The sequence below is a fragment of the Lentzea xerophila genome, from assembly GCF_051094245.1.
Classification (GTDB): domain Bacteria; phylum Actinomycetota; class Actinomycetes; order Mycobacteriales; family Pseudonocardiaceae; genus Lentzea; species Lentzea xerophila.
The window spans coordinates 6313353-6537143 of the sequence record NZ_CP194934.1; the positions used below are offsets into that span (position 1 = coordinate 6313353).

The window sequence follows — 223791 nt, forward strand, 5'->3', positions numbered from 1 at the left end:
CAGCTGGCGGCGGAGCATGCCGGGGGTGACGACGGTGCGCGGTGTCCGGCGGGCGAGCGGGGACGCGAGCACCGCCGTGCGCACGGACGTGGGTGAGTGGGCCAGCAGGGCCTTGCCGATCGCGGTGGCGTGCAGCGGCATGCGGCCGCCCAGGCGTGAGGGCGAGGACGCCTGGCGGTGGCCGCCGATCTTGGCTGCGTAGATGACCTCGTGGCCCTCGCGGAGTCCGAGGTGGACGGTTTCGTGGGTGCGTTCGTAGAGGTCTTCGAGGTAAGGCGTGGACACCTCGACCAGGCGGCGTTCGACGGACGCGCGGATGCCCAGCTGGAACAGGTGGCCGCCGAGGCGGTAGCCGCGCGTGCCGCGGTCGAGCAGGCGGGCGTCGGCCAGGTCGCCCAGCAGGCGGTGCAGCGTCGCCTTCGCCAGGCCGGTGCGTCTGCCCAGTTCCGCGAAGCCGAGCTCGTCGTCGTCGGCACCGAAGGCGTTCAGCACCGACATCACCTTGCCCAGCAGGGTGTTCGGCACCTCGGTCATCACCTGATCGTGCCATGAGTTCCGCTCATCGGAACTCCGCAGTGTCCAGGAGGCCGCCGGCGACGCCACCATTGCCGGCATGAACAACGTCGGCACGGCCGCGGAGCGGCTCGCCACCGCAGCACGCGACCGGGTGCCCTGTGCGCCCGTGCGCGACCTCATCGGCGACGACGAGGCCTACGCGGTCCAGCAACTCAACGTCGCCGCCCGGATCGACGGCGGCGCCGCCGTCGTGGGGCGCAAGATCGGCCTCACCTCCCCGGCGGTCCAGCGTCAGCTCGGGGTGGACCAGCCGGACTTCGGGGTGCTGCTCGACGACATGACCTACGAGGACGGCGCCGAGCTGCCGACGTCCGGGCTGTTGCAGCCGAAGGTGGAAGCGGAGCTCGCGTTCGTGCTGACGGCGGACCTCACCGACGGGCCGTTCGACGAGGAGACCGTCGCGGCGGCGGTCGGGCACGTCCGGGCCTCGCTGGAGATCGTGGACAGCCGGATCGCCGGCTGGGACATCACCTTCGCCGACACGGTGGCGGACAACGCCTCGTCGGGGCTGTTCGTCCTCGGCACCGAGCGGGTCGGGCTGGGCGACGTCGTGCCCAGGGACGTGTCGATGGTGCTCAGCGTCAACGGTGAGGAGCGCTCGACCGGGACCGGTGCCGCCTGCCTGGGCGATCCGCTGACCGCGCTCGCCTGGCTCGCCACGATGGCGGCGAAGCTCGGCGACCCGTTGCGGGCCGGCGACATCGTGCTCAGCGGCGCTCTGGGCCCGATGACCGGGGTCCAGGCCGGCGACCACGTCGAGGCGACCATCACCGGGCTCGGCACCGTGCGGGCCTCGTTCGCGAAACAGGAGGCGTGATGCGCACGAAGGTCGCGGTGATCGGGCCGGGCAACATCGGCACCGACCTCGTCATCAAGGTGCTCAAGAGGTCCACGACGCTGGAAGTGGCGGCGCTCGTCGGCATCGACCCGGAGTCGGACGGTCTCGCCAAGGCCCGCAAGCTCGGCGTCGCGACCACGGCCGAAGGGATCGAAGGGCTCATCGGGATGCCTGAGTTCGCGGACGTCGAGATCGTCTTCGACGCCACCTCCGCGCACGCTCACGAGATCAACGCGAAGATCCTGGCAGAGCACGGGAAACGGGTCATCGACCTGACCCCGGCGGCGATCGGGCCGATGGTGGTGCCGACGGTGAACCTCCACGAGCACCTGCACGCCCCGAACGTCAACATGGTCACGTGCGGCGGCCAGGCCACGATCCCGATCGTCGCCGCCATCGGCAAGGTCACGCCCGTGCCGTACGCGGAGATCGTCGCCTCGATCGCGTCGCGCAGCGCGGGTCCCGGTACCCGCGCGAACATCGACGAGTTCACCGAGACCACCGCGCACGCCATCGCGGAGGTGGGCGGCGCGCGGCGGGGCAAGGCCGTCATCGTGCTCAACCCCGCCGACCCGCCGATCACCATGCGCGACACCGTGCTCGCGCTCGTCAACGCACCGGATCCCGAGGCACGGCAACGGATCGAAGCCTCCGTCGGGGAGATGGTCGCCGAGGTCGCCACGTACGTCCCTGGCTACCGCCTCAAGCAGCGGGTGCAGATCAACCCGGTGGAGCAGCCCCACACCCTCACCGAAGAGCCGGTGACGCACCAGGTCACCGTGCTGCTGGAGGTCGAGGGTGCGGCCGACTACCTGCCTGCCTTCGCGGGGAACCTGGACATCATGACCAGCGCGGCCCTCCGGGTCGCGGAAGAGATGGCGGCGGTGGTGCGCGCATGAAGATCTACCTGCAGGACGTGACCCTCAGGGACGGCATGCACGCCCTGCGGCACCGCATCACGCCGTCGAAGGTCGCCGAGATCGCCAGGGCACTGGACCAGGCCGGCGTTGATGCCGTCGAGGTCTCGCACGGCGACGGGCTCAGCGGCGGGTCGCTCGTCTACGGTCCGGGCAGCCACACCGACTGGGAGTGGATCGCGGCGGCCGCGGAAGCGTTGACCCACGCCACACTCACCACGTTGCTGCTGCCCGGCATCGGCACCCTCCACGACCTCAAGCGTGCCCACGGCCTCGGTGTGAAATCCGTGCGCGTCGCGACGCACTGCACCGAGGCCGACATCGCCGCCCAGCACATCGCCGGTGCCCGCGAGCTGGGCATGGACGTGTCCGGGTTCCTGATGATGAGCCACCTGGCCGAACCGCGGGAGCTCGCACGCCAGGCGAAGCTGATGGAGTCCTACGGCGCGAACTGCGTCTACGTAACGGATTCCGGCGGCCGCCTGCTCTCCCACGACGTCCGCGACCGCATCCGTGCCTACCGCGACGTCCTCGACGAGCGGACCGAGATCGGCATCCACGCGCACGAGAACCTCTCGCTCGCCGTGGCGAACTCCATCACCGCCGTCGAGGAAGGAGCCACGCGGGTCGACGCCTCCCTGGCCGGACTCGGTGCCGGCGCGGGCAACTGCCCGATCGAACCGTTCGTCGCCGTCGCGAACCTCCAGGACTGGAAGCACAACGCGGACCTGTTCGCGCTCCAGGACGCCGCCGACGACCTCGTCCGCCCGCTCATGGAACACCCGGTCCGCGTCGACCGCGAGAGCCTCACCCTCGGGTACGCGGGCGTCTACGGCTCGTTCCTGCGCCACGCCGGCATCGCCGCCGAGCGCACCGGCGCCGACGTCCGGGCTCTCCTGTTCGAAGCCGGACGACGGCGCCTGGTGGGCGGTCAGGAGGACATGCTCACCGACATCGCCCTCGACCTCACCCGGTAGCCGTCACCGGGAAAGTGGTTCCGATGCCCATGCCGGTGATCCACTCGGGCACGGGTTCGTAGCTGGTCCATATGAGCGGCAGGCCGACGGCGACCTGCCCGATGAGCCAGCAGCGGATCTCGTGCCCGCCGCTGCCGGCATGGGCTTCCAGCGCCTCGTGCCCCACGGAGGCGATCTCACCGGCCGACCCCGCCGCCAGCCGGTCGAGGAACCACCGGTCCCACACCGCGTTCACCTTCGCCTCGGGGTTCCCGCCCATCGCGCGCACCCGCGGCTCGCGCGCGGCGGCGAACTCCTTCGCGTACGCCCGGCCCCGGATCAACGACTCGCGCCGCTCCCCCACCACGGACGGATCGCGCGGATCGTTGGACGGCAACCAATGCGACAACCCGCCGCTCGCGACGACCAGCACTCGTCCGGGGTACTCCGAAGACCGCAACGCGGCCCCGAGTGCGCGACCCAGCTGCACACAACGGTCCAGCGACGGCAACGGTGGCGCGGCCGTGTTGACCACCAACGGCACCAGCGGCAGCGAAGTGCCGCCGGTGATCATCTCGTAGCTCTGCACGATGCCGTGGTCGACGGTCAGCGAATACGACAGCGACACGTCGAACCCCGCGCCGGCCACCCCGCTGTGCGCCGACCAGGCCAGCGTCCTGGCCACCGGCAACGGTCCCGAGCTGCTGCCGAAGTCGCCGAACCCCACCGCTTCCTCGACGCCGAGCACGAACGGCGGCATCACGTCGTAGAAGTTGGCGTGGAAGTGATCCGGCCCGATCACCACGACCGCGTCCGGCGCCAGCTCCTCCACGGCCAGCCGCACGCGGTCCGCGTCCCGCAGGAACACCGATCCCGGCCCGTCCCCGTCCGGCGGCAGCAGTGTCGCGAACGGGCTGTGCGACATCCCGGCGAAACCGATGATCTCCGCCATCAGGAGGGGTCCTTTCCGTGCAACAGCCAGGTGCGGTGCGTGTCGAGGAACTCCGGGACCTTCTCCCATTGCGGCCAGTGACCGGCGTCGTCGATGACGTGCAGGCGCGCGTCCGCCAGCCAGTCCAGCACCATGCCGGCCTCGTCCAGGCCGCCCGTCGGGTCGTGGCTGGTCCACAGCAGCAACGTCGGCGCCGCGATCTTCCCGACCCACGCCGGGTCCCACGCGAAGTCCCTGCGCACCACCGGGTCCTGCAGCACCAAGGTGTTGGTGATCGCCTGCACGAACCCCGGCCGCGAGTACACCTGGCGACGGAGGTTCACCAGCTCGTCGGTCACCATCTCCTTGTGGTGGAACAGGAACTCGACCCGCCGCCGCACGGTTTCCTCGCTCGGATCGAGCACGGCCGCCATCGTGCTGTCCCGCATCCGTTGCATGACCTCGGGCTTGTTCGCGATGTTGCCGGGCGTGTTCAGCACCAGCCGGTCGACGCGCTCGGGGAAGTGCGCCGCGACCCACGCGGCGACCCAGCCGCCGAGCGACTCACCGGACAGGTGCGCCTTCCCGACGCCCAGCGCGTCGAGCAGTCCCACGAGGTGCTCGGACAGCACGTCGATCGTGTACGGCAGGTCCGGCAGATCGGACCAGCCGTGGCCGACCATGTCGTAGGCGGTGACGTGGAAGTCCTCCGCCAGTCCCGCGATGTCGCGCGAGTAGGCCTCCAGGTGGCCGCCGGTACCGTGCAGCAGCACGAGTTCCGGCCCGGCCCCCGCCTGCAGGATCCTCGTCCGCACGGTGTGGCCGCGCACCGGGACGTCGACGTGCCGCACAAGATGGTCCACATGCGACAGTTCGCCCCAGATGCTGACGTGCTCGGGAATCACTGGTCCTCCCCAGAAGAATCGAACTCTGAAGAATCGAACTCTGATGTGTCGAAACGGGCGCGGGCCTCGCCGAAGGTCGCGAGCCCCGCGCTCTGCCTGCGGGCGAGCCCGAACAGCGCGAGCAGCCGGGAGTTCTCGATCGTCAGGAACTCGACGGGCTTCTCGCTGGAGTCGTTGTAGTGGCGGTGCCACGTCCACGGCGGCGTGTAGACGAACGAGCCGGAAGTCCACGTCACCGTCTCGTACTCCTCCGGTTCGGCGTTCTGGATCTCGCTGTGCCCGTCGCCGGAGATCACGAAGTGGACGGTCTCGTGGTAGTGCCGTTGCATGTCGGAGCTTTCACCCGGCGGGATCACCTGCCGGAACAGCTCGAACGTCGACGTCGGCAGCCTGCCCGCGATCCGCAGCGTCGTCGGGTTCGGCACCGCGCCCGCGGGGATCGTCTCCAGCTCGTCGTCGTGCACGACCAACGGCCGCGCGCCGTCGGGCCGCACCGCGTGCGTGAGCGCCCCGAGGAAGTCGGTCATGGCGAAGTCGGGTCCTGAGGTGGCCAACGCGGTTTCCCTTTCAGAGAGCGAACTCGGTGCGTCCGCCGTCGACGGTGAGCACGGTGCCGTTGACGTACGAGGCTTGCGGCGAGGCCAGGAACGCCACCGCGGCGGCGATCTCCCGGGGGTCCGCGGCGCGCAGTGCCGGGATGTCCGCCAGGTCCTGGGCCGCCGCGGTGTCGAAGTCGACGCCCGTCTCCTCGGCCCTGCGGCGCAGCACTTCCAGCCGGCGAGGTGTCAGGGTCGCGCCGGGAGCGACGCAGTTGACCGTGACGCCGTCCGCCGCGAACTGCCGTGACGCGAGCTTGGCCGCCGACGTCACGGCCGCGCGCAGCACCGTGGACGACGCGAGTCCGGGCTGCGGCTGCCGCACCGCGGTCGAGGTGATCACCACGGCCCGCCCGAACCCGCGCCGCGCCATCGCGGGCAGCGCCTCCCGCAGCAACGCGAGCGGCCCGAGCAGCAGCAGGTCGAGATCGCGGTGCCACTGCGCGTCCGGCACCTCGAAGAGTCCTCCGGGAGACGGCCCGCCCGCGTTCACGACCAGCACGTCGAGCGAGCCGTGCCGGCCGGTCACCTCGCGCACCAGCTCGGTGGCCTCACCCGGATCGGCGAGGTCGCCGACGAGATGGTCGGCGCCGAGCGCCGCGGCCGTCTCCTTCAGCGTCGATTCGGTGCGTCCGGCCAGCACGACGCGGTGCCCGCTCCCGACGAGCGCCGCGGCCGTCGCCGCACCGATTCCGCCCGCGCCGCCCCCGACGAGCGCGACCCGCGTGGTGTTTGCGTCCATGAGCTCCTACAGTCACCGTGTGGCAGAGGCGGACCAAGGATGAGTCCCAGTGACCGGGACTCGCAGCCGACCGAGCCGAGCGGTTCACTCGAACGCGCGGCGGCGATCCTGGACGCCTTCGACGCCGCCCACCGCGAGCTGGGCCTCGCCGAACTGGTGCGCAGGTCCGGGTTGCCGCGCTCGACGGTGCACCGCACGGCGGCGCGCATGATCGACCTCGGCTGGCTCGACAAGCCGCACGACCGCTACCGGATCAGCACCGGCCTGTTCAAGCTGTCCGGCCTCGTACCGGTGCGGCACGAGCTGCGCGAGGCCGTGCTGCCGTTCCTGCAGGACCTCTACGCGGCCGCCCGCGTCACGGTGCAGCTCGGCGTGCTCGACGGCACCCGCGTGCTGATCGTCGACAAGATCACCGGGCACCGGCCGATGCCGATGCTGTCCCAGGTCGGCGGCATGATCCCGGCGCACTGCTCGGGTCTGGGCCGCGCGATCCTCGCCTACTCCGACGCGGCGACCGTGGACGCGGTGATCGCAGCCGGGATGGAACGCCGAACGCCGCGCACCATCACGAGCCCCACGGCGTTGCGCCGCGAGCTCGCCGCGGTCCCGGACCGCGGCTGGGCCTACGACAGGGAGGAGGGCAACGTCGGCGTGAGCTGCGTGGCGGCCCCGATCTTCACCGCGACCGGTGAGCCCGCCGCCGCGCTGTCCGTGACGGGGCCGAGCGCGGCCGTGCGCCCGGAACGGATCGGTCCGGCCGTGCGGATGGCGGCCGCCGCGGCGAGCCGGGCTTACTCGACCCGGCGCTGGGAGTCCCACTAGCCGGGACTTCCGGTTGGTCGCGAACGTGCGCGCGCTCCACAGTGTGGTCCGTCACATCCTCACCCAGGAGGACCGGATGCGAGTCGCGATCATCGGTGCCGGAGTCGCCGGCCTCACCACGGCGAAGGTGCTGCTGCAGGCAGGACACGAGGCCGAGGTGTTCGACCGGACACCGGACGTCGGCGGCGTGTGGAGCCGCACCCGGCGCTACCCCGGCCTCACCACGCAGAGCCCCAAGGCCCAGTACTCGTTCTCGGACTTCCCGATGCCGAAGGACCTGCCGGAGTGGCCGACCGGCGAACAGGTGCAGGCGTACCTGGAGGCCTACACGTGGCACTTCGGTGTCGACGCGTGCCTGCGCCTGGAGACGGCGGTGACGTCCGTCGTGCCCGTCGACGACGAGTGGGAGCTGACCACGCACACGGGCACGACGTACCGGTACGACCGGGTTGTCGTGGCCAACGGCGTGTTCTGCGAGCCTTCCGTGCCGGCGTTCCCCGGCCGTGAGGAGTTCGAGGCGGCCGGTGGACAGGTTCTCGCGGGCACCGAGTTCCACGACGTCGAACAGGCGCGGGACAAGCACGTCCTCGTAGTCGGGTACGGCAAGTCCGCGTGCGACGTGACGGTGCCGATCAGCGGTGTCGCGGCCAGCACCGACATCATCGCGCGGCAGCTGCTGTGGAAGGTCCCGCGCAGGATCGCCGGGGTGGTCAACTTCAAGATGCTGCTGCTGACCCGCATGGGCGAGGCGCTGTTCCGCTACCGGTGGGTGCGCGGGTTCGAGAAGTTCCTGCACGGCCCCGCGGACAAGGTCCGCCGCTCGATGCTCAACTCACTGGGTTCGGTGTCGGTGCGGCAGTTCGGCCTCGCGAAGCACGACCTGGTGCCGTCCGGGCAGATGGAGGACATCGTCAAGGGCGCGATCGGCCTTGTCACCGAAGGGTTCTTCGAAGGCGTCGAGTCCGGCGCGATCCGGGTGCGCCGCGACATGACCATCGAGCGGTTGAAGTCCGGCGGCGCCGTCCTGTCGGACGGCACGGTGCTGCCCGCCGACCTGGTCGTCTGCGCCACCGGGTTCACCCAGGGCGTGCCGTTCCTGCCCGGCGAGGTCCAGGAGCGGTTGTTCGACGAGCGCGGCAACTTCGCGCTGTACCGGCAGATCCAGCCGATCGGCGTGCCGGGCCTGTACTTCAACGGCTACAACTCGTCGTTCTTCAGCCCGCTCAACGCGGAACTGGCGGCGTTGTGGATCGCGGCCGACCTCGCGGGAGCGCTCTCGCTGCCGGACGACGCCACGCGCCGGGCGGACGTGACAGCGCAGCTCGCGTTCATGGACGAGGCGACGAGCACACATCACTGCCGCGGCACGAAGATCATCCCGTTCTCGCTGCACAACGCCGACGAGGTGCTGTCGGACCTCGGGCTGCAGATCGGCCGCGCGACCCGTGCGTCGCACTGGCTCAACCCGGTCGCGCCCTCGGCGTACCGCAAGGTCACGCCCCAGTTGCTCACCCGGCTCGGTCGAAATGAGGTTGGAGACCATGGAAACCCCCGTGAAGCATCACGTCTACCGCAGCGGTGAAGGCACGAACGTCGGCGCGATCGGCCTCGGCATCTACACGCGGTTGACCGGCGCGGACACCAAGGGCGCTTACTCGCTGTTCGAGTACGTCGTGCCGCCGAACCTCGGCGGGCCACCCACCCACATCCATTCGCGCGAGGACGAGCTGTTCACGTGCGTGCAGGGGCGGGTCGTCGTCGAACTGGACGGCGAGGAACACGTGCTGGGGCCGGGAGATTCGCTGCTGATGCCGCGCGGGGTGCCGCACATGTTCCACAACCCGTTCGACGAGGAGACCCGCGTGGTGGCCGTCGTGTCACCGCCGGGGCTGGAGAACTACTACCAGGCGTTGTCCGAACTGCCGCCGGGGCCGCGCGACATGAAGCTGGTCGCGGAGATCATGGTGCAGCACGGCCTTTCGCTGCAGAAGAAGCCATGACGCGCGCTGCTGTTGACCGCACGGGCATGGTGAGGCAGATGTGCGCCGCGGTCGACTCCGGTGACGCGGAAGCGTTCGGGGCTTGGTTCGCCGAGGACGCCACCTACACGTTCGGCAACAACGAGCCGTTGATCGGGCGTGCCGCCGTGGTGGCGGCGACCGCTGGTGCGGCCGGCGCGTTGCCGTGGGTGCGGCACGTGGTCGACCAGGTCGCCGAGGTAGGCGACCAGCTGTTCTGCCGGTTCACCATCGAGACCGAGGCCCCGGACGGGAAGCCGCTCGCGTTGCCCTGTGTGACGGTGATCTGGATGTCCGGCAACAAGATCGTCGACTACCGCGTGCACATGGACATATCGCCGGCGATGGCGTGAGAGGAAGGCGGCCCGGTTTCGCCGGGCCGCCTTGTCTTATGCGGCTTGGACCTGTTGTGCGGCCGGGCGGCGCACCGTCGCCAGGAACCGTTGGCAGGCCTCGAAGTCGAGCTCGTCGCAGCGCCACGCGACGTGGCCGTCCGGGCGGATCACGTACAGGGCCTGCGACTCCGGTTCGGTGAGACCGTAGTGCTCGAACACCTGCGCGGAGTCGGCCCGGTGCACGCGGTCGTCCGGCCTGGCCTCGACGCGGGCGACGAGGTGGGTGGTGACGCCGAGTCCGGCCATGGCCGTCGTGTGCGCGGTGATCTCGTCGGCGGTGAGGTGCTTGCGCGACAACGCGATCACGTGCAGCCGGTAGCCCTGCAGCAGATCGAACACCTGCTCGTGGTCGTTGATGCGGGCGTCGGGGACGCGCTGGCCCGCGAGAGGGCCCTTGAGCGAGTAGAGCAGCTCGTTGACGTTGATCTCGCTGGGCCGGTAGCCGAGGCTCAGCTGCGAGAGGCGGTGGAACGACTTGCGGTGCGGGATCGGTGCCGCCGACATCCGTCCGATGAGGAACGGTCCCGCGGTGTCCCGCAACCAGGCCCGCCAGCCTCGCAGGCCCGCCGCGACCCGGTAGAGGCGGTCGGTGAACTCGAGCAGCCTGACGCCCGCCGGGTGCCGTTCGGCCGAGTAGGTGTCGAGCAGGTCCACGTCGTCGTTGATCGCCGCCGCGAGCTTCCAGGCGAGGTTGGCCGCGTCGTGCAGGCCCGTGTTCATGCCCTGGCCGCCGGCCGGGGAGTGGATGTGGGCGGCGTCGCCGACGAGGAAACCCCTGCCGCGGCGGTAGTCGTCGACTCCGCGCAGGTGGACCTGGTAGCGGCTGGTCCAGATCGGGGCGCTCAGCGTGACGGGCAGGTTCATCGCCCTGCGGAGCTCGGACTGCAGGGTCTCCAGGTCGAAGTCCGCTCCCGGCTCACCGAAGTCGGTGACCATGACGCGGGACGTCTCGGCGCCCCGGAGCGGCAGGAACAGACCGATGCGGTCGCGGTTCACGAACACCCGGAAGTGCGCGTGGTCGAGCGGCCATTCGACCTTGCAGTCGGCGAGAAGGTAGCGCTGGGCGTACTTGTCGCCGTCGAAGCTGATGCCGAGCTGCCGGCGGACGGTGCTGTGGGCGCCGTCCGCGCCGACGACGTACTGGGCGTTGACGGTGCGGCCGGTCAGGACGGCGGTGACGGCGTCCTCGGTCTGCTGGAGGTCGGTGAGCCTCGTGCCACGCCGGACGGTGACGCCGTGCCGTGCCAGGTCTTTGAGCAGTACCTCCTCCACTTCGGACTGCGGCGCCATGAGGATGAACTGGTACGGCGTGGTCGCCGCCCTCGCGCGGTCGAAGTCGAGTCCGCCGACGTGTTCGCCCCTGATGTGGAAGCGGATGCCGGTGGTGACGACGCCGCACCGGAGCAGCTCGTCCGCGAGCCCGATGCCGCGGAAGAGCTCGATGGTGCGGGCCTGGACGGCGAACGCCCTCGACTCGGTGGCAGGACCGTCGCCGGCGTCGACGATGCAGACCTTGACGCCCTGGCGGACCAGCAGTGCCGCCGTCATCAGGCCGCTCGGGCCGGCGCCGACGACGAGCACGTCGCAGTCGTAGCGGGGCAACCGGGCGCGGGTCGCGGCCTTCGGTGGCGCGACCGACGGCTCCGGCCGGGTCCTCGACTTGCCGAGGCCCGCCAGGAAGCCGCTGCCCGGCCGTGCGGTGACCCGGGGCAGCGGGTTCCCCGTGAGCCTGCCCCACATCCTGCGGGTGAGGAGGAAGAGCAGGGTGACGACGGCGAAGATCAGCAGTCCCACGGCCTACCTCCCCTCGGGCAGGGCGCTGGACATGCGCAGGAACTGCTGGCGCAGCGGACCGGCTACGAGAGGCTGGATCGCGCGGACGAACTCCTGGACGTACGGCTCGGCGAGGTGCTTCTCCAGGTCCTGCTTCGACCGGAACATCTCGTAGATCACGAACAGCGACCGGTCCGCGCGGTCGCGGTGGACGTGGAACTCGATCGAGCCCTCTTCCGCGCGCAACGGCTCGACGAGTCCGAGGATCAGTGCCTCGACCTCGTCCTCACGGCCCGGTTTCGCCGTGGCGAAGCCCAGGTGGGTGTACGGCCCGGTCTCGCCGGCGTCCGGCTCGGGCAGGACGACTCGCGCGTCGCTCATCAGGTCTCCTGAAACAGCTCAACGGATGGTGAAAAAAACCATTCCAGTGAGCGTGCACGCGATCACAACGCGAGTCCCGGCGAGTGGGACACCGGCGGTATACACGCGGAATGCCGGGCGTCGACGGTGACGCCCGGCATTCCGATGTGCAATATCCGATATATCAGGCTCAGACATCGGCCCAAAACCGGCCGGAGATCAGGCGCCGAAGAAGACCTCGGCCTCTTCGTAGCGCTCGGCCGGAACCGTCTTGAGCTCGGCCGTCGCCTCCGACAGCTTCACGCGGGCGATCTCGGTGCCGCGCAGCGCGACCATCGTGCCGAAGTCACCGGCGGCGACGGCGTCGACCGCGTGCAGTCCGAAACGGGTCGCGAGCACGCGGTCGTACGCGGTCGGCGTACCACCGCGCTGGATGTGGCCGAGGACGGCCGCGCGGGACTCCTTGCCGGTGCGGTCCGCGATCTCCTCCGCGAGCCACTGGCCGACGCCACCGAGGCGGACGTGACCGAAGGCGTCGCGCTCACCGGAGTGCAGCACCTCGGCGCCACCCTCGGGGATCGCGCCCTCGGCGACGACGATGATCGGGGCGAACTCGCTCTCGAAGCGGCGTTCGACGTGCTCGACGACCTTGTCGACGCTGAACGGGCGCTCCGGGACGAGGATGACGTTCGCACCACCGGCGAGACCGGAGTGCAGCGCGATCCAGCCCGCGTGGCGGCCCATGACCTCGACGACGAGCGCACGGTGGTGCGACTCGGCCGTGGTGCGCAGGCGGTCGATGGCCTCGGTCGCGATGTGCACGGCCGTGTCGAAGCCGAACGTGTAGTCCGTGGCGCCGAGGTCGTTGTCGATCGTCTTCGGCACACCGACGACGCCGATGCCGTCGTCGGTGAGGCGCTTGGCGACACCGAGGGTGTCCTCGCCGCCGATCGCGATGATGGCGTCGATCTGGTTCTCCGCGATGGTCTCGCGGATCCGGTCGACACCGCCCTCGACCTTGTAGGGGTTCGTGCGCGACGAGCCCAGGATCGTGCCACCGCGGGTGAGGATCTCCTCGACGTCCGCGAGGTCGATCGACTTGGTGAGGTTCTCGATCGGGCCCTGCCACCCGTTGCGGAACCCGACGATCTCCCAGCCGTGTGCCTTGATGCCCTTGCGGACCACGGCCCGGATCACGGCGTTCAGACCGGGGCAGTCACCACCGCCAGTGAGCACACCGATGCGCATCTGCTTCCCCATCTCTCGTGTTCTGTGTCACGCAGACTGTCACGAGCTGTATCGGTGCAGCAACGCGGGTCTCACTTACCGGACAGGAAAGCCGATTTTCTTGCGCTGTTCCTCGATCACCTTCCACCGTGCGAGGTTGTGCCGCGCGTCGGCGAGGGCGTCGTGCGCGTCGGCCGGCGGGGCGGGCAGCCGGGGGCGGCCGACGTCGTCCCAGCGCTGCCGCAGGTCGCGGGTGAACCGGGGCAGGGCGCGCGGCAACGCGGGCATCGCGCCCCACAGCTGCGCCAGCGCCACGTGGTCGTAGGCGGCGAACCAGGCCCACAGCTCCACGTCGTCGCGCGCGGCGTTGCGGGCGCCGAGGAAGTCGAGCAGGTCCTCGCGGATGCGTTCACGACTGCGCCACGCCTTGTCCGCGGGCGAGGGCAGCTGGTTGAGGACGTTCTGCCGCACCCACGGCCCCGCGCGATCGGGGTCGAACTCGGTGGACACGGCGTAGAACTCGCGACCTTCCTCGTCGACCACACCGATCGACACCAGGTCGATCGTCAGCCCGTCCTCGATGAACTCACAGTCGTAGAAAAACCGCACCGCGACACCCTAGGGGTTGCCGTCAGCCGGCCTTCTTCTCGGGCACCCGGTCGGCCGGCTTGGCCTGTTCCGGCACGTCCGCGGCCTGCTCCTTGGCCTTCGACGCGTAGACGTCGACGTACTCCTGGCCGGAGAGCTCCATCAGGGCGTACATGATCTCGTCGGTGATCGACCGCAGCACGAACCTGTCGCCGGACAGCCCCTCGTAGCGGGAGAAGTCGAGCGGCTTGCCGATCTTGATCCGGATCGGGTGCGGCTTCCACATCCTCGAGCCGATGGGGTTCGCCTTGTCCGTGCCGAACATCGCGACGGGGATGACCGGCGCGCCGGACTCCAGCGCGATCCACGCGACACCGACCTTGCCCTTGTACAGGCGGGCGTCGGGGGAACGCGTGCCCTCGGGGTAGATGCCGAGCAGCTTGCCCTCGCGCACGATCCGCACGCCGGTGTCGAGCGCTCCCTGCGCGGCGGACGCGCTGGACCGGTCGATCGGCACCTGGCCGACGCCGGAGAAGAACCACTTCTGCAGCCTGCCCTTGAGCCCCGTGCCGGTGAAGTACTCGATCTTGGCGGGGAAGGTGACGCGCCGCGACAGCATCAGTGGCAGGAAGAAGGAGTCCGAAACGGCGAGGTGGTTGCTCGCCAGGATCGCGCCACCCTCCTTCGGGATGTTCTCGGCGCCCTCGATGATCTTCGGCTGGAAGAACAGCCGCAAGATCGGTCCCAGGAGGACGTGCTTCATGATCCAATACAGCACAGCGGGAAGCGCCTCCCTAGACACCGAACCTTGATCCCGGCAACCAGCCTACGGAGCCGACCGCACCTCACACAACGAATCCCAAGTTAGTGCGTGACGGCGTGACTGAGCCGACTGCCGTAACTCGCAACACATCCGGCCCGTGCAACGATGAGGGGTCAGAGGGTTGCGGCACATGGAGAGGCTCTGGATGAACGCCCGGCGCGACTCGACCGACGGCCCCGAGAACGTCGACGAGCTCTTTGCCGAGATCGTCGCGGGTCTCGAGCGGGACGGGGTCGGCAAGGACTGGCTCGACCTCGACGAGGCGAGCGCGGACGAGCCCGAGCCGAGCAGGCTCGACGCACGCGACGAAGCGGACGACATCCCGTCCGACGTCCTGGAAGAGCCCGAACGGCGCGACCCGGCCGACGAGGACCACTACGTTCCGCCGGAGCCGCCGCCCCTCCCGGCACTGCGCGCCTCCACGCTGGCGGCGCTCGGCCTGTTCGCGCTGGGCATCGTCCTGCTGGTCGCCCCCGGCCTCTTCGGACTGCAGCCGCGCATCGGCACCCCGCTGTCGCTCGTCGCGCTTTGCGCGGGCGTCGGCTGGCTGATCCTGCGCATGCGCAACACCCCGCCGCCCGACTCCGGATGGGACGACGGCGCCCAGGTGTGACAGGTCACGTCTTGATTGGTAACGACGTGATAACGGCCACTCAAACCTTCAGATAACGATTCGGGCATGCTTACCGTGTCGTGCATGGACCAGATGCAGCACCTGATGATGGCCCGTGCCATGGCGACCCTGAGCAAGAAGGACGCGGAGCGCGCCAAGCGCCGCCGCCCGCGCATCCTGCGCCTGCTCGGCCGATAGTCCCCCGAACTGGGTGTTCGCGGCGGGCGAACAGACCCCGACACGTCCGCCGCGACACTCAACTCCTCGCCGATGCCACGCACGGCGAGTCGCAGCCCTCTCGAAGAGACGACGACTGCCAGTCCCGCCGCCCCAGGAAAGGCCCCGTGCCGGCCCTCGGCGTCTGGTTCCGGGAGCGTCCGCGCTGCCTTCCGCAGGTTGGACATACCGCTCGAATCGAGCATTCCGCAACCGATATATCAGCTATGGAACTCGCTGACCTGCTGCTTAGCAATGACTCTTTTGACCTCGTCCACAAACGAGCTGTTGCAAAGGCCGTTGCAAAGGTCGGCAGGACGTCCGCCATGGCTCGGCTTTTTCAGCGATCTGTCCGGCAGCGACCGGCTGCCGGCGCGTGGGCGAGAAGGCGCGCTCAAGAACGGCGGGAGTGGTTCCTCGCCGTCCGCGTGGTGATCTGGGTGGTCATCTGGGACGCCATCTCGCGGGCCAGGGTCGCCGCACCCACGATGCCGGCGTCGTCGCCGAGCTGCGCGGTGCGGATCCGGGCCAGCGGCCGGTGGCCCGCTCCCGTCACGACGGACGCGTAGCGCTCGCGGGCGTCGTCGAGGAACAGCGGCGCCGAGGTCGACACCCCTCCCCCGATGACGATCACCTCGGGGTCGTAGACGTCGGCGACCAGCGCCAGGCCCTCGCCCAGCCAGCGGGCCAGGTCGGCCATCGCGCGCTTGGCCAGGGGGTCGCCGTCGCGGGCCGCGCCGGCCACCCGGCGGCCGGTCACCGCGCGGGAGTCACCGGCGGCCTCGCGGGCCAGGACGGTGGAGACACCGGGGTGCTTGGCCAGCAGTTCCACGGCCGTGGCGCTCAGGGCGGTGCCGCTGCAGTAGCGCTCCCAGCAGCCGTTCTTGCCGCACGGGCAGGGGCGGCCGTCCGGGACGACGCGCAGGTGGCCCAGTTCGGGGGCGACGCCGTGCGCGCCGCGGAAGACCTCGCCGTCGAGCAGCAGGGCGGCGCCGATCCCGGTGCCGATGGCGACCAGGACGGCGGTGCCGGCACCGCGTGCGGCGCCGAAGCGGTGTTCGGCGAGGGCGGCGGCGTTCGCGTCGTGTTCCAGGACGACCGGCATGCCCAGGCGGTCGCTCATGCGGTCCGCGACGTCGGCTTGCCGCCACGCCAGGTGGGGCGCGAAACGGACCGTGCGGCGGTCCGAGGCGATGAAGCCCGCCACGGCGAGACCGACGGCCGTCACCGCGTGCCGGTCCGCCACCTCCTCCACGGTGGCCACGATCGCGTCTTCGAGGGCGCGTTCGCCCGCGGGGGTGGGCGCGCGGGAGGTGTCGAGCACCGAACCGCGCGGGTCCACGACGCCAGCGCGGATGCTGGTGCCACCGATGTCCACTCCGACCGTGAGCACTAGTCGGTCTTCCTGACGACCTTGATGTGCTGCACGCGCTGACCGGCGCCGGAATCAGACTCAGGAGCGGGCTCCTCACCCGCGGGAGCCGTCGGCGGGGCACCCGGCTCGCGCAGGGCGGCCCGCAGCACCGCGACCAGGCCCGCCGCGTGTTCGGCGGCCTTCGCGGCCAGCTCGGAGCGGTCGCCGCGCAGCAGCGCCACGCCGTTGCACAACGGGCACCAGCCGCACGTCTCGGGCGTGTGCGCGCCGTCGTCGCTCGCCTCGGCGACGCGCTGCAGCCACGGCTGCATGCGTTCGGCGGCGGTGTCGATGAGCAGCCGCAGCTCCTCGGCGAGGTTGCCGGTGTTGTCCTGGGTCATCCAAAGCTCCTGATCAGCGCCACAGTCAGCGCCAAAGGGACGGGTCCGGCCGGAACCCCACCGTCACACCGCCCGAGTCCATCTCCGCACCGGTGACGATGCAGCGCCTCAACAACGACGGCAGCGCCACGAGCCGACGGCGGCCGTCGACGGTCAACGCGAGGTCGTCGCCCACACGCGCGAGGTCGAGGTCCGTGTCGTCGGACAGCGGCAACGCGATCCGCAGCGAGTATCGGGCGTCGAGTCCGCGACCGCTGCCCGACACCTCCAGCAACGGCTCTGAAACACCGGAAGCGGGCACCGCGGCGCCCGGCAACGGGTCTTCCTCGCCGTAGAGCTGCGCGGCGACCTCCAGCAACGCCGGCACACCGACGGGCTCGGACGCGCGGTGGTCGACCGTGCGGATCTCGCCGATTCCGGTCAGCTCGGCCAGCACGGCGTCCTGCTCGTGCCGGCGCGTGCGCAACCAGGCAGCGGCGGCACCACGCGCGGCCCCCGGTGAGGGCACCAGCCGGTTCGCGATCACGCTGTCGACCCGGATTCCCTGCAGCGCCAACGCGGTCAGCGTGCGGCGGGTCTCGGCGGCGACGACGCGTTCGGGCGTCAGCACCAGCCGCACCGAGCACGAGGACGGGTCGGAGAGCAGCGAGCGCAACGCGTCGAGCCGCTCGGCGAGCCTGCTCAGCGCGTCCGCCGTCGCGTCCCACTTCTCGACGGTCCCGGTGCCCGCGACGCCCGCGAGCAGCCCGCGCACCACGCGCCGGTGGGTCGGGAAGAGCCGTTCGAGGTAGCCGGCGAAGGCCTCGGGCAGTGACAGCAGCCGCAACGTCTCCGCGGTCGGCCCGCAGTCGACGACCACGACCTCCCACGGCCCGGACGACGCGAGCCTGCGCACCTCGGCGAGCGCGAGGAGTTCCTCGACGCCCGGCAGCACGGTGAGTTCCTCGGCGTCGAGCTCGTCGACACCGGCGCCCGCCAGCACGGTCCGCAGGTGCCCGCGCAGCTCTCCCCACGCCTCGTCGACGAGACCACGAGGATCGATCTGGCACGCGAACAACCCGCCGACCGAGGTCCCTGGGGCGTCCACTTCGGACGGTTCGGCGCCCAGCCGGACGCCGAGCGCGTCGCCCAGCGAGTGCGCGGGATCGGTGGAGACCACGAGCGCCTTGCGGCCGTGCGCGGCCAGCGAGGCGGCCGTGGCGGCGGACAGCGTCGTCTTGCCGACCCCGCCCTTGCCGGTGAAGAGCAGGACCCGGCTCAAGCCGCCTTCTCCGCGCGCTTCTTGAGCTCCTTGAGCGCGGTGTCGAGGATCAGCTTCTCGGCCTTGCGGCGGAACAGCCCGATCATCGGGATCACCAGCTGCACCGACAGCGTGTAGGTGACCTTGGTGCCGGTGCCGGCCGGCGTCAGCACGTAGCTGCCCTGCTGCGCCTTCTGCATGGTGCCCTTGACGAGCTCCCACTTCACCGACAGACCGTCGGCGGCCCAGGCGTACTTCAGGGTGTACTCGTCCTTCACGGGACCCTGGTCGATCGCGAACCGCACCTGCTCGGCACGGCCGTCGTCGCGGGTGTCGAGGACCTCGACCTCTTTCATCCCGTTCGCCCAGTCCGGGTACGACGGGAAGTCCGCGATGATCGCCATGATCTTCTCAGGCGGAGCGTCGATGACGATGGACTGAGTGGACTCGTCGGCCATAGAGATGGAGGTTACTCGCGTGGCTACCAGTTCAGGACGTGAGGCTTGCCGCTGCGCTGGAAGTGCCCGACGTTGATGCACTCGGTGTAGCCGACGCGCACGCGCCGGGCCAACGGCTGGTGCACGTGCCCGAACACCGACCAGCGCGGGCGTTCGTTCACGATCTTGCCCAGCGCGGCCCGAGATCCCCATTCGGGACGGCGCGCGACGACGTCGTACGTCAGTTCCGGAACAAGCGGCGGAATGTGCGTGCACAGCACATCGACCTGCCCCATCCGCTCCAGCGCGGCCGCCATGTCCTCCTCCGTGCGCAGGTACGGGAACCACGGCGCGTTGGGGTTGCGGACCAGGCCGGGCACCATCAGCCCGCCGCCCGCGAAGCCGAACCTCAGCCCGCCGATCTCCACTGAGTCGCCGTCGAGCACGTGCACACCGTCGCCCGCGAACCGCGGCCAGAGGTGCGGACTGTCCACATTGCCCGGTGTCGCGTACGTCGGCGCGGACATGGCGCTGAACAACGCGTGGTACTGCTCCAGCACCGCTTCTTCCACGATGGTGCGGGCGTCGGCGAGACCGTCCCACAGCGACCGGATGTAGCTCGCCGTGTCCGCGCGCCTGGTGCCCCGGCGCAGCTCGGCGAAGATCCCGACCTTCTCGGGCCCGAAGACGCGGCCGAGGATCCCCTTGGAATGGTCGTGGTAGTCGACGAAGTCGATCAGGTCGCCGAGCACGAGAAGCGCGTCCGCACCGTCACCGGCGCGCGCGAGCGCCTCCGCGTTGCCGTGCACATCGGAAACCACGTGAACCCGCACGGTTCCAACTTAGTTGACGCCGCACGGGGGTGTTCTCCGAGACGCGCGTGGCGCAAGATCACACTCCTGGCGGGCAGCCGGCCGGTCGGCCGTCCTCCAGGGTCAGCTTCAACCCCAGCGCGACGGACTTCGCGTCGAGCTGGCGGCGTTGCACCTCGCGGCGGGCGTTGCGCGGGGTGAGCGCCCCGGCGGGCGCGTCAGCGCGGAGGAAGTAGTGCAGCAAGGTGCCGTCGAGCATGGGCTCGAGCCAGATCTCCATCGTGCCCACGAGCGCGCCGGCGACGGTCCAGCGCAGTCCCTCGTCACCCCGGTTCGCGTAGACGTCCAGGTCGAGATCGGGCCAGAACGCCCGCCACGACTCCGGCGCGGCGAAGGCGGCGGCGACCACGCTGGGTGGTACCGCCAGGAAAGTCTCGTCGACGACGTCCACGCTGGCCATGAGGACAAAAGGTAACGGAAGGGCGTACCGACCTTTGTATTGCCGGAATCACACGCTAAGTTTCCCCACCAGTAACATTTCACCGTACGGAGGTTGACGTGCGCGAGTTCAGCGTCCCCGCCACCGCCGCTGTGGCTCCGGAGGAGAACCTCACCGACATGGTGTGGGCCAACGCGGAGCGCTTCGGCAACGCCGTCAGCTTCCGCAGGCAGGTCGACGGCACCTGGATCGACATCACCGCGCGTGACTTCGCCGCGCAGGTGATGGCGGTCGCCAAGGGCATGGTCGCGGCCGGTCTCGAACTGGGCGACCGAGTCGGCCTGGTGTCCAAGACGCGCTACGAGTGGTCGCTGCTCGACTTCGCCATCTGGGCGGCGGGCGGCGTCGTGGTGCCGATCTACGAGACGTCGTCGGCGGAGCAGATCGAGTGGATCCTGTCCGACTCCGGCGCGACGGCGGTGTTCGTCGAGGCGGCGCAGCACCGCGCGCTGGTCGACGAGGTCGTCGGCAAGCTGCCCGAGCTGCGCCACGTGTGGCAGATCGAGGGCTCGGCCGCCGCGGTCGACGAGCTGACCGCGCTGGGCGCCGAGATCACCGACGAGCAGGTGCACGAGCGCCGCGGGCTGGTGAAGGCGGAGCAGACGGCGACGCTGGTCTACACGTCCGGCACGACGGGCCGCCCCAAGGGCTGCACGCTGACGCACCGCAACCTGCTGTCCGAGGTGCGGTCGGCGCTGTCGCGGTTCCCGGAGATCCTCACCGCCGGCAACTCGCTGCTGCTGTTCCTGCCGCTCGCGCACATCCTGGCGCGCGCCCTGGCACTGGCGTGCGTGTACTCGCGTGCGACCGTCGGCCACACGGCGGACGTGAAGAACCTCGTCGAGGACCTCGGCCAGTTCCGCCCGACGTTCGTCGTCGCGGTGCCGCGCGTGTTCGAGAAGGTCTACAACGGCGCGAAGCAGAAGGCGCACGCCGGCGGCAAGGGCAAGATCTTCGACGCCGCCGAGGCCACCTCGGTCGCGTACAGCCAGGCGCTCGACAACGGCGGTCCGGGCCTCGGCCTGCGGATCAAGCACGCCGTGTTCGACAAGCTGGTGTTCACGAAGCTGCGTGCCGCCCTGGGCGGTCGCGCGATCGCGGCGGTCTCCGGCGGCGCGCCACTGGGTGACCGGCTGTCGCACTTCTTCCGCGGCGCGGGCATCCCGGTCTACGAGGGCTACGGCCTGACCGAGACGTCGGCGGCGGCGTGCGTGACGTTCAGCGGCCAGGAGAAGGTCGGCACCGTCGGCCTGCCGGTGCCGGGCACGTCGATCCGCATCGCCGAGGACGGCGAGATCCTGATCAAGGGCGACATCGTCTTCACCGGCTACTGGAACAACGAGGCCGCCACCAAGGAGGCCCTCGAGGACGGCTGGTTCCACACCGGTGACATCGGTGAGCTCGACTCCGACGGCTTCCTGAAGATCACGGGCCGCAAGAAGGAGATCATCGTCACCGCCGGTGGCAAGAACGTCTCCCCCGCGCAGCTCGAGGACCGGATCCGGGCGCACCCCCTGATCTCGCAGTGCATGGTCGTCGGTGACAAGCAGCCGTTCATCGGCGCGCTGATCACGATCGACCCGGAGTTCTTCCCGTCGTGGAAGGAGTCGCACGGCAAGCCGGCGTCGGCCGAGGTCCCCGACCTGATCGAGGACGCGGACCTGCTGGCCGAGATCCAGGCCGTGGTGGACGAGGCGAACAAGTCGGTGTCGCAGGCGGAGGCGATCCGCAGGTTCCGGGTGCTGCCGGTCGACTTCACCGAGGCGGGTGGCGAGATGACGCCGTCGCTGAAGCTGAAGCGCTCCGTGGTGGCGACGACCTACGCGTCCGACATCGACGCGATCTACGCGAAGTAGTCCCTGGAAGTACGCGAAAGGCCCAGGAGCTCGTTGCGAGCTCCTGGGCCTTTCGACCCCCAGCGATCGTGATCCGCGGATCTCCGCGGAACCCGAGAAGTTTGTTGCCCCGGCCCCCCGACCGGGACATGAGGAAGATTGCCGTACGGCGCTGACGTATCGCTGACGCGCCGATGTCACTTGGCGACAGCGCGCTAATAGGCTGTCCGGCAGACGGGGATCATCCGGCTCGTACGAGGGGAAAGCAATGACTTCGGGTCCGCAGTTCCGGCTGCTCGGCCCGTTGGAAGTGCGCCCGGCCGGCTCGGCGGTGGTGCTGCGCGCGGGCAAGCACAGAGCGTTGCTGGCGGCGTTGCTGCTGCGGCCGAACCGCGTCGTTCCCGTGACGGAACTCGTCGAGCACGTGTGGGGGGACACACCGCCCGCGCGCACACGTGGAACGTTGCAGACGTACGTGATGAGGCTTCGGGCGGCGCTGGGCGACCCGTCACTGATCCAGACCGCCGCCGACGGCTATCGGATGCGGGTCGATCCCCTGGCCGTGGACGCGCACCGGTTCGCTGACGCGGCGGCTCGCGGACGTGTGGCCGCCGCTGCCGACGACCTGGTCACCGCACGGAAAGCGTTTGCTGAGGCGTTGGACCTGTGGCGTGGACCGGTGCTGTCGGACGTGCCGTCGGAGACGTTGTACTCCGAGCACGCGCCGAGGCTGACCGAGCTGCTGATGACGGTGCACGAGCAACGGATCGACGTGGAACTCGCACTGGGCAACCACGCGGACCTGGTGCCGGAGCTGTTCGCGCTGACGCGGGACCACCCGTTGCGCGAGCGGTTCTGGGCGCAGCTGATGGTCGCGCTGTACCGCGGCAGCAGGCAGGCGGAGGCGCTGGAGGCGTTCCGGCAGCTCGACCGGACGCTGGACGAGCAGCTGGGCATCGGCCCGTCCGCGGAGCTGCGGTCGTTGCACCAGGCGATCCTGGTGCGGGCCCGGGAGCTGGCGGCGCCGGTGGTGTCGCGGGAACCGGAACGCGCGCGGGCGTCACCGATGCGGCTGCCGGACGACATCGAGGACTTCACGGGGCGCTCCCGGCACGTGGAGCGGATCTCCGGGCTGCTCACGGGCGGTTCGGTGCCGATCGTGACGCTGGCGGGGCAACCCGGGGTGGGCAAGACGACGCTGGCGGTGCGCGCGGCACACCTGCTGCGGGACCGGTTCCCGGACGGGCAGCTCTACGTCGACCTGCGCGGCTACGCGCTGGGGCCGCCCGCGGACGGCAAGGACGTGCTGTCGCGGTTCCTGCGGGCGCTGGGCGTGCCGCCGGACGAGATCCCGCCGGACGCGGACGAGCAGAGCACGATGCTGCGGTCGTTGCTGTCGGGCCGGCGGATGCTGCTGGTGCTGGACAACGCCTCCGCGCCGGACCAGGTGCGGCCGCTGCTGCCGGGGACGGCGTCGTGCCGGGTGATCGTGACGTCACGGGACGACCTGCGCGGCCTGATCGCGATGAACGGCGCGCGAACCGTGCCGGTGGACGTGTTCGACGCCGCGGAGTCCGAGGCGTTGCTGTCCAAGCTGCTCGGGCCCGGTGACCACGCCGAACTGGCCGCCCGGTGCGGGCACCTGCCGCTGGCGTTGCGGGTCGCAGCGGCCTACCTGGCCGGGCGGGACGACGTGACGATCTCGGGATCGCCGATCGAGCTCGCCTACGCCGCGCTGCCTCCCGCGCCGCAGCGGTTGTTCCGGCTGTTGTCGCTGGTGCCGGGGCCGGACTTCACCGCGGAGGCCGCCTCGGCGCTGGCCGACGTGGACGCCGAGGGCCTGCTGACGGTGCTGGCGATCGCGAAGCTCGTCGTTCCCCCGAAGAACGCCACCGTCCCCGGCCGCTACCGGTTCCACGACGAGCTCGTGCGCTACGCCGCCGCGTTGCGCGAGGAGTCGGACAGCTCCTCCGAGCAGCAGGCGGCGTGGACGGCGCTGCTGAACCACTACGCGCGGGGCGTCGAACGCTGCGCCGAACTGCTCTACCCCGGCATCGTGCGGCTGCCGTCGTCGGCCGAGGGACCGGCGCCGCGGATCTCGACCTCCGCCGAGGCCCTGGCGTGGCTCGACGCGGAACGCCCGAACCTGACCGCCGCCATCCGGCACGCCGCCGAGCACGGCCCCGCCGAGATGGCCTGGCAGCTGGCCGACGCGCTGCGCGGCTACCTGTGGATCGGCCAGCACGTCGGCGACTGGCTCGCGACGGCGCACCACGGCCTGCAGGCCGCCCAGGCGTCCGCGCACCACCCGGCCGAGGCCGCGATGCACGCGAACCTCGGCACCCTCTACCTGCGGCTCGGCGAGTATCCGCTCTCGGTGGAGCACCACCACCACGCCATCGAGCTGTACCGCGCGCTGGGCGACAAGGACGCCGAGGCGAGCGTGCTGAACAACCTCAGCCTGGTGCACCGCCGCTCGGGAGAACTGGGCGCGGCCAAGGAGGCCCTGGTCCGCTGCCTGGAGATGCTGCACTCGTCGGACAGCATCAGCACCGGCCTGTACAACCTCGGCCAGCTCGCCGTGGAACTCGGCGAGATCGACGGCGCGGTCGAGCACTTCTCCCAGGCGCTGGCCCTCGCGCCGAGCGCCGACAGCCACGCGTACCTCGGCATGGCCCTGCGCCTGCAGGGCCGGCCGGACGAGGCGCGCGCCCACCTCGAACGCGCCCTGGAGATCGGCAACGTCCCCGCCGGCGAGGCCGAGGCCCTGGAGAACCTCGCCGCCCTGGAACTCGCCTCCGGCGACACCTCCACCGCCCTGTCGCTGGCCTCGCGTGCCCTGTCGCTGGTCGCCGACGGCGGGGATCCGCAGGTGGCGACGTCGGTGCGGATCACGCTCGGCGAGGTCCGGCGTGCGCTGTTCGAGTTCGGCGCCGCGGCTGAGCTGTTCGAGCAGGCCCTGGCCACGGCGCGGCGGATCGGCTACGCCTCGGGTGAGGTCCGCGCGTTGATCGCCCTCGCTGTGGTGTGGCGGAACCTCGACCGCCACGCCGACTCGCGGTCCGCCGCCGAGCAGGCCGTTCGGCGCGGTGCCGAACTCGGGTTGCGCGCCTTGGAGAACCGCGCCCGCGACCTGCTCTGACCGCCAGCGTTCGCCCGCATCGTTCGGGATATGCGAACTATCGTTTCGCGCAGGTGACAACGTTGTCACCTGCGCGAGCGTCAGACCGAGGCCGAGAACTCCGCGAGTCAGCCGACAGCAGGCACTCAACGTGCCGACCGCAGGCATACCAAGCGTCGACAGCGGGCATGCGGACTGGCCACAGTAGGCATACGGACTGCTCACAGTAGGCATACGGGATGCCGACCGCCGGTATACAAGCAGTGCACGACGAGGCGCTCAGCCGATCAGGCGTTCGAGGCGGTGCGCCAGCTGGTCCCACCGCCAGTGGTCGCTCACCCACTCGCGACCGGCGCGCCCCATCTTGGCCGCCGTCCCGGGATCGGCGAGCAGGCCCGCGATCCGCTCGGCGACGTTCTCGGTGTCGAGGCCGTCGACGACGTTGCCGGTGATGCCGTCCCGCACGGTCTCCGGTGCTCCGCCGGACCGTCCGGCCACCACGGGCAGCCCGGTCGCCGAGGCCTCCAGGTAGACGATGCCGAGTCCTTCGACGTCGAGGCCGCGGCCACGCGTGCGGCACGGCATCGCGAAGACGTCGCCGGCGTTGTAGTGCGCGGGCAGTTCCTCCCACGGCACCGAGCCGGTCAGCACGATGTCGCGGGACCCGGCGGCCAGCTTCTCGAGCGTCGCCCGGTACGGCCCGCCACCGACGATCAGCAGCGCGGCGTCCGGCACCGAGCGCTGGATCAGCGGCAACGCGCGGATCAGGACGTCCTGGCCCTTGCGCGGCACCAGGCGGGAGACGCACACGATCACCGGCCGGTCGCCGAGCCCGTACCGGCGGCGGATCTCGGCGCGCGCGGCCGGATCCGGGCGGTAGAGCTCGGTGTCCACACCGGACGGGAGGTGTTCCAGCGCCGCCATCGGCCCGAACGCCGCCGAGAACCGGGAGCGGGTGTAGCGGCTGACGTAGGTCACGACGTCCACACCGGACCCGATGGCCCGCAGCGCCTGCCGCGCCACCGGCAGCATCGACCAGCCGACCTCGTGCCCGTGCGTGCACGCCACCGCGCGGCTCAACCCGAGTGACGGCGCCAGCAACGCCAGCGGTGCCGCCGCGCCGAACCACGCTGCCTCGCACGACTCGGCGCGGGCGATGTCGCGGGCGCGGGCGAGGACGTCCGGCGTCGGCAGCATCAGCGACGTGGGGTGCCGCACCACCGGGAACGGCTGCGCGGCGTCGAACTCCTGCGCGCCCTTCCACTTCGGCGCGTACACGACGAGCGAGGCCGCGGGCAGCCGTGTCGCCAGAGCGTGCAGGTAGGACTGGATGCCACCGGGGCGGGGCGGGAAGTCGTTGGTCACCAGCAAGGTTCGGCGCACGAACCCAACGCTATCCGATGGTCGTTTTCAGGAACTCACGCCAACCCGCCAGGTCGGCCGCACCGAGGTCGGCAGTGGACTCGGCAGTGGACATCGACGCGTGCTGCAGGAAGAAGTCCACGACGCCGCGCTCCCCCAGCTTCGACTCCAGGTAGACCATGATCGAGTACGCCTGCTGGTAGGCGAGGTCACGACCCGCGCCACCGAAGTCGGCCGGCAGCGCCGAGACGTCCGAGGTGAGCAACGGCGCGGCCTGGCGGAGCGACAGCCCCAGGCCGTGGAAGGCCACCCAGTCCGCGAATCCCTCCACCAGCCACAGCGGTGCCGAGTCGGAGGTGAGGTCGCGCGTCGCGACATGCGTGATCTCGTGGCGCAGGAGCACGCGCAACTCCACGTCCGTCAGCGCCGCCGCGCGCACCCGGTTGATCACCACGCGCTGCCCGGCACCGTCGCGGATCGCGATCCCGGCCATGTCCGCGAACGCCGGCCCGACCAGCGACACGAGCTCGGAATCGGTCGCCGGCACGACGACCTCGACGCGCCGCGCCCAGCTGATATCCAATATATCGGCGACGCCGCGCACCGATTCGTCCAACAGCCCCGACACCCGCGAAGCCAGCTCGCCGTCACAAGAACTGCTGGTCACCGCGCCCGACGCCACCGTCAGCGCGGTCTCTTTGCAATGAGTTGTTGCGGTCGACCGCAACTCAGCGGGCCGCAATGCAACGTTGAGGCCCAGCAGGAACGTCGCGGCGACGGTGACCGCCAGCAACGTCCTGAGGTGCCTCACCGGCGCAACGCTAGCCTTCGATGCGCCGAATCACGGCGATGGGCCCGATGGCGTCGATCGGCGCGATCTTCACGGGCTGTCCCTCGGTCGAGGCGTGCACCGCGCGGGTGTTGTCGACCGCCATGGCGACGTGCGACCGGCTCGAGTAGTAGATGATCAGGTCGCCCGCGCGGACCTCGGGGCGCGAGACCACGCGTCCGACGCCTGCCTGGCCTCCGGACGTACGGGGAATGGTGTATCCCGCCGCCGCGTAGGCCTTCATCGTGAGCCCGGCGCAGTCCCACTGGTCGAAGCCGGTCCCGCCGTACCTGTACTCGTCCCCTCGCTGCTCCAGCGCGAACGCCAGGGCGAGTCCCGCGGTTCCGGTGGGCACGCTGATCGCCGACCGGTCGCCCGGATCGCGCAACCGCGACACGACCGGGGCCGGCAACCGCGCCAACGCCGACCGCACCTCGCCGATCTGCGCCTGCAACGCCCGGTTCCGCGCGTCCAGGTCGGCCTTCAGCTTCTCGGCCGCCACCGTGGCCTCGGCGGCACGGTTGCGGGCGCTCTCCGCCACCTGATGCGCCTGACGCGCCTTCTCCACGGCACCGGACAGGCGCGCCAGCGACTCCGCCTTGTCCGCGGCCAGCACCCGCATCATCTCCAGGCGGTTCAGGAAGTCCTGCTGCGAGTCCGCGACGAGCAGCGCCGACAGCTGGTTGAACCGGGCGCCCTCGAACGACGCCTGGGTGATGAGGTCGACCTGACCGCGGTAGTCCTCCTCGTCCCGCTTGGCCTGCCGCTCGATCTGCTGCGCCGCCGCGACCGTCGCGGTCGCGCGGTCGAGCTCGGCCCTGCGCTGGACGAGGTCTTCCTGCGCGCGCAGGACATCCTCGTTGAGCTTGGTCGCCTGCGCCGTCAGATCGGCGTACGCGCGTGCGGGATCAGCCGGCTGCGCGGCTGACGAAACAGCCGGAGTAGCCGAGAGCACCAGGACGAGAACCAGAAAACCACGGGTGAGCTTGCGCGACATGAGGTCGCCGATCCCCTTCGCCAGAACAAGACCGCCAAGATCGACGGCGTCAGGCTACCGGGTGATCAAACACGCCCGAGACGGGCCAGCAGCACCGCGCTGGGCACGGGGTGCGCGCCACGACGACGCACCGAATCGGCGACCGCGCGATCCGACGTCACCACCACCACGGGCCGCCCCTCGGGTTCCGCGGTGACCAGCGCACGGATCACGTCGTCCGCCAGAACACCGGGGTCGCTGAACAGCACGCGGACGCCCCGTGGCGCCGCCGCGGGCACAGCCACCACCCCGGCGCCGTCGAACACCAGCGTCACCTCAGCACCCGTGCGCGCGGCCAGCACGGCGAGCTGGTGCACGAGCCGATCGCGTTGATCGGACAGCGACAGCTCCGGATAGCCGGTCTTCGTGACGTTGTAGCCGTCCACCACCAGATGCACCGCGGGCAACGCCAGCAGCCTGTCGAGCGCCGCCGGGTCCTCGACGCGCCCCACGGCCCCCTGCGACGTGCTGGCGCCCCGCACGAGGTCGGCGGGACGTGGCCCGGTCCCGCCCAGGGCCAGCTCGCGGCGCAGGCCCGTCACGGCACCGTCGAGGGTGTCGACGAGCAGCGCGAGCCGCACCTCGTCCGCCTGCCTGGCTTCCCGCGCGGACTGCCGCGCCACCTCGGCGTCCGCGATCGCCCGCTGCGCCTTGCCGCGCTCGGTCTCGGCCCGCTCCCGCTCCCGGTCGCGCTCGGCCGTCAGGCGCTTGACCTCGTCCGCGGTGCGTTCCTGGATCTTGTCCACCTCGGCAGCCGCGGCTTGGGCGGCGTCCTTGGCCTCCCGCAGCTTCACGCCCTGCTCGCGCAACCGCTTGCGCAGGCGTTCCAGCTCGACCTCGGCGTCCGCGCGGACGCGTTCGGTGGCGCCGTCGAGCTGGGTGCGCTCGGCCCGCAGCCGTTCCAGCTCGCTCTCCAGCCGTTCCGCCCTGACCACCGCGGCGTCGCGCTCGGCCCGCAGCGTCGCGTCGCCCACGCGCCGCGACACCAGCTCCACGTAGTGCGGCGCGACCTCGTCACCGGTCAGCACCGCCGCGGCGGCGGCCGTCACCGGGTCCGGCGAGGTGACCTCCAGCGTCGACGGGCGGTTCTTGCGCAGCCACTCGACCACGGCGGTGCGGAAGTTCGCCGAGCTCCGCAGCCCGGCCACGACCTGCGCCCCACCCAGTCTGGCGCGCTTGGTCGGGGCGAACTTCGCCACCGGCCGCAGGTGCTGGGGGACGTCGACCTTCGCCATCTCGCCCAGCGCGTCCGCGCCCAGCTCCGCGAGCCTCACCCGCAACGGCTCCGGCAGGGCCGACCAGTCCACAGTGGACTCGCCTACCTCCTCGGCAGGCTGGTCGAACTCGGGCTCGGGCATCGGGTCGGGCACCCCCACAGGCTAGAGCCCCCGCGCCTGAGCAGCGCACGGACGTGTCCACCCCCGGAACAACGATCTGGAAAAGATCACCCGGAGACCACTCCAATGGAGCAACCGCAGGTCACAGCCACGCGAATGATCACCGTCGAAAATTGTCAGACCCCCTCGCTACCGTGCGCCCCGTGACCGGACAACTGTCCTTCGACGAGCTCGGGACGCCGTTGCGCGACACGACGTTCGTCGTCTTCGACCTGGAGACCACGGGAGGCAGCGCCGAAGAGGACGCCGTCACCGAGATCGGCGCAGTGAAGATCCGCGGCGGCGAGGTGCTCGGCGAGTTCGCCACGCTCGTCGACCCCGAGCGAGGCATCCCGCCGATGGTGGCGCAGCTGACCGGGATCACGCAGCTGATGGTGACGGGCGCGCCGACGATCAAGACGGTGCTGCCCGCGTTCCTCGAGTTCGCGGCCGGAGCGGTGCTGGTGGCGCACAACTCGGGCTTCGACATCGGGTTCATGAAGGCGGCCTGCGAACGGCACGGCTACCGGTGGCCGAAGCCGTCGGTGGTGTGCACGGTGAAGCTCGCCCGGCGCGTGCTGAGCCGCGACGAGGCGCCGTCGTGCCGGCTGTCCGCGCTCTCGGACCTGTTCCACACCTCCACCAAACCGACGCACCGGGCGCTGGCCGACGCGAGGACGACGGTCGAGGTGCTGCACGCGCTGCTGGAGCGCGTCGGCAACGTCGGGGTGCACTCCCTGGAGGAGCTGCTGGCGTACCTGCCGGAGGTCACGCCGGAACAACGCCGCAAGCGCTCTCTCGCCTCGCACCTGCCGTCCACGCCGGGCGTGTACCTGTTCCGCGGCCCGAAGGAGGAGGTGCTCTACGTCGGCACGGCGTCAGACCTCCGCCGACGGGTCCGGCAGTACTTCACGGCCAGCGAAGGCAGACGCAGGCTGCGCGAGATGGTCGCGCTCGCCGTGCGCGTCGACGCCGTCGAGTGCGCCCACCCGCTGGAAGCCGAAGTCCGCGAGCTTCGGCTGTTACGCGCGCACCGCCCCGCCTACAACCGCAGGTCGAAGAACCCGCACCACGCGTGGTGGCTGGTGCTGACGGACGAGCCGTTCCCCCGGCTGTCGCTGGTCAGGACGCCACGTGACGGCGCGCTGGGCCCGTTCCGCACCCGGCGGGCCGCCGAGTCGGTCGCGGACGCGCTGCTCGACGCCGTGCCACTGCGCTCGTGCACGATCAAGATCCCGGCGGCGAACCAGCGGGCCACCCCCTGCGCCCTGGCCGAACTGGATCGCTGCAAGGCACCGTGCGCGGGCCGGCAGACCGTCGACGAGTACTCGCCCGCCGTCGTCGCGGTGCGCGATCTGGTCGTCGGCCGCAGTGCCGACCCGTTGCGCGCGCTCGTCGACCAACTGAGCGGCCTGGCCTCGGCCGAACGCTTCGAGGAGGCCGCACGCCGCCGTGACCGCCTGGCCGGCCTGGTCAGGTCGCTCGACCGCGCCCAGCGCCTGGCGGCCCTCGCCGCGCTGCCCCAGCTCGTGGCGGCCCGGCCGGACCGCGAGGGCGGCTGGGAGTTCTCCGTGGTCCGCTACGGCCGCCTGGCCTCCGCCGGCGTCGCCCGTCGCGGCACCCGGCCGATGCCCGTCGTCGACGCCCTCGTCGCCTCGGCCGAGACGGTCGTCCCCACGGCGGGCCCGCTGCGCGGCGCGCCACCGGAAGAAGCCGGAGTCGTCCTGCGCTGGCTCGACCAGCCGGGCACCCGCCTGGTGTACGCCGACGAGCCGTGGTCCTCCCCCGCCGGTGCCGCGGCGGCGTGGGTGCCGTGGGCGGAACAAGCCGCGGGCGCCCGTCCCCTGCACGACCGCTGGAACTGACCCCGAAGCAACTCTTCGAACCCACCTCCGCAGCCCTTTATGCAAAAGACGTTTGCGGACGTCCGCAAACGTCTTTTGCATAAGCCTTGGTTTGAGCAGGTCAGCGAGGTGCGCCGAACCGATATATCAGTTGGGATGTCGACAAAGCGGTAGTCGATGCAACGGCACGCGTTCACGTCGACGTCCTCACGCCGGCGGTCAGCGAGTAGGGCAGACTACGGATGCTTGAGACACCAGTGCTGAGACGAGGAGGACGCCGTGGTCACCGCCATCGTGCTGATCCAGGCCGCCGCCGAACGCATTCCCGAGGCCGCGCAGGAGATCGCCGACATCGACGGAGTCACCGAGGTGTACTCCTGCGCGGGCGACGTGGACCTGATCGCGCTGGTGCGGGTCAGCAAGCACGAAGACCTCGCCGCCCTGGTGCCCGGCAAGATCAGCAAGGTCGCGGGCGTGCTGAACACCGACACGCACATCGCGTTCCGCAGCTACTCCAAGCGCGACGACGAGGCCGCGTTCGCCATCGGCCTGGACGACGCCCAGTAGCCCAAGCCGCCACCAGAGTCTGGACGGCCCGCAGAGCCGCCGTGGACAGCGAGAAGCCCCCGTGAAGGTTCACGGGGGCTTCTCGGTGCTTCAAGCCGAAGGTCAGGCCTTCGGGTCGGACGGCTTGCCCGCGAGCTCACCGGCCTTGTTCTCGGCGCTGATCTCCTCCGAGACGTGCTTCTTCGCGCGCGCGTTCTCCAGGGCCACGGTCTCCTCGACCGGGTCCGGCGACCACGTGCTGCCGGCGACCGGGTGACCGGCCGAGCCGAGCTTGTTCATCTTCTTCGGCACCGACGCGCCCTGGTAGGCGAGCGGGAGCGGGTGGCCGTGGTCGTCCACCGGGCCGAGCGGCTGGTGGATCTCGATGAACTCGCCGTGCGGCAGGCGCTTGATGATGCCCGTCTCGACGCCGTGCTCCAGCACCTCGCGGTCGCCGCGCTGCAGGCCGATGCAGATGCGGTAGGCGATGAAGTACGCGAGCGGAGGCAGGACCAGCATGCCGATGCGGCCCATCCACGTCGTCAGGTTCAACGAGATGTCGAACTGGAAGGCGAAGATGTCGTTCGCGCCCATGAGCAGCAGGACCATGAAGTACGTGATCGCCATCCAGCCGAGCGCGGTGCGGACCGGAACGTCACGCGGGCGCTGCAGCAGGTTGTGGTGCGCGTAGTCCTTGGTCATCTTGCGCTCGATCCACGGGTACGCCGCCGCGATGCCGGTCAGCAGCGGCAGACCGAGGATGAACGGCAGGAACGGTGCCGGGATCGTGTAGTTGCCCAGGTAGAACTCCCACGCGGGCCAGATGCGGACCAGGCCGTCGGTCCAGCCCATGTACCAGTCGGGCTGCGAGCCGGCCGAGACCTGCGCGGGGTTGTACGGGCCGATGTTCCAGATCGGGTTGATCTGGAAGACGCCACCCATGATCGCGATGACACCGACGACGATGGCGAAGAAGCCACCGCCCTTGGCCGCGAACACCGGCATGATGCGGACGCCGACGACGTTGGTCTCCTTGCGGCCCACGCCGGGGAACTGCGTGTGCTTCTGGTACCAGACCAGCGCGAGGTGCGCCGCGATCAGACCCAGGATGATCGCCGGGATGATCAGGATGTGCGCGGTGTAGAGCATCGGGATGATGTCCGTGCCGGGGAACTCCCCGCCGAACATCAGCCAGTTCAGCCACGTGCCGATGACCGGGAACGAGATCAGCAGCGCCGCCATGACGCGGAGGCCGGTGCCCGAGAGCAGGTCGTCCGGCAGCGAGTAGCCGAGGAAGCCCTCGATCGCGCCGAGCATGAACAGCACGATGCCGATGACCCAGTTGATCTCACGCGGCTTGCGGAACGCGCCGGTGAAGAAGATCCGGAACATGTGCACGACGATCGCGCCCATGAACAGCAGCGCCGCCCAGTGGTGCACCTGGCGCACGAACAGGCCACCGCGCGTCTCGAACGAGATGTCGAGCGTGGACGCGAACGCCCGCGACATCTCGATGCCGCGCAGGTTCTCGAACGCGCCGTTGTAGGTGACCTCGGTCATCGACGGGTCGAAGAACAACGCCAGGTACGTACCCGACAGCAACAGCACGATGAAGCTGTACAGCGCGATCTCGCCGAGCAGGAACGACCAGTGCGTCGGGAAGACCTTGTTCAGCTGTTTGCGCAGGCCAGAGGCGGCGTGGTACCGCTCGTCCGCGGCGTTGGCCGCCGCCCCTGCGACGCGCGCGGCCGCGTTGGCCGGCTTCGTGGGCGTGGTGATGGCACTCATGACTTCCGCTCCCAGAACGCCGGACCCACAGCCTCGATGAAGTCGCTGCGGGCAACCAAGTATCCGTCCTCGTCCACCGTGATCGGAAGCTGGGGAAGAGGACGGGTTGCCGGACCGAACCGCGGCTTGGCGTATTCGAAGACGTCGAACTGCGACTGGTGGCACGGGCAGAGCAGCAGACCGGTCTGCTGCTCGAACAGCGAGGTCGGGCAACCGAGGTGCGTGCAGATCTTCGAGTACGCGTACAGGTCGCCGTAGTTGAAGTCTTCCTGACCAGCGCGCTTGGTGATCGCCTGGTTCGGGCGCATGCGGATGAGCATGACCGGCGCGTCGGCGCGCTTGAGGGCCGCGACCAGGGCGTGGTCGTCGCCGCGCTCGGACTCCCGGAACGGGAACACCGTCTCGAAGCCGCCCGGCTCGATGTCCTCCGGGCGCACCAGGGAGACCTCGTGGAAGTCGCCGGTGTGGCGGCGCAGGTAGACCTTCTCGCCCGGCTTCTCCGGCTTCCAGCTGGTGTGCCACAGCGAGTTCTTGGTCTCGCTGTCCGAGTGCGGGTTCTTCATCAACGCGCCCAGCGGAACCGCCGCGACGCCGAGACCCAGCACGCCGGCGCCGAGGCCCGCGGTGCGCTTGATCAGGCTGCGGCGCGCGATGCCGCTGCGCTCACCCGCGTCGGCGAGCTCCGCGACCAGGGTGGCGCGGTCGACGGCGGTCGACGGGCCGTCGTGGCGCTGCTGCACCGCGAGCTCGTCGGGCAGGAACCTCTTGGTGTAGAGCAGCGCGCCGACACCCAGCCCCAGCACGGACAGGCCCAGGAGCAGGCCGATCAGCGGGTTGTACAGGTTGTGCAGGAAGTGCCCCTCGGCGTTGGACGGGGACTCGTACTCCCACGGCCAGAAGAGGAACACGCCGAGGAACGCCACACCGGACAGCGCCGAGATCAGGAACCACACCGCGACGCCGCGCTGGGCACGACGCTCGGCACGGGTGCCGGGGACCGGGAACTTCTCCTCGTAGTGGACGAGCTCGACGCCGTCCATCTTCGTGCCGAGCTTGACGAGGTCGTCCCGGCTCATCTCCGCGAGCTCTGCCTCGCTGGGCAGCTCGATCGGCTTGTCGCCGCTCATGCCTTGGCTCCGATCCAAAGGGTCACGCCGATGAGCGCGGCGATGCCCACGATGAACGCGATCAATCCCTCGGAGACGGGTCCGAACCCGCCCAGGGGGTTACCGCCGGAGTTGTTGTTTCCGTCGGTGACCGACTTGACGTACGCGATGATGTCTTTCTTCTCTTCCGGCGTGAGCTGGCGCTCGCCGAACTTCGGCATGTTCTGCGGGCCGCTGAGCATCGCCGTGTAGATCTGCTCCTCGCTCACGCCGTCGAGCGCCGGCGCGAACTTGCCGGACGACAGCGCGCCGCCACGACCCGTGAAGTTGTGGCAGCTGGCGCAGTTGAGGCGGAAGAGCTCGCCACCGCGCGCGGGGTTGTCGCCGCGCAGGGCCTCACCGGACTCGGAGGGCTTCTTCGGGCCCTCGCCGCCGTTCGCGTCGATGTAGGCCATCAGCGCGTTGATCTCCTCGGGGGAGAGCTTCGCGGGCTTGCGGATGGCCTGCGCCTCCTGCCGTGCCATGGGCATGCGGCCGGAGGAAGTCTGGAAGTAGACCGCGGCGTCACCGACGCCGATCAGGCTCGGCCCGCGGTCCTTGACACCTTCGAGACTGCTGCCGTGGCAGCTCAGGCAGGTGTTCAGGTAGATCTGCTCACCCTGGCGAACCAGGGCGTCCTGCTGCTGCGCCTGGGCGGTTTGCGCCTGGGGCGCGAAGGCGGCGAACAGCATGCCGGCGCTCAGCAGGCCGAAGCCCAGTGCGAGCAGTCCAGCGACCCGGCGGCGCAGCTTGGTGCGGGCGCCGCGGGGGCGTTTCGTCGTGGTGGTCATGGTGTGCGGCAACCCTTGCTGTCAGTTCGGGAGCTCGTGGCTTGGCTTCGTGCTGACCCAGGTCAGGGCACGATGTAGATGATGGCGAACAGGCCGATCCACACGACGTCGACGAAGTGCCAGTAGTACGACACGACGATCGCGGAGGTGGCCTGTGCCGGCGTGAACTTGCTGAGCTTCGTCCGGATCAACAGGTAGACGAACGCGATCAGGCCGCCGATGACGTGCAGGCCGTGGAAGCCCGTCGTCAGGTAGAAGACCGTGCCGTAGGCCGAGGACGGGATCGTCGTGCCGGCGTGAACCAGCTCGACGTACTCACCGGCCTGACCGCCCACGAAGATCGCGCCCATGATCAACGTCACGATGTACCAGCGACGCAGACCGAAGACGTCACCGCGCTCCGCCGCGAACACCCCCCACTGACAGGTGAAGGACGACGCGACCAGGATGATCGTGAAGACCGCCGCGTAGGGGACGTTCAGATGGGTGGGAGGCGGGGGCCAAGGTCCCTCGTTCTGGGCCTTCACCGTGAAGAACATGGCGAAGAGGCCAGCGAAGAACATGAGCTCGCTGGACAGCCAGACGATCGTGCCGACGCTGACCATGTTCGGGCGGTTCAGCGAGTGCACGCGCTGGCCGATTGAAGGCGCTGCCGTGGTCACGAGCAGCATTATTGCTTGCGCTATTTCGGTCCGCCCATCGGGTCCTGGGCAGATCATGGGTCGGCTGGGTCACACACAGCGTGATCGCGAGGAGATCAACGGATGGGCTTGCTGAGCCGATTGCGGGACTTGCTGCACCGACAGGACGAGCCGGCGCTGTCGATCGACGACCCGGCGCTCGTCGTGGTGGTCGAGGCGTTCGACATCGCGGAAGCCGATTCGGCGGCTCTGGCGCGCTCCCCGCGGTGGCGCGCCGACGATCTCGCCGTGCTGCGTCACCACGTCCGCATCCCCGCTGAGCAGGTAGAACGTGCGCGTGAACTACTCGAGCCGGACGGCTGGGTGCTCGTGGCAGGTGATATATCGCATATCAGCCGGGTGCAGAAGCTGGATGCGTTGCACTGCGCTCAGGAGCGCTCCCGGATGGCGTCGCTGGCGCAACGGCTCGGTGGCGAAGCCCTGGGGTGGGACGCGCTGCAACCGGCCCGATAGCATCGCGGCGACCTTGGTCACTTTCCGCGGACGCTTCCCGGGAAGTGTCCGCCGTCGGCAGTCGCAGCGGAGGATCGAGAGATGAGCACGCAGACCACCAAGATCCTGGTGTTCAGCCACCGGCCCGAGGTGCGTGAGACGATCATCACTGCGGTCGGCCGCCGTCCGGCGCCGGACCTGCCACGCGTCGACTTCGTCGAGGCCGCGACGATCGCGGACGTCCTCTACGAGGCGGACGCCGGCACCGTCGACCTGCTGATCCTCGACGGCGAGGCGCAGCCGACCGGTGGCATGGGCCTGTCCCGCCAGCTCAAGGACGAGATCACGAACTGCCCGCCGATCGTCGTCGCGGTGCGCCGCAAGGACGACAGGTGGCTCGCGACCTGGTCGCAGGCGGACGCGGTGCTGGTGCACCCGCTCGACCCGCTGGCCGCCGCCGAGACCGTGGCCGAAGTGCTGCGGGGCTCGGCATTGCCCGTCGTCAAGGGCTGATCCGCCATGAGCCAGCGCACCTGGCCCTCGCTGCTCAACCGCCTGCTCGACGGCGTCGACCTGACCGCCGACGACACCGCCTGGGGCATGGACCAGGTGATGTCCGGCGAGGCGACCGCGGCGCAGATCGCGGCGTTCATCGTGGCGTTGCGCGCCAAGGGTGAGACACCGGAGGAGGTCGACGGCCTCGCGACGATGATGCTCAACCACGCGAACCGGTTCACGGTGGACGTGCGGGCGGCGGACATCGTGGGCACCGGCGGCGACCATTCCGGTTCGGTGAACATTTCGACGATGGCCGCGATCGTCACGGCCGCCGCGGGCGTGCCCGTCGTCAAGCACGGCAACCGGGCGGCGTCGTCGCAGTGCGGCACCGCGGACGTGCTGGAGGCGCTGGGCGTCGCGATCGACCTGCCGGCGCAGGGCGTGCAGGAGACCGTGCGCGAGCTGGGGATCGGCTTCTGCTTCGCGCCGGTGTTCCACCCCGGCTTCCGGCACGCGGGCCCGGTGCGGCGCGAGATCGGCATTCCCACGTCGTTCAACCTGCTCGGCCCGCTGACGAACCCGGCGCAGCCCACGGTCGGCCTGATCGGCTGCGCGCGCGCCGCCGCGGCACCGCTGATCGCCGGCGTGTTCGCGCGGCGCCGCAACACCGCGCTGGTGGTGCGGGGCGACGACGGGCTCGACGAGATCACCACGACCACGACGACGTCCGCCTGGCTCGCCCAGGACGGCGTGGTGCGCACGGAGACCATCGATCCGGCGGTGCTCGGCGTGAAGCCCGCGCGCGAGGAGGACCTGAAGGGCGGCGACGCGTCGGTCAACGCCCAGGTGGTCCGCGACCTCGTGGCCGGCCGGACGGGCTCGGTGCGCGACGCGGTGCTCGTGAACGCGGCGGGTGCCATCGCGGCGCACGGCGGGTTCTCCGACGACCTGCACGCCGACCTGACGGCCTCGCTGAGCCGCGCGGCGGACGCCATCGACTCGGGCAGGGCGGCGGCGCTGCTGAGCCGCTGGGTCGAGGTTTCCCAGGCTCTCAAGGGCTAGTGGGCGTTCTCGGTGGCGCCTCGTCGATGGCGCCGCCGGCGTCCAGCCCGCCCAGCCCCTCAAGGGCTAGCGGGCGCTTCGGTCACGTATGGTCGAAAGCGCCGCCGGGTCGAGTTCGTCCAGGCCCTCCAGGCCTGGCGAGCGGTTCGGTGACACGTCGTCGTCGCCGCGTGACCCTGCTCGCACGGCCACTGCACCCGGTGTAGTCCGAGCGAGTGATGGGCCCGAGATGCGCACCACGTGGTAACGCCGCCGCAATCGCCACCTGGAATGCTGGAGGCATGGTTCTCTACCCGGTGATGAAGCATGTCGTCGCGCGCGCAGCCCGTCTTGTCTACCGCCCGGTGGTGGACGGTCTGGAGAACATCCCCACCGACGGCCCCGTCATCCTGGCGGCCAACCACCTCAGCTTCATCGACAGCGTCGTGATCCCGATGGTCGTGCCGCGGCGCGTGTCGTTCCTCGCGAAGGCGGAGTACTTCACGGGCACCGGTGTGAAGGGCTCGCTGTCGCGCTGGTTCTTCTCCTCGCTCGGCCACGTGCCGGTGCACCGCGGCAAGGGCCGCGACGCCCGTGCCGCGCTCGACACGGCCACCGAGATCCTCGCGCGCGGAGACGCCTTCGCCATCTACCCCGAGGGCACGCGTTCGCTCGACGGCAAGCTGCACCGTGGCCGTACGGGTGTCGCCCGGATGGCACTCGAGTCCGGTGCTCCGGTCGTGCCCGTGGGCATCATCGGCACGGACCGGGTGCAGCCGGTCGGCAGCAGGTTCCCGAAGATCGTCCCGGTGACGATCCGCTTCGGCGAGCCGCTCGACTTCAGCCGCTACGACGGCATGCAGGACTCGCTGCCGGTCCTGCGCAGCGTCACCGACGAGATCATCTACCGCATCCTGGACCTGAGCGGCCAGGAGTACGTCGACGCGTACCAGAAGACCCCGGAGAAGGTCGGCGCCGCCGCGTAGTACCCCGAGGACCTGCTGGAAGGGCCCTTCCCGCCATCACGGCGGGAAGGGCCCTTTCGCGCGATATGCGATATATCGGAACCCATGATGGCCCGGCGATATCCAATATGCGATATATCACATGCTGGATATCGCACCCGGAAACGACTGAGGCCCCCTCCGCGAGAGAGGGGGCCTCAGAGCGATGTATCGGATATCAGTCGTGGTTCGGTCCGGTGTGGTACTCGAACACCAGGCCACCGACCGCGATCAGCACCATGACGATGGCGATCACGAGCAGCCACACGTGCCAGAACGCCACCGCGACACCGGTGGTCGCCGCCGCGGCCGCGAGGGCGACCGGCCAGTACGAGCCCGGGCTGAAGAAGCCCAGCTCACCGGCGCCGTCGGACACCTCGGCGTCGGGGTTGTCCTCCGGCCGCACCTCGATGCGGCGGGCGACGAACCGGAAGTAGGTGCCGGTGATGAGGGCCAGGCCGCCGGTCAGCGCGAGCGCCACCGTGCCGGTGGGCTCGACGTGGCCGGTCGCCAGGTGCGTCCAGTAGCCGTAGACGACGGCCATCAGGAACGAGAAGGCCATCACCAGGTCGAATACGCGAGCTTCGATCTTCATCGCGGGGCGTGTCCCTACTTCTGGCCCGCGCCGGAGGCCTCGCGGGCCGTCCGGTCGGTGTTGAACGGGGTCGTCGTCGTGGCCAGCGGTGAGCACCACTCGTCACAGTTCACCTGAGAAAGGGCTTCTGCCGTGGTGTACGGCTTGCCCGTCTTCTCGTTGACCTGCTTGCGCAGCTCGATGTACTTCTCGAAGTCGGCTTCCTCAAGGGCGCGGACCTCGAAGTTCATCACCGCGTGGTACGAACCGCAGAGCTCGGCGCAACGACCGACGAACGCACCGGGACGGTCGATCTGGTCGATCTGGAAGACGTTGTCCTGGTTGTTCTTCTCCGGCTGCGGGAAGACGTCCCGCTTGAAGTGGAACTCCGGCACGAAGAACGAGTGGATGACGTCCGTCGAGCGCAGCGTGAACTGGATGCGCTTGTGCGCCGGCAGCACCATGATCGGGACTTCGCCCGAGGTGCCGACAGTGCTGACGACGTTGCCCTCTTCAGTCTTGTGGTCCGGGTACTGGAACTCCCAGTTCCACTGGAACGCGATGACGTCGACGTTCACGTCGGGCTTGCCCGACTTGTCCGTGACGTAGTTCTGCGTGACGGCGGTGAAGTAGAACAACACCGCCACGATCACCGTCGGCACGACGATGAGCACGATCTCCAGCGGGAGGTTGTACGCCGTCTGACGGGGCAGTTCCTCCGACTTCTTGCGGTGGAACACCACCGACCACGCGATCAGACCCCACACGATGACGCCGACGACGAGCGCGGCGATCACGGACCAGGTCCAGAGCTCGCGCATCTTCTCGGCCTGCGGCGTGACGGCCACTGGCCAGCCGAAGCGCAGCACCTCGTCCGTGGAGCAACCGGTGGCCCCGATACCGACCAGGCCGACCAGCCCGGCGGTCTTCGCCAGCCGGGATGCCCTGGTGCCCTCCTTCAGGCCCACTGCTCGCCCGCCTCCTCGTTCCATGCCAACGGATCAAGCGGGAGCGTAGCCCAGCGCAACGGCGCTCACCCCTTGGGGGCACCGCCGCTGCGGTGCAGTTTCGGTCACACAGAGCCCCTTCGGCATACTGAGGACTTCCCCGTGGTCTTCTCCGTCATGTTTCTTGAGAGGTGCGAGAGCCTTGTGCGGCCTGGCAGGACTTGTATGCCCTAGCGAGAACGAGGCCGAGAACGCGCGCCCGGCCGTGGAGGCCGCACTGCGCTGCATGCGGCACCGCGGACCGGACGAGAGCGGCACCCGGCGGGTCGACGAGGTCGTGTTCGGGTTCAACCGTCTCGCCATCATCGACATCGAGCACTCCCACCAGCCCCTGACCTGGGGCCCGCCGGAGTCGCCGAGCCGGTACACGATCAACTTCAACGGCGAGATCTACAACTACCTGGAGCTGCGGTCCGAGCTCACCAGGAACCACGGCGCGGTCTTCTACACCGACGGCGACACCGAGACGATCGTCGCCGCGTACCACTACTTCGGCCCCGCGGCGATCACGAAGCTGCGCGGCATGTTCGCGTTCATGATCTGGGACTCCGAGCGCGAGATCGTGTTCGGCGGGCGCGACCCGTTCGGCATCAAGCCGCTGTACTGGGCGCAGGGCCAGGCCGGCGTCGCGATCTCCAGCGAGAAGAAGGTCCTGCTGGAGATCGCCTCCGCGATCGGCATCGCCCCGAAGTTGAACGTCAAGGGGCTGCAGCACTACCTCACGCTGCAGTACGTGCCGGAGCCCGCGTCGCTGCACGAGCAGATCCACCGCGTCGAGTCCGGCCACTCGTTCACGCTGGTGCCGGGCAAGGCGCCGGTGTTCGAGCGTTACTTCCCGGCGGAGTTCAGGGTTCGCACCGTTCGCAGCGAGGCCGAGGCGAACGCGCTGTACGACGAGATCACCGCGGCGCTGCGCGACTCGGTCGCCAAGCACATGCGCGCGGACGTGACGGTCGGCTCGTTCCTGTCCGGCGGCATCGACTCGACGGTGGTCGCGGCGCTCGCCAAGGAGCACAACCCGGACCTGATCACGTTCACCACGGGGTTCGAGCGCCAGGGTTTCTCCGAGGTCGACGTGGCGGCGGAGTCGGCCGCGCTGATCGGTGTGAAGCACGTGGTCCGCACGGTCAGCGCGCAGGAGATGATGGACTCCCTGCCGTTGATCACCTGGTACCTCGACGACCCGGTGGCGGACCCGGCGCTGGTGCCGCTGTGGTTCATCGCCCGTGAGGCGCGTCAGCACGTGAAGGTCGTCCTGTCCGGCGAGGGCGCGGACGAGCTCTTCGGCGGCTACACGATCTACCGCGAACCGTTGTCGCTGGCCGGGTTCGAGAAGGTGCCGGGCGCGCTGCGCAAGGCGATGGGCAAGGTCTCGACGAAGATCCCGCACGGTGTGCGCGGCAAGGACCTGCTGCGCCGTGGCGCACTCACGCTGGAGGAGCGCTACTACGGCAACGCGCGCATCTTCCTCGACGACCAGCTGCGCCAGGTGCTGCGCACGTACGACCCGTCGGTGTCGCACATGGACGCCACGGCCCAGCCGTACCGCGAGTCGCGCAACTGGGACCCGGTCACGCGCATGCAGCACGTCGACCTGTTCACGTGGCTGCGCGGCGACATCCTGGTCAAGGCCGACAAGATGACCATGGCGAACTCGCTGGAGCTGCGCGTCCCGTTCCTCGACCCCGAGGTCTTCAAGATCGCATCACAGATCCCGAGCGAGCTGAAGATCACAAAGGACACGACGAAGTTCGCGCTGCGCAAGGCAATTCGCGACATCGTTCCGGCGCACGTGCTGAACCGGCGCAAGCTCGGCTTCCCGGTGCCGATCCGGCACTGGCTCAAGGACGAGATGCACGACTGGGCGGTCGACATCGTGCGGTCGTCGCAGACCGACCAGTACCTCGACAAGTCCGCGGTGCTGCGCCTGATCGAGGAGCACCGCTCCGGCGTGCTCGACCACAGCCGCCGGATCTGGGCGCTGCTGGTGTTCATGATCTGGCACGGCATCTTCGTCGAGGGGCGCATCAAGCCGGCGGTGCCGGAGCCGCACTACCCGGTCAAGCTCTAAGTGCCAGCGACGTCAGGGCCCTTCCACGGAGGGGCCCTGACGCTTACCTGCGTCCCTGCGCGCCGCAGATCGCATACGAGCTCACGACGGTCTCCGGTGACGCCATCAGCCTCAGGTAGCGGTCGAACTCGTCGTCGGAGAGCGGCAGCTTCGCGCGCACTTTCCGCGCGGTCGTGGCGAGCAGGCGGCAACCCGCTGAGCCGCCCTCCCACTCCTGCACCTCGCGAGAGCCACTGACGTCGTTCAGGCCGGCGTCGAGCAACGCCCGCTCGATACGCGCGCCCCACGCCAGTTCCGCGCCCGCCTGGTCGAGCAGCGTCAGCAGGGCGTTCTTCACGCGCATGATCAGTTTGGCGTCGTCGGGAGCCGCGGCGAGGACTTCGAGCGGGAGGCAGTCGAACTCCTCGAGCACGAGCCAGCCGCCGGGACGCAACGAGTCGCGCAGCTTGCGCAGGACGGCGTCGCGGGCCGGGAGGTGGAACAGCACCACACGGGCGTGGACCAGGTCGAACGCGTTGCCCGGCAGGATGTTGGACACCACGTCGTGCTCGAGGACGGTGATGTTGTCGCGTTCCTCCAGCCGGGAGACGTCGATGTCGGTGACCGTCACGTGGCCGGACGGTGCGACGACGTCGGCGAGCCACGTCGCCACCGATCCCCCGCCGCCGCCCACTTCGAGGCAGCGCCAGCCGTCCGCGATGCCGAGCTGCTCGACGCGGGCGAACGTGCCCGCGTCGAGCAGGGAGCTCATCGCGTCGAAGTGCGAGTCGCGCAACTCACCGTTGTCGCCGAACAGGTACGTCCCCATTGTCCGATCATGGCAGGACGGGGGCGATCTCCTCAGCGGCTTCCGCACCGAACGCGCCACGAATGCGCGCGAGTGCCGCCTCGCGCTCGATCACCCACTCCTGCGTGCCGATGGTCTCGAGCACCTCGACCGCGATGAACGAGCCGAGCTGAGCAGCGCGTTCGATGCTCAGGCCCGAGACGATCCCGGCGAGGAAGCCCGCGCGGAAGCCGTCGCCGACACCGGTCGGGTCGGTCTTCGCGACCTCGGGGACGGCGGAGACGTGCAGCGAGAAGCCGTCGCGGTCGACGATCTCGACGCCCTTGGCGCCGAGCGTGGTGACGCGCTTGCCGACGCGGGCGAGGACGTCCGCCTCGGTCCAGCCGGTCTTCTGCAGCAGCAGTTCCCACTCGTAGTCGTTGCTGAAGAGGTACTCGGCGCCCTCGATGAACGAGCGCGCCTGGTCGCCGTCCATGCGAGCGAGCTGCTGCGACGGGTCGACGGCGAACTTGTAGCCGCGCTGACGGCACTCGTCGGCGTGGCGGAGCATGGCCGCGGGGTCGTCCGGGCTGATCACGACGAGCTCGAGGTTCTCGACGCGGCCCGCGATCGGCGCCAGCTCGATGTTGCGCGCCTCGGCCATCGCACCGGCGTAGAACGAGGCGATCTGGCACATGTCGTCGTCCGTGGTGCAGACGAACCGCGCGGTGTGCGCGACCTCGGACACGTACACGCCGGACGTGTCGACGCCGTGCCGCTCGAGCCACGAGCGGTAGTCGTCGAAGTCCTGGCCGACGGCACCGACGAGCACCGGCCGCACCCCGAGCACACCGAGGCCGAACGCGATGTTCGCGCCGATGCCACCGCGCCGGACCACGAGGTCGTCGACCAGGAAGCTCAGCGACACGCGGTCCAGACGCTCCGCGACCAGCTGGTCCGCGAAACGACCCGGAAAGTGCATCAGGTGGTCGGTCGCGATGCTGCCGCATACGGCTAGTGGCACGTCGGCTCCTCATTTCCTTGTTGCGCTATGTGACAACTCACCCGGACGAGTGCAGCTGTGAAGACTACCGTTTGGTAGGGCTACCGCAGGTCAGACCACCGTCATACCGTCGGGGCGTGACGATCCCTGAGGCGACCACGATGAGTGAACTGATCGAGGACTGCGCGCAGCTCCCCTTCGCTCTGACCCACCCCGCGCACCCCCTTCCCGCCCCGCGTGAGGCCGCGCCGTGGCAGGTCGACGAGCGGTGCACCCACCAGGTCGAAGGCCTCGCCGAGTACGGCGTCTGACTTCCGTTCCGGTCCGCCGGGCTTGCGCCTGGCGGATTTCCTGGTCCACACACGCGTGAGGCCGCGTTCCCGTCGATGCGGGAACGCGGCCTCACGCGTTGGTCGCCTTAGTGGAACGAGTCGCCGCAGGCGCACGACCCGCCGGCGTTCGGGTTGTCGATCGTGAAGCCCTGCTTCTCGATGGTGTCCACGAAGTCGATGACGGCACCTTCGACGTAGGGCGCGCTCATGCGGTCAACGGCGACCTTCATGCCGTTGAAGTCGACCATCGCGTCGCCGTCGAGCGCACGCTCGTCGAAGAACAGCTGGTAGCGCAGGCCGGCGCAACCACCGGGCTGGACGGCGATGCGCAGGTGCATGTCGTCGCGGCCCTCCTGGTCGAGCAGCGCCTTCGCCTTGACGGCGGCCGCATCGGTCAGCGTCACGCCGTGGCTCGGCGCCTTGGTGGTCGAAGCGGCATCCTGAGCGGTCGTCATGGCTCTCCTAAGAGGTCCTTTGCGGGCGGTTCGCCCCTCAACAACACGGGCGTTCCCCGCTTTGTTCCTCTCCCATGGTCCCACAACGGCCCCCCAGAACGCCTCAAGTGGGGACTGTCACGTAGACCACCCTTGAGTCCAACCGATATATCAGCGCGACTGGCCAGCGCGATTCCTACCGGGATCCCTCGTGCGACCACTGGCCGGCCACGTGCCGGGCCGTTGCAACGAGACTTTTGCGGGCGTCCGCAATCGACTTTTGCACAGAGCCGACGTGCTCGGACACCGAGTAGGCGGCCTGGACGCCGGCGGCGCCCATCTCGCGGCGGCCGACGCTGACCTGGCCCGCGACGGCGATGCACGGGATGCCGCGCTCGGCGGCGCCCGAGGCGACGGCGGTGATGAGCTTGCCGCGCAGTGACTGCCAGTCGAAGCTGCCCTCGCCGGTGATGACGACGTCGGCGTCGTCGAGGGCGGCGTCGAGGCCGGTGAGCTCGCGGACCAGGCCGGCGCCCGACGTCACCGTCGCTCCCAGCGAGAGGAGCGCGGCGCCCAGGCCGCCCGCCGCTCCGGCACCCGGTACCTCGGCCACCGGCCGGAGCACGTCCATCGCGGCGAGCGTGGCTTCGAGGCGTTCGACGGCGTCCGGGGACGCGCCCTTCTGCGGGCCGAAGGTGCGTGCGGCGCCGTGCGGGCCGAGGAGCGGGTTCTCGACGTCGGAGGCGGCGACGAGCGATATATCGGTGAGGTCGGCCTCGGCGTGGGCGAGGGCGGCGAGCATGCCGACGCCCCCGTCGGTGGTGCCGGAGCCGCCGAGGCCGATCGTGATGACGTCGCTGTCGGCCGCCGCTGCCGCGATGAGCTCGCCGACGCCGCGCGTTGTGGCCGTCTCACAGGACTCGGGGCGGAGCTCGGCGGGGATGAGGTGGAGGCCGCACGCCTCCGCGGACTCGATGTATGCAACGCGTCGACCGTCGGTATGCACCCCGTCTGCATGCACACTGAGCCAGCGTGCTTCCACGGGCTTGCCGAGTGGGCCGGTCACGGTGATATATCGGATATCGCCGTTCGTTGCCGCTTGGAGGACGTCGACGAAGCCGGGGCCTCCGTCGGCGAGGGGGCGTTGGACGACGACGTCGTCGGGCTTGGCGTCGTGCCAGCCGGTGGCGATGGCGTCAGCGGCCTCGCGGGCGGTCAGGGTGCCGCCGAAGCAGTCCGGAGCGATGAGTACGCGCACCTCGCGAAAGGTACAGAAGACCCGCTGCCCTACCCTGGTGCCGTGAGGTTCCTGCGCCGCAATTCCGCCGACACCGAAGCCCCGGCCGCCGAGTCGACCGACGAGGGCGCCGAGTCCACCCGCAACGCGGGCAAGGGCAGGCCCACGCCGAAGCGGCGGGAAGCGCAGGGCAGGCGCTCCGGTCCGGTTCCGCCGCCGCCCCGTACGCAACGCGAGGCGTTCAAGCGCATGCGCGGCAACAAGGTGAGCAAGGAAGAACGCCGTGCCGCGGCCGTCGAGCGCCGTCAGCGCATGATGGCGGGCGACGACAAGTACCTGCTGCCGCGTGACCGCGGTCCGGTGAAGGCGTACATCCGCGACCTCGTGGACTCGCGCCGCAACCTCATGGGCCTGTTCATGCCGCTCGCGATCCTCGTGTTCGTGGCGCTGCTGACGCCGTCGCTGGCCGTGCAGCGGTACGCGACGCTGGCGACGACGTTCATGCTGATCGCGATGATCATCGAGGGCCTCGTGCTGGGCCGCCTCGTCACGCGCAGGGTGCGGGCGAAGTTCCCGACCGAGCCGATCAAGGGCATCTCGATCGGCTGGTACTCGTTCATCCGCGCGAGCCAGCTGCGTCGCCTGCGCGTGCCGAAGCCGCGCGTGAAGCCGGGCGAAGCCATCAAGTAGTGCGCGAGAAGCAGCGCAAGCTCCAGCTGCCGGAGAAGCTGCGGTGGAACCACAACGAGTGGTACCGCCGCTGGCTGCTCCGGCAGTTGCCGTCCGGGGCCGAGACGGCGCTGGACGTCGGCTGCGGCCTCGGTGACCTCGCGCGGTCGCTGCCGGCCCGCCAGGTCACCGCGATCGACGCCAGTGCGCGCATGATCGAACGCGCGAGGGCGACGAGCGCTCGGGTGAACTGGGTCCACGGCGACGTGCTCACCCACGAACTGGGCCGCTACGACGTCGTCACCGCCGAGGCGAGCATGCACCACCTCCCGTTGCGCGAGGGCCTGGCACGACTCGCCGCGCTGACGAAGCCGGGCGGGCTGCTGATCGTCGTCGGGCTGTACCTGACGTCGACGCGGGCGGATTACGCGATGGAGCTCGTGACGTTGCCCGCGAACGCGATCGTCGGACTGGTGAAGGCCGCCAACGGCACCGGCGGCAAGCCCCACGACACCGAGATGCCGATGGTGATGACCGCGCCGACGTTGCCGGAGATCCGCGCGGCAGCGGCGGAGGTCGTGCCCGGCGCACGCGTCCGACGACATTTGTTCTGGCGGTACTCGCTGGTCTGGCGCGCGCCCGAAGTTCATTAGCAGGACGAACGATTTCGGTTTAAGCTCCGATGTATGAAGTTCCGTCGTCTCGGCCGCAGCGGCCTGAACATCAGTGAGATCTCGTACGGGAACTGGCTCACCCACGGGTCCCAGGTCGAGGAGGACCAGGCCCACGCCTGCGTGAAGGCGGCACTCGAGTCGGGGATCACGACCTTCGACACAGCCGACGTCTACGCCAACACCGCCGCGGAATCGGTGCTCGGCCGGGCGCTCAAGGGCGAGCGGCGCGAGTCGCTCGAGATCCTGACCAAGGTCTACTGGCCGACCGGTCCCGGCGGCCCCAACGACCGCGGACTCGGCCGCAAGCACATCATGGAGTCGGCCAACGCGTCGCTCAAGCGCCTGCAGACCGACTACGTCGACCTCTACCAGGCCCACCGGTTCGACCACAGCGTGCCGCTCGAGGAGACGATGCTGGCGTTCGCCGACCTCGTCCGCCAGGGCAAGGTCCTGTACGTCGGTGTCTCCGAGTGGACCGCCGAGCAGATCACCCAGGGTGCCGCGCTGGCCCGTGAGCTGCGGGTTCCGTTCGTGTCACACCAGCCGCAGTACTCGATGCTGTGGCGGGTCATCGAACCGCAGGTCGTCCCGGCGTGCGAGCGCGAGGGCATCAGCCAGATCGTCTTCTCCCCCATCGCGCAGGGCATCCTGACCGGCAAGTACCTGCCGGGCGCCGACGTGCCGGAGGGGTCACGGCTGGCCGACGCCCGCGGCTCGCAGATGATCGCGCGCTGGATGCGGGACGACGTGCTCAACGCCGTTCAGCGGCTCAAGCCGATCGCCGAGGGAGTCGGCGTCACGCTGGCGCAGCTCGCCGTGGCGTGGGTGCTGAAGAACCCGAACGTCGCCTCCGCGATCATCGGTGCGTCGCGTCCGGAGCAGGTCTTCGAGAACGTCAAGGCCATCGACGTCGAGCTCGACGACGACGTGCTCAAGCAGATCGACGACGTCCTCGAGGGCGTCGTCACCGACGACCCGAGGCTCACCGCCCAGGGCTGAAACTACTGAACCGGGTACAGGCTCATCGGGCCGTACACCTCGGATTCCGAGCGCAGCAGCGTGACCTGTTCGACCCCGGCGTCGAGCAGGTCACGCCACTGGGCGCTGAACCACTCCTCGGCCTCGGTCTGGTCCGCGAACATCACATCCGGGCCCGCGACGTCGCGTCCGTGTGCATCCTGGTAACGCCAGCGGTATTCCATGGACGAAGGCTAACTCTTGTCATCTCGGACGCTTGTGCTCGGCGGAGCGCGTTCAGGCAAGTCAGCGCACGCGGAAGGCCTGCTCACGGAGGCCACCGTGACCTATGTCGCAACCGCCCGCCGCTACCCCGACGACGCCGACTGGGACGCACGGATCGCGCTGCACGTCGCGCGGCGTCCGTCCACGTGGCACACGGTCGAGGCCTCGGCGCCGTCGGACCTGCCCGCGTTGCTCACCGCGACCTCCTACGACGACCCGCCGATCCTGGTCGACGACCTGTCGACGTGGCTGGTCGGCGTGCTCGACGACGCCGAAGCCTGGGAGGGCCCGAGCGAGGGTCCCGCGGCGGACGTGGTCGAACGCGACGTCGACGCTCTCGTGCGTTCGGTCGCCACCTGCCGCACGCGGCTCGTGCTGGTGACCGCGGAGGTCGGCCTCGGCGTCATTCCCTCGACGCGCTCAGGCAGACTCTTCCGCGATCACCTCGGTGCGCTCAACGCGCGCGTCGCCGAGGTCTGCGACGAGGTCACCCTGCTCGTCGCCGGCATTCCACTGAAACTGCGTTAGGAGCGACAGTGAGCACCGAGTTCCCGCCGGTTGAACCGCCGGACGAGGCCGTTCTGCGCGAGGCCGAGGCCCGGCACGCGGTGCTGACCAAGCCGGTCGGCTCGCTCGGCCGGCTCGAGGAGCTGGGCAACTGGATCGCGGCCTGCCAGGGCGTCGTGCCGCCGAAGCCGTTCGTGCGGCCGCGCGTCGTCGTGTTCGCGGGCGACCACGGCATCACCGCGCAGGGCGTGTCGGCGTTCCCGAGCGAGGTGACCGGCCAGATGGTCGCGAACTTCCTGACCGGCGGCGCCGCGGTCAACGTGCTCGCGCAGGTCGCGGGCGCCACGGTGCGCGTGGTCGACATGGCGGTCGACGCGGACACCCCCGCGGCGGTCAGCCAGCACAAGGTGCGGCGCTCGTCCGGGTCGATCGACCGCGAGGACGCGCTCACCCGCGAGCAGTGCGAGCTCGCGATCGCGGCCGGCCGGGCGGTGGCCGACGAGGAGATCGACGCGGGCGCCGACGTGCTGGTCGCCGGTGACATGGGCATCGGCAACACGACGCCGGCCGCCGTGTTGATCGCGTCGCTGACCGGGTCCGAGCCCGTCGTGGTCGTCGGGCGCGGCACCGGCATCGACGACCAGGCGTGGATGCGCAAGACGGCGGCGATCCGGGACGCGCTGCGCCGGGCCCGCCTCGTGATCAGCGACCCGGTCGCGTTGCTCGCCACGGCCGGTGGCGCCGACCTCGCCGCGATGGCCGGGTTCCTGGCGCAGGCGGCGCTGCGGCGGACTCCCGTGGTGCTCGACGGCGTCGTCGTCGGTGCGGCCGCGGTCGTCGCCGAGGAACTGGCGCCGGGTGCGCGCGAGTGGTGGGTGGCCGGGCACCAGTCCGCGGAGCCCGCGCACGCGATCGCGCTCGGGCACCTGAACCTGAAGCCGCTGCTCGAGTTCGAGATGCGGCTCGGCGAGGGCTCCGGTGCGGTGGCGGCGCTGCCGTTGCTGATCTCGGCGGTGAAGGTGCTCGCGGAGATGGCGACGTTCGAGAGCGCCGGCATCACGAACCGAGAAGATACGACTGCGTGAAGCTGGCCCCGCCTTGAAACTGGCCCTGCCCTTGAAACTGGCGCTGTCCTGGCTGACCGTCTTGCCGCTCCGGGTCGACGACGTCGATCGCAAGGCGGCAGGGCGAGCCATCACCACCACGCCCGTCGTCGGGTTCGTGCTCGGCGCGTTCGTCGTCGGCGTGCTTGAACTGCTGGCGATATCCAATATATCGGGGCTGGTGGCCGGGTTCCTGGTCGTCGGCGTCGTCGCCCTCGCCACCCGCGGCATGCACCTGGACGGGCTGGCCGACGTCGCCGACGGGCTCGGCTGCTACGGGCCGCCGGAGCGGGCGCTCGAGGTCATGAAGGACGGCGGCGCCGGGCCGTTCGGTGTCGTCTCGCTGATCGTGGTGCTGGGTGCGCAGGCCGCCGCGCTCCCCGAGACCGACTGGAAGGTCGTCCTGCTGGCGTTCGCGACGAGCAGGGCCGCGTTCGGCATCTGTTGTATGCGTGGCGTGCCTGCTGCACGGCCTGAAGGGCTCGGTGCTCTCGTTGCGGGCACACAGCATCCAGGGATCGTCATCGGCACGTGGGCCGTGCTCGCTCTCGCGGCGGTTCCGATCGGCATCAGCGCCGTCGTCGGAGTCGTCGTCGCGGGCACGCTCGTGTGGCTGCTGGTGAGACACACCGGAAAGCGTTTCGGCGGCATCACCGGTGATGTGCTCGGTGCTGCCGCCGAAATCGCGCTTCTGGCCGTGCTGGTGATCGCCTAGCGGTGCAGGACGGTCATCCAGCCGTGGGAGTCGGCGACGTGGCCGTGCTGCAGGCCGGTCAGGCGCTCGCGCAGCTTCGCCGTCACCGAACCGGTGCCGCCGCCGGCGATGTCGAACTCGCCACCGGCGTGCTTGACGTGGCCGACCGGCGTGATGACCGCCGCGGTGCCACAGGCGAAGACCTCGGTGAGCTCACCGGAGGCGTTGGCCTTCTCCCACTCTTCGGTCGAGATCCGCCGCTGCTCCACGGACAGGCCGAGATCGGCGGCCAGCTCCAGCAGCGAGCTCCGGGTGATGCCGGGCAGCAGGGTGCCGGTCAGCTCCGGGGTGACGACCTTGTCGCCGAAGACGAAGAACAGGTTCATGCCGCCCATCTCCTCGACCCAGCGGCGTTCGACCGCGTCGAGCCAGACGACCTGGTCGCAGCCCTTCTCGGCGGCCTGTGCCTGCGCCACCAGGGACGCGGCGTAGTTGCCGGCGAACTTGGCGGCACCGGTGCCACCGGGAGCGGCGCGGACGTACTCGGTCGAGAGCCACACGCTCACCGGGCGGACGCCGCCCGGGAAGTAGGAGCCGGCGGGAGAGGCGATCAGCACGTAGAGGTACTCGGACGCGGGTCGCACGCCGAGGCCCTTCTCCGTGGAGATCATGAACGGCCGGAGGTAGAGGGACTCCTCCGCCGCGGAGGGCACCCAGCGGTTGTCCACCGCGAGGATCTGCCGCACCGACTCGAGGAAGAGCTCGTCGGGGAGTTCGGGCATCGCCATGCGGCGGGCCGAGGCACGGAAGCGCTCGGCGTTGGCCGCGGGGCGGAAGGACGCGATCGAACCGTCGGGCTGCCGGTAGGCCTTGAGCCCTTCGAAGATCGCCTGGCCGTAGTGCAGCACCATTGCCGCGGGGTCCAGTGCGAGGGTGGAGTACGGGCCGACTTCAGCGTCGTGCCAGCCCTTCTCGCGGTTCCAGCGGATCGTCACCATGTGGTCGGTGAAGTGCTGCCCGAAGCCCGGCTTGGCAAGTACCTCCGCTACGCGCTCCGGGGTCGCCGGGTGCGGGTGGGGAGTCCGGGTGAAAGGCAACTCGCTCGTCATGTGTGCACGGTAACCCGCAGGTGGGGATAGGGAAAATCGTCTTCCCAAAACTCGGACATCCTACTAAGTCGGACTCTATAGAGTCCCGGGCCATGACCACGGAAGAAGGATCTTCGACGGGTGCCGACGTCCGTACCGTGCTGCAGGCGGCGCTGCTGGTTCTGGGGACCGGAATGACCCTGCTGGACGGCTGGGTGATCGGGGGTGTGGGCGGTGTCGTGGGCGCGGTGTTCGCAGCCGCGATCTTCCTCGCCTGCTACGCGGCGATCGCCAAGGAGAAGCCGTCGAACAACGGCCGCGTCATCGGGCTTGCGGTGTGCGTCGCCCTGACTCTTCTCGTTTTCCTCTCAGTGACGCTCTGATCGACGCCGTCCAGCCGATGAGCCCGGTGCCGGCGCCCAGCCCCGCGATCGAGATCAGCAGCGCGGGCACCGGCATGCTCATCGCGAGCAACACCGAGAGCCCGAGTCCGAGACAGGCCGTGCGCATGGGCCACGTGCGGTCGTTCTGCAGCAGGACTCGAGCCGACGCGTTCGTGAAGGCGTAGTAGAACAGCGTCGAGCACGCCGCGACGCCCAGCGCCATCCCGATCGGCATGAGCACGACGGCGAGCACGGCAGCGACGACCACGACGAGCGACAGCGCACCGGGCTTGAGGCGCGTCGGCAGGTCGCCGTCCTCGACCAGTCCGGTGAGCGTGCGGTGCGCGGACGCCAGCACGAAGTGCAGCGCGGCCACTCCGGCCACCGCCGCGGCGATCTGCACGAGCGGCACCAGCGCGGCCGAGTCCGCCGCGACGAGCGCGTCACGCAGCGGGGCGGGCGATAACGCGAGGCGCGCGCTGCCCAGCTGGCGGAGCACTCCGGCGCCCACGGCCAGGTAGACCGCGAACGACAGTCCGATGAGGATCGGGATCGCGAACTTCAGCACCGACGGCGAGTGCGGCTGCTCACCGCGGTCCGGGGCGGTGATGCGTTCGAAGCCCGCGAACGCCATGAACATCAGGCCCGCGACGCCGACGAGCTCGTTGACGGTGCCGGCCTCCCCCGCCGACGGCACGGGTGCGATCGAGAAGCTCGACGCGACCACGAGCGCCAGCACGCCGAGGACGACCAGCGACACCAGCACGCTCACCCCCGTGGTGAAGCGGAACCCGGCCGCGCCGAGCAACGCCGTCGCCACGACGAGGGCGAGCGCGCCGATCATCGGCTGGTCCGGCACCACGTACGCGCCGAACATCGACGCCACGACCGCCGCCATGGCGCACCGCCCGAGGAGGTGGGCGCTCGCCGTCATCCTCGCGGGCCACACGCCGAGCTGCGCACGTACGTATCCGTAACCACCGCCGATGTCCGGGTAGGAGCGGGACTGGTCGGCGGTCGAGAAGGCGGAGCACAGGGCGGCCAACGCGGACAGGGCCAGCGCCGGGAGCACCCACCAGCCCGCAAGGCTTGCGGCTGGGGCGAATCCGGCGAAGACCCCCGCTCCGAGCACCGCGGGAAGACCGAGCGCGACCGTGGTGACGATCTCGCGAGGCGTGTGGGTCACGGGTACACGTTCTCAGATGCGGCAACCGGCCGTAACCACCCGGTCGACTGATACGCGAAACGGGCGAATCGCAACTGTGAGCAACTGTGAACGTCACGGATTGCGGCGAACGTGGCGGGGCTGGGCATTAGTGGGACTGTCCGACCTTTAGCATGGGTCACGATCCCGAGCCCCGCACGCACAACCCTGGAGCAGCACGTGACAGCCCCGAAGCTGGCCCTCACCGAGGGTGACCTGAGCACCACCGCCGCGGACGCAGTCGTCGTGGGCACCCTGCAGGGTGCGGACGGTCTGGAGCTCGCCCCCGGTGCCGACGCTGTCGCCGCCGCGTTCGACGGCGCGCTGCTCGACGTGCTGGGCACCCTGCGTGCGTCCGGCAAGGCCGACGAGCTCGTGAAGGTGCCGACGTTCGGCAAGATCGCCGCTCCGCTCGTCCTGGCCGTCGGCCTCGGCAAGTCCGCCGGTGAGGAGGAGGTGCGCCGCGCGTCCGGTGTCGCCGCCCGCGCGCTGGCCGGCAAGAAGCGCGCGATCAACACGCTCGCCGCCCTGCACGTCGGTGCGGCGGCCGAGGGCACGCTGCTCGGCGCCTACTCGTTCACCGAGTACAAGTCCGACAAGGGCGAGGCCGCGGTCACCAAGGTCGACCTGCACGCCGCCGGTTCCAAGGAGAACAAGGCCGCGCTGAAGGCCGCCGTCGCGATCGCCGAGTCCGTCGCCATCGCGCGTGACTTCGTCAACACGCCGCCGAACGACCTCTACCCCGGCTCGTTCGCCGACCGCGCCGCGAAGCTCGCCACCGCGGCCGGCCTCGACGTCGAGGTGCTCGACGAGAAGGCGCTGAAGAAGCAGGGCTTCGGCGGCATCCTGGGTGTCGGCGGCGGTTCGACGCGCCAGCCGCGCCTCGTGCGCATCTCCTACAAGGGCGCCAAGGCCACCAAGAAGGTCGCGCTCGTCGGCAAGGGCATCACGTTCGACACCGGCGGCATCTCGATCAAGCCGGCCGCGAACATGGACGAGATGACCTCCGACATGTCCGGTGCCGCCGCGATCGTCGCGACCATGGTGCTCGCCGCGAAGCTCAAGTACCCGCTGGAGATCATCGCGTCGATCCCGATGGCGGAGAACATGCCGTCCGGCGACGCGTACCGCCCCGGCGACGTGCTGACCATGTACGGCGGCAAGACCGTCGAGGTGCTCAACACCGACGCCGAGGGCCGCCTGATCCTGTCCGACGCCATCGTGCGCGCGTGCGAGGACGGCCCGGACTACCTGATCGAGACCGCGACGCTGACCGGCGCGCAGGTCGTCGCCCTGGGCAAGCGCACCTCGGGCGTCATGGGCTCCGACGAGTTCCGCGACCGCGTCGCCGCCATCGGCACCGCCGTCGGCGAGTCGGCGTGGGCGATGCCGCTGCCCGAGGAGCTGCGCGCGGACCTCGACTCGCGCCTGGCGGACCTCGCGAACGTCACCGGCCACCGCTGGGGCGGCATGCTCGCGGCGGGCCTGTTCCTGCGCGAGTTCGTCGCCGAGGGCGTGCAGTGGGCGCACATCGACATCGCGGGCCCGGCGTTCCACACCGGTGGCCCGTACGGGTACACCTCGAAGGGCGGCACCGGTGTTCCGGTGCGGACCATCGCGGCCGTGCTCGCGGACATCGCGGCCAACGGCTGAGTTCTTTCTGCGGTGCGGGCGGGAGATCCTCCGGGGTCTCCCGCCCGTTCTGCTTTCCGGGTCACCTTTCAGGGCGGGAGCACGGTGAGCGCCGGCCACTGCCGGCGCCAGCGGGACGTCTTGGTCTCGTAGACGTGGCGAGGCGCCTGCACCGGGTTCGGGCGCACGACGAGGTTGAAGACGTCGGACAGGCCGTGTGGCGCGTAGACGTGCCACCGTCCGTCGCGGTCGACGCGGACGCCGACGCAGCACGTGGTCGCGGCGAACGAGTCGATCGCGGCTTCGGTGGACGAGTGGGGCGGGCAGGGGACGCCGAACTTCTGCTCGTACCAGAGGTGGACGCGGGCCTCGTTGCGGATCTCGACGGGCGCTCCGGCGAACCGCGTCCGGCCTGCCTGGATGACGGCGTCCTCGGCCTCCCAGGACAGGTCGGAGGCGTCGAAGTAGAAGAGGTCGTAGTCCACGATTCCGTCGGCGGCGGGGTGGCCGGTGACGACGTTCCACACCGTCTGGACCACGCACCCGGCGGTCAGGTACCAGCCCGGCAGGTCCAGCTCGGCCGCCTCCGTGAGGACGTCGGTCAGCACGGTGTTGTGACTCAGCACTTCTCGCAAGGCCTCGATCTGTTCGTCGACGGGCAATCTCCCGAGTTCCATGTCCGTGCCCCCATTTCTCGTTGATTCCACAGCTTGGTTTGCAGGCGAAAGAAATCCTGCCGGAATACGGAACTGCCGTGCTTCCGAAATGCTCCCGGAACCGGCGGCCGACGCGGAGAAGAAGTCTCCCGGCCGGCCCGCCACCGCTTCGCCGGCCCGCTCGCGACGGCGCGGCCGACGGTGCCGTCGCGGCCTTTGCAACGAGTCTTTTGCGGACGAAGTCCAAAGAGTCGTTGCTAGGGTGCAGGTCAGGCGGCGCGGCGGAACTGATATATCGGGCGAACGGTCGCGGACGGGTGCGGCCGAACGGAGACGCGTGTCTCAGCGGGCTAGGTCCCCAGGCCCGCCCGGAGGAGTATTTCCATATGGGGACGCATCACTACGAGGCCGATGTCATTTGGACCGGGAACACCGGAAACGGGACTTCCGGATACAAGTCCTACGAGCGCGCGCACGAGATTCGAATCGACGGCAAGGAGAGGATCCTCGGGTCGTCCGATCCGTCGTTCCGGGGTGACCGCAGCCGGTACAACCCCGAGGAACTGCTTGTCGCGTCGCTTTCGCAATGCCACATGCTCTGGTTCCTGCATTTGGCGTCGGTCAACGGCGTCGTCGTCACCGAGTACCGCGACCACGCGACCGGCACGATGGCCGAGCATCCCGACGGGTCCGGGCGGATGACCGAGGTGGTGCTCCACCCCATCGTCACCGTCGCCGATCCCGGCACCAGGGAGACGGCGCAGGCGTTGCACGAGAAGGCGCACTCGATGTGCTTCATCGCGGCGAGCGTCAACTTCCCCGTGCGGCACGAACCGACCGTTGCATGAAATGGGGCTTGAGTCTCAAGCTGCTTGAGACCACAGGGTGGTTGCCATGACCAAGCAGCAGCTCTACCCCATCGGGGACGTCGCGCGCCGCACCGGACTGAGTGTGAGCGCCATCCGGTTCTACGCGGACGAGGGTGTCGTTCCGCCCACCAGCCACACCGACGGCGGTTATCGGCTCTACGACGTCGAGGCCGTCGCACGGCTGGAACTCGTGCGGACCCTGCGTGATCTCGGCGCGAGCGTGGAGGACGTGCGCAGGTTGTTGTCCGACGAGACCTCGTTGCACGACCTCGCCAGCACTCACCTCGTGATCGTCGAACGGCAGTTGCGGCATCTGAAGGCGCGGCGGGCCGTGTTGCGGACCGTCGTCCGCCAGGGCAGCAGCGCCCAGCAGGTGGCGCTGATGCACGAGCTCGTCTCAATGTCCGATGAGGACCGTGAACAGCTGCTCGACCGGTTCTGGAACGAGGTCACCGACGGGCTCACCGTGCACCCGGCGTTCGTCGAGCACCTGCACCGCATGCGGCCCGCGCTGCCAGAGGAGCCCACCACCGAGCAGTTGCAGGCGTGGATCGAGCTCGCGGACCTGGTGCGGGACGCGGACTTCCGCACCGAGGTGCGCGAGTACTTCCACGCCGGCTTCGCCTCGCCGAAGGCGCTCACCGTGACGTCGCCGGAGGTGATGGCGCGCATGGAGGCGCATCGGCTGATCGAGGTCGAGGCGTGGGAGGCGGAGCGGTCCGGAGTGGAGCCGGACTCACCGCGGGGGCGCGAGATCGCCGGGCGGTTGCTCGCCTCGCTCGCCGGGCTCACCGCGGAGGTGACCGGAGCAGCGCCGGACCTGGGTGAGCTGAAGCGGTCGATGATCGAACCCGACCCGGTCGTCGAAGAGCACGCCCAGCAAGCCGTCGCGCGGTTCACCGGCGTGCTGGAGCGCTACACGTCCCTGATGGAGACGATCAACGGGACGCCCGACGAGGTCGGCACCGGCGCGAGCGAGCCGTGGATCGCCGCCGCGGTGGCGGCGCTCTGAACTCCCGCCGGAGACCTCCGTGCCGAAGGGGTCCGCGAATACCGACGGCTGATCGGATCGCCGCCCAACGGAACAGATGCGCGGCGGAGTGACCGACAGAGCGTCCGGCGAGGCGCTCTAGCCGTTGCCGAGTTTCTTCTGGCGCGCGGTGTAGTCGCGCATGCGCTTGGGGTAGCCGACGATGCCGGCGTCGTAGATCGGCATGCCGAGCTTGCGGGCGAACGATCGCGCGGCGTCCGGGGAGGCGACGCGGCGGCGGGTCCACTCGCCGTCGTGAGCGACGAGGACCACAGTGGTTTCGGTCACCGTGGTCTTCGGCTCCACGTAGGCCTCGACGCCCTGGCGGCTCTTCGTCCACTGCTCGAGGTGGCTCGTGTCCTGGTTGGAAGCGGTCCGCAGCACACCTGGGCGTGGCTTCCTGCGGAAACGGTCGAACAGCCCCATCGAGCACCTCCTGTGCTTGCCTCCACCATCGTGCCAGGAAAGGGTGTTATGAGTAGGTGAATGATCAGGATCGTGACGTGGTGTCCCATGCCGGATCACCGCGCTCCGGCAACTAGTGACAAGATGGCCGCGTACCTCGCGCGCACCCGCGCGTAGTAAGTAATCCCGAGGAGATCCGAAGTGACTTCGCCGGAACTGGAGTCGGCCACCAACGCCGATCTTGTCATCCTCGGCGGCGGTTCAGGTGGCTACGCCTGCGCGTTCCGCGCGGCCGAGCTCGGCCTGTCCGTCGTCCTGGTCGAGAAGGACAAGCTCGGTGGCACCTGCCTGCACCGCGGCTGCATCCCGACCAAGGCGCTGCTGCACGCGGCCGAGGTCGCGGACAACGCGCGTGAAGGCGACCAGTTCGGTGTGAAGTCCTCGCTCGAGGGCATCGACATCGCCGGCGTCAACTCGTACAAGGACGGCGTGATCTCGCGGCTCTACAAGGGTCTGCAGGGTCTCGCGAAGGCCAACAAGGTCACCCTGGTCGAGGGCGCGGGCACGTTCGTCGGCCCGAACACCGTCGAGGTGAACGGCCGGCGCTACACCGGCAAGAACGTGGTGCTCGCGACGGGCTCGTACGCCCGCAGCCTGCCCGGTCTGGAGATCGGCGGCCGGGTCATCACCAGCGACCAGGCGCTCAACCTGGACTTCATCCCGGAGAAGGTCGTCGTCCTGGGTGGCGGCGTCATCGGCGTGGAGTTCGCGAGCGTGTGGCGTTCGTTCGGCGCCGACGTGACCATCGTCGAGGCCCTCCCCCGCCTGGTCCCCGCCGAGGACGAGTACGCGTCCAAGCAGCTCGAGCGCGCCTTCCGCAAGCGCGGCATCAAGTTCAAGACCGGCGTCAAGTTCACCGGCGCCACGCAGTCCGACTCGGGCGTGTCGATCACGCTGGAGAACGGCGACGTCCTCGACGCCGACCTGCTGCTCGTCGCGGTCGGCCGCGGCCCGAACAGCGCGGGCCACGGCTACGAGGAGGCCGGGATCACGATCGACCGCGGCTTCGTCGTCACCGACGACCGGCTGCGCACGAACCTGCCGAACGTCTACGCCGTCGGCGACATCGTGCCGGGCCTGCAGCTCGCGCACCGCGGTTTCCAGCAGGGCATCTTCGTGGCCGAGGAGATCGCGGGCCAGAACCCGAAGGTGATCGACGAGGCGGGCATCCCGCGCGTCACGTACTGCAAGCCCGAGGTCGCCTCCGTCGGTCTCACCGAGGCCGCGGCCAAGGAGAAGTACGGCTCGGCCGAGGTGTTCATCTACGACCTCGCGGGCAACGGCAAGAGCCAGATCCTCAAGACCGCGGGCGGCGTGAAGCTCGTCAAGGCCCCCGACGGCCCGGTCGTCGGCGTCACCATGGTCGGCGAGCGCGTCGGCGAACTCATCGGTGAGGCCCAGCTGATCTACAGCTGGGAGGCTTACCCGGAGGACGTGGCTCCGCTGATCCACGCCCACCCGACCCAGACTGAAGCCCTCGGCGAGGCGTTCCTCGCCCTGGCCGGCAAGCCGCTGCACGTGCACGGCTGACCGTTCCCCATCCAAGTCAGCCACACGAGAGCACGAGGAGTCAGCGAACAATGGCCTTCTCCGTCCAGATGCCCGCACTCGGTGAGAGTGTCACCGAGGGCACGGTCACCCGGTGGTTGAAGCAGGAAGGCGACCGGGTGGAGGTGGACGAGCCGTTGCTCGAGGTGTCCACCGACAAGGTCGACACCGAGATCCCGTCCCCGGCGGCCGGCGTCCTGCAGAAGATCGTCGCGCAGGAGGACGACACCGTCGAGGTCGGCGGTGAGCTCGCGGTCATCGGTGACGGTGACGGCGGTTCCGCCGCGCCCGCCCCGGCCCAGGAGTCCGCGCCCCAGGAGCAGGCGCAGCCCGAGCCGCAGCAGACCCAGCCGTCCGCGCAGCCCTCCGAGGCCGCTCAGGAAGCCGCTCCCGCGCCGGCGCCGGCCCAGTCCGGTGGTTCGGCGCAGGGCACCGACGTCACGATGCCGGCGCTCGGCGAGTCCGTCACCGAGGGCACCGTGACCCGCTGGCTCAAGCAGGTCGGCGACAGCGTCGAGGTCGACGAGCCGCTGCTCGAGGTCTCGACCGACAAGGTCGACACCGAGATCCCGTCGCCGGTCGCGGGCACGCTGCTCGAGATCACCGCCGGTGAGGACGAGACCGTCGACGTCGGCGGCAAGCTCGCCGTCATCGGTTCGGGCAGCCCGGCCCAGTCGGCGCCCGCGCCGGAGACCAAGCCCGCACCGCAGCAGTCCGCTCCGGCTCCCGCGCCGCAGCAGTCCGCTCCGGCACCGGCTCCGCAGCAGCCCGCCCCGGCCCAGCAGCAGGCGCCGGCTCCGGCCCCGCAGGCCGCTCCCGCGCCCGCCGCCGCTCCTTCGGGCGACGACGCGAACGGCACGCCGTACGTCACTCCGCTCGTGCGCAAGCTCGCGTCGGAGAACGGCATCGACCTGGGCTCGCTCAAGGGCACCGGCGTCGGCGGCCGCATCCGCAAGCAGGACGTGCTCGCCGCGGTCGAGGCCAAGAAGGCCCCGGCTCCCGCGCCCGCCGCCGCTGCTCCGGCTGCCGCTCCCGCCTCTCGCACCTCGGCTCCGGCCGCGGTCGACAACTCGGGCAAGCGCGGCACCGTGCAGAAGCTCCCGCGTCTGCGTCAGATCGTCGCGCAGCGCACGCGTGAGTCGCTGCAGATGTCGGCCCAGCTCACCCAGGTGTTCGAGGTCGACGTCACCAAGATCGCCCGCCTGCGCAACCAGGCGAAGAAGGCGTTCGAGGCTCGTGAGGGCGCGAAGCTCACGTTCCTGCCGTTCTTCGCCAAGGCCGCCATCGAGGCCCTCAAGGCCCACCCGGTGCTCAACGCGTCGATCGACGAGGAGCGCAAGGAGGTCACCTACCACGGTGCCGAGCACCTCGGTATGGCGATCGACACGGAGCGCGGCCTGCTCAACGCCGTGATCCACAACGCCGGTGACCTGAACCTGTCGGGCATCGCCCACAAGATCGGCGACCTGGCGACCCGCGCCCGCTCGAACAAGCTCACCCCGGACGAGCTCACGGGTGGCACGTTCTCGCTGACCAACCTGGGCAGCAACGGCGCGCTGTTCGACACCCCGATCATCCAGCAGCCGCAGGTCGGCATCCTGGGCGTCGGCGTGGTCAAGAAGCGCGCGGTCGTCATGACCGACGAGAACGGCGACGACACCATCGCGATCCGTTCGATGATGTACCTCGCGCTCACCTACGACCACCGCCTGGTCGACGGTGCGGACGCGGGCCGCTTCCTCACGACGGTCAAGAACCGTCTCGAGGAGGGTGCGTTCGAGGCCGACCTCGGTCTCTGAGCGCAGGCTGATATCCGATATATCGGGTATCTCCGAAGAGTGACCTGAAGGCCACCCCGGTTTGCCGGGGTGGCCTTCAGCACATCCTGGCTCCTGTGTGCGGTGTAGTGCTGTGCAGGTGATGTCACAGTGGGGAACGATCTAGGTATGCGAGTCGTCATCGCGGGATCGTCGGGCCTGATCGGAACGAGCCTGGTGGCGCACATGCGCGCCGCCGGTCATGAGGTGCTGCGGCTGGTGCGCCGCAAGGCCGCCGCCCCCGACGAACGCGGCTGGGACCCGTACGCCGGGCGCATCGACGACGGCACGTTCGACGACGTCGACGCCGTCATCAACCTGTGCGGTGCGGGCATCGGCGACAAGCGGTGGGACGACGCGCGCAAGCAGGTGCTGCACGACAGTCGCGTCGTGCCGGCCGAGGTGCTGTCGGCGGCGGTCGTCGAGCACGGGGTGCCGGCGCTCGTGAACTCGTCGGGTGCCCACTTCTACGGCGACACCGGCTCGCGCCTCGCGGACGAGGACGCGCCGGGCGGCCACACGTTCATGTCGCGGCTGACCCAGGACTGGGAGGCGGCGACGTCCGTGGCCCAGGAAGGCGGCGTGCGTGTCGTATTAATGCGCACCGCTGTCGTCATCTCGCCGTCCGGCGGTGTGTTCGGCCGGCTGAAGCCCCTCTTCCAGTTCTTCCTGGGCGGCAAGCTCGGGTCCGGGGAGCAGTTCTTCCCGTGGGTGTCGCTGGACGACGTCGTGTCCGCCTACCGGTTCGTCGTCGAGCACGAGGACATCCGCGGGCCGGTGAACGTCGCCGGGCCCACGCCGGTGACGAACGCCGAGTTCACCAAGGCGGTCGGGGCGGCGCTGAACCGGCCGACGCCGTGGGCGGTGCCCGCGTTCGCGCTGAGGACGTTGCTCGGCGGTGAGATGGCTCAGGAACTGCTGCTGAGCGGACCGGGCCTGACGCCGAAAGTGCTCGAACGCCACGGGTTCCAGTTCATGCACCCGGCACTTCCGGTCGCGCTGAACGCGGCGGTCGCATGACGCGGGCGGCCGCCGCCGTTCTGGTGATCTCGTGGATCCTCCTGGGACTGCCCGAGACGACCGGGCTCGACATGTGGGTGCACGACTCGTTGCCGCGCCCGGAGTGGCTGCGGGCGACGGCGTTCGCCGTGAGCCTGGTGATGGGGCCGACCCTCGGGTGGGCGTTCGCGGCGGTGTTGTTCGTGCTGGCCTGGCGGCGGCGCGATCCACAGTTGTGGAAGGCGTTGCTACTGCACGGGCTGTGCTGCGCGACCTTGCTCACGAGGTTCCTGTTCGACCGGGCGAGGCCCGTCGAGTACCACCTGCCGAGCTACCCGAGCGGGCACACGGTCGCGGTCGCGTCGGTCGGTTTCACAATGGTCGTCCTGCTGAAACGCGGCGTGCTGTGGGCGGTGCTCGCGGTGCTGGTCGCCGGGTTCGCCAGGGTCGTGCTCGAGATGCACTGGGTCACCGACGTCGTCGGCGCGGTGCTGGGTGTGACGGGCGCTGGGCTTTTGGCCGCCATGGTGCTGGGGTTGGTAACGTCGGGTCGTGAACTCGTGCCGCACCTCGTCAGACCCCGTCGTCATCCGTGAGCTGGGGCTCATCGAATACATGGCGGCGTGGGACCTGCAGAAGGAGATCGCCGAGGCACGCGCCGCCAGTGGTGGTATCAGTAGCGGCCCGGACACCCTCCTGCTGCTCGAACACCCGCCCGTCTACACCTGCGGCCGGCGCACCCTCGACGAGGAGCGCCCGCGCGGTGGGGACACCCCGGTCATCGACGTCGACCGCGGCGGCAAGATCACCTGGCACGGCCCCGGCCAGCTGGTCGGCTACCCGATCGTCAAGCTCGCCGATCCGATCGACGTCGTGGAGTACGTGCGGCGGGTCGAGCAGGGCCTGATCGACGTGTGCGACCGGCTCGGCGTGCACACCGGCCGGGTCGAGGGCCGCAGCGGCGTGTGGATCCCCGCCGACGACCGGGGTCCGGAGCGCAAGGTCGCCGCCATCGGCATCCGCGTGCAGCGGGGCGTGACCATGCACGGCTTCGAGATCAACTGCAACGCGAGCCTCGACGCGTTCGGCGACATCATCCCGTGCGGCATCAAGGACGCGGGCGTCGCTTCGCTGTCGCACGAGCTCGGCCGGGACGTCACGGTCGCCGAGGTGCTGCCACTCGCCCGTGACGCTGTGCTCGCGGCGCTGGACGGAACGCTCCCCCTGACGGACCGCACGTTGACCCGCACCGGACCCGTTGCTCCGGGTATCACCTTCGCTAGCATTCCGTAGCCCTGCGGCGGGGAACCGCGGGATTCCGGAGGAGGGTGCGTCGTGAGGTTGTCCCGACGCCAGTTGTTCACGGCTGCCGGTCTGACGGCGCTGGCAGGTGGAATCACGTCGAACGGGGCGGTGGCGGCGGCCGCTCCCGTGCGCACGTGGAGTGGCGAGATCCAGGTCGGCGAGTGGGAGCGGTACTACCTCGGGCTGGACGGCGGGGCGCACCAGAAGGCGCTCGGCGCGCTGGGCATCGCGCACCGCGACGGGGTGCGGGCCGACGAGCAGTACCTGATGGTGCCGGTCGAGTCCGTCCGCCGGGCGGCACTGGAGTTCGGCGACCACGCGGCCGCCGACGTGTTGCGCGACCGCTTCGGCCTCGACTCGCCGTCGATGCTGGGACGGGGGCTGAAGGTGGTTCTGGGGCAGAACGGGCTCGAGAAGCGCTACCTCGACGACCCTGGACTGCAGCTGCGATATATCGGATATCGGCGGCGGTATGCGAACCAAGTGCTGCCCATGCCGGCGGCGGTTCGCCGAGCGCTCGCCTGATATCCGATATATCAACTGGTCAGAGCTGCGGGGCGACGTCCGCCGCGATCTCGGTGATGTGGTCGAGGTCGGCGAGGTCCAGGGTCTGCAGGTAGACACGCTGGATGCCGGTCGCCTCGCGCCACGCGCCGATGCGGTCGACGACCTCGGCCGGGGTGCCGGCGAGACCGTTCTCCCTGAGCTCGCCGACCTCGCGGCCGATCGCGGCGGCACGGCGGGCGACGTCGGCGTCGGTGCGGCCGACGCACGCGACGAGCGCGACCGAGCGGATGATCTCCTTCGGGTCGCGGCCGATCTCCTCGCACGCGGCGTCGACCCGCGCGTACTGCTCGACGGCGGCGTCGATGCCGACGAACGGCAGGTTGAACTCGGTGGCGTAGGAGGCGGCGAGGGCCGGGGTGCGCTTGGCGCCCATGCCGCCGATCAGCAGCGGGACGCGCTCCTGCGCGGGCTTGGGCAGCGCGGGCGACTCGGTCAGCGTGTAGTGCTTGCCCTCGAACGAGAACGTGCCACCGACCGGGGTCTCCCACAGGCCGGTGATGATCGCGACCTGTTCCTCGTAGCGCTCGAAGCGCTCGCCCAGCGCGGGGAACGGGATGCCGTACGCGGTGTGCTCGGCCTCGTACCAGCCGGCGCCGATGCCGAACTCGACCCGGCCGCCGGACATCTGGTCGACCTGGGCGACGCTGATGGCGAGCGGTCCGGGGTGGCGGAACGTCGCGGCGGTCATCAGTGTGCCCAGGCGGATCGTCGAGGTGTCGCGAGCCAGACCGGCGAACGTGATCCACGGGTCGGTCGGGCCGGGCAGGCCGTCGGCCGAGCCCATGCTGAGGTAGTGGTCGGAGCGGAAGAAGGCGCCGTATCCGGCGTCCTCGGCCGTCCGCGCCACGCGGAGCAGGTCGTCGTAGCTCGCCCCCTGCTGGGGCTCGGTGAAGATGCGCAGTTCCACGAAGACCGAATCTAGTCGCTGGAAAAGCGCGGCGCAGGGACGGCGGCGCCGTCCGGGGTGAACACGCCGCGTGCTACGAGGTGCGGGTGCGACGAAGCCTCGTCGAGTGTCAGCACCGGGGTCACGCAGGCGTCGGTGGAGGCGAACACCTCCGACCACTCGTCGCGGGTCCGGCTCAGGAACGCCTCGGCGAACGTCTTGCGCAGCAACGGCCAGCCATCCCGGTCCAGCTGCTCGGGCAGATCAGCCGCGTCCAGCCCCAGTCCGGCCAGCAGCAACGCGTAGAACTGCGGCTCCAGCGACCCCACGGCGACGGACCGGCCGTCCGCGCACTCGTAGATCGAGTAGAACGGGCACCCGCCGTCGAGCAGGTTCGCCTCCGGCACGTCCTCCCACACCGACTGCGCCCTCATCGACCAGATCATCTGCGCCAGCGACGCCACCCCGTCGACGATCGCCGCGTCGACGACCTGGCCCCGCCCGGTGCGCTGGCGTTCCCACAACGCCGCCAGCACGCCCAGCACCAGGTAGAGCGAGCCGCCGCCGAAGTCGCCGACCAGGTTCAGCGGCGGCTTGCCGATCGCGTGCAGCACACCGGTCAGCGACAGGTAGTTGATGTCGTGCCCGGCGCGTTGCGCCAGCGGCCCGTCCTGGCCCCAGCCCGTCATCCGCGCGTAGATCAGGCCGGGGTTGACCGCCAGGCAGTCGGAGGGTCCCAGGCCGACCCGTTCCAGCACGCCGGGGCGGAAGCCCTCGATCACCACGTCGGCCGACGAGATCAGCTCCAGGACCGCGGCACGGCCGTCGGCGGACTTCAGGTCCGCCGACACGCAACGCCTGCCGCGCAACAGGAAGTCGCGGGAGGCGTCCGGCACCACGGACAGCCCGCCGGACGGACGCTCGACGCGCGTGACCTCCGCGCCGAGGTCCGCGAGCAGCATCGCGCCGTGCGGACCGGGCCCGATGCCGCCGAACTCGACGACCTTCAAGCCCTCCAGCGGACCCATCAGGCCTCGAACGACAGGCGCGGCGCGAAGATCGCGCCGGTGGACTCGGCCAGGCCGCGCATCGCCTTGGCGTGGTTGCCGAAGTCCGGGTGCGCCAGCGCGGCGCGCAGGGCGTCGGCGCTCTCCCACAACGCGATGTTGATGTAGGAGGCCGGGTCGTCGAGCTGGCGCGACAGCGTGTACTTGATCAGGCCGGGCTGTTCCCTCAGGAAGGCCGCGGTCTCGTCGAAGGCCTTCTCGAACTCCTCGGGGTCACCGGTGAGCGTGAAGCGGTTGACGAAGGTGATCATGCCAGGCACTCCCTACGGAAACGGTGTCAGCTGACGAAAACCATGCACACCGCGTCTTGAGACGTGCTCAAGGAACGCCCGCCAGGCTCGGTTCCATGCGCATCATCGATCTGTCTTCCCACATTGACGCATCCGCGTACGAAGCGGACCCGGTGACGCACGAGGTGCTCACGGCCGCCCAGGGTGCCGAACACATGGCCGAGCAGCTCAAGGCGCGGCTCGGCATCGAGTTCGACGTCTCCGTGCTGCGGGACTCCGAGTTCCTCACGCTGGACCGGATCAGCCTCACCTCCCACACCGGCACGCACGTCGACGCCCCGTCGCACTACGGCTCGAAGACCACGTACGGCAACGGGATCCCGCGCCACATCGACGAGATGCCGCTCGAGTGGTTCCACAACCCCGGCGTGAAGCTCGACGTCCGCGGCCACGGCACGGGCGTCATCGGCGTCGAGGTGCTGGAGAAGGAGTTCGCCCGCATCGGCTACACGCCGAAGCCGATGGACATCGTCATCCTCGACACCGGCGCCGCCGAGCACGCGGGCACCCAGACCTACTTCACCGACTACACCGGACTCGACGGTCCCGCCACGAACTTCCTGCTGGACCTGGGGGTCAAGGTGATCGCCACCGACGCGTTCAGCCTCGACGCGCCGTTCCCGGACATCGTGAAGCGCTACCTGGCGACGAAGGACGAGAGCGTGCTGTGGCCCGCGCACTTCGCCGGCCGCGACCGCGAGTACTGCCAGATCGAGCGGCTGGCGAACCTGGACGCGTTGCCGGACTTCGGTTTCACCGTCGTCGCGTTCCCGGTCAAGATCAAGGGCGCCGGCGCGGGCTGGACCCGCGCGGTCGCCCTGCTCGACGACTAGGGCCTGTATCGAAGTCCCGTTCGATGAGAGTCGCGCCTGAGGTGGTTTCTGGTGGTGCGGCCGGATGGCCCGCATACCGGTGTTGTATGTGGGCCATCCGGCCGTGCCGCCAGGGGCCGCCTCAGGCCCGGCTATCGCGGACATGGACTTCGATACAGGCCCTAGTGGTGTGGCTCGGACGTTGCCGGGCGAATTCGCGGTCAGACGGGTGCATCGTGGTGCCGCCCCCACGTCTTCGTACTGGCAATGCCTGGAACTTAAGGCTGGGTGGCGGAGGGCGTTGATCACGGTTCGGCTGTGATCAGTGTGGCTGCCTGAACAGGCAACGAGGCTCCGGCTAGGACTGGTGATTGTCGAAGTCAGCAGTCTGGGCCAGGAGCCTCGTTGTCTGTTCATGCTGTCATGCCCTCAGGGTGGTCCTCGCCGGTGGGGCGGTTGTTGTCCCGGTCCGCGCTAGGCCTGTTGTCGTGTGTCCTGCCACCGGCGTTGGTCGATGAGGCATTGGCGGTGTCGGGCCGCGACGAGCGACGGTTCCGGGCGTTGCCATCGCGGCTGGGCGTGTACTTCGTGCTCGCGTTATGCCTGCTGCGCACCAAGTCGGCAGCCACAACGATCAAGGCGATGTTCCCGCTCGACGGTCTGGTCCGGTTATCGGTGCGGGGTTGGCGGCTGCCGTCGAGCACGGCGTTGACCGCGCTGCGGGACCGGATCGGCGTGGTGCCGTTTCAACTGTTGTTCGGCGCGCTTGTCCAGGCGATACCGGCCCCAGTCCGACCGTGGTCGCATGCGTTCGGGTTGCTGGTGTGTGCCTGGGACGGCACCGAGATCGAGCTGGCCGACACCACCGCCAACCGCGAGCACTTCCCGCCCCATCAACGCAAAGGCGTCTTCCACGGACTGCCCAAGACACGGGTTCTGGTGCTGCTGGCCTGCGGCGGACGCCGTCTGCTGGGTGCGGCCACCGGGCGGGTCGCCCGCAGCGAGAGATTCCTGGCCGGGCAGCTCATCGAGCGGCTGCGCGCCGGGATGCTGCTGCTGGCCGACCGCGGCTTTCTCAGCCACGCGTTGTGGACCGCGTGCCGGGCCCGCGGCACGCATCTGTTGTGGCGGGCCAAGCTGGACAAGCCGATTCTGCCGGTGCGGCAGGCACTGCCGGACGGATCGTGGCTGTCCGTGCTCCACGACCCCGACGACGCCCGCAACTGGCGGCGCAACGTGCGCCGCAACAAGCAACACGGACACCGCCCGCCCACGCCCCGTCCGATCAAGGGCATCGTGGTGCGGGTGGTCGAGGCGCTGATCACCGTCACCGCCGACGGCGAGACCCGCACCGAGAAATACCGGCTGGTCACCAGCCTGCTCGACCCCGCCACCGCCCCCGCGGACCAGCTGGTGGCCCTCTACGCCCGCCGGTGGGCCGCCGAGACCGGCATCGGCGAGATCAAAACCGTGCTGCTGGCCAAGCGAGCACTACGCGGCCAGACCCCGATCCGCGCCCAGCAAGAACTATGGGCCACCCTGGTCGTCCACCAGGCCATCCGGCTACTGATCGGCCACGCCGCACTCACCCACGACCTGGACCCGTCCCGGATCTCCTTCACCGCCGCCCGTGACACCGTCGAGCACGCGATCACTACCACGCCCGCCGACGCCGCCAGACACCTCGCCTGGGCAGCACACGACCTGAGCCGGCAGCTGGTCACCGTCCACACCCACCACCGGATCTTCCCCCGCGCGCTCAAGAACACCTACGCGCGATACCCGTGGCGCGGGAAGACCCGGCAGCTGACCAGCAACAACGCCAGCTACCAGATCCAGGTACTCCCCACAACGACTTCAACAACAGCTACCACGCACCCGCCAACCTCAAGCAGCCCCAGAACCGCTTAAGTTCCAGGCATTGCTCGTACTGGTTGTACGGGGGCGTGGGAGCGGTGCCGCGAGGCGCCCTGCTGAGCGTGAATTACCGAGCCAACGGTCCGAGCCACGCCACTAGCTCTCAAGTGAGAGCTGAATCACCATACCTACCGTGAAAGGTATGGATAACAACGAAATATGGCCACCGGAGAACGAAGACCACATCGTCCGCGGGATCGACTGAGCACCGCCAAAGGGCCGCCCTCACCAGGAGAGGGCGGCCCTTTTATACGTACTACGTCAGCCGGGCGCGAGCGGTCTCCACGAAGTCCGAGGCGTCCAGCAGCGGCAGCACCTGCGAGGCACCGGACCGCACCGCCTTCGTCCGGCGCGCGAACGACGTCAGCGTCTGGCCGGGCCCGGCTTCCACCAGCAGCACGTCGTACATCGCCACCAGCTCGTTCAGCGCCGGTCCGAAGTAGACGGCGTCGGTCAGCTGGCGGGTCCAGAACCGTGCCGACAGAGCGTCTTCGGGAGTCATCAGCTTGCCCGTGTAGCCGGAGTACAACGGCATCGACGGCGCGACGGGCGAAGCGCTCCACGCCGCCAGTGCCTCGTCCACGGCGGGCTGCATCGCCGGGCTGTGGAACGGGGTCGACGCCGGCACCGTCACGACGATGTACTCGTCCGCCTCCAGCCGTGCCCGCACGCGCGCCAGCGGTTCGTCCGACCCGGCCAGCATCGTCTGCCGCGCGGAGTTCACCGCGGCGATCGCGACGTCGCCCTCCAGGTACGGCACCAGGTCGGCCTCGGAAGCCGCGACGGCCAGCATGCCGCCGGACGGGATCGGCACGGCGGACAACACCCGGTCCCGCACCAGGGAAACGGCTTCCTCCAACGAGAACACGCCGGCCAGCGTCGCCGCGACGACCTCACCGGCGGAGTGCCCGATCAACGCGACGGGTTCGACGCCCCACGACAAAACCGTGCGCCCCAACGCATAGTCGACCGCGAACAGCAACGGCTGGGCGCGCGACACGTGGTCGATGTCGTTGCCGGCCAGCCAGTCGTCGCAGGCGAGCGACCCCACCTCGCCGAACAGCTCGAAGACCTCGTCGATCACCGAGGTGAACACGGCGTCCGTGCCGTACAGCGACGCCGCCATCCGCGGGTACTGCGACCCCTGCCCGGGAAACATCAGTGCTACGTCCACAAGAAGCCTCCAGAAAAGGCTCAAGGGCCGTGAGAGACGAAACCCTCACGGCCCTTGAGGCATGACATCACCTGTACTCGCGAACCACCATGGCGGAGTTGTAGCCGCCCTTGCCGCGCCCGAGCACCAGTGCGGCCTTGATCTTGCCGTGCCGCGCCTCGTTCATCACGAGGTCGAGCTCGTACTCCGGCACGAGGTTCTCGACGTTGACGGTCGGCGGGATCGCGCTCCAGTAGATGGAGAGGATCGCCGACGCCACGTCCAGCGAGCCACCACCGGCGAACAGACGCCCTGTCATGGTCTTCGGCGCCGTCACCGGCACGCCGAACGGCCCGAAGATGCCCTTGATCGCCTCGGCCTCGGCCTTGTCGAGCTCGGGAATGCCCGCCGCGTCGGCGAACACCACGTCGATCTCCGAGGCGTCCATGCCGGCGTCGCGCAACGCCAGCTCGGCCGCCCGCTTCAGTCCCGGCTCCCGTGACGGCATCTTCGAGTCGAACGTCGCGGCGTACCCGACGATCTCACCGTAGATGCGCGTACCCGGACGACCGGCCGCCGACTCCGGCGTCTCGACGACCATGATCGCGCCGCCCTCGCCCGCGACGTACCCGGAGGCGTCGCGGTCGAACGGCAGGTAGGCGCGTTTCGGATTGTTGTTGCGGGACAGGCAACCCGACGCCTGGTGCGCCACCCACGCCCACGGGCACAGCGAGGAGTCCATGCCGCCGGTGAGGGCGAGCTGGACCCCCTTGCGCAGCTGGCGCCGGGCGTGGCCGATGGAGTCGATGCCACCGGCCTGCTCGGACACCACCACCGCGCCGGGACCGCGTGTGCCGTGGCGGATGGAGATCTGGCCCGTGTTGACCGCGTAGAACCACGCGAACGACTGGTACGCCGAGACGTACTCGGGGCCCTGGTGCCACAGCTTCTGCAGTTCCCGCTGACCGAACTCGTACCCGCCCGCCGTCGCCGCGGTGATCACCGCGATGTCGGTGTCCGGGATGTCGTTCGGCTGCACGCCCGCACCACGCAACGCCCAGTCAGTGCCGACCAGGGTCAGCCGCGTCATGTGGTCCGTCTGCGGCAGCAGGCGACCCTGCAGGTGCCGCCCTGCCTCGAAGCCGGGCACCTCTCCGGCGATCTTCGCCCAGTAGTTCGCGCTGTCGAACCGGGTGATCGGCTTGATCGCCGCCTCCCCGTGCAGGGTCGCCCGCCAGTACGCGGTCGGCCCCAGCCCGTTCGGCGACGCGATGCCGATTCCCGTCACCACCGCCCGAGTCACCGGCCTGCCCCTTCCACCTTCTTGAGCACCATGGCGCTCTGGAATCCACCGAAACCACTGCCCACGGTGAGGACCGTGTTGACCTTCTTCTCGCGCGCGACCAGCGGCGTGTAGTCGAGGTCGCACTCGGGGTCCGGCTCGTGCAGGTTCGCCGTCGGCGGGATGAGGTCCTCCTCGAACGCCAGCAGCGAGCCGACGATCTCGAGCGACCCGATCGCGCCCAGCGAGTGCCCGATCATCGACTTGAAGCCGGAGACCGGGGTCTTGTAGGCGTGCGCGCCGAGACTGCGCTTGAACGCCGCCGTCTCGTGCAGGTCGTTCTGCTTGGTGCCCGACCCGTGCGCGTTGATGTACCCGACGTCCGTGGCGTCCGCCCGCGCCTGCTTCAGCGCGATGTTGATGGCGTCGGACATCTCGATGCCCTCGGGGTGCAGACCCGTCATGTGGTAGGCGTTGCACCGCGAGGCGAAGCCGCCGATCTCACCGTAGATGTGCGCGCCGCGAGCACGGGCGTGCTCCAGCTCCTCCAGCACGATGATCGCGCAACCCTCGCCCAGCACCAGGCCGTCGCGGGTCTTGTCGAACGGCCGGCACGCCGTGGTGGGGTCGTCGTTGCGGGTGCTCGACGCACGGATCACGTCGAAGCACACCACCGTGATCGGGGAGAGCGGAGCCTCGGTGCCGCCGGTGACGACGACGTCCGCGGATCCCTCCATGATCAGCTCGGCCGCGTAACCGACCGAGTCGAGACCGGAGGTGCAGCCCGTGGAGACCACGGAGACCGGCCCTTCGGCGCCCACTGTCCACGCCAGCTCCGTCGCCATCGAGGACGGCGTGAAGTAGTCGTAGAGGTGCGGGACGGCGTAGGACTGGTCGACCTCCCAGTACTTACCCCGGTCGGAGCCGACGATGAACTCGCGCTCCAGCGAGGTCGTGCAGCCGACCGCGGTGCCGAGCGAGACACCGATGCGGCCGGGGTCGAGCTGGTCGAACTCGATGCCGGAGTCGGACATCGCCTCACGGCCCGCGACGACCGCGAACTGCGCGGCGCGGTCGAGCCGGCGGATCTCCTGCGGCGTCAAGCCTTCGCGCACTGGATCGAAATCTGCTTCCCCCGCCATGCGGGAGCGGTACGGAGACGCGTCGAAGTGCGTGATGTTGCGAGTCGCCGTACGCCCTTCGGACAGCAGTTTCCAATACGCCTTCGTTCCGATGCCACCAGGTGCGACCACGCCCACCCCGGTGATGACGGCGCGACGACTCATCGGACACCTCCAATCGCCTTCTGTGCGGACACGGTCTGCTCCAATCTCGGACAGGGCACGGGAGCGATACCTGTCTCTGCCGAATGAACCGATGGTGAATCGGCCCGATCGAGGCCACCTCGAACGACGGCGTAGGACCCCTGTACGAGGCCAGCCCCCGCGTCGGCCGCGAAGAGCTGCTTCGCCGCCGAGCCACCGTCGTCGTGACATCCGAAACCAAGGGGCACACCGGTTTGTGCGACCGACTCGACGATCTCGCCGATCTGGTCCGGCCACAGCTTGCCCGCTGTGTCGTGCAGCAACACGGTTTCCGCCCCAGCCTCCGCGGCGGTCAGCACGACCTCGAGAGAGTGCTCGGGGTCGATCAGCCAGCCGTCGAAGAAATCGCGCGCCTCGACGATCACTCGCCGTTCGGCGCGCACGAGTTGACGCACGGCTTCCCGGACCACCGAGATGCCGTGCCCTTGGACAACTATTGCCACCGCGGGGGTCTCCGCGGCCATGAGTGCGGCCAGGTCCTCCGCACCGCCCGAGGCGATGAGGGTGGCGGCCCGCAACCGGAGCTCGATCGCCGCCCGGTGGTAGAACGACCGGGCGGGCCTTCCTCCGTCGACGAACGTGACGCCGAGCGCGTCGAGGCGCCGCGCCGCGACCAGTCTGTCCGAAATGGACAGGCCGGTGCGGCGCAGCGAGATGTCGTAGAGCTTCATCATCCCCGAACCCCTCGCGCTCCCGCGGTCAGAAGCCCGACAGCAGCACCCGGGAGGCCTCGATCTCGTAGGCACAGGGCGCCACGTCCGAAGAGGGGCAACCCTTGCGCTGGTGCTCGACCGCGGCCTTCTCCAGGTACATGGACACCACGTAGAGTCCGTTGCGGCTTGCAGCGCGTGCCGCGGCGGTCAGCAGGTCCGCGCCACCCAACCCCATCTCGTCACCTCATCCGTTCTCGGCGAATTCCTTCGCGTGCCGGAGCGTCGTGAGACTGTTGGTGCCCAGCGCGTGACGGATGAGCTCACGAGCCCGCTCGATCGTCCCGTCTGCTCCCAGCACCTCGGTGACGACCTCGGGCCGGATGACGACCGTGTGGTGCGAGGTCGCCTCGATGCCGGCCTCGATGCCGTCGCCGATGTCCTTGAACGTCCACCGGCCGACGTGTGCCGCCATGATCGGAGGCGTGTGCGTCTGCTTGTAGACGATGCCGTCGTACGGGGTGCAGACCCGCACCGAGTGCGTGGTGTGGATCGACCCGTCCGGGCTGCGCGTGTCCATCTCCATGGACTGCACCCCGGTGACGGCTTCCTTCAGGTCCAGCCGCGCCACGTGCGGCAGGCGCTCCGGCCACAGGTCCGACCGGTACAGGAACTCGTAGACGTCCTTGCGGCTCGCGTGGATCGTGATGCTGTCGGAGAACGACAGCACCAGCTTGTCGTAGTCGTCGCCGTACTCGGCCGCCCGCTTGAGAGCGGCGAGCTCGGCGTCGCTGTTGTTGTTGACGGCGTTCAGGATGACCTCGACCGCCTCGGGCTGTGCCGCGGTGAAGTGGTGGAGCAGATCGACCCGGGTCGCCGAGTCGGCGATCGGGACGATCCGCCACTGTCCGCCCATCGTCTTCACCGGTGCCGCCGAACGCTCCTGCTCGAAGGAGATGTGCAGGTTCGCCGGGTCGAGCTCGCGCCGGGACGTCCACGTACGCACGTCACCGTTCGCGAACGCGTGCAACCGCAACCGTTCCGTCGAGCCGTCCCGCTCGAAAACCTCGGCGTGCACCGTGGGTCCGAAGATGTACGGCCAGGTCGTCACGTCCGCGACCAGGTCGTACACCACCTTGGCGGGAGCCCCGATCATGACCGTGTGCGTGGTGGTGTGCGTCATGTCCGTCTCCGTATCCCGAGTCGCCGGCGTCAGGCCGCGATCTGTCCGTTGACCTTGTCCAGCAGCTGACGCGGCGTCTCCAGGTGCGCCAGCTCGTCATCGGCGACGGCGACCCCGTACTTGCGCTTGATCAGCGCGACCGTCTCCAGCAGGGCGAGGGAGTCGAAGCCCAGCTCGAGGAACGGGAGGTCGAGAATGTCCTGGCCCGGCTTGAACGAGTCGTCGTCGCCCGCGGCCTCGTTGAGGATCTCTTTGAGGCCCTCGATGGTCAGTGCGCTCACGGCTAGCTTCCTTTCCTCCAGCGGGCGATTCCCGCGCGCCCACGACTGAGGTTGTCACCGCACGCCTGTAAGCCACTGGAGAGATTCTCAAGAAACCGTTGCCAGACAAGCAAAAACGGCCCTCGCCACAGTGTGGCGAGGGCCGCTGGAGCCGGGCTCAGGCGAGAAGCCGTTGCAGTTGCCGGGTTTCCGCGCTGTCGAGGCGCGGATCGGACGTGAGGATGGCGTGCTGCAACCCTTGCAGGCGCGACGACGGCTCGACGCCGAGCTCCTCGATCAGGGTGTTGCGCAGGCCCTTGAACGCGTCGAGCGCCTGCCACTGCCGGCCCGCGCGGAACAGCGAGATCATGTACTGCGCGCACAGGTTCTCGTTCATCGGGTTCTGCACGGTCAGCACGGACAGCTCGCTGAGCAACGCCTTGTGCTTGCCCATCCGCAGCTCGGCGTCGATGCGCGCCTCGAGCACGCCCAGCCGGGCCTCCTCCAACCGCACGACCTCGATGCTCAGCGGCATACCGGGCCGCACGTCGACAACAGCGGTGCCACGCCACATGTCGAGCGCCTGGCGCAGCAGCCGCGAGGCCGAGGCGTAGTCCTCGACTTCGTAGGCCTGCTGGCCGGCACGCGAGAGGCGTTCGAACTCGTGCACGTCGACGGCCTCCGGCGGCACGTCGAGCAGGTACCCGCCGTACCGGGTGACGAGCACTTCCTTCGCCTCACCCTCACCGGACGCCGACAGCGCGTCACCGATGAGCTTGCGCAGCTGCAGGATGTAGGTCTGCAGGGTGGTGCGGGCGCTGCGCGGCGGCCGGTCGCCCCACAGCTCCTCGATCAGCGTGGGGACGGACACGACCTGTCCGGAGTGCAGCGCGAGCAGCGCCAGGATCTGCCGCGGCTTGGCGGCGGTAGGCGTCACCGAGCGACCGTTCACCTTGGCCTCGACGGGCCCCAGGACCTTGATCTGCATCGCGACCCCTCCTTCGGTTCCAAGCACGGGATTAGTCTGCTCGGCCCAACGTCGGCGCGTTAGTGCACAGGCCATCGATGTCAGGTGAGTTCTGCCCGTGCCGGGTATGAAAACTTCATACGGGGGCGCATTAGCCGGTAACTACCGGGCCATTACCGCTGGTCCGCATGATTACCCACAAGAAATCACGCCAAACATCGGAGATGCACATGTACCCCACCGCCACCGTGGAGCGCCTGTCTTCCATCACCGCCACGGACGACTCCGACGACATGAAGATCTACCAGTTCGACCGTGAGGCCTCGATGGACGTCATCGTCGCCACCTGGTGGTGCAGCAGCGGTGGAAGCATTATCGGCAGCCACTACACGGCCTACGACGAGGTTCTCGCGGCATGAGACGCGAACTGGCCGAACCCGGCGAACAAAGAATTGGGTTCAAACGCCATCTCCGGCCGCAGATTGTGCAGGGTGAGGCCGTCTACCTCATCGGCGAGTCCGGGGTCACCGCGATCCAGGGCACGCACGTGGAGGCACTGGCGCCGTTGCTCGACGGCACCAGGGACCTCACCGCCGTGCTGCGGGATCTGCCCGCCGGCCTGTCCGCCGACCTGGTGGAACGCATGCTCAGCAGGCTCGCCGCGGCGGGTCTGGTCGGCTGGCGGTGCACGCTGGACGGTTCGACCACGACAGAGGCCTCGCTCGCCTACTGGGACGCGGCGGGTCTCGACCCCGCGGACGCGGTGGCGGCGACATCGGCGGCGCTCGTCTCCGTCGTCGCGATCGGCGACGTCGATCGCGAAGGGCTCGAGGAAGCTCTCCGGCACAACGGACTGACGGTCACTTCGGGGAGTGGTGACCTCACGGTCGTGGTGTGCACGGACTACCTGGCCTCTGAACTCCGCGACATCGACGCGGCACACCGCGCCTCCGGTACGCCCTGGTTGCTCGTCAAGCCGGTCGGCGCGCAGGTGAGCGTGGGCCCCTTCTTCACACCTGGCGAGGGCCCCTGCTGGCGCTGCCTCGCCACCCGCCTGTCCGCCAACCGCAAGGCGGAGGCGCACGTCCGGGCACGGTGCGGGCAACGTGGCCCGGCACCGCGCCCCGCCATCGGGCTGCCGTCGCTGCGGGCGACGGCGCTGGAGATCGCGTCGGTCGAGACGGCCAAGTGGCTCGCGGGCATCCGCCACGGGACGCAGCGCTCCATCTGGAACTACGACAGCCTGACGATGAAGGTCACGCAACACGAGGTACGGCACCGTCCACAGTGTTCAGACTGTGGTGATTCCGAAGTTGTCGCGCGCAGGGCGTTCGAGCCGGTCGAACTCGTCAGTCGCGTGAAAACCTCCTGCGACGGCGGTGGCCACCGGTCGTCGTCGCCGCAGGAGGTGCTCGACACCTACCGGCACCTCATCGGCCCGGTCACCGGGATCGTGCGGGAGATCCGCCGCGACGAGCACGGGCCCGCGTTCTTCAACTCCTTCCGCTCCGGGTCGAACATCGCGGCTGCGGGCGAGGGCATCGAGGGACTGCGTTCGGCGTTGCGCGCGGACAGCGGGGGCAAGGGAGTCACGCCGCTCGACGCCGAGGTCGGTGCGCTCTGCGAGGCCGTCGAACGGCGCAGCGGCGCGTTCGCCGGCGACGAGGCACGCGTGAGCGGCAGCTACACCTCGCTGGGCGACCAGGCGATCCACCCCTGCTCTGTGCAGCTGTACCACCCGAGGCAGTTCGAGAACCGCGACGAGTGGAACACGAACCACTCCGCCTTCCAGCACGTCACCACCCCGTTCGACGACGACGAGGTGATGGACTGGACCCCGCTGTGGTCGCTGACCGAACAGCGGCACAAGCTCCTGCCCACGGGGATGCTCTACTTCGGCGCCCCCTGTCCGCCGAGTGTCACCTCCAACTCCAACGGCTGTGCTGCCGGCAGCAGCCTGGAGGACGCGGTGTTGCAAGGACTTCTGGAACTCGTCGAACGCGACGCGGTCGCCATCTGGTGGTACAACCGCACACCGGTGCCGGAAATGGACCTGGACGCCTTCCACGACCCGTGGATCGACCAGCTTCGCACGGTGCACGCAGGCCTGGGCCGCGACGTCTGGCTGCTCGACGTCACCTCGGACCTCGGCGTGCCCGCGATGGTGGCGGTCTCCCGCCGCACCGACGGGCCACGCGAGGACATCATGTTCGGCTGCGGCGCGCACCTGGACCCCAAGGTCGCCGCACGCCGGGCGCTCACCGAGCTGAACCAGTGCATGCCGATGGTCTGCGATCCGATGGACATGTCCGTGTTCGACATCGACATGCGGCGCTGGTTCGAGACCACCCGGCTCGCCGATCACCTGTGGCTGGCACCCGACCCGGCCGTGGCGCCGCACAGCCCGTCGCACCACGGTTACACACATCGGCGTGATCTCGTCGACGACATTCACGCGATCCAGGGCACTTTGGAGACCAAGGGCATGGAGCTGCTGGTGCTCGACCAGACGCGGCCCGACGTGGGTCTCCCGGTCGTGCGGGTGGTGGTGCCGGGACTGCGGCACTTCTGGTCGAGATTCGCTCAAGGGCGCCTCTACGACGTACCTGTACAACTGGGTCGGCTGGCACGGCCACGCCAGTACGAAGAGCTCAACCCGATCCCGTTGTTCATGTGATCGACGGGATGACCATCGCCCAGAGCGGAGGCGCCGTGGTGCCCACGCAGTCCCACATTCCGGCTGGCAGGCCGCTGTGGTCGTTGCTGGAGGACGCTTTTGTGGACGAGGGCGCCGAGCACCTGATCGTGCACGGCAGGTGGGGTGCGATCGAGATCGCCGACACCAGCCCGCTCGTGCGCGAGGCGTTGCACCGGATGAGCCTCGGCCCCGTGGCGCTGGAGAACATCTCGGCGCTGCACGAGAACTTCGTGCGGTGGAAGGCCGGCTCCGGCCCCTGCCTCGTCTGGCGCAAGCTGAAGAACACGCTCGACGAGCTGGGTGGTTGCCTAGTGCCGTCGCTCGGGTTGAACGACGGCGCCGGCCCGATCCTCTCGCTCGTCGCGGTGGCCCGCGACGCGGTGTTCGCGTTGCCGGCCGTCGGGGACGACGAGGTCGTCACCATGCGGAGGGGCACCGGGATCGAGCGGCTGAACGGCGACCAGGCACTGGCCTGCCCCGGCCGTCCCTATCAGGTGATCCTGCACGGCGCGCCCGCGACGGAGATCGCGAAGTCGTTGCTGCACAACGAGAGCACGATCGCCCAGCTCGCCGAGGTGTTGCAGGTGGAGAAGACGCTGGTCGCCGACGTGGTGGCCTACCTCGCGGGAGCCGACCTCGTCGTTGTCCAGAGGTGTTGAGCCATCGTCATGTTGCTCCGATCGAGGATCGCAAAAAGCGAGATTTCCCAGGAAGCGCCCGTATCATGGCCGCGTCCCGAACCTCGCGTGGGAGCTGCTGTGACGCAACGACAGGAACGCTCGTCCGTGTCCCGTCGTTTGGCGTACGTCGTCATCAGCGTGGTGTTCGCCAACTACCTGCTCGACAACTTCCTCGACGTGGTGAAAGTCAGTGCGACGCCCACCCGGATCGTCGGCTCCCTCGCCTGTCTGCTCACGATCGCGTACCTGCAGCTACGGGTGTTCAGCAGGCCCGGTGCGGATCTGCGTTCCGGCAGGGCCTACCTGGCACTGGGCGCGATGGCCGTGCTCGTGTACGTACCGCTCCTGTTCTTCCCTGACGAGTGGACCAACATGCCCGGCTTCCTCGCGGGCAGCTCCCTGCTGGTGCTGCCCGGCCGGGTGCGATGGCTTGTCTTCTTCGCCGTGGCATTGGGTAACGGCGGTATCCAGGCCTGGTACGTCGACGATGTCTCCTCGCAGGTCTACTACATGATCGCGTCGATGGTCGCCGGTCTGGTCGTGTACGGGCTGTCGCGGCTGCCGTCGCTGGTGAAGCAACTGGAGGCCGTCCGCTCCGAGCTCGCCGCGCTGGCGGTGTCGCAGGAGCGGCTGCGGTTCGCCCGCGACCTGCACGATCTGCTCGGGTTCAGCCTGTCGGCGATCACGCTGAAGGTGGAGCTGGCCCGCAAGCTGATCGGTGCGCACACCGACCGCGCGCTGCGGGAGCTGGCCGAGATCCTCGGCATCGCGCGTGAAGCCCTGACGGACGTTCGTGCGGTGGCGTCGAGCTATCGCGAGTTGTCACTGGCGGACGAGATCGAGTCGGCGCGCTCCGTGCTGACCGCGGCCGGCGTCGCTACGACGATCGAGACGGACCACCCGGAACTCTCGCCGCGGTCCAGGACCGTGCTGGCGACGGTGCTGCGCGAAGGCGTGACGAACCTGCTGCGGCACAGCGAGGCCACCCGCTGCGCCATCACCATTTCGGGCGCCGGCCACGCGGTGTCGATCGACATCGTCAACGACGGTGCTCCCGCCGAGGTCGACGCCGAGCGGGGCAGTGGTCTCACCAACCTCGCCACGCGCGCCACGGCCATCGGCGGTTCCCTGCTCGCCCAGACCTCGACAGAGGGCACCTACCGCCTGCACGCCGAGGTACCGGTCGAGCCGGCGCTGCGGGAACGGGCGAGCGACTCACGACCTGCGGGACAGCCGATGGCGACGCGATTCGCCCAGGTGCTGTTCACCGCGGTGGTGGTCGGCTACGGCCTCATGTCGCTGTCCCAGGTGGCCTTCGACTACCCCCGTATCGGACTGCCGGGGATGGCGGTCGCGGTACTCGCCACCGCGGTCGAGCTCGGGCTGGTGCTGAGCCTGGTCGGCCGTCCGCACGTCCGGCTGAACCTGGCAAGCAGCCTCGCGGTGCTCGCCGCAATGGCCGTGTGCGTGTATGTGCCGGTGTGGATCTTCGGCAACCCGCTCATGGGCGTGGCCGGCTTCCTCGCCGGGTCCGCGGCGCTGCTTCTGCCCCGCCGGATCGGCTGGTGGGCGTTCCTCGCGATCGTCGCCGGGCAGATGGCCATGTGGATCGTAACCAGTTTTGACTTCTTCTGGGTCGCCTACGGCCTGTTCGCCGTGATGAACCACGGCCTCGTGCTGTACGCGCTGACCCGGCTTCGGTCGATGGTGACCGAGCTGCACGAGGCCCGCGAGGAGCTGGCGACGGCCGCGGTGGCCCAGGAGCGGCTGCGGTTCGCCCGCGACCTGCACGACCTGCTCGGCTACAGCCTCTCGGCCATCACCCTGAAGAGTGAACTCACGCACCGGCTGGCCACGGTCGACCCCGACCGGGCCCGCCAAGAGCTCACCGAGGTACTCGAGATCTCCCGGCAGGCACTCGCCGACGTCCGATCCGTAGCGCTGAGCTACCGCGAGCTGTCGTTCGACGAGGAGACCCAGTCGGCGCAGGCATTGTTGTCCGCCGCCGACATCGACGTAACGGTACGGATCGACGCCTGTGACCAGCTGCCCACCGAAGTGAAGGTGACACTCGCGACGGTGCTCCGCGAGGGCGTCACGAACCTCCTGCGGCACAGCAAGGCCGAACACTGCGAGATCGTGCTGTCGAGTTCACGGCACCTCGTCACGATGGACATCATCAACGACGGCATCCCCACGACCGAGCGGAAGTCCCGCGACGGCAGCGGAATCGGCAACCTCACCACCCGCGTCCGCGCCCTCGGCGGCGACCTGCACGCCGGCCTCACGCCCGAACACACCTACCGGCTACGCGCCGAAATACCGTTGCCGCTCAACTGAGCCATCCGAACGCCAGGTGAGTGCCATCATGGCCGCGTCCCGACCCTCGCGTGGGAGCTGCTGCTGTGACGCTACGACAGGAACGCTCGTCCGTGTCCCGTCGTTTGGCGTACGCCGTCATCAGCGTGGTGTTCGCCAACTATCTCGGCAATGCCTTCTCCTACGTGCTGCAGGGCGGCCCGACTCCCGCGCGCATCGGCACGTCGCTCGCCTGCCTGCTCACGATCGGGTACCTGCAGCTGCGGGTGTTCAGCAGGCCGGGTTCGGACCTGCGTTCGGCCAAGGCGTACCTGGCACTGGGCACGATGGCCGGGTTGGTGTACGTGCCGTACCCGTTCTTCTCGAACGCCTGGGCCGGCATGCCCGGCTTCCTGGCGGGCAGCGCTCTGCTGGTGTTGCCCGGTCGCGTGCGGTGGTCCGTGTTCGGCGCGATCGCGCTCAGCAACGGCGCGATCAGGGCGCAGTACGTCAGCGACCCCGCGCAGCTGGCCTACTACGTGGTGTCGGCGATGGTCGCCGGCATGGTCGTGTACGGCCTGTCCCGGCTCCCGACGCTGGTCAAGCAGCTGGAGACCGCCCGCTCCGAGCTCGCTGACCTCGCGGTGTCGCAGGAGCGGCTGCGGTTCGCCCGCGACCTGCACGACCTGCTCGGCTACAGCCTCTCGGCCATCACCCTGAAGAGTGAACTCACGCACCGGCTGGCCGGGGCCGCCCCGGACCGGGCCCGCCAAGAGCTCACCGAGGTTCTGGAAATCTCCCGGCAGGCACTGGCCGACGTCCGCTCGGTGGCGCTGAGCTGCCGCGAGCTGTCGTTCAACGAGGAGACCCAGTCGGCGCAGGCACTGCTATCCGCGGCCGACATCGAGGTCACCGTCAGGATCGACGCGTGCGACCAACTGCCCAAGGAGGCGAGGGTGACGCTCGCGACCGTGTTGCGCGAGGGCGTCACGAACCTCCTGCGGCACAGCAAGGCGGAGCACTGCGAGATCGTGCTCTCCAGCTCGCGGCAACTGGTCACGATGGACATCATCAACGACGGCATCCCCGTGATCGAGCGGAAGTCCCGCGACGGCAGCGGAATCGGCAACCTCACCACCCGCGTCCGGGCGCTCGGCGGCGACCTGCACGCCGGGCTCACGCCCGAGCACACCTACCGGCTGCGCGCCGAAATCCCGCTCACAGCATCTCGATGACCGCGCAGCCCCAGCTGTAGCCGGCGCCCACGCCGAACATCACGACGCGCTGACCCGAGGTGGCCTTGCCGGTCTGGACGAGGTGGTCGAAGCTCGCGAACTGGTCGCCGGCGCCGAGGTGCCCGACCGTGCGGCTCCACTCCCACGTGGTGCGCTCCGGCGCGATGTCGTACGGGCGCAGGTAGTTCACGTCGAGGCGGCGGCGGCCGAAGTGCGGCAGGATGATCCAGTCCGCGTCGCCGATCTTCATGTCGGCGTCGGACAGCGCCTGCTCGACGGCGAGCGCCTGGCCCGCGTTGGCCTTGTTGATGCCGTAGGACAGGCCGAACTCGCGGCTGAACGTGTGCTTGGCCTCCTCGAAGTCCACCGGGATGCGGTGCGAGAACGGCGCGAGGCCGAACGGCACGTCGCCGCGGTGCAGCGGTTCGAGGTCCGAGTCCGCGTTGATGGCCAGGGAAAGCAGCTTCGCGTAGCCGCCTCGGGTGGACAGCACGAGGGCCGACGCGCCGTCGCCGTAGGGCGTTCCGGGGTCGGTGCGCCAGCGGTCGATGCCGGGCAGGCAGAAGCGGTCCGAGGACGTCAGGAGGGCGTCCCTGCCGGGCCGGGCGATCAGGTACGACACCGCGAGGTCCATCGCGGCCAGGCCGCCGTTGGACATCTGCCGGATCTCGAGCGCCAGGCAGGAGTTCCGCACGGTCTCGCGCTGGATGTAGGAGCCGACGGGCCACAGGTCCTGGCCCTGGTGGTAGGTGGTGGCGTGCAGGATCAGGTCGACGTCGTCGGGTGCCGATCCCGCGCGTGCCAGCGCGACCCGGGCCGCCTCGACCGCCATCTCGGCCGCCGACTCGTGCGGGGACACGGAGACGGACTCGACGTCCGTTCGCGCGACGAGCTTCGGCTCGCACTCCCCCGACGCGATCGCGTCCGCGACGTTCAGTGTCGAGGGCAGGCGCACCCCGCTGCCACTGACGAAAACATCCTTCACTCGCACCGCGGTCAGACCTCCTTCAGCGCGCGTGCGATGCGCACGACGCGTTCCGCCTGCATTTGGGCCGCCTGCAACGCGATCTCGTTGACAGGCATGTTGTCCGCGCCCAGGACGTGTGAGGTGCCGTAGGGATTCAGGTCGCCGCCCGGAGGCACGATGATCCCGCCGAAGTGGCAGACCATGTTGTAGATCGACACGAGCGTGGTCTCCATGCCGCCGTGCAGGCTGCCGCCGGAGGTGAACGCGCTGTACACCTTGTTCGCCAGCATGCCGCTGAACCACGCGGGCCCCAGCGTGTCGATGAACTGCTTGAGCTGCGCGGACACGTTGCCGAACCGGGTCGGCGTGCCGAACACGACGGCGTCGGCCCACAGCACGTCGTCGACGGAGGCGATCGGCACGTCCGCGGTCTGTTCGAGGTGCGCCGCCCAGGCCGGCCGGGACCGCCAGGCGGCCTCGGGAGCGAGCTCCGCAGCCCGCACCAGCCGCACCTCGGCGCCGTGCTTCTCGGCCGTCTCGGAGATCTCCGCGGCGAGCCGGTGGATCGTTCCCGTCGAGGAGTAGTACACGACTGTCACGTTGACGGCGCGTTCCATGGCGCATCCCTTCGCAAGGCAGCTCGCTTCACCCTTGCCGGGTCGCCTCGATGTGGCGTGGAGCGCGACATGAACGTTGGGAGATATGGTGTCGCGCGGAGGGGCGCGATGATCAGGGTTCTGCTCGCGGAGGACATGCACATGGTGCGCGGTGCTCTCATCGCGCTGCTCAATCTCGAACCGGACATCGAGGTCGTGGCCGAGGTGAGCTCGGGCGACAAGATCGTGCCGACCGCACGGCAGTACAACCCGGACGTCTGCGTGATCGACATCGACCTGCCGATCCTCGACGGGCTGAGTGCCGCGACGACGATCCGCGAGACGATGCCGCAGGTCAGGACGTTGATGCTGACGTCGCTGGGCCGTCCGGGGACGTTGCGCAGGGCGTTGGCGGCACGGGTGGACGGCTTCCTGCTCAAGGACGCGCCGCCGACGGAGCTCGCCGACGCGATCCGCCGGGTCGCCGCCGGTGAGCGCGTCGTCGACAGCCAGCTCGCCCTGGCCGCGTGGGACCGCGGCGAGTGCCCGCTGACCGACCGCGAGCTGGAGGTTCTCCGGCTGGCGGCGAACGGCGCCGACGCGCCTGACATCGCTGTCGCCCTGTCGCTCTCGGTCGGCACGGTCCGCAACTACATGACGACGATCATGACGAAGCTCAACGGCCGCAACCGGGTGGACGCCATCCGCATCGCCGAGGAAGCCGGCTGGCTCTGACGACGCGGATGGCATCGCTCACGCTGCCTTCTGCTGGCTCGCGCGCAGGTCGAAGCCAGGCCGGGCGACGATCTCCGGAGTGAGCGAGTTGCCGCCCTCCAGGATCCGGCGGCCCATCAGGAAGTCGATCGGCCGGTTGTAGGCCTCGATGCCGATCAGCCTGTCCTTCTTGAAGCAGAACACCGAGAACCTGCCCTCGGCCGGGTCACCGACGGTGACCGTGCGGTCGTGGCCGTTGGTGAGGCCCGCGGTCTGCAGCTTCACGTCGTACTGGTCGCTCCAGAACCACGGCAGGGCGGTGTAGGGCTCCGCGCTGCCGAGGATGGCCGCCGCGACCGTGGTGGCCTGGTCAGTGGCGTTCTGCACCGATTCCAGGCGGATCAGGCCACCGGCGTGCGTGCTGGCGAACCGCGCGCAGTCGCCCACCGCGTAGACGCGCGGGTCGACCGTGCCGAGGTGGGCGTCGACGATGATGCCGTTGTCGACGGCGAGCCCCGCGCGCTGGGCGACCTCGGTGTTCGGGAGGACGCCGATGCCCGCGACCACGAGGTCGGCGACGAGCACGGTGCCGTCCGTCAGCTCCACCAGGCCTTCCCTGACGGCGGCGACGCCCGTTCCGGTGAGGATCTGGACGCCTTCGCTGCGGTGCCGGCTGACGAGGTGCTGCGCCGTCTCCGCGGACACGGCCCGTTGCATCACCTGCTGCTGCGCCTCGACGACGGTGACCTCGTGGCGCAGTTTCCGCACGACGGCGGCGAATTCCAGGCCGATGAACCCGCCGCCGATGACGACGACGTCGAGCCCGATCTCACCGTCGAGCCGCTGCCTGATCGCGTCCGCGTCGGCGACCGTGCGCAGGTTCAGCACGTGCTCGGCGCCGGGGATCGGCAACGGCCGCGGCCGTGCGCCCGTCGCGAACACCAGGTGGTCGTAGCTGACCGTACGGGCACAGCCCAGCACCGCCACCCGTGCCCGGCGGTCGACCCCGACGACCCGCTCGCCACGGACGAGCTTGATGCCGTGGTCGTCGTAGTACGAGTCCTGCCTGATGACCAGCCCGGCGAGGTCGGTCTCCCCCGCCAGGTAGGCCTTGGTGAGCGGCGGCCGCTGGTACGGCGCCGCCTGCTCGTCACCGATGAGCGTGATGGGGCCGCGGTGTCCCTGCTCGCGCAGGGACACCGCGACCTGGCAGCCCGCCTGCCCGGCCCCGACGACGACTACCGACTCGCCGCGCATGTCAGTAGTTGCCCAGCCCGCCGCAGACGTTGAGCGCCTGCGCGGTGATCGAGGACGCGGTGTCCGTGGTCAGGTACGTCACGAGACCGGCGACCTCTTCCGGCGTGCTGTACCGACCCAGCGGGATCTTGGCGTTGAACTTCTCGAGGACCTCTTCCTCGGTGACACCCCAGTGGTTCGCGTACCCCTGGCGCACCCGGCCGGCCATCGGCGTCTCGACGTAGCCGGGGCACACCGCGTTGACGGTGATGCCGGACTTCGCGAGCTCGATGCCGACGGCCTTGGTGAAGCCGACGACACCGTGCTTGGACGCCGAGTAGGGCGCGGCGAACACGACGCCCTGCTTGCCGCCGGTGGAGGCGATGTTGATGATCCGGCCCCAGGTCTGCTCGACCATCTTGCCGGTGCTCAGCACCTCTTTGGTGAAGCGGAAGACACCGTTGAGGTTGGTGTCGATGACGTCCAGCCAGAGGTTCTCGTCCAGCTCGGCGGTGATGCCGCCGCCACCGCGACCCGCGTTGTTCACGAGGATCTCGACGGGACCGAAGACGTCGACCGCCTTCTGGACCGCGCTGCGGATGTCCTCTGTGGACGTGACGTCGGCGGCCGCGCCGTCGGCCTCGTAACCCTCTTCGCGCAGCTGCTTCACCGTGGTCTGGACGTTCTCGGCGGTGCGCGCCACGACGAAGACGGCGTGCCCCTCCCTGCCGAGGCCGCGGGCGACCTCGAGACCGATCCCGCTGGTGGCGCCCGTGACCAGGGCGACCCGTCGCTTGCTCATGCGTTCTCTCCTCAGAGTTGCGTCTCAGGCATGTGCACGACGAGCCCGTCCTGCTCCTCGGTCACGGGGATCTGGCAGCTCAGCCGGCTGTTGTCCTTGCGCTCGCAGGCGGTGAAGTACAGCAACTCGTCCTCCACCTGGTGCATCTGCGACAACGGCTTGGTGTTCTCGGGGTCCACGTACACGTGGCACGTCCCGCACGACGCCCCGCCGCCGCACTGCGCGACGATTCCCTTGATGCCGTTGAGAACCGCGCCGCGCATCACGGAGTCGTTCTGGGCAACGTCGACAACGGTCTCGATGCCGTCGTGCGAAACGTAAGTGATCTTTGGCATGGCAGTTCTCCCACGGATCTGCGGCTCGCCGGACGTGGTTCACCTTGAACGGCAGCGCTTTGCACGTGGTGGAGACCACCTTGAGCGTTCGGGGGCTTGCCGGAACGGCAAGTTCTCGTGCTTCTCCCCTCCCGGACGCCGAGGATGGGGCCATGCCGAGGAGAACGCGCCGCCGTGACCAGCCGCCGCCCAGGACCGGCGGTGGCGAGGCCGACGTCCTGCGCGGGTTCCTCGACTACCTGCGCGAGTCGGTGGTCGCGAAGGTCGAGGGCGCGCCCGAGCCGCAGGTCCGGACCGCCGCGGTGCCGTCCGGCACGAACCTGCTCGGACTGCTCAACCACCTCGTGTTCGTGGAGCGGGCCACGTTCCTCGGCGAGAAGGCCCGCAACTGGAAGGCGACCTTCCACGCGTCCTCGCGGGACAGTGCCGAGGACGTCGTGGCCCGCTACCGGGAGACCGTCGACCGCGTGAACGAGGTGCTCGACGGCAGTGAGGTCACGGACGTCCGGTGGAGGCTCGTCCACCTGATCGAGGAGACGGGCCGGCACGCGGGTCACGCGGACATCCTGCGCGAGCTGATCGACGGTGCTACCGGGCGCTGAGTCCCGTGTTCCAGGGCCGTTCGAGCAGGTCTTGCGACGCTGCGGTGTCGGCGCACACCCACACGCGGAGGTTCCATCGTGCCCCTCAAGGAGTTCTACGACCAGCAGGTGAACTGGTCACCGCCGTTCGAGGACGGCCTTGAACGCGCGACGGTCGTCGTGCCACGTGACTATTCCGATCCCGACGGTCCCAAGCTGACCATCGCGCTCGCCCGCCTGAAGGCCACGAACCCGGCGCAGCGCCGCGGTGTGCTGCTGGCGGTCAACGGCGGTCCCGGCGGCGACGGCGGCGACGGGCTCGCGTTGATCAAGCACTTCGGCGCGCGTGTCCGGACCGCCTACGACCTCATCGGGTTCGACCCGCGCGGGTTCGGCGAGTCGACCAAGCTCTACAGCGAGGTGACGATTCCCAAGGCGCCCTTCGACTCCCGGCCGCCGGACTCGCTCTTCGAGCAGCTGGCCGAGGACATGCGGCTGCGCGAGCTGGGGTGCCAGAAGGCCGGCGGCGAACTGCGCCGGCACATCACGACGCGCAACACCGCGCGGGACATGGACCTGATCCGGGTGGTGCTGGGCGAGGAGAAGATCTCGTTCGTCGGCTACGCGTACGGCACCTATGTGGGCGCCGTCTACGGCACGATGTTCCCGGAGCACCTCGACCGCACGGTCCTCGACTCGTGCATCAATCCACAGTGGACCTGGCGCGAGCAGTTCGTCACGCAGGCGGAGGCGGTCTACCGCAACGTCGAGCTGTGGGCGAACTGGACAGCGGAGCGCGACGGGCACTTCCACCTCGGCCGGGACGCGGAGTCCGTCATCGCCGAGATCGAGGCCGTCGTCGAGAAGCTCGAGGAGGGCGACCAGATCCACCTGCGCACGCTGCTCGACGGTGCGGTCGGCACCAGGGCTACGGACCGCGCTCAGTGGGACTCGCTGGGCTACCTCATCGGCGACCTGCGCACCGCGCTGCAGGACGGCGACTTCGACAAGGCGCGCACGCTGATCGTCGGCCAGGGCACGTGGCGGCCGCAGGACTCCGAGGGCGACCTGCGGGTCGGCGTGCTGGAGGCCATCACGCTGGAGACCTACTGGCCGCAGGACCTGGAGGTCTACTACAACGACGTCCGCGAGCACCGCGCCCGCCACCCGTACGGCTACGGCGTCCTGCGCGCGCAGCCGTGGGTCGGCGCGTTCCGGACGTTCGAAAGCCTTGAGCCGCCGACGAAACTGGCGCAACCCGGTTACCCCAAGGGTCTCGTGGTGCAGGCGGACGGCGACCCGATGGACCGCTACGAGGGCGGCGTGGTGCTGGCCGAGCTGCTCGACCACCCGTTGGTCGTCATCGAGGACTCCGGTGACCACGAGGTGTACGCCCTGGCAGGCAACGAGGTTCTCGACGCCCTGGTCGACGACTACCTGGTCGACGGCGTGCTGCCGGCGCAGGCCAGGGTCACCGTTCCGGGACATGTCCAGCGTCCGGACATCCCGAAGGACTGACGGCACAAGGAAAGAGGCCCCGCACCGGAGTGCGGGGCCTTTTCTCGTGGGGCTCAGTCCTCGGCGGGGATGTCCCAGGTGACCGGCAGCTCCCAGAGGCCGTAGATCACGGCGCCCTCCTTGCGCGGGATCTCCAGGAACGGCTTCGCGAGCCGCAGCGACGGGATCCGCTGGAACAGCGTCGTCCACACCAGCTGCATCTCCAGGCGCGCGAGGTCGGCGCCGATGCAGTGGTGCAGGCCGTGGCCGAACCCGAGGTGCTTGCGGGTGCCGCGTTCCAGGATCAGCTTCTCCGGCTCCGGGAAGATCTCCGGGTCGCGGTTGCCGTTCAGGCCCAGGCACAGGATGCCGTCGCCCGCCTTGATGGTCTTGCCCGCGATCTCGATGTCCTCCAGCGCGACGCGCGGGATGGCCGTGTCACCGATCGTGGCGATGCGGACCAGTTCCTCGACGGCCGGCTCGATCATGCCCTCGGGGTCGTCCAGCAGCAGCTTGAGCTGGTCGGGGTTCTCCAGCAGCGCGGCGGTGCCGAGCGACAGCATCGAGGCCGTGGTCTCGTGGCCGCCGTTCATCAGCAGGCGGATCATGTTGAACAGGTCGCGGCGCGTGTACTCCTCGCCGGACGCGGCGTACTCGGCCATCGCGCGGCTGAGCAGGTCCTCGCCGGGCTCCTTCTCCTTCAACGTGATCAGCTTGTCGACGTAGGCGTTCACCTCGACGATCGCGGCCTGGCGCTGCTCCGGCGTCGAGTGACCGCCCAGCAGACACGTGCCGTGCTCGATGAAGAAGTCGTGCTCGTCCTGGGGAATGCCCAGGAGCTCGCAGATGACGGTCATCGGGACGGCCAGCGAGAACTCGCGGTGGAAGTCGATCGGCGGCGTCATCGTCAGGATCTTGTCGATGTACTCGTCGACGATCTCCTGGATGCGCCCGCGCAGGCGCTTCACCTGGCGGTTGGTGAACGTCACGGCCGCCTTGCGCCGGGTCTTGGTGTGCTCCGGGTTGTCGTAGCCGATGAACGACGTCTCGGTGCGGAACTCCGGCGGCGCGATGAAGTAGAACGGGAAGTTGTCGTGCTTGCGCGAGGCGCTGATCCGCGGGTCGGTCAGGAGCTGCTTGATCGTGTGGTAGCCGCTGATCGTCCAGATCCGCAGCCCGGACCCGGTCAGCGTCACCTCGACGACGTCTTCCTCGGCCATCTGGGCGTACTGCGCGGGTGGGGTGAACGGGCATGTGCGCTTGTACGGGAACGTGTCCACACCTGGCTCGGTGGCGCTGCTGGTCATCTGGGTCTTCCTCCTAGTCGAGAGAGTTGGCTCACGCCAGGTCAGCGCCGCCGTCGAGCGTGATGACCTGCCCGGTCACCCACGAGCTCGCCGGCTCGGCGAAGCGGGTGATCCACGGAACGACGTCGTCGACCTCGCCGGTGCGCCCGAGCGGCGTCTGCGAGGCCTGGAAGCCGAAGTAGCCCTCGACCTCCTCGGGGCTCAAACCGTTGGCCGCGTAGACCTCCGTGCGCACCGCGGCGGGCGCGACCGCGTTGACGCGGATGCCCTGCGGGGCCAGTTCGAGGGCCCAGCTGCGCACCAGGCTGTCCACGGCGGCCTTGCTGGCGCCGTACACGCCACCGCCCGGCACCGCGATGTGCCCGGCGTTGCTCGACACGAACACGATGCTGCCGCCGGGCGAAGTCAGCTGCGGCAGCAGCGCGGCGGTCAGCACCAGCGGGCCGACCAGGTTGGTCTCCAGCACGTCACGGGCGGTGCCGATGTCGAACCCGGCGACCGGCGTGAAGCGGAAGATGCCGGCGTTGTGCACGAGCACGTCCACCTTGCCGCCGCCCAGTTTCACGGCGTCGGCGACCTTCTGCGCGCCTTCGGCCGTCGTCACGTCGGCGACGACGGCGGTGATCGCGGGGTGCAGCGCGACGACCTCGGTGAGCCGGTTCTCCCGGCGGCCGGTGATGATCACGTTCGCGGCGCCGAGGTCGGCGAACGCCAGCGCCGCCGCGCGGCCGATGCCGGTTCCCCCACCCGTCACGACGACCTGCTGTCCGGCAAATGGTGCGTCCGACATGACGCCTCCAGCTTCTTTCCACTCGGCAGTGCAGTCACCGTCAACCCTGCTGGTTGAACCTTGAGTCCAGGTCTAGCTGGGGCGGAAACCCTGGGGAGCATGGGAATTCTCGCGGTGGGCAGGTGGCGCGCACGGGTCGGCAGACCCGGCGGCGACACGGAGAGCGAGTTCGAGTTCGCCCGCGACGGCACGGCGATGCTCGTCGTGGGCGGAAGGGGATCCGGCACGTGGACCCAGACGGGTCCCGACACGTTCAGCTACCGGATCCAGGAAGAACTGACCGAGGCACCGGGCACGATCGAGATCGCGCAGGACGCCGTGCTGCGCGGCGACGAGTTCGTCAGCAACGGCAACGCGGTGGTGCGCCTGGCGAACGGCACCACGGCACGGGAGGCCGCGATCCGAATTGTGGCGCAACGGCTGGGCTGAGGCGTGTTCGGCAAGTCGTCGGGCTGCCGGCTGTTCGTCGGTGTGGCGATGATCGAAAAGTGCCGAGGTCTCCGGTAAGCATGTTGGCGACCAAGCAACCTGAATACCGGAGACCGCGGCATGGCCACCCGCTATGAGAGGCGAGCGCTACCAAGCGACCGCCACCATCGCAGCGATCAACGAATGGCTCTGACCCACTTACCGGACACGCCCTGGGCGGCAGTCCGCCGGTCCAGCCACTTCAGGATCGCCTGGTTCGTTTCATCCGGCTTCTCCTGCTGGATCCAGTGACCGCAGTCCAGGCCGGCCACTTCCACGTTGGGCACGAACTCGGTCAGTCGTTCGGACCTCGGGATCGTGTCACGGTCGCCGTAGATCATGAGTGCGGGCTGCCGGATGACCGGGTCCACGTCGGCCAGCAGACGCCAGTTGCGGTCGAGGTTGCGGTACCAGTTGATGCTGCTCGTGAAGCCTGTCGACGCGAAGGCGGAGACGAAGACGGCCAGTTCGCTGTCGCTCATGACGGGCTCGCCGAGGGGTGTCTCCGCCCTGGCGAGATCGATCATCGTCATACCCGGCTGAGGCGGTTTCGGAGGCTGGTTCTTCCGGAACATGTTGCGCAGGAACTGGGCCGTGTGCTCGTCGAGCACGGCGTCCGCGACGCCCGGTTGCCGGTTGAAGTGGACGAAGTAGAAGTCGGCGCCGAGCACGGCCTCCATGGACTCGATCCAGGGCATCTCGCCGCGCTCCTGGTAGGGCAGGCTCAGCGCCACCACGCCGTTCACCCGGTTCGGGTGCAGCAGGGTCAGGCCCCAGACGACGAACGCGCCCCAGTCATGGCCGACGAAGGTGGCGTCCTCGTAGCCGTAGTGATCCAGGAGTGCGACGAGGTCACCCGACAGGTGCTCGATGTCGTAGTCCGTCACTTCGGCAGGACGGGACGAGTTGCCGTAGCCCCGCTGGTTCGGGACGATGACGTGGTAGCCCGCCGCGGTCAGGGCCGGCACTTGGTGGCGCCAGGAGAAGGCATGCTCCGGCCAGCCGTGACAGAGCACGACGGGCTTTCCTGCGTTCTCCCGGCCCGCTTCGAAGACCTCGAGTTCCACACCGTTGACGGAGACAAGGCTGGGTTCGGGAAAGTCGGTCGGATTGAACATCTTTTCTCTCTGTCGTTCGGGGCGTCGGCGCAACTGGCGGCCGATGCGGTCAGGTCGCCATCGTGCCGACCGAAACAGGTCACCCCATGACCGGTTTCCTGTGGGAGTGTTGGCGGTGTGCGAGCCGACCGGCTGATGGCCATCCTCCTGCTGCTGCAACAGCGCGAGCAGCTGACAGCAGCGGACGTCGCCCGGGAGCTGGAGGTGTCCGAGCGCACCGCCCGCCGTGACTTCGATGCCCTGGCCATGGCTGGTGTGCCCGTCTACTCGATCCAGGGCCGGGGCGGCGGCTGGCGCCTCGTGGGCGGCGCCCGCACCGACCTGTCCGGGCTGACCGCGGGCGAGGCCCGCGCCCTGTTCCTGGTCGCCGGCCCGGCCTCGGCTGCGACGCCGGCCGTGAAAGCAGCGCTGCGCAAGCTTGTCCGTGCCCTGCCGGAGCCTTTCCGGGTGCAGGCCGAGGCGGCGGCGTCGTCGTTGGTCATGGACCCGCACCGGTGGGGGTCGGCCCGGGTCGAGCACCGGCCGCCGCCTCGCTTCCTCGACGAGCTCCAGGACGCGGTGATCCGCGGCGTCCAGGTGCGGCTCGGCTACGTCGACGGCAACGGCACCGAAACCCGGAGAACCACCCACCCGCTGGGTATCGTCGCCAAAGGCCCGTGGTGGTACCTCGTCTGCAACACCGACACAGGCAGGCGGACCTTCCGGATCGACCGCGTGTCGTCCGCCGACCCGACCGGCGATCCCGTACACCGACCCGGCGACTTCGACCTCGCCGAGAGCTGGCGCGAGATCGCCGACGAGGTCGAACGCAGGCGGACGCCCCTCGAGACCCAGGCGACCTGCACACCCGACGGGATAGCCCGGCTCCGGATGGTGCTCGGCGACCGGCTCGAGGTCGGAGGTTCCACGACCGACGGCCGCATCGAGGTCGTGATCCGCGGCTACAACGAGTACGCGCTCGCCGGCGAGCTTGCCGGGCTGGTCGAATGGCTCGAGGTGACCGGCCCTACGGGTGTGCGAGACCACTTGGCCTCGATCGGCACCGCACTCGTCGAACGGTACGGCTGAGACCTGTCCGTCGCCGATCTCCTCCAGGCCATGGACACCTCGAAGGGGGCGCCGATCGAGGCGCCCCCTTCTACAAACGCGCGTCAGGAGATCTTGACCGTCACGTTGCCGGTGTACTTGCCCGCCAACAGCGACAGCAACGCCTGCGGCGCGGTCTTGACCCCACCCTCGTCGACAATCGTGTGCGGGAAGACGAACTTCCCCTCCTGCAACCACTGTCCGAAGTGGACGACCCAGTCCTGGATCTGCTCCGGCAGGTGGTAGCAGGCGAACGGCCGGATCTCCAGGTGCTTGGTGATCGCCGTCATCAGGTCGAGCCGCGGGTGCTCGGCCTTGCCGTCCACCTGGTTGGCCAGCGCGCCGCACAACGCGAACCGGGCGTGTGGACGGGCGGCCTGGATCGCGGCCTCGAACTGCTCGCCGCCCACGTTGTCGAAGAACACCGTGATGCCGTCCGGCGCCAGCTCGCGCAGCCGGTCGACCGCCGGGCCGTCCTTGTAGTTGAACGCGGCGTCGAACCCGAGCTCGTTCACCAGCCAGTCGACCTTCTCCTGGCTGCCGGCCGAGCCGATCACCCTGGCGCCACGGGCCTTCGCGATCTGCCCGGCCAGCGACCCGACGCCACCGGCGGCACCGGTGACGAACACGACGTCGCCCTCGCCGGCCTGCGCGATGGTCGCCATGCCGTAGTACGCGGTCGGTCCCTGCGACAGGAAGTAGACCGGCGAGGGCACGTAGTGCGGGTTCTGCTTGATGAACTGCTGCGCGGGACCGGCCCAGTACTCCTGCCACGGCCCGAACGACTGCACCAGGTCACCGACGGCGAGGTCCGGGCTGTTCGACTGCACGACGGTGCCGACGCCACCGCCACCCGCGGGGTCGCCGACCTTCCACGGCGGCACACCGGGGATCTGGCAGTCGGACCTCATGAACTCCTTGAAGGCGGCGGCCACCGACACATAGTCGACGCGCACCAGCACCTCACCGTCACCGGGTTCGGGGACGGACACCTCGACGACGTCGAAGTGCTCGAGGGTCAGGTCGTCCTCGACGTGCTTGGCGAGCCTGACCTCCCACTGCTTCTCGGGGATGCTCATGGCTCTCCTTCTAGCTCTGACCCCACGTGACGGGGAACGTGACGAGTGAGTGGTTGATTTCGCCCTGGTGCCATGACAGGTCCTCGTACGGCACCGCGAGCCGCAGGTCCGGGAAGCGGCGGGTCAGACCCTCGATGGCGATCGCCATCTCCATGCGCCCCAGCTGTTTGCCCAGGCAGTAGTGCACGCCGTGCCCGAACGCGATGTGCGGGTTGGTGGCGCGGTCGATGTCGAGCACGTCCGCGTTCTCGAAGACGTCGGAGTCGCGGTTCGCCGACGACAGCACGAAGAACACCGCGTCGCCCTTCTCGATCTTCTGCCCGCCGAGCTCCAGGTCCTCGGCCGCGATGCGGTGGAAACCCGTGGTGTCGGTGGCGAAGAGGTTGACGTGCCGCAGCAGTTCCTCGACGGCCGCCGGGATCAGCGACGGGTCGGCGACGAGCCGCTTCCACGTGTCCGGGTGGTCGTGCAGCAGTGCCAGCACCGAGTTGGAGATCTGGTTCGCGGCGGTGTCGAAGCCGGCACCGATGAGGGTGAACGCGAACGTCACCAGCTCCTGCTCGCTGAGCTTGTCGTCGTTGTCCCGCGCGGAGATCAGGTCGGACAGCATGTCCTGGCCGGGGTTCTCGCGCTTCTGCGCGATCAGGCCCATGACGTACCCGGCGAGCCGCCCGAACGCCCGCATCGGCGCCTCGGGGTCGTTCTCGTCGAACGTGGCGAACGCCCGCGCGTCGGTCTCGAAGATCTTCAGGTCCTCGGTCGGCACGCCGAGCAGGTCGCCGATGATCGTGAGGGGCAGCGGAACGCACAGCGCCTCGACGAGGTTCACCGGCCCGCCCTTGGCCTCGACGGCGTCCAGCAGCTCGTCGCAGACCTTCTGCACGCCGGCGCGCATCGCCTCGACCTTGCGGACGGTGAACGCGCCCATCACCAGCTTGCGCAGCCGGGAGTGCTCGGAGCCGTCCAGCGAGATGATCATCTCGGGGGTGGTGGTCATGGCGCCACCGACCTGGGGAGCACCTTCGGCGCACGTCAACGCGCGGCTCAGCCGCGGATCGGCCAGCCCGGCGCGGACGTCCTCGTACTTGGTGATCACCCAGGTCGGTGTGCCGGAGTTGGTGCGCACCTTGGCCACCGGGCACTCGGCGCGCAACCGGTCGTACTTGGGGTCCGGGCCGCGGTAGGAGGAGCCGGTGAACGGGAACTCCTCGTCCAGTTCAAGGGGCAGCACGGGACACCTCCGGGTGCGGGTTCGGCTCTCGCCGGAACCCTCCTACGCGCACCTCGAAGGCGGCTCGAAACCTGGATGTCGACCGGGAGTCGAGCCCCCGTACCTACCTTCGCGCCATGGACACTGCACTCGTGCCGTTCCGGGTCGAGGTTCCCGACTCCGAACTGGCGGACCTCACCCGGCGGCTGGCAGCGACCAGGTGGCCGGACGCGGAGACCGTGGACGACTGGTCGCAGGGCATGCCCCTGGCCTATGCCAAGGAACTGGCCGAGTACTGGGGCGGCGGCTACGACTGGCGTGCCACCGAGGCCCGGCTGAACGCCATCCCCCAGTTCAAGACCGAGATCGACGGCGTCGGAATCCACTTCCTGCACGCGAGGTCACCGCATGCCACCGCGAAGCCGTTGCTGCTCACGCACGGCTGGCCCGGTTCGGTCGCCGAGTTCCTCGACGTGATCGAGCCGCTGACGAACCCGCCGGATCCGGCCGACGCGTTCCACGTCGTCGCGCCCTCGTTGCCCGGCTACGGTTTCAGCGACAAGCCGACCGGCACCGGCTGGACGCTGGAGCGCATCGCGCAGGCGTTCGTGACGTTGATGGGCCGCGTCGGCTACGACAGGTTCTACGCGCACGGCAACGACTGGGGCTCGTTCATCACAGGCATCCTCGGCCACATCGCACCGGACCACGTCGAGGCGATCCACCTCGTCATGCCGTTCGCCTCCGCTCCCGAGCACGAGGTTCAACTGTCCCAAGAGGACTACAAAGGGCTCTCCAACCTGAAGGAGTTCGCCGCCAAGGAGTCGGCGTACGCGGCGGTGATGAACACGAAGCCGCAGTCGCTGGCGTACGGGCTGACCGACTCGCCCGTCGGCCAGTTGGGCTGGGCCGGCGAGAAGTACTGGTCGTGGAGCGACCACGACGGTGACGCCGAGAAGATCATCTCCCGCGACCGGATCCTCGACATGGTCTCGGTGTGCTGGTTCACCGCCACGGCCGCGTCGTCGGGCCGGTTGTACTGGGAGAGCTACAACAAGTCACCGCTGACGCGGGTCGACGTGCCCACCGGGTTCTCGGTCTTCCCCGCCGACGCCAGGATGCCCAGGCCGTGGGCCGAGCACCGGTTCACCGACCTGCGCTACTGGAAGGAGATGCCGTCCGGCGGCCACTTCCCGGCGCTCGAGAACCCGGTGGTGCTCGTCGAGGAACTGCGGACGTTCTTCCGCCTGGTGCGCTCATGACGGCCACTCTCAGCAGGCCGGGCGCGAAGCTCGGCCTCGTGCTGGCCGTGTGCTGCCTGGCGCAGTTCATGAACGTGCTGGACGCCTCGGTCATGAACGTCGCCCTGCCCTCGATCTTCGAGGAGCTGCGGTTCGAACGGCACGACCTGCAGTGGGTCAACAGCGCGTACACGATCGCGGTGTGCGGCTTCCTGCTGCTGGGCGGCCGGCTCGCCGACCTCTTCGGGCAGCGCCGGGTGTTCTTCTTCGGCGCGGCCCTGTTCACGGTCGCGAGCGCGGTCGGTGGCATGGCGACCTCGCCCGGCACGCTGATCGCGGCCCGCGGGTTCCAGGGCCTCGGCGCGGCCGTGATGGCGCCGGCGTCGCTGACGGTGCTCGGCACGACGTTCACCGATCCGGGTGCGCGCGCGAAGGCCTTCGGTTGGTGGAGCGCTGTGTCCGGTTCGGCCGGAGCGGTCGGCGTGCTGCTCGGCGGCATCGTCACCGAGTCGCTCGGCTGGCGCTGGGTGCTGCTGATCAACGTGCCGCTCGGCATCGCGCTGGTCGCCATGATCCGCGGTGCCGTGCCGGAGACGCCGGGCAACGGTGGCCGCAAGGGCCTCGACGTGCCGGGCGCGATCACCGTGACGATCGGCCTGATGGCGCTGGTCTACGGCATCGCGCAGTCGCACGAGCTCGGCTGGGGTTCCTTGCAGGTCAGCGGTTCGCTGGTGCTCGCGCTGGTGCTGTTCGCGTTCTTCCTGCGCCAGCAGACGGTCTCCGACCACCCGCTGATGCCGCTGGGGATCTTCCGCAACCGCGCGGTGACGGCGGCGAACATCGTGGCGTTCTTCGCGATCGCGGCCCTGTTCAGCACCTTCTACTTCCTGACGCTGGTGCTGCAGCAGGTGATGGGCTTCAGCCCGCTCGCCACCGGCCTCGGGTACCTGCCGCTGTCGATCGGCATCGCGCTCGGCGGGTTCGGCGTGGCGCGGATCGTGCCGAAGATCGGTCCCCGGCCGGTGCTGATCTCCGGTCTGCTCACGGCGACCGTCGGCCTGCTCTGGGTGTCCACAGCGGACGAGACGTCGACGTTCCTGGGTTCGATCCTCGTCCCGGCCACGTTGCTGGGACTGGGAATGGGCGCGGTGCTCAACGCGACGACGAACGCCGCCACGTCCGGTGTGCCGCGCGAGCAGGCCGGCCTCGCGTCCGGTCTGCTCAACACGATCCGCCAGATGGGCAGCGCGATCGGCCTGGTCGTGCTCGCGACGATGTCGTCGGCCCGCACGGACTCCCTGCTGGCGGAAGGACAGCCGTTGCAGCACTCGCTCGGTTCGGGTTACGGGCTCGCGTTGTTCGGCGCCGGTGTCTTCACCTTCTGCGGCGCGCTGGCGGCACTCGCCGTACCCCGCAAAAAATAGGCCGGTGATTGATGAGGGGAGCTTTCATCAACCTCAGGTTGATCTGGTGTTTTAACCAGGAGGCTCCTGATCTTTGACATAGGCACGGCCACCGCTTGATCATCTTCGGGTTCCGTCCAAAGAACTCGATCATGACAAGTGGTGGCCGTGTCTCCTAGTGTGCCTGATCAAGGTCTGAGTGCCCAAGTCCGGGTGCTGCAACGGTTCCGGCGCGAGCTCTATGACTGTTTCGGCGCGTGGCGGGACACGTTGTTCGAGCTGGTGGACGCGTTGCTGGTGAGTCCGCAGCGGCCGTCGTCGGTGCCGTGGCTGACGTTGGAGACGCCGCTGCGACGCGGGCACGGCAGCGTCTACAAGGCGTTGAAGCATGGCCGGGTCGACACCCAGGGGCTCGCGCGGACGTTGACCCGGCTGGTGATCGGCTCCGCGGACGTGGCCGATCCGCTGGTGTTCGCGCTGGACTGTTCGCAGTGGCCCCGTCCAGGCGCGGTCACCAGCCCTGGCCGGACGCTGAACTACGACGCGGCCAAGGACCGGCGTGACCGGCGGGCACCGGTGACCGAGGGCTGGTGGTTTCAGTGGCTGGCCGCCACCAACAGCGAGCACTCGTCGTGGGCGCCGCCGGTCGACCTGGCCCGGATCGGCCCCGATGACAACCATCACGCGGTCGCGGTGACCCAGATCAGGTCCCTGCTCGACCGGTTGCCCGCCGACCGGCCGCACGTGCCGGTGGTGTGTCTGGACGGTGACTACAGTGCGTCCTGGATCGGCCGGCAGCTGGCCGGACTGCCGGTGCAGATGCTGATCCGGGTGCGGTCGGACTCGGTGATGCGCACCGACCCGCCCCCGCGCCGGGCCGGGGCTCGCGGCCGGCCGCCGGTGCACGGACCGGCGATGAAACTGCCGGAGATGGCCAGCTGGCCCGAGCCCGACGAGATCAGGATCGTGCCACCCCGGCCGGACCGGGGCCGCCGGCACGAGCTGTCGGTACTGGCCTGGCACGGCCTGCACCCGCGGCACTCCAAGAAACTCGACGAACCCGGCCGGACCCCGCACCCAGGCAAGGCACGGGAGATCGTGCGCGGCAGCGTGATCCGCATCCACTCCGCGGCACCGGACGAGAAACCGATCTGGCTTTTCTGGACCGGACCGGGCGGCTCGTTCGACCTGGACCGGCTCTGGCGGGCCTACCTGCGCCGCTTCCACATCGAGCACCTGTTCCGGTTCATCAAACAGCACCTCGGCTGGACCGCACCGAGGCTGCGCACCCCCGAACAGGCCGAACGATGGAGCTGGCTGATCGCCGCCTCCTACACCCACCTGCACGCCGCCCGCGACCTCGTCGCAGACCACCGCCTGCCCTGGGAACGCGCGGGCCTGATGTCCCCGCTACGGGTCAAACGCGGATTTCGGATACTTCAGCCCGAGCTGGACACCCCGGCCAAGTCCCGCAAACCCTCCCAGCCCGGCCCCGGCCGCCCACCCGGACGCACCTCCACACCCGCACCCCGCCACCCCGTGACCCGCAAACACCCCAGCTCACCCAAACCCAAGACACACAACAAGAAACGAGCCGCCGCTGACGCGACGGCCCGCTAAAGAGCTCACCTGAGGTTAAAACACCAGGTTGATGAAAGCTCCCCTCATCAATTTCAGAAGCCCTTGCCGTGGAGGTCGACGGGGAGGGAAACCAGCCGGTGGTTCATGTCCGCCTGCTGCCACTCCAGGGCTTCCTCCGCGACGGCGAGCCGCGCGGCCGGGAAGCGCCGGGTGAGCTCCTCGAACGCGGCGGTCAGCTCGATGCGGGCGAGTGGGGCGCCGAGGCAGCGGTGAATCCCGTACCCGAACGCGAGATGAGCGTTGTCGGTCCGCGCGAAGTCGAGCCGGTCCGGGTCGGTGAACAGGGCCTCGTCGCGGTTCGCCGAGTTGGTCGACACGAACACCGCGTCCCCCTTGGGAATCGTGACCCCGAACAGCGTCACGTCCTCGACCGCGATCCGCGGCAGACCTGTCGTGTCGTTGGTGGACAACGTGATCCAGCGCAGCAGCTCCTCGACCGCCGCCGGCACCTCGTCGGGACGCTCCCCCAGCCGCATCCACTCGTCCCGGTGGTGCCCCAGCAACGTCAGGATCGAGCTCGCGAGGTGGCAGGCCGTGGAGTCGCCGCCGGCGCCCAGCAACGTGTAGCCGAGGCCGATGAGTTCGCCGACCTCCAGCTTGTCGTCACCGATCCGCGCCTCGGTCAGCGCCGACAGGACGTCGTCACCGGGTTCGCTCATCTTCGCGAACACCAGCGCGGCCATGAACTCGCCGAGCTGCTCACCGGCCGCGGCCGCGACCTCCGGCGCGTCGACCGCGGCGAACTCGCGGATCAGCCGCGCGAACGTGTCCCGGTCGCCGGCGGGCACACCGAGCAGGTCGCTGATCGCGATGATCGCCAGCGGGAACGTGAACCTGCCGAGCAGGTCCACCGGTCCCTCGAGCGCCTCTTCCTCGGCACTGTCCAGCAGATCGCTCACGAGCTGCTGGATTCGCGGTCGCATGGACTCGATCCGGTCGGCCGAGAACGCCTGCGACGCCAGGTCGCGCAACCGGGTGTGCGCGGGCGGGTCCAGCGAGATGATCATGCCGGGCGGTGCCTGGAACAGGCCGGGGAAGGTCGGCGCGGCCGGTTCGTACGACGCCGCGCGGGAGAACCGCACGTCGTCGAGCACCACGCGGACCGAGTCCTGGGTGGTGGCGATCCAGCAGTGGCCACCGCCCGCGGCGGGCAGGCGCACCACCGGACGCGACGCGCGGAACCGGGCGAACTCCGGCGCCGGGCCGCGGTAGCTGGATCCGGGAACGGGAAAGGTGACCACCGTGCGCTCCTCACGCTGACAAGGGGACGTTTCCGCACGTTAGGAGCAGTGGCCTGAACCCCGGTCTAGTGCCGTTCGAGTGACCGAGTGGACGCTGAGCGTGATCAGCCGTTCAGGCGAACCACCCCAACTCGGGAGATCCACATGACCATCCTCGTCACCGGGGCGCGCGGCAACGTAGGCCGTCGCGTGCTCCAGCGGCTCTACGCGGCGGGTCACAGCCTCCGCGCGTCGGGCCGGAATCCCGCGGAGCTCGACGCCCCCGAGGGCGTGGAGACAGTCGCCCTCGACCTCAACGACCCGGAGACCTTCGTCGCGGCCCTCGCCGGTGTCTCCAAGGTCCTGCTGTACGCGGAGCCGGACGGCATCGTGAAGTTCCTCGACGAGGCCGAGAAGGCGGGCGTCGAGCAGATCGTGCTGCTGTCGTCGAACACCGTCGGCCTTCCGGGCGCCGACGAGGACCCGTTGGCGCACCACCACAAGGTCGTCGAGGAGGCCGTGGTCTCCTCCGGCCTCACCTACACCATCCTGCGGCCCGGTGCCTTCATGGGCAACGCGTTCGGCTGGAGCTACTCGCTGCAGGCCGGCGACACCATCGACCAGGTCTTCCCCGAGGCACAGGTGGCCCCGGTGCACGAGGACGACATCGCCGACGTGGCGGTCGTCGCGCTGACCGAGAAGAAGCTGCGGGACGAGATCGTCGACCTCACCGGGCCGGAGTCGCTGACGTTCCGCCAGGAGCTGGAGATCGTCGGCGAGGTGCTCGGCCGCAAGCTCGTGATCAACGGGCTGACCCGCGAGGAGGGTGAGGCGCAGATGAGCGACTTCGTGCCGCCTCCCGTCCTCACCTCACTGCTGAACCAGTGGGAGGCCGCGGTCGGTGTCGTCGCGGACACCAGCGCCACCGCCGAGCGGATCACCGGCAAGCCCGCCCGCACGTTCCGCCAGTGGGTGGAGGAGCACGCGTCCTTCCTCGCCTGATGCCCACGGACCGGAGTCGGGTTGAGGGCGGCGGACCCGGCCCGACCCCGTCCGTGTGCGCGTGTCACCCGCGGGTCATCGTGAACGTGATGGTCGAGGTGCCGAGGTTCGTGCCGTCCGCGAGGAAGAACGTGGACGGGCCGGAACTGGTGAAGTTGTTCGCTCCACTTTGGACGGCGTCCTGGTCGAAGTCGACGTAGGCGAAGTAGGCGCCGTTCTCGTCGTAGACCTTCTCGCCGCGGAACTTGTAGTGGAACGTGTTGTTCCCGGTCACCCACCACGAGCCCTTGGTAGTGGTGTTCTGCTCGTTGGTGAGGAACACGCTTCCGTTGGCCTTGAACACCAGCTTGGTCGGGTGGTCGCCGTCCGTCCGGGTCACGTATCCCGTCCAGGATCCGACCGGCGTGCAGCCTGTCGCGTTCGCCGCGGTGGCGATGCCCGACAGAGCAAGCAGGACCACGGCTGTGATCGCTCCAATGCGTGCGAGGTAGGTCGACCGTTTCGGAGTGGACGTCTGCATCTGTGTGGCTCCCAATCCCGGTTGCGTGCGAAGGACGCGCGCAACCGTGGACGACCGTCCTCGGCGCACACTTCAGAACGGCTCGAACGCGCGGGTTTCCGTTGCGGCACAAGCTCACCTCGACCTGGTTGACGCAGAGTTCTCGTTACGGAAGGCCGACAGGGAGGACGCCGTGACAGAACGGGAGACAGAGCTCTGCGAACTGTTCGGGGAGGTGCTCGGCGTACCGGGGATCGAGCCCGGGGACCACTTCTTCGACCTGGGGGGCCATTCGCTGCTGGCGTCGAAGCTGGTCAAGCAGGTCCACGAGCGGTACGGCGTCCGCGTCCCGTTGCGCAGCTTCTACGAGGACCCGACGGCGCGTGCCGTCGCCAAGCAGCTGGACCAGGCAGCCTAGGAGTTCGAGATGCGATGGAATGACCTGTACATCGCCGGTGTGGGCACATATCTGCCCGAGCAGGTCGAGACGGTGGACGACGCCATCGCGGCCGGCCGGTACACCGAGGAGAAGAAGGCCATGAACGGTTACCGGGAGCTGCGGGTCGCCGCTCCCGGTGAGACCGGACCCGTCATGGCGGCGAAGGCCGGCGTCGAAGCGGTGGAGCGCTCCGGGCTGAGCCCGCTGGACTTCGGCCTGACCGTGCACGCCTCCCTGTCGCACCAGGGACTCGACCTGTGGACCCCGGCGAGCTACGTGCAGGCCAACACCGTCGGCGGCACCGGGCCCGCGTTCGAGGTCAAGCAGGGCTGCAACGGTCTCATGGCCGCGGTGGACCTCGCGGCCTCCTACCTCTCGTCGCACCGGGAGACGTCCGCCGCGCTCGTGACCGCCGGCGACGCGTTCCACCTGCCGTACTTCGACCGGTGGGCGTCGGAGGAGCAGAACGTCAACGGTGACGGCGCGGGGGCGCTGGTGCTGTCGAACCGGTCCGGCTTCGCCCGCGTCCGGTCGATCCACTCGCACGCCGACTCGACGCTGGAGCAGATGTCGCGCGGCTACGCGGAATGGACCACCGGGCCGTTCGCCGACGGCAAGACCCTGCAGCTCAACAGTGGCGTGGAGGACTTCCTCCAGAACGCCGACGTCGACCTCGACGACATGATCGCGCGCATCGGCGGCGGAGTGCGGCACTCGCTCAAGATGGCGCTGTACGAAGCGGAGATCGAGCTCTCCGACGCACGCTTCTTCCTGCACCAGCAGCTCGCGGAGACCATCGTCACGCACGGGATCTGCGGTCTCCTGGGGGTTGACCGCGCTGCCACGACGTACGACTGGGCCAAGCAGTACAGCATGGTCGGCACCGCGGACATCGCGCTGGGCCTCGACCACGTGCTGGCCGAGCGGGACCCGAAGCCCGGCGACCTGATCGTCCTGCAGTCCTCCGGCGCCGGCTACGTCTGGACCGCCGCCGTGGTCGAGATCCTGGAAGTTCCCTCCTGGGTCTAGGAGATCCCACGGTGAAGGGCCGGGCTCCCTGTGAGCCCGGCCCTTCCCGCTTGCTCAGACGTAGAGCGACTTCGAGTTCCAGTCCGGTTCCGGCAGCGCCTTGCGGTCGGTCTTGCCGTTGCTCGTGATCGGCAGCTCGTCCACCACGACGAACCCGGCCGGCACCATGTGCTCGGGCATGACCGCGCGCAGGTGGCCGCGCAGCGCTCGCTTGTCCAGCTCCGCACCGGACTTCACCACCCACGCGACCAGCCTGCGGTCGCCGCTGGGGTGTGTGCGGACGCCGACCGCGGCGTTGCGCACCTGCGGGTGCTCGGTCAGCGCGTTCTCGACCTCGCCCGGCTCGATCCGGAAACCGCGGAGCTTGAACTGGTCGTCCATCCGGCCGAGGAACTCGACGACGCCGTCCGCGCGCTTGCGGCCCTGGTCACCGGTGCGGTAGTAGCGCTCGCCGTTCCAACTGCCGCGCACGAACTTCTCCTCCGTCAGGTCCTGGCGCTTCCAGTAACCGCGCGCGACCTGGGCACCACCGATCCACAGCTCGCCGGCCGTACCGGGTTCGACCGGCCTTCCGTCCGCGTCGACGACGACCACCTCGACGTTCTGCAGCGGCGTGCCGATCGGCACCGCCCCGCCCAGGTCCTCGTCCGCGCCGATGCGGTGGCAGGTGGCGAACGTCGTGGTCTCGGTCGGCCCGTACCCGTTGACGATCTGCAACTCCGGCACGGCTTCGCGCAGTTGCCGGACGTGCGGCACGGACAGCACGTCCCCGCCGGACAGCACGGTGTGCAGGCCCTTGAACGCGGCGACGTCGACGTCGATCTGCCGGTGGAACAACGCCGCGGTCAGCCACAGGACGCTGATCTCGTTGGAGCGCAACAGGTCGCCGAGCTCCTCGGCCTGCACCACGCCGGGTGGGGCGAGCACCACGCGGGCGCCGCCCAGCAGCGCGCCCCAGATCTCGAACGTGGCGGCGTCGAACGCGACCGGTGCGAGCTGCAGGATCCGGTCGGCCGGCGTGATGTCCACGTAGTTCGGCCCGGTGACGAGGTTGGTGATGTTGCGGTGCTCCACCATCACCGACTTCGGCTTGCCGGTGGAACCCGAGGTGTACATCAGGTAGGCGAGGTCCTCCGGGGCGACCGCCGGAAGCTCCACTGTGGACCTGGTGCCCGGTGGCGGCACCTTGAGCGTGGTGAAACCGGCGAAGAACTGCCCCACGACGAGGGAGACCTGGGCGTCGGTGAGCATCATCGAGATCCGTGACTCGGGGTCCTCGGGGTCGATCGGCACGTACGCCGCCCCGGCCTTGAGTACGCCCAGCAGTGCCACGACGAGCTGCGGCGACCGTTCCAGGCAGACCGCCACCCGGTCGCCGGGCCGCACGCCGGCCTCGACGAGCTCCCCCGCCAGGGCGTCCGACCACCGGTCGAGCCCGGCATAGCTGACAGAACCGTGTTCGGCCGAAAGCGCCACCGCGTCGGGCGTTCTGGCCGCCCGGCAGCGGAACGCGTCGGTCACCGATGCAGACATGCCCCAGCTCCTCTCGCTTTCTCCCATCCTGCGCAACGGACCTCGACTCCCCCTCGGGTCACAACTGGCGCTACAGGGGTGTTTGAGCTGCTCGAACAACACTCAGGCATCCGCTGCCCACCTGACCGGAGGCGCAACTCCATGAACGTCCGCAAGAAGGCACTGGCCGCCGTGGCCGCCTGTGTGCTGGCAGTCCCCGCCGTCGCCGCCGCTGGTGCCACCGCGAAACCCGGCTACGAGGACGCGCTCGTCGGCCGCTGGGACCTCACGGTGACCATCCACATCGAGGAACCCCCGCTGCTCACCCCGTTGTTCTGCGACTTCACGGCCGACTACCAGCTGCACTGCGAGACCAAGCCGGGCTACCCCGACCACCTCGAGGGCCGGGGGATCTGGACGATGGCCAAGGACGGCCAGTTCAGCTTCTGGATCACCCACCACGCCCACCGCGACGCGAACGGCAACCCGGTCGGCTCGATCAACGCGAGCCACCTCGGCAAGATCAGCAGCAACAAGAAGAAGTTCAGCACCAAGGCGCACACCTACATCAACATGAACGACGGCACCCCGTGGCAGGGTCCCGTCGACGTCGAGGGTGCCGCGTTCCGCATCTGAAGCTCCTGCCACCAGAAGGCCTCTCGCGCCTGCGAGGGGCCTTCTGCCATGTCGGGAACACGCACCGAGGCCCCAGGCGGATCGCCTGGGGCCTCGGGGTTTCCAGTTGGGAGGAACTACGCCTTGGCGGTCTCCTCGGAGCCCTCAGCGGCCTCCTCGGCCGGCGCGCCCCACTCCTCCTGCTTCAGCCAGCGAGGCAGGAAGGAGGCGAGCAGCAGCGCCAGTGCGGCGAAGCCGAAGCCGACGTAGAGGGTGGTGCGGAAGGCCTCCGTGAAGGACTCGCCCGCGGCCTGGTGCGTGTACCTGTCGGCGATCGCCTTGGCCTGCGGGTCGGCCTGCACCGCCGCGCACGCCGCCGCCCCGGCGTCCGGGGTACCGGCGAACGTGTTCGCGGCGCAGGTCTTGAAGGCACCCGCGAGCTCGCCGGCCCTGGCGTCGGCGACACCCGCTGCCACCAGCTCCTGGCGGACCTGCGGGGTCAGCGACTCCACATTGGACGCCCCGTTGGACGCCAGCGGCGCGAAGAACGCCAGCGTCACGACCGAGATGCCGACCGCGAAACCGAGCTGCTGCTTGGTGTTGATCAGGCCCGACGCCGCACCCGCGTCCTGGTGCGGCACCTCCTGCAGCGCGAACAGCGCGATCGGGGTGGCGGTCATGCCGAAGCCGAGGCCGATCAGCAGCAGCCCGGGAACGAGGCCCCAGCTGGTGATGTCGGGGCTGACCGAGAACAGCAGCACGGCGACACCGACGGCGATCACGACGGCACCGACCTGAAGGACGGCGCGGCCGAACTTCGGCACCAGCGCGATGACCGAGGCCGACGCGGTGATGAAGGCACCGATGCAGAACGCCAGCAGCGTGACACCGGTCCGCAGCGGCGAGAAGCCGAGGCCCTCCTGCAAGTACAGGTAGAGCGCCAGCATGAACATGCCGGTGAAGCTGAACATGCCGAGCATCAGCGCGAGGGCCGCGGAGAAGCTGCGGGACTTGAACAGGTTCAGCGGCACGAGCGGCATGCCGTCCTTGCGCTGCTTGGCCTTCTCGTAGGCGACGAAGCCGATGAAGCCGACGACCGAGGCGGCCATCAGCACGAAGCCCCACGCCGGCCAGTGCAGCTCGCGGCCGAAGGTCAGCGGGAACAGCAGAGCCGTGAGGCTGACGGTCGCGAGGACGACACCGATAAGGTCGAGGCGGATGCGCTGCGGGGCCTTCGACTCGTTGATGTACTTCCAGCCCAGCACGTAGCCGACCAGACCGATCGGGACGTTGACCAGGAAGATCGTCCGCCAGTCCCACCCGAAGACGTTCCAGGCGACGAGCACGCCACCGACGAGCGGCGCGATCGTGGCGGCGAGACCACCGATGGTGCCCTGGATGGCGAAGACCGCGCCCTTCTCCTTGTCGGGGAAGGTGACGTGGATGATCGACATGACCTGCGGGACCATCAGGCCGGCCGCGAGACCCTGGGCCAGCCGGGAGATCACGAGCATCTCGGCGTTGACCGCGATGCCGCACAGGAACGACGTGACGACGAAGCCGAGAACGCCGAGCTGGAACATCTTGCGGCGGCCGTAGATGTCGCCGAGACGACCGCCGGTGATCAGGGTGAGCGCGAACGCGAACACGTAGCCCGCGGTGATCCACTGCAGCTGCACGAAGCTCGCGCCCATGCCGTTCTGGATCGTGGCGAGCGCGACGTTGACGATGCTGCCGTCCAGCATGTCCATGAACGTCGCGACGGTCATGATGATGAACGCTGCCCAGCGGCGCGGGTCAGCCGCCGGCGCGTCAACGACCGCAGCCGCCTGCGCGCCGGCAGTCGCCGGTGGCGACTCCAGGTCGGGATTGGTGTTGGTGGAGGTCACGATTTCTCCTCAAGTGACTTATTTCGCTGCGCACGACAGGCGATGGGTCGGGACTACTCGTTGTGGCGATAAGCCGGTCGAGTTGAACGAGGTCCCACCTCCTGTCGGAAAAACGGCTGCCGGTCGAGGTGACCAGAGTGATCCCCTCCGCTTGAGTCCCGGTCAGGTCGCGGCGGAACGTTTCGGGCGCACGCCGAAGGCCCTGGTGCCGGGGAGGCGGGCACCAGGGCCTTTTCTGTTCCGGCTCAGCCGAACAGCGACGCCGGATAGGTGCGCACGGACGCGGTCTCGTACCTCAGTGCGATGTGGCTGGTGCAGCTGACCACGTCACGCCAGAACCGTTGCAGCGCAGCGCCTTCCGCGAGTCCGCTGGTGCCGGCGGCCCGCACCAGGCCGCCGGCCGCGTCGACCAGGACCTCGGCGGTGTACGCGCCGTTGCGTTCGTTGCGCGCCATCGCCGCCGGGGTGAACTCGCGGTCGTCGATGACCTTGGCGTTCTGCGCGACCAGGAACCGGGCCGAGTCGATCTGCGCGGCCGCGCGGACCAGGTCCACCGCGGACGTGACGGACTGCTTCTTGCCGGTGAGCGCCGCGACGCACGCGTCGAGCGCTCCCAGCGCCGCTCCGACGGCCGGAGCGGCGAACGTGAGGCCGCCGACCGCCTGGAACGGGACGTTGTGGCTCGCCACCGGCGACCAGCTGGTGCCCGCCACCATGTCCGAGCGCGGGAACGACAGATGTTCCGGCACGAAGACGTCGTCCACCACGACCGAGTGGCTGCTGGTGGCCTTCATGCCGACGCTGTCCCACGTCTCGATGACACTGAAGTCCTTGCGCGGCAGAGCGAAGAACCGGCTTTCGTCACCGGCCGTGCCGCACAGCAACGCCCACTCGGCGAAGTCGGCACCGCTGACGTAGCTCCACCGGCCGCTGAGCCGGTGCCCGCCACCGGTCACGGTGCCCTTGCCCATCGGCGGCAGCGCGGTCACGACGAACGTGTCCGCACTGGACGCCCAGATCTCGTCGTGGCCGGCTTTCGGCAGATGCCCGGCGAACCGGGCGGAGTAGGCGGCGAGCGAGGCGCACCACGCCACCGACGCGCAGCCCTGCCCGACCGTGAGTACGGCTTCGGTCAGCTCGGCGAAGGAACCTTCCGCGCCACCACGTTCGGCTGCGACGAAGTGCCGCGCGAACCCGGCTTCGCGCAGTGCCTCCACGACCTCGGGAGCCAGCCTGCGGGTGGCGTCCGCGTCGGCCGCGTGATCGGCGGCCAGCAGCTTCACCTTCTCCGCGGCAACAGCCAGCCCGGTGTTTTGAGCAGTCACCTCGTCACCTCCTGGGAAAGCTCACGCGGCCTGGACGGGCAGGTCGCGGTGAATGGTGCGGGACTTGGTGTAGAGCTTGCCGTCGATGCGCACGAGCACGTCCTCGATGGAGAAGGTCGGCTCGAAGCTGACCACGCCCTCCGCGGTCGTGCGCGTGACGAGCGAGGCGTAGCTGACGTTCAGCGTGTTCTCGTCGACCTCTTCGATCAGGTAGTGGTCGTTCCAGTGCCGCACGGCGACGCCCTTGTAGCGGGGCAGCGCGGCGCTGGCACCGGCGATCAGGGCCACCCGGCCCTCGACCTTCTCGCTCCGGTGGGCGTGGTCGGTGACCCCGTCCTCGGTGAACGTCTGGGCGTAGCCCTCCACGTCCAACGCGTCGAGCAGCCGCATCTGCTGGGCGTAGAACGTCTGGACCTCGATGTGGACCGCAACATTGACTGGGGACACGACAACTCCTCGGTCTGCCGGTTTCGCTACCGGGAATATGGGTGCGGCCGCTGGACATCCGGTCGAGCCGTCCTGGTTCGACCCCGGTTCCAGGTGGGGTTGAGACGAACCGGGCACGGTCGTCGATGACATCTCCCCTATCTATTCGCGAGGAGGGCCACATGGCCTCAACTCCCGATGTCGCCAAGTCGGTGACGGTCGAGGCGACGATCGAGCAGGCGTTCGCGATCTTCGCGTCGAAACCGATCGAGTGGTGGCCGGAGTCGCACGTGTTCGTCAAGGACCGGCAGGCCATCACGATCGAACCGTTCGTCGGCGGGCGGTACTTCGAGCGCGGTGCGGACGGCGAGGAGATCGCCTGGGGCACCATCACCGAGTGGGACCCGCCGAAGCGCCTCGTGATGACGTGGCGGGTCGGCCCCTACTGGCAGCCGATCTTCGACGACGAGAAGGCGTCGTTCATCAAGGTGGACTTCGTCGCCGTCGGCCCGACCACGACGAAGGTGACGCTGACCCACGCCGACCTGCACCGCCACGGCGAGATCGCCGAGGGCATCCACAAGGCGCTGGACGGTCCCTCGCCCGGCGAGACGCTGGAGAAGTACGCCGGCGTCGTCGGCAAGCACGTCCCGAAGGCTGCCTGAGACTCACCCCCGGAAGACTCTCAGGCACAACGAAACGGCCGCCCCAAGCCTCCGGGGCGGCCGTTTCTCCGTGCGGTTACGCGCCGAGCTCGAGCGCTTCGTCGTGGGTGCGGTCGACGACGCTCTTCACGTCGACGATCCGGCCGAGCTGCTTGATCAGCTGCGTGACCGTACGTCCTGGCTGCAGGTCGACGACCACGTCGAGACGCGACAGGTCACCCCGCTCGGCCGGTCCGAGGCTGAGCGAGGAGACGTCGACGCCACGACTGGAGAACAGCACCACGATCCGTGCCAGCGCACCGGGATCGTTGCGCAGCAACAGGGAAAGCGAATGTCTGGTCATCACTCCACCTCGTCGAACAGGGGCCGGATGCCCCGCGCGGCCATGATCTCGTCGTTGCCGGTGCCCGCGGCGACCATCGGCCAGACCTGGGCGTCCTGTCCCACCACGAAGTCGACGACGACGGGCTGGTCGTGGACCGCCATCGCCTCCAGGATCGCTCCGTCCACTTCGGACTTCGTCTCACAGCGCAGCCCGACGCAGCCCAGTGCCTCGGCCAGCTTCACGAAGTCGGGGTGGCGCTGGTGCGTGCCGAGCCCGGTGTTGGAGTAGCGGCCGGCGTAGAACAGGGTCTGCCACTGCCGGACCATGCCGAGGTTGCCGTTGTTGATGATCGCGACCTTGATCGGAATACCTTCGGCGGCGCAGGTCGCGAGCTCCTGGTTGGTCATCTGGAAGCAGCCGTCGCCGTCGATGGCCCACACCGTGCGGTCCGGTGCGCCCGCCTGCGCGCCCATCGCCGCCGGCACCGCGAAGCCCATCGTGCCCGCGCCGCCGGAGTTGATGAACGAGCCGGGGCGTTCGTAGCGCACGTACTGCGCCGCCCACATCTGGTGCTGGCCGACGCCCGCGGTGTAGATGGCCTCCGGACCGGCGAGCTTGCTGAGCCGTTCGATCACGTACTGCGGCGCGAGCATGCCGTCGGAGGGCCAGTCGTAGCCCAGCGGGTAGGTGGTGCGCAGGCCGCCGAGGTAGTTCCACCAGCCGGTGAGGTCCGTTTTCCGGGTGATGACCGCGGAGAGCGCTGCCAGGACGTCCCGGCAGTCGCCGACGATGCCGACGTCGGCCTTGCGGTTCTTGGAGATCTCGGCCGGGTCGATGTCGGCGTGGACCACCGCGGCGTGCGGGGCGAAGTCCGGCAGCGACCCGGTGACCCGGTCGTCGAACCGGGTCCCCAGCGCGATCAGCAGGTCGGCCCGCTGCAGCGCGGCGACGGCGGGCACCGTGCCGTGCATGCCCGGCATCCCCAGGTGCAGCGGGTGCGAGTCGGGGAACGCGCCGCGGGCCATGAGCGTGGTGACGACCGGGATCCCGGTCTTCTCCGCCAGTTTCCGCAACTCCGGCGCCGCACCACTGCGGATCACCCCGCCGCCGACGTAGAACACCGGCCGCTTCGACGACCCGATCAGCTGGGCGGCGTTGCGGATCTGCACCGGGGAGAGCACCGGGCGTGACTGCGTGGTTAGCTTCGGCGGTGTGTAGGTCGTGGCGGTGGCCAGCACGTCCTTGGGCAGGTCCACCAGCACGGGGCCCGGCCGCCCCGACGACGCGAGCTGGAACGCCTCGGCGATCACTCGCGGAATGTCGGCCGGGTCGTGCACCTGGAAGCTGTGCTTGGTGATCGGCAGGGTGATGCTGCGGATGTCGGCTTCCTGGAACGCGTCGGTGCCGATCACGCTCCGCGCGACCTGACCCGTGATCGCGACGATCGGCACCGAGTCCATGTACGCGTCCGCCAGTGGCGTCACCAGGTTCGTGGCCCCAGGCCCCGATGTCGCCATGCAGACGCCGACCCGTCCGGTCGCCTGCGCGTACCCCTGGGCGGCGTGCCCGGCGCCCTGCTCGTGGCGCACCAGGACGTGCCGGATCTTGACGGAGTCGAACAGCGGGTCGTACGCGGGCAGGATCGCCCCGCCGGGCATTCCGAAGATCACCTCGCAGCCGACGTCCTCGAGCGCCTTGACCAACGCACCTGCACCGGTGGTATCCACGGTTGCTCCCGAACGGTTTTCAGCCCGCGAGCTGGCGCTCCAGCTGACGCGGGGACAGCGGCTTGTCGAGCGACGGCTCGGAGCTCAGGATCGCCCGCTGCAGCTGACGCAGCCTTTCGGACGGCTCAAGCCCCAGCTCCTCGATCAGCGTGTCCCGCAGCGACTGGTAGGCCTCCAGCGACTTCCACTGCCGGCCCGCCCGGTAGAGCGCGAGCATGTACTGCGCGCACAGGTTCTCGTGCATCGGGTGCTGCGCGGTGAGGACGGACAGCTCGCTCAGCAACGACTGGTGCTTGCCCAGCTGGAGGTCGGCCTCGATGCGGGTCTCCAGCACGCCGAGACGGCTCTCCTGCAAACGGGTGACCTCCATGCCGAGCCGGACGCCGATCTGCACGTCCACGAGCACCGGCCCGCGCCACACCTCGGCGGCGCCGCGCAGCAACCGGCTCGCGGACTCCAGGTCGCCCACCTCGAACGCACGCTGACCCGCACTCGCGAGCCGCTCGTAGCTGCGCACGTCGACGCTCTCCGGCGGCACGTCCAGCATGTAGCCGCCGTAGCGGGTCACCAGAACGTTCTTCGCGACACCGGGACCGTCGCCCGGCATGGCCGCCTCGATGCGCCGGCGCACCTGCAGCACGTAGGTCTGCAGCGTCGTGAGTGCGCTGCGTGGCGGTGTCATCCCCCACAACTCTTCGATCAACGTCGGAACCGTGACGACGTGACCGGCCTGCAGTCCGAGCAGCGAGAGCACCTGCCTGGGCTTCACCGCGCTCGGCGCGATCGAGACGCCGTTCTCCCGTGCCTCCAGCGGTCCGAGAACCTTGATCTCCATTGGAGCCTCCCCTGCTCAGCGGCGGTCGACTTGGTCGTGCCATCAAGTTCACCTGAGTCGGGCTATCGAACGCCACGTATCCGGCCATGACTCTCGGATGGCGAACTACCGCGCCTCACATGAGAAATTCATATGCTCAAACGAACCCAAACCGTCCCGCCTCGTAATCACCCGAGCACACGCCGTGACACCGGTCGAAAAATACTCCGCCATTAGCGTGACAACGGGCAGGAAATCAATGTTTGTTCACCTTCTGAACCGGTACAGTCGCCGTCCTGAACTGTCCTGGTCTGTCTAGTATTCAGCCGGGCACACGCCGCGAGACGTGTTTGACCGGCGTCGACTCCCGGACTTTGCTCTGGAGCGGTTGCTCTTGGGGGGCACGTGAATGCAACGCCGGTCATACCGAGATACCGAGCGATCATCGTCGCGGTGTTCGCCGCGGTGTGCCTGACCGACCTGACCCGCGCACTGCTTCTCGCCGACGAGACCACCGAAATGGCGGTGTCGGTCATTGATTTAGCGGTACTTGTCGTACTGCAAGTGTCGTATTTCCGGCACCTGAACGCGGTCCGGCGACACCTCGTGCTGGCCACCCAAGGCGCCTTGCTGATCATCCCCTACGTCCTGTTCGGTCATTCCTGGGCGGGCGTCGCGGGCCTCGTCGCGGGCAACGCCCTGCTGGTGCTGCGCCCGATGTTCGGCTGGTCGATCTTCATCGCGACGGTGGTGGCGACCGGCCTCGCCCAGACCACGCACGGCGAGGCGATGACCGCCACCGCCGCCACCGCGCTGCTGCTCGCAGGCCTGGCCACCGGCTTCGCGACGCACCGCGACTGGCCCTCCCCCGTCCCCCAGCGCGCCGACCCGAACCCCGTCACTGACCCCGTCACGGACGCCGTGGGCACCACGACCGCCGCCGTGACCGCCGAACGCGTCCGCGTGGCCCGCGACCTGCACGACCTGCTCGGCTACAGCCTCAGCGCCATCAAGCTCAAGAGCGAACTGGCGCACCGCATCGCCGCCGACCGCCCGGACCAGGGCTGGGAGTTCATGCGGGAACACATCACCGATATATTGGATATCACCCACCACGCCCTGGATGACGTGCGCTCTCTCGCCCGCGCCTACCGGCCCCTGTCGCTGGCCGACACATCCGACTCGGCCAAGGCGATGCTGGCCGCCTCGAACATCGACGTCCGCGTGGAACTGGCCCACGACCCGCTCCCGGAGCCGATCGAGACCGTGCTGGCCGCCGTCCTGTGCGAGGCCGTCACGAACGTCCTGCGGCACAGCGACGCCAGTACCTGCACCATCGGCGTGCACCAGTGCGGCACCACGATCCTGCTCGACGTCATCAACGACGGCGCCGCCGACCGCGCCGACTCCGCCGACTGCAACGGCGTCCGCAACCAGGCCGAGCGCGTCAAGGCCGCCGGCGGCACGTTCAGCGCCCGCCACATCGGCGGCGGCTCGTTCCACGTCCACGCCGCCATCCCGGCCGCCCCAGAGCTCTGACTCCGGACCCGGCGCGGCCGTCCAGAACCCGGCAATATATTGCATATCGCCATAATTCGTATTTTCACGAACTACGCGCACGAACCCCATCACGCCGCCGTTCACGGCAAAGACGATCTTCGCTCACCACGCTGACCTGGCCCCTAGCAACGACTCTTTGGACTTCGTCGGCAAAAGACTCGTTGCAAAGGCCGGATCAAGATCAGGACAGCGGGTCGCCGAAGATCAGGAGTACTGCGGTTCGGAGGCCGGTCAGAACCAGCCGGACTTGCGGGCGATGCGGACCGCGTCGACCCGGTTGCGGGCGTCGAGCTTGGCCGTCGCGGCCGTCAGGTAGTTGCGCACGGTGCCGACCGACAGGAACAGCGTCGAGGCGATCTCCATGGCGTCCGCGCCGTCCGAGGCGAGCCGCAGCACTTCGAGTTCGCGCGGAGTCAGCGGACATTCGTCGGTGTCCCACGCGGAAAGAGCGAGCTGTGAGTCGATCACGCGACGACCGATCGAGACCCCGCGAATGGCGTCGGCGAGCTCACCGACGGGAGCGTCCTTGAGGATGAAGCCGTTGACGCGAGCGTTGAGCGCGCGGCGCAGAGTGCCCGGCCGGCCCAGGCTCGTGAGAATGAGCGTGCGCGTCTCCGGTGCGGTGTCGTGGATCACGGTGGCCGCGGAAAGACCGTCCATACCGGGCAGGTCGATGTCGAGCACCGCTACGTCCGGTTTGTTCTTTGCCACCGCCGAGACTATTTCGTCACCCGTTGCGACAGACGCGACGACCTCAATATCCGGTTCGAGATTCAACAAAGCGACCAAAGCACCGCGGACCATTTGCACGTCCTCGGCTAGTAGGACTCTGATCATCCGACCCCCTTGCTTGCCCCCAGGTCACCATTTTGAGTCTTACACTCGGTGACCAGGTGAGACAAGCATTGGGGCCGGGTGCAGCCACCGTTACTCCAAATGCGCTATGAGCAATTAATAACCGTAATCGGCGGATGACTTGGGGTTACCGGCCGCTCACGGATTGCTCAGCGACCGAATCGGGCGCCGGCACGGCTCGAGCGGCGCCCGAGCACAAACCCGTGGCAGCGATTCGGCCGGCCGGTTCAGCGGGTCTCGCCCCAGCGCTCGAGCAGTTCGAGTCCACCGTCGACGGTGATCACCTGCCCCTGGATCCACGCGGCCTCATCGGTGCACAGCAACGCGACGGCGTTCGCGATGTCCTCGGGCAGCGTGACGCGACCGGACGGGCTCTTGATCGCCAGCCGGTCGACCAGGCCCGGGTCGATGTTCATGGGGCCGTTGTCGACGATCGTGGTGACGACGGCGTTGACGGCGACCTTGTACCAAGCCATTTCCAGCGCCAGCGTCCGGATCACGCCGTGCACCGGTGTCACCGTGTAGCCGGCGACGACCACGCGGCCGCCGTCGACGAGACCCTTTGCGAGTGGCTCCACGATGTTGAGCAACGGCGTGAGGTCAGGCGACACGGCGTGGTGCACGAACACGTCGAGCTGGCCGCGTTCTTCCTTGACCCTGTCGAGCAACATCCGCACCGAGTGCTCGTCGTGGATGTTCAAGTGGGTGACGGTCACCGAACCGGGCCTGCCCGCGAGCACGGTCTTCGCGCGCTCCAGGTCGACGTTGTCGTCGTCGGATGTCGTCAGGATGACGTGGGCGCCGCTGTCGCAGAGTTTGCTCGCGATAGCGAGACCGAGCCCGTGCGTTCCCGACGTGACCACTGCGATCTTGCCGTCGAGTCCCAGGCGCGTGTTGACAGGTTCGATCATGATGCTGACCACCTCGTTGTCCGCGTGGTGATCGACGTTGCGCCCGGCCACTAGGGCCGAACTCGACTACTTCTTGCGCAATCCCTCGAGAACGCGCAGGATCGCGCCTTCGACCTCACGCCCGGTGCGCTTCGGATCGGACGAGCTCGCGATGGTGCTGGCGCCCGCGGACAGTGCTCCGAACAGCAGCCGGGCCATGATCTCCACCGGTGCCTCCTCGATCTCGCCGGCGTCCACCAGCAGCTGCACGGCGGCGCGGAGCAGGCCGAAGCTGAACTGCTCTTCCGCCTCACGCCAGCGTTCCCAGCCCATCACCACCGGCGCCTCGTGGACGATGATCCGCTGGTACTCCGGCTCCAGGCACTTGCGGACGTACGCGCGCAGACCCGCGACCGCGGTCTTCCACGCGTCGCCGTCCGCCATGATCAGCGCGGTCAGCGACTCGATCGCCTGGGTCTCGACCTGCGCGAAAGCCGCCTCGAACAACGCCTGCTTGCCGCTGAAGTGGTGGTAGAGCGCGCCTTTCGTCACGCGGGCGCGTTTGACGACCGCGTCGAGCGAGGTCCCGGCGTACCCGCGTTTGGTGAAGAGGTCGACGGCGCTGTCGACCAGCGCCTGCCTGGTCGACTCCGAATATTCGGCACGCCGTGTTCGCACGACCGAAACGTATCTCACATACCGGCAGTACGTACCGGTGGTATGGTCGTGACATACCGAGGGTATGCGAGAGACCGGGGGTACGAGACATGGGCTGGGCAGACCACTACCGCCGCCGTGACGCGCTCGACGCCGTGCTGCGCGACGCCCGTCGCGACCCGTCCGCGCCGCTGATCGTCGATCCGGACGTCTTCGGCTCGGCGCACGAACTGCTGCTGGCGCTCGATCACCGCTGGCAGAACAAGCTGACCGCCCGCATGGAGGTCGCCGCACTGGAGGGCCAGGTAGACGAGGGTCGCGTCACCGCGGAGCTCGCCGCCGAGGAGCCGGTGTTGCGAGCGGTACTCGACGCCCACCTTTCGCTCGGCAGTTACCGGACGGTAGGAATGACTCCATGAGTCGTTGGACCGAAGCCGACATCCCCGACCAGACCGGCCGCACCGTCCTGGTGACCGGCGCGAACTCCGGTCTCGGCCTGCGCACCGCCCAGGTGCTCGCGGCGAAGGGGGCCCATGTGCTCCTGGGGTGTCGTTCGGTCCAGCGCGGCGAGGCGGCACGGCGCTCCGTCCGCGGGTCCGCCGAGGTCCTCGAACTCGATCTCGCGGACCTCGGTTCCGTGCGCTCCGCGGCGGAGAAGGTCGAGAAGCTCGACGTCCTGATCAACAACGCGGGCATCATGGCCGTGCCGAACGGCCGGACCGTGGACGGCTTCGAGCGCCAGTTCGGCACCAACCACCTGGGCCATGCGGCGCTGACGTGGTTGTTGCTGCCCGCTCTGAGGCAACGTCCGGGCGCTCGCGTCGTCACGGTCTCGTCACTGATGCACCGAGCCGGTCGCATCGACTTCGAAGACCCGAACTGGGAGCGCCGCCCGTACAGCCTCCAAGGCTCCTACGGGCAGTCGAAGCTCGCCAACATCTTGTTCGCACGCGAGCTGGAACGCCGATCGCCGGACGTGACGTCCATCGCGGCCCACCCCGGCATGACGGTCACCGAGCTGACCAACAACATGGCCGACGCACACAAGTCCCTGGTCATGCGGGTCGGCGGCAGGCTCAGCCACCTGTTCTCGCAGTCCGTCGAGATGGGCTCCCTGCCGCAGCTCTACGCGGCGACGTCACCCGCGGCGCGCGGTGGCGAGTTCTACGGCCCGGACGGCTTCAAAGGCCTGCGCGGCTATCCCACCGTCGCGCGGATGACCGCGGCGGCACGTGACGACCTCGCCGCGAACCGCCTCTGGGAGCTCACGACCAAGCTGACGGGGATCACTCCGGACCTTCCGTGACGATCAGCGTCACCGCAGGTCGTGAACGACGCGCGCTCCACCGCAGGCCTGTTTCTGGAACTTACCCTCCCCTAGGAGTGCGTGACCCCGGACACGTGAGGCCGCAGCGTAGGGTGAGGTGGTGACTGTGGTACCTGAGGGTCGGAAGCTGCTGCGGCTCGAGGTCCGCAACAGCCAGACGCCGATCGAGAAGAAGCCCTCGTGGATCAAGACGCGGGCGAAGATGGGCCCCGAATACCGGGAGCTCAAGGGTCTGGTCAAACGCGAAGGCCTGCACACGGTCTGCGAAGAGGCCGGCTGTCCCAACATCTACGAGTGCTGGGAAGACCGCGAGGCCACGTTCCTGATCGGCGGCGAGCAGTGCACCCGGCGCTGCGACTTCTGCCAGATCGACACGGGCAAGCCCGCGGACCTCGACCGCGACGAGCCCCGCCGGGTCGCCGAGTCGGTCCAGGCGATGGGCCTGCGCTACTCCACCGTCACCGGCGTCGCCCGTGACGACCTGCCCGACGGCGGTGCGTGGCTGTACGCCGAGACCGTCCGCCAGATCCACGAGATGAACCCGGGCACCGGTGTCGAGCTGCTGATCCCGGACTTCAACGCGGTCCCGGAGCAGCTGGCCGAGGTCTTCGAGTCGCGTCCCGAGGTGCTCGCGCACAACCTGGAGACCGTCCCGCGGATCTTCAAGCGCATCCGCCCGGCGTTCCGCTACGAACGCTCCCTCGACGTCATCACCCAGGCCCGCGACTTCGGCCTGGTCACCAAGTCGAACCTGATCCTCGGCATGGGCGAGACCCCCGAGGAGGTCACCGAGGCGCTCAGCGACCTCTACGACGCGGGCTGCGACATCATCACCATCACCCAGTACCTGCGCCCGTCGCCGCGGCACCACCCGGTCGAGCGCTGGGTGAAGCCCGAGGAGTTCGTCCAGCACAAGGAGACGGCCGAGGAGATCGGCTTCCTCGGCGTCATGGCAGGCCCGCTGGTCCGCTCCTCCTACCGCGCCGGCCGGCTGTACGCCCAGGCGAAGCAGAAGCGCGGCGAGGACCTCCCGGAGAACCTCCAGCACCTGCTGACGGTGTCGGCGTCCCAGGAGATCACGAGCCTGCTCGCCCCGCGCTGAGCGGATCCAACGGCGAGCAACCGATATATCAGCAGGTCACCCCACCCCGGGGTGACCTGCTGTTTTGCATCCGGATGCAAAAGACGTTTGCGGTCGTCCGCAAACGTTTTTTGCATAACCGATATATCAGTGCGGTCAGGCACCGGCCTTCGAGGACGACATCCGGAACTCCACGGTGGCGTCGAGGCCGGGCGTTCCGAGGGCTTCGCGGAGCCGTGGCAGGCCCTCGTCGTCGATGCGGCGGCGGATCCCCCGCAGATCGGCGTCGCCGTGGGCGCGGACGACGAGGGCCAGGTGCGGGGCGGCGTGCGGACCGGTCAACGCGGCGTCGACCTTGCGGACACCGGGGTAGCCGGCCACCTCCTCGGCGAACGGCGCGGTGGCGGTCGCCGTGGTGATGCGGGTGGCACCGGCCTCGTCGGCCCAGCGCCAGACCGTGACCCGGCGGCGCGGCACCTGGGCGGCGAGCCAGCGCAGGCACAGCAGCGCGATCACCACCGCGACGACGGCGACGACGACCAGCACCCACGTCGGCGGCACCGCCGTGCCGGGCACCAGCGCGGCGTCACGGTCCACCGCCGGCACGTACCCGAGGTGGACGGCGACCGCCGCGCCGCCCGCGATCAGCAGGACGAACCCCACCAGGCCGAGCAGGACACGGTTCACGGCGCACTCCTCACGGCCTTGACCCGCACCACGACCTGCGGTGGCCGGGCGAGGGCGAACTCGCCGACACGGCTTTCGAGCGCTGTGCGGACGGCGTCCCCGAGACCGTCCACGACAGCGCGCCGGGTGCGCACCACCGCACGGACCCGGCGGCGGCGCACCTTCACCGCGGCCGACTCGACGCCGTCGACCCGTGCGGCGGACCGCAGTGCGTTGCGCAGCCCGCGCACCGAGACGGCGGTGCGCTCGTCCAGCGCCGTGGTTCGCGCCCTGCCGGGCACCACCGCGGCGAGCAGCAGCACCAGCCCGATGACCGCGGCGACCCCGCCGGCCACGGCCACCTCCCGCGCCGACCACGGCGTGCCGTGCAGCAGATCCGCCACCGAGTCGTACGGCGGCAGCGGTGTCTCTCCGAGGGCGAGCTGGATCGCGCACACCGCGACCAGGGCCGACGCGGCCAGCAGGACGAGCGCCGTGAGCGTGGCGGACAGGGTCCGGCGGGACCGGCGGGTCATCGCACCCTCCGCACCGGCACCGCGTCCGCGCGCAGCATCCCGACCGACACGTCCACCACGGACACCCGCAGACCGGTGAGCTCCGCGACCCGGGCGACCAGGTGGGCGCGCACTCTGGCGGCGGTCGACGCGACGGGCGCCGGGTACCGCAGGTCGAGGCGCGCGTCGAGCGTCGTCACTCCCCCGGTCACGCGCGCGGTGACCTCGCAGCGGAGCACGTCCGGCACCTCCAGCGCGGCACATCCGGCGATGCGGCCCACCGCGCGGTCCGCGACGGTGGTGATGCCGGGCTGTGCGGGAACGAGCGTTGTGGTCATCGTCAGTCCCGATCCCTGCCGAACAGCTGCGCCAGGTCGAGCTTGCCCTCGGCGACCCGGCCCGCGATCAGGCCGAGCGCACCGAAGACGAGCACGAGCAGGAACGCGCTGAAGCCCCCGAACGCGGCGGCCAGGCCGAGCGTGAGCCCGGTCAGCAGGCCCAGTGCGGTGGTGCTCATGGCGGTTCCCCTCACTGCACGCGAGCGGTTTCGGGCTGCTGTTCGCCCTCGGTGTCGCTCGGGATGTGGACGTCGTTGACGTTGATGTTGACCTCGACGACCTCGAGGCCGGTGATCTGCTCGATCGCGGTGATCACGTTGCCGCGCACGGACTTCGCGAGATCAGCGATCGGCACGCCGTACTCGACCACGAGCTCCAGGTCCACCGCGGCCTGCTTCTCGCCGACCTCGACCGACACGCCCTGGCCCGCGCTCGCGGTGGCGCCGGGAATGCGGTCGCGCAACGCGCTCAGCGCCCGCGTCGCGCCGCCGCCCAGCGCGTGCACACCGCGGATCTCACGTGCCGCGAGGCCCGCGACCTTCTGCACCACGACGTCCGCGATGGTGGTGGATCCCTTGTCGGTCGCCAGCTTCCCGTTCGAGACGACGTTCTTCTCCACAGCCTGCGTGCTCATCGCAATCCCTTCCTTCGAAGCGTTCACACCAGATCGACACCGGCCGCCGGGAAAACGTCACGCACCATTCAGGTGATCGAGAGCACGTTTGTCCACATCGGTCACGACGATCCGCACGACGGCGTCTTCCCATTGCGTGCCAAGGAGAACCGACCGCAGTACCTCAGCGGCGTCGGCGAGCGCCAGCGGCAACCGGGTGGCGACGACCCGGACGCACACCAGGTCGTCACCGACGTCGACCGCCAATGCGTCGACGTCCCAAGGGATCCAGGAGCGAGCGGGCGCGGAGGCCGGCGTCGACGGACGCAGCCCCTCGATCTTCTCCAGCGCCTTCAACAACTCCGTCACGATCAGCATGCGACGTCCACCACCGTGACCACCACGGACTCCACCTCGACACCGGTGAGCTCGGGCACGAGCGCGCGAACCGACCGTTGGACGGCACGGGCCACGGCCGCGGCCTGGTCCTGGCCGGAGATCACCACGTCCACCTCCAGCAGTGCGACGGCTCCCGCCCACCGCACCCGGACACCTTCCACGGGCGCGGGCTGCAGACCTTTGACCTGCTGCCGCGCCACGCGCACGACCGAGCTCACCAGGCCCGCCAGACCGGGCTGCACGCGCACGCCGGCGACTCTCTCGGCCGCATGCACCGCGACCGCCGCCACCGCCGGTGCGGACACAACTGTTTCGATCACCCGGCTCATCCTTCGAGAACGTCGGACACGACGAGGTCGAGGCGGGCCAGCCGCACACCGATCCGTGCGGAGGCCGCGGCCAGCACCCGGCGCCGCACCTCGTCGTACGCCTCACGGGTGACCAGCCCTGCCGTGATCGCGATGCTGAGCTCGACCTCGATCACCGGGTCCGACCCGGTCGACTCCGGTGCTTCGACGACCCGGCACCCGCGTGCCCGCACGCCGTCGACGCCGTCCGCCGCGAACCGCAGCACCGCCGCGACCGCGCGCGTGCTGATCCTGGCCAGGCCGTCGCCGGGCAACGGCACGACGTCGGACCGGCGCACATCGGCGCGCACAGCGGACATCACACGGCTGACCAGGTCGAACGGCGGCTCGATCTCCTCGCGAACCAGCTCCGCGGTCGCCTCGCGCAGCACGAGCAGGCTCTCCCGAACCGCCGCGCAGTGCGGGCACGAGCGCGTGTGCTCGTCGGAGAGGTCGATCGCCTCCCACACCTCTTCCACGTCCCGCCCGCACGGCAGGACGTAGTCGGATGTCACCGCCACGGCGCCATCACCTCCGCGAGTTGTGCCCGTGCCCGCGCGAGCCTTCCGCGCACCGACTGCTGGGTCGTGCCGATCGCCTCGGCGATCTCGTCGTAGGACCGGCCGTGAACCTCCCGCAGCACCCAGCACGCCCGCTGCTCCGGGGTGAGGTCGCGCAGTGCGGCTTGCAGCGCGTCGAGCTGCGCGGTCACCTCCACGGCGCGTTCGGGCCGGGTGCGCGGCGCCGGCGACTCGTGCTCGTCCGGCTCGGTGTCGGTGTGCGGCTTGCGTTTGCGCAGCACGTTCAGGCAGTGGTTGGTGGTAGTGCGGTAGAGCCAGCCGAGGAACGCCCCGTCGTCGTTGAGCTGCCCGAGACGCCGCCACGCCGTCAGGAACACGTCCTGCACCGCGTCCTCGGCGTCACCGGTGCTGCCCACGATGCGCAACGCCAGCCGGTACATCGGCCCCTGATAACGGCGCACGAGCTGTTCGTAAGCCCGCATGTCTCCGTCACGGGACCTCGCCACCAGCGTGGCATCGTCGAGTGAGGCCGCCTCCGCCACGCTCATGCGCACACCCCCGCCATTTTCGCTCCGTCGTCCCGAATGACACATTCGGTCGCGGAACGTCACGCGGTTCCCGGTTTTCCCGCTCGTGATCGCTCTCACCCGGTTTTTCACCCGGCAGTGGCGTGACGGACGCCCGGAGGGGGCTGCGGTCAGCTGAAGCGGACCTCACCCACGACGACGCCGTCGAGCTCGCGCACGAAGTCGGCGCCGAACGCGCTGGACGGCGTGTGCGAGCCCGGCGCCACTGCGTTGATCTTGGCGATGGCGCGGAGCACGGAGTCCGCGGTGAGGCTGTACGGGTTCGGGGTGGTGATCGCGCAGCCGACCTTCGTCCGCGCGTCCCACGCCTCGCCGAACACCTCGGCGCGTGTGTTCGCGCGCTTGCGCTCGTCGGGCCCCTTCACCTTCCCCGCGACGGCCTTCGCGGCGGTCTGCACCAACGACGTCCGCAGCACGGGCGCGAACAACCGCTGCAACTGCCCGAGCACGCCGGGCACTGTGGTGAACGTCGTGATGTTCGGTATACCGGTCGAGCGGTACGCGGTGCTCACGTCACCCCACGGGATGCTGCCGACCTCACGCGGCCCCGACCGGAAGTGGGCGGTGCGCCTGCGGTGGCCGATGCGGACGCTCCTCAGGTCGCCGTTCACCCGGATCCGCCCGCCGACCGCCGCGCCCTCGACGGACGTCTTGGTCGTGCCCGCGCTCGCGCCTCCCCCGACGATGAACGCGAGGTCGAGGTGCGTGGCGGTCGGCAGGGCGTTCTTCAGGATCGCGGCGACGCAGTCCGTGGGGACGACGTCGAACCCGGCGCCGGGCAACAGCACGATGCCGGCCTTGCGCGCGTCGTCGTCCCTCAGGCTGACGGACTCGAAGACGTCGATCTCGCCGGTGATGTCGACGTAGTGCGTGCGGGTCTTCAGGCAGGCGTCGACCATCGCGGCGGCGGTGTGCGCGAACGGGCCCGCGCAGTGCACGACGGCGTCGACGTCCTCGAGGTGCGCCGGCGCGTCGCTCAGGTCGAACGCGCGGTGCTCCAGCCCGAGGGCGGCGGCGACCGGCTCGACCTTCTCCCGCGAGCGACCGGCGAGGACCGGCCGTTCCCCGCGCTCGACCGCGAGCTCCGCGATGAGACGTCCGGTGTAGCCGTTGGCGCCGTAGACCATCCACGTCATGCCGCGACCTTACCGGCGAGTAGCCTTGCGTGAGGAGAGCAAGGAGCCGATCAGCAGCACCACGCCCACCCCGATCACCGGCAGCGCCCAGAGCAACCGGCGATGCCGCAGGTCGGCGCAGATGTCCACATAGGCCGGACTGACCGCGGCGGCCCCCGGCTCGTCGAACCCCATGCCCAGACCGTTGCCGCACGGGATCAGCGCCCCGCTCGGCGCCTCGACCGCCAGCATGACGAACAGGATCGCCCCTCCACCGAGCAGGAACGCGAGGCCGACGACGACGGCGAACGTGCGCACTGACATGAGCAAAAGTTACGTCTCAAATGGACTTTCGGATAGCCCTGGTCAGACTCATTGGGGTTGATCCCCTAATCCCCCGCTGAACACCGCCGGTTCCCCGTCCCACGATGCGGGCGAGAACGAGTAGCGCTGCTCCACCCGGCCGTGGCGCGGATGCGGCACAGGGGCGCCGGCCTTGATCCAGCCGAGGCGTTCGTAGAGCCGCACGCCCCTGACGTTGTCGACGAAGACCAGCAACTCGGCTCTTTCATATCCGTTCTCGATCAATACACCGGGCAGCGCGCGCAACAACGCCTCCCCGACGCCCCTGCCCCACGCGCCGGGGTGCACGCCCACGTAGTTGACGAAGGCTGTGTCCGTCCCTTGTGGACCGCCGGCCACGAATCCCACCGCCTCGCCGCCGTCCAGCGCGAGCAGGAACAGCGCCGGATCGTTGCTGAGCGCGTTCTCGATGCCGGGTCGCGCTTCCTCCAGCGACGGGACTTCGTAGCCGTCCCTCCTGGCGACCGCGTGCGCCCAGATCGACGCGGCGGTGACGACGTCCCCGGCTCCCCCTCGGATGATCTCCACGCGACCCAGCGTGTCAGCCCTTGAGCACGACGGGAAGCGATTTGAGGCTGACCATGATGTCGTTGTGCGTGACCTCGGGCTGCCCGTCGCCCGAGTAGGTGGCGCGCGGGAACCGGGCCGTCAGCAGCCGCAGCACGGTTTCGGTCTCCAGCCGGGCGAGCGCCGATCCCAGGCAGAAGTGCGGGCCGTGGCCGAACGACGCGTGGCCGGTCGTCGACCGGTCCAGGCGGTAGCGCACGGCGTCCTCGTGCGCTCGCGGGCAGCGTCCGGCCGCACCGAGGTTGATCAGCAGCAGTGTGTTCGCCGGTACCTGCACGCCGCCGATGCCGACCGGTTCGGTGGTGATGCGGTGCGTGGCGCTGCGGACCGGTGAGTTGTGCCGCAACGTCTCCTCGACGAGGGCCGGGATGATGCCGGGGTCGGCGGCGGCCTTCTCCCACAGGTCGTTGTCCAACGCGTCGTGCACCACGTTCGCGATGAGGCCGGCTGACGTCTCGTGGCCCGCCACTACGAGGAGGAACGCCATCGCCATCAGTTCGTCGTGGGAGAGGCGGTCGCCGTTGTCGTCGGCCGCGACCACCGCGCCGAACAGTGACGTCTTGTCGAGTGCCTCGCTCGTGAGCAACGCGTGGAAGTAGCCACCCAGCTCGTCGCTCGCGGGCTGCGACACCTCGGGGTCCATCGACATCATGGTCTCGATCAACGCGCGGACGCGCGCGCGGTCCGGCCCTGGCACGCCGAGAACCTCGCCGATGACGTGCAGCGGCATCGGCACGGCGAGTTCTTCGACGAGATCGATCCGCCGGCCGGCCGGCAGCCGGTCGACCAGCTCCGCGGTGATCTCCTCGATGCGGGGCGCCAGCTGCTGCACCGCCCTGCCGTTGAACGCCTTGACCGCGAGCGCCCTGAGCCGGGCGTGCTGCGGGTTGTCGCTGTTGAGCATGCTCGGCCCGAACAGCCCGGCGAGGTTCTCCTGCGTGCTGCCCCGCGCCGCGAGCTGACGCTTGATCTCGCGTTGCAGTGCCGCGCTGTCCTTGGAGAGCCGCTGATCGGTGAGCAGCTGACGGGTGAGTTCCAGCCCAACAGTCACCACCTGCACTTCAACACCGTTGGGCAACGTCACGGCGTGCAGGGGCCCTCGCTCCCGTGCGTCGTCCTCGACCCGATGGTGCTCTCGCGCCCGCAGGTCGCCGCCGCCCAGCAAGTTCGACATGCTCGGGTTCGCCTCCGTATGGATCGACTGAGACCGTTCTACCCGCACGGCGGCGCCCACGGTTCAGAGAGCGTCCAATGCCCTGATCGTCTCCACGGCAGGCAACCGCGGCGGCTCCGCGGCGATGGCCCGGCGTCCGAGAACCCACTCCGGCAGGTGATGCCGCAACGCCGCCCGCCCCTCGGCCGTGATGTCGACCGGCGCCGCCATCCCGTGGTCCATCGCCCGCTCGGGCTTGACCCACGTGATCCAGTTCCGCGCCCGCAGGATCTCCAGGTCGTCCGCGTCCCACTGCTTGGCGGGCCGGTGCTCCAGGTACCAACTCGTGGCGCCGCGGTGCACGCCGCCCTGCTCGACCAGGGCCAGCAGCTTGACCTGCTCCTGCGTGACGGTGGTGGGAACGGGCTTCGGGGCCTTGCCCTTGCGCTTCACGGTCCTGGTCGTCCTTCGGAGGTGGCGGGCCCAAACGTCCAACGGCAGCACGTAAAGTACGGCACCGCCCCGGCACGTTCCAGCGAAAGACGGGATCGTGGGCAGGCACCGCGGAAAGCCTGGAGCGGTCGCTGATTCGACACCGGGTGGAGACGAGCACGCCGTCGGCCGGGCGCGCTTGAGGCCCAGCACGCCACCCAGGCGGCCGAGCGAAGCAAGGCCGAACCGGGGGTCCGGGGGCGGAGCCCGCCGGGAGGCATTCACACCAGCCACGCTGGGTCGGGACCAACCGCACCGTGGGGGTTTGGGCGGCTCGGCACCCAACATGATCACGGCCGACCCGGCGAAAGTGGCGCAGCCACTGAGCAGGGTCGGCCGAAGGCCGTGGGCGCGACAGGGATCGAACCTGCGACCGCTCGGGTGTAAACCGAGTGCTCTCCCGCTGAGCTACACGCCCCGGCCCCGCGCCGCACAGGCGCAGGGGTACAGCTACATCATGCCCCGAGAGAGGCTACGGCCTTCTTCCAGCCGTCCTGATCCCGGGCCTCACCCGGCGCGTTCACCTCGGCGAAGCGCACCACGCCCGACACGTCGATCAGGAACGTGCCCCGCAGCGCCATGCCCACGGCCTCGTTGAACACGCCGTAGGACTGGGCGACAGCGCCGTGCGGCCAGAAGTCCGACAGCAGCGGGAACTCGTAGCCCTCCTGGTTCGCCCACGCCTTCAGCGCGAACGGGGAGTCCACCGACACGCCCAGCACCTGGACGTTCTCGTTCTCGTAGGACGCCAGTTCGTCGCGCAGCTGGCAGAGCTCGCCATGACAGATGCCGCTGAACGCGAACGGGTAGAAGACCAGGAGCACGTTCTTCTCGCCACGGAACGACGACAGCGTCACGGGCTGCTTGTTGTAGTCGTTGAGCGTGAAGTCCGGGGCTTCCGAACCGACCTCGACCGCCATCAGACAAACCCCTCCGGTTGACCAGGACGAAACCACGGGCGAGCTACCGCCCGTGGATCAACCTTATGCCAGCCGGATCCGGGTCAGCGCTTGGCCTTGACCGACTTCGGCCACACCAGGCGGATGCCCGCCCAGTCGTCGGCCACGCTGATGTTCGAGGTCTGCGACAGGCCGGCGGTCGGGACCGCTTCGGCGACGTCGCTCGGCTCCACGTGGCCGGGGCGGCCGGTCTTCGGGGTGAGAACCCAGATCACGCCGTCCTCGGCGAGCACGCCGGTGGCCTCGAGCAGGGCGTCAACCAGGTCGCCGTCGTCCTCCCGCCACCAGAGCAGGACGACGCTCACGGTCTCATCGGCGTCCTCGTCGAGGAGGTCGCCCCCGATCTGCTCCTCGACTGCGGCACGCAAGGCGTCGTCGACGTCCTCGTCCCAGCCGAGTTCTTGGACGACCATGCCCGATTCGATCCCGAGCTTCTCGGCGACGCCGATCTTGCCGGCGTCTTCCGCGGCGACCACGGTTTTCACTCCTCCAACTACGCAAGAGCGACAGCCCTGAGACTGCCGCTGAGGTCGGTTACTCCGGCTAGCGAACACTGTCGGCTACCTCCGGCGCAACTGTTGACCACGTGACACGCCGTAACAGGCACCCCTGTGGAAGTCCCTACACTGGCATGAGGCACGCTCTACATACCTCTTATCGCGCGCGCGTGAGCGACACGATCCAGAACTACCGATCAGTAGCGGTGACGAAGTCGTCGCGCAAGGACAACGATAGGAGCGCGTGGCACGGTTTTCCGGGCCAGCGCGTGTACCGCCAACGAAGCCGAGGAGACACCTTGAGCCCGCAGAACACCGGCCCCGAGCGGGTACGTGTCATTCGTGATGGCATGGCAGCACACCTGCCGGACATCGACCCGGAAGAGACCTCGGAGTGGCTGGAGTCGTTCGACGAGGTCCTCAAGGGTGGCGGACAGCAGCGGGCGCGCTATCTGATGCTGCGCCTGCTGGAGCGGGCACGCGAGAACCAGGTCGGCATGCCGTCGCTGACCAGCACCGACTACGTCAACACCATCCCCACCGAGCGGGAGCCGTGGTTCCCCGGTGACGAGGAGGTGGAGCGCCGCTACCGTGCGTGGATCCGCTGGAACGCGGCGATGACCGTGCACCGCGCGCAGCGACCCGGCGTGGGTGTCGGTGGCCACATTTCGACGTACGCGTCCAGCGCGTCGCTCTACGAGGTCGGCTTCAACCACTTCTTCCGCGGCAAGAACCACCCCGGCGGCGGCGACCAGATCTTCATCCAGGGCCACGCCTCCCCCGGCGTGTACGCCCGCGCGTTCCTCGAGGGCCGCCTGAGCGAGCACCAGCTCGACGGCTTCCGCCAGGAGTACTCGCACGCGGGCCCCGGCGGCGGCCTGCCGTCGTACCCGCACCCGCGGCTCATGCCGGACTTCTGGGAGTTCCCCACGGTCTCCATGGGCATCGGCCCGATGAACGCGATCTACCAGGCGCGGTTCAACCGCTACCTGCGCGACCGCGGCTTCAAGGACACGTCCGACCAGCACGTGTGGGCGTTCCTCGGCGACGGCGAGATGGACGAGCCCGAGTCGCGCGGCCTGCTCCAGCTCGCGGCGAACGAGCAGCTCGACAACCTGACGTTCGTCGTCAACTGCAACCTGCAGCGCCTCGACGGCCCCGTGCGCGGCAACGGCAAGATCATCCAGGAGCTGGAGTCGTTCTTCCGCGGCGCCGGCTGGAACGTCATCAAGGTCGTCTGGGGCCGCGAGTGGGACGCGCTGCTGCACGCCGACCGCGACGGCGCGCTCGTCAACCTGATGAACAACACGCCCGACGGTGATTACCAGACCTACAAGGCGAACGACGGCGCGTACGTCAAGGAGCACTTCTTCGGCCGCGACCCGCGGACGAAGGCGCTCGTCGACGCCATGAGCGACGACGAGGTGTGGAACCTCAAGCGCGGCGGCCACGACTACCGCAAGGTGTACGCGGCGTACAAGGCGGCGACCGAGACCGTCGGCCAGCCCACCGTCATCCTCGCCAAGACCATCAAGGGCTACTCGCTCGGCCCGCACTTCGCGGCCCGCAACGCGACGCACCAGATGAAGAAGATGACCCTGGCCGACCTCAAGGGCTTCCGGGACAGCCTGCGCATCCCGATCTCGGACGCGCAGCTCGACGCCGACCCGTACCTGCCGCCGTACTACCACCCCGGGCAGGACTCGCCCGAAATCCAGTACATGATGGAGCGCCGCCGTCAGCTGGGTGGTTTCCTGCCGGAGCGCCGCACGAAGTCCAAGGCACTGGTGCTGCCGGGCGACAAGGTCTACGAGGGTGTCCGCCGCGGCTCCGGCAAGCAGGAGGTCGCCACGACGATGGCGTTCGTCCGGCTCGTCCGCGACCTCGCGAAGGACCCGGAGATCGGCCCGCGCATCGTGCCGATCATCCCGGACGAGGCACGGACGTTCGGCATGGACTCCATGTTCCCGACGCAGAAGATCTACAACCCGAACGGCCAGGCGTACACCTCGGTGGACGCCAACCTGATGCTCGCCTACAAGGAGTCCGAGCAGGGTCAGATCCTGCACGAGGGCATCAACGAGGCGGGTTCCACGGCGTCGTTCACGGCGGCCGGCACGTCCTACGCCACCCAGGGCGAGCCGATGATCCCGATCTACATCTTCTACTCGATGTTCGGTTTCCAGCGCACGGGCGACGGCCTGTGGGCGGCGGCGGACCAGATGGCGCGCGGCTTCGTGCTGGGTGCCACCGCGGGCCGCACCACGCTGACCGGTGAGGGCCTGCAGCACGCCGACGGCCACTCGCTGCTGCTGGCGCACACGAACCCGGCCGTCGTCTCCTACGACCCGGCGTGGTCCTTCGAGGTGGCGCACATCGTCAAGGACGGTCTGCGCAGGATGTACGGCGAGAACGCCGAGAACATCTTCTACTACATGACGGTCTACAACGAGCCGTACGTCCAGCCGGCCGAGCCGGAGGGCCTGGACGTGGAAGGCCTGCTGCGGGGCCTCTACAAGTACCAGGACGGGCCGCAGACCGGTGGTCCCCGTGCCCAGATCCTCGGCTCGGGTGTCGGCCTCCCGTGGGCTCTCAAGGCCCAGAAGATGCTCGCCGACGAGTGGGGCGTCTCCGCGGACGTGTGGTCCGCCACGTCGTACTCGGAACTGCGCCGCGACGCCGTCGACACCGACCGCCACAACCTGCTGCACCCGGACGCCGAGCCGCGCGTGCCGTACGTGACGCAGGTGCTGCAGGACGTGCAGGGCCCGGTCGTCGCGGTCTCCGACTGGGCGTCGGCGATCCCGGACCTGATCCGCCCGTACGTCCCGACCGACATGACGACCCTGGGCACGGACGGCTTCGGCTTCTCCGACACCCGCCCGGCCGCCCGCCGCCACTTCCTGGTGGACGCGGAGTCCGTCGTCGTCGCCACGCTGGCCGCACTGGCCAGGCGCGGCGAGGTCGAGCAGTCCAAGGTCGTCGAGGCGGCCCGCAAGTACCGCATCGACGACGTGCAGGCCGCTGGGCCCTCCACGTCGGACGCGGGTCTCGCGTAGCCGCCGGAGCCCGCTGAGGCGCTGGAAAACGATCTGAGGGGCCGTTCCGCTGCTGCGGGACGGCCCCTCGTCAGTCGGCTAGCACTGAGCGACGGGCCGAGCCTTCAGCAGGGGCTCGTCGGCTCGCGCGTCGAGGAGAAGCGGGATCACCGCACGGGCTTCCTGCTTCAACGGCACGATGCGGTCGCCGCCGCGCAGGTACTGCGACCTGATGCCGTGCAGGGCGAGCTCGTCCTGGAAGTCGCGGTACTGGGCACCGGTCAGGACGTAGCCGCACGGTGGCGTCGTGAGCACGTCCTCGGGGGCCGGCGCCTGGTTGTCGGCGCCGCCGAAGTACACCGGGCCGGACCTGACGGCGCGGGACGCCGCGGTCGCCGCGTCGATGGCCGAGCGGTTCTCGCGGACGAACGACTGGGTGCCGTCGAGGCCCAGGAGCTGCGACCCGACGCGGTAGGCGGGCGTGCCGTCGACGTTGGTCTCCACCAGGATCCCCGTGGAGTGCTTGAGGCCGCTCGTGTTGCGCAGGATGCGTTCCTGGTGGTCGCCCGCCACCTGCCTGATCGGCTCTCCGGTCACCGGGTCCACGTGGATGCCGTAGACGCCGGAGGTCCGGCCGCCGGCCTCCACGGAGGGACGGACGTACGAGCGGGACAACGTCTCGGAGAGGTCGTGCACGCCGTCGGCGACGTTCAGGTTGCGCGGCCACAGCCAGAGGAAGTCCTTCACGTAGTACGGCGCGGAGGGGCCGAACTCGTGCAGGTCGTGGATGACGTCGGGCTTCCAGTCGCGGATCACCGACGCCATCGCGCGGGCCTCGGCGGTGCGCAGCAGCAGGTGGTCGCGGTTGATGTCGATGCCGGCGGAGTTGCCGCGGGTGTCCGCGACCCGGCCGTCGGGGTTGGCGTTCGGGACGAACAGGTACGTCACGCCGGACGACCTGGGCAGCGAGCGCATGCGGATCAGGCACGCCTCACGGCCGGCGGGTTCGTTGCCGTGCTGCGAGCAGATGAAGAGCACGACGGTGCGCGCGGAGCGGGAACCCACGCGCACGAGCTGGATCGGACGGCCTTGGGCGGTCACCCCGATCTCGGACACGGGCAGGCCGGTCGCGCGCAGGTAGGCCTGTTCCTCGGACTCGGTCGTCCACTTGCCGGTGAGCTCGAATCCGGTGCGCGGCGGCTCGGGAGCGGCCAGCGCCGGAACGGGAACCAGCAACGAAGCAGCAGCCAGTAATGCGATCAGTCCCCTCATAGAGGAGACTTTGCCGCCTCTGTCAACCGGCGGGCGGTGCGGTTCCAGTCGACGAAACCGTGGATCACCAGGCCCGCGAAGATCACGTAGACGAACGCGCTGAAGTACAGGCCCGACTGGATCTGCAACGGCACGCCGACGGCGTCGACCACCAGCCACACCAGCCAGAACTCCACCAGCCCCAGGCCCTGCAGGGCGAACGCGAGGATCGTGCCGACGAAGATCGCGGCGTCCGGCCACGGCGCCCACGAGGCGTCCAGCGCGTCCAGCACCAGCGCGTACGCGACCGTCCCGGCGACGAAGACACCGGCGACCGCGAACCGCTCGCGCCAGGAACCCTTGCGCACCACCACACCGAAGACCGGGTCACGCCGGCGCACCCACGCGTACCAGCCGTAGACGGCGATCGCGCCGACAACCACCTGACGGGTCGCGAGTCCGCCCAGGTGGGCCGACAGGTAGACCGTGAAGAGCAGTGCGACCGAGACCAGCTGAACGGGCCAGGTCAGCAGCGATCGGCGCTGTGCGAGGAACACCACCGCGAGCGCCAGCACCTGCCCGACCAGCTCCGTGTACGCGATCTTCTGGCCGAAGATCGTCAATCCCAGCTCGTACCACACGGCTTGTTCCCCCGCGGTTCAGTCGCTGTATACCGGTGTTTCCTACGGTCCCACCATGTCATCTTCCTTAGCACTGGCGCTCGTCCCTTTGTTCCTCACCACCCCTGCGACGCCCGTCATCACACCGACGGTGATCACGCAGACGTTCGAGGAGCCCGCGGACGCGGACGACCCGGCCATCTGGGTGAACCCGCGCAACACCGAACGCAGTGTGGTCCTCGGCACGTTGAAGGAAGGCGGGCTCGCGGCGTTCGACCTGAACGGCCGCACCATCGGCGTCTACCCGGCGCCCCTGCCTCCCACGCCGGACGCGAAGCCCGGCCGCTACAACAACGTCGACGTGCTCGGCGACCTCGCGTTCGTCAGCGACCGCGGCCGTGACCGCGTCCGGGTGTTCCAAGTGGACGAACGCGGCGCGAGGGACGTGACGAACCCGGCGACCAGGCCGGTGTTCTCGAAGACCGAGGAAGAGGTCGACGAGCAGCACACCGTCTACGGCCTCGCCGCCGGACGTGTCAACGGCAAGGACGTCGTCGTCACCAGCAGGCGCAACGAGACCAGCATCGCGCTCCTCCAGGTCCAGAAGGGCAGGACCTACGACACCAGGAAGGTGTCCACTCTGGACCTCCCGAGCACCTTCACCCTGCCCAACGGCCAGAGCTGGACCGTGTGCGGCGAGCCCGGCGAGGACCCGCAGGTCGAGGGCATGGTGATCGACGAGAGGACGAACACCCTCTACGCCGCGCAGGAGGACGTCGGAATCTGGCGCATCCCGTTGCGGGCCAACGGCTTCGGCAAGCCGCAGCTGGTCGACAAGGTCCGCACGTTCGGCGCGCCGCAGAAGTACGACCCCGAGACCGAGGAGTGCGTGGCCGACGGCCCGGACCCCGGCTTCGGCGGCCAGTGGCTCGAAGCCGACGCCGAGGGCCTCACGATCGCGGGCGACGTCCTGCTCGCCTCCAGCCAGGGCGACTCACGGTTCGTGGCCTACCGCAAGGCCGACATGGTGCCGCTCAAGGACTTCCGCGTCTCCGGCGTCGAGCACTCCGACGGCGCCGACATCGTCCTCGGAAAGCTCAACCTGCTCGTCGTCCACGACGGGGAACGCCCGAACGGCACCGGGTTCGCGTTCATCAGGTTCTAACCTGTCCCGATGGGGATCCTGAGCCGGAACCAGCTCAACCGAGCGCTGATCGAACGCCAGCTGCTGCGCGAGCGCGCCGACCGGAGCGCGCTCGCCACCGTCGAGCACCTCGTCGGCATCCAGGCGCAGGAACCGAAGTCGCCCTACGTCGGCCTCTGGACCCGCCTGCGGGACTTCCGGCCGCAGGAGCTCGAAGACCTGCTCACCGGCAGGCAGGCCGTCCGCATGCTGCTGATGCGCGGCACGATCCACCTGGTCACCGCCGGCGACGCGCTCGGGCTGCGGCCTCACACCCAGCTCAAGCTCGACCGCGAACTGCGCAGCGGCCCGTTCGCCGCCCCGCTCAGGGGACTCGACCTCGACGAGGTAGCCGAAGCGGGCCGCGAGATCCTCGACGACACCCCGCAGGGCACCGCGGACGCCGGCAGGCAGCTCAAAGAACGCTGGCCCGACCGCGAACACACCGTCCTCGGCAACGCCCTGCGCAACAAGCTCGCCCTGGTCCAGCTCCCTCCGCGCGGCCTGTGGCACCGCAGCGGCCGGGCCGTGTGCACGACCGTCGAGAACTGGCTCGGCGAGCCGCAGCGGGCCATGGACAGGCAGGAGCTGATCCTGCGCTACCTCGGGGCGTTCGGCCCGGCGACGGTGATGGACGCCCAGCAGTGGTCCGGCCTCACCCGGCTCGGCGAGGTCTTCGGGCAGCTCAGGCCCAGCCTCGTGACGTTCCGCGACGAGGCCGGCAAGGAGCTGTTCGACCTCCCCGACGCCCCGCGCCCCGACCAGGACACCCCGCTCCCGGTCCGGCTCCTGCCCGAGTTCGACAACATCCTGCTCGCCCACGCCGACCGCCGCCGCGTCATCGCGGACGACCGGCTCGGCGTGGTCATCGGCGGCAAGCCCACGGTCCTCGTCGACGGCTACGTCGCCGCCACCTGGGCGATCAGCAAGGACCGCACCATCACCGTCGACTACCTCGACGAGCTGCCGAAGAGCAGGCAGAAGGCGGTCGCCGAGGAGTGCGACCGCCTTCAGGACTGGATGCGGAGCTGACGGCCCGCCTGGCGTCACAGGCAACGCTCCGCTAGGCCGCGACCTCGACGTGCGCGCCGTCGCCGACGACCAGCCGGTGCTGGCGCGCCGACCCGACCCGCGCCCGGCGGCCGATCAGCGACGTCTCGATGCCGGACACGTTGTGCACGGACGCCTCGTTGAGCACGATCGAGTCGGCCACGCCGGACTCGGTGATCCGGCAGTCCGCGCCGATCGACGTGTACGGCCCGATGATCGACTCCTCGACCAGCGTGCCGGCGCCGATGATCGCGGGACCGACGATGCACGACCGCACCACGCGCGCCCCCTCCTCGACCACGACGTCACCGATCAGCCGCGACTCGTCGTCGACGATGCCCTGGATGTCCGTGCGCAGCCCCATCAGCAGCTCGCGGTTGCACTCCAGCACGTCCTCGACCTTGCCGGTGTCCTTCCAGAACCCGGAGTACATCCGCGCCCGCACGTCCCGCTCGTGCGTCACCAGCCACTGCAACGCGTCGGTGATCTCGAACTCGCCGCGCCACGACGGCTCGATCGCGTCGACGGCGGCGTGGATCGCGGGCGTGAAGAAGTAGACGCCGATCATCGCGAGGTCGCTGCGCGGCTCCTGCGGGTGCTCGATCAGGCGCGTCACGCGCGAGTTCTCGTCCACCTCCGCGACGCCGTACCGGCGCGGGTCCTCCACCTTGTCCACCAGCACCTGCGCGGACGGCCGCAGCCGCGCGAACTCGTCCGCGATCTGGCCGATGCCCTCGGCCAGGACGTTGTCGCCCAGGTACATCACGAAGTCGTCGTCGCCGAGGAACGGCCGTGCGATCCGCACGCAGTGCGCCAGCCCCAGAGGCACGTCCTGCTTGATGTAGGTGATCGAGACACCCAGGTAGGAGCCGTCGCCGAACAGCTCGGAGATCTCCTGGCCGCCCTGGCCGACGACGATGCCGATCTCGGTGATCCCGACGTCCCGCAGGTTCTCCACGACGTACTCGATCACCGGCTTGTTCGCGATGGGGACGATCTGCCGGGGCAGCGAGTATCCGGCCGGGCGCACGCCCGCGGACAGCACAAGGGCTTTCATAGGTCCTCCACCGCGACGGAACAGTTCGGGTGGAGACGAGGCTCCGTGCGCGCGCTGGACCGGAACTGGAGAACCGTCAGAACACGAGGAAGGGGCCCTGCGCGAGATGTTTGCGCAGGGCCCCTTCCACGAGGTGAGAACTACTTCTCAGACATCGAGGGTGCCCGACGCAGGCGGTGGCATGTCACCCGAACGGCGGGCCGCTCCTGCCGGCATCTCCTGCGACGCACGCGGCGTCGGCGACTGAACGGCCGCCGCCTCGTCCTGCACGCGGTTCAGCCAGCCCTCCCAGCGCGACTGCATCGGGCGGACCAGGCCGCCACCCACACCGATGACGATGACGCCGGCGACGGTGGCGAGCACGGCGATCAGGACCGGCATGGTCACCGAGATCGCGATGCCCAGCTGGTTGAGGGCCGCGATGACGCCCAGCGCCATCACGAAGCCGTACGTGATGTTGCCCATCAGCCTCGTGTACGAACGGGCGCCGAGCGCACCGGTCACGAGGCCCTTGAGCGCCGTGCCGATCGCCGACGCGACGATCACGAGCACCAGCGCGACGACGATGCGCGGCAGGTACGCGATGACGTCGTTCAGCAGCGTGCTGACCGGGTTGGAGGCACCGAAGACGCCGAACGCCAGCTGCAGCGCGATGAGCAGCACGAAGTAGTAGACGATCTTGGCGATCAGGCCGGAAGCGTCCATCGACGACTGCTTCATGGCTCCGTTGAGGCCCGACCTGTCGACCAGCTTCTCGAAGCCGACGCGCTTGAGCAGGAACCGGACCGCCTTGGCGAGTGCCTTCGCGATGAACCAGCCGATGAGCAGGACGACCAGGAAGCCGAGGAGCTTCGGCACGAACGTGGCGATCATCGTCCACGCCTGGCCCAGGCCCTCCGTGATTTGCGAACCCACGGGCCCTCCTAGAACAAAGTTGCGGTGAGTGAAGCTCCGACCGGTGGATCGTCGCGTGGATCACACCGCTCCACAACTTCGACACTGTGACACGAAAGGGTGGCTGACGTGGATATTCGTCTCAATACAGTCCAGAGTGGAGGTACCGGTGGGGACCGGGGAGAGGGAAGCGCCCGCCACGCTCCGTGGCGGGCGCTTCCACATTTCCAGGGCCGCTAAGGCCTCGCGGCGCTCAGTCCGCGGCCGTCGAGGTAGGTCTGGATCCGGTCGGGTGACAACGCCGGCGCGGCACCGCCCTGGCCGTCCTTCGGCACGTCCGGCCGCGCGTCACCGGCGCACTCGGAGCTGCTGCCCGGCAGTGCCCCGTCGATCAGGTACCGGTTGACCTTCTTGTCGACGCACGCGTTGCCGCCGTTGTAGAGGCCGTGCTTGCCCTCGTCGACGACGGTGATCAGGTTGTGCCCGAGCCGCTTCGCCATCGCCGGGCCGCTCGCGTACTGGGTCTGCGTGTCGCCCTCGGACTGCACGACGACGCCGACCGGGTAGCCGTTGCGGCCGATCTTGACCGGCGGCTCCGGCGGGGTGAACGAGCGGAACGTGCACGTCATCGGCGCCGCCCTGACGATGCCGTAGCCGTACGGGTAGCGGTCGCGGAACGTGCGCATGTCCTCGAAGTACAGGTGCAGGTCGGTCGGCCAGTCCGACTCGCAGGTGACCGTGTCGAACACGCCCGACCGCAGCTCCTGCAGCCCGGTCTTCGCGAGCAGCTGGCCTGCCTTGGCGCCCGCCGCGTTCGCCGGCTGCTCCCCCGACCGCAGGTTGATCACGACCGCCGCCAGGTCCGACCACAGCGGGCGGTAGCGGGAACCCACGCCCATCGCACCGTCGAAGGCGGTGCGGTCGTGCTCACCGATCGGCGTGGCGTGCACCTTGGCGGCGACCTTCTCGACCTCGGCCAGCACCTCGTCGCGTGACTTGCCGAGCGCGAACTTCTCGTTGCGCTCCCCCACCCACGTCGCCCACGCCTCGACGCCGCGCCGGTACGCGACGGCCTGCTGGCGGAACTGCTCGTGCCAGATCCACTCCGGGTGCACGGCCGAGTCCAGCACGCTGCGGTCGAGCCGGTGCGGGAACAACGTCCCGTACACCGCGCCCAGGTAGGTGCCGTAGGAGTACCCCAGGTAGTTGATCTTCGCCTCGGCCAGGACCGCCCGCACGACGTCCATGTCCCTGGCGGTGTTCGCGGTGCTGACGAACTGCCGGATCCCGCCGGCCGACTGCTGGCAGGCCTCCTCGGCAGCACGCGCCTCGGCCGCCCACTTGGCGAACTCCTCGTCCGGGGGCCGGGACTCGGGCGTGGCGATCGCGGGCGTGGTGCGGCAGTTCAGCGCCGTCGAACCGCCGACGCCGCGCGGGTCGATGCCGATCAGGTCGTAGACCTGCCCGAGCTCGGACTTCGCGAGGAACAGCGGCAGGCCGAGCCCGGAACCGCCGGGTCCACCCGGATTGGTGAACAGCACGCCACGCCTGCGGTCGGGCGCCGCCGCCTTCTTACGGCTGATCGTCAGGTTGATCCGGTCGCCCGCCGGAGCGGTGTAGTCGAGCGGCGCGACGATCGTGGCGCACTCCAGCTGGTTCAGCTTCCCGGTGCACGGTGCCCAGGTGACGGGCTGGGCGTAGTACTCGGCGAGTGGGTCGGGAGGATCCGCCGACGCGGTCACACCCGTGGCCGTGAGCGCGACCACGCCCGCGGCGAAAGCCAGGAACTTACGCAAGACGAAAACCTCCGCGCCGGAACGAACTGAGCTCTGGTACCCGAAGGTATGGCCGTTCTCACGGCTTCATGGGTTGTGTCACCCGTCCCGGTGATGTCACCTCCGGAGCCTTAGGCTGCGGGTATGACCAGCAGCAAGGCACCGAAGGCGAAGGAGGAGCACCCGCCTGCCCTTTCCTCCCGCACGATGCGCAAGATCGAACGCGCGTCGGGTTCGCTCGCCACGGCGAGCGTGGCGGAGATGGAGCGGCGGCTGCCCTGGTTCGCCCGGATGCCCGCGGACCAGCGGGCGAGCGTGCTGTTGCTGATCCAGAACGGCGTGGCGGGCTTCGTCGAGTGGCTGCACGACCGGCAGCAGGCGATCCGGCTCACCGCGGACGCGTTCCGCAGCGCCCCCAAGGACATCTCCCGCTGGGTCAGCCTGCGCCAGACCGTCGAGCTGGTCCGGATAGCGCTGGAGCTGTTCGAGGAGCGGATGCCGGCGATGGCGGCGGACGAGGCCGAGCGCGCGCTGCTGATGGAGGGCGTCCTGCGGTACGGACGGGAGATCGCCTTCTCCGCCGCGACCTCCTACGCGGCCGCCGCCGAGGCGCGCGGTGCGTGGGACGCGCGGCTGGAAGCCCTGGTCGTGGACGGCGTCGTGCGTGGCGACCCCGAGGAGTCGCTCCTGAGCAGGGCGGCCGCGCTGGGCTGGGACCCGGCGCTCGAGGCGACGGTGCTGGTCGGCAACCCCGGCGGGGAGGACCCGCCCGCGATCATCTACTCGGTGCGCAGCAAGGCCGCCCGCGCGGGACGGCCGGTGCTGCTGTCGGTGCAGGGCTCGCGGCTGGTCGTCGTGCTCGGCGGGCCGACCGAGACCGGCGAGGACGTGCTGGGCCGCATCGCCGAGGGCTTCGGCGAGGGTCCGGTCGTCGCGGGCCCCACGATGCCGAGCCTGGCGGAGGCGCACCGCAGTGCGAGCGACGCGCTGAGCGGGCTGCGCGCGGTGGTGGGCTGGCCGGCCGCGCCGAGGCCCGTGCGGTCGCTCGACCTGCTGCCGGAACGGGCGCTGGCGGGCGACCCGGAGGCCGAGTGGCAGCTCGTCGACAGGGTCGCCCGGCCGCTGGAGGACGCCGGCGGCGCGCTGCTGGAGACGGTGGACGCGTTCCTGGAGGTCGGGGGCGTGCTGGAGACGTGTGCGAAAAGACTGTTCGTGCACCCGAACACGGTCAGATATCGCCTTCGGCGCGTTCAGGAAATGACGGGAAGAAATGCACATGACGCTCGAGACGCGCTTGTGCTTCGCGTCGCATTGTCTGTAGGACGCCTAGCGCGCTCCCGGGGCCTGTGGTAGTGAACGGCCTGTGACGGACTTCGCACACATCCGTTAGGGTGAGGGCCAAACGAACCTGCACCGCGCTGAGCTGGGCTTATGTCGCGGAGCGTTGACCTGGGCGACACTTTTGTAGGGTCTCTACAAATACGGTCGCCGTACTTCGTTCTTCACGACATGGGGTACCGGTGGGTTCACCAGCTTTAGTAATCGGCGTGATCGCACTCCTCGCGCCCGGACAAGGGTCCCAGACGCCCGGCATGCTCGCCCCCTGGCTCGAACTGGAGGGGGCCGAGAAGCAGGTGCGCGCGTGGTCGGAGATCACGGGCCTCGACCTCGTGCGGCTCGGCACCACCGCGGAGGCCGACGAGATCGTCGACACCGCGATCACCCAGCCGCTCGTCGTGGCCCTCGCGCTGCTCGCGTTCGACGAGCTGCGCCGCCGCATCGAGCTGCCCTCCGCCGTGATCGTCGGCGGTCACTCGGTCGGCGAGCTCGCCGCCGCGTCCGTCGCGGGGGTCATCAGCGCCGACGACGCCGTCGCGCTCGCCGCCGTGCGCGGTCGCGCGATGGCCGAGGCGTGCGCGCTGGAGCCGACCGGCATGGCCGCGGTGCTCGGCGGCGACGAGCCGGAGGTGCTCGCGCGCCTGGAAGAGCTCGGCCTCGTGCCCGCGAACCGCAACGGTGCCGGCCAGATCGTCGCGGCCGGTCCGCACTCCGCGCTCGACGAGCTCGCGGCGACCCCGCCGGGCACGGCGAAGGTTCGCAAGCTTTCCGTCGCGGGCGCGTTCCACACCAAGTACATGGCGCCCGCGGAAGACGCTGTGCGCGCACGTGCCGCCGAAGTCACCGCGCACGACCCGGTGCTGCCGCTGGTGTCCAACAAGGACGGTCAGGTCGTCACCGAGGGCGCCGAGGTGCTGCGGCGCCTGGTCTCCCAGGTCACGAGCCCGGTCCGCTGGGACGTCTGCCAGGCCACCCTCGTCGGCAAGGGCGTCACCGGCTCCGTCGAACTGCCGCCCGCCGGCGTGCTCACCGGTCTCGCCAAGCGTGCGATGAAGGGCACCGCCACCCTCGCCCTGAAGACCCCCGACCAGCTGGACAAGGTCGCGGAGCTCTTCGACACCGTTGGAGCCACGCAGTAATGACCTCTTCAGGGACGACCGCTGTGCCTTTTCAAGCCCCGCGCGCATCCGCGGGTAGCCGCGTCATCGGCCTCGGCAGCTACCAGCCCGAGACGGTGGTGAGCAACCACGACCTCGCCGCTCGCATGGACACCTCCGACGAGTGGATCCGCGAGCGCGTCGGCATCGCCAACCGGCGCGTCGCGGCCAAGGACGAGGGCGTCGTCGACATGTCCGTCATCGCGGGCACCAAGGCGATCGAGGACGCGGGCCTGACGCCGGCCGACATCGGCGGCGTGATCGTGGCGACGTGCACCATGCCGTCGACCATCCCGAACGCCGCCGCCCAGGTCGCCACGAAGATCGGCATCAAGGCCGCCGCCGCGTTCGACCTCAACGCCGCGTGCGCGGGCTTCTGCTACGCCGTCGCCACCGCCGCGGACATCGTCCGCGCGGGCACGGTGCGCAACGTCCTCGTCGTCGGCGCCGAGAAGCTCACCGACTGGACCCACCAGGACGACCGCTCGACCGCGATCATCTTCGCGGACGGCGCGGGTGCCGTCGTCGTGGGCGCCAGCGAGGAGAACCACATCGGCCCCGTCGCGTGGGGCTCGGACGGCGAGCTGTCCGAGGTCATCAGGATCGACGACCGCGACTCGTTCATCCACCAGGAAGGCCAGACGGTCTTCCGCTGGGCGACGACCCAGATCGCACCGGTAGCGATCCGCGCCGCCGAACTCGCGGGCATCGAGCTGTCCGAAGTGGACGCCTTCGTCCCGCACCAGGCCAACCTCAGGATCATCGAGGCCATCGCCAAGCGCCTGCGCAACAATGGTGCGCGCGAGGACCTGAAGGTCGCTCGAGACATCGTCGAATCCGGCAACACCTCCTCGGCCTCGGTCCCCATGGCGCTGGACCACATGAGGTCGGCGGGCGAGATCTCCTCCGGAGACGTGGTGCTGATGGTCGGTTTCGGCGCGGGCCTGTCCTACGCGGGACAGGTGGTCCGGTGCCCGTGAGTACCACCCCGAGTTTTTCCACCGTGTCAATCGAAAGGGAACTTCAGTGAGCAACAACGACGTCCTGCCCGGTCTTGCCGAGATCGTCGAAGAGGTCGCCGGTGTCGCTGCCGCCGACGTCACCGCCGAGAAGTCCTTCGTGGACGACCTCGACATCGACTCGCTGTCCATGGTCGAGATCGCCGTCCAGGCCGAGGACAAGTTCGGCGTGAAGATCCCGGACGACGAGCTGGCCAACCTCAAGACCGTTGGTGACGCGGTGAACTACATCACCAGCAACCAGTGACGTCGGGCATCGAGGTCGTCATCACCGGGCTGGGTGCCACCACCCCGCTCGGCGGTGATGTCATGTCCACCTGGGACGCGCTGCTGGCCGGCAAGAGCGGGGTCGCTCCGATGACCCACGACTGGGTCGAGAAGTACGACCTGCCGGTCAAGATCGCGTCTGAGCTCGTGGTGGACCCGACCGAGGTGCTCCCCCGAGTCGAGGCACGCCGCCTGGACCGCTCCGAGCAGGTCGCCATCGTGGCGTCCCGCCAGGCGTGGTCCGACGCGGGCCACAACGACGACACCGTCGACCGCCAGCGCCTCGCCGTGATCATCGGCACCGGCATCGGCGGCGCGATCACCCTCCTGACCCAGGACGACCTCCTGGAGCAGCAGGGCCTGCGCAAGGTGTCGCCGCTGACCGTCCCGATGCTGATGCCGAACGGCCCGGCCGCCCACGTCGGCCTGGAGCTCAAGGCCCAGGCGGGCGTGCACGCCCCGGTCTCCGCCTGCGCGTCGGGCGCCGAGGCCATCGCGTGGGCCTACCGCATGATCATGGCCGGCGAAGCCGACGTGGTCGTGGCGGGCGGCGCGGAAGCGTGCATCACGGCGATCCCGGTGGCGGGCTTCTCGCAGGCCCGCACCATGAGCACCCGCAACGACGAGCCGGAGAAGGCCTCGCGCCCGTTCGACACGGGCCGCGACGGCTTCGTCCTGGGCGAAGGCGCGGGCGTCATGGTCCTGGAACGCCGCGAGTTCGCCGAAGCCAGGGGCGCCAAGATCTACGGCCGCCTCGCGGGCATCGGCACCTCGGCCGACGGCTACCACATCACCGCCCCCGACCCCGAGGGCGTCGGTCAGTCGCGTGCCATCGCCGCGTCCCTGCGGTCCGGCGGCATCGACCCGTCCGACGTCGGCCACGTGAACTGCCACGCCACCTCCACCCCGGTGGGCGACGTCGCGGAGACCGTGGCGATCCGCAAGGCGATCGGCGACCACCCGGTCCTGACCGCCCCGAAGGGCGCCCTGGGCCACCTGCTGGGCGCGGCGGGAGCGGTCGAGGCCATCGTGACCGTGTTGTCCATCCGCGACGGCATCGTTCCCCAGACCCTCAACCTGGAGAACCTCGACCCGGCCGTCACGCTGGACGTGGTGGCGGGCGAACCCCGCAAGATCAAGCTCGACGCCGCGGTGAACGACTCGTTCGGGTTCGGCGGCCACAACGTGGCCCTGGCCTTCACCCCGGCCTAGCACACCGCTTCACCCACGAGGCCCGGTCCGCAATGCGGACCGGGCCTCGTGCGCGCCCCAGGCGCGAGACAAGGTCGGTGAGGGGAGCTGCCCTCATCGACCTCACCGCAAGCCTCAGCACTTCTCCATCTGCGGGCTCCGGTTCTCCGGAGCCTCGTCCACCTTGAGCTCCCCGCGCTCCCACACCAGCACGTAGACCACCCGCCACCGGATGCAGGGCTCGGGCAGGGCGGGCGGGGCCTTGGCGACGTCCTGAGTGGACACGAACGAGATCAGGACCCGCAACCGCCGCGCGACCACGTCGGACTCGACCCGCTGCACGACCATCCCGCCGTCGCGGGTGCTCTCGTAGGCGGCGAGCCACCCGGCCTCCGTGGTCACGGACACCCGCCGAGCCGACACCACCGAACGCCAGGCCGTGAAGTCCCGTGCGTTGATCGAGTCGAAGTAGGTCTGCAGCACCCGCTGCACCGACGTCCGATCGGGATGGGTGAACGAGTCCGGGCTCAGCCGGACCTCCGGCGATCCCGGCAGAGGCCCCGCGACCGACGAGGACGGAACGGCCGGCGACCCCTTCGCCTCGGCCGGACGCGAGTACACGGTCCGCCCCACCATCCCGGCCGCCACCGCCGCACCGGTGATCACCACCACGGCCGGCACCAGCCAGCGGCTCGCCACGCTCCCCACGCCTGCAGCCTAGTCGCACGACACGCCGGACAGCAGAGGACCGCTCACAAAACGCCTGTCGCGTTACATCAAAACACAATATTCACTCGAAAGACTACATTAAACATCAATTTGGCAAGTTGCATGTAGCGAGACAACGTTTGCTACATAAATTCCAGCGCAGCAATCTCATCCTCCGAATGAGTTCATTCAGAGGCATCCGTACCGCCGTTCGGCCGCACTAAACACGCATTGGCAGTCATTTGTGCCTTCACTCGAAGAGAGCAGGGAACACAGTGCGTGCACGTCTGTTATCACCACCCAACTATACGTCTGAGCCGGGTTGGAATACCGCAGCTCAGCAACTCGCGCTATCGAGAACGATCCGGTGCCGTTTAGCGACACCGCGCCATATGGTCGCCGGTACGCCCGTCAGCAAACCTTGCAACCGGGTGATGCGGACCCAAACCTCATCACCTGAAGTGACATACGCACCGGTAACCACTGGTCTTTTGATCTCGAACGGCCGACCCATATGACTCGAACGGCGGATTGGCCATAGGCGCCGAATTGTGCGGGAATATGCGGCGTCAAAGAAAACGCAAAACAGCCGAGGAGGGAATTCGGTGGACCTCAGATACGAGGCGTTCTGCTTCGCGGATCGACGGTTCTACGATCTGCAGAGCAGCACCGAAAGTGCCCTCCCCGGTGACGACTTCTCACACGAGCTGCCGGCTCTGCCGACCGGATGGGTGCAGGCGGAACGCAACGTGTGGAGGCATTTACACCCCCAGGGGGTGCAACTGCCCAAGCAGGGGTGGAAGGTGCACGTCTCGGCGGGTCTCGACAACGCCGCGAAGGTCCTCAAGGCCACCTTCGACTACTGCACGCGGCGGCGCATCCCGTTCAAGTACCTGCAGACGGTCTCGATCGTGCTGGCCCGCAACTCGAAGTACGCGCCCCGTGAGGGCAGCGGCAAGCTGGTCACGATCTACCCGACGAGCACGGAGCAGCTGGAGAGCGTCCTCACCGAGCTCGCGGAGGTCCTCGAAGGCGAGCACGGGGCCTACATCCTGAGCGACCTGCGGTTCGGCAAAGGGCCGCTGTACGTGCGCTACGGCGGGTTCTCCGAGCAGTGGCTCGAGGTCGACGGGCAGCAGGTGCTCGCGATCGAGGGGCCGGACGGCGTGCTCGTGCCGGACAAGCGCAAGCCCGTGTTCAGCCTGCCCGAGTGGATCGAGCTGCCGGAGTTCCTCGCGCCGCACCTGGCCGAGCGCAACGCCGGTGACCCGGCGAAGTTCCCGTACCAGATCAAGAACCCGCTGCACTTCTCCAACGGTGGCGGCGTCTACCTGGCGACGCGCAGGAGCGACGGCAGGGAGGTCGTGCTCAAGGAGGCACGGCCCCACGCCGGCCTCGACCGCGAGGGCCGCGACGCCGTGGCACGGCTGGAGCGCGAGTACGAGATCCTCACCCGGCTCGCCGGCGTCGAGGGCGTGCCCGCGGTGTACGACCGCTTCACCGAGTGGGAGCACCTGTTCGTCGCCATGGAGTTCATGCCGGGGCGTTCGCTCGGGCAGTGGCTCGGCCACAACTACCCGTTGACGCACAAGGAAGTCACCGACGAGCAGCTCGCCGAGTACCGGCCCCGCGCGCTCGCGTTGATCGACAAGGTCGAGCGGCTGATGGCGCTGGTGCACGAACGCGGCGTCGTGTTCGGCGACCTGCACACGCTCAACATCCTCGTCGACGATGACGACGAGGTCTCGCTGATCGACTTCGAGCTGTCGTCCACGATCGACGACCTCCACCGGCCGACGCTCGGCGCGCCGGGGTTCCAGGCGCCGCAGGACCGCGACGGCTTCGAGATCGACGAGTACCCGCTGGCGGCGCTCAAGCTGTGGATCTTCCTTCCGCTCAACGCGGTGCTGGAGCTCTCCCCCGCGAAGCTCGGCCGGCACCTGCAGGTGATCAAGGAGCGCTTCGGCCTGACCGACGAGTACTGCCGGTCGATCGCGGACGTCCTCACGCCACGCGTGGACCCGCCGGCCGACCCCGCGTTCACCGCGTTCGACGACGCGGAACCGGACTGGACGGTGGTGCGCAAGGAGATCGCCACGGCGATCCTGCACAGCGCGTCGCCGCACCGGCAGGACAGGCTCTTCCCCGGCGACATCGAGCAGTTCGAGGTCGGCGGCGCGTGCTTCGGTTACGGCGCCGCGGGTGTGCTGCACGCGCTCGACGCCGCCGGCGAGGGCCGCTATCCCGAACACGAGGACTGGCTGATCGACTCGATCCGCCGGGACCCGCCCAAGCAGCCCGGTTTCTTCGTCGGCGCGCACGGAATCGCGCACGTCCTGGAGAACTTCGGGTACCACGACGTCGCGGCGGAGCTCGTCGAGAGCTACGCGGCGCTGATCCCCTCGACCCAGGACCACGGGCTGAGCGCCGGACTGTCCGGCATCGGGCTGAACCTGCTGCACTTCGCGGACGTCCGGCACGACGACGACTACGCCACCCAGGCCGAGCAGGTCGCGGAACGGCTCGCGAAGCAGCTCTCCGACGCCGGGTCGCCGGGCGGCAAGGCGAAGGCTGGTCTGCTGCACGGCTGGTCGGGTCCCGCCTTGTTCTTCCTGCGGATGTTCGAGCGCACCGCGCAACGGCGCTGGCTCGGGCTGTCCGAGCAGGCACTGGAACGCGACCTCGCCGAGACGATGGTGGCGCTGGACGGGTCGCTGCAGGTGCGGGACGGCACCTTCCGCTCGCTGCCGTACGTGGGCATCGGCGGTGCGGGCATCGCGCTCGCGCTCACCGAGTTCGCGGCGGTCGCGCCAGACCGGCCGTGCACCGGGAAGCTGCCCGGACTGCTCAGCGGGTGCACCGGCGAGTTCGTGATCCAGCCGGCGCTCACGCTCGGCAGGGCGGGACTGATGGCGACGCTCGCCCACGCGACCAGGCACGCGCCGGACGAGCGGCTCGAACGCTCCGTCCAGCAGCACCTCAGGGCGCTGGGCTGGCACGCCGTGCGCTACGGCGGCGGGCTCGCCTTCCCCGGCGTGCAGCTGCGCCGGATGTCCATGGACCTCAACACCGGCGGTGCGGGCGTGCTGCTCGCCATCGCCTCCACAGTGGACGAGAGTCCGCTCCTGCCCTTCCTGGGCAGGTCACAGACCCCGGCCTGCCAGGGCCGGTAGCAGGAAAACCCTTAAGAGATCCCTCGAAGAAGGAGATTGTCATGGGCTTCATCCTCGACATGCAGGACCTGGAGACCCCCGAGGCGCCGGCGAACGTGCTGGCCGGTGGCGGCTCCGGTGGCGGCGGCGGCGGCTCCACGACCGCGTCGAACGCGTCGCTGCTGCTCCCCTGCTCGCACAGCACCGTCAGCCTGCTGGCCTGCTGAGCTCGCCACACCTGATTCACCTCGGCCGGTGAGCGGCACAGGCGAAGTGCGCCGCTCACCCGCCGGCTTCGAGGGCTCGGCAGCCGGCCAGCTGCCGGGCCCTCGCTTTCATGATGGGCCCTCGTCACCCCCGGAGGAACAGCCCGATGCGCAAATCAGGTGATCGGCTGCTGCTCGCCACGGCGAAACGCGACTACCGCCCGTGGCTGATGCTCCTCAACGCCGCCGTCACCACCGCCGCGGGCCTGCTGCTCCCCACCGCTCTCGCCGGCGCCGTCGACATGGCGCTGGGCGGCACGTTCGTGCTGGCCACGATCCTGTGGCTGCTGCTGCTCGCGAGTATCGAGGTCGTCGGTGACGCCATCGGCATCGTGCTCGCCGCGAGCATCACCGCCCGCGCCACCGCGTGGTTGCGGCGCCGGCTGACCCAGCGGTTCCTCACGCTCGGCCATCCCTCCCCGTTCGCCGCGGGAGACGCGGTCAGCCGCGTGACGGGCGACTGCGGCAACGCCGGTGGCATCGCCGTCACGCTGATCGGGTTCGTGGTCACCGTCGTGTCCTCGGTCGGGTCGGTGATCGCCCTCGCGCTGCTGGACTGGCGGCTCGCGGCGGTGTTCGTGGTGAGCGTGCCGCTGGCCGGTCTGCTGATCCGCACCCACCTGCGCCTGACCGCCGACGACGTGCTGACCTACCAGGAGGTGTCCGGCGAGGTCTCGGCGCGGCTGCTCGACTCCGTGTCCGGCCTGCGCACGATCGCGTCCGCCGGTATCGCCGACCGGGAGACGGACCGCGTGCTGCAGCCACTCCCCCGGCTCGCCGCGGCCGGCGCCGGCATGTGGCGTACCCAGGCGAAGATGATGTGGCGGGCCGGACTCCTGCTGCCCGCCGTCGAGGTCGCGGTGCTCACCGCCGCCGGTTTCGGGGTGCTGCAGGGCAGGCTGAGCACCGGTGACGTGCTCGCCGCCCTCGGCTATGCCGCGCTGGGCATGGGAATCGTCGGCCAGATGACCCAGCTGACCGTGCTGGAACGGACCCGCGCGTCCGCCGGCCGGATCGCCGAGGTCCTCGACAGCCCGGTGCCGCGACGCCCCGCCGCCGGCTCCTCCACCGGGGACATCGAGCTGCGTGGCGTCAGTGTGGACGGCGCGTTGCACGACATCACGCTCACGATCCCGGCCGGCGCGTTCACCGCGATCGTCGGCGCCTCCGGTTCCGGCAAGTCGACGCTGGCCGGGGTGCTCGGCGGACTGTCCGTCGTGGACGCGGGCGAGGTGTCGCGGCGGGGCACCGTCGGCTACGCCTTCGAACGTCCCGCGCTGCTGGGAGCGACGATCGGCCGGTCGATCGGCTACGGAACCGGTGCCGACGAGGACCAGGTGCGCGACGCCGCCGTCGCGGCCCAGGTCCACGACGTGCTGATCCGCCTGCCGCAGGGCTACGAGACCCCGGTCGCCGACGCCCCGCTGTCCGGCGGCGAGGCACAACGGATCGGCCTGGCGCGCGCGATCGTCCGGGATCCCGAGGTGCTCGTGCTCGACGACGCCACCGCGAGTCTGGACACGGTGACCGAGGCCAAAGTGGACAAGGCACTGACCACGGCACTCCCCGGCAGGACGAGGGTGGTGGTGACACATCGCCCGGCCACCGCCGCGCGAGCGGACCTCGTGGTGTGGCTGGAGGACGGCCGGATCGCGGGCACCGGCACCCACGCGCAGCTGTGGGACGACGAGAACTACCGCGCCGTGTTCACCGGGGGCGAGTGATGCGCTTTTACCTCTCGACGCTGGCCGGGCACCGCAGGGGTGTCCTGATCCTGCTCGGCTGGTCCGCGCTCGAAGGCGTGCCCGCGTTCTTCGGCGGCAAGCTCGTCGGCACCGCCGTCGACCAGGGCTTCGCGGCGGGGAACCCGCTGGCCGGCGTCCTGTGGCTGCTCGCGTTCGCCACACTCGCGGTGGTCGGCGCGCTCGGTCAGCGACAGGTGTTCGCGCGGCTCGGCGGCGTCGTCGAACCGATGCGCGACGCCCTGGTCACGCGGGTCGTGCAGGGCGTGCTGAACGACCCGTCGCACCGCAGGACGCCGGACGCCAGCGCGGTCGCCATGATCACCCGGCACGTCGAGGTCGTCCGCGACGCCACCGCCGGTGTGCTGGTGCAGGCCCGTGCGCTTCTGGTCACGACGATCGCCGCGCTCGTCGGCCTCGCGACCACCGCCACCGCGCTGATCTGGCTGGTCGTGCTGCCGATCGTGGTCGCGCTGCTGCTCTTCGGGTTGTTGCTGCCTTCGCTGGCCAAACGGCAGCGTGACGCCGTGATGGCCGACGAACGCACGGCCGAGGCGTCCGGCGGAGTGCTGACCGGACTGCGTGACGTCGCGGCCTGCGCCGCGTCGGCCGAGGCCTACCAGGACGTCGCGAAGCAGATCGACGAGCAGGCCAGGGCCACGATCACGGTCGCGTGGGCGAACTCGCTGCGCGCCACGGTGATCGCGCTCGGCGGCTTCACCCCGGTCGTGCTGCTCGTGGCGTTCGCTCCGCCACTGGTCGCGTCGGGCCGGCTCACCACGGGTGCGGTCCTGGCGGCGGTCGTCTACCTGACCACCAGCGTGAACCCCGCGCTGCACGGCCTGGCCCGCACGACCAGCACCGTCGTGATGCGGCTGATGGTCTCCCTCAAACGACTTCAGGAAGCAGCACCGCGCACGACGAGGAAGACCGGTGAGGAGATCCCGTCCAACGGCGAGTTCGTGCTGCGTGACGTCACGTTCGGCTGGAGCCCGGACGCGGAGCCGGTGCTGCGCGGGCTGTCGCTCGACCTGCGTCCCGGCGACCACCTGGCCGTGGTCGGGCCGTCGGGCATCGGCAAGTCCACAATGGCCAGTCTGCTCACCGGCCTGATGCCACCCGGCCTCGGCAGCGTCCTGTTCGGCGGCGCTCCGGTCGATCGGGTGGCACCGGCGGTCAGGCACCATGCGATCGCCCTGATCCCGCAGGAGACCTACCTGTTCACGGGCACTGTGCGGGAAAATCTCTCACTGCTCGCACCGTGGGTGAATGACGAGGACCTGATCGCGGCGGCGAAAAAGGTTGGTGCCAAACCACTTCTGGACCGGCTCGGCGGCCTGGACGCGCTGCTCGGCCACGCCGGTGAAGGACTTTCCGCTGGTGAGGCACAGCTTCTGGCGCTCGCCCGGGTCTACGTCACGTCCGCCAGCGTCGTCATCCTCGACGAGGCGACCTCACACCTGGATCCCGCCGCGGAAGCGCGCGCCGAACGGGCTTTCGCGGGACGGGAAGGGATTCTCGTGGTGATCGCGCACCGGCTGAGCTCGGCGCTGCGGGCGAACCGCGTGCTGGTCATGGACGGCGGCAGGCCGTTGCTCGGCACGCACGAGCACCTGCTCAAAACCTCCGCGCTCTACGGGCAGCTCATGCTCGCCTGGGATCCCACCCACCGCGAGGAGACCCCGCTGCCCAACCGGTGAGCGGGGTCCACACAGGACCAAACGATCCGGTTGGCCCGCCCTGATCAGCCGGCCCTGGTGCAGCCGGCCCGGACTCAGCCGACACGGTGCAGCCAGGTGACCGGAGCGCCGTCGCCCGCGCGGCGGAACGGTTCCAGCGCGTCGTCCCACGCGGCGCCGAGCAGTTCGTCGACGCCGTGCGCGAAGGACTCGCCACCACGGGCTCTGCCGGCGAGCGCGCGCAGCTGGTCCTCGTTCACGACGATGTCGCCGTTGGCCGAGGTGCGAGCGTGCCACAGTCCCAGGACGGGGGCGAAGCAGAAGCGCTCACCGTCCTGACCTGGGGATGGTTCCTCGGTCACCTCGAACCGGAGCATGGGCCACGCGCGCAGCGCAGCCACGAGTTTGGCGCCTGTCCCGGCGTCCCCGGTCCATGCGCATTCAGCGCGCAACTGGCCTGGTGCCGCGGGTTGCGCTGCCCACCTGAGGTCTACTCGTTCACCGAGGGTGCCCGAGATCGCCCACTCGACGTGCGGACAGACCGCAGACGGCGACGAGTGGACGTAAACCACGCCACTGGTGCTGCCACGGGTGCTCACTGCTGACCTCCGCTACTCGACGAGGGACGTCTTCCCCTACGCCTTTGCCGAGCGAGGTGATCACCGCGAAACCCGTTCACCGCATTCTGCCTTGACTTGAGCCATGTCCGCCATAAGAACCAGCTCGATCATCACCCGACCGGGGCAGATACAGGTCTTAAGTCCCGATCTCCCCGGCCGAGCGATGCGTGATCGTGATCTACAGAGCGTTTACCGCGGCGACCACGTCGACCAGACCCGTGCCCTTGTCGAACGACGAGGTGTAGGGCCCGGCCGGCTGGTAGCCGGTGCCGTACTTGTACGCCGTCGACTTGAGCGCCCGCTCGATGTCGGCCGGGGTCGCGGAAGGCTTGGCCTGGAACAGCTGTGCGACGATGCCGGCGATGTGCGGTGCCGCCATCGACGTGCCGCTGATCGTGTTGAACGTGCCGAGGTCGAGCAGTCCCGGCCCGTTCTGCGGGGCGAGCCCGGTCGCGCAGATCGGCAGGTAGAGCCGGCAGGACGACGTGATGTTCTCGCCGGGAGCCGAGATGTCCGGCCACGTCGCGGAGTTCGTCGCGAGGCCGCGCGAGGAGAAGTCCGACAGCGCGCCGTCCCGGGTGCCGGTCTCCTGGTCGTTGTAGGAGGCGACCGAGATCACGCCGGGGGTCGGGTCCGTGCCGGGAGGGTTGGACAGGTTCGCCGAGCCGTCGCCGCCGTCGTTGCCGTTCGCCCACACGACGACGACACCTTCGGCCACGAGCTGACGTTGCAGCTTGACCGTCACCGACTCGGGGTCGAACGCACCGCCGCCGGACGGCCCGTAGGAGTTGTTGATCACCTTGATCGGCGGGCAGGCCGACGCGGGCACACCGGCGCCGCACGGAGCCCGGTGGTTCTCCAGCACCCAGTTCAGCGCGGCGTCCGCGCCGAGGATCAGGATCGCCGCACCGGTGGAGATCACGACGCCCTTCGCGCCGGGCGCCGCGCCGCGGATCACCGGGCCGCCGGTGGTCTGCACGTCGCCGCCGATCGCGATACCGGTGACGTGGGTGCCGTGGCCGCCCAGCGACGTGGTGTCGGTGTCGACGAAGTTGGGCACCGGCACGATGCAGTTCGTCTGCGTCGAGCCGTCCAGGCACAGGCTCTTGAGGTTGCGGACGATCTTGCCGCCGGCGAACGACGGGTGCGTCGGGTCCACACCCGAGTCGATCACCGCGACCGACACGCCCGCACCGGTCAGCCCGAGGCTGTTGCGGGCGTCGAGGCCGCGGGTGGCGGTGTGCGAGGTCGAGCCGAGGAACCTGATCGACTGCTGGACCTCGACGCGCGTGACGCCCGCCGCGGCCCTGGCCGACGAGATCTGCGCGGAGTCACCCCGCGCGGCGACGACGCCGATCTTGCGGAAGCTCGTGAGCTTCCGCAGCCCGGCTGCCTCGACCGCCTGTTCGGCGGCGGCGATGTCGGTTCCGTGGACGTAGACCGTGGAGGCCGGTGCGGCCGTCGCGACAGGGGACGCGGCGGCCACCATCAGCACGGCGAGCAGAGCAGCGCGTTTGTACATGGACCCTCCGTGAACATTGGCAGGCATTCCCTCTAACGAGTGATCCACTTATCGGTGACGGGCATCACCCAATGTGTCGACCGACTGCGGTGAAACGACCCCGGACCGCTACGGTGTCCCCCCGTGCGGAAAGGTAGGGACTCGTGCGGCTGATCCGTCTGGGCGCTGAACCTTCGGCCATTGGGGCGGACGTCCGTGCCGCCCTCACCGCCTGCGGCGCGGGGACCGAAGTGCTGGGTGGCGTGGCGCTGGTCGGCGTGCAACCGCCGGACTGTCCCCTGCCGCTCGACGCGATCGTCGTGCTGCCCAAGGGCGTGCTGGTGATCGTCGGCGTCGACCTGCCCGACCCCGCCGTGAAGCTCGAGGCCCCGCTCGGCGGTCAGTGGAAGATCGACGGCTGGCCACTGGTCTCCTCCGACGGCGCCCCGAACCCGGCGACCGAGGCCGTGGCGGCGGCGACCGCGGTGGCGCAGCGGATCCAGAAGATGCGCGCGGAACCGCTTCCGGTCAGCACGGTCGTGGCGGTCGGCCCGTTCGTGGGCCAGGTCGTGCAGCCGACGGTCGACCTCAACCGCGGCGTGCGGGTGCTGCACCCCAAACCGTCCACTTTGCTCACCGCGGCCCGCGAGCTCGCGACGTCGACGGTGCCGTGCACGGCCGACCACGCGGTCAAGCTCCTCGCGATCCTGCAGACCACCGGCACACCGCCGGACGCGCGTACGTTGCTCTCCGAGGGGTTCAGCGACGCCGTCTCCGCGGATCTCGCGTCCGCCAGCACGATGCTGATCCCCAAGGTCACGGTGCGTACGGCGATCTCCCGCAAACGCTTGCCGGACGGCAAGCCGGGGAAGATGCCGTGGACGTTCCTCGCGGCGGTCGGGGTCGTCTCGCTGGTCCTGCTCGTGTGGCTGATGGTGCTGCTGTCCGGCGGCGACGAGAACGCGGCCGGGTCGGCGACGGAGCCCACGGCACCGCAGCCGACGACGGTGGTCGTGGACGGCACGGCGTTCGTGCCGAAGGAGATGCGCAAGGACCAGGAGTGCGAGGCGCAGGCGTTCGGTGACGTGAAGGCGTGGCTGGTCGCGAACGACTGCGGCGTGATGCTGCGCGCCACCTACGAGACGACGGTCGAGGGCAGGCAGGCGACCGTGCTGGTGGCGGACATGGACCTGCACGACGCGCCCAGCGCGAAGTCGTTGCATTCGGTCGTCGTGCTGCCGGGATCCGGCGGCGTGCACGGCCTGGACGGCAAACCGCTGGAGAACGCGGCGTTCGCGAACAGCACCAAGGGCAGCCACGTGACGCTGGCGTTCGCGGTGTGGTCGGGCGGCGCGGGCGACCCGGCACTGGACCCGATCGCCAAGCAGGCGTTGCGGCTGCCCGTGACCCGGTAGAGGGTGGAGGGCATGGTCGGACAACTTCGTTCAGTCGTGCTCGACTGCCCCAACCCCTCCGAACTGGCCTCGTTCTACGAGAAGCTGCTCGGCGCCGAACGCCTGGCCGGCGCCGACGACACGTGGGTGGTGATCGTCGCCTCCGGCACGCGCCTCGCGTTCCAGCTCGCGCCGGACTACCGGCCGCCCACGTTCCCCGATCCGCACGGCTCGCAGCAGTTCCACCTCGACGTGCTGGTGGAGGACATCGAGGAAGCCGAGCCGAAGGCGCTGGAGCTCGGCGCGCGGTTGGTGCGGAAGGACAACGACGACACGTTCCGGGTGTACGCGGACCCGGTGGGGCACACTTTCTGCCTCGTGTGGCTTTCCTGATCCAGGCCTAGTCTGGCGGGCATGGACTTCGACGTCATCGTCATCGGTGGTGGCCCCGTAGGCGAGAACGTGGCTTGGCGGACGGCCGCGGGAGGCCTGTCCACCGCCATGATCGAGAAGGAACTGGTCGGCGGCGAGTGCTCGTACTGGGCGTGCATGCCTTCCAAGGCACTGCTGCGGCCCGGTCACGCGCTCGCGGCCGCCCAGCGCGTTCAGGGTGTGAACGCGGGGTCGCTGGATCCGAAGGAAGTGCTCGCGCGACGTACGAGCTTCACGTCCGACTGGGACGATTCCGGCCAGGTGAAGTGGGCCGAGTCGGAGAACATCCACGTCATCCGCGGCGACGGCGAGGTGACCGGCGAACGCGAGGTCACGGTCGGCGGTGAGGTGCACCGCGCCCGGCAGGCCGTGGTGGTGTGCACCGGCAGCGTGCCGAAGATGCCGCCGCTGGACGGACTCGACGACACTCGCGTGTGGACTTCACGGGAGGCCACGTCGGCGCGCGAGGTGCCGGAGTCGCTGGTCGTGCTCGGCGGTGGTGTCGTCGGCGTCGAGATGGCGCAGGCGTGGGCGCGGCTCGGGTCGAAGGTGAAGCTGGTGGTGTCCGGCGACCGGCCGTTGCCGAGGATGGAGGAGTTCGTCGGGCCGCTGGTCGTCGAGGGCCTGGAGGCCGACGGTGTCGAGGTGCTGCTCAACGGGCGTGCGTCGGCGATCAAGCCGGGCGAGCTGACGTTGCAGGACGGCAGGGTCGTGCACGGCAAGGAGATCCTCGTCGCGACCGGGCGGGTGCCGGCGACCAAGGACGGCAAGCCGCTGAGCATCGACGACAGCGGGCTGGTGTCCGGTGTGGACGGACGATGGCTGTACGCGGCCGGTGACGTCACCGGAAGGGCGTTGCTCACGCACCAGGGCAAGTACCAGGCGCGGGCGGTCGGCACGGCGATCCTGGAGCGCTCGCGCGGGTTCGAGCCGAAGCAGTGGTCGGCCGGGCAGGCGTGGGCGGACCACGTGGCGGTGCCGCAGGTCGTGTTCACCGACCCCGAGGTCGCCTTCGTCGGGCACACCGCCGAGGAGGCGCGCAAGGCCGGCCGGGAGATCAAGGTCGTCGACCTCGACATCGCGGTCGCCGGGTCGTCGCTGCACGCGGACGGGTACCGCGGCAAGACGCGGATGGTCGTGGACGAGCGCACCCGGACGCTGGTCGGTGTCACGTTCGTCGGTCAGGACGTCGCCGAGTTGCTGCACTCCGCGACGGTCGCGATCGTCGGGGAGGTCACCGTGGACCGGTTGTGGCACGCGGTGCCCTCGTACCCGACGATCAGCGAGGTCTGGCTGCGGATGCTCGAGGCCTACGGGCTCTGAGGCGCCTCCAGCACTGTTCCCAGCATGCCGGTGAGCAGTTCGTTCGCCGTGCCGACCACGTACGCGCGGTCGTCCTCGTCGACCCGTTCGGCGAGCTTGAACAGCGCGTCCGCGGTCTGCACGGCGATCCGGAACGTCAGCATCACCGGCGCGTCGCCGTGCGCGCCGAACCGGTCGACGAACATCTTCGCCAGCCGTTCGGCCATCAGCTCATACTGGTCGACGCTCGAGTCGAGCCGGTGGCTGTCCAGCATGTCGCTGAACCGCACCCGCCCGAAGCCCGGCACGTCCACCAGCATCCGCAGGTACACCGCGATGGCCTGCTTCATGGCCTCACGCCACGTGTCCGCGATCAGATCGGCGGCGAACAGCTCCTCGACCTCGCGGAGATAGCTCTCCATACCGCGAAGCGCCAGCGCGTGCACAACAGATCGCTTGTCGGGGAAGTACTGATAGAAAGAACCGATGGGCACTCCGGCAACCTCGACGATGCGCGCCGTGGTGATGTCGTCGTAGTCGCATTCGTTCAGCAGGCTCGCACAAGCGTCCAGGATCGCGCCGACGGTAGCCGCGCCACGCTGTTGCACCGGTTGCCGGCGCATCACCCTGGCTAACCTGTCCTTTGCCGGATCTTCATGCACTCCGACATCTTTATCCATGGAAGTGCATAAGCCCAGCACAGGTTCCTGACAACTTTCAGCCGGGATCTCCGCGCCGTTTGCGATGAACCACCCAGCCGAAGTCGACGAGACAGACGACGGCGAGTAGCAGCAGCAGGATTCCGAGCCACACGATGTCAGCTCGCAGTGCCAGCCAGCCGGCCACCGAGTTGAAGACGAGCCCGAACCCCGCCAGCCACAGGCGCAACGTCAGCGCGCTGCGCGGCGGCGCGGGAGGTGGCAGGTAGTCGCTCACGTCATCCGGTTTCCCGCAGCAACCCGGTCTCAACCCGCCTCAGCCGCCGCGGCGGTTTCGTCACGTAGGGGCTGACGAGGCGGACCAGGGCGAGGCCCACGGCGATGAGCGGGACCACCGCGGTGAGCACGGCGGCCGTGATGCCGGCCCGCACCACGTCCCTCGGCATCACGGCGACGCGGTCGACGACGAACGCGCGCCGCCCGGTGACCGACACGGCCGCGAGGATCACCAGGAACACGACCATGCTGAGCATCGCCCGTTGGACCGCGTGCTCGTAACCGGCGGCTTCTCCCGCGACCAGCACGGCGGACCACCCGGCGAGCGCGGGCAGCTGGCCCTGTTCGGTGGTGGCGGCCCAGCTCAGGCCGCCGGCCGTGGCGAGCCAGCCGAGGACGTCGGCGCGCTCCCGTGCCCAGAGGGACGCCGGATCGAGGGGAATGCCGGTCCAGGCCAGCAGACCGAGCGGGCTCGGCGGGTCGTCCGCGAGCTGACCGAGCACCCAGGCGAGTGTCCACGCGGACAGCGGCACCGCGACGACGAGCTGCCACCTGGGCCGGCGCACCACACAGCGGGCGAGCCGGACGATCTCCGCGCGCGTCATACGCCCACCTTGCCGTCACCTGGCGGTTCACGGAGAAACGTCACCCCAACGCTCACCCTGAAGGCCCTCGTCCGGGGCCGTCCGTCACGCAGCGCTATCCACGATCAGGCGGCGGGTTCTTCTCGCCCAGCAGCAGGCGGTGGCGCGGAAGCGGATCAAGCGCTCGAAGGGTTCGGCGTGGCCCAGCGCAGGCGTAACGAGAGGGACCAGCGCCGTTCACCGTGTCGATCACCGGTGCAGGCCAGGCGGGCCTGGAGGCGGCCCTGGCACACGAGGATGAGCTGCTGGTGCCGTCGACCCCGCACGAGCGCGATACTTTGGCCACACTGCGGCGGAAGGCGTACCTGCATCGCGCTGCTATGCGTGTAGATTAGACAGTCTGCGCTCACGCGACCCGGCGCGGGCAGGAATGGTCGATTCAGGATAAAACCTGACGTCGCACAGTATCGAGAAAAGAGGCAAGTTGTCAAGCCCCTCCGATGACCTCCAGCTCGCCGAAATGGAGCCGGAGCAGGAATACGTGGCCATGTTGTACGGCCGGCTCGACGACCTCCGCGAACAGACGTCGAAACGACTCGCACAATCGTTGCGACAAACCGGCGGCACGCACCAGATGCGGTCCGAGCGCGACACCTCCGTCGCGATGTACACCGATCAATTGGCTCAGTACAGCGCGGTCGAGAACGGCCTCGCGTTCGGCCGGCTCGATTTCCACAACGGTGACCGCTTCTACATCGGCCGAATCGGTCTCTTCGACGAGGACAAGGAATACGAGCCGCTGCTGATGGACTGGCGCGCGCCCGCCGCCAGGCCGTTCTACCTCGCCACCGCCGCCTCCCCCGACGGCGTGCGGCGGCGCAGGCACCTGCGGACCCGTTCGCGCAAGGTGATCGGCCTCGACGACGAGGTGCTCGACATCAACTCGGTCGAGCCGTCGCGCAACGAGGGCCTCACCGGCGAGGCGACGCTGCTGGCCGCGTTGAACGCCTCGCGCACCGGCCAGATGAGCGACATCGTCGCGACGATCCAGGCCGAGCAGGACATCATCATCCGGTCCGAGCTCAACGGCGTCGTCGTCGTGCAGGGCGGGCCCGGTACCGGCAAGACCGCGGTGGCCCTGCACCGAGCCGCATACCTGTTGTATACACACCGTCGGCAGCTGGCGAAACGCGGTGTCCTCGTCGTCGGCCCGAACACGACGTTCCTGCGGTACATCAGTCAGGTCCTCCCGTCCCTGGGTGAGACGGGCGTCCTGCTGTCCACGGTCGGCGAGCTCTACCCCGGCCTGACGGCGACCGGTCGCGAATCGCCGGAGGCGGCGGCGGTGAAGGGCCGTCTCCAGATGGCCGACGTGATCGCCGCGGCTGTGCGCGACCGCCAGGAGGCGCCGCCGTTCGTCGAGATCCGCTTCGACAACGACGTGCTGCGCCTGGACCGTCGCGCGATCTCCGAGGCACGGGGCAGGGCGCGCCGGACCCGCCGGCCGCACAACGAGGCGCGCCGCACGTTCGCCCGCGAGATCATCTCGACGCTGTCGGGCATGGTGGTCAACCGGCTGGGCGGTCACCTGCTCGACAAGGCCGACATCGACGACATCCGCCGCGAGCTGCGCGAGTCCGAGGAGGTGCAGGCCGCGATCTCGTCGCTGTGGCCGGTGCTGACGCCGTTCTCGTTGCTCTCGGAGCTCTACGCGAACCCGAAGCGCCGCAACCGGGCGATGTCGAAGTTCACCCGCGAGGAACGCGATCTGCTGCAGCGCGTCGGTGACGACTGGACGCCGGCGGACGTCCCGTTGCTCGACGAGGCCGCCGAACTGCTCGGCGAGGACGACACGGAGGCCAAGGCCCGCGCCGAACGCCAGCGCCGCCAGGCCATCGAGTACGCCCAGGGAGTTCTCGACATCCTCGACCTCGAGGACGACGCGGACCCCGACATCCTGATGGCCACCGACCTGATGGACGCGTACCGCCTGGCCGAGCGCCACGGCGTCGACCGCTACGAGACCGCGGCCGAACGCGCCGCCGCCGACCGCACCTGGACCTTCGGCCACGTCATCGTGGACGAGGCGCAGGAGCTCTCGGCGATGGCGTGGCGCACGCTGATGCGCCGCTGCCCCAGCAAGTCCATGACGGTGGTCGGCGACATCGCGCAGACCGGCGACATCGGCGGCGCCACCTCGTGGGGTTCCGTGCTGTCGCCGTACGTGCAGAACCGCTGGCGCCTGACCGAGCTGACGGTCAACTACCGCACGCCCGCCGAGATCATGGAGGTCGCCGCGGACGTGCTCGCCTCGGTGGACCCCGCCCTGGTGCCCCCGACGTCCGTGCGGGACACCGGTGTGGCGCCCTGGGTCGCCGCGGTGCCGTCGTTCGCCTCCGAGGTGCCGGCCCTGATCTCCCGCGAGGTCGCCGCCGTCGGCGACGGCAAGATCGCGGTGATCGTGCCGGCCGCCCTGCTGCCGTCCGTCGGTTCCGCCGTGTCGGCGTCGGTTCCCGGCTCCTCGGTGGGCAACGAGCTGGAGGAGGCGCAGGTCGTCGTGCTCGGCGTGACCGACGCGAAGGGCCTGGAGTTCGACTCGGTGGTCGTGGTCGACCCGGAGGGAATCCTCGCCGAGTCGCCGCGCGGCGCGTCCGACCTGTACGTGGCGCTCACCCGTGCCACCCAACGGCTCGGCGTCGTGCACGCGGGAACGCTGCCCGACATGTTGTCCCGCCTGAAGGACTGATCCTCCGGAGGTACCTCCTGCGCGGGTTCCGCGCAGGAGGTCTTCGTCGGCGTCCGGAATCAGCGCGCCAGCGCCAGTCCCAGAGCCGCCGCACTGACTCCCAGCGCCACGCTGACCACCACGTTCGCCAGGGCCAGCCGGTACTTCTCCGCCTCCAGCAGCTTCACCGTCTCGTAGCTGAACGTCGAGTACGTCGTGAGCCCACCGCAGAACCCGATCCCGAGCAGCGGCATCCACGAGGTCCCCGCCACGAACCCGATCAGGAAGCACCCGAGGACGTTCACCGTCAAAGTCCCCCAAGGGAAATCCGACGGATTGCGCGCCGACACGAGCCGGTCGAGCAGATACCGCACCGGAGCCCCGAGCGCGGCGCCGAGGAACACCGCGACGAGGGTCATCGCGTGACCCGCAATCCCAGAAACGCTGCCAGCACAGCGCAAACGGGCGTCGCCACCAGCGCGGCCCACGACCACGACACCGCGTACGACGAGAAGGTCGTGAAACCGCCCAGCAGCCCGACGCCGAAGAAGGCCCGCACCAACGGCCGCGGCACCAACCCCATCAGCACGCCGATCAGGAACGACCCCAGCACGTTGATGACGAACAGCCCCCACGCCCCCGGCACGAACACCGACAGGCCGTAGCGCGCCACGCCGCCGAGGCCACCGCCCAGCGACACCAGCGAGACGAAGGCCAGCGGACGGTCAGGCGGTGGGTTCGGCAAGGTGCTCGACCAGGTGGTCCAGGGCCTTCAGGGCGCGCACGACGTCCTCCCGTTCGGAGGTCTCCAGCTTGCCCAGCGCGGCACCGATCCGCTTCTCGTGCTCGCGCTGCCAGACGAGCAGCTGTTCGTGTCCACGGGGTGAGACGGATAGCCGGGCTACCCGCCTGTCCTTGGGGTCTCCGCCGCGCACGACGAGGCCCGAGTCGATCAGCTGGGACACCAGTCCCGACACGGTGTTGGGGGCGAGCCGCAACGCGGCGGCGAGGTCGCCGACCTTCATCGGCGGGCGTTCCGCGAGGGTCTGCAGCAGCTCTACCTGCGCCATCGGCAGGGATTCCCACGGCCAGTCGGCCCGGATGCTCGTCCGCAACGCCCGGCGCAGACGGGTGACGACGTCGGTGAGCGTGCGGGCTTCGTCTGACATGCGGAAATCTTAGTCAACCTCCCAGTCCCCACCCCTGCTCGTCGCCGACGAGGGCGCGAACCGGGTGCGGCCGCACGGCAATAGCTCTGTGTCGGATATAATCTGGGTACGATGAACTGGTTCGTCACGGAGTCACCCAGACCGGCATGGATCACGCGCCGGTCGTACGCGCCGTGGCTGGTGATCGCGACGGTCTGCTTCGGCGCGTTCATGGGGCAGCTCGACGCCTCGATCGTCACGCTGGCGTTCCCCGCGATGAGCGAGCACTTCCAGGCGAACCCCGAGTGGATCTCGCTGAGCTACCTGATCACCCTGGTGGCGTTGCTCGTCCCCATGGGCAGGATCGCGGACGTCGTCGGCCGCAAGATCGTCTACATCTACGGTTTCGCGCTGTTCACCGGCGCGTCCATCGCGTGCATGTACGCGCCGGGGTTCGACGCGCTCATCGCGGCCCGCGTGGCTCAGGCCGTCGGTGCCGCGATGTTGCAGGCCAACAGCGTCGCGCTGGTCACCACCGCGGTCGCGCCAGGGCAGCGGCGCAAGGCGCTCGGCATCCAGGCCGCGGCGCAGGCGACCGGGCTGGCTGCGGGGCCGTTGCTCGGCGGGTACCTCACCGAGAACTTCGGCTGGCAGGCCGTTTTCGCGATCAACGTGCCCATCGGCGTCGTCGCCATGATCGCGGGCCACTACCTGCTGCCCCGCACCAGAACCGCGCGGGACAGGGGAAAGCCGAGCTGGAGGGTGCTGCCGGGACTGGCCGGCGTGCTGCTCACCTACGCCGCGTTGTTCGCGCCGATGACGTTGCTGCCGTTCACGATGAAGCAACCCCTGGCACAGATCGGGTTCACGGTCGCGGCGCTGCCGCTGGGGTTCGCGGTCGCGGCGACGTTGCTCACCAGGTCCAGCGTCAGGACCGGTGCGCTGGTCGCGGCGATCGCGCTGCTTCTGCCTGTGCCGCAAATGTTCCAGCTGGTCGTCGCGGGCATCGGTCTCGGGATCATCGCGCCCGCCTGCACGAAACGGGTGATGAGCGCGCTGCCCGAGGCGTCGGCGGGCGTCGGGAGCGGGCTGGTCAACGTCGCGCGGGGACTCGGCACCGCGCTGGGCGTCGCCGTGGCCACGGCACTGATTCGCACCTTTCAGTGATCACTGTGGGAAGATCGCGCCCTGCCCCGCGTCGGTAGCCAGAAAGTGTGACTGGACAGATGAGCTGGGTTCCCGAAGGCCTCGACCAGCGCAAGCCCAGCGCTGCCCGCCTCTACGACTACCTGCTCGGCGGCGGGCACAACTTCGCGGCGGACCGGGAGCTGGCGAAGAAGTTCCTGCGGGCCCAGCCCAACGCCCGCACCATCGCGCGGCTGAACAGGGCGTTCCTGCGGCGGGCCGTGCTGTTCATGGCGGGAAGCGGTATCCGGCAGTTCCTCGACCTCGGCTCCGGCATCCCGACGGTCGGCAACGTACACGAGATCGCCCAGAAGGCCGCCCCGGACGCCCACGTCGTCTATGTGGACTTCGAGGAGGTCGCGGTCGCGCACAGCCGGCTCATCCTCGAGCAGAACCCGCGTGCCGTGATCATCCAGGAGGACATGTCCGACCCGGCCGCGGTGCTGACGGCGGCGCGGGAGAGCGGGCTCATCGACTTCTCGCAACCCGTCGGCCTGCTGACGGTGGGCGTCTTCCACTTCGTGCCACCGCAGGCCGGTCCCAAGGCGATCGTCGCGGCGTACCGCGACGCCGTGCCCGAGGGCAGCCACCTGGCGTTCTCGCAGTTCACCCAGGACCTGCAGCCCGGGGAGACGGCCGGCGCCGTCGAGGTCATGAAGGAGAGCCAGAACCCGATGTTCCCGCGCACGAAGGACGAGATCGAGGGGTTCTTCGGCGGGTTCGAACTCGTCGAGCCCGGCATCGTGCCGCTGCCGCTGTGGCGGCCGGACGGCCCGAACCTCGACGATCCGGACAAGGCGGGCATCTACGCGGCCGTGGGCCGGAAGGTGTAGTCCCGCCTGTCGCTGGTGGCCGTTGAGCGACGAGATCCGTACGCTCTGTAACAGGATGAAACCTCCAGAGCTCGCCGCCCGCTGGATGCACGCGCTGACGTCCACCGCGTACATCCCGCTGTCCCACGCGGAAATCGAGCAGATCCTGCTCGACTCGTTGGTGGAGCTGCGGGAGTCACCTGAGTCGGTTGCCTCGCGGTTGGTGTCACTGCACGCAACCGGCCCGGACTCGTTGCGTGCCACGATCGAGGTTCTCTCCCCCACCTTCGAACTACCTGTGCTGGCCCGGTTGAGCTCCGCGTACGCACAGGCCATGCGGATCGACGCGTTCGACCAGCAGGAGCAGATCAAGGTCGCGATCGTGCGCGCCAAACAGCGGGTCGAGCGCACGCTCAAGGTCAGCCAGGCGCGGTTCCAGCAGGTGTTCGACTCCGCCGCGCTGGGCATCGCGATCACGGACTTCGACGGCCGGTGCGTCGAGTCGAACGACGCGCTCGCCGGGATCGTCGGACTGGACTCGGGCGCCGGCCTGAAGGAACGCGACCTGACCGACTTCTTCCACCCCGACGACCTGGCGGCACTGAGCGCCTCGTACCGCAGGGTGCGCGACGGGCACGCCGACGGGTTCCGCGACCAGCGCAAACTGGTCCGCGCGGACGGTGAGCCGGTGTGGGTGCACCTCGCGGTGTCGGTGCTGCGCGACGCGGACGGCCGGCCCACGCACCACGTGACGATGGTCGAGGACACCAGCGAGCTGCACCTGTTGCAGCGCAACCTGGACCACCAGCTGCTGCACGACGCGCTCACCGGGTTGTCGAACCGCCAGCACTTCACCACACAGCTGGAACGCCAGCTCGACGGCGACCCGATCACGGTGTACCACCTGGGTTTGGACGCGTTCTCGGTCGTCAACAACGGCCTGGGCCACGACACCGGCGACAAGCTGCTCAAGATCGTCGCGAACCGCCTCGGCAAGCTCGCCCACGAGCGGAACGCGGTGCTGGCGCGGATCGGTGGCGACGAGTTCGCCCTGATGACGACCTCGGACAACGTCACCTCGACCGTCGAGGAGGTCCAGGAGGTGCTCGCCGAACCGGCCTTTGTGGACGATCGCGGCATCGCGCTGTCGGCCAGCATCGGCGTGGTGGACCGGCCGACGGCGTTCGCGACGGCCGCCGAACTGATGCGGTGCGCCAACTCCGCGCTGCGCCAGGCGAAAGCGCGCGGCAAGCGGCAGTGGGCCCTGCACGACCCGCACGACGACGCCCGCCGCCGCGGCAGGTACGCGCTGGCCGCGTCGATGCCGGGCGCGTGGGAGCACGGCGAGATCCAGATCGTCTACGCGCCGGTGCACGACCTGAAGACCCGCGAGGTGCTCGGCGCCGCCGCCCGCCTGCACTGGGACGGGCTGAGCCACCACGACACCATGACACTGGCCGACTCGACGGGCCTGTCACTGCCGATCGGCAGGTGGCTGCTGCGGGAGGCGTGCGCGCACGCCGCGCGGTGGGCCGAGGAGTCCGGCGACCAGGCCCCGACGCTGCACGTGGCGCTGGGCGCCCTGCACTCGCGCGACGAGGACCTGGTGGCCGACGTCAAGCGGGCGCTCGACGAGACGGGCCTGCCGCCGGAACGGCTGCGGATCGCGCTCGACATCTCGTCGGTGCTGGCCGGTGACGACAACGCGGCGGTGCTGCACGACAGCGGCATCGTCACGGCGCTCGACGGGTTCCGGGGCGGGCACGACGAACTGGCCGTGCTGACCGAGGTGCCGGTCCGCTCGGTGATCACCCGCGCGCCCGCGCCGGCCCCCGGCTCCCCGCTGCGCCAGGCGATGCGCGGCCTCGTCGCGACCGTGCACAGCTTCGGCGTGCGGTTCGGCGTCGACGAGACGCACACCCTCGCCGACGCGGACCACTGGAGAGCCGTCGGCGCGGACGGCGTGATCGGGCTGCTGCCCGCCCTGGCCGCGGCCGAGGTGACCGGCCTGTTCGCTACAACTGCTTCACCGCAGCCAGGAGCTTCGTGAGCGAGTCCTTCGCGTCACCGAACAGCAGCGTCGTCTTCGGGTTGTAGAGCAGCTCGTTGTCCACGCCGGCGAAGCCCGGCCGCATCGAGCGTTTCATGAACACCACGGACTTCGCGCGGTCCACGTCGAAGATCGGCATGCCGTAGATCGGGCTCGACGGCTCGTCGCGCGCACCGGGGTTCACCACGTCGTTCGCGCCGACCACCACGGCGACGTCGACCGACGTGATGCCGGGGTTGACGTCGTCGAGCTCCTTGAGCTGCTCGTACGGCACGTCCGCCTCGGCCAGCAACACGTTCATGTGCCCCGGCATGCGACCGGCGACGGGGTGAATTCCGTACGAGACCGTGACTCCACGCCGTTCGAGCTGCGCCACGAGCTCGCGCACGGCGTGCTGGGCCTGCGCGACGGCGAGCCCGTACCCCGGCACGACGACCACGTTGTTCGCGTACCCCAGCAGGATCGCGACGTCCTCGACCGTGCCCGACTTGACCGTGCGCTGCTCTTCCCCAGCCACGGCAACGGTGGTCGCCTTGAACGCGCCGAACAGGATGTTCGCGAGCGAGCGTCCCATCGCCTGCGCCATCAGCCGGGTCAGGATCGTGCCGGACGCGCCGACGAGCGTGCCGGCGACGATCAGCAGCGTGTTCGCCAGCACGTACCCGGACGCGGCCACCGCGAGGCCGGTGAAGGCGTTCAGCAACGAGATCGCGATCGGCACGTCCGCACCCCCGACCGGCAGCACGAACAACACACCGAGCGCGAGACCGACGACCGCCAGCAGCCACAGCAGGAACCCGTTCGGCACCGCCATCGTCAAGGCGCACAACGCGACCGACGAGACGGCGACGGCGATCGCCAGCTGCTGGCCCGCCGGCAGCAACACCGGCCGCGTGGTCATCAGCTCCTGCAGCTTGAGGAACGTGACCACCGAACCGGAGAAGCTGACCGAGCCGATGAGCACCGTCAGCACCGTCGCGAGCCGGAACAGGACGCCGCCGTCGGGCACCGCGAAGAACTCCGCCAGCGCCACCAGCGCCGCCGCCGCGCCACCGACGCCGTTGAACAGCGCCACCATCTGCGGGATCGCGGTCATCCTCACCGACCGCGCCGCCGGAATGCCCACGACGACACCGAGTGCCATGGCGACCAGGATCCACAGTCCGTTGTGGACGACGCCGTGCACGTACGCCGCGACGACGGCGACCACCATGCCGAACGCGCCGATGAAGTTGCCGTAGCGCGCGTACTTGGGCGAGCTCAAACCCTTCAGCGCCAGGATGAAGCACAGCGACGCGACGAGGTACATCAGCTGGACCGTCATTTCCGGAACATCTCCAGCATCCGGTCGGTCACCACGAACCCGCCGACGACGTTCACCGTGGCCAGGAAGACCGCGAGCAACCCGAGAACCAGCTCCAGCGTGCTCTCGGCGGATCCCGTGATCAGGATCGCGCCGACCAGGATCACGCCGTGGATGGCGTTCGCGCCGGACATCAGAGGTGTGTGCAGGATCGTGGACACCTTCGAGACCACCTCGAAGCCCACGAACACGGCCAGCACGAAGATCGTCAGCAGGTCGATCACGGCAACTCCTTGCGGATCTGACCGTCGTGGGTGAGACAGCAGCCGTCGAGCACCTCGTCGCCGAGGTTCGGCAGCACCGCCCCGTCGACGATCATCAGCTTGAGCAGGTTGACCACGTTGCGCGAGTACAGGCGGCTCGCGTGCACCGGCATGGACGACGGCAGGTTCAACGCGCCGTGCACCAGCACGTCACCGACCCAGATCTCCTTGCCAGGGACGGATCCGGCGTAGTTGCCGCCGGACTCCGCGGCCAGGTCGACCAGAACGCTGCCGGGCGCCATCGCCTTGAGCATGTCGGTCGTCACGAGCACCGGAGCCCTGCGGCCGGGAATCGCGGCCGTGGTGATCACGATGTCGGACGCCGCCACGTGCTCGCCGATGAGTTCTCGTTGGCGTTCCAGGAACTCCTCGGACTGCGCGGACGCGTAGACGCCCGACTGGGTCTCCAGGTCGAGCTCGACGAACTTCGCGCCGAGGCTGCGCACCTCCTCGCCCGCGGCCTTGCGGACGTCGTAGGCCTCGACGACGGCGCCGAGCCGGCGCGCGGTCGCGATCGCCTGCAGGCCCGCGACACCGGCGCCCAGCACGAGCACCTTGGCGGGCGGCACGGTGCCGGCCGCGGTGGTGAACATGGGCAGGAAGCGCGGCATTCGTTCGGCGGCGACCAGCACGGCCCGGTAGCCCGCCACCAGCGCCTGCGACGACAGGGCGTCCGCGCTCTGGGCACGCGTCACGCGGGGCAGCAGGTCGAAGCTGAACGACGTGACCCGGCGGTCGCGGTAGACCTCCAGCAGTTCCCGCTCGCCGCCGGGCTGCAGGAAGCTGATCGTGACGGCACCGGGTTTGAGCCGGGAGGCCTGGTCGATGGTCAACGGTTGCACGGACACCACGACGTCGGATTCCGGCGTCGGGTCCTCGGGCGTCACGGTGGCCCCGGCCGCCCGGTAGGCGGCGTCGGGGGCATGGGCATGACGCCCGGCACCTTCTTGCACGTGCACGGTCAGTCCAGCGTCGACCAACGACGACACCGTTTCCGGTACGCAGGCGACTCGGCGCTCGGCGGGCCGCGACTCTGCGGGGGTTCCCACTTTCACCGTACGCACGTTACGCGATCAAAGGTGACCTGAGCCACATCACAGTTGACATGTCCTGCGGGACGCATTCGGACTCCGGCGTCAGTGGTCCAACGGAGCCGGGATGGTTCGAGCGCACAACGCGCCGGCGACGGTATCCGGCTAAGGCGCGATGCCCGCGGTCGCTGGCCGAGCCGACACTGAACTACACGCGGCGCGGATTCCGGTTGCGTGCCGGTGCGCTGCAACTGGCGGGCGGGGTCGTGGAGAGGCCGGTGTGGTCGCGGGCGTTGGCCGCCGTGCCGTCGTCGGTGCGTGTGTACCGCGCTGACGGCACAAGACCTGTTCGCCCGCCGGACGAGCAGGCAGCCTGAGCCGGAAATCCCGGCAGCCCGTTACGGGGCAGGGAGCATTCAAAGTTGCCAGAGGACCGCACCGGCCAGGGTCAGGCACCCTGCCAGCCCGACCACGGGCACGACGCGCTTACCGAGCGTCCACGCGCTGGCGTTGGCGATCGCGTAGTAGAGCAGCACGCAGAACGAGCTGAACACGATCGCGCGCGTGACGTCGACGGTGAGCACCAAGCCGATGGCGACCAGGCCGGTGGCGATCTCGGCGGCGCGCAGGTCGGTCAGGAACCCGGGCAGCCTGCGGTCGCGCGCCATCGCCAGCGCGGTCCGGCTGACACCGAGTTGCAGTGACAGCAACGAACCCAGGGCGGCCAGGCACGCCGCGACCCGGATGACGGGGGCCAGCGTGGGTGACACGTCGGCGAGCGTCTTCACGGCCAGGTCACTGCCCAGGGCGTTCAGGGCCGTCACCGCCACGACCGCGTAGACGACCAGCGTGATCGCCAACGAGATGACCACGGCACGAGGGATCGTTCGCTGGGGTTCCTTGACCTCCTCTCCGAGGGTCGCAATGCGCGCGTAGCCGGCGAACGCGAAGAACAGGAGCGCGGCGGCGGGAAGGATGCCGGTCGGGAGGAAGTCCGCCGGCTCCGCCGCGTCCCGCGCTGTCACGGCCGTGCACGCGAGCACGAGCAACACGGTGATCACGATGATTCTGGTGACCAGCGCGGACTTCTGCACGCCGGTCAGGTTCAGCACGGTCAAGGCCACGATCGCCGCCACCGCAACGGGTTTGGGTGCGCCGACGTAGGTGCCGACCGTCAACGCCATCGCCGCACACGACGCCGTCTTGCCCAGCACGAACGCCCAGCCGGCCAGGTCGCCCCACACGCGCCCGAGCCGTTCGCGGCCGTAGACGTACGTGCCGCCGGACTGCGGGTACCGCGCGGCCAGCCAGGCGCTCGACAACGCGTTGCAGCAGGCGACGACGCCCGCGATGACGAGGCTGACGAGCAAGGCGGACCCGGCCGCCGCCGCGGCCGGGGCGAACGCCGCGAAAACGCCCGCGCCGATCATCGAGCCGAGCCCGACGAAGACGGCGTCGGTCAGGGTCAGACTTCGGGTGAGCTGCACCCGGTCAGTGTGCGACAGGGCACCCGGAAGGCTTGTCGGCGGGGAAGAAGTTCGGCAGCAGTTCACCCGAGTCGTAGTAGCGGTGGTACACCGGCGTCAGGCCGCCTGACACCGGCGGCACGATCCACGACCAGTCGGCGGGGCACGACCGTCCGGCGGCCTCCTCCTTCTCCAGGTGCGTCAGGAACCGCTTCGACTCCGTGTGGTGGTCCGTGATCGTGACGCCGGCCCGGGCGAACGAGTGCAGGACGGCGCGGTTGAGCTCCACCAGCGCTCGGTCGCGCCACAACGTCGCCTCCGACGACATGTCCAGGTTCATCCGCCTGGCGAGGTACGGCAGCAGGTCGTAGCGGTCGTGGTCGGCCAGGTTGCGGGCGCCGATCTCGGTGCCCATGTACCAGCCGTTGAACGGCGCCGACGGGTAGTCGATGCCGCCGATGCGCAGGCGCATGTCGCTGATCGCGGGAACGGCGTGCCACTTGACGCCGAGCGCCTCCAGCCACGGGAAGTCGGGGTGGGACAACGGGACTTCGAGCACCGCGTCGGCAGGGACGTCGACGAGTGCGAGGTCGTGGCCCGCGCAGGTGACCATCAGCGGCAGCACGTCGAACGGGCCGCGGGTGGCCGGCGGCCGCCAGCCTCGCTTCAGCGCGAGCTCCGTCAGCGCCAGGTTCCGCGCGTCGCCGAGCACACCGCCGTCGGCGCCGCGGTAGGCCGCGTAGCGGATGATCTGCTCGTTGAGGATCCGCGGGGCGTTCATGCCGGGCTCGGCCGGGGCGAAGACGGTGATGACGGGACGGATCTTGCCCTTGTTCGTGGCGACGCGGAGGTGCTCGACGCACTCGCGGGCCACGTCGGCGGGGGCCGATGTCTCCCGGAGGTCGCGCACCTTCAGGCTGCGCCAGTAGAGGCGGCCGATGCAGCGGGAGCTGTTGCGCCAGGCCACCCTGGCGCCGAAGGTCAGTTCGGCGGTCGTGTGGCGGTAGGTGCCGGTCGCGGCGATCTCCGCGTGCACCTCGGCGAGCCTGGCTTCGACGGGACCGAGTTCCGGGTGTTCGGCGTGGTGCCGGCGGACGAAGTCCTCTGCCTCGGGGATGTCGATCTCGCCGAGCTTCTCGACCTGCGCCGGGGGAAGCGCCGTGAGGGAACGGGGCATCACATCAGTCGGGACGGGGGTCATGGCGAGGCACCGTAGTTGCGCTTTCGCGGAGCCGGAACCGCCTGTCGCGCTACGCCGATTGGATCACTGGAGCGCGTCCGACACGCTCAGCGAGTACTTGATACCGCGACCGGGTGACGAAAGGTGGGACAAAGAGTGGTTTTCGACTGTTATCTGGCCGAGACCAAACATTGACCAGTGATTCAGTTCACCCGTGGATTCGACCCGTTCGAGTGAACTTGAGCAGGCACGTCCCAGGCCGTGAAGCGGGTCATCCCGCGAATCCCCAAGGAAGCCGGCAACGCGCGGAAGGCGAGGTCGCGCAGCGCGAGCGCGATCGGCGACCGCACCTCGATCCCGACCCGCCCCGCCATCCGCGACCCCTTCCACACCGACTGCGCGCGCGGCCTACGCAGAGCGTCGTACCGGGCGAGATCGCCATCGACGGCGGCCAGCGTCACGGCGTCCTCCAGCGCCATGCACGCTCCCTGACCCAGGTACGGCGTCATCGCGTGCGCCGCGTCGCCGAGCAACGCCACCCGTCCCTTCACGAACGTCGGCAGCAACGGCAGCTCATAGATGTCGTGCCGGATCACGTTCGCGGTCGAAGCGACGAGCGACGGCAGCGGGTCGTGCCAGTCCGCGAACAGCTCCACCGGGTCCAGCTCGGCCTGGGCGGGTGCCACCGCGGCGAGGTACCAGCAGACCCTGCCGTCCCCCAGCGGCAGGATCCCCGCCTCACCGCCGGGACCGAGTGTCTGCGTGATGGGCAGCTCGAAGGGCCCCGGCGCCACCCCTCGCCACGCCGTGGCCCCCGCGTACACCGGTCCCGGCGCGTCGGGCAGCAGCTCCGCGCGCAGGCGGCTGCCGATGCCGTCCGCCGCCACCACGAGGTCCGCGTCCAGGTCCTCAACGCTGGTCACCTCGACGTTGTTGAAGAGGATTCCGGACGGCAGCGCGCACAGCAGGACCGCGTGCAGGTCGGCGCGGTGCATCGCGACGACCTTCTCCTGGCCCACGTCGGGCAGGTGCACCAGCCAGCGGCCGTCGGACGACCGCACTCCGCCCGACACGCGCGGAGTGCCGAGCCTCCGAACCTCGTCGTCGACGCCCATCCACTCCAGCGCGCGCATCGCGTTCGGCATCACGCCGACGCCGGCCCCGATCTCGCCGAAAGCCGCCGCACGCTCGTAGACGACGACCTCCCAGCCGACGCGCCGCAACGACACCGCCGCCGCCAGTCCGCCGATGCCGCCGCCCACCACGATCGCCTTCATGGCGTCCTCCTCTACAGGTGTAGAGGACTCTACACCTGTAGACTACGGCTGTAGAGAGACAGGAACCACAGTGCGCAAAGACCTGATCACCGACGCCGCGATCCAGCTCGTGGCCGAGCAGGGCATGCGCGGCCTCACCCACCGCGCGGTCGACCGCCGGGCAGGTCTGCCCGAGGGCTCGACGAGTGCGTACTTCCGCACGCGCAAGGCGTTGGTCGAGGGGTTCGTGGAACGGCTCGCGGACCAGGAACGACTGGACATCGCGCCTGATCCCGACGACGTCGCGGGCAGCATCGCGAGGACACTCGACAGCTGGCTCGTCGAACGGAACCGGACCCTCGCCCGGTACGCCGCGATGCTGGAGGCCACCCACCACCCCGAGCTGAGGTCGATCCTCGCCCACTCCCCGCGCGAGCAGGCCACCGCGCTCGCGAAGGCGTTGGGACACGAGGATCCCGAGCGGTCCGCCACGCACTTCACGGCGTTCCTGGAGGGCCTGCTGTTCTACCGGCTCGTCGGCGGCGGCAGCACGACCGGGCCCGCGCCGGGCACCGAGGAGAGCCGGCGGGACCTGCGCGACGCCGTCGAAAAAGCGTTGCGACCGTAGGTACCGTGGGTTTCATGGGATTCGGGTACGGGGTCTTCTACCTCTGATCACGGACGTGTGCCACCGCGCAACACGTCCTGATTTCGCGTACCCAAAAGAGGATTCCCGTGCGTTCGCATGTTCATTTGACGACCCAAGATCTCACCAAGGGCTATGAGGCCGGGCCCGTCGTCGACGGCATCTCGCTGAAGGTCTCGGCCGGCCAGCGGCTCGGCGTCATCGGCGAGAACGGCCGCGGCAAGACCACCCTCCTCCGCCTGCTGGCCGACGACCTGGCGCCGGACCAGGGAACCGTCACGCGCCACGGCTCGTTGAGCCTGGTGCGCCAGGAAATGCCGTTCCACGAGGGCGAAACGGTGGGGGACCTGCTGTCCGAAGCGTTGCGCGAAAGCCGCCAAGCACTGTCCGAACTGGACAGTGCGGCGGAGCCGTTCGACGAGCAGCGCTACTCCGAGGCCCTGGCCCACGCCGAGGACATCGAGGCCTGGGACGCCGAGCGGCGTGCCGACATCGCGCTCAAGGCCCTCGACGCCGACCACGACCGGTCCGTGGAACTCCGGCGGCTCAGCGTGGGGCAACGCTACCGGGTCAGGCTCGCGTGCCTGCTCGCCGAACGCGCCGACGTCCTGCTGCTCGACGAACCGACCAACCACCTCGACGCGGGTGCGTTGTGCTTCCTGACCGAACGCCTCCAGCAGCACCACGGCGTCGTGGTGCTGGTGAGCCACGACCGCACGTTGCTGGACGACGTCTGCACCCAGTTGCTCGACCTCGACCCGTCGCCGGACGGCGAGGTGCACCTGCACGGCGGCGGCTACCGGGCGTTCAAGGAGGCCAAGCACGCCGAACGCCGCCGCTGGGAACAGCGGTTCGCCCAGGAGGAGGCCGAGCACGACGAGCTGGCCGAGAAGGTGGAACGGGCCCAGTCACGTCTGCGGGACGCCTGGCGCCCGCCGAAGGGCGCGTTCAAGCACAAGCGCAGCAGCCGCGCGGTGAACAAGATGCGCACTGTCGCGCGCAGGCTGGAAGAGCTCGACGACCACCGCGTCGACGCTCCCCCGCCGCCGTTGCGCTTCACCCCGCCGGACCTGGAGGCGAGCGGCGACCTGCTGCACGCCACCCCACTCGACGTACCCGGAAGGCTGCGCCTCACCGAGCCGATCTCGCTCAGCGCGGGCGAGAAACTGCTGATCACCGGACCGAACGGGGCCGGCAAGTCGACGCTGCTCAACGTGCTCGCCGGCCGTATCACGCCTGCTCACGGCACGGTGCACCACGTCGGCAGGGTCGCGCTCCTCGCGCAGGAGTCGTCGTTCGAGAACGAGGACGCCACCGCGGCACAGCTCTGTTCGCACGTGGAGAAACTCGGTCTGCTGAGCGGAAAAGACCTCGCGCGACCGGTCGGCCGCCTGTCCACTGGACAACGCAGGCGCCTGGAACTGGCGCTCCTGCTGAGCGGCGGCCCGCACGTGCTGCTGCTCGACGAACCGACCAACCACCTGTCGATCGCCCTGGTCGACGAACTGACGGAAGCGCTCCGCCAGACCCGTGCGGCGGTGGCCGTCGCGACCCACGACCGGCGGATGCGGACAGATTTCGGTGCGTGGCGGTCCGTGACCCTCAAATCACCTTCACGGAGTCATGAAACTTCTGTACCTTCGAAATAGGTCCTCTGCCGAGCACTGGGAGGTGTGCGAGATGACCGAACTGATCTCCGACGAACTACCCACCATGCGCCAGACCCCGTTCGACCCGCCCGCCGAGATCACCGCGATCCGCGAGCAGGCCCGCATCAGCAGGCTGAAGTTCGCCGACGGTCACCTCGGCTGGCTCGTCACGGGCCACCACCAGGTGCGTGAAGTCCTGGGGAGCCCCAAGTTCACGAACGACCCGGCCAAGCACCACCTGCTGGACCGCAGGTTCCAGGGTGAGGTGCCGGAGGAGGGCCGCAAGGTCGAGCCTGGCATGTTCCTCAGCCAGGACCCGCCGGACCACACCCGGCTGCGCAAGATGCTGCAGGGCCAGTTCACGGTCCGGCGGATGAACCAGCTGTCCGAGTGGATCGGCACCATCGTCGACGACCAGCTCAAGCACCTGCGGTCGCTCGACGGCAGGGCGGACCTCGTGAAGGAGTTCGCGCTGCCGGTGCCGTCACTGGTGATCTGCGCGCTGCTCGGCGTCGACTACGACGAGCGGCACAGGTTCCAGGAGGACACGACGAAGCTGCTGAGCCTGGACTCGACGTTCAAAGAGGCCATGGCGGCGATGGCGCGCATCCAGGAGTTCATGCGCGAGCTGATCGTCCGCAAGAAGGCCGACCCCGGCGACGACATGATCAGCGACCTGCTCGCCACCGGTGAACCGACCGACGAGGAGGCGTCGAACATGGCGCTGCTCCTGCTGTTGGCGGGCCACGAGACCACGGCGAACATGCTGGGCATCGGCACGTTCACGCTCCTTCAGCACCCGGACCAGCTCAAGATCCTGAAGGACGAGCCCGAGGTCATCGACAACGCCGTCGAGGAGCTGATGCGCTACCTGTCGATCATCCACTTCGGACCGGTCCGCACCGCGGCCGAGGACGTGGAGATCGACGGCCACCTGATCAGGGCGGGCGACACCGTGCTGATGCACGTGCCCACGGCCAACCGCGACCCGGAGAAGTTCCCCGGCAACCCCGAGGAGCTCGACCTCCGCCGCCCGGCCGGCGGCCACGTCGCGTTCGGCCACGGCATCCACCAGTGCCTGGGCCAGCAGCTGGCCCGCATCGAGATGCGGATCGCGTTCGCCAAGCTGTTCCAGGAGTTCCCCGACCTCCGGCTGGACGTGGAGGCCGAGGAGGTGCCGCTGCGCACCGACATGGGGATCTACGGGGTCCACTCGCTACCAGTAGCGTGGTCGGCATGAGGATTTCCGTCGACCAGTCGAAGTGCTGCGGTTCGGGGATGTGCGTGCTGACCGACCCGGACCTCTTCGACCAGAGCGAAGATGACGGCACGGTGGTGCTCCTGCAGGAGCACCCCGACGCCGAGCACGAGGCCACCGCGAAGGAGGCCGCGGGCCTCTGCCCGGCGGGGGCCATCACGATCAGCTGACCGTTGCGACCGCGCCAGGCGACGACCCCGTCGCCTGGCGCTGACGGCTGTCCGCCGGAAAATCTGCGACAACGGCGAGCACGCAAGCCGGCCCGCCGATGCCACCCCGAGCCGGCCCGCCGGCGTCCGGAACCAGCGTCCGGGAACAGCCCGGCTACGACGTAGCCAGCCGCAGCTCATCCACCTCGGCCTGGAACCCGGCCGCGGTCAGCGTCTCCTCAGCCCGCCGCCAGTGCTCCCGGGCCTCCTCGCCCCGCCCGGCCCGCTCCAGGGCGTTGCCGAACACCCGCAACGAGCGCCCGAACTCCGGCGGGGACCCCATCTCCCGGGCCTGCTCCAACGCGAGCGCCGCGAGGCTCAACGCCTCCTCGGCCGACGAGGCCATGCCCGACCGCAGCCGCCACACCCAGATCCGACCCTGCCGGTCGTCGTGCTCCTCGAAGAACTCCGAGGCCTGCCGCAGCTGCTCCTCGGCCAGGGAGTCCTGCCCCGACCGCACCAGCGTGTCCGCCAGGAACAACCGGATGTTGGCGGCCAGGTCCGGGTCGCCGAGCTTCTGCGCGGCGGCGAGCGACGACCGCAGGAACGAAGCGGACTCCGTGAGCTGACCGGTGAACTGGTGCAACCGCCCCAGTTCCAGCGTCGCCATCAGCTCGCTCTGCTCGTCCCCCAGCTGCCGTGCGATCCGCCGCGCCCGCTCCAGGTACTCCGACGCCGCGCCCAGCCCGCCGGCGCGCCGTTCGATGGCGCCCAGCGAGCAGAGCACCTCGATCTCGCCGTGCTGGTTGCTGGAGGCGACGAACCGGGCCATGGCCTCGCGGTGAGCGGCCCGGGCCTCAGCCGACCGGCCACTCCACTCGTGCATCCACCCCATGCCGTACCAGGCGTACGCCTCACCCCACACGTCACCGGCGGCGGCGAAACCCTCCTGCGCCGCCTGGAAGTTCTCCGAGGCCGAGGCGTAGTCGTGCAGCCGGGCGCGCAGGATTCCCCGTTGCTGGAACAGCATCGGCTTGCGTTCGGGCGGCGCGCACGACAGCCCGAGGCAGTTGATCTGCTCCCAGTCGTCGAAGCGGGCCCGCAGGTCGCAGAAGGCCATCGACCGGATCGCGAGCTCGGCGGCCAGTGCTCCCAGCCCCAGTCCCGCGGCCTGGGTGATCACCGCGTGGATGTTCTGCCACTCCGCGTCGAACCACTCCGCCGCGTCACCGAGGTCGAACCGTTCCAGCGCCAGGGGTTCGAGGCGGACGCCCTGGTGCGGCAGCTCCACGTCCGCCCGCATCGCCAGGTCGAGCCACTGCTCGAACAGCGCCTTCAACGCGACGGCCGGTTCCTCCGACGCAGCCTCACGGCCGAACGCCCGCAACAGGTCGTGCAGCCGGTAACGCACCTGGCCCAGCGCATCGCGCCCCGCGTAGTCGACGAGCCTGGCGTCGACCAGCGCCTCGACGTGGTCCTCCGCGTCGTCCAGCCCCAGTCCCAGCAGGGGAGACGCCACCCAGGCGGGGAAGTCCGGCGTGTCCACGAGCGACAGCAACCGGAACGCCGTCCGGTGCGTCTCGTCCAGGCCGTCGTAGGACAGCGCCAGAGAGGCACGCACGTCCAGATCGCCCAACGACAGCTCGTCGAACCGGCGGCGCTCGTCGGACAACCGCCCGGCGAGCTTCGCGAGCTGCCAGTGCGGCCGCGCGACCAGCCGGGCCGCGGCCACCCGCAACGCCAGCGGCAGCTTGCCGCAGTAGGTCACGATCTCCTGCGCGGCAACGGGCTCGGCGGCGCAACGGGACTCACCGACCGCCGCCCGCAGCAAGGCCAGCGCGTCCGAGGAGGGCAGCACGTCCAGCGGCACGACGTGCGCCGCCTCCAGCCCGGCCAGCGCGGCCCGCGAGGTCACCAGCGCCGCACCGGACGTGGTCCCCGGCAGCAGCGGCCGGACCTGGGCCTCGTTCACGGCGTTGTCCAGCACGACCAGGATCCGCCGGTCCGACAGCAGGTCCCGGTAGAGGTCCACCCGATCCTCCACAGAGGACGGAATGGCACCACCCGACACACCCAGGCCGCGTAACAACCGGTCCAGGGCGGCAGCGGGTTCGACGGGCCTCTGCTCACCACCGCGCAGGTTCAGGTACAGCTGGCCGTCCGGGAAAGCGTCCCGGACGACGTGCGCGCAGTGCACGGCCAGCGAGGTCTTGCCGACCCCGCCCGGCCCGGTGATCGTCCACGTCCCACCGGCGCGCAGTCCGGCCGTGAGCCGGGCGACCTCGTCCGACCGGCCGGAGAAGTCCCCCACCGCGGGCGGCAGCCACGAAGGTCCGGACTGGACCGCGACCGGCGCCGAGGATCCCGCCAGCACCTCCATGTGCAGGGCGCGGAGCTCGGCGTTCGGGTCGATGCCCAGCTCGTCGGCGAGCACGTCGCTGGCCCGGCGGTAGACGTCGAGGGCCTGCGCCTGCTGGCCGGTGCGGTGCAGGGCGAGCATCAGCTGGTACCAGAAGCGTTCGCGCAGCGGGTGTTCCGCGACGAGCGACCGCAGCTCGTCGACGATCTGGTCGTGCCGGCCGAGCTGCAGCTCGGCGTCGTTGCGGCGTTCCAGCACCTCCCAGCGCTGTTCGTTCAACCGCTGCACGTCGGTCTGTTCCATCCGCAGCGACGACACCTGGTCCAGCGCCGGCCCGCGCCACAGCGCCGCGGCCTCGCCCAGCAGCCGCGCCTCGGTCTCCAGGTCCGGCGCGCGCCGCGCTTCGGCACGCAGCCGCTGGAACGTCAGCAGGTCGAGCTGGTCGTCCTCGACGTGGATCGAGTAGCCGGTCGGCCACGTGCGGACGAGCTTGCGGTCGGCCAGGTCGTCCAGCGACTGTCTCAGCCGCATGACGTACGTCTGCAGAGTCGCGCGTGCCGAACCCGACGGCTCCTCGCCCCAGAGGTGTTCCATCAGCTCGTAGGACGAAACCGGCGCGTTGGCCTTCATCAGCAACGCGGCGAGCAGGACGCGCTGTTTGGCCGAACGCAGCTCCACCACTCGGCCGGAGTCGATGACCTGCAACGATCCGAGAACCCTGAACCCCCACCGCCGCTGCATGTGGCCGATCCTAACCAGCCGGTAACCGGAGGTGTCAGCGAAATGTCAGCGGCCGTCGTGATGCTCACAGCCCATGAAGAGGTCAGCACTGATCGCCGCAGGTGCGGTACTTCTCGGCTTGGTCACCGCCACCAACGCGGCCGCCGAGAGCGCCCCCGGCTGCGGACCCGTCACCCAGATCGGCAGCACCGCCTACATCGGTGACCACGGGCAGAGGTGGGCGTCGATCAAGCAGTTCAAGGGGTGCGGCAAGAACTGGGCCTACATCTACACCTGGGACTCGGTGCACAACGCCGGTGCCCCGTACACCCCGGAGCTCGTTCTGATCGAGCAGTGGGCGTCCAAGGACGCGCGCGAACCGTACGGACGCGTCGGCCTGAGGCAGGGCACCTACCGCAAGCAGGAGCTGTGGTCCGGCGGCACCAACACCCTGAGCGACTGCACCTCCGCCTACGCCGAGTGGGACTCCGGCGCGCTGACCTACCGGGCGCGCACCGACATCCGCTGCTGACCGCCCCGGACCGGAGCGGCGTCCAGGGCCCCCCAGCTCGGCGCCGCTCCGCCTCTGACGGTGTCGCCGGGGCTCGAAGCCCAAACCTCTCCTCGGGCCCCGGTGACGCCCTCCAGGCTAGTGCCGCAACCGCAACCTTCGCCGCGTCTTCGACGCTCAGCAGGGCGCCTCGCGGCACCGGCCCCACGCCCACATACAACCAGTATGAGGACGTGGGGCCGGCACCGCGACGCACCCGTCTGAACGCCGAAGACGGGGCAAACGCTGCCGGTTGCGGCACTAGGCCGCTCCCCGCGACGTCGTCATGAACTTCCCCAGACGTGACGACAGCTCGTCCGCGGCTTCGTTGCCGCGCAACCGTTCCGCTTCCTGTTTCAACGGCCGCATGCGATCACGGGTGCGGGCCGAGCGGATGGGGCCGGACACCGTGATCGCCTGTTCCCCGACATCTCGCGCGTGTTCGGCCTCGTTCTGCACCAGGTAGTTCATCGCCAGCGCGGCCAGCCGGAACGACTGGCTGCGCGACGCGTCCTCTCCCCCGGAGGCGATCGCCCTGGTGAGCAACGGGATCGCCGACCGCGCGTACTTCACGTCGCAGGTGCGCGCGAGCTCGGTGTGCACCATGCCGCCGATCGACACCAGGTCGGACAGGTCGAAGAACCGCGCCCACGGCGGTGCCTCCTCGGCGCCGGCCCGGTCGAACTCGTCCTCGGCGCGCGCGAACTGGCGCAGCGCCTGCCTTTCCGCGCCCATCTTCGCGAACGCCCACGCCTCGTTGGCGTGCAGGATCGACACGGCCAGCGTGGACCCGCTGGCCTGCGCGATGGGAAGTCCCCGCTGGAACGACGCCAACGCGTCCTCGGCGAGCTCGTAGTGCAGGTGCACGCGACCCATCCGGTAGTGGAGGTTCGCCTCCAACGCGCTGTTGCCCGACGCGCGCGCGAGGCCCATCGCCCGGCCGAAGTGCAGATGCGCCGACTCCAGCAGACCCATGTCGAACGACGCCCAGCCGGCCAGGTTGTGCAGGTCCGCGATGGCCACCTGGAGCCGGTGCAGCACCCGTCCGGACGAGCCGGCGTCGAGCAGCGGGTTCGCCCAGTTCAGCAACGCGACGCAGGCGTCGCGGCAGGCGCCACCACCATATTCGTGATCCAACGCCCTCAACGCGCCGGTCAGGGTTTCGACATGCCGCACGTCGGATTTGTCCACGCGAGCTGGAAATGCATCGCCGTTGAACATGACTGGCCCTCCTGACGTGCGCCGAGTACCCATTGCACAGATACCCGTTACACACCGCCGGTACTCACCGCGCCGCCGCCACCATCCCGCTGTCGAGCCTGGTCGGGAAGGGTCTTTCGACTCTCCCCCGGTACGTGGGCGCGACCACCACAACGCCGTGCTGGTCGCGCTTACGATTTCGGACGGTCATGGTGATCGGAAAGGGCCAACGAGGTGTCGGCGAAACGGAGCTGAATCAATTTTCCGTGATGGCACCTCACCGGATCGGCCGATCGAGGTCACTCTTGCAGGCTCACCACCCGGGCGGGGCACCGGTCCACCGCGTCACGCACGCCCGGCAACAGCTCCGGAGGCGGTTCGGGGATCAGCACGAGGCCGAGCCCGTCGTCGTCCGACTGGTCGAACACGTCCGGTGCGGCGAGCACGCACTGGCCCGATCCGATGCACCCGGCCTGGTCTATCCGGACCGTCATGTCACCACACCACCGGGATCTCGGCGGCGCCGTAGGTAATCATGTCGTTGCGGTACCTCATCTGTGTCACGGGCACCGCCGGACGCAGGTCCGGGAACCGTTCGAAGAGCGTCCGCAGCCCGATCTGCAGCTCCGCGCGGGCCAGGTTGGCGCCGAGGCACTGGTGCGGGCCGAACCCGAAACCCAGGTGCGACACGGCATCGCGCTCCAGGTCCAGCTCCCCGGCGCGCGGGCACAGCGCCTCGTCGAGGTTCGCGATCAGCGACACGCTCACCCAGTCACCCGCCCTGATCAGCACGCCGTCGACCTCGACGTCCTCGGTCGCCCTGCGGATCAGGCCGGGATCACCGAGCCGGCCGACCGTGTACCGCATCAGCTCCTCGACGATGACGTCCGCGCGGCTCGGGTCACGCCGCAGGATCTCCAGCTGGTCGGGCTTCTCGAACAGGTGCAGCGTGAACAGGCCGAGGAAGTTCGACGTGGTCTCGTGGCCGGCCGCGAGCAACCCGATGCAGAGGAAGATCAGCTCGTCCATGCTGAAGTCGGTGTCGTTGGCCATCAGGCCGATCAGGTCGTCGTTCGTCCCGGCTTTCTTCTTCTCCGCGACGATCGGCGCGAGCACCTCCGCGAGCTTCGTGGCGTGCGCGGAGTACTCATCCTTCGAGCCGTTCTTGCCGAAGAGGTCACCGGCGGTGGCCTGGAACAGCTCCTGGTGCTCCGGCGGCACCCCCAGCAGTTCGGCGATCACCAGCGACGGCAGCGGCAGGCACAACGAGCTGACCAGGTCGGCCGGAGCACCCTTGGCCTCCATGACGTCGAGGTGCTCGTCGACGATCTGCTGGATGCGTGGCCGCAGCGCGTTCATGCGCTTGACCATGAAGCCGCGCGAGAGAGGACGGCGCAACCGCATGTGTTCGGCGCCGTCGATCGCGTTGATGTTGCCGGGCTGGTCGGGGTCGAGCACGGCCTCGCCGTCGTCGGTGCGCATCTCCGGCTGGCCGCCCTTGCGGGTGCTGAACCGCGGGTCGGACAGCACCTGCCGGGCTCCGGCGTAGCTCGACACCAGCCAGGCCTCGACGCCGTTGGGCCACAGCATCCTGACCGGCCCGTCGCTCACGGCCTCGACGAAGCCGATCGGCGACTGGAGCGGGTGGTCGCGTTCGTGGTGGACCGGGCAGACAGCAGCTTCAGTCACGGGAGTTCCCCTCAATAGAACAGAATTGTTCTTTTGATCCATGACCGAAAGTAGCGCAACGACTACGTTCTGACGAGTTATTTGGTCCTAAAAGTACCGATGAGCGGTCGCAACAGGCCGTCGACGATGCCGTCGATGACGCCCTGTTCCTCGGAGCGCAGCACGAACGTCGAGATCAGCGCGGTGATGAGGAAGCCGGCGTCGAGGCACTCCGGCAGCTCGCCACGCGCCTTCGCCCGGTCCACCGCGACCTGGAGGTGCTCGGTGTAGGCGCGGTCGATGTGCTCCTCGCGCAGGCACGCGAGGTCGGCGTCCTGCCGGCTGCCCTCGAGCAGTCCCAGGAAGATGCCGGCGGTGTCGAACGGCATCGGCTCGCCCCACGCCAGCAGGATCTGGCGGACGTCCTCGGCGAACGCGCCCTCGTCCGGCTGCGGCAGGTCGGGCAGGTTCGCCTTCAGGGCGTCGGTGATCAGCCGTGCCTTGGACGGCCAGCGCTGGTAGAGGCTCGCCTTGCTCGCGCGTGCCCGGCCCGCGACGAGGTCCATGTTGAACCGGGCGTAGCCCACCTCGGCCAGCACGGCGAGCACAGCGGCGAAGACTTCCTGCTGACGCTCCGGCGCGTCGAGGGGCATGCGACCCAACCCTGCCTCCCGTGGCTCAGGTGACGTGCACCGTACCGCCGGGGGCGTCCGCGAGCCGACCCGTGCGCCGCACCGACATCCACCGCAACCGCGTGCCGTGCACCGCCGTGACCAACGACTGGATCACCACGGCGTACATCAGCTGCCGGTAGACGATCTGCTGCAGCGGACTGGCCCACAACGGTTTGAGCGACTCGCCGTCGAGCCTCAGCGCGTACCCCACGCTCGCGGTCTGGATCAGCAGGAACGCCGCCCACACGACCAGCGCGAGAGGCGCGTCCGCGACGAAGAACCCATAGAGCACGAAGAGGTCCATCACCGGAGCGAGTAACGGCAGCAGCAGATGGAACGCCACCAGGTAGATGAGCCCGAACCGGCCCATCGGCCCCTTCTCCACCAGGGCGCCGCGATGTTTCCACATCGCCTGAAAAGTGCCGTACGACCAGCGGTAACGCTGCCGGAACAGGCCGTGGAGGGTGACCGGCGCCTCGGTCCACGCCTTCGCCTGCGGACGGTAGGCGACCCGCCAGCCCGCACGGGTCACCGCCATCGTGAGGTCGGTGTCCTCGGCCAGCGTGTCGTCGCTGACGCCACCGACGTCGGTGAGCGCGGCCCGGCGGAACGCCCCGACCGCGCCCGGCACCGTCGGTATGCACCGCAGCGCGTGCAGGATCTGCCGGTCCAGGTTCGACCCGGCGCAGTACTCGAGGTGCTGCCAGCGCCCGAGCAGGCCCTGCCGGTTGCCGACCTTCGCGTTGCCGGAGACCGCGCCGACACCGGTGTCCGCGAACGGCTGCACGAGCTGGCCGACCGTCTCCGGCTCGAAGATCGTGTCGGCGTCCACCAGCACCAGCACGTCGTGCATCGCCGCGCGGACGCCCGCATTCAGGGCGGCGGGCTTGCCCTGGTTGGTCTGGCGGAGCACGGTCACGCCGGGCAGGCCGAGCTCCTCGGCGAGGTCCGCGGTGCCGTCGGTCGAGCCGTCGTCGACCACGATCACCTCGACGTCGGCGAGATGGTCGTTCGCGGCGATCGACCGTACGGTGGCGGCGATGTTCAGCGCCTCGTTGAACGCGGGCACGACCACCGAGACCGGCGGGGCGAACCACGGCGGCGGCTCCCGCTCGGCCTCGCGCCGCAGCCGGCGGTCGGTGTGCGCGAGGCCGAGCTGCATCAGGGTGCGCAGGAGACCTGCCAGTGCCGCGAGCGCGATAGCAGTGCCGAACAGCCCCAGCGCCACGCCGCCGTTGCGCTGCGACCACGTGGTGACCGCGCCGGTGAACCGTTCGCGCGCGGTGGTGGCGACGGGCTGGTCGTCCGAGACCGGGACGAACCGGTAGCCGGGTGCCTTCGCGAGCTCACGGGCGACGTCGCCGCCGATGCTGCCGTCGTCGCGCAGCCGGACGACGCCTCCCTCTTCCCGTAACGACAACTTCACCAGCGTGCCGACGTCCGGGAACTCGTGGTCGCCGCTGTCGATCTCGGCGGGCGCGCCGATCAGTCGCGTGTGGACACCGAGCGCGTCGGCGAGCGCGGCCTGCGCGAAGGCGATGTTCAGCGGTTCGGCGTGGTCACCCTCGGCGCGGAAGCCGTCGATGCCGATCTGATGCCCCTCCGCGACGATCCGGCGTGCCACCTCGGGGTGGCGGGTGACCTGGGCGCCGGTGACGAAGAAGGTCGCTTTCACCCCGGCGGTCCGCAACCTGTCGAGGGCGCGCGGTGTCCACCTCGGGTCCGGACCGCCGTGGAACGCCAGCGCCAGCGTGCGGTCCGGCATCTCCCGGTGCACCCCGTTGTGCCGCAGGGGTTCCGGCCGGACCGCCGCGTAGGCGTGGAACGACGCCACCCCCATCAACACCAGCAGCCCGAGCACGAGGGAGATCCAGTGCAGCCGCGGAGCGCGTCTCACCAGGCTTCCAGCAGCGTGCCGCAGACGACGGCGGTGAACCCGATCAGTCCACTCGCGACGGTCCAGCTGACCAGCCGCGCGACTACCCGTCTACCGCCGCTGCGATCGACGAAGACCTGCATTTCCCGTTTCCCCCGGTGACCAGGCGGACGACCACGACCACCAGTGCCGCGCCGACCGCTGCCGCCATCCACGGGAACCCGCCGACCAGCCACGGGACCGCGTCGGCGGCGAACTCCCTGCTGCTCCCCCACGGAGCCTGCCTCTTCGACTGCCGGTCCCACGCCGCGTTGCCCACCGCGACGGCGACGAACACGAGCGGCGGCGACGGTGCCACCGTCCACAGCCCCACGCGCCGCACGAGGGCCGAAGCCACGATCGTGCCCGCCACCAGCCAGATGCCGAAGGCCCAGCCGAGGTCGTCCCCGCCCGCCACGATCCCCGTCTGCGCGAACACCCCCAGCATCGCGACGGCGGCGAGACTGGGCAGCTGAACCCCCACGAGCGCCTAGAATAGTTCGTCAGTTCCGGCGTTCGGTGACCCAGGTGGCGATCTGCGCGCGTGAGGTGAACCCGAGCTTCTGCAGGATCCGCTCGACGTGGCCCTCCGCCGTCCTGCGCGCGATCACCAGCCGCGCCGCGATCTCCTTGTTCGACATGCCACCGGCGATGAGGTCGGCCACCTGCTGCTCGCGCCGCGTCAACGGCGTGAGCGTCACGACCGGCGCCGGGTCCCGCACCTGCTCCTCCCCGATGGCGAACGCGATGGCGTCCTCCAGTTCGAGGTCCATGCCCTTGCGGAACGCCGCCCGGAACCGCTGGTCGCCCAGTGCCCTGATGGACGCCGACTCGCACTCGCCGTGCGGGGCGCCGAAGTACCGCGACCCGAACATGGGGTAGCCGACCGACTGCCAGATCTCGTTGGTGGCGCCCAGCAGCGTCGCCGCGCGTTCCGCGTCGCCCTGCGAGGCCGCGATCCAGGCCAGCACCTCGATAGCGAGCACGATGCCCAGCAGGTCGTGGAACGTCCGCTTGATCCGCAGGCACTCCCTGCCGAGCCGGTCGGCACGCACGAGGTCGCCGCTCACCCACGCGCACAGCGCCAGCACGTAGATCGCGTACGCCTGCGCCCACAGCTCGCCGTGCTCCTCGCCGACGGCCTTGGCCTCGACGCAGAGCCGTTCCGCGGCGGCGAAGTCGTGCTGGAACGTCGCCGAGATCGCGAGCTCGATGCCGGCGAGCATGGTGTGGCTGTTGACCGTGCCCTGTCCCCGGTAGAGGCGGATGGCCTCCGCGAACAGGCTGTCGGCCAGGTCGAGGTCGTCGCCGACCAGGTGCGTGCAGGCGAGGCGGTGGGTCGAGTAGGCGAGCGCGGTCCCGTCCCCCGACTCGACGGCGTACCGGCGGCACTCCTCCAGCATGCGCGTGGAGGCGGGGATGTCGCCCTGCAACGTCGAGACGTAGCCGTTGACCCACAGCGCCTTCGCCCGCGCCGGACCCGGTTCCGCGCTCGTCAGGGCGCGGTCGAGCCAGTGGCGGCCTTCGCCGAGCATGCCGCAGCCCGCCCAGTAGAACCACAGCGTGCCGGAGAGGTGCACGCAGTGGTCGCCGGCGTTGTCGGAGCAGAAGTCGAGCGCAGACCGCAGGTTCGCCTGTTCCAGTCGGGTGAGCGAGAAGATCTGCGGCTGGGCGGGGCCGAACCACTCCTGCTCCCGCCGCTCGGCCCAGTCGATGAAGTGGTCGCGGTGCCGTTCGCGCATCACCCGCTCACGTCCCGCGGCACGCAGCTTCTCCAGGCCGTACTGCCGCAACGGTTCGAGCAGCCGGAAGCGGGTGCCGGACGGGTGCTGCTCCGACACCACGACCGACTTGTCGACCAGGCCCATGAGCGAGTGCAGGACGTTCTCGCGCGCGACGCCCTCGCCCGAGCAGACCCGTTCCGCCGCCTCCAGGTCGAACGTGCCGGAGAACACCGACGCCCGCGCCCACAGGATCTGCTCGGGCCGCGTGCACAGGTGGAAGCTCCAGTCCACCGCGGCGTGCAACGTCTGGTGCCGCGGGTCGCCGCCGCGCTTGCCGTCCACCAGCACCCGGAACGTGTCGTCCAATCTGGACAGCAGGTGGTCGAGGCTCAGCACGCGCAGGCGCACCGCGGCCAGTTCGATGGCCAGCGGGATACCGCCCAGCAGCGCGCAGATCTGGCTGACCGTGTCGTGGTTGTGCGCGCTCAGGGCGAAGCCCGGTTCGACGGCGGCGGCCCGGTCGGCGAACAGCGCCAGCGCCGGGTCCCGCGGCAGCGGCGCGACCTGCCAGAGGTGCTCGCCGTCGACGCCGAGGCGTTCGCGGCTCGTGACGAGCACGCGCAGGCCGGGAGCCCCGCGCAACAACGCGGAGACGAGGTCGGCGGCGGCCTCCACGATGTGCTCGCCGTTGTCCAGGACCATCAGCATCTGCCGGTCGTGCAGGTGTTCCAGCAGGACGGTGCGGTGCTTGCGGACCGTGTCGTCGTGGATGCCCAGCTGCTCCAGGACCGTGTGCACGACCAGTTCCGGGTCGGTGACGCCACCCAGTTCGACGAACCACACGCCGTCGCGGAACGCCCGGTGCGTCTCGGCGGCCGCCCGCAACGCGAGCCGCGTCTTGCCGACACCACCGACACCCGTAAGAGTGACGAGGCGGGACTCGGACAGCAGCCTCCGCACGTCGGCGACATCTTGCCTGCGGCCGACGAAAGTAGTTGTGTCGGCAGGCAAATTGCCTCTGCGACCTGGGGAAAGCGTACCGCCCACAGCGGAACCCTAGGTCGGTCCGATCTCCCGCTGCAACGCGGTCCCCCGGAGGTACCAACCGGAACACGGGTAGTTACCCCCTAGGGAGCATCCAGTCACCACGTCAGTCTTGAAGGCTGGGGACGCGCATCCGGGAGGGGAGCCGATCATGGCCGGTGACAGCCTCGACGTGGACGTCCGGGAACAGAACGGCGTGCTCGTCGTCCGGTTCAGCGGCCGGCTCGACTGGACGACGTACATGCGCGCGCAGGACGTGCTGCTCGACTGCGCCACCAAGGAGCTCGTCGGCGTCGTGGTGGAGCTGGACGAGCTGGTCGCGGAGTCACCGGCGCTGCTCGTGCTGTTCGACGTCGTGTGGCTGTCCGCGGCGCACTGGCCGGGCATCTCGCTGAGCCTCGTCGTGAGCGACCACCGGCTGCGGTCGACACTGGAGTCGCGCGGCCTGCCCCGGCACATCCCGATGCACTCGACGACGTCGGCCGCCGTGGCCGCGGTCGTGCGGCTGCGGCACGAGGACCGGGTGGACGCGGCACTGCCCACGTGCCGCTGCCTGCCGCACGTGGCCGAGCGGATCACCGAACGCGCCTGCGAGCGGTGGGGTATCCAGTCGATGCTCGACGTCGCGCCGCAGGTGGCCGTCGAGCTCGTGTCGCACGTCGAGGACGACAGCCCTCTCACGCTGATGCTGCGCATGCGCGGCGACAAGCTGTCCGTCGCCGTGCGCACGACCACACGGTTCGACCTCAAGCAGTGGCACATCATGCGGCACAACGTCGCGTCCATCGCCGTCTGCAACTTCTCGATGGGCGAGACGCCGGCGGGCGGCGGCCGCCAGGTCATCTGGGCGTTGCTCGACGTGCCGGAGGACAGCCGGCGGCCGCCGATCGCTGTCCCTGAGGCCGCCGTCTTCACCCATCAGGCTTAACCGGGCTCGCGGACGTTCGCGAATCGGTGGGCTCGTGACGGTGATGCCGCTGGGGCGCGGGACACGATCAGTAGCCCGGTCCGCGCCCCGGCAGTCACTTCGCCTGCGGCAGCTTGACCTTCTTCTTCGCCCCCGGTGCCGACGGCGGCGGCACCACCGGCCCGATGTCGCCGTCCGGCGCCACGTCGAGGTCCACGATCACCGGCGCGTGGTCGCTCGGCCCGGTCCCCTTGCGCGCGTGCCGGTCGATCCACGCCGCCTTCGCCCTCGGCGCGACGGAACTGGACGCGAGGATCAGGTCGATGCGCATGCCGAGGTCGCGGTGGAACATGCCGGCGCGGTAGTCCCAGTAGCTGAAGATGCGCTCGTTCGGCCACCGGTCGCGCACGACGTCGTGGAACCCCAACGCTTCGATGGCGCGCAGCGCGGCGCGTTCGGGTTCGGTGACGTGGGTCTGGCCGATGTACGCATCGGGGTCGAACACGTCGGCGTCGGCCGGGGCGATGTTGATGTCGCCGCACACCAGGGCGTCCGCGGGACCGGACTCCAGCACGTCGCGCAGGGCGGCGAGCCATTCGAGCTTGTACTTGTAGTGGTCGGACTCGGGCTCACGGCCGTTGGGCACGTACAGCGAGTGCACGCGCACTCCGCCGCACGTGGCCGCCACGGCGCGTGCCTCCACGTGGGGGTATCCCGGTGCGCCGGCGATGCCCACCTCGACATCTTCCAGTCCCACGCGGGAGAGCACAGCCACGCCGTTCCACTGGGTCTCGCCGAACAGCGCGACCTCGTAGCCGCGGTCCGCGAGCTCGGAACCCAGCAGCGCCGTGAAGGCGTCGTCGGCCAGCTTGGTCTCCTGCAGGCACACGACGTCCGGCTTGCGCTGGTCCAGCCACGGCAGCAGGCGGGGCACGCGTTGTTTGACGGAGTTCACGTTCCAGGTCGCCACTCGCACGCCGTCAACCGTAGCCACCGCCGCTCAAGCCCGCATCGAACGAGGCGACCTCAGTCCACGCGCCGCCAGCCACGCGACGACCGGCAACACGACGAGCGTCAGCAAGCCCCACTGGAGATTCCACACGCCCGCGACCGCTCCGACCACCGGTGAGCCCAGGCCGCCGATGCTGACCGCGAGCCCCAGCGTGACGCCGCTGGCGGTGCCGAGACGGTTGGGCAGGTAGTCCTGGCCCAGGGTGACGTGCAGCGAGAACGGCACGTACAACGCCACGGCCGTGAGTGCCACCATCAAATAGACAGCAGGACCGGGCACCAGTGCGACGCCCGCGACAGCAGGCACCGCAACGGCGTACGACACCTGCAGGACCCGGACACGGCCCCAACGCCCGGCCAGCACGCCGCCGAGCAACGTGCTCGCGGCACCGGCTCCGAACAGCACGACCAGCGCCGCCGCCCCGGCCGCCGGGCCGCCCCCGACCCGGTCGGTCACCCAGATCGCGAGGAACGTGCCGAGCCCGAACGTCACCATCGACCGCGCGACGATCACCACGGTCAGCCTGCTGAACTGGCCCCAGTCGTCCCGGCCGGGACTCGCCACCACCGAAGTCGGAGCACCCTGCACGCCACGCAACGCGACGGCCGTCAACACCCCTCCCACCAGCGCCGGAACGGCCAGCAACGGGCTTGCGGCAAGCCCGCCGAAGGCGAGCACCGGCGTCACCAGCACCGGTCCCAGCGCGAACCCGGCGTTGCCGCCCACCGCGAACCAGCTCATGCCGACGTGGCTGTCCTGGGCGACCCGGCGCGCGAGCCGGGCGGCCTCCGGGTGGTACGCGGCGACGCCGAGACCGGACAACGCGATCGCGAGCCAGGTGAGCAGGTACGAGTCGCTCACACCGGACAGCCCGATGCCCACCCCGGCGACCGTCATGCCGGCCGGGACCAGCCACGGCAGCGGACGCCGGTCGGTCAGCACGCCGAACAACGGCTGCACGACCGAGGACAGCAGCGTCGCGGCGACCGTGATGCCGGCCGCCGCGACGTAGCCGTAGTGGCGTTCGGCGACGAGGAACGGCACCACGGCCGGGACCGCGCCCTGGTAGAGGTCGTTCACCGAATGGCCCGCGACCAGGACCGCCATCCGCCGGCGAGAGGAGTTCACGCACCGATCGTCGCGACCCGCGCGGGTTCGCGATTCCGATATTCTGCCGATGTATGTCGCATACTCGCCATCTGCCGGCGGCGCCGACCACGAGCCGCGACCTGGCGGGCACCAGTGGCGTGACCGCGCATTGGCACGACGAGCACCAGATCGTCTACGCCAGCCGCGGCGTCGTGGCCGTGCACACCGAGAATTCGCGGTGGATCGCACCCGCGCACCGTGCGTTGTGGATCCCGTCCGGCGCCGTGCACGCGCACCGCGCGTACGGCGTGACACGGCTGCATTTCCTTGGCCTCACTCAAAACCCGTTGAAGCTCAACGAACCGACAGCGCTCGCCGTCTCCCCTCTGCTGCGTGAGTTGCTGATCGCCTACACCGAGCTCACCGACCGAGAAACCCCTGCGGCCAAACGGATGCGCTCAGTGCTGCTCGACCAGCTCGCCACCGCGTCCGAACGACCCGTACGCGTACCCGCCGCCCGCGACCCCCGGCTCGCGGCGGTCTGCGCGGCGCTCGAGACCGACCCCTCGGACGCACGCGGTCTCGACGCGCTCGGCCGCGCGGCCGGGGCGAGCGGCAGGACGCTGACCAGGCTGTTCCGTGACGAGATGGGCATGACCTTCCCTCAGTGGCGCACGCAGTTGCGGCTCTACCACGCCCTGCGGCTGCTGGCCGAGGGTCACCCGGTCACCGCCGTCGCCGTGCGATGCGGGTTCGCCACCGCGAGCGCGTTCATCGACGTCTTCCGGCGCTCGCTCGGCCACACGCCCGGTTCGTACCTCTAGAACCTCGTACGTCTAGACCCGTCTTCCGCACATAGAAGTGAGTGACTTGATCAGGCGGCCCAGTGGCTGCCTGATCAGGGAGTTCTGCCAGGGTGTCCGGTCGTGGATCAACGTGGACAGCGGGCCCGGTATGTGACGGCGAGGCTGGAGAAGTCGCTGGGCGCGTTGCCGGTCGTGGCCGACTACTGCCGCCGCCTGGACCTGGCCGGGATCATCGACCGGGCGTGTCCGGTGCGTGATCTCGCGCATCTGAGCCACGGCCAGGTGATCGAGGCGCTGATCGCGAACCGGCTCACCTCGCCCGCGCCGCTGGTCCGGGTATCGGAATGGGCCGGCCAGTGGGCGGTCGAGGAGGTTTTCGGCATCGCCGCCGAGCTGCTCAACGACGACCGGATCGGCCGGGCGCTGGACGCGATCGCGCCCGAGCTGGACGGGATCATCGGATCCGTTGGGGCCCAGGCGATCTCGGCGTTCGGGCTGGAGGTGTCCCGGCTGCACTGGGACATGACCTCGATCTCCCTGCACGGGGACTTCGCCGGCAACGACGAGGACTACCCGGCCCCGAAGTACGGCCACCCCAAAGACCGCCGCCACGACCTCAAACAGATCCAGGCCGGGCTGGCGGTCACCTCCGACGGCGCGGTCCCGGTGTTCCACCGCGCCTACGACGGCAACGCCGGCGAGGTGACTCAGGTCGTCGCGGCGATGACCGCGCTGACGAAAATGGCCGCGCCGCGGGACTTCTTGCTGGTCGGGGATTCCAAACTGGTGTCCTACAGCAACCTTGTGGCGATGGCTGATGCCGGTGTCGCGTTCCTGGCGCCCGCGTCCAAGACCTACGTCCCGGCCGCTGTCCTTGCCACGCTGGACATCCACGCCGCAGTCGAGGTCGACCACGTGGCCGAACGAGACCTGGGAAAGCCTACCGCCGAGCAGGGCCGGTGGCGGGTGCTCGAGGACACTATGACGCTGACCGGGCCCCGCAAGAAGGACCCCGTGCTCACGCTGCGCCGGGTGTTCGTGCACTCCACCGCCCGCGCCCAGGCCGCCGTCACCGCACGAGAACGCAAACTCGCCCAGGCCCGCGCCGACCTGGGGCGGCTGGCACGCGGGCTGGGCAGCCGGCACTATCCCGACGCCGCGTCAGTCACCGCCCGGATCGCCACGATCAGCAAGGCCCGCCGGGTCAGCGCCTTGCTGCGCGCCACGGTGAGCACCGACCCCGCCACCAGCAAACCCGCCCTGGCCTGGGAGTTCGACGACCAGGCCCTGGCCGCCGAGGCCGCCCTCGACGGCTGGCACGCGCTGCTGACCAACCTTCATCCCGCCGACGCCGACACGGCCGAAGTGCTGCGCCGCTACAAGGGCCAGGAAACCGTCGAACGCCGCTACGGCGCGTTCAAGGGACCACTCGCGGTGGCGCCGCTGTTCCTCAAGAACAACCGGCGCATCGCCGCGCTGATCACCGTGATCTGCCTGGCACTGCTGATCTTCTGCCTGATCGAACGCCAGACACGACTCGCGATCGCCCCGCACACCACACTCGACGGACTCTACGTCGGACGCCCCGCCAAACCCACCGGCCGGCTGATCTTCGAGGCGCTGGCCCGGCTCCGGCTCATCCCTGCCACCGCGAACGAACCTCCCGGCATCCCGCAACCACCACCACTACAGGCCACACTCCTGGCCCTGCTAGAGGTTGATCCAACCAGGCCAAGATGATCAAATCCCACCTCGGAAATGATCACCAAAGTTGATCAACCCCCATGTGCGGAACGCGGGTCTAGAAGACGGAGAACACCTCCTCCGCGCGGTCCCGCCGCACGAACATCTGCCACGCGGTCTCCGCGATGGCGTCCGGGTCCAGCGTGTGCCCGGCCACGGTCCCGAACTCCTCGGGCTTGCTCTTCACGACCTGGTGGATGTCGCCGCGTTCGACGAGGCCACCGATGGTGAGCGTGCCGGCGTAGACACCCTTGTCGACCAACGCCGCGTTGAGCGTCAGTGCGTAGTTGCGCAACGCGGCACCCGTCAGTGCGAGCGCACCGAGCATCGGCATCGGCTGCACCGCGCTCAGCCCACCGGCGAACAGCAGGCCACCACCGCGCTCGATCACCCCCGGCAGCACGTGCTGGGTGACGTCGATCGCCGGGTAGAGCCAGTCCATGGCGGCCCGCGCGTCGTCGGACGTCGTCGTCGTGATCTCACCCGGCCGGTCGTTCAGGTCCGTGGCACCCGGCCCGTAGTAGACGGCGTCCACCGGACCGATCGAGTCCAAAGTGGACGAAAGCTGGTCCCGATCACGCACGTCGACGGCGAACGCCCGTGCCTTCACCCCCGCGTCGGCGAGTGAGGCCAGATAACCCTCGTGTCGCCGGGTACTGCGGGAGATCAGCGCGACCTCGTAGCCCTCGCGCCCGAACCGGTGCGCGATGGACATGCCGAGCCCGGGACCGACACCGAGCACGACTGCGGTGGGAGACATGGATTCCGTCCTTCCGAAAGCTAATTCGAGGTAACCCTCGACTTACTCGGCCGACGCTACCACAGATTTCGAGGGCACCCTCGACTTAGTGGCTGAGTAGGATCCGGCGCATGGTCACCGCGTCGAGGCCCCTGCGTGCGGACGCGGCACGCAACCGGGAGAAGCTGCTGGCAGCGGCCGCGGAACTGTTCGCGGAACGCGGCCTCGACGTGCCGCTGGAACACATCGCCCGCAAGGCCGAGGTCAGCATCGGCACGCTGTACAAGCACTTCCCGACCCGCGACGACTTCGTGGCGTCGATCTTCCCCGAACGCCTCGCCACCCTGGACGTCATCGGCGCGAAGGCACTGGCCGAGCCGGACCCGTGGCACGCGTTCGCCGGCTACCTGGACGACCTCTACGCCCTTCAGGCCGAGGACCGCGGCCTCAACGACGTCCTCGCCCGCGACCTGCCGAACGCCCCCGAGGTCGTCTCGGCCTGCCACCGCGGCGTCGGCCACGTCCAGGTCCTGATCACGCGGGCGCAGGACGCCGGCGTCCTGCGCCCGGACTACTCGATCGCGGACATGGCGACGCTGACCAGGGCGATGGCCCAGGTCATCCGCGACTCGCCCGGCGAGTGGCGCCGCTTCCTGTCGATCTACGTCGAAGGCCTGAAAGCGTAGGCCGGATCAGTCGGTGACCCTGACGTCCATTCGCACCGTGGCACCGCGATAAGCCTGGAAGTACCGCTGGAGCTGCCCACTGCTCGCCGTGCACCCGACCTTCGTCAAACCATTCTCGGAGGTGCTGGGCAGGACCACGGAACACCGGGCGAGATAGGTGTTCTCGTCTTGCCGGAGGACGTAGAAGGTCGCCGACCCGGAACCCTTTCCCCCGTGATTGCGGAAAATCGCGCTCATCTTGCACGCATGTGGCTCACACGGCCCGTCCCAGTCCGAGGAACTCAGCCGGAAATCAGGACGCTTCGGCTTGGTGGTGGTCACGACCGGGGGCTTCACCCTCTTGGTCGTGGTCTCCCCCTTCACCGCCGTCCAGCTCGCCCGCGTGGTCGTCGTCGGCACCGAGGACGACGACTTGCTCGCGACACCGATTTCCTGCAGCAGATTGAACCCGGTCAGCCCCTGAATTCCGAGCAAGATCGTGAGAATGCCGCCGATGGTGCCGACGACGACATTCCACTTCTTGTATTCCGGTTCGTTGTCGGCTTTCTGCTTTTCATCCCCCTCGCCGGCCATGCCTCCAGAGTACTGGAACCGACCACCCGAGGAGTACGTATTCTCATTGACAACGAATCGCGCGCGGGCAGCGATCCGGCTTGCGGAACCCGCCGCGTGCCAACGGTCTGGTGGGGCAGGTGGGGCTCGAACCCACGACCTGACGGATTATGAGTCCGCTGCTCTGACCAGCTGAGCTACTGCCCCCTCGCAGCGGCCGATGCAACTGGCTAACGCTGCGTGGTAAGAATACCGATCACGCCGAACGGGCCTTGCGCGCCCCCGTGGCGGGCGCCACATAGGCTGCACGCGTGCGTTTGATCCTCCGCGACTTCACCCCGGCGGACGAGCCAGAGGTGCTGCGGTTGTTCGCCGACTGCGACGACTGGTTCCAGGCCGCCACCGGTCACCCGTCCGGGCCCGGCGACGTGCAGAGCCTCTTCTACGCGCTGCCGGAGGGCGCGGCGTTCGAGCAGAAGCACCTGCTGGTCGCGCAGGCTCAGGGCATGATCGGGTTCGTCGACCTCGTGCTGGACCACCCCGCGCCGCGGGAAGCGAGCATCGGGTTCTTCCTGGTGCCGAAGGACCTGCGCCGGTGGGGCATCGGCCGGGAGATGGCGAAGGCGCTCGCCGAACGCTTTCCCGCCGTCACGCGCGTGCACGTCAGGCTCGACGACTTCAAGCCCGGCACCGAGTTCCTGAAGTCGCTGGGCTTCACGCTCAACGGTCAGCGCGCCGTGCTGGAGATCGCGCCGAGGTCCGACGGCCGGTAGCCGGCCGGGTAGCCGGGATAGGTGCGGTTGCGGGCGCTGGTCAGCTTCAACGTCCGCCGTACCGGCATCCGGCGCACCACGAAAGCCCTCAGGCGCAACGCCAGCCGCCCCGCAGTGCCGACCCAGGCCGGCGGCGCCACGAACCCGAACGCGCGCACCATCAACGGGTCCAGCATCGCGATCACGGCCCGCGAGACCACCGGCCGCGCCACGGACGGGTACCAGGAGCAGAACAGGTCCAGCGTGTACTGGCCGATGCGGCGGTTCGACGGCGCGAACACGAAGTGCTCCTGCTCGTAAGCCGTCTTGAAGGCCTGGAACTCGTCATAGTCCGCCGGAATGTCCCGGATCCCCATGCGGGCGCCGACCGCGCGGTAGAAGTGGAACCCGGCCAGCTGCTCGTTGCGCGTCAACGGCCGCCAGCTGTAGCTCTGCAGCCACTCGATCGGGTCGTAGATGAACGTCGACAGCACATAGAGCATGTCGTCGTTCGAGATCTCGTAACGGCCGTGCTGCCGGTTGACCACGCGCAGCGCCTCACGCCCGCGCGGTGAGTCGTAGCCGTGCTCCACGAGCTCGGCCATCAGCACGGCGGTGTCGTCGTAACGCTTCTGCGGCCGCCGTTCGAACTCGCCGGTGCGCTCCAGCAGGCCCGAGATCGTCGGGACGCAGTACGTGCGGAACAGCGCCATCTCCAGCGACTTCTGGTAGTCCCACGGGAACTCCAGGCCGGCGGAGATCCGCATGATCTCCTCGTGGTCGGCCACGGGGTCGAGCGAGGAGATGCGGCGGAGGTTCGCGAAGCGGGACATGCCCACCAACGTGACCGAAGCCCGCGCAAAGCGAAAGACCCCAGTCGGTGGACTGGGGCCGCGGCAGTGGACTACCCCCACCTGAGAAACAAGATGACCGCCAGACGTAGTCTGACGGTCGGTTCTGGCTCCCCCAACTGGACTCGAACCAGTAACCCTGCGATTAACAGTCGCATGCTCTGCCAATTGAGCTATGGGGGAATGTTCTGTTGTTCCACCTGTCAGGCTTGGTTCCTCCTGACAGTGGGTAACTCTACATGAGCCTCGAAACGGGTTTCGCAAGGACCCCCCACTTTGCGGCTGAACAGGCTTTGACCAGGCACGATGCGAAAGGAGACGCCACATGAAGGGCATCTTGGTCGGCGCGGCGATCGGCTACGTGCTCGGCGCGAAGGCCGGACGGGAGCGCTACGACCAGATCGTGCGCCTCTGGCACCGCTTCACCGAGAACCCGACGGTGCGCAGGACGGCGAGCCAGGCGAAGGACAAGGCGTTCGAAGCCGCTGTTCAGGCCAAGGACCTGGCCGCGGACGCCGCCGAGAAGGCCGCGGAGAAGGCTCCGTGGAAGCACCATGCGGAGGCCAACGGCCGTCCTGTCACGCCGAGGGCGTGACGATCTTCACACGCGGGCGACCGCGAAGATCCTCCTGAACGGGAACCAAGTGGTGCCGTCGGCGCGCTCGGGGTACGCCTCGCGCAGCCGCGGCGCCAGTTCCGCGACGTAGGCCTCCCAGTCCGAAGAGGACAGCGCGGCGCGCACGGGCCGCAGAGCCGTGCCGCTCACCCATTCGAGCACCGGGTCCCGGCCGGAGAGCCGCTGTACGTACGTGGTCTCCCAGACGTCCACTGTGGAGCAGTCGCCGAGCAGGTTCGCGTACTCCACGGGGTCCAGAACCGGCTTCTCGGCCCGGAAGACGTGCGCCAGCGCAGGTCCGGCCACCTCGCGGATCAGCCGGTGCGAGGCGTCGGCGTAGTTGCCGGGCACCTGGAACGCGAGCCATGCGCCGGCGGGCAGTGCGGCCGCCCACTTCGACACGATCGAGGGATGTGACGGGACCCACTGCAGGACCGCGTTGGACACCACGACATCGGTGTCGGGCAACGGTTCCCACGTCGTCACGTCGTCCACCCGGGCAGCCACGCCCGCCGCCCGCGCCGCCTCGACCATCTCCGGCGACGAGTCGAACGCCTCGACCACCGCCGAGGGCCACCGGGCGGACAGCGACGCCGTCAGGTTGCCGGGCCCGCAGCCCACGTCCACCACGCGACGGGGCTCCACGGCCCCCACGCGCGCCACGAGTTCGTGAAACGGCCGCGCCCGGTGATCGGCGAAGGCCAGGTACTGCGCCGGATCCCACATACCACTAACAGTACACGCGTACTGCTAGCCCGTCAGCCCCTCGGCGAACGAGGCCACCGCCGCACGCACGGCGGCGAGGTCCACGCCGGCGTCCCCGCGGGCCTGCCACACGAAGCCGTCCCGGCCGGGGACCTTGCGCTGCAGGATCCACACGCCGGGCGACTCGACGCGCTCCCGGTGCCGGATCGACCCCTCGACGCGCTGGCTGATCGCCCGCAGCAGCCGGCCGGGATCACCGTTCAGCGCGAACCGTTGCGCCGGAAGGTCTTCCAGCAGCACGACAGCCCTCTCCGCGGCGGCCTCGGACGCCTCCACCACCCGCAGCGTGCCCTCCCACTTGACCTTGCTGATCAGGTGCCAGCCGATCCGCCGCGGCGGTTCTCCCGGCACCCACAGCCCGAGCGACGTCACCACGAGGTGACCGCCGCTCTGCACGGCGGCGAACGCGATCACCGTCTCGTCCGGCTCCAGCGTGCCGGTGAACCCGTCCGGCGCACCGTCGCCGAACAACCGTCGGAACAGCCCCACTACAGCACTCCAGCGCTCTGCTGCAGGAGCGCCTTGCGGTACTCCTCCAGCGCCACCAGGTCGCCCCACAGCGCCCGGTACTCGTCGGCGTCCTTGATCGGCGACAGCCGCCGCAGGCGCGACTTCACGTCCTCGACCTGCTTGCCGACCTGCACCTCCTGCAGCCGCGCGATCACCATCGACACGTAGCGGAACTCGTCGTTCTGCTTGACGGTCAACGGCTCCACGGCGAGCTCGGTCAGCACCGACCGCACCGAGGCGTGCGAGCACGCCTGCGAGATCGCGTCCAGGTACGCCGTGCCGGCGAGGCCGCAGGACGCGCCACCGGCGGCGCGGATCGCCCGGTGCAGCGCCACGTACGCGGGGTCGGTGAAGGCCTCGTCCGGCAGCGAGTCGTACAGCGGACCCGCGTACTCGGGCAGCCGCAGTGCGATCTTGAGCACCTCGCGTTCGGGCACCAGCCGCGGGTCGCGCGGGTTCGGCCGGGGTGGGCCGTCGACCTCCACGCCGAGCGCGATCTGGTTCGGGTCGGTGCGCTGGGCGGGGGCGACCGGCGCCTTGCCACCGGCGGTCTGCCGCACCCGGCGCACGACCATCGCCTCGTCGTCCCAGCCGACCCACCACGCCAGCCGCGTCGCGTAGCCGTCGCGCTTGGCTCGGTCCTTGATCTGCGCGACGAACGGCACCATCTTCTTCAGCGCCTCGACGCGCCCGTCCACCGAGTCGAGGTCGTACGCCCTGAGCTGCGCCTTGATCGCGAACTCGATCAACGGCGTGCGCCGCGCCACCAGGTCGCGCACCGCGACGTCGCCCTTGGCCTGCCGCAGCTCGCACGGGTCCATGCCGTCCGGCGCCACCGCGATGTAGGTCTGCGCGGAGAAGTGCTGCTCCCCGTCGAACGCCTTCAGCGCGGCCTTCTGGCCCGCCTCGTCGCCGTCGAATGTGAAGATGACCTCGCCGTTCACGTCGTCGTCGATCAGCAGCCTGCGCAGCACGTTCATGTGGTCGGTGCCGAACGCCGTGCCGCACGACGCGACCGCCGTCGGCACGCCGGCCAGGTGCATCGCCATCACGTCGGTGTAGCCCTCGACGATGACGGCCTGCTTGCGCTTCGCGATCTCCCGCTTGGCCTGGTCGAGCCCGAACAGCACCTGCGACTTCTTGTAGATCATCGACTCGCTGGTGTTGAGGTACTTCGCCTGGATCGGGTCGTCGTCGAAGATCCGCCGCGCGCCGAACCCGACGACCTCGCCGCCGATGTCCTTGATCGGCCACAGCAGCCGCCGGTGGAACCTGTCGATCGGCCCCTGCTTGCCCTCCTTGACGAGCTGGGACTTGATCAGCTCGGCGATCTCGAACCCGCGGCCGAGCAGGTGCTTGGTCAGCTTGTCCCAGCCGCCGGGCGCGAACCCGCAGCCGAACTGGCGGGCCGCGGCCTCGTCGAAGCCGCGCTCGGCCAGGAACTCGCGGGCCTGCTGCGCCTCCGGCGTGGCGAGCTGCTCGGCGTAGTACTCGGCGGCCGCCTTGTGCGCCTCGATGAGCCTGCTGCGGGTGCCGCGGTCGCGCTGGGTCGTCGCGCCGCCGCCCTCGTAGGTGAGCTGGATGCCCGCGCGGTCCGCGAGCCGTTCGACGGCCTCGACGAACGACAGGTGCTCGACCTTCATCACGAAGGCGATCACGTCGCCGCCCTCACCGCAGCCGAAGCAGTGGAACGTGCCGTGCGAAGGGCGCACGTTGAACGAGGGCGTCTTCTCGTCGTGGAAGGGACACAGCCCCTTCAGCGCTCCCCCGCCCGCCCTCTTCAGCGACACCTGGTCGCCCACGACCTCGTCGATGCGGCTGCGCTCACGCACCAACGCGATGTCGCTCTCCCTGATGCGTCCTGCCACGTCCCCGAGTCTACGACTCGTGCCCGGCACCGAGGGTGGCAGACTGCGGCTCGTGACCGCCGTGGACGACTTCGGACTGCATCGGACGCACCTGATCGGTGTCGCCTACCGGCTGACCGGCAGCCTCGCCGACGCCGAGGACGCCGTGCAGGAGGCGTGGCCCCGCTTCGCGCAGGCCGAGGGCGTCAAGGACGCGCGCGCCTGGCTCACGACCGTGGTGAGCCGCATCTGCCTCGACCGGCTGAGGTCCGCCGCCGTGCGCCGCGAGACGTACGTGGGCTCGTGGCTGCCGGAGCCGCTGCTCACGACCGGTGAGGACGACGACCCGCTGGCGAGCGTGGTGCGGTCCGACGGCGTGCGGATGGCGGCGCTGGTGGTGCTCGACCGGCTCACCCCCGACCAGCGCGTCGCGTTCGTGCTGCACGACGCGTTCTCGTTGTCGTTCAACGAGATCGCCGAGGTGCTGCAGGTCTCGGAGGCCGCGGCGCGCCAGCACGCGTCCCGTGCCCGCAAGGCCGTCGCGGACGCCGAGCCACCGCCCCGCGCGGCGCTGGCCGAGCAGCAGGAGGTGCTGGAGAAGTTCCTGCGCGCCTTGAAGAGCGGGGACATCGACGCTGTGCTCGGACTGCTGCACCCGGACGCGGTGATGACCGGCGACGGCGGCGGCAAGGCGCGCACCGCGGTCCAGACGGTCTCCGGCGCCGCCAAGGTCGCCCGCTTCTTCCTCGGCCTCGTCCGCAAGTACGGCTTCCCGGACCAACCCCGGCCGGTGTTCGTCAACGGGGAGCTCGGCATGGCCGTGCCGGCGTACGGCGACGTGGCGGCACGCGTCACGACCTTCACCGTGCACGAGGGCAAGGTCGTCGCCGTCTACGACATCGTGAACCCGGACAAGCTCACCCACGTGACGTTCTGACCTCGGTCAGGACGGTGGCCGGAACCGGCGCGAGCGGGCTACCGCCACACCGCCGGGTCCGGCCTCGAGGCCTGATTACCACCGCATTCGCAGCAGCTTCCCGACGTCGCGGAGCTTCGGGATGGCGGCGACGACCTTCATCTGGATCCTGCCGGACTTCGGCAACGCGTCCAGGTGCGGCAGCTCCACACTGCGCCAGTCGTCCACAGTGGTCAGTCCGGGTCGCAGCGCCTCGATCTCACGCGGATCGTCGACGCCCCAGTGCAAAGTCGCGCCGGCGTTGCGCACGGCGGGCACGAACTTCTGCAGTTTGATGCCCCACGAGCCGTAGACGTCGAACAGCAGCTCACCGCTCGGGAACCGTTCGGTGATGCGCCTGATCAACGCGTGGCCCTCGGCCTGCGTGAGGTACATCGACAGGCCCTCGAACACCGCCACGGCCGGGCGGTCGGCGGGCACCTCGGCGAGCCACGCGTCCTCGGTGACCGACGACGGCACCAGCCGGTAGTCGCCGCCCGGTTCCGGCAGGAGCTTGTGCCGCAACGCGACGACGTCCGGCATGTCGACGTCGACCCACCGCACGGTGTCCGGCCGTTCGACCCGGTGCGCGCGGGTGTCCAGGCCGCACGCGAGGTGCAGCACCGTGCAGGTGGGGTTGCGCTGGAGGAACTCGCGGGTCCAGTCGTCGAGCACCCTGCCGCGGATGGCCACGCCGACAGCGGTCGTCGTGGTCACCCCGGTCTTGGTGAAGTCGTAGTCGATGCGGTCGACGGCGCGCCTGGCCTCGTCGTCGTGCAGCACGGACGAGGGCTGCTCGCTGTCGAGTGCCCGGCCGTACAGCGTGGCGAGCATGGTCTCCTGCGCACCCGTCAGGGTGATCTTCTCCACGGCCCTAGTGTGCCGGGACCCGGCAGGCGTCACCACTGGTGAAGCCCTGGTCCCTGATGTCGAACGCGCTGTTGAACCGGGCGCGCTGGTTCTCCAGCGCGATCTGGTGGGTCAGCGCGACGAGATCCTTGCGCCCCAGCAGCTTCTCCAGCTCGGCGACCTGCTCGTCGGTGACGCCGACGGGGGTGTCGGTCATGGCGTCGGCGTAGGCGAGCGCCTTGCGCTCGAGGTCGGTGAACAGCGGTGAGGTGGCGTACGAGTCGATGTGCTTGAGCCGTTCGATGTCGAGGCCCTCGTGCTTCATCAGCATGGCGCCGAAGTCCACGCACCACGAGCAGCCGAGCTTCACCGCCGTCCGGTAGACGCAGAGCTCGAACAACGGCCCGCGCACGGCCTTCTTGACCGCGAGCTCGTGCCGGCCGCTCGCCATCATCAGTTTCGGGTGGTGCGCCATCACCGTGACGGGCTCCGGCACCGCCCCGAACTCGCGGCGCGCGAACCAGTACACGGCCCTGATCAGCAGGCTCGTGTCCTTCTTGGTGACTCCTTTGATCCTCGTCATGCCCACTGGACGAGGTGGCGCGCGAGAATGTGACACCTTTGGGTGACTGGGTCGCGAGGCGGCCAGCTCATAGGGTCCTTCCATGAGCAACGACTTCGTGCTGGACATCGACCACGAGTCGGCCGGCCTGCTGGCGGGAACGCTGCTGGCAGGCGATTCGTGTGCGGTCCCGGTGCGGCACCAGAACGTGAAGCTGCTGCTGTGCGCGCTGCCCGGCGAGGACGGCATGCGTCTGTTCCTGCGCCGGAACACTCCCTAACGGTCGTACACGGCCACGTACTTCATCAACAGGTCGCGCGACCGCTCGTTGTCGAGCGCGACGGCATGCATGTGCTGGAAGACCAGCACGGCCCGTTCCACGGCCACCGCGTCGCTGACGAGTACCCAGTTCGCGAGGTAGACCAGCGGCGGCTCGTGCTCGTACTGGACGAGCGCGTAGTCGAGGCCGACCGCCGCGGCCCCACCGGCGCTGGCCGGCACGATCCTGATCGACGGTGCGTGGAACAGCAGGTGCAGGACCTGGTCCTCCATCAACCGGTTGCCACCGACGGCGGTGCGCAACGCGTACTCGTGGATGAAGAACACGCACTGCGGCAGCTCGCCGTCGCGCTTCAGCTCGGGCGTCGGCGCGAAGCCCAGCGCGCTGGCCAGCGCTTTCGCATAGGCCTCTGTCCTGAGCAGGACGGGGATGGTGACGCCGCTGAAGCAGGTGATCCGCGTGGCGCCCGCCGCGGCGAGCACGACGAGCTGCTCACCGGCACCGTGCTGGGTCATGCCAGCACCGTAAAGCCATGATCATGATCACGCCGGGCGAAACGCTCGCTCTACAGGGCGAACGGTCACGGATGGGCGACCTGCGCGAGGAAGTAGATCGCGCCGGACCGGGCGTGCCGCACCGCGAGCAGGAACGGCCGGTCGACGTTCACCACGACCGGGTCGGCCGGGATCTCGAACGAGACCGTCCGGAACGTGACCGCGGTGGCCGCGGCGCCTTCGAGGCCTTCCTCGTCCAGGCGCAGCACGGCCTCGTGGACCACGTCGTCGACGAACATCCGCTCGTCCGGGGACAGTCCGGAGAAGTCGGCGTCGCGCGCGAACATCCGCTCGACACCGAGCTGCCGCAACGTGTCCTTGAGGTTGAACCTCGCCCGTACGTCCACTGTGGGCAGTGACAGTTCGAGCCGGGTGACACCCGGCCCGGTGAACACCGACGGGTCGAGCGGCTGGTCCAGCGACTCGTCCGGCAGCAGGACCACGGTTTCGACGCCGGAGTCGGCGGGCAGCACGATCGTCTGCCAGCCGTTCCGGTGGGCGTAGCGGAACTTCTCCGTCACCTTCATCGTCGGCACGTCCACGTCCCCGCCGGGCGCGTGGAACGGCTTCGGAGCGGTCTCCCCGGACGAGAACGGGTTCAGCCAGCCGACCTTGAGGTACAGGGCGTTGACGATGATCGCGGCGGCGTCCGGGGGCGGCGGGTCGGCCAGCAGCTCGGTGATCAGGCCGCGGGTGGTCTCGGCGACGTCGGTGTTGACCAGCTTGCGCACGGTCGAGGGGTCGGAGAACGCCGTGCGCCGCACCGAGGACGCCAGCGAGAAGTCCGGGTTCAGGGTCAGGTCGTCGTCGGCCCACAGGGTGTTCGCGACAGCCAGTTCGGGCACGTCGAGGGCATCCGCGGGGTCGAAGCCCCGCAGGAGGCCGTCGAGCTCGGCGCGGGTCTCGCCGCGCGCCGCCTCCCGCGCCAGTGCGAGCGCGCCGGCCACCGAGAACGGCGACCAGCACGCGGTGGAGGACGGATCAGGTACGGCGACGCGGTGCAGGTTCAGAGCGAAGTCGGCCTGATCGGTCACAGGTTCTCCTCTATCGGCGCGGATCTGGCAGTGACAGCACGATGGGGTCGTCCGGGACGGGCCGCTCCCCCGCTCCTCCCATCGGCCCGGGGGGCTTGGGGTGACGGGGTTCGCGCACACCGGCCGAACCGTCGTCGTCCCCCTGGTCGTCGAAGCCCACGGGCACGGCTTCCCTGCTCGGTCTCCGCCACGGCCATGGCCGGCCCGGCGGTCTCGACTCGTCCGCCATGGGTCCGACGCTACGCCGATGCGCGGTGCCAGGCCACGGCCTGGGCGTCGGTGAGCAGCGCGATCTGGTCGATGACGACGCGAAGCCGTGCCGGGTAAGAGGAAGCGGCCGCGAACACCGGGCGGAACGCGGGGTCGAGCAGCGTCGGCCGCTCCACCAGGCGGGTGACCAGGTCGGCGATCAGCTCGCGCTGCCTGGCCTGCATGGCGAGCCGCGCCGGGTCGCTCATCACGTACCGAACGGCCATCGCCTTGAGCAGCGCCACCTCCGCGACGACCTGCCTGGGCACCTCCAGCGAGGCGTTGTAGCGGGTCAGCACGCCGTCGCCGTGCGCGTCGCGGGTGGCGGTGACGGCGGCGGAGGCGAAGCGGCCGACCAGTTCGCTGGTGAGGTTCTTCAACGCCACCTGCGCGCCGAGCGAGCCGTCGTACTCGCGGCCGGTCCAGTACGCGATGACCGGCAGCGTGAGCAGTTCCTCCGCCGTGGCCTCGAGCGTGGCCACGGACTCGTCGGAGAACGTCTTCGCGGCGAGCGACGCGATGGCGGAGCGTTCGTCGGCACGGGCCAGCGCGCCCAGGCTGATGCGGTGGGCCAGCACGCCGTCCTCGACGTCGTGCACCGAGTACGCCACGTCGTCGGACCAGTCCATCACCTGTGCCTCGATGCACCTCTCCCGTTCAGGCGCACCCGCGCGCATCCACTCGAACACTTCGAGGTCGTCGTCGTACACGCCGAACTTCACCGTGCCCGGCGTGCGTGCCCACGGATACTTCGTCGACGCGTCGAGCACCGCGCGTGTCAGGTTCAAGCCGTGCGCGGACTTGGGTTCCAGGCGCGCGAGGATGCGGAACGTCTGCGCGTTGCCCTCGAAACCACCGCACGGACCGGCGAGCTCGTTGAGCGCCCTCTCGCCGTTGTGCCCGAACGGCGGATGACCGATGTCGTGCGCGAGGCCGGCGGTGTCGACGATGTCCGGATCGCAGCCCAGCTCCTCACCGATGCCGCGGCCGATCTGCGCGACCTCCAGCGAGTGCGTCAGGCGCGTGCGCGGCACACCGGTGACCTCGGAGCCCTCGCCGGGGCCCACGACCTGGGTCTTGCCCGCGAGCCTGCGCAACGCAGCGGAGTGCAGCACGCGGGCGCGGTCACGGGAGAAGGGCGTCCGTGTTTCGGTACGGGCACCCGGCAGCGCGGCGCTCTTGGGGACTTCGGGGAGCAGTCGCTCCGCGTCGTGGCCGGTGTATCCCATCACCCGATTTTAGGGAGATTGAGTTCCTCGAACACGCCGGCATGCGCCTTCATCAGGCGGTAGTACAGCAACGCTCCGGTCTCGCGCCGGATGTAGAACAGCTGCGTCTCGCGCGTCTGCACGTTCGGGCCACTGCGGGTCGGTGACGTCCACGCCTGCAGACCGGCGTCCTCCGCCATCGTGCGAGCGCGCAGCGAGTGCCACGGGTCGCTGACGATCACCGCGGTCCTCAGGTCGCGTTCCTGCGCCACCGACGCCACGGCCCGCAACGAGCCGAGCGTGTCCGCGCCCTCGCCGACCTGCAGCACCCGGTCCTCCGGCACGCCGTGCTCGACCAGCCACAACTTGCCGACCTGGCCCTCGGTGAAGTTGTCACCGGGCTGGCGGCCACCCGTCGTCGCGATGTAGCTGACGACACGCTGGTTGTAGAGGCCGAGCGCGTGGTTCAGCCGGGCTTCCAGCACGTCGGACGGGACGCCGTTGTACTGCGCGGCACCGAGGACGATCGCCACGTCGGCCTTCGTCCAGTCGTCCACGCGTGCGACCTGCCACACCCGGAACGCCGTACCGCCCACCACGAGCATGCCGATGACCAACGCCCCGAAGACGAGGCGCAACACGATCCGGCGAATCCTGGCGAGTGGCTTGAGGGGCGTGGTCCGCACACCGTGCATGGTCGCAGACCCCGCGGATGCCGCGTTGACGCCCCTGCGAGGATCATCGTCATGCCTGCTGAGCAGCCCACCATCCTCGCCACGTCCGGAGGTCTGCGCTCCGGGCGCCGGACCCTGGTCGAGTTCGGCAAGTTGATCCACTTTGCGGTGGACCTGTCGGGCGTGGACGGCCGCAGGCCGCGCCTGTGCCACGTCGGCACCGCCGGGGGCGACCAGCGGCACATGAACGCGAACATGACCGAGGCCGGCCGGGTCGCGGGCATCGAGGTGTCGGTCCTGAACCTCTTCACGATGCCACCGACCGACGACCTCGAGGACTTCGTGCTGTCCCACGACGTCGTGTGGGTGGGCGGCGGGTCGGTGGCGAACCTGCTCGCGGTGTGGGAGGTGCACGGGCTCGGGGCCGTGTTCCGCAAAGCGTGGGAGGCGGGCGTCGTGCTCAGCGGCGTGTCGGCGGGCTCGATCTGCTGGCACACGGGCGGTGCGACGGACTCGTTCGGCCCGGACCTCCGGATCGTCACGAACGGCCTGGGCTTCCTGCCCTACGGCAACGGCGTCCACTACGACTCCGAGGAGCAGCGCCGTCCGAAGATCCACGAGGCCGTCGCAGCCGGTGTCCTGCCGACCACGTACTGCACCGACGACGGTGCCGGCCTGCTGTACCGGGGCACCGAGATGGTCGAAGCGGTGACGGAACGTCCCGACTCCGGTGCATATGTGGTGGTCAGGGACGATTCTTCAGCAACCGCACAGGAGGAAAGGCTCGATACCAGGCTCCTGTGACGCGGACCTTGGAAGTGTGCGCTGGGCTCTGATCGTCTTCCTCGTGGCGGCCGTGTTCGCGGTTCCGGACGCGGCGCCGTGCCAGGCTCAAGCGAAGCCGTCGGCTGACATCTCGCGTGGTCCCGGAGTGGTGGATACCGATCTGGCGGACCCCGGATCGACGTCGGCGGTCTCCGAAATATCGGCGGCGGACGTCGCGGCGGTGGCGGCGGCGGGCGGTGCGTCCGACGTCGGCATCGCCGTGCTGGACCTCGGCACCGACCAGGTGGTCTCGGAACAGGGCGACAAGCCGTTCTACTCGGCGTCGCTGTCGAAGCTGATCCTCGCCGCCGACGCCCTGCGACAGCCGTTGTCCGACGGCGACCAGGACCTGATCCGCCGTGCGTTGAGCGCGAGCGACGACAACGCCATGGACGTGCTGTGGACGAGGTTCGACGGCATGGGGGCCATCGGCCGCGTCGCCACCGAAGCCGGCCTCACCGGCACGCACGCCCCCGAAGACCCGTCGCAGTGGGGCGAGGTCGTCATCACGGCGAACGACATGGTGCGGCTCTACCGGCACATCCTCGGCTCACCGGTGCGCGACGCGGTCGTCGCGGCGCTGTCGTCGGCCCCCGCGACCGCCGCCGACGGCTTCGACCAGGCGTTCGGCCTGCTCGGCAACGCCGGCGGCTACGCCAAGCAGGGCTGGATGTACTACCTGCCCAGCTCCGTCTACCTGCACAGCGCGGGCGTCCTGGACAACCGCTACGCCGTCGCCGTGCTCACGACGAGCCCGACCGGTTCCTGGACCACGGCCAGGCAGTCGATCAACGCCGTCACCGCGGCCGTCCTCGCGAAGCTGGGCGTCAACGGCTGACCCGGCCCGGTTGCCGCTGATCCCACTCCCCGGTGAACTCGCGCACCATCAGCATCGCGATGACGACGAGCACGACCGCCCCGAAGACCAGCGCCCCGAACAGCATTCCGGCGGCGGCCACCTCGGAGGCGAACTCCGAGACGGCGAAACCGCAGGCGGCCGGAACGATGACGTAGCTGCCAGGGTGCACGCGCCGCGCGGAGTGGAGGTCCGTCACCCGCGCCAGCCTCAGTCCGAGCAGCACCGGCGTGAGGGTCACCAGCAGGGCGACGGCCAGCATCAGCGGCCGGTACAGCGGCGCCGTGAACGCCACCGCCCCCGCGGCGACCGACAACGCGGCTCCCGCCGTGATCAGCACCGTGCCGAGCACCCTGATCCGCCCCACGGGCGCACCGTCACCGTCGGGCACGAGCGGCCCGAAGGCTCCGACGACGACCGCGTGCACGGCGAAGCTCCGCCGCAGGACGAGCACCAGCGCGACGCCCACCGGCACGGCCAGCGCCAGCACGACCACCAGCGCGAAGTCCCCTGGCCGGTCCACCGGCTCCACGCCGATCGCGAACCAGTAGAACGGGAAGAAGATCGCCAGCGCGGCGCCTTCCAGCACCACGAACACATGCCGCAGCCGCGCGACCGACGCCGCGTCCGTGATCCGTGTCGCCACCACACCACCGGCCACCGCGCCCAGGCACACGAGCCCGCCGCACACCGCCGCGCCCGCGAGCACCTGCCGGTTCCCGGCCTCGGCGACCGCCGCGAAGACCACGACCCACGCGCCGAACACAGTGCCCGCCGCGGCCTGCCCGAGGCCGGCTCTCCCGGTCCGCTCCCCCGTCATGTCCTTTTACACGCGAGAACGGGCGAGGATGTTGCCGCGCGGCGGAGATCCGGCTCCTAGCAGCCGACCAGGCGCGCCGCGAGGTACGACTCCAGCTGGTCCATCGCCACGCGCTCCTGCGACATGGTGTCGCGCTCCCGCACCGTCACGGCGAGGTCGGTGAGCGTGTCGAAGTCGACCGTCACGCAGAACGGCGTGCCGATCTCGTCCTGGCGGCGGTAGCGGCGGCCGATGGCACCGGCGTCGTCGAAGTCGACGTTCCAGTTGCGGCGCAGGGCCGTCGCGAGGTCGCGGGCCTTCGGCGACAGGTCGGCGTTGCGCGACAGCGGCAGCACGGCCACCTTCACCGGCGCCAGCCGCCTGTCCAGCTTCAGCACGACCCGCTTGTCCACGCCCCCCTTGGCGTTCGGCGCCTCGTCCTCGGTGAACGCCTCCAGCAGGAACGCCATCATCGGGCGGCCGACACCGGCGGCCGGTTCGATCACGAACGGCTTGTAGCGCGAGTTCGTGGCCTGGTCGAAGTACGACAGGTCGACACCCGAGTGGTTCGAGTGCGTCGTGAGGTCGAAGTCGGTGCGGTTCGCGATGCCCTCGAGCTCACCCCACTCCTGGCCGCCGAACCGGAAGCGGTACTCGATGTCGACGGTCCGCTTCGAGTAGTGCGACAGCTTCTCCTTCGGGTGCTCGTAGTGCCGCAGGTTCTCCTTCGACACACCGAGGTCCGTGTACCAGCGGGTGCGCTCGTCGATCCAGTACTGGTGCCACTCCTCGTCCGTACCGGGCTCGACGAAGAACTCCATCTCCATCTGCTCGAACTCGCGGGTGCGGAAGATGAAGTTGCCGGGCGTGATCTCGTTGCGAAACGACTTGCCGATCTGGCCGATGCCGAACGGCGGCTTCTTGCGCGACGTCGTCTGCACGTTCAGGAAGTTCGTGAAGATGCCCTGCGCGGTCTCCGGGCGCAGGTAGTGCAGGCCCTCCTCGGTCTCGATCGGACCGAGGTGCGTCTTGAGCAGGCCGTTGAACATCTTCGGCTCGGTGTAGGTGCCGCGCACGCCGCAGTTGGGGCACGGCACGTCGGAGACGTCGCCCTCGGCGACCTCCTTGCCGGTGCGCTCCGCGTACTCCTCGGACAGGGTGTCCGCGCGGAACCGCTTGTGGCACGACTCGCACTCGACGAGCGGGTCGACGAACGCCTCGACGTGACCGGAGGCGACCCACACGTCACGGGGCAGGATCACCGACGAGTCCAGGCCCACGACGTCCTCGCGGCCGCGGACCATGAAGTTCCACCACTGGCGCTTGATGTTGTCCTTGAGCTCGACGCCCAGCGGTCCGTAGTCCCAGGCCGAACGGGTACCGCCGTAGATCTCCCCGCACGGGTAGACGAACCCCCTGCGCTTGCAGAGGCTGACAACGGTCTCAATACGATCGGCGGCCAACGGGAACTCCATCGGGGGAATCAGATTCGGGGGCCCAAGCCTAGCCCGTCACGTTGATCCCCGAACGGGCGACCGGGGCCGTTACCCTGCAGGAATGGAAGACCGGCTGCGAGAGCTGTGGGACTTCGCCGACCTGGACGGCACCGAGGCGAGGTTCCGCGCGTTCCTGGGCGACGTGCGGACCGACGACGAGCGCGCGGAGGTGCTGACCCAGCTCGCCCGCGTCGAGGGCCTGCGCGAGAACCTCGCCGCGGCTCACCGGCTGCTCGACGAGGCGGAGGTGCTCGTCGCCCCCGACTCGACGGGCCGGGTGCGGGCACTGCTCGAACGCGGCAGGCTGCACCGCTCCGGCGGTGACCCCGAGGCCGCGCAACCGCTGTTCGTGGCGGCGTTCGTCCTGGCCAAGACCCGCGGCGACCTGTCGCTCGCGGTCGACGCCGCGCACATGGCGTCGCTGGTCGACGACCCGGAGAAGTGGACCAGGCAGGGCCTCGAGATCGTCGTGGCGAACCCGGAACTGGTGCGCTGGCTCGGCCCGCTGCACAACAACCTCGGCTGGTTCTACTTCGAGAACGGCCGCTTCGACGAGGCGCTGGACGCGTTCGAGAAGACGCCCGAGGCGTACGCGGAGAGCGGCAAGGCCAAGACGCTGCACGCGCTCGGCCGCACGCAAGAGGCCGCCGAGGCCGCGCGCAGGGCGCTGGAGCTCCTGCCCCACGACTCGCACGACGAGTGGGTCGCGGAGATGGAAGCTATCGCCGAGGGTTCGTAGGACCGGCGGCCTCGCCGAGCCGCACGGTGAACGCGTCCTCGGCCAGCACGCTCGTGTGCTCCTCGACCTCGCCGCCGGCGCTGGTCAGCGTCGGCTCGTACATCGCGGGTTCGTCGGTCAGCGCCTCGGACAGCAGCGGGATCACGTGTTCGCGCACGGGGAACGGCGACATCGCGCGCCGGTAGGCCACCACGGACTCGAACTCGACCGTGAGCACCCACCTGTCGTCCTCGTCGGTCGACCGCGCCAGCGTGCCCCTCCGGCACCCCGGCTGCGCCGTCAGCAGCTTCAAGGCCTGTTCGACGCGCGAGGTGAACGTCTCGGGGTCGGATACGCGGAAGCGGCACACCAGCAACACGGTGCAAGGATGTCACGGTGACCTCCAAGCGCCCTCTCCTGCCCGGCGAAGGTCCGCTCGCGCGCGTGCGGCCCGTCGTGGCGTTCGTGCTCGTGCTCGGTCTGTTCATCACCGGCGTGTTGGTGGGCGGCACCCTCGGCGCGGTGCTGCTCGGTGTGCTGATCGTGGGCGCCGCGGTGCTCCTGGCCGCCACCTGGAAGGTTCTTTCCCCAGGTCACCGCGCATTGCGCGTGGTGGTCCTGCTGGTACTGCTCATCATCACCGTAGAATTGGTTGTGAAAATCCCTACCAGGTGAGGTGTGCCGCCATGACCGTCCAGCTGCACGGCGAGCACTCCCCCGAACGCGAGGCCCCCGCGCCCGCGCCGCCCCGCCCCGCGCACACCCTCGCCGAGGCCGGCGACCTGCTGCGCGCGCTGGCCGCGCCGGTCCGCATCGCCATCGTGCTGCAGCTGCGGGAACACGACCGCTGCGTGCACGAGCTGGTCGAGGCACTGGGTGTCGCCCAGCCGCTGATCAGCCAGCATCTGCGCGTGCTGAAGTCGGCGGGCGTGGTGCACGGCGAGAGACATGGCCGGGAGGTCGTGTACCGGCTGGTGGACGAACACTTGGCGCACATCGTGGTGGACGCTGTGACGCACGTAGAGGAGAAGCTGTGACCGGACTGAGGTCCACCAAACAGCGCACCGCGGTGTCGAACCTGCTCGACCAGCTGGACGACTTCCGCAGCGCCCAGGAACTGCACGAGGAACTGCGCCGCCGCGGCGAGGGCATCGGCCTGACCACGGTCTACCGCACCCTGCAGTCGCTCGCGGACGCGGGCCAGGTCGACGTCCTGCGCACCGACTCGGGCGAGGCCATCTACCGCCGTTGCTCGGCGCATCACCACCATCACCTCGTGTGCCGCCACTGCGGGCGCACGGTCGAGGTGGAGGGGCCCGCCGTCGAGAAGTGGGCGGACCGTGTCGCGGCCGAGAACGGGTTCTCCGAGGTCAGCCACACCGTCGAGATCTTCGGCACGTGCGCGGAGTGCACGGCGAAGGGCCTCAAGTAGGTCTGGACGAAGCCGGCGCGAGGACGCGCCGGCGTCGTCAGCTCTCGTAGGGTTCGACCGGCTCGGGCACCGGGGTGAACGACTCCACGGTGAAGCTCGGCACCCAGGAGTTCTTCTCGGACGCCGACTTCGGCACGACCTGGCCGGTCACCTCGACCCACTGCTCGTCGGGCAGCGACGGCGCGTCCCCGGTCAGCTTCACCTTCAACGGCCGGGCGTCGGCGGCGCAGCACGAGATCGCGAGCCGGGCGACGAACGTGTCGCCTTCCGCGCGCAGCAGGAAGCCGGTGAGCTTCACCCGGCGCCCGTCCAGCGTCCCCGACTCGTCCCACGCCGTGCGCGTGACGAACTCCGTCATGGACAGCGGGATGACGTCGCCGGACGGCAGTTCGCCGAGCAGGTTGCGGGACCGCTGCGTCTGGTTGGTGTCGGCGGCGGAGTTGACGACGTCGCCGCCCAGCGCGGGCGGCGAGATCAGGAACACCGCCATCACCGGCAGCAGCATCAGCCACGTCGAGCGGGACGAGTGCGAGTGCCCGTGGTCGTTCTCCTCGGCGGCCTTGCCCCGGCGGATGTCCCGGATGATCGCGAACAGCGCGAGGCCGATCATGATCACGCCGGCCGCGATCAGCAGCGGCAGCAGGCCCTTCTGGACGTACCTGAGGTACAGCCCGGAGAAGCTGATCTTCAGCAGCGCGCCGCCGAGCAGGACCAGCAGGATGTTCTGGGTTTCCCGCCTCACAGCAGCACCACTCCCGTCACGACCGCGCAGAAGATCGCCACCACGAAGGTAGCGGGTGCGAAGCGGAACGCGAAGGACTTCCCGAACGCACCGGCCTGCAGCGCGATCAGCTTCACGTCGACGGCCGGGCCGACGACCAGGAACACCAGGCGCGGCAGCAACGGCAGTGCGGAGAACGCCACCGCGACGAACGCGTCGGCCTCCGAGCACAGCGCCAGGATGACGGCCAGGAAGGCCATCACGATCACGCCCAGGACGATCTGGCCGCCCAGCGTCTGCATCCACGCGGTCGGCACGAACGTCTTGAACGCCGCCGCGAACAGCCCGCCCAGCACCAGGAACCCGCCGGCGTCCACGAGGTCGTGCCGCGCGCTCTCGGCGAACACGGTCCACTTGGACGTCCCGGAGTGGTCCTCCAGCCGCGCCAGCGCGCGTTCGGCGATCCACTCGGCCTTGCCGAAGCGCACCCACAGCCAGCCCATGATCATCGCGGTCAGCAGCGACCCGACGAACCGGGCGACGACCATCATCGGGGTGTCGTTGAACGCCACCGCCGTCGACACCAGCACGATCGGGTTCACCGCGGGGGCCGCCAGCAGGAACGTCAGGGCGACGGCGGGTGCGACACCCTGCTGCATCAGCCGCCGCGCGACGGGCACCGAGGCGCACTCACAGCCCGGCAGGGCCACGCCCGCGACACCGGCCACGGGCACGGCCAGCGACGTCTTGGCCGGCAGCAACCGGCGCAGGGCCGAGGCCGGCACGAACGCCGCGATGGCGCCGGAGATAAGCACGCCGAGCACCAGGAACGGCATGGCCTGCACGCAGATCGCCACGAACACGGTGGACGCCGTGCGCAGCTTCGGCACGTCCAGCAGGTCGACGAGGCGGGACTGGAAGAGCAGTGCGAGAACGAGGATCCCGCACAGCACCTCCAACGACGTGATCTTCAGCCGAGGCGGGCCGGAGCGCCGCTTCGACGAGCGGATCTCGCCGGTGATCGTCATTCCGCGTCCAGGTCCAGCAACCGGCGGTAGGTGCGCGCCATGCCCTCGCGGATCTCCTCGGGCGACGGCGGCTCGTCGAACTCGGCCTCTTCCTCCACGAGCTCGTCGGAGTCGTCGAAGTCGACGGGCGTGCCGTTGACCGCCTCCTCCGCCTCGGCCTCCTCCTCGAGGGCGGCCTCACGCAGCTCCTCGATCGTGGCGGAGACGTCCTCGGCCGACAGCGCGGGCAGCATCGGCTTCACGATGGCCAGCACGCCGCCCTCGGCGTCGTCGAGCGCCACGGCCTCGGCCAGCGCGACGGCGTGGTCACGCTCGTACGGGCCGCAGATGAACGAGTCCCAGTCGTCGCCGCCGGAGGGCTCGAACGTGACGGTCCAGGGGAACTCGTTGACGTCCGAGTCCTCTTCCGGCTCGTAGATGATCACGCCACCCATCGAAGGGTCCTTTCTCAAGAAAACCGGGAGAGGAGTTCGCCGCGTACCTGCGACGCGGTCGACACGACCAGCATGAGCAGCGTGCTCAGCGGTTCCGGCTTGAGGCCGTCCGCCGGGAACGCGTACCGCAGCATCACGTCGGTCCCGCCGCGTTCGGACGCGATGACACCGAGCGTGCCGAACAGGCCCTGACCAGCGCGTTCGGCGACCCACACCGCCGCGTCGCCGGGCAGGTCCCACGCGACCACGACCGTCAGCGAGAGCACCGTCAGCCCTTCGGCCAGCTCCATGCCCTGCACAGCGCACGGCACGTCGCCGTGGCGGAAGCTCAACGCGCCGTCGTCGTCCACGGAAACGTCGTGGAACAGCTCCAGCGCCTTGCGCGCGGCCTCCAGTGCCTCACCGCTCGCGTTCACGACACCTCCGAATCGGGCTTGTCGATCGCACCACCGAAACGGCGGTCGCGCTCGGCGAACTTCTCGACCGCGCGCCACAGGTCGGTGCGGTCGAAGTCGGGCCACAGGATGTCCTGGAACACGAGCTCGGCGTACGCGGACTGCCAGAGCATGAAGTTCGAGGTCCGCTGCTCACCGGACGGCCGGATGAACAGGTCCACGTCCGGCATCTCAGGCTGGTAGAGGTAGCGCGCGATGGTCCTCTCGTCGACCTTGTCCGGGTTGAGCTGCCCGGCGGCGGCGAGCTTCGCGATCTCGCGGGCGGCGTCACCGATCTCGGCGCGGCCGCCGTAGTTGATGCACATGGCGAGGTTGAGCCGGTCGTTGTCGCGGGTGCGCTCCTCCGCGACCTCCAGCTCCTTGATGACGCTGCGCCACAGCTTCGGCCGGCGTCCCGCCCAGCGCACCCGCACGCCCAGTTCGTCGAGCTCGTCGGTGCGGTGGTGGATCACGTCACGCGAGAAGCCCATCAGGAACCGGACCTCTTCGGGGCTGCGGCGCCAGTTCTCCGTGGAGAACGCGTACAGCGACAGCCACTTCACGCCCATCTCGATCGCGCCCTTGGCGACCTCCACGACGACCTGCTCGCCACGCTTGTGGCCCTCGACCCGCGACAGCCCGCGCTGGTTCGCCCAACGGCCGTTGCCGTCCATCACGATCGCGATGTGCTTGGGCACGAACTCGACCGGGATCGCCGGAGGAACAGCGCCGGACGGGTGCGGCTCCGGCGGGCGCGGAACGCGCTTCTCGCGGTCGGAGCGGCGACGACGCAGCATGGGGCTCGGCATCCTTCCGGAAGACGTGATCGGTGGCCGCCAGATTAGCCGTCGTCGGACTTGGCCTTGCGCTCGACCAAAGGCAACGACCGCAGCTGCCGTTCGAGGTGCCACTGCAGGTGGGCCGCGACCAGGCCACTCGCGTCACGACGGGCGATGTGCGGGATCTCGTCGACCACGCCCCACTGCCCGTGCAGCAGCGCGGAGAGCAGCGTCAGCGTGTCCTGGGAGGGCGACGCCGAGCCGGGCGGGCGGCAGTTCGGGCAGCACGAGCCACCGGCCTGGACGCTGAACGCCCGGTGCGGACCGGGATCGCCGCACTTCGCGCACTCGTTCACGGCGGGCGCCCAGCCCGCGAAGGCCATGGCGCGCATGAGGAACGCGTCCAGCAGCAGCGACGGGTCACGCTCGGCACCCGACAACGCTCTCAACGCCCCGGCGACCAGCAGGTAGAGCCGCAGCACAGGTTCGCCCTCTTCGGCCGTGAGCCGGTCGGCCGTCTCGAGGATCGCGCACGCGGCCGTGTAGCGCTGGTAGTCGTTGACGATGCCGACGCCGAACGCGTCCAGCGTCTGCACCTGCGTGATGATGTCGAGCGACCGGCCGGGGTGGAACTGCGCGTCGACGTGGCAGAACGGCTCCAGCCGCGCGCCGAACTTCGACGACGTGCGGCGCACGCCCTTGGCCACGGCGCGGAGCTTGCCGTGCTTCTGGGTCAGGAACGTGATGATCCGGTCCGCTTCACCGAGCTTCTGCACGCGCAGCACGATGCCGGTGTCGCGGTACAGGTTGGCCATCAGAAGCCCAGGCGGCGCAGCTGTTTCGGGTCCCGCTGCCAGTCCTTGGCGATCTTGATGTGCAGGTTCAGGTAGACCCGGCTGCCGAGCAACGCCTCGATCTGCTTGCGGGCCGCCATGCCGACCTGCTTGAGCCGCTCGCCCCGGTGGCCCAGGATGATCGCCTTCTGCGACGGCCGCTCCACGAACACGAACGCGTGAATGTCGATCAGGTCGTCACGGCCCTCACGCGGCTGCATCTCCTCCACCACCACGGCGATGGAGTGCGGCAGCTCGTCGCGCACACCCTCCAGCGCGGCCTCGCGGATCAGCTCGGCCACCAGCGTCTGCTCCGGCTCGTCGGTCAGGTCGCCGTCCGGGAACAGCTGCGGCCCCTCGGGCAGCTTGCCCAGCAGCAGGTCGCTGAGCTTGTCGACCTGGAAGCCGTCGACCGCGGACACCGGGATGATCTCGGCGAACTCCATGACCTTCTGCAGCGCGAGCAGCTGCTCCATCACCTGCTGCTGCGACACCAGGTCGGTCTTGGTGACGATGCCGACCACGGGCGTGCGCTTGGCGACCTTCTCCAGTTCGGCGGCGATGAACTTGTCACCGGGGCCGACCTTCTGGTCCGCGGGCACGCAGAAGCCGACGACGTCGACCTCCGACCAGGTCTCGCGCACCAGGTCGTTGAGGCGCTGGCCGAGCAGCGTGCGCGGCCGGTGCAGCCCCGGCGTGTCGACCAGCACGAGCTGGCCGTCCTCACGGTGCACGATGCCCCGGATCGTGTGCCGGGTCGTCTGCGGCTTGCTCGACGTGATGGCGACCTTGGTGCCCACCAGCGCGTTCGTCAGCGTCGACTTCCCTGCGTTCGGGCGGCCGACGAAGCACGCGAACCCGGAGCGGTAACCATCCATCCGCCCATTGTCCCTCTAGCCGGTTCTGGCCGTTCGCGGGGCCTTCCGGCCACCTGGAACCGCTCGCGCGGCTCGCTAGAACTGCTTGCGCAGCTCGCCGGCGGTGTTCGCGAGATGCACCGGACCGGTGGGCGTGAGGTCACGCACGGCCGCCAGCGACTCCCCATCCACCCGGTTCGACTCGGTGACCACCGCCGCCGCCTCCAGGCCCTCGGCACCGCTCGACACGGCGGCCGCGATGGCCGCCTGCAGCGCGGTGAGCTTCAGCGACGGCAACGCGACCGTGGACGCGCTGTAGGTGCGGCCGTCGAGGTCCCGCACGGCCGCGCCCTCCGCCGCCCCGTTGCGCGCACGGACGGACCGCGCGAGCGTGACGAGCTTCGCGTCCTCGGGGTCGAGGTCAGTCATCTTCTTCTGTCTCCTTCTGCGCGGGGCGCACGAGCACGGTGGTGACGCGGATGCGGCCACGTTCGTCCTTGCCGCCCTCGGCCCGCATGCGCAGACCGGCGATCTCGGCCTCGGTGCCGGGCAGCGGCACGCGCCCGAGGCGTTGCGCGAGCAGGCCGCCGACGGTCTCGACCTCGTGGTCGTCGAGCTCCGTGCCGAACAGCGCGTCCAGGTCGTCGACCGGCAGGCGCGCGCTGACCCGCACCGCGCCGTCCTCCAGGTGCTCGACCGGCGGGCGGTCGTCGGTGTCGGACTCGTCGGTGATCTCGCCGACGATCTCCTCGAGGATGTCCTCGATGGTCAGCAGGCCCGCGGTGCCGCCGTACTCGTCGACCACGATCGCCATGTGCTTGCGGGACACCTGCATCTCGCGCAGCAGGTCCGCGATCGGCTTCGAGTCCGGGATGAAGCTCGTCGGGAGCATCAGCTCGGCGACGCTCTTCGGGTCCTCGTCATCCGCGAGCGTGGCCCGCATGAGGTCCTTGAGGTTCACCACGCCGAGCACGTCGTCGACACTCTCGCCGATCACCGGGACGCGCGTGTAGCCGGTGCGCAACGACAGCGCGAGCGCCTGCCGCAACGACTTGGCCTGCTCGATCCACACGATCTCGGTGCGCGGCACCATGATCTCGCGCGCGATGGTGTCCCCCAGCTCGAACACCGAGTGGATCATCTCGCGCTCGCCCTCGTCGACGACGCCGCGTTCCTGCGCCATGTCGACCAGCTCGCGCAGCTCGACCTCGGAGCTGAACGGCCCCTCGCGGAAGCCCTTGCCGGGCGTGATGGCGTTACCGACGAGGATCAGCAGCTTGGACAGCGGCCCGAGCACGCGGCCGAGCTGCCGGACGGTGCCCGCGGCGAGCAGGCTCACGCCGTACGGGTGCTGCCGGCCGATGGTGCGCGGTCCGACGCCGACGAGCACGTACGACACGACCAGCATGCTCATGCACGAGTACAGGACGGCGAGCCAGTCCTGGTCCACGTACTCGAGGAACACCGTCGTGACCAGCACCGCCGCCGACATCTCACAGGCGAGGCGCAGCAGCAGCAACAGGTTGACGTGCCGCGGCCGGTCGTTGAGCACGTGCAGCAACTGCCCGGTGCCCCAGCGACCCTGCCGTTGCAGGGCCTCCACCCGTGCGCGTGACACGGTGCCGAGAGCGGCATCCACGCACGCGAACAGGCCGGCGACAAGCACGAGCAGAACGGCCAGCACGATCACACCGGCAGGGTTCGCGCTCATGATCCGTTTTCTCTAGGGTCCGATTTCTCTGGGGAGGTCAGGCTTCGTCGTTCTTCTCGTCGAGACCGACCGCACCGAGCACCTTGTCGTCGGTGCTGCGCTGGTGCGCGGCCCGTTCGGCCTCGTCACGCGCGTTGCGGAAGTCCGTGAGGATGCGGTTCTGCAACGTGAACATCTCGCGTTCCTCGGCAGGTTCGGCGTGGTCGTAGCCGAGCAGGTGCAGCACCCCGTGCACGGTCAGCAGGTGCAGCTCGTCCAGCAGGCCGTGGCCCGCCTTCTTGGCCTGGTCCTTGGCGAACGCGGGGCACAGCACGATGTCCCCGAGCAGCGCCGGGCCGAGGCCCGCGGCGTCGGGGCGGCGCGCGGAGTCCAGCTCGTCCATGGGGAAGGCCATGACGTCCGTCGGACCCG

At 69.5% G+C, this 223791-nt stretch carries 235 protein-coding genes and 3 tRNA genes (2 of these 238 running past the window's edge); 96 read left to right on the forward strand and 142 right to left on the reverse strand.

Going from position 1 to position 223791, the window contains the following annotated elements; genetic code table 11:
- Positions 1 to 534, reverse strand: the 5' portion of a protein-coding gene (locus ACRSBM_RS29855) for an IclR family transcriptional regulator (protein WP_434448347.1). 231 nt of this gene lie to the left of the window's left edge; the window shows 534 of its 765 coding nt (coding positions 1–534); it begins with the start codon at positions 532 to 534; its stop codon lies off the left edge, out of view.
- 79 nt (positions 535 to 613) lie between these two features.
- Here ACRSBM_RS29855 and ACRSBM_RS29860 point away from each other — a divergent pair, with 79 nt between their 5' ends.
- From ACRSBM_RS29860 to dmpG, 3 genes are read left to right on the forward strand one after another with little or no spacing between them, the layout of a single operon-like run.
- Positions 614 to 1393 carry a 2-keto-4-pentenoate hydratase gene (locus tag ACRSBM_RS29860; RefSeq protein ID WP_434448348.1) on the forward strand — a complete coding sequence of 260 codons (780 nt, stop codon included), beginning with the start codon at positions 614 to 616 and terminating at the stop codon, positions 1391 to 1393.
- Positions 1393 to 2313: an acetaldehyde dehydrogenase (acetylating) gene (locus tag ACRSBM_RS29865; RefSeq protein ID WP_434448350.1), complete on the forward strand. Its 921-nt coding sequence runs from the start codon at positions 1393 to 1395 to the stop codon at positions 2311 to 2313. The genes ACRSBM_RS29860 and ACRSBM_RS29865 overlap by 1 nt, the downstream gene beginning before the upstream one ends.
- Positions 2310 to 3308, forward strand: a complete 999-nt coding sequence (gene dmpG, locus ACRSBM_RS29870; protein ID WP_434448352.1) for a 4-hydroxy-2-oxovalerate aldolase — start codon at positions 2310 to 2312, stop codon at positions 3306 to 3308. The genes ACRSBM_RS29865 and dmpG overlap by 4 nt, the downstream gene beginning before the upstream one ends.
- Here the strand turns inward: dmpG and ACRSBM_RS29875 are convergent.
- From ACRSBM_RS29875 to ACRSBM_RS29890, 4 genes are read right to left on the reverse strand one after another with little or no spacing between them, the layout of a single operon-like run.
- On the reverse strand, positions 3298 to 4239 hold the full coding sequence (locus tag ACRSBM_RS29875; RefSeq protein WP_434448354.1) for a 2,3-dihydroxyphenylpropionate 1,2-dioxygenase: 942 nt from the start codon (positions 4237 to 4239) through the stop codon (positions 3298 to 3300). The genes dmpG and ACRSBM_RS29875 overlap by 11 nt on opposite strands.
- Positions 4239 to 5123, reverse strand: coding sequence for an alpha/beta fold hydrolase (locus ACRSBM_RS29880; protein ID WP_434448356.1), 885 nt, complete (start codon positions 5121 to 5123; stop codon positions 4239 to 4241). Before ACRSBM_RS29880 ends, ACRSBM_RS29875 begins: the two co-directional genes overlap by 1 nt.
- A complete protein-coding gene (locus ACRSBM_RS29885; RefSeq protein ID WP_434448358.1) occupies positions 5120 to 5677 on the reverse strand; it encodes a cupin domain-containing protein in 558 nt (185 codons plus the stop codon). Before ACRSBM_RS29885 ends, ACRSBM_RS29880 begins: the two co-directional genes overlap by 4 nt.
- Positions 5678 to 5690: 13 nt before the next feature.
- Complete coding sequence (locus tag ACRSBM_RS29890) at positions 5691 to 6461, reverse strand: SDR family oxidoreductase (protein WP_434448360.1); 771 nt, start codon at positions 6459 to 6461, stop codon at positions 5691 to 5693.
- 39 nt (positions 6462 to 6500) lie between these two features.
- Here ACRSBM_RS29890 and ACRSBM_RS29895 point away from each other — a divergent pair, with 39 nt between their 5' ends.
- The 4 genes from ACRSBM_RS29895 to ACRSBM_RS29910 all read left to right on the forward strand — a co-directional run bounded on the left by ACRSBM_RS29895 (position 6501) and on the right by ACRSBM_RS29910 (position 9654).
- Positions 6501 to 7283, forward strand: coding sequence for an IclR family transcriptional regulator (locus tag ACRSBM_RS29895; protein ID WP_434448361.1), 783 nt, complete (start codon positions 6501 to 6503; stop codon positions 7281 to 7283).
- A gap of 76 nt (positions 7284 to 7359) precedes the next feature.
- A complete protein-coding gene (locus ACRSBM_RS29900) occupies positions 7360 to 8865 on the forward strand; it encodes a flavin-containing monooxygenase (RefSeq protein WP_434448363.1) in 1506 nt (501 codons plus the stop codon).
- Positions 8825 to 9283, forward strand: coding sequence for a cupin domain-containing protein (locus tag ACRSBM_RS29905; protein ID WP_319978369.1), 459 nt, complete (start codon positions 8825 to 8827; stop codon positions 9281 to 9283). The genes ACRSBM_RS29900 and ACRSBM_RS29905 overlap by 41 nt, the downstream gene beginning before the upstream one ends.
- On the forward strand, positions 9280 to 9654 hold the full coding sequence (locus ACRSBM_RS29910) for a nuclear transport factor 2 family protein (protein ID WP_434448365.1): 375 nt from the start codon (positions 9280 to 9282) through the stop codon (positions 9652 to 9654). The genes ACRSBM_RS29905 and ACRSBM_RS29910 overlap by 4 nt, the downstream gene beginning before the upstream one ends.
- Before the next feature lie 36 nt (positions 9655 to 9690).
- Here the strand turns inward: ACRSBM_RS29910 and ACRSBM_RS29915 are convergent, their stop codons facing one another.
- From ACRSBM_RS29915 to ACRSBM_RS29935, 5 genes are all read right to left on the reverse strand, one after another.
- Positions 9691 to 11490, reverse strand: coding sequence for an FAD-dependent monooxygenase (locus ACRSBM_RS29915; RefSeq protein WP_434448367.1), 1800 nt, complete (start codon positions 11488 to 11490; stop codon positions 9691 to 9693).
- 3 nt (positions 11491 to 11493) lie between these two features.
- Entirely contained in the window at positions 11494 to 11850 is a 357-nt protein-coding gene (locus ACRSBM_RS29920; protein ID WP_434448369.1) for a putative quinol monooxygenase, read from the reverse strand.
- A 198-nt stretch (positions 11851 to 12048) separates the two neighbouring features.
- On the reverse strand, positions 12049 to 13077 hold the full coding sequence (locus tag ACRSBM_RS29925) for a 6-phosphofructokinase (RefSeq protein ID WP_434453266.1): 1029 nt from the start codon (positions 13075 to 13077) through the stop codon (positions 12049 to 12051).
- Positions 13078 to 13152: 75 nt separating this feature from the next.
- Positions 13153 to 13665, reverse strand: a complete 513-nt coding sequence (locus ACRSBM_RS29930; protein WP_434448371.1) for a polyadenylate-specific 3'-exoribonuclease AS — start codon at positions 13663 to 13665, stop codon at positions 13153 to 13155.
- A 22-nt stretch (positions 13666 to 13687) separates the two neighbouring features.
- Positions 13688 to 14422, reverse strand: a complete 735-nt coding sequence (locus ACRSBM_RS29935) for a lysophospholipid acyltransferase family protein (protein WP_434448373.1) — start codon at positions 14420 to 14422, stop codon at positions 13688 to 13690.
- Positions 14423 to 14597: 175 nt separating this feature from the next.
- On the opposite strand from ACRSBM_RS29935, the gene ACRSBM_RS29940 reads away from it, so the two are divergent.
- Entirely contained in the window at positions 14598 to 15080 is a 483-nt protein-coding gene (locus tag ACRSBM_RS29940; protein WP_434448375.1) for a hypothetical protein, read from the forward strand.
- Between the two features lie 610 nt (positions 15081 to 15690).
- Here the strand turns inward: ACRSBM_RS29940 and ACRSBM_RS29945 are convergent.
- Genes ACRSBM_RS29945 through ACRSBM_RS29970 form a run of 6 tightly spaced genes read right to left on the reverse strand, consistent with a single transcriptional unit; the run spans position 15691 to position 20000 of the window.
- Positions 15691 to 16689 (reverse strand): ROK family glucokinase, encoded by a 999-nt coding sequence (locus ACRSBM_RS29945; protein WP_434448377.1) that lies wholly within the window; start codon positions 16687 to 16689, stop codon positions 15691 to 15693.
- Positions 16689 to 17051, reverse strand: coding sequence for a hypothetical protein (locus ACRSBM_RS29950; protein ID WP_434448379.1), 363 nt, complete (start codon positions 17049 to 17051; stop codon positions 16689 to 16691). The genes ACRSBM_RS29945 and ACRSBM_RS29950 overlap by 1 nt, the downstream gene beginning before the upstream one ends.
- Before the next feature lie 25 nt (positions 17052 to 17076).
- Positions 17077 to 18312 (reverse strand): ArsA family ATPase, encoded by a 1236-nt coding sequence (locus ACRSBM_RS29955; RefSeq protein ID WP_434448381.1) that lies wholly within the window; start codon positions 18310 to 18312, stop codon positions 17077 to 17079.
- Complete coding sequence (locus tag ACRSBM_RS29960; protein WP_434448383.1) at positions 18309 to 18749, reverse strand: SRPBCC family protein; 441 nt, start codon at positions 18747 to 18749, stop codon at positions 18309 to 18311. The genes ACRSBM_RS29955 and ACRSBM_RS29960 overlap by 4 nt, the downstream gene beginning before the upstream one ends.
- 23 nt (positions 18750 to 18772) lie before the next feature.
- Entirely contained in the window at positions 18773 to 19561 is a 789-nt protein-coding gene (locus ACRSBM_RS29965) for a metallophosphoesterase family protein (protein ID WP_434448385.1), read from the reverse strand.
- 58 nt (positions 19562 to 19619) lie between these two features.
- Positions 19620 to 20000 carry a polyketide cyclase / dehydrase and lipid transport gene (locus ACRSBM_RS29970; RefSeq protein ID WP_434448387.1) on the reverse strand — a complete coding sequence of 127 codons (381 nt, stop codon included), beginning with the start codon at positions 19998 to 20000 and terminating at the stop codon, positions 19620 to 19622.
- Between the two features lie 98 nt (positions 20001 to 20098).
- On the opposite strand from ACRSBM_RS29970, the gene ACRSBM_RS29975 reads away from it, so the two are divergent.
- Entirely contained in the window at positions 20099 to 21895 is a 1797-nt protein-coding gene (locus ACRSBM_RS29975; protein ID WP_434448389.1) for an AMP-dependent synthetase/ligase, read from the forward strand.
- A 247-nt stretch (positions 21896 to 22142) separates the two neighbouring features.
- Positions 22143 to 25016 (forward strand): BTAD domain-containing putative transcriptional regulator, encoded by a 2874-nt coding sequence (locus tag ACRSBM_RS29980; protein WP_434448391.1) that lies wholly within the window; start codon positions 22143 to 22145, stop codon positions 25014 to 25016.
- Positions 25017 to 25274: 258 nt separating this feature from the next.
- On the opposite strand, the gene ACRSBM_RS29985 is transcribed toward ACRSBM_RS29980, so the two are convergent.
- The 4 genes from ACRSBM_RS29985 to ACRSBM_RS30000 form a co-directional block, all read right to left on the reverse strand.
- Positions 25275 to 26378: a glycosyltransferase family 4 protein gene (locus tag ACRSBM_RS29985; protein WP_434448393.1), complete on the reverse strand. Its 1104-nt coding sequence runs from the start codon at positions 26376 to 26378 to the stop codon at positions 25275 to 25277.
- Positions 26379 to 26388: 10 nt separating this feature from the next.
- Positions 26389 to 27168: a hypothetical protein gene (locus tag ACRSBM_RS29990; RefSeq protein ID WP_434448395.1), complete on the reverse strand. Its 780-nt coding sequence runs from the start codon at positions 27166 to 27168 to the stop codon at positions 26389 to 26391.
- Positions 27169 to 27178: 10 nt separating this feature from the next.
- On the reverse strand, positions 27179 to 28183 hold the full coding sequence (locus ACRSBM_RS29995) for an NlpC/P60 family protein (RefSeq protein ID WP_434448397.1): 1005 nt from the start codon (positions 28181 to 28183) through the stop codon (positions 27179 to 27181).
- Positions 28184 to 28248: 65 nt separating this feature from the next.
- The gene (locus tag ACRSBM_RS30000; protein WP_434453268.1) at positions 28249 to 29580 is read right to left on the reverse strand and encodes an NYN domain-containing protein; all 1332 of its coding nucleotides are present in this window, start codon (positions 29578 to 29580) and stop codon (positions 28249 to 28251) included.
- Positions 29581 to 29753: 173 nt separating this feature from the next.
- Between ACRSBM_RS30000 and ACRSBM_RS30005 the strand changes: the two genes are divergently transcribed.
- Both ACRSBM_RS30005 and ACRSBM_RS30010 read left to right on the forward strand, forming a co-directional pair.
- Positions 29754 to 31463, forward strand: coding sequence for a DEDD exonuclease domain-containing protein (locus ACRSBM_RS30005; protein WP_434448398.1), 1710 nt, complete (start codon positions 29754 to 29756; stop codon positions 31461 to 31463).
- Between the two features lie 258 nt (positions 31464 to 31721).
- On the forward strand, positions 31722 to 32009 hold the full coding sequence (locus tag ACRSBM_RS30010) for an Lrp/AsnC family transcriptional regulator (RefSeq protein WP_045309335.1): 288 nt from the start codon (positions 31722 to 31724) through the stop codon (positions 32007 to 32009).
- A 102-nt stretch (positions 32010 to 32111) separates the two neighbouring features.
- Here the strand turns inward: ACRSBM_RS30010 and qcrB are convergent, their stop codons facing one another.
- From qcrB to ctaE, 4 genes are all read right to left on the reverse strand, one after another.
- Positions 32112 to 33776 (reverse strand): cytochrome bc1 complex cytochrome b subunit, encoded by a 1665-nt coding sequence (gene qcrB / locus ACRSBM_RS30015; protein ID WP_434448401.1) that lies wholly within the window; start codon positions 33774 to 33776, stop codon positions 32112 to 32114.
- Positions 33773 to 34903, reverse strand: a complete 1131-nt coding sequence (gene qcrA / locus ACRSBM_RS30020; protein WP_434448402.1) for a cytochrome bc1 complex Rieske iron-sulfur subunit — start codon at positions 34901 to 34903, stop codon at positions 33773 to 33775. The genes qcrB and qcrA overlap by 4 nt, the downstream gene beginning before the upstream one ends.
- The gene (qcrC, locus tag ACRSBM_RS30025; RefSeq protein WP_434448404.1) at positions 34900 to 35712 is read right to left on the reverse strand and encodes a cytochrome bc1 complex diheme cytochrome c subunit; all 813 of its coding nucleotides are present in this window, start codon (positions 35710 to 35712) and stop codon (positions 34900 to 34902) included. Before qcrC ends, qcrA begins: the two co-directional genes overlap by 4 nt.
- A 62-nt stretch (positions 35713 to 35774) precedes the next feature.
- A complete protein-coding gene (gene ctaE / locus ACRSBM_RS30030) occupies positions 35775 to 36383 on the reverse strand; it encodes an aa3-type cytochrome oxidase subunit III (protein WP_065913485.1) in 609 nt (202 codons plus the stop codon).
- 93 nt (positions 36384 to 36476) lie between these two features.
- Here ctaE and ACRSBM_RS30035 point away from each other — a divergent pair, with 93 nt between their 5' ends.
- The 4 genes from ACRSBM_RS30035 to ACRSBM_RS30050 all read left to right on the forward strand — a co-directional run bounded on the left by ACRSBM_RS30035 (position 36477) and on the right by ACRSBM_RS30050 (position 39370).
- On the forward strand, positions 36477 to 36866 hold the full coding sequence (locus ACRSBM_RS30035; RefSeq protein ID WP_434448405.1) for a hypothetical protein: 390 nt from the start codon (positions 36477 to 36479) through the stop codon (positions 36864 to 36866).
- Positions 36867 to 36947: 81 nt separating this feature from the next.
- Entirely contained in the window at positions 36948 to 37358 is a 411-nt protein-coding gene (locus ACRSBM_RS30040) for a hypothetical protein (RefSeq protein WP_434448406.1), read from the forward strand.
- 6 nt (positions 37359 to 37364) lie between these two features.
- Positions 37365 to 38405 (forward strand): anthranilate phosphoribosyltransferase, encoded by a 1041-nt coding sequence (gene trpD / locus ACRSBM_RS30045; protein ID WP_434448408.1) that lies wholly within the window; start codon positions 37365 to 37367, stop codon positions 38403 to 38405.
- A 281-nt stretch (positions 38406 to 38686) separates the two neighbouring features.
- The gene (locus ACRSBM_RS30050; protein ID WP_434448410.1) at positions 38687 to 39370 is read left to right on the forward strand and encodes a lysophospholipid acyltransferase family protein; all 684 of its coding nucleotides are present in this window, start codon (positions 38687 to 38689) and stop codon (positions 39368 to 39370) included.
- 196 nt (positions 39371 to 39566) lie between these two features.
- Here ACRSBM_RS30050 and ACRSBM_RS30055 read toward each other — a convergent pair whose 3' ends face one another.
- Together ACRSBM_RS30055 and ctaC are read right to left on the reverse strand one after the other, a co-directional pair.
- Positions 39567 to 39983, reverse strand: a complete 417-nt coding sequence (locus tag ACRSBM_RS30055; protein WP_434448412.1) for a cytochrome c oxidase subunit 4 — start codon at positions 39981 to 39983, stop codon at positions 39567 to 39569.
- A gap of 14 nt (positions 39984 to 39997) precedes the next feature.
- Complete coding sequence (gene ctaC, locus ACRSBM_RS30060; protein ID WP_434448414.1) at positions 39998 to 40930, reverse strand: aa3-type cytochrome oxidase subunit II; 933 nt, start codon at positions 40928 to 40930, stop codon at positions 39998 to 40000.
- A 181-nt stretch (positions 40931 to 41111) separates the two neighbouring features.
- On the opposite strand from ctaC, the gene asnB reads away from it, so the two are divergent.
- Entirely contained in the window at positions 41112 to 43040 is a 1929-nt protein-coding gene (gene asnB, locus ACRSBM_RS30065; RefSeq protein ID WP_434448416.1) for an asparagine synthase (glutamine-hydrolyzing), read from the forward strand.
- A gap of 43 nt (positions 43041 to 43083) precedes the next feature.
- Here the strand turns inward: asnB and ACRSBM_RS30070 are convergent, their stop codons facing one another.
- The gene (locus ACRSBM_RS30070; RefSeq protein ID WP_434448418.1) at positions 43084 to 43848 is read right to left on the reverse strand and encodes a class I SAM-dependent methyltransferase; all 765 of its coding nucleotides are present in this window, start codon (positions 43846 to 43848) and stop codon (positions 43084 to 43086) included.
- Positions 43849 to 43855: 7 nt separating this feature from the next.
- Positions 43856 to 44788 carry a carbohydrate kinase family protein gene (locus ACRSBM_RS30075; protein ID WP_434453270.1) on the reverse strand — a complete coding sequence of 311 codons (933 nt, stop codon included), beginning with the start codon at positions 44786 to 44788 and terminating at the stop codon, positions 43856 to 43858.
- Between the two features lie 158 nt (positions 44789 to 44946).
- Here ACRSBM_RS30075 and ACRSBM_RS30080 point away from each other — a divergent pair, with 158 nt between their 5' ends.
- On the forward strand, positions 44947 to 45120 hold the full coding sequence (locus ACRSBM_RS30080; protein WP_434448420.1) for a hypothetical protein: 174 nt from the start codon (positions 44947 to 44949) through the stop codon (positions 45118 to 45120).
- Between the two features lie 107 nt (positions 45121 to 45227).
- Here the strand turns inward: ACRSBM_RS30080 and ACRSBM_RS30085 are convergent, their stop codons facing one another.
- Positions 45228 to 45596, reverse strand: a complete 369-nt coding sequence (locus tag ACRSBM_RS30085) for a HesB/IscA family protein (RefSeq protein WP_434448421.1) — start codon at positions 45594 to 45596, stop codon at positions 45228 to 45230.
- Positions 45597 to 45771: 175 nt separating this feature from the next.
- On the reverse strand, positions 45772 to 46833 hold the full coding sequence (locus ACRSBM_RS30090; RefSeq protein ID WP_434448423.1) for a glycerate kinase family protein: 1062 nt from the start codon (positions 46831 to 46833) through the stop codon (positions 45772 to 45774).
- Positions 46834 to 46875: 42 nt separating this feature from the next.
- On the opposite strand from ACRSBM_RS30090, the gene ACRSBM_RS30095 reads away from it, so the two are divergent.
- Genes ACRSBM_RS30095 through ACRSBM_RS30105 form a run of 3 tightly spaced genes read left to right on the forward strand, consistent with a single transcriptional unit; the run spans position 46876 to position 49154 of the window.
- Positions 46876 to 47502, forward strand: coding sequence for a DUF3043 domain-containing protein (locus ACRSBM_RS30095; RefSeq protein WP_434448425.1), 627 nt, complete (start codon positions 46876 to 46878; stop codon positions 47500 to 47502).
- Complete coding sequence (locus ACRSBM_RS30100) at positions 47502 to 48134, forward strand: class I SAM-dependent methyltransferase (RefSeq protein WP_434448427.1); 633 nt, start codon at positions 47502 to 47504, stop codon at positions 48132 to 48134. Before ACRSBM_RS30095 ends, ACRSBM_RS30100 begins: the two co-directional genes overlap by 1 nt.
- Before the next feature lie 33 nt (positions 48135 to 48167).
- The gene (locus ACRSBM_RS30105; protein ID WP_434448429.1) at positions 48168 to 49154 is read left to right on the forward strand and encodes an aldo/keto reductase family protein; all 987 of its coding nucleotides are present in this window, start codon (positions 48168 to 48170) and stop codon (positions 49152 to 49154) included.
- Positions 49155 to 49156: 2 nt separating this feature from the next.
- On the opposite strand, the gene ACRSBM_RS30110 is transcribed toward ACRSBM_RS30105, so the two are convergent.
- Positions 49157 to 49357, reverse strand: a complete 201-nt coding sequence (locus ACRSBM_RS30110; protein WP_434448431.1) for a hypothetical protein — start codon at positions 49355 to 49357, stop codon at positions 49157 to 49159.
- A 16-nt stretch (positions 49358 to 49373) separates the two neighbouring features.
- Between ACRSBM_RS30110 and cobU the strand changes: the two genes are divergently transcribed.
- The 3 genes from cobU to cobS are packed head-to-tail and all read left to right on the forward strand — an operon-like array spanning position 49374 to position 51722.
- Complete coding sequence (cobU, locus tag ACRSBM_RS30115) at positions 49374 to 49925, forward strand: bifunctional adenosylcobinamide kinase/adenosylcobinamide-phosphate guanylyltransferase (protein WP_434448433.1); 552 nt, start codon at positions 49374 to 49376, stop codon at positions 49923 to 49925.
- A gap of 8 nt (positions 49926 to 49933) precedes the next feature.
- The gene (gene cobT / locus ACRSBM_RS30120) at positions 49934 to 50989 is read left to right on the forward strand and encodes a nicotinate-nucleotide--dimethylbenzimidazole phosphoribosyltransferase (protein ID WP_434448435.1); all 1056 of its coding nucleotides are present in this window, start codon (positions 49934 to 49936) and stop codon (positions 50987 to 50989) included.
- A 13-nt stretch (positions 50990 to 51002) separates the two neighbouring features.
- Positions 51003 to 51722, forward strand: coding sequence for an adenosylcobinamide-GDP ribazoletransferase (gene cobS / locus ACRSBM_RS30125; protein ID WP_434448437.1), 720 nt, complete (start codon positions 51003 to 51005; stop codon positions 51720 to 51722).
- On the opposite strand, the gene ACRSBM_RS30130 is transcribed toward cobS, so the two are convergent.
- The gene (locus ACRSBM_RS30130) at positions 51719 to 52810 is read right to left on the reverse strand and encodes a branched-chain amino acid aminotransferase (RefSeq protein WP_434448439.1); all 1092 of its coding nucleotides are present in this window, start codon (positions 52808 to 52810) and stop codon (positions 51719 to 51721) included. The genes cobS and ACRSBM_RS30130 overlap by 4 nt on opposite strands.
- A 92-nt stretch (positions 52811 to 52902) precedes the next feature.
- Between ACRSBM_RS30130 and ACRSBM_RS30135 the strand changes: the two genes are divergently transcribed.
- The gene (locus ACRSBM_RS30135; protein WP_434448441.1) at positions 52903 to 53172 is read left to right on the forward strand and encodes a hypothetical protein; all 270 of its coding nucleotides are present in this window, start codon (positions 52903 to 52905) and stop codon (positions 53170 to 53172) included.
- Here ACRSBM_RS30135 and ACRSBM_RS30140 read toward each other — a convergent pair.
- A complete protein-coding gene (locus ACRSBM_RS30140) occupies positions 53111 to 54358 on the reverse strand; it encodes an amino acid permease (RefSeq protein WP_434448442.1) in 1248 nt (415 codons plus the stop codon). The two genes, ACRSBM_RS30135 and ACRSBM_RS30140, sit on opposite strands and share 62 nt — an antisense overlap.
- A 198-nt stretch (positions 54359 to 54556) precedes the next feature.
- On the opposite strand from ACRSBM_RS30140, the gene ACRSBM_RS30145 reads away from it, so the two are divergent.
- Positions 54557 to 56029 carry a leucyl aminopeptidase gene (locus tag ACRSBM_RS30145; protein ID WP_434448444.1) on the forward strand — a complete coding sequence of 491 codons (1473 nt, stop codon included), beginning with the start codon at positions 54557 to 54559 and terminating at the stop codon, positions 56027 to 56029.
- Positions 56030 to 56097: 68 nt separating this feature from the next.
- Here the strand turns inward: ACRSBM_RS30145 and ACRSBM_RS30150 are convergent, their stop codons facing one another.
- On the reverse strand, positions 56098 to 56685 hold the full coding sequence (locus ACRSBM_RS30150; RefSeq protein WP_434448446.1) for a nucleotidyltransferase family protein: 588 nt from the start codon (positions 56683 to 56685) through the stop codon (positions 56098 to 56100).
- A 365-nt stretch (positions 56686 to 57050) separates the two neighbouring features.
- Between ACRSBM_RS30150 and ACRSBM_RS30155 the strand changes: the two genes are divergently transcribed.
- A complete protein-coding gene (locus tag ACRSBM_RS30155) occupies positions 57051 to 57512 on the forward strand; it encodes an OsmC family protein (protein ID WP_434448448.1) in 462 nt (153 codons plus the stop codon).
- 46 nt (positions 57513 to 57558) lie between these two features.
- A complete protein-coding gene (locus tag ACRSBM_RS30160) occupies positions 57559 to 58545 on the forward strand; it encodes a MerR family transcriptional regulator (RefSeq protein ID WP_434448450.1) in 987 nt (328 codons plus the stop codon).
- Positions 58546 to 58662: 117 nt separating this feature from the next.
- Here ACRSBM_RS30160 and ACRSBM_RS30165 read toward each other — a convergent pair whose 3' ends face one another.
- Positions 58663 to 58989 (reverse strand): oxidoreductase, encoded by a 327-nt coding sequence (locus ACRSBM_RS30165; protein ID WP_434448452.1) that lies wholly within the window; start codon positions 58987 to 58989, stop codon positions 58663 to 58665.
- Positions 58990 to 59169: 180 nt separating this feature from the next.
- On the opposite strand from ACRSBM_RS30165, the gene lpdA reads away from it, so the two are divergent.
- From lpdA to ACRSBM_RS30195, 6 genes are all read left to right on the forward strand, one after another.
- Positions 59170 to 60558: a dihydrolipoyl dehydrogenase gene (lpdA, locus tag ACRSBM_RS30170; RefSeq protein WP_434448454.1), complete on the forward strand. Its 1389-nt coding sequence runs from the start codon at positions 59170 to 59172 to the stop codon at positions 60556 to 60558.
- A 50-nt stretch (positions 60559 to 60608) separates the two neighbouring features.
- Entirely contained in the window at positions 60609 to 62375 is a 1767-nt protein-coding gene (sucB, locus tag ACRSBM_RS30175; protein WP_434448456.1) for a 2-oxoglutarate dehydrogenase, E2 component, dihydrolipoamide succinyltransferase, read from the forward strand.
- A 147-nt stretch (positions 62376 to 62522) separates the two neighbouring features.
- Positions 62523 to 63413 (forward strand): TIGR01777 family oxidoreductase, encoded by an 891-nt coding sequence (locus tag ACRSBM_RS30180; RefSeq protein WP_434448458.1) that lies wholly within the window; start codon positions 62523 to 62525, stop codon positions 63411 to 63413.
- Entirely contained in the window at positions 63410 to 63988 is a 579-nt protein-coding gene (locus ACRSBM_RS30185; protein WP_434448460.1) for a phosphatase PAP2 family protein, read from the forward strand. The genes ACRSBM_RS30180 and ACRSBM_RS30185 overlap by 4 nt, the downstream gene beginning before the upstream one ends.
- On the forward strand, positions 63945 to 64685 hold the full coding sequence (lipB, locus tag ACRSBM_RS30190) for a lipoyl(octanoyl) transferase LipB (RefSeq protein ID WP_434448461.1): 741 nt from the start codon (positions 63945 to 63947) through the stop codon (positions 64683 to 64685). Before ACRSBM_RS30185 ends, lipB begins: the two co-directional genes overlap by 44 nt.
- Positions 64686 to 64727: 42 nt before the next feature.
- A complete protein-coding gene (locus ACRSBM_RS30195; RefSeq protein ID WP_434448463.1) occupies positions 64728 to 65222 on the forward strand; it encodes a hypothetical protein in 495 nt (164 codons plus the stop codon).
- A gap of 19 nt (positions 65223 to 65241) precedes the next feature.
- Here the strand turns inward: ACRSBM_RS30195 and ACRSBM_RS30200 are convergent, their stop codons facing one another.
- The 3 genes from ACRSBM_RS30200 to ACRSBM_RS30210 are packed head-to-tail and all read right to left on the reverse strand — an operon-like array spanning position 65242 to position 67468.
- A complete protein-coding gene (locus ACRSBM_RS30200) occupies positions 65242 to 66171 on the reverse strand; it encodes an LLM class F420-dependent oxidoreductase (protein WP_434448465.1) in 930 nt (309 codons plus the stop codon).
- An 11-nt stretch (positions 66172 to 66182) separates the two neighbouring features.
- Positions 66183 to 67181, reverse strand: a complete 999-nt coding sequence (locus ACRSBM_RS30205) for a CaiB/BaiF CoA transferase family protein (RefSeq protein ID WP_434453273.1) — start codon at positions 67179 to 67181, stop codon at positions 66183 to 66185.
- Complete coding sequence (locus tag ACRSBM_RS30210) at positions 67178 to 67468, reverse strand: antibiotic biosynthesis monooxygenase family protein (protein ID WP_434448467.1); 291 nt, start codon at positions 67466 to 67468, stop codon at positions 67178 to 67180. Before ACRSBM_RS30210 ends, ACRSBM_RS30205 begins: the two co-directional genes overlap by 4 nt.
- 95 nt (positions 67469 to 67563) lie before the next feature.
- Here ACRSBM_RS30210 and ACRSBM_RS30215 point away from each other — a divergent pair, with 95 nt between their 5' ends.
- Together ACRSBM_RS30215 and ACRSBM_RS30220 are read left to right on the forward strand one after the other, a co-directional pair.
- Complete coding sequence (locus tag ACRSBM_RS30215; protein ID WP_030474582.1) at positions 67564 to 68340, forward strand: cyclase family protein; 777 nt, start codon at positions 67564 to 67566, stop codon at positions 68338 to 68340.
- A gap of 402 nt (positions 68341 to 68742) precedes the next feature.
- Positions 68743 to 70230, forward strand: a complete 1488-nt coding sequence (locus ACRSBM_RS30220; protein WP_434448469.1) for an IS4 family transposase — start codon at positions 68743 to 68745, stop codon at positions 70228 to 70230.
- A 262-nt stretch (positions 70231 to 70492) separates the two neighbouring features.
- Here the strand turns inward: ACRSBM_RS30220 and ACRSBM_RS30225 are convergent, their stop codons facing one another.
- The 8 genes from ACRSBM_RS30225 to ACRSBM_RS30260 all read right to left on the reverse strand — a co-directional run bounded on the left by ACRSBM_RS30225 (position 70493) and on the right by ACRSBM_RS30260 (position 77077).
- Positions 70493 to 71410: an acyltransferase domain-containing protein gene (locus ACRSBM_RS30225; protein WP_434448471.1), complete on the reverse strand. Its 918-nt coding sequence runs from the start codon at positions 71408 to 71410 to the stop codon at positions 70493 to 70495.
- A 67-nt stretch (positions 71411 to 71477) separates the two neighbouring features.
- Complete coding sequence (locus ACRSBM_RS30230) at positions 71478 to 72692, reverse strand: ketosynthase chain-length factor (protein WP_396422592.1); 1215 nt, start codon at positions 72690 to 72692, stop codon at positions 71478 to 71480.
- Positions 72689 to 73957, reverse strand: a complete 1269-nt coding sequence (locus ACRSBM_RS30235) for a beta-ketoacyl-[acyl-carrier-protein] synthase family protein (protein ID WP_434448473.1) — start codon at positions 73955 to 73957, stop codon at positions 72689 to 72691. Before ACRSBM_RS30235 ends, ACRSBM_RS30230 begins: the two co-directional genes overlap by 4 nt.
- Positions 73954 to 74667: a hypothetical protein gene (locus ACRSBM_RS30240; protein ID WP_434448475.1), complete on the reverse strand. Its 714-nt coding sequence runs from the start codon at positions 74665 to 74667 to the stop codon at positions 73954 to 73956. The genes ACRSBM_RS30235 and ACRSBM_RS30240 overlap by 4 nt, the downstream gene beginning before the upstream one ends.
- A gap of 28 nt (positions 74668 to 74695) precedes the next feature.
- The gene (locus tag ACRSBM_RS30245; protein ID WP_434448477.1) at positions 74696 to 74884 is read right to left on the reverse strand and encodes a hypothetical protein; all 189 of its coding nucleotides are present in this window, start codon (positions 74882 to 74884) and stop codon (positions 74696 to 74698) included.
- 9 nt (positions 74885 to 74893) lie between these two features.
- On the reverse strand, positions 74894 to 75829 hold the full coding sequence (locus ACRSBM_RS30250) for an aromatase/cyclase (protein ID WP_434448478.1): 936 nt from the start codon (positions 75827 to 75829) through the stop codon (positions 74894 to 74896).
- A gap of 29 nt (positions 75830 to 75858) precedes the next feature.
- Positions 75859 to 76110, reverse strand: coding sequence for an acyl carrier protein (locus tag ACRSBM_RS30255; RefSeq protein WP_396422587.1), 252 nt, complete (start codon positions 76108 to 76110; stop codon positions 75859 to 75861).
- 157 nt (positions 76111 to 76267) lie between these two features.
- Complete coding sequence (locus ACRSBM_RS30260) at positions 76268 to 77077, reverse strand: AfsR/SARP family transcriptional regulator (protein WP_434448480.1); 810 nt, start codon at positions 77075 to 77077, stop codon at positions 76268 to 76270.
- Between the two features lie 209 nt (positions 77078 to 77286).
- Here ACRSBM_RS30260 and ACRSBM_RS30265 point away from each other — a divergent pair, with 209 nt between their 5' ends.
- From ACRSBM_RS30265 to ACRSBM_RS30285, 5 genes are all read left to right on the forward strand, one after another.
- The gene (locus ACRSBM_RS30265) at positions 77287 to 77475 is read left to right on the forward strand and encodes a hypothetical protein (protein ID WP_434448482.1); all 189 of its coding nucleotides are present in this window, start codon (positions 77287 to 77289) and stop codon (positions 77473 to 77475) included.
- The gene (locus ACRSBM_RS30270) at positions 77472 to 79733 is read left to right on the forward strand and encodes a TOMM precursor leader peptide-binding protein (protein WP_434448484.1); all 2262 of its coding nucleotides are present in this window, start codon (positions 77472 to 77474) and stop codon (positions 79731 to 79733) included. The genes ACRSBM_RS30265 and ACRSBM_RS30270 overlap by 4 nt, the downstream gene beginning before the upstream one ends.
- A gap of 8 nt (positions 79734 to 79741) precedes the next feature.
- Complete coding sequence (locus ACRSBM_RS30275; RefSeq protein ID WP_434448486.1) at positions 79742 to 80413, forward strand: hypothetical protein; 672 nt, start codon at positions 79742 to 79744, stop codon at positions 80411 to 80413.
- Between the two features lie 99 nt (positions 80414 to 80512).
- Complete coding sequence (locus ACRSBM_RS30280) at positions 80513 to 82774, forward strand: histidine kinase (protein ID WP_434448488.1); 2262 nt, start codon at positions 80513 to 80515, stop codon at positions 82772 to 82774.
- A gap of 92 nt (positions 82775 to 82866) precedes the next feature.
- The gene (locus ACRSBM_RS30285) at positions 82867 to 83967 is read left to right on the forward strand and encodes a sensor histidine kinase (protein WP_434448490.1); all 1101 of its coding nucleotides are present in this window, start codon (positions 82867 to 82869) and stop codon (positions 83965 to 83967) included.
- Here the strand turns inward: ACRSBM_RS30285 and ACRSBM_RS30290 are convergent.
- Both ACRSBM_RS30290 and ACRSBM_RS30295 read right to left on the reverse strand, forming a co-directional pair.
- Positions 83951 to 84958, reverse strand: a complete 1008-nt coding sequence (locus ACRSBM_RS30290; RefSeq protein WP_434448492.1) for a ketoacyl-ACP synthase III family protein — start codon at positions 84956 to 84958, stop codon at positions 83951 to 83953. The genes ACRSBM_RS30285 and ACRSBM_RS30290 overlap by 17 nt on opposite strands.
- Before the next feature lie 5 nt (positions 84959 to 84963).
- Positions 84964 to 85551: a flavodoxin family protein gene (locus ACRSBM_RS30295; protein ID WP_434448494.1), complete on the reverse strand. Its 588-nt coding sequence runs from the start codon at positions 85549 to 85551 to the stop codon at positions 84964 to 84966.
- 108 nt (positions 85552 to 85659) lie between these two features.
- Between ACRSBM_RS30295 and ACRSBM_RS30300 the strand changes: the two genes are divergently transcribed.
- Positions 85660 to 86265, forward strand: a complete 606-nt coding sequence (locus tag ACRSBM_RS30300; RefSeq protein ID WP_434448496.1) for a response regulator transcription factor — start codon at positions 85660 to 85662, stop codon at positions 86263 to 86265.
- A gap of 18 nt (positions 86266 to 86283) precedes the next feature.
- Here the strand turns inward: ACRSBM_RS30300 and ACRSBM_RS30305 are convergent, their stop codons facing one another.
- Genes ACRSBM_RS30305 through ACRSBM_RS30315 form a run of 3 tightly spaced genes read right to left on the reverse strand, consistent with a single transcriptional unit; the run spans position 86284 to position 88617 of the window.
- The gene (locus ACRSBM_RS30305) at positions 86284 to 87501 is read right to left on the reverse strand and encodes an NAD(P)/FAD-dependent oxidoreductase (RefSeq protein ID WP_434448499.1); all 1218 of its coding nucleotides are present in this window, start codon (positions 87499 to 87501) and stop codon (positions 86284 to 86286) included.
- 1 nt (position 87502) lies between these two features.
- Entirely contained in the window at positions 87503 to 88282 is a 780-nt protein-coding gene (locus ACRSBM_RS30310) for an SDR family NAD(P)-dependent oxidoreductase (RefSeq protein ID WP_434448501.1), read from the reverse strand.
- A gap of 11 nt (positions 88283 to 88293) precedes the next feature.
- Complete coding sequence (locus ACRSBM_RS30315) at positions 88294 to 88617, reverse strand: 2Fe-2S iron-sulfur cluster-binding protein (RefSeq protein ID WP_434448503.1); 324 nt, start codon at positions 88615 to 88617, stop codon at positions 88294 to 88296.
- Positions 88618 to 88769: 152 nt separating this feature from the next.
- Here ACRSBM_RS30315 and ACRSBM_RS30320 point away from each other — a divergent pair, with 152 nt between their 5' ends.
- Complete coding sequence (locus tag ACRSBM_RS30320; RefSeq protein ID WP_434448504.1) at positions 88770 to 89219, forward strand: DinB family protein; 450 nt, start codon at positions 88770 to 88772, stop codon at positions 89217 to 89219.
- Positions 89220 to 89297: 78 nt separating this feature from the next.
- On the forward strand, positions 89298 to 90716 hold the full coding sequence (locus tag ACRSBM_RS30325; RefSeq protein ID WP_434448506.1) for an alpha/beta fold hydrolase: 1419 nt from the start codon (positions 89298 to 89300) through the stop codon (positions 90714 to 90716).
- 53 nt (positions 90717 to 90769) lie between these two features.
- On the opposite strand, the gene ACRSBM_RS30330 is transcribed toward ACRSBM_RS30325, so the two are convergent.
- Both ACRSBM_RS30330 and ACRSBM_RS30335 read right to left on the reverse strand, forming a co-directional pair.
- The gene (locus tag ACRSBM_RS30330) at positions 90770 to 92002 is read right to left on the reverse strand and encodes a cytochrome P450 (protein WP_434448508.1); all 1233 of its coding nucleotides are present in this window, start codon (positions 92000 to 92002) and stop codon (positions 90770 to 90772) included.
- 31 nt (positions 92003 to 92033) lie between these two features.
- Positions 92034 to 92792: an SDR family NAD(P)-dependent oxidoreductase gene (locus ACRSBM_RS30335; protein WP_434448510.1), complete on the reverse strand. Its 759-nt coding sequence runs from the start codon at positions 92790 to 92792 to the stop codon at positions 92034 to 92036.
- A 99-nt stretch (positions 92793 to 92891) separates the two neighbouring features.
- Here ACRSBM_RS30335 and ACRSBM_RS30340 point away from each other — a divergent pair, with 99 nt between their 5' ends.
- Positions 92892 to 93221: a hypothetical protein gene (locus ACRSBM_RS30340; RefSeq protein ID WP_434448512.1), complete on the forward strand. Its 330-nt coding sequence runs from the start codon at positions 92892 to 92894 to the stop codon at positions 93219 to 93221.
- Positions 93222 to 93397: 176 nt separating this feature from the next.
- On the opposite strand, the gene ACRSBM_RS30345 is transcribed toward ACRSBM_RS30340, so the two are convergent.
- Positions 93398 to 94378 carry an alpha/beta fold hydrolase gene (locus ACRSBM_RS30345; RefSeq protein ID WP_434448514.1) on the reverse strand — a complete coding sequence of 327 codons (981 nt, stop codon included), beginning with the start codon at positions 94376 to 94378 and terminating at the stop codon, positions 93398 to 93400.
- Positions 94379 to 94495: 117 nt separating this feature from the next.
- Between ACRSBM_RS30345 and ACRSBM_RS30350 the strand changes: the two genes are divergently transcribed.
- Complete coding sequence (locus ACRSBM_RS30350) at positions 94496 to 95446, forward strand: helix-turn-helix transcriptional regulator (protein WP_434448516.1); 951 nt, start codon at positions 94496 to 94498, stop codon at positions 95444 to 95446.
- Positions 95447 to 95529: 83 nt separating this feature from the next.
- Here ACRSBM_RS30350 and ACRSBM_RS30355 read toward each other — a convergent pair whose 3' ends face one another.
- Both ACRSBM_RS30355 and ACRSBM_RS30360 read right to left on the reverse strand, forming a co-directional pair.
- Complete coding sequence (locus tag ACRSBM_RS30355) at positions 95530 to 96543, reverse strand: zinc-binding dehydrogenase (RefSeq protein WP_434448518.1); 1014 nt, start codon at positions 96541 to 96543, stop codon at positions 95530 to 95532.
- Between the two features lie 10 nt (positions 96544 to 96553).
- Positions 96554 to 97774, reverse strand: a complete 1221-nt coding sequence (locus ACRSBM_RS30360; protein WP_434448520.1) for a cytochrome P450 — start codon at positions 97772 to 97774, stop codon at positions 96554 to 96556.
- Between the two features lie 116 nt (positions 97775 to 97890).
- On the opposite strand from ACRSBM_RS30360, the gene ACRSBM_RS30365 reads away from it, so the two are divergent.
- The 3 genes from ACRSBM_RS30365 (at position 97891) to ACRSBM_RS30375 (ending at position 102017) form a co-directional block, all read left to right on the forward strand.
- Positions 97891 to 99015, forward strand: coding sequence for an epoxide hydrolase family protein (locus tag ACRSBM_RS30365; RefSeq protein ID WP_434448522.1), 1125 nt, complete (start codon positions 97891 to 97893; stop codon positions 99013 to 99015).
- Positions 99012 to 100418, forward strand: coding sequence for an MFS transporter (locus ACRSBM_RS30370; RefSeq protein WP_434448524.1), 1407 nt, complete (start codon positions 99012 to 99014; stop codon positions 100416 to 100418). The genes ACRSBM_RS30365 and ACRSBM_RS30370 overlap by 4 nt, the downstream gene beginning before the upstream one ends.
- 192 nt (positions 100419 to 100610) lie before the next feature.
- Positions 100611 to 102017, forward strand: coding sequence for a transposase (locus ACRSBM_RS30375; RefSeq protein WP_434445913.1), 1407 nt, complete (start codon positions 100611 to 100613; stop codon positions 102015 to 102017).
- 53 nt (positions 102018 to 102070) lie between these two features.
- Here the strand turns inward: ACRSBM_RS30375 and ACRSBM_RS30380 are convergent, their stop codons facing one another.
- Entirely contained in the window at positions 102071 to 103279 is a 1209-nt protein-coding gene (locus ACRSBM_RS30380) for a cytochrome P450 (RefSeq protein WP_434448526.1), read from the reverse strand.
- 144 nt (positions 103280 to 103423) lie between these two features.
- On the opposite strand from ACRSBM_RS30380, the gene ACRSBM_RS30385 reads away from it, so the two are divergent.
- Positions 103424 to 104260 (forward strand): NAD(P)H-binding protein, encoded by an 837-nt coding sequence (locus ACRSBM_RS30385; RefSeq protein ID WP_434448528.1) that lies wholly within the window; start codon positions 103424 to 103426, stop codon positions 104258 to 104260.
- 64 nt (positions 104261 to 104324) lie between these two features.
- Here ACRSBM_RS30385 and ACRSBM_RS30390 read toward each other — a convergent pair whose 3' ends face one another.
- The gene (locus tag ACRSBM_RS30390; RefSeq protein WP_434448530.1) at positions 104325 to 104720 is read right to left on the reverse strand and encodes a hypothetical protein; all 396 of its coding nucleotides are present in this window, start codon (positions 104718 to 104720) and stop codon (positions 104325 to 104327) included.
- A 232-nt stretch (positions 104721 to 104952) separates the two neighbouring features.
- Here ACRSBM_RS30390 and ACRSBM_RS30395 point away from each other — a divergent pair, with 232 nt between their 5' ends.
- Positions 104953 to 105177, forward strand: coding sequence for an acyl carrier protein (locus tag ACRSBM_RS30395; protein WP_434448532.1), 225 nt, complete (start codon positions 104953 to 104955; stop codon positions 105175 to 105177).
- 9 nt (positions 105178 to 105186) lie between these two features.
- On the forward strand, positions 105187 to 106227 hold the full coding sequence (locus tag ACRSBM_RS30400) for a ketoacyl-ACP synthase III family protein (protein ID WP_434448534.1): 1041 nt from the start codon (positions 105187 to 105189) through the stop codon (positions 106225 to 106227).
- Positions 106228 to 106281: 54 nt separating this feature from the next.
- Here the strand turns inward: ACRSBM_RS30400 and ACRSBM_RS30405 are convergent, their stop codons facing one another.
- On the reverse strand, positions 106282 to 107760 hold the full coding sequence (locus ACRSBM_RS30405; protein ID WP_434448536.1) for an amino acid adenylation domain-containing protein: 1479 nt from the start codon (positions 107758 to 107760) through the stop codon (positions 106282 to 106284).
- 141 nt (positions 107761 to 107901) lie between these two features.
- On the opposite strand from ACRSBM_RS30405, the gene ACRSBM_RS30410 reads away from it, so the two are divergent.
- Positions 107902 to 108375, forward strand: a complete 474-nt coding sequence (locus tag ACRSBM_RS30410; protein WP_434448538.1) for a hypothetical protein — start codon at positions 107902 to 107904, stop codon at positions 108373 to 108375.
- A 116-nt stretch (positions 108376 to 108491) separates the two neighbouring features.
- On the opposite strand, the gene ACRSBM_RS30415 is transcribed toward ACRSBM_RS30410, so the two are convergent.
- The 3 genes from ACRSBM_RS30415 to ACRSBM_RS30425 form a co-directional block, all read right to left on the reverse strand.
- The gene (locus ACRSBM_RS30415; RefSeq protein ID WP_434448540.1) at positions 108492 to 110243 is read right to left on the reverse strand and encodes a DHA2 family efflux MFS transporter permease subunit; all 1752 of its coding nucleotides are present in this window, start codon (positions 110241 to 110243) and stop codon (positions 108492 to 108494) included.
- 245 nt (positions 110244 to 110488) lie between these two features.
- A complete protein-coding gene (locus ACRSBM_RS30420; RefSeq protein WP_434448542.1) occupies positions 110489 to 111568 on the reverse strand; it encodes an acyl-CoA dehydrogenase family protein in 1080 nt (359 codons plus the stop codon).
- 21 nt (positions 111569 to 111589) lie between these two features.
- Positions 111590 to 112015: a nuclear transport factor 2 family protein gene (locus ACRSBM_RS30425; protein WP_434448544.1), complete on the reverse strand. Its 426-nt coding sequence runs from the start codon at positions 112013 to 112015 to the stop codon at positions 111590 to 111592.
- Between the two features lie 161 nt (positions 112016 to 112176).
- On the opposite strand from ACRSBM_RS30425, the gene ACRSBM_RS30430 reads away from it, so the two are divergent.
- Complete coding sequence (locus ACRSBM_RS30430; RefSeq protein ID WP_434448546.1) at positions 112177 to 112659, forward strand: SRPBCC domain-containing protein; 483 nt, start codon at positions 112177 to 112179, stop codon at positions 112657 to 112659.
- 76 nt (positions 112660 to 112735) lie between these two features.
- Here ACRSBM_RS30430 and ilvN read toward each other — a convergent pair whose 3' ends face one another.
- The 3 genes from ilvN to ACRSBM_RS30445 are packed head-to-tail and all read right to left on the reverse strand — an operon-like array spanning position 112736 to position 115546.
- Positions 112736 to 113002, reverse strand: coding sequence for an acetolactate synthase small subunit (gene ilvN / locus ACRSBM_RS30435; RefSeq protein ID WP_434448548.1), 267 nt, complete (start codon positions 113000 to 113002; stop codon positions 112736 to 112738).
- Complete coding sequence (locus tag ACRSBM_RS30440; protein ID WP_434448550.1) at positions 113002 to 114711, reverse strand: acetolactate synthase large subunit; 1710 nt, start codon at positions 114709 to 114711, stop codon at positions 113002 to 113004. Before ACRSBM_RS30440 ends, ilvN begins: the two co-directional genes overlap by 1 nt.
- A gap of 19 nt (positions 114712 to 114730) precedes the next feature.
- The gene (locus ACRSBM_RS30445; RefSeq protein WP_090059855.1) at positions 114731 to 115546 is read right to left on the reverse strand and encodes an AfsR/SARP family transcriptional regulator; all 816 of its coding nucleotides are present in this window, start codon (positions 115544 to 115546) and stop codon (positions 114731 to 114733) included.
- 432 nt (positions 115547 to 115978) lie between these two features.
- Between ACRSBM_RS30445 and ACRSBM_RS30450 the strand changes: the two genes are divergently transcribed.
- Positions 115979 to 117064, forward strand: a complete 1086-nt coding sequence (locus ACRSBM_RS30450) for a sensor histidine kinase (protein ID WP_434448552.1) — start codon at positions 115979 to 115981, stop codon at positions 117062 to 117064.
- Positions 117065 to 117316: 252 nt separating this feature from the next.
- Here the strand turns inward: ACRSBM_RS30450 and ACRSBM_RS30455 are convergent, their stop codons facing one another.
- From ACRSBM_RS30455 to ACRSBM_RS30465, 3 genes are all read right to left on the reverse strand, one after another.
- Positions 117317 to 117922, reverse strand: coding sequence for a response regulator transcription factor (locus tag ACRSBM_RS30455; RefSeq protein WP_434448554.1), 606 nt, complete (start codon positions 117920 to 117922; stop codon positions 117317 to 117319).
- Between the two features lie 245 nt (positions 117923 to 118167).
- Complete coding sequence (locus ACRSBM_RS30460; RefSeq protein WP_434448556.1) at positions 118168 to 118851, reverse strand: SDR family NAD(P)-dependent oxidoreductase; 684 nt, start codon at positions 118849 to 118851, stop codon at positions 118168 to 118170.
- A gap of 66 nt (positions 118852 to 118917) precedes the next feature.
- Positions 118918 to 119508: a TetR/AcrR family transcriptional regulator gene (locus ACRSBM_RS30465; protein WP_434448558.1), complete on the reverse strand. Its 591-nt coding sequence runs from the start codon at positions 119506 to 119508 to the stop codon at positions 118918 to 118920.
- 89 nt (positions 119509 to 119597) lie between these two features.
- Here ACRSBM_RS30465 and ACRSBM_RS30470 point away from each other — a divergent pair, with 89 nt between their 5' ends.
- From ACRSBM_RS30470 to lipA, 3 genes are all read left to right on the forward strand, one after another.
- Positions 119598 to 119906, forward strand: a complete 309-nt coding sequence (locus tag ACRSBM_RS30470; protein WP_434448559.1) for a hypothetical protein — start codon at positions 119598 to 119600, stop codon at positions 119904 to 119906.
- Positions 119903 to 120793: an oxidoreductase gene (locus tag ACRSBM_RS30475; protein WP_434448561.1), complete on the forward strand. Its 891-nt coding sequence runs from the start codon at positions 119903 to 119905 to the stop codon at positions 120791 to 120793. The genes ACRSBM_RS30470 and ACRSBM_RS30475 overlap by 4 nt, the downstream gene beginning before the upstream one ends.
- A 121-nt stretch (positions 120794 to 120914) precedes the next feature.
- Positions 120915 to 121916 (forward strand): lipoyl synthase, encoded by a 1002-nt coding sequence (lipA, locus tag ACRSBM_RS30480; protein WP_434448562.1) that lies wholly within the window; start codon positions 120915 to 120917, stop codon positions 121914 to 121916.
- A 135-nt stretch (positions 121917 to 122051) separates the two neighbouring features.
- Here lipA and ACRSBM_RS30485 read toward each other — a convergent pair whose 3' ends face one another.
- The 17 genes from ACRSBM_RS30485 to ACRSBM_RS30565 all read right to left on the reverse strand — a co-directional run bounded on the left by ACRSBM_RS30485 (position 122052) and on the right by ACRSBM_RS30565 (position 131006).
- The gene (locus ACRSBM_RS30485; RefSeq protein ID WP_434448564.1) at positions 122052 to 122582 is read right to left on the reverse strand and encodes an alkaline shock response membrane anchor protein AmaP; all 531 of its coding nucleotides are present in this window, start codon (positions 122580 to 122582) and stop codon (positions 122052 to 122054) included.
- Positions 122579 to 123097, reverse strand: a complete 519-nt coding sequence (locus ACRSBM_RS30490; RefSeq protein ID WP_434448566.1) for a DUF6286 domain-containing protein — start codon at positions 123095 to 123097, stop codon at positions 122579 to 122581. Before ACRSBM_RS30490 ends, ACRSBM_RS30485 begins: the two co-directional genes overlap by 4 nt.
- Entirely contained in the window at positions 123094 to 123414 is a 321-nt protein-coding gene (locus tag ACRSBM_RS30495; RefSeq protein ID WP_434448568.1) for an Asp23/Gls24 family envelope stress response protein, read from the reverse strand. The genes ACRSBM_RS30490 and ACRSBM_RS30495 overlap by 4 nt, the downstream gene beginning before the upstream one ends.
- A 2-nt stretch (positions 123415 to 123416) precedes the next feature.
- Positions 123417 to 123593, reverse strand: a complete 177-nt coding sequence (locus ACRSBM_RS30500; RefSeq protein WP_434448570.1) for a hypothetical protein — start codon at positions 123591 to 123593, stop codon at positions 123417 to 123419.
- An 11-nt stretch (positions 123594 to 123604) separates the two neighbouring features.
- Positions 123605 to 124048 (reverse strand): Asp23/Gls24 family envelope stress response protein, encoded by a 444-nt coding sequence (locus ACRSBM_RS30505; protein ID WP_434448572.1) that lies wholly within the window; start codon positions 124046 to 124048, stop codon positions 123605 to 123607.
- Positions 124049 to 124105: 57 nt separating this feature from the next.
- Positions 124106 to 124405 carry a hypothetical protein gene (locus ACRSBM_RS30510; RefSeq protein ID WP_434448574.1) on the reverse strand — a complete coding sequence of 100 codons (300 nt, stop codon included), beginning with the start codon at positions 124403 to 124405 and terminating at the stop codon, positions 124106 to 124108.
- A complete protein-coding gene (locus ACRSBM_RS30515; protein ID WP_434448576.1) occupies positions 124399 to 124755 on the reverse strand; it encodes an Asp23/Gls24 family envelope stress response protein in 357 nt (118 codons plus the stop codon). The genes ACRSBM_RS30510 and ACRSBM_RS30515 overlap by 7 nt, the downstream gene beginning before the upstream one ends.
- Positions 124752 to 125294 carry an Asp23/Gls24 family envelope stress response protein gene (locus ACRSBM_RS30520; protein WP_434448577.1) on the reverse strand — a complete coding sequence of 181 codons (543 nt, stop codon included), beginning with the start codon at positions 125292 to 125294 and terminating at the stop codon, positions 124752 to 124754. Before ACRSBM_RS30520 ends, ACRSBM_RS30515 begins: the two co-directional genes overlap by 4 nt.
- Entirely contained in the window at positions 125285 to 125842 is a 558-nt protein-coding gene (locus tag ACRSBM_RS30525; RefSeq protein WP_434448579.1) for an RNA polymerase sigma factor, read from the reverse strand. The genes ACRSBM_RS30520 and ACRSBM_RS30525 overlap by 10 nt, the downstream gene beginning before the upstream one ends.
- 149 nt (positions 125843 to 125991) lie before the next feature.
- Positions 125992 to 127017 (reverse strand): saccharopine dehydrogenase family protein, encoded by a 1026-nt coding sequence (locus tag ACRSBM_RS30530; protein WP_434448581.1) that lies wholly within the window; start codon positions 127015 to 127017, stop codon positions 125992 to 125994.
- A 9-nt stretch (positions 127018 to 127026) separates the two neighbouring features.
- On the reverse strand, positions 127027 to 127320 hold the full coding sequence (locus tag ACRSBM_RS30535) for a hypothetical protein (RefSeq protein WP_434448583.1): 294 nt from the start codon (positions 127318 to 127320) through the stop codon (positions 127027 to 127029).
- A 48-nt stretch (positions 127321 to 127368) separates the two neighbouring features.
- Positions 127369 to 127887 (reverse strand): GNAT family N-acetyltransferase, encoded by a 519-nt coding sequence (locus ACRSBM_RS30540; RefSeq protein WP_434448585.1) that lies wholly within the window; start codon positions 127885 to 127887, stop codon positions 127369 to 127371.
- A gap of 13 nt (positions 127888 to 127900) precedes the next feature.
- Positions 127901 to 129100, reverse strand: coding sequence for a cytochrome P450 (locus tag ACRSBM_RS30545; protein ID WP_434448587.1), 1200 nt, complete (start codon positions 129098 to 129100; stop codon positions 127901 to 127903).
- Between the two features lie 63 nt (positions 129101 to 129163).
- Positions 129164 to 129532 (reverse strand): hypothetical protein, encoded by a 369-nt coding sequence (locus tag ACRSBM_RS30550; protein ID WP_434448588.1) that lies wholly within the window; start codon positions 129530 to 129532, stop codon positions 129164 to 129166.
- Between the two features lie 385 nt (positions 129533 to 129917).
- Positions 129918 to 129989, reverse strand: a tRNA-Val gene (locus tag ACRSBM_RS30555).
- Between the two features lie 37 nt (positions 129990 to 130026).
- Positions 130027 to 130491 carry a peroxiredoxin gene (locus ACRSBM_RS30560; protein ID WP_434448590.1) on the reverse strand — a complete coding sequence of 155 codons (465 nt, stop codon included), beginning with the start codon at positions 130489 to 130491 and terminating at the stop codon, positions 130027 to 130029.
- 83 nt (positions 130492 to 130574) lie between these two features.
- Positions 130575 to 131006 (reverse strand): DUF3052 domain-containing protein, encoded by a 432-nt coding sequence (locus ACRSBM_RS30565; RefSeq protein ID WP_434448592.1) that lies wholly within the window; start codon positions 131004 to 131006, stop codon positions 130575 to 130577.
- A 371-nt stretch (positions 131007 to 131377) separates the two neighbouring features.
- Here ACRSBM_RS30565 and aceE point away from each other — a divergent pair, with 371 nt between their 5' ends.
- Positions 131378 to 134086 carry a pyruvate dehydrogenase (acetyl-transferring), homodimeric type gene (gene aceE, locus ACRSBM_RS30570; RefSeq protein WP_434448593.1) on the forward strand — a complete coding sequence of 903 codons (2709 nt, stop codon included), beginning with the start codon at positions 131378 to 131380 and terminating at the stop codon, positions 134084 to 134086.
- Between the two features lie 78 nt (positions 134087 to 134164).
- Here aceE and ACRSBM_RS30575 read toward each other — a convergent pair whose 3' ends face one another.
- The gene (locus ACRSBM_RS30575; RefSeq protein ID WP_434448595.1) at positions 134165 to 135337 is read right to left on the reverse strand and encodes a M14 family zinc carboxypeptidase; all 1173 of its coding nucleotides are present in this window, start codon (positions 135335 to 135337) and stop codon (positions 134165 to 134167) included.
- Positions 135334 to 135957, reverse strand: coding sequence for a nicotinamide riboside transporter PnuC (gene pnuC / locus ACRSBM_RS30580; RefSeq protein ID WP_434448596.1), 624 nt, complete (start codon positions 135955 to 135957; stop codon positions 135334 to 135336). The genes ACRSBM_RS30575 and pnuC overlap by 4 nt, the downstream gene beginning before the upstream one ends.
- A gap of 55 nt (positions 135958 to 136012) precedes the next feature.
- On the opposite strand from pnuC, the gene ACRSBM_RS30585 reads away from it, so the two are divergent.
- A complete protein-coding gene (locus tag ACRSBM_RS30585) occupies positions 136013 to 137101 on the forward strand; it encodes a phytase (protein ID WP_434448598.1) in 1089 nt (362 codons plus the stop codon).
- A 9-nt stretch (positions 137102 to 137110) separates the two neighbouring features.
- A complete protein-coding gene (locus ACRSBM_RS30590; protein ID WP_434448600.1) occupies positions 137111 to 138151 on the forward strand; it encodes a winged helix DNA-binding domain-containing protein in 1041 nt (346 codons plus the stop codon).
- A 31-nt stretch (positions 138152 to 138182) separates the two neighbouring features.
- Here ACRSBM_RS30590 and ACRSBM_RS30595 read toward each other — a convergent pair whose 3' ends face one another.
- From ACRSBM_RS30595 to ACRSBM_RS30605, 3 genes are all read right to left on the reverse strand, one after another.
- A complete protein-coding gene (locus ACRSBM_RS30595) occupies positions 138183 to 139226 on the reverse strand; it encodes a glucose-1-phosphate thymidylyltransferase (RefSeq protein WP_434448602.1) in 1044 nt (347 codons plus the stop codon).
- A gap of 147 nt (positions 139227 to 139373) precedes the next feature.
- Positions 139374 to 140141 (reverse strand): mechanosensitive ion channel family protein, encoded by a 768-nt coding sequence (locus tag ACRSBM_RS30600; RefSeq protein ID WP_434448604.1) that lies wholly within the window; start codon positions 140139 to 140141, stop codon positions 139374 to 139376.
- 215 nt (positions 140142 to 140356) lie between these two features.
- Complete coding sequence (locus tag ACRSBM_RS30605; protein WP_434448606.1) at positions 140357 to 141916, reverse strand: alpha/beta fold hydrolase; 1560 nt, start codon at positions 141914 to 141916, stop codon at positions 140357 to 140359.
- A 123-nt stretch (positions 141917 to 142039) separates the two neighbouring features.
- On the opposite strand from ACRSBM_RS30605, the gene ACRSBM_RS30610 reads away from it, so the two are divergent.
- The 5 genes from ACRSBM_RS30610 (at position 142040) to ACRSBM_RS30630 (ending at position 146888) form a co-directional block, all read left to right on the forward strand.
- A complete protein-coding gene (locus tag ACRSBM_RS30610; protein WP_434448607.1) occupies positions 142040 to 143248 on the forward strand; it encodes a PucR family transcriptional regulator in 1209 nt (402 codons plus the stop codon).
- Positions 143249 to 143442: 194 nt separating this feature from the next.
- Positions 143443 to 144372: an ACP S-malonyltransferase gene (locus ACRSBM_RS30615; RefSeq protein ID WP_434448609.1), complete on the forward strand. Its 930-nt coding sequence runs from the start codon at positions 143443 to 143445 to the stop codon at positions 144370 to 144372.
- A gap of 23 nt (positions 144373 to 144395) precedes the next feature.
- Positions 144396 to 145370, forward strand: a complete 975-nt coding sequence (locus ACRSBM_RS30620) for a beta-ketoacyl-ACP synthase III (protein WP_434448612.1) — start codon at positions 144396 to 144398, stop codon at positions 145368 to 145370.
- A 46-nt stretch (positions 145371 to 145416) separates the two neighbouring features.
- The gene (locus tag ACRSBM_RS30625; RefSeq protein WP_434448614.1) at positions 145417 to 145656 is read left to right on the forward strand and encodes an acyl carrier protein; all 240 of its coding nucleotides are present in this window, start codon (positions 145417 to 145419) and stop codon (positions 145654 to 145656) included.
- Complete coding sequence (locus tag ACRSBM_RS30630; protein ID WP_434448616.1) at positions 145653 to 146888, forward strand: beta-ketoacyl-[acyl-carrier-protein] synthase family protein; 1236 nt, start codon at positions 145653 to 145655, stop codon at positions 146886 to 146888. Before ACRSBM_RS30625 ends, ACRSBM_RS30630 begins: the two co-directional genes overlap by 4 nt.
- A gap of 114 nt (positions 146889 to 147002) precedes the next feature.
- Here ACRSBM_RS30630 and ACRSBM_RS30635 read toward each other — a convergent pair whose 3' ends face one another.
- The gene (locus ACRSBM_RS30635; RefSeq protein WP_434448618.1) at positions 147003 to 147575 is read right to left on the reverse strand and encodes a hypothetical protein; all 573 of its coding nucleotides are present in this window, start codon (positions 147573 to 147575) and stop codon (positions 147003 to 147005) included.
- A gap of 605 nt (positions 147576 to 148180) precedes the next feature.
- Here ACRSBM_RS30635 and lanKC point away from each other — a divergent pair.
- The 4 genes from lanKC (at position 148181) to ACRSBM_RS30655 (ending at position 154435) form a co-directional block, all read left to right on the forward strand.
- Positions 148181 to 150748 carry a class III lanthionine synthetase LanKC gene (gene lanKC, locus ACRSBM_RS30640; protein ID WP_434448620.1) on the forward strand — a complete coding sequence of 856 codons (2568 nt, stop codon included), beginning with the start codon at positions 148181 to 148183 and terminating at the stop codon, positions 150746 to 150748.
- Between the two features lie 41 nt (positions 150749 to 150789).
- Entirely contained in the window at positions 150790 to 150954 is a 165-nt protein-coding gene (locus tag ACRSBM_RS30645; protein ID WP_154697009.1) for a SapB/AmfS family lanthipeptide, read from the forward strand.
- A gap of 146 nt (positions 150955 to 151100) precedes the next feature.
- The gene (locus ACRSBM_RS30650) at positions 151101 to 152717 is read left to right on the forward strand and encodes an ABC transporter ATP-binding protein (RefSeq protein ID WP_434448622.1); all 1617 of its coding nucleotides are present in this window, start codon (positions 151101 to 151103) and stop codon (positions 152715 to 152717) included.
- A complete protein-coding gene (locus ACRSBM_RS30655) occupies positions 152717 to 154435 on the forward strand; it encodes an ABC transporter ATP-binding protein (protein ID WP_434448624.1) in 1719 nt (572 codons plus the stop codon). Before ACRSBM_RS30650 ends, ACRSBM_RS30655 begins: the two co-directional genes overlap by 1 nt.
- Before the next feature lie 74 nt (positions 154436 to 154509).
- On the opposite strand, the gene ACRSBM_RS30660 is transcribed toward ACRSBM_RS30655, so the two are convergent.
- On the reverse strand, positions 154510 to 155013 hold the full coding sequence (locus tag ACRSBM_RS30660) for a DUF3145 domain-containing protein (RefSeq protein WP_434448626.1): 504 nt from the start codon (positions 155011 to 155013) through the stop codon (positions 154510 to 154512).
- A gap of 199 nt (positions 155014 to 155212) precedes the next feature.
- A complete protein-coding gene (locus ACRSBM_RS30665; protein WP_434448628.1) occupies positions 155213 to 156556 on the reverse strand; it encodes a S8 family peptidase in 1344 nt (447 codons plus the stop codon).
- A gap of 143 nt (positions 156557 to 156699) precedes the next feature.
- Between ACRSBM_RS30665 and ACRSBM_RS30670 the strand changes: the two genes are divergently transcribed.
- From ACRSBM_RS30670 to ACRSBM_RS30680, 3 genes are read left to right on the forward strand one after another with little or no spacing between them, the layout of a single operon-like run.
- Positions 156700 to 157950, forward strand: coding sequence for a hypothetical protein (locus tag ACRSBM_RS30670; protein WP_434448630.1), 1251 nt, complete (start codon positions 156700 to 156702; stop codon positions 157948 to 157950).
- Positions 157951 to 157962: 12 nt separating this feature from the next.
- Entirely contained in the window at positions 157963 to 158322 is a 360-nt protein-coding gene (locus tag ACRSBM_RS30675) for a VOC family protein (RefSeq protein WP_434448632.1), read from the forward strand.
- 21 nt (positions 158323 to 158343) lie between these two features.
- The gene (locus ACRSBM_RS30680) at positions 158344 to 159684 is read left to right on the forward strand and encodes a dihydrolipoyl dehydrogenase family protein (protein WP_434448634.1); all 1341 of its coding nucleotides are present in this window, start codon (positions 158344 to 158346) and stop codon (positions 159682 to 159684) included.
- Here the strand turns inward: ACRSBM_RS30680 and ACRSBM_RS30685 are convergent.
- From ACRSBM_RS30685 to ACRSBM_RS30695, 3 genes are read right to left on the reverse strand one after another with little or no spacing between them, the layout of a single operon-like run.
- Positions 159672 to 160325, reverse strand: coding sequence for a TetR/AcrR family transcriptional regulator (locus ACRSBM_RS30685; RefSeq protein ID WP_434448636.1), 654 nt, complete (start codon positions 160323 to 160325; stop codon positions 159672 to 159674). The two genes, ACRSBM_RS30680 and ACRSBM_RS30685, sit on opposite strands and share 13 nt — an antisense overlap.
- A gap of 55 nt (positions 160326 to 160380) precedes the next feature.
- Positions 160381 to 160599 carry a DUF6343 family protein gene (locus ACRSBM_RS30690; RefSeq protein ID WP_434448638.1) on the reverse strand — a complete coding sequence of 73 codons (219 nt, stop codon included), beginning with the start codon at positions 160597 to 160599 and terminating at the stop codon, positions 160381 to 160383.
- Between the two features lies 1 nt (position 160600).
- On the reverse strand, positions 160601 to 161203 hold the full coding sequence (locus tag ACRSBM_RS30695; RefSeq protein ID WP_434448640.1) for a hypothetical protein: 603 nt from the start codon (positions 161201 to 161203) through the stop codon (positions 160601 to 160603).
- Between the two features lie 463 nt (positions 161204 to 161666).
- Here ACRSBM_RS30695 and ACRSBM_RS30700 point away from each other — a divergent pair, with 463 nt between their 5' ends.
- Positions 161667 to 163928, forward strand: a complete 2262-nt coding sequence (locus ACRSBM_RS30700; protein ID WP_434448642.1) for a HelD family protein — start codon at positions 161667 to 161669, stop codon at positions 163926 to 163928.
- A gap of 59 nt (positions 163929 to 163987) precedes the next feature.
- Here ACRSBM_RS30700 and crcB read toward each other — a convergent pair whose 3' ends face one another.
- Genes crcB through ACRSBM_RS30715 form a run of 3 tightly spaced genes read right to left on the reverse strand, consistent with a single transcriptional unit; the run spans position 163988 to position 165076 of the window.
- Positions 163988 to 164326: a fluoride efflux transporter CrcB gene (gene crcB / locus ACRSBM_RS30705; RefSeq protein ID WP_434448644.1), complete on the reverse strand. Its 339-nt coding sequence runs from the start codon at positions 164324 to 164326 to the stop codon at positions 163988 to 163990.
- A complete protein-coding gene (locus ACRSBM_RS30710; RefSeq protein ID WP_434448646.1) occupies positions 164323 to 164652 on the reverse strand; it encodes a fluoride efflux transporter FluC in 330 nt (109 codons plus the stop codon). Before ACRSBM_RS30710 ends, crcB begins: the two co-directional genes overlap by 4 nt.
- Positions 164633 to 165076 (reverse strand): MarR family winged helix-turn-helix transcriptional regulator, encoded by a 444-nt coding sequence (locus ACRSBM_RS30715; RefSeq protein ID WP_434448647.1) that lies wholly within the window; start codon positions 165074 to 165076, stop codon positions 164633 to 164635. The genes ACRSBM_RS30710 and ACRSBM_RS30715 overlap by 20 nt, the downstream gene beginning before the upstream one ends.
- A 111-nt stretch (positions 165077 to 165187) precedes the next feature.
- Between ACRSBM_RS30715 and ACRSBM_RS30720 the strand changes: the two genes are divergently transcribed.
- From ACRSBM_RS30720 to ACRSBM_RS30730, 3 genes are read left to right on the forward strand one after another with little or no spacing between them, the layout of a single operon-like run.
- Positions 165188 to 166222 carry an MFS transporter gene (locus ACRSBM_RS30720; protein WP_434448649.1) on the forward strand — a complete coding sequence of 345 codons (1035 nt, stop codon included), beginning with the start codon at positions 165188 to 165190 and terminating at the stop codon, positions 166220 to 166222.
- A gap of 59 nt (positions 166223 to 166281) precedes the next feature.
- Positions 166282 to 167073 carry an SAM-dependent methyltransferase gene (locus tag ACRSBM_RS30725; RefSeq protein ID WP_434448650.1) on the forward strand — a complete coding sequence of 264 codons (792 nt, stop codon included), beginning with the start codon at positions 166282 to 166284 and terminating at the stop codon, positions 167071 to 167073.
- 55 nt (positions 167074 to 167128) lie between these two features.
- On the forward strand, positions 167129 to 169102 hold the full coding sequence (locus ACRSBM_RS30730; protein WP_434448651.1) for a diguanylate cyclase domain-containing protein: 1974 nt from the start codon (positions 167129 to 167131) through the stop codon (positions 169100 to 169102).
- Here the strand turns inward: ACRSBM_RS30730 and ACRSBM_RS30735 are convergent.
- The 6 genes from ACRSBM_RS30735 to ACRSBM_RS30760 form a co-directional block, all read right to left on the reverse strand.
- Positions 169068 to 170426 (reverse strand): NAD(P)(+) transhydrogenase (Re/Si-specific) subunit beta, encoded by a 1359-nt coding sequence (locus tag ACRSBM_RS30735; RefSeq protein WP_434448653.1) that lies wholly within the window; start codon positions 170424 to 170426, stop codon positions 169068 to 169070. The two genes, ACRSBM_RS30730 and ACRSBM_RS30735, sit on opposite strands and share 35 nt — an antisense overlap.
- Positions 170423 to 170689, reverse strand: coding sequence for an NAD(P) transhydrogenase subunit alpha (locus ACRSBM_RS30740; protein ID WP_045309221.1), 267 nt, complete (start codon positions 170687 to 170689; stop codon positions 170423 to 170425). Before ACRSBM_RS30740 ends, ACRSBM_RS30735 begins: the two co-directional genes overlap by 4 nt.
- Entirely contained in the window at positions 170686 to 171783 is a 1098-nt protein-coding gene (locus tag ACRSBM_RS30745; RefSeq protein WP_434448656.1) for an NAD(P) transhydrogenase subunit alpha, read from the reverse strand. The genes ACRSBM_RS30740 and ACRSBM_RS30745 overlap by 4 nt, the downstream gene beginning before the upstream one ends.
- 392 nt (positions 171784 to 172175) lie before the next feature.
- Complete coding sequence (locus ACRSBM_RS30750) at positions 172176 to 173246, reverse strand: APC family permease (RefSeq protein ID WP_434448658.1); 1071 nt, start codon at positions 173244 to 173246, stop codon at positions 172176 to 172178.
- A gap of 4 nt (positions 173247 to 173250) precedes the next feature.
- On the reverse strand, positions 173251 to 174426 hold the full coding sequence (locus ACRSBM_RS30755; protein WP_434448660.1) for a nitric oxide synthase oxygenase: 1176 nt from the start codon (positions 174424 to 174426) through the stop codon (positions 173251 to 173253).
- A 182-nt stretch (positions 174427 to 174608) separates the two neighbouring features.
- The gene (locus tag ACRSBM_RS30760) at positions 174609 to 175682 is read right to left on the reverse strand and encodes an FAD-dependent monooxygenase (RefSeq protein ID WP_434448662.1); all 1074 of its coding nucleotides are present in this window, start codon (positions 175680 to 175682) and stop codon (positions 174609 to 174611) included.
- A gap of 70 nt (positions 175683 to 175752) precedes the next feature.
- On the opposite strand from ACRSBM_RS30760, the gene ACRSBM_RS30765 reads away from it, so the two are divergent.
- The 4 genes from ACRSBM_RS30765 to ACRSBM_RS30780 all read left to right on the forward strand — a co-directional run bounded on the left by ACRSBM_RS30765 (position 175753) and on the right by ACRSBM_RS30780 (position 179384).
- A complete protein-coding gene (locus tag ACRSBM_RS30765; protein ID WP_434448664.1) occupies positions 175753 to 176289 on the forward strand; it encodes a TetR/AcrR family transcriptional regulator in 537 nt (178 codons plus the stop codon).
- 125 nt (positions 176290 to 176414) lie between these two features.
- A complete protein-coding gene (locus ACRSBM_RS30770) occupies positions 176415 to 177956 on the forward strand; it encodes an ATP-binding cassette domain-containing protein (protein ID WP_434448666.1) in 1542 nt (513 codons plus the stop codon).
- Positions 177957 to 177987: 31 nt separating this feature from the next.
- Entirely contained in the window at positions 177988 to 179196 is a 1209-nt protein-coding gene (locus tag ACRSBM_RS30775) for a cytochrome P450 (RefSeq protein ID WP_434448668.1), read from the forward strand.
- Positions 179193 to 179384, forward strand: a complete 192-nt coding sequence (locus tag ACRSBM_RS30780; RefSeq protein WP_434448670.1) for a ferredoxin — start codon at positions 179193 to 179195, stop codon at positions 179382 to 179384. The genes ACRSBM_RS30775 and ACRSBM_RS30780 overlap by 4 nt, the downstream gene beginning before the upstream one ends.
- 154 nt (positions 179385 to 179538) lie before the next feature.
- On the opposite strand, the gene ACRSBM_RS30785 is transcribed toward ACRSBM_RS30780, so the two are convergent.
- Positions 179539 to 182463, reverse strand: coding sequence for a BTAD domain-containing putative transcriptional regulator (locus tag ACRSBM_RS30785; protein WP_434448672.1), 2925 nt, complete (start codon positions 182461 to 182463; stop codon positions 179539 to 179541).
- A 73-nt stretch (positions 182464 to 182536) separates the two neighbouring features.
- Between ACRSBM_RS30785 and ACRSBM_RS30790 the strand changes: the two genes are divergently transcribed.
- Complete coding sequence (locus ACRSBM_RS30790) at positions 182537 to 182974, forward strand: hypothetical protein (RefSeq protein WP_434448674.1); 438 nt, start codon at positions 182537 to 182539, stop codon at positions 182972 to 182974.
- A gap of 279 nt (positions 182975 to 183253) precedes the next feature.
- Here ACRSBM_RS30790 and ACRSBM_RS30795 read toward each other — a convergent pair whose 3' ends face one another.
- The 7 genes from ACRSBM_RS30795 to ACRSBM_RS30825 all read right to left on the reverse strand — a co-directional run bounded on the left by ACRSBM_RS30795 (position 183254) and on the right by ACRSBM_RS30825 (position 191133).
- Positions 183254 to 184183 (reverse strand): hypothetical protein, encoded by a 930-nt coding sequence (locus tag ACRSBM_RS30795; protein ID WP_434448676.1) that lies wholly within the window; start codon positions 184181 to 184183, stop codon positions 183254 to 183256.
- A 308-nt stretch (positions 184184 to 184491) separates the two neighbouring features.
- Positions 184492 to 184686, reverse strand: a complete 195-nt coding sequence (locus ACRSBM_RS30800) for a ferredoxin (RefSeq protein ID WP_434448678.1) — start codon at positions 184684 to 184686, stop codon at positions 184492 to 184494.
- A gap of 1 nt (position 184687) precedes the next feature.
- Positions 184688 to 185881 (reverse strand): cytochrome P450, encoded by a 1194-nt coding sequence (locus tag ACRSBM_RS30805; RefSeq protein ID WP_434448680.1) that lies wholly within the window; start codon positions 185879 to 185881, stop codon positions 184688 to 184690.
- A gap of 77 nt (positions 185882 to 185958) precedes the next feature.
- Positions 185959 to 186513, reverse strand: coding sequence for a TetR/AcrR family transcriptional regulator (locus ACRSBM_RS30810; protein ID WP_434448682.1), 555 nt, complete (start codon positions 186511 to 186513; stop codon positions 185959 to 185961).
- A gap of 25 nt (positions 186514 to 186538) precedes the next feature.
- Positions 186539 to 188431 carry a glycosyltransferase gene (locus tag ACRSBM_RS30815; protein WP_434448684.1) on the reverse strand — a complete coding sequence of 631 codons (1893 nt, stop codon included), beginning with the start codon at positions 188429 to 188431 and terminating at the stop codon, positions 186539 to 186541.
- An 82-nt stretch (positions 188432 to 188513) separates the two neighbouring features.
- Positions 188514 to 188933 (reverse strand): DUF6542 domain-containing protein, encoded by a 420-nt coding sequence (locus ACRSBM_RS30820; protein ID WP_434448686.1) that lies wholly within the window; start codon positions 188931 to 188933, stop codon positions 188514 to 188516.
- A 19-nt stretch (positions 188934 to 188952) separates the two neighbouring features.
- Positions 188953 to 191133, reverse strand: a complete 2181-nt coding sequence (locus ACRSBM_RS30825; protein ID WP_434448688.1) for an ATP-binding protein — start codon at positions 191131 to 191133, stop codon at positions 188953 to 188955.
- 235 nt (positions 191134 to 191368) lie between these two features.
- Here ACRSBM_RS30825 and ACRSBM_RS30830 point away from each other — a divergent pair, with 235 nt between their 5' ends.
- Positions 191369 to 192145, forward strand: a complete 777-nt coding sequence (locus tag ACRSBM_RS30830) for a hypothetical protein (RefSeq protein WP_434448690.1) — start codon at positions 191369 to 191371, stop codon at positions 192143 to 192145.
- A 94-nt stretch (positions 192146 to 192239) separates the two neighbouring features.
- Here ACRSBM_RS30830 and ACRSBM_RS30835 read toward each other — a convergent pair whose 3' ends face one another.
- Both ACRSBM_RS30835 and ACRSBM_RS30840 read right to left on the reverse strand, forming a co-directional pair.
- Positions 192240 to 193100, reverse strand: a complete 861-nt coding sequence (locus tag ACRSBM_RS30835) for an exodeoxyribonuclease III (protein WP_434448692.1) — start codon at positions 193098 to 193100, stop codon at positions 192240 to 192242.
- 24 nt (positions 193101 to 193124) lie between these two features.
- Positions 193125 to 194243: an MFS transporter gene (locus tag ACRSBM_RS30840; RefSeq protein ID WP_434453275.1), complete on the reverse strand. Its 1119-nt coding sequence runs from the start codon at positions 194241 to 194243 to the stop codon at positions 193125 to 193127.
- Positions 194244 to 194317: 74 nt separating this feature from the next.
- On the opposite strand from ACRSBM_RS30840, the gene ACRSBM_RS30845 reads away from it, so the two are divergent.
- Entirely contained in the window at positions 194318 to 195049 is a 732-nt protein-coding gene (locus tag ACRSBM_RS30845) for an AraC family transcriptional regulator (protein WP_434448694.1), read from the forward strand.
- Positions 195050 to 195151: 102 nt separating this feature from the next.
- On the forward strand, positions 195152 to 196771 hold the full coding sequence (locus tag ACRSBM_RS30850; protein ID WP_434440539.1) for an IS1634 family transposase: 1620 nt from the start codon (positions 195152 to 195154) through the stop codon (positions 196769 to 196771).
- Between the two features lie 61 nt (positions 196772 to 196832).
- Here the strand turns inward: ACRSBM_RS30850 and ACRSBM_RS30855 are convergent, their stop codons facing one another.
- Positions 196833 to 197534 carry an SDR family NAD(P)-dependent oxidoreductase gene (locus ACRSBM_RS30855; RefSeq protein ID WP_434448696.1) on the reverse strand — a complete coding sequence of 234 codons (702 nt, stop codon included), beginning with the start codon at positions 197532 to 197534 and terminating at the stop codon, positions 196833 to 196835.
- A gap of 110 nt (positions 197535 to 197644) precedes the next feature.
- Here ACRSBM_RS30855 and ACRSBM_RS30860 point away from each other — a divergent pair, with 110 nt between their 5' ends.
- Positions 197645 to 198199, forward strand: a complete 555-nt coding sequence (locus tag ACRSBM_RS30860; RefSeq protein ID WP_434448698.1) for a TetR/AcrR family transcriptional regulator — start codon at positions 197645 to 197647, stop codon at positions 198197 to 198199.
- A 6-nt stretch (positions 198200 to 198205) separates the two neighbouring features.
- Here the strand turns inward: ACRSBM_RS30860 and ACRSBM_RS30865 are convergent, their stop codons facing one another.
- Positions 198206 to 198772, reverse strand: coding sequence for a hypothetical protein (locus ACRSBM_RS30865; protein WP_434448700.1), 567 nt, complete (start codon positions 198770 to 198772; stop codon positions 198206 to 198208).
- A gap of 108 nt (positions 198773 to 198880) precedes the next feature.
- A tRNA-Ile gene (locus ACRSBM_RS30870) sits at positions 198881 to 198958 on the reverse strand.
- A gap of 104 nt (positions 198959 to 199062) precedes the next feature.
- Here ACRSBM_RS30870 and ACRSBM_RS30875 point away from each other — a divergent pair.
- Positions 199063 to 199524 (forward strand): GNAT family N-acetyltransferase, encoded by a 462-nt coding sequence (locus ACRSBM_RS30875; protein WP_434448702.1) that lies wholly within the window; start codon positions 199063 to 199065, stop codon positions 199522 to 199524.
- Here ACRSBM_RS30875 and ACRSBM_RS30880 read toward each other — a convergent pair.
- On the reverse strand, positions 199479 to 200336 hold the full coding sequence (locus ACRSBM_RS30880; protein ID WP_434448704.1) for an oxygenase MpaB family protein: 858 nt from the start codon (positions 200334 to 200336) through the stop codon (positions 199479 to 199481). The two genes, ACRSBM_RS30875 and ACRSBM_RS30880, sit on opposite strands and share 46 nt — an antisense overlap.
- Positions 200337 to 200461: 125 nt before the next feature.
- Positions 200462 to 200537, reverse strand: a tRNA-Asn gene (locus ACRSBM_RS30885).
- Positions 200538 to 200679: 142 nt separating this feature from the next.
- Between ACRSBM_RS30885 and ACRSBM_RS30890 the strand changes: the two genes are divergently transcribed.
- Positions 200680 to 200949 (forward strand): hypothetical protein, encoded by a 270-nt coding sequence (locus ACRSBM_RS30890; RefSeq protein ID WP_434448706.1) that lies wholly within the window; start codon positions 200680 to 200682, stop codon positions 200947 to 200949.
- Positions 200950 to 200955: 6 nt separating this feature from the next.
- Here ACRSBM_RS30890 and ACRSBM_RS30895 read toward each other — a convergent pair whose 3' ends face one another.
- The 3 genes from ACRSBM_RS30895 to dnaG are packed head-to-tail and all read right to left on the reverse strand — an operon-like array spanning position 200956 to position 204113.
- Positions 200956 to 201696 (reverse strand): trans-aconitate 2-methyltransferase, encoded by a 741-nt coding sequence (locus ACRSBM_RS30895; RefSeq protein ID WP_434448708.1) that lies wholly within the window; start codon positions 201694 to 201696, stop codon positions 200956 to 200958.
- A gap of 24 nt (positions 201697 to 201720) precedes the next feature.
- Entirely contained in the window at positions 201721 to 202224 is a 504-nt protein-coding gene (locus ACRSBM_RS30900; RefSeq protein WP_434448710.1) for a hypothetical protein, read from the reverse strand.
- A complete protein-coding gene (dnaG, locus tag ACRSBM_RS30905; protein WP_434448712.1) occupies positions 202224 to 204113 on the reverse strand; it encodes a DNA primase in 1890 nt (629 codons plus the stop codon). The genes ACRSBM_RS30900 and dnaG overlap by 1 nt, the downstream gene beginning before the upstream one ends.
- A 19-nt stretch (positions 204114 to 204132) precedes the next feature.
- Here dnaG and ACRSBM_RS30910 point away from each other — a divergent pair, with 19 nt between their 5' ends.
- Positions 204133 to 205029, forward strand: a complete 897-nt coding sequence (locus ACRSBM_RS30910) for a sigma-70 family RNA polymerase sigma factor (protein ID WP_434448713.1) — start codon at positions 204133 to 204135, stop codon at positions 205027 to 205029.
- Positions 205030 to 205104: 75 nt separating this feature from the next.
- Here ACRSBM_RS30910 and ACRSBM_RS30915 read toward each other — a convergent pair whose 3' ends face one another.
- Positions 205105 to 205917 (reverse strand): class I SAM-dependent methyltransferase, encoded by an 813-nt coding sequence (locus ACRSBM_RS30915; RefSeq protein ID WP_434448715.1) that lies wholly within the window; start codon positions 205915 to 205917, stop codon positions 205105 to 205107.
- 4 nt (positions 205918 to 205921) lie between these two features.
- Positions 205922 to 206479 carry a carboxymuconolactone decarboxylase family protein gene (locus ACRSBM_RS30920; protein ID WP_434448717.1) on the reverse strand — a complete coding sequence of 186 codons (558 nt, stop codon included), beginning with the start codon at positions 206477 to 206479 and terminating at the stop codon, positions 205922 to 205924.
- 82 nt (positions 206480 to 206561) lie between these two features.
- Between ACRSBM_RS30920 and ACRSBM_RS30925 the strand changes: the two genes are divergently transcribed.
- Positions 206562 to 206738, forward strand: a complete 177-nt coding sequence (locus tag ACRSBM_RS30925) for a hypothetical protein (protein WP_157512840.1) — start codon at positions 206562 to 206564, stop codon at positions 206736 to 206738.
- Here the strand turns inward: ACRSBM_RS30925 and ACRSBM_RS30930 are convergent.
- The 4 genes from ACRSBM_RS30930 to ACRSBM_RS30945 form a co-directional block, all read right to left on the reverse strand.
- Positions 206735 to 207253: a Scr1 family TA system antitoxin-like transcriptional regulator gene (locus tag ACRSBM_RS30930; RefSeq protein WP_434448720.1), complete on the reverse strand. Its 519-nt coding sequence runs from the start codon at positions 207251 to 207253 to the stop codon at positions 206735 to 206737. The genes ACRSBM_RS30925 and ACRSBM_RS30930 overlap by 4 nt on opposite strands.
- 65 nt (positions 207254 to 207318) lie before the next feature.
- Complete coding sequence (locus ACRSBM_RS30935) at positions 207319 to 208326, reverse strand: serpin family protein (RefSeq protein ID WP_434448722.1); 1008 nt, start codon at positions 208324 to 208326, stop codon at positions 207319 to 207321.
- Positions 208327 to 208565: 239 nt separating this feature from the next.
- Positions 208566 to 209804, reverse strand: coding sequence for a deoxyguanosinetriphosphate triphosphohydrolase (locus tag ACRSBM_RS30940; RefSeq protein WP_434448724.1), 1239 nt, complete (start codon positions 209802 to 209804; stop codon positions 208566 to 208568).
- Positions 209804 to 210388, reverse strand: coding sequence for a YdcF family protein (locus tag ACRSBM_RS30945; protein WP_434453277.1), 585 nt, complete (start codon positions 210386 to 210388; stop codon positions 209804 to 209806). The genes ACRSBM_RS30940 and ACRSBM_RS30945 overlap by 1 nt, the downstream gene beginning before the upstream one ends.
- A 141-nt stretch (positions 210389 to 210529) precedes the next feature.
- Between ACRSBM_RS30945 and ACRSBM_RS30950 the strand changes: the two genes are divergently transcribed.
- Together ACRSBM_RS30950 and ACRSBM_RS30955 are read left to right on the forward strand one after the other, a co-directional pair.
- A complete protein-coding gene (locus ACRSBM_RS30950) occupies positions 210530 to 211261 on the forward strand; it encodes a Type 1 glutamine amidotransferase-like domain-containing protein (RefSeq protein ID WP_434448726.1) in 732 nt (243 codons plus the stop codon).
- Positions 211262 to 211277: 16 nt separating this feature from the next.
- Positions 211278 to 212120, forward strand: coding sequence for a serine hydrolase (locus ACRSBM_RS30955; protein ID WP_434448728.1), 843 nt, complete (start codon positions 211278 to 211280; stop codon positions 212118 to 212120).
- Here the strand turns inward: ACRSBM_RS30955 and ACRSBM_RS30960 are convergent.
- Together ACRSBM_RS30960 and ACRSBM_RS30965 are read right to left on the reverse strand one after the other, a co-directional pair.
- Entirely contained in the window at positions 212110 to 212958 is an 849-nt protein-coding gene (locus ACRSBM_RS30960; RefSeq protein ID WP_434448730.1) for a hypothetical protein, read from the reverse strand. The genes ACRSBM_RS30955 and ACRSBM_RS30960 overlap by 11 nt on opposite strands.
- A gap of 56 nt (positions 212959 to 213014) precedes the next feature.
- Positions 213015 to 214400 carry a glycine--tRNA ligase gene (locus tag ACRSBM_RS30965; RefSeq protein ID WP_434453280.1) on the reverse strand — a complete coding sequence of 462 codons (1386 nt, stop codon included), beginning with the start codon at positions 214398 to 214400 and terminating at the stop codon, positions 213015 to 213017.
- 94 nt (positions 214401 to 214494) lie between these two features.
- On the opposite strand from ACRSBM_RS30965, the gene ACRSBM_RS30970 reads away from it, so the two are divergent.
- Entirely contained in the window at positions 214495 to 215172 is a 678-nt protein-coding gene (locus ACRSBM_RS30970) for a tetratricopeptide repeat protein (protein ID WP_434448732.1), read from the forward strand.
- Here the strand turns inward: ACRSBM_RS30970 and ACRSBM_RS30975 are convergent.
- On the reverse strand, positions 215153 to 215530 hold the full coding sequence (locus ACRSBM_RS30975; RefSeq protein ID WP_434448734.1) for an antibiotic biosynthesis monooxygenase family protein: 378 nt from the start codon (positions 215528 to 215530) through the stop codon (positions 215153 to 215155). The genes ACRSBM_RS30970 and ACRSBM_RS30975 overlap by 20 nt on opposite strands.
- Before the next feature lie 17 nt (positions 215531 to 215547).
- Between ACRSBM_RS30975 and ACRSBM_RS30980 the strand changes: the two genes are divergently transcribed.
- Genes ACRSBM_RS30980 through ACRSBM_RS30990 form a run of 3 tightly spaced genes read left to right on the forward strand, consistent with a single transcriptional unit; the run spans position 215548 to position 216583 of the window.
- Positions 215548 to 215826: a hypothetical protein gene (locus ACRSBM_RS30980; RefSeq protein ID WP_434448736.1), complete on the forward strand. Its 279-nt coding sequence runs from the start codon at positions 215548 to 215550 to the stop codon at positions 215824 to 215826.
- Between the two features lie 11 nt (positions 215827 to 215837).
- Entirely contained in the window at positions 215838 to 216188 is a 351-nt protein-coding gene (locus ACRSBM_RS30985) for an ArsR/SmtB family transcription factor (protein WP_434448738.1), read from the forward strand.
- Positions 216185 to 216583, forward strand: a complete 399-nt coding sequence (locus ACRSBM_RS30990; protein ID WP_090100492.1) for a Fur family transcriptional regulator — start codon at positions 216185 to 216187, stop codon at positions 216581 to 216583. The genes ACRSBM_RS30985 and ACRSBM_RS30990 overlap by 4 nt, the downstream gene beginning before the upstream one ends.
- A gap of 37 nt (positions 216584 to 216620) precedes the next feature.
- Here the strand turns inward: ACRSBM_RS30990 and ACRSBM_RS30995 are convergent, their stop codons facing one another.
- The 10 genes from ACRSBM_RS30995 to ybeY all read right to left on the reverse strand — a co-directional run.
- The gene (locus ACRSBM_RS30995) at positions 216621 to 217325 is read right to left on the reverse strand and encodes a TIGR03943 family putative permease subunit (RefSeq protein WP_434448740.1); all 705 of its coding nucleotides are present in this window, start codon (positions 217323 to 217325) and stop codon (positions 216621 to 216623) included.
- Positions 217322 to 218332, reverse strand: a complete 1011-nt coding sequence (locus ACRSBM_RS31000; protein WP_434448742.1) for a permease — start codon at positions 218330 to 218332, stop codon at positions 217322 to 217324. Before ACRSBM_RS31000 ends, ACRSBM_RS30995 begins: the two co-directional genes overlap by 4 nt.
- Positions 218329 to 218766: a hypothetical protein gene (locus tag ACRSBM_RS31005; protein ID WP_434448744.1), complete on the reverse strand. Its 438-nt coding sequence runs from the start codon at positions 218764 to 218766 to the stop codon at positions 218329 to 218331. The genes ACRSBM_RS31000 and ACRSBM_RS31005 overlap by 4 nt, the downstream gene beginning before the upstream one ends.
- 14 nt (positions 218767 to 218780) lie before the next feature.
- Positions 218781 to 219182, reverse strand: coding sequence for a YbjN domain-containing protein (locus ACRSBM_RS31010; protein ID WP_089922327.1), 402 nt, complete (start codon positions 219180 to 219182; stop codon positions 218781 to 218783).
- Entirely contained in the window at positions 219179 to 219997 is an 819-nt protein-coding gene (locus tag ACRSBM_RS31015) for an isoprenyl transferase (RefSeq protein WP_434448746.1), read from the reverse strand. Before ACRSBM_RS31015 ends, ACRSBM_RS31010 begins: the two co-directional genes overlap by 4 nt.
- 44 nt (positions 219998 to 220041) lie before the next feature.
- Positions 220042 to 220794 (reverse strand): DNA repair protein RecO, encoded by a 753-nt coding sequence (gene recO / locus ACRSBM_RS31020; RefSeq protein WP_434448748.1) that lies wholly within the window; start codon positions 220792 to 220794, stop codon positions 220042 to 220044.
- Positions 220794 to 221690, reverse strand: coding sequence for a GTPase Era (gene era, locus ACRSBM_RS31025; RefSeq protein ID WP_434448750.1), 897 nt, complete (start codon positions 221688 to 221690; stop codon positions 220794 to 220796). The genes recO and era overlap by 1 nt, the downstream gene beginning before the upstream one ends.
- Before the next feature lie 75 nt (positions 221691 to 221765).
- Entirely contained in the window at positions 221766 to 222098 is a 333-nt protein-coding gene (locus ACRSBM_RS31030; RefSeq protein ID WP_434448752.1) for a cytidine deaminase, read from the reverse strand.
- Complete coding sequence (locus ACRSBM_RS31035; protein WP_434448754.1) at positions 222091 to 223380, reverse strand: hemolysin family protein; 1290 nt, start codon at positions 223378 to 223380, stop codon at positions 222091 to 222093. Before ACRSBM_RS31035 ends, ACRSBM_RS31030 begins: the two co-directional genes overlap by 8 nt.
- A gap of 37 nt (positions 223381 to 223417) precedes the next feature.
- Positions 223418 to 223791, reverse strand: the 3' portion of a protein-coding gene (gene ybeY / locus ACRSBM_RS31040; RefSeq protein WP_434448756.1) for an rRNA maturation RNase YbeY. Its footprint extends 172 nt past the window's final position; 374 of the gene's 546 nt are visible here — the last part of the coding sequence; its start codon lies beyond the right edge, outside the window — the gene reads right to left on this strand; the stop codon is at positions 223418 to 223420.

Bases quoted from the DNA above. Each gene is read 5' to 3' on its own strand.
- ACRSBM_RS29860 (WP_434448348.1), top strand. From the start codon at position 614: ATGAACAACGTCGGCACGGCCGCGGAGCGGCTCGCCACCGCAGCACGC.
- ACRSBM_RS29865 (WP_434448350.1), top strand. From the start codon at position 1,393: ATGCGCACGAAGGTCGCGGTGATCGGGCCGGGCAACATCGGCACCGAC.
- dmpG (WP_434448352.1), top strand. From the start codon at position 2,310: ATGAAGATCTACCTGCAGGACGTGACCCTCAGGGACGGCATGCACGCC.
- ACRSBM_RS29875 (WP_434448354.1), bottom strand. From the start codon at position 4,239: ATGGCGGAGATCATCGGTTTCGCCGGGATGTCGCACAGCCCGTTCGCG.
- ACRSBM_RS29890 (WP_434448360.1), bottom strand. From the start codon at position 6,461: ATGGACGCAAACACCACGCGGGTCGCGCTCGTCGGGGGCGGCGCGGGC.
- ACRSBM_RS29895 (WP_434448361.1), top strand. From the start codon at position 6,501: ATGAGTCCCAGTGACCGGGACTCGCAGCCGACCGAGCCGAGCGGTTCA.
- ACRSBM_RS29900 (WP_434448363.1), top strand. From the start codon at position 7,360: ATGCGAGTCGCGATCATCGGTGCCGGAGTCGCCGGCCTCACCACGGCG.
- ACRSBM_RS29905 (WP_319978369.1), top strand. From the start codon at position 8,825: ATGGAAACCCCCGTGAAGCATCACGTCTACCGCAGCGGTGAAGGCACG.
- ACRSBM_RS29910 (WP_434448365.1), top strand. From the start codon at position 9,280: ATGACGCGCGCTGCTGTTGACCGCACGGGCATGGTGAGGCAGATGTGC.
- ACRSBM_RS29920 (WP_434448369.1), bottom strand. From the start codon at position 11,850: ATGAGCGACGCGCGAGTCGTCCTGCCCGAGCCGGACGCCGGCGAGACC.
- ACRSBM_RS29925 (WP_434453266.1), bottom strand. From the start codon at position 13,077: ATGCGCATCGGTGTGCTCACTGGCGGTGGTGACTGCCCCGGTCTGAAC.
- ACRSBM_RS29940 (WP_434448375.1), top strand. From the start codon at position 14,598: ATGGAGAGGCTCTGGATGAACGCCCGGCGCGACTCGACCGACGGCCCC.
- ACRSBM_RS29950 (WP_434448379.1), bottom strand. From the start codon at position 17,051: ATGACCCAGGACAACACCGGCAACCTCGCCGAGGAGCTGCGGCTGCTC.
- ACRSBM_RS29960 (WP_434448383.1), bottom strand. From the start codon at position 18,749: ATGGCCGACGAGTCCACTCAGTCCATCGTCATCGACGCTCCGCCTGAG.
- ACRSBM_RS29970 (WP_434448387.1), bottom strand. From the start codon at position 20,000: ATGGCCAGCGTGGACGTCGTCGACGAGACTTTCCTGGCGGTACCACCC.
- ACRSBM_RS29980 (WP_434448391.1), top strand. From the start codon at position 22,143: ATGACTTCGGGTCCGCAGTTCCGGCTGCTCGGCCCGTTGGAAGTGCGC.
- ACRSBM_RS29995 (WP_434448397.1), bottom strand. From the start codon at position 28,183: ATGTCGCGCAAGCTCACCCGTGGTTTTCTGGTTCTCGTCCTGGTGCTC.
- ACRSBM_RS30000 (WP_434453268.1), bottom strand. From the start codon at position 29,580: ATGCCCGAGCCCGAGTTCGACCAGCCTGCCGAGGAGGTAGGCGAGTCC.
- qcrB (WP_434448401.1), bottom strand. From the start codon at position 33,776: ATGAGTGCCATCACCACGCCCACGAAGCCGGCCAACGCGGCCGCGCGC.
- qcrA (WP_434448402.1), bottom strand. From the start codon at position 34,903: ATGAGCGGCGACAAGCCGATCGAGCTGCCCAGCGAGGCAGAGCTCGCG.
- qcrC (WP_434448404.1), bottom strand. From the start codon at position 35,712: ATGACCACCACGACGAAACGCCCCCGCGGCGCCCGCACCAAGCTGCGC.
- ctaE (WP_065913485.1), bottom strand. From the start codon at position 36,383: ATGCTGCTCGTGACCACGGCAGCGCCTTCAATCGGCCAGCGCGTGCAC.
- ACRSBM_RS30035 (WP_434448405.1), top strand. From the start codon at position 36,477: ATGGGCTTGCTGAGCCGATTGCGGGACTTGCTGCACCGACAGGACGAG.
- ACRSBM_RS30040 (WP_434448406.1), top strand. From the start codon at position 36,948: ATGAGCACGCAGACCACCAAGATCCTGGTGTTCAGCCACCGGCCCGAG.
- trpD (WP_434448408.1), top strand. From the start codon at position 37,365: ATGAGCCAGCGCACCTGGCCCTCGCTGCTCAACCGCCTGCTCGACGGC.
- ACRSBM_RS30050 (WP_434448410.1), top strand. From the start codon at position 38,687: ATGGTTCTCTACCCGGTGATGAAGCATGTCGTCGCGCGCGCAGCCCGT.
- ACRSBM_RS30055 (WP_434448412.1), bottom strand. From the start codon at position 39,983: ATGAAGATCGAAGCTCGCGTATTCGACCTGGTGATGGCCTTCTCGTTC.
- ACRSBM_RS30070 (WP_434448418.1), bottom strand. From the start codon at position 43,848: ATGGGGACGTACCTGTTCGGCGACAACGGTGAGTTGCGCGACTCGCAC.
- ACRSBM_RS30075 (WP_434453270.1), bottom strand. From the start codon at position 44,788: ATGCACTTTCCGGGTCGTTTCGCGGACCAGCTGGTCGCGGAGCGTCTG.
- ACRSBM_RS30085 (WP_434448421.1), bottom strand. From the start codon at position 45,596: ATGACGACCGCTCAGGATGCCGCTTCGACCACCAAGGCGCCGAGCCAC.
- ACRSBM_RS30105 (WP_434448429.1), top strand. From the start codon at position 48,168: ATGAAGTTCCGTCGTCTCGGCCGCAGCGGCCTGAACATCAGTGAGATC.
- ACRSBM_RS30110 (WP_434448431.1), bottom strand. From the start codon at position 49,357: ATGGAATACCGCTGGCGTTACCAGGATGCACACGGACGCGACGTCGCG.
- ACRSBM_RS30130 (WP_434448439.1), bottom strand. From the start codon at position 52,810: ATGACGAGCGAGTTGCCTTTCACCCGGACTCCCCACCCGCACCCGGCG.
- ACRSBM_RS30135 (WP_434448441.1), top strand. From the start codon at position 52,903: ATGACCACGGAAGAAGGATCTTCGACGGGTGCCGACGTCCGTACCGTG.
- ACRSBM_RS30150 (WP_434448446.1), bottom strand. From the start codon at position 56,685: ATGGAACTCGGGAGATTGCCCGTCGACGAACAGATCGAGGCCTTGCGA.
- ACRSBM_RS30155 (WP_434448448.1), top strand. From the start codon at position 57,051: ATGGGGACGCATCACTACGAGGCCGATGTCATTTGGACCGGGAACACC.
- ACRSBM_RS30160 (WP_434448450.1), top strand. From the start codon at position 57,559: ATGACCAAGCAGCAGCTCTACCCCATCGGGGACGTCGCGCGCCGCACC.
- ACRSBM_RS30165 (WP_434448452.1), bottom strand. From the start codon at position 58,989: ATGGGGCTGTTCGACCGTTTCCGCAGGAAGCCACGCCCAGGTGTGCTG.
- sucB (WP_434448456.1), top strand. From the start codon at position 60,609: ATGGCCTTCTCCGTCCAGATGCCCGCACTCGGTGAGAGTGTCACCGAG.
- ACRSBM_RS30180 (WP_434448458.1), top strand. From the start codon at position 62,523: ATGCGAGTCGTCATCGCGGGATCGTCGGGCCTGATCGGAACGAGCCTG.
- ACRSBM_RS30185 (WP_434448460.1), top strand. From the start codon at position 63,410: ATGACGCGGGCGGCCGCCGCCGTTCTGGTGATCTCGTGGATCCTCCTG.
- ACRSBM_RS30210 (WP_434448467.1), bottom strand. From the start codon at position 67,468: ATGATCACCTTCGTCAACCGCTTCACGCTCACCGGTGACCCCGAGGAG.
- ACRSBM_RS30215 (WP_030474582.1), top strand. From the start codon at position 67,564: ATGCGCATCATCGATCTGTCTTCCCACATTGACGCATCCGCGTACGAA.
- ACRSBM_RS30220 (WP_434448469.1), top strand. From the start codon at position 68,743: ATGCCCTCAGGGTGGTCCTCGCCGGTGGGGCGGTTGTTGTCCCGGTCC.
- ACRSBM_RS30235 (WP_434448473.1), bottom strand. From the start codon at position 73,957: ATGAGTCGTCGCGCCGTCATCACCGGGGTGGGCGTGGTCGCACCTGGT.
- ACRSBM_RS30240 (WP_434448475.1), bottom strand. From the start codon at position 74,667: ATGAAGCTCTACGACATCTCGCTGCGCCGCACCGGCCTGTCCATTTCG.
- ACRSBM_RS30245 (WP_434448477.1), bottom strand. From the start codon at position 74,884: ATGGGGTTGGGTGGCGCGGACCTGCTGACCGCCGCGGCACGCGCTGCA.
- ACRSBM_RS30250 (WP_434448478.1), bottom strand. From the start codon at position 75,829: ATGACGCACACCACCACGCACACGGTCATGATCGGGGCTCCCGCCAAG.
- ACRSBM_RS30260 (WP_434448480.1), bottom strand. From the start codon at position 77,077: ATGCAGATCAAGGTCCTGGGGCCCGTCGAGGCCAAGGTGAACGGTCGC.
- ACRSBM_RS30265 (WP_434448482.1), top strand. From the start codon at position 77,287: ATGTACCCCACCGCCACCGTGGAGCGCCTGTCTTCCATCACCGCCACG.
- ACRSBM_RS30270 (WP_434448484.1), top strand. From the start codon at position 77,472: ATGAGACGCGAACTGGCCGAACCCGGCGAACAAAGAATTGGGTTCAAA.
- ACRSBM_RS30275 (WP_434448486.1), top strand. From the start codon at position 79,742: ATGACCATCGCCCAGAGCGGAGGCGCCGTGGTGCCCACGCAGTCCCAC.
- ACRSBM_RS30295 (WP_434448494.1), bottom strand. From the start codon at position 85,551: ATGGAACGCGCCGTCAACGTGACAGTCGTGTACTACTCCTCGACGGGA.
- ACRSBM_RS30300 (WP_434448496.1), top strand. From the start codon at position 85,660: ATGATCAGGGTTCTGCTCGCGGAGGACATGCACATGGTGCGCGGTGCT.
- ACRSBM_RS30305 (WP_434448499.1), bottom strand. From the start codon at position 87,501: ATGCGCGGCGAGTCGGTAGTCGTCGTCGGGGCCGGGCAGGCGGGCTGC.
- ACRSBM_RS30310 (WP_434448501.1), bottom strand. From the start codon at position 88,282: ATGAGCAAGCGACGGGTCGCCCTGGTCACGGGCGCCACCAGCGGGATC.
- ACRSBM_RS30315 (WP_434448503.1), bottom strand. From the start codon at position 88,617: ATGCCAAAGATCACTTACGTTTCGCACGACGGCATCGAGACCGTTGTC.
- ACRSBM_RS30320 (WP_434448504.1), top strand. From the start codon at position 88,770: ATGCCGAGGAGAACGCGCCGCCGTGACCAGCCGCCGCCCAGGACCGGC.
- ACRSBM_RS30330 (WP_434448508.1), bottom strand. From the start codon at position 92,002: ATGACCAGCAGCGCCACCGAGCCAGGTGTGGACACGTTCCCGTACAAG.
- ACRSBM_RS30335 (WP_434448510.1), bottom strand. From the start codon at position 92,792: ATGTCGGACGCACCATTTGCCGGACAGCAGGTCGTCGTGACGGGTGGG.
- ACRSBM_RS30340 (WP_434448512.1), top strand. From the start codon at position 92,892: ATGGGAATTCTCGCGGTGGGCAGGTGGCGCGCACGGGTCGGCAGACCC.
- ACRSBM_RS30345 (WP_434448514.1), bottom strand. From the start codon at position 94,378: ATGTTCAATCCGACCGACTTTCCCGAACCCAGCCTTGTCTCCGTCAAC.
- ACRSBM_RS30355 (WP_434448518.1), bottom strand. From the start codon at position 96,543: ATGAGCATCCCCGAGAAGCAGTGGGAGGTCAGGCTCGCCAAGCACGTC.
- ACRSBM_RS30365 (WP_434448522.1), top strand. From the start codon at position 97,891: ATGGACACTGCACTCGTGCCGTTCCGGGTCGAGGTTCCCGACTCCGAA.
- ACRSBM_RS30370 (WP_434448524.1), top strand. From the start codon at position 99,012: ATGACGGCCACTCTCAGCAGGCCGGGCGCGAAGCTCGGCCTCGTGCTG.
- ACRSBM_RS30385 (WP_434448528.1), top strand. From the start codon at position 103,424: ATGACCATCCTCGTCACCGGGGCGCGCGGCAACGTAGGCCGTCGCGTG.
- ACRSBM_RS30400 (WP_434448534.1), top strand. From the start codon at position 105,187: ATGCGATGGAATGACCTGTACATCGCCGGTGTGGGCACATATCTGCCC.
- ACRSBM_RS30405 (WP_434448536.1), bottom strand. From the start codon at position 107,760: ATGTCTGCATCGGTGACCGACGCGTTCCGCTGCCGGGCGGCCAGAACG.
- ACRSBM_RS30410 (WP_434448538.1), top strand. From the start codon at position 107,902: ATGAACGTCCGCAAGAAGGCACTGGCCGCCGTGGCCGCCTGTGTGCTG.
- ACRSBM_RS30430 (WP_434448546.1), top strand. From the start codon at position 112,177: ATGGCCTCAACTCCCGATGTCGCCAAGTCGGTGACGGTCGAGGCGACG.
- ilvN (WP_434448548.1), bottom strand. From the start codon at position 113,002: ATGACCAGACATTCGCTTTCCCTGTTGCTGCGCAACGATCCCGGTGCG.
- ACRSBM_RS30445 (WP_090059855.1), bottom strand. From the start codon at position 115,546: ATGGAGATCAAGGTTCTCGGACCGCTGGAGGCACGGGAGAACGGCGTC.
- ACRSBM_RS30455 (WP_434448554.1), bottom strand. From the start codon at position 117,922: ATGATCAGAGTCCTACTAGCCGAGGACGTGCAAATGGTCCGCGGTGCT.
- ACRSBM_RS30460 (WP_434448556.1), bottom strand. From the start codon at position 118,851: ATGATCGAACCTGTCAACACGCGCCTGGGACTCGACGGCAAGATCGCA.
- ACRSBM_RS30470 (WP_434448559.1), top strand. From the start codon at position 119,598: ATGGGCTGGGCAGACCACTACCGCCGCCGTGACGCGCTCGACGCCGTG.
- ACRSBM_RS30475 (WP_434448561.1), top strand. From the start codon at position 119,903: ATGAGTCGTTGGACCGAAGCCGACATCCCCGACCAGACCGGCCGCACC.
- ACRSBM_RS30490 (WP_434448566.1), bottom strand. From the start codon at position 123,097: ATGACCCGCCGGTCCCGCCGGACCCTGTCCGCCACGCTCACGGCGCTC.
- ACRSBM_RS30495 (WP_434448568.1), bottom strand. From the start codon at position 123,414: ATGACCACAACGCTCGTTCCCGCACAGCCCGGCATCACCACCGTCGCG.
- ACRSBM_RS30500 (WP_434448570.1), bottom strand. From the start codon at position 123,593: ATGAGCACCACCGCACTGGGCCTGCTGACCGGGCTCACGCTCGGCCTG.
- ACRSBM_RS30505 (WP_434448572.1), bottom strand. From the start codon at position 124,048: ATGAGCACGCAGGCTGTGGAGAAGAACGTCGTCTCGAACGGGAAGCTG.
- ACRSBM_RS30510 (WP_434448574.1), bottom strand. From the start codon at position 124,405: ATGCTGATCGTGACGGAGTTGTTGAAGGCGCTGGAGAAGATCGAGGGG.
- ACRSBM_RS30515 (WP_434448576.1), bottom strand. From the start codon at position 124,755: ATGAGCCGGGTGATCGAAACAGTTGTGTCCGCACCGGCGGTGGCGGCG.
- ACRSBM_RS30525 (WP_434448579.1), bottom strand. From the start codon at position 125,842: ATGAGCGTGGCGGAGGCGGCCTCACTCGACGATGCCACGCTGGTGGCG.
- ACRSBM_RS30530 (WP_434448581.1), bottom strand. From the start codon at position 127,017: ATGACGTGGATGGTCTACGGCGCCAACGGCTACACCGGACGTCTCATC.
- ACRSBM_RS30535 (WP_434448583.1), bottom strand. From the start codon at position 127,320: ATGTCAGTGCGCACGTTCGCCGTCGTCGTCGGCCTCGCGTTCCTGCTC.
- ACRSBM_RS30545 (WP_434448587.1), bottom strand. From the start codon at position 129,100: ATGTCGAACTTGCTGGGCGGCGGCGACCTGCGGGCGCGAGAGCACCAT.
- ACRSBM_RS30560 (WP_434448590.1), bottom strand. From the start codon at position 130,491: ATGGCGGTCGAGGTCGGTTCGGAAGCCCCGGACTTCACGCTCAACGAC.
- aceE (WP_434448593.1), top strand. From the start codon at position 131,378: ATGGCAGCACACCTGCCGGACATCGACCCGGAAGAGACCTCGGAGTGG.
- ACRSBM_RS30575 (WP_434448595.1), bottom strand. From the start codon at position 135,337: ATGAGGGGACTGATCGCATTACTGGCTGCTGCTTCGTTGCTGGTTCCC.
- ACRSBM_RS30585 (WP_434448598.1), top strand. From the start codon at position 136,013: ATGTCATCTTCCTTAGCACTGGCGCTCGTCCCTTTGTTCCTCACCACC.
- ACRSBM_RS30590 (WP_434448600.1), top strand. From the start codon at position 137,111: ATGGGGATCCTGAGCCGGAACCAGCTCAACCGAGCGCTGATCGAACGC.
- ACRSBM_RS30595 (WP_434448602.1), bottom strand. From the start codon at position 139,226: ATGAAAGCCCTTGTGCTGTCCGCGGGCGTGCGCCCGGCCGGATACTCG.
- ACRSBM_RS30610 (WP_434448607.1), top strand. From the start codon at position 142,040: ATGACCAGCAGCAAGGCACCGAAGGCGAAGGAGGAGCACCCGCCTGCC.
- ACRSBM_RS30645 (WP_154697009.1), top strand. From the start codon at position 150,790: ATGGGCTTCATCCTCGACATGCAGGACCTGGAGACCCCCGAGGCGCCG.
- ACRSBM_RS30650 (WP_434448622.1), top strand. From the start codon at position 151,101: ATGCGCAAATCAGGTGATCGGCTGCTGCTCGCCACGGCGAAACGCGAC.
- ACRSBM_RS30655 (WP_434448624.1), top strand. From the start codon at position 152,717: ATGCGCTTTTACCTCTCGACGCTGGCCGGGCACCGCAGGGGTGTCCTG.
- ACRSBM_RS30665 (WP_434448628.1), bottom strand. From the start codon at position 156,556: ATGTACAAACGCGCTGCTCTGCTCGCCGTGCTGATGGTGGCCGCCGCG.
- ACRSBM_RS30675 (WP_434448632.1), top strand. From the start codon at position 157,963: ATGGTCGGACAACTTCGTTCAGTCGTGCTCGACTGCCCCAACCCCTCC.
- ACRSBM_RS30680 (WP_434448634.1), top strand. From the start codon at position 158,344: ATGGACTTCGACGTCATCGTCATCGGTGGTGGCCCCGTAGGCGAGAAC.
- ACRSBM_RS30695 (WP_434448640.1), bottom strand. From the start codon at position 161,203: ATGACGCGCGCGGAGATCGTCCGGCTCGCCCGCTGTGTGGTGCGCCGG.
- crcB (WP_434448644.1), bottom strand. From the start codon at position 164,326: ATGACCCTCGTCGCGGTGTTCCTCGGCGCCGCGCTCGGGGCTCCGGTG.
- ACRSBM_RS30715 (WP_434448647.1), bottom strand. From the start codon at position 165,076: ATGTCAGACGAAGCCCGCACGCTCACCGACGTCGTCACCCGTCTGCGC.
- ACRSBM_RS30720 (WP_434448649.1), top strand. From the start codon at position 165,188: ATGAACTGGTTCGTCACGGAGTCACCCAGACCGGCATGGATCACGCGC.
- ACRSBM_RS30725 (WP_434448650.1), top strand. From the start codon at position 166,282: ATGAGCTGGGTTCCCGAAGGCCTCGACCAGCGCAAGCCCAGCGCTGCC.
- ACRSBM_RS30730 (WP_434448651.1), top strand. From the start codon at position 167,129: ATGAAACCTCCAGAGCTCGCCGCCCGCTGGATGCACGCGCTGACGTCC.
- ACRSBM_RS30735 (WP_434448653.1), bottom strand. From the start codon at position 170,426: ATGACGGTCCAGCTGATGTACCTCGTCGCGTCGCTGTGCTTCATCCTG.
- ACRSBM_RS30755 (WP_434448660.1), bottom strand. From the start codon at position 174,426: ATGACCCCCGTCCCGACTGATGTGATGCCCCGTTCCCTCACGGCGCTT.
- ACRSBM_RS30760 (WP_434448662.1), bottom strand. From the start codon at position 175,682: ATGAAGGCGATCGTGGTGGGCGGCGGCATCGGCGGACTGGCGGCGGCG.
- ACRSBM_RS30775 (WP_434448668.1), top strand. From the start codon at position 177,988: ATGACCGAACTGATCTCCGACGAACTACCCACCATGCGCCAGACCCCG.
- ACRSBM_RS30780 (WP_434448670.1), top strand. From the start codon at position 179,193: ATGAGGATTTCCGTCGACCAGTCGAAGTGCTGCGGTTCGGGGATGTGC.
- ACRSBM_RS30785 (WP_434448672.1), bottom strand. From the start codon at position 182,463: ATGCAGCGGCGGTGGGGGTTCAGGGTTCTCGGATCGTTGCAGGTCATC.
- ACRSBM_RS30790 (WP_434448674.1), top strand. From the start codon at position 182,537: ATGAAGAGGTCAGCACTGATCGCCGCAGGTGCGGTACTTCTCGGCTTG.
- ACRSBM_RS30800 (WP_434448678.1), bottom strand. From the start codon at position 184,686: ATGACGGTCCGGATAGACCAGGCCGGGTGCATCGGATCGGGCCAGTGC.
- ACRSBM_RS30810 (WP_434448682.1), bottom strand. From the start codon at position 186,513: ATGCCCCTCGACGCGCCGGAGCGTCAGCAGGAAGTCTTCGCCGCTGTG.
- ACRSBM_RS30830 (WP_434448690.1), top strand. From the start codon at position 191,369: ATGGCCGGTGACAGCCTCGACGTGGACGTCCGGGAACAGAACGGCGTG.
- ACRSBM_RS30840 (WP_434453275.1), bottom strand. From the start codon at position 194,243: ATGGCGGTCCTGGTCGCGGGCCATTCGGTGAACGACCTCTACCAGGGC.
- ACRSBM_RS30845 (WP_434448694.1), top strand. From the start codon at position 194,318: ATGTCGCATACTCGCCATCTGCCGGCGGCGCCGACCACGAGCCGCGAC.
- ACRSBM_RS30855 (WP_434448696.1), bottom strand. From the start codon at position 197,534: ATGTCTCCCACCGCAGTCGTGCTCGGTGTCGGTCCCGGGCTCGGCATG.
- ACRSBM_RS30860 (WP_434448698.1), top strand. From the start codon at position 197,645: ATGGTCACCGCGTCGAGGCCCCTGCGTGCGGACGCGGCACGCAACCGG.
- ACRSBM_RS30865 (WP_434448700.1), bottom strand. From the start codon at position 198,772: ATGGCCGGCGAGGGGGATGAAAAGCAGAAAGCCGACAACGAACCGGAA.
- ACRSBM_RS30880 (WP_434448704.1), bottom strand. From the start codon at position 200,336: ATGTCCCGCTTCGCGAACCTCCGCCGCATCTCCTCGCTCGACCCCGTG.
- ACRSBM_RS30890 (WP_434448706.1), top strand. From the start codon at position 200,680: ATGAAGGGCATCTTGGTCGGCGCGGCGATCGGCTACGTGCTCGGCGCG.
- ACRSBM_RS30895 (WP_434448708.1), bottom strand. From the start codon at position 201,696: ATGTGGGATCCGGCGCAGTACCTGGCCTTCGCCGATCACCGGGCGCGG.
- ACRSBM_RS30920 (WP_434448717.1), bottom strand. From the start codon at position 206,479: ATGACGAGGATCAAAGGAGTCACCAAGAAGGACACGAGCCTGCTGATC.
- ACRSBM_RS30925 (WP_157512840.1), top strand. From the start codon at position 206,562: ATGAGCAACGACTTCGTGCTGGACATCGACCACGAGTCGGCCGGCCTG.
- ACRSBM_RS30930 (WP_434448720.1), bottom strand. From the start codon at position 207,253: ATGACCCAGCACGGTGCCGGTGAGCAGCTCGTCGTGCTCGCCGCGGCG.
- ACRSBM_RS30940 (WP_434448724.1), bottom strand. From the start codon at position 209,804: ATGGGATACACCGGCCACGACGCGGAGCGACTGCTCCCCGAAGTCCCC.
- ACRSBM_RS30945 (WP_434453277.1), bottom strand. From the start codon at position 210,388: ATGCTCGTGGTGGGCGGTACGGCGTTCCGGGTGTGGCAGGTCGCACGC.
- ACRSBM_RS30950 (WP_434448726.1), top strand. From the start codon at position 210,530: ATGCCTGCTGAGCAGCCCACCATCCTCGCCACGTCCGGAGGTCTGCGC.
- ACRSBM_RS30960 (WP_434448730.1), bottom strand. From the start codon at position 212,958: ATGACGGGGGAGCGGACCGGGAGAGCCGGCCTCGGGCAGGCCGCGGCG.
- ACRSBM_RS30970 (WP_434448732.1), top strand. From the start codon at position 214,495: ATGGAAGACCGGCTGCGAGAGCTGTGGGACTTCGCCGACCTGGACGGC.
- ACRSBM_RS30985 (WP_434448738.1), top strand. From the start codon at position 215,838: ATGACCGTCCAGCTGCACGGCGAGCACTCCCCCGAACGCGAGGCCCCC.
- ACRSBM_RS31000 (WP_434448742.1), bottom strand. From the start codon at position 218,332: ATGACGATCACCGGCGAGATCCGCTCGTCGAAGCGGCGCTCCGGCCCG.
- ACRSBM_RS31005 (WP_434448744.1), bottom strand. From the start codon at position 218,766: ATGGGTGGCGTGATCATCTACGAGCCGGAAGAGGACTCGGACGTCAAC.
- ACRSBM_RS31015 (WP_434448746.1), bottom strand. From the start codon at position 219,997: ATGCTGCGTCGTCGCCGCTCCGACCGCGAGAAGCGCGTTCCGCGCCCG.
- recO (WP_434448748.1), bottom strand. From the start codon at position 220,794: ATGGCCAACCTGTACCGCGACACCGGCATCGTGCTGCGCGTGCAGAAG.
- era (WP_434448750.1), bottom strand. From the start codon at position 221,690: ATGGATGGTTACCGCTCCGGGTTCGCGTGCTTCGTCGGCCGCCCGAAC.
- ACRSBM_RS31030 (WP_434448752.1), bottom strand. From the start codon at position 222,098: ATGACTGACCTCGACCCCGAGGACGCGAAGCTCGTCACGCTCGCGCGG.
- ACRSBM_RS31035 (WP_434448754.1), bottom strand. From the start codon at position 223,380: ATGAGCGCGAACCCTGCCGGTGTGATCGTGCTGGCCGTTCTGCTCGTG.